The 223251-nt window shown below is 70.3% G+C and carries 220 protein-coding genes, 3 tRNA genes and 2 pseudogenes (2 of these 225 only partly in view); 110 read left to right on the plus strand and 115 right to left on the minus strand.

The genetic code is table 11. The annotated features are described in order from the left end of the window. The 4 genes from ACIQUC_RS09170 to ACIQUC_RS09185 form a co-directional block, all read right to left on the minus strand. Positions 1 to 578 carry the start of an RHS repeat-associated core domain-containing protein gene (locus ACIQUC_RS09170; protein WP_402265858.1) on the minus strand. 739 nt of this gene lie to the left of the window's left edge, so only the first 578 of its 1317 coding nucleotides appear in the window; its start codon is at positions 576 to 578; its stop codon lies off the left edge, out of view. 240 nt (positions 579 to 818) lie between these two features. Next, entirely contained in the window at positions 819 to 956 is a 138-nt protein-coding gene (locus ACIQUC_RS09175; protein WP_402265861.1) for a hypothetical protein, read from the minus strand. 16 nt (positions 957 to 972) lie between these two features. Beyond that, positions 973 to 5400, minus strand: coding sequence for a beta strand repeat-containing protein (locus ACIQUC_RS09180; RefSeq protein ID WP_402265864.1), 4428 nt, complete (start codon positions 5398 to 5400; stop codon positions 973 to 975). A 273-nt stretch (positions 5401 to 5673) separates the two neighbouring features. After that, positions 5674 to 6957, minus strand: coding sequence for an SGNH/GDSL hydrolase family protein (locus ACIQUC_RS09185; protein WP_402265867.1), 1284 nt, complete (start codon positions 6955 to 6957; stop codon positions 5674 to 5676). Between the two features lie 218 nt (positions 6958 to 7175). Here ACIQUC_RS09185 and ACIQUC_RS09190 point away from each other — a divergent pair, with 218 nt between their 5' ends. Beyond that, a complete protein-coding gene (locus ACIQUC_RS09190) occupies positions 7176 to 7646 on the plus strand; it encodes a hypothetical protein (RefSeq protein ID WP_402265870.1) in 471 nt (156 codons plus the stop codon). Between the two features lie 78 nt (positions 7647 to 7724). Here the strand turns inward: ACIQUC_RS09190 and ACIQUC_RS09195 are convergent, their stop codons facing one another. Continuing rightward, positions 7725 to 8462 (minus strand): alpha/beta fold hydrolase, encoded by a 738-nt coding sequence (locus tag ACIQUC_RS09195; protein WP_402265872.1) that lies wholly within the window; start codon positions 8460 to 8462, stop codon positions 7725 to 7727. A gap of 52 nt (positions 8463 to 8514) precedes the next feature. On the opposite strand from ACIQUC_RS09195, the gene ACIQUC_RS09200 reads away from it, so the two are divergent. After that, a complete protein-coding gene (locus ACIQUC_RS09200) occupies positions 8515 to 8952 on the plus strand; it encodes a MarR family winged helix-turn-helix transcriptional regulator (RefSeq protein ID WP_402265875.1) in 438 nt (145 codons plus the stop codon). Positions 8953 to 8958: 6 nt separating this feature from the next. On the opposite strand, the gene ACIQUC_RS09205 is transcribed toward ACIQUC_RS09200, so the two are convergent. The 6 genes from ACIQUC_RS09205 to ACIQUC_RS09230 form a co-directional block, all read right to left on the minus strand. After that, positions 8959 to 9564: a TetR/AcrR family transcriptional regulator gene (locus ACIQUC_RS09205; protein WP_022906862.1), complete on the minus strand. Its 606-nt coding sequence runs from the start codon at positions 9562 to 9564 to the stop codon at positions 8959 to 8961. A 71-nt stretch (positions 9565 to 9635) separates the two neighbouring features. Next, positions 9636 to 10178, minus strand: coding sequence for a MarR family winged helix-turn-helix transcriptional regulator (locus ACIQUC_RS09210; protein WP_402265879.1), 543 nt, complete (start codon positions 10176 to 10178; stop codon positions 9636 to 9638). Between the two features lie 64 nt (positions 10179 to 10242). Continuing rightward, the gene (locus tag ACIQUC_RS09215) at positions 10243 to 10425 is read right to left on the minus strand and encodes a hypothetical protein (RefSeq protein ID WP_022906860.1); all 183 of its coding nucleotides are present in this window, start codon (positions 10423 to 10425) and stop codon (positions 10243 to 10245) included. A 130-nt stretch (positions 10426 to 10555) separates the two neighbouring features. Beyond that, on the minus strand, positions 10556 to 11158 hold the full coding sequence (locus ACIQUC_RS09220) for a hypothetical protein (protein ID WP_402265882.1): 603 nt from the start codon (positions 11156 to 11158) through the stop codon (positions 10556 to 10558). 1 nt (position 11159) lies between these two features. Continuing rightward, the gene (locus ACIQUC_RS09225) at positions 11160 to 13193 is read right to left on the minus strand and encodes a primary-amine oxidase (RefSeq protein ID WP_402265885.1); all 2034 of its coding nucleotides are present in this window, start codon (positions 13191 to 13193) and stop codon (positions 11160 to 11162) included. A 79-nt stretch (positions 13194 to 13272) separates the two neighbouring features. Further along, positions 13273 to 14766 (minus strand): APC family permease, encoded by a 1494-nt coding sequence (locus ACIQUC_RS09230; RefSeq protein WP_402265887.1) that lies wholly within the window; start codon positions 14764 to 14766, stop codon positions 13273 to 13275. Between the two features lie 204 nt (positions 14767 to 14970). Here ACIQUC_RS09230 and ACIQUC_RS09235 point away from each other — a divergent pair, with 204 nt between their 5' ends. The 7 genes from ACIQUC_RS09235 to ACIQUC_RS09265 all read left to right on the plus strand — a co-directional run bounded on the left by ACIQUC_RS09235 (position 14971) and on the right by ACIQUC_RS09265 (position 21032). Then, on the plus strand, positions 14971 to 16488 hold the full coding sequence (locus tag ACIQUC_RS09235) for an APC family permease (protein WP_402265890.1): 1518 nt from the start codon (positions 14971 to 14973) through the stop codon (positions 16486 to 16488). Beyond that, positions 16485 to 17135, plus strand: coding sequence for a helix-turn-helix domain-containing protein (locus tag ACIQUC_RS09240; protein WP_402265893.1), 651 nt, complete (start codon positions 16485 to 16487; stop codon positions 17133 to 17135). The genes ACIQUC_RS09235 and ACIQUC_RS09240 overlap by 4 nt, the downstream gene beginning before the upstream one ends. Positions 17136 to 17261: 126 nt before the next feature. Beyond that, positions 17262 to 17693: an Hsp20/alpha crystallin family protein gene (locus ACIQUC_RS09245; protein WP_402265896.1), complete on the plus strand. Its 432-nt coding sequence runs from the start codon at positions 17262 to 17264 to the stop codon at positions 17691 to 17693. An 11-nt stretch (positions 17694 to 17704) separates the two neighbouring features. After that, the gene (locus tag ACIQUC_RS09250; protein WP_402265899.1) at positions 17705 to 18013 is read left to right on the plus strand and encodes a hypothetical protein; all 309 of its coding nucleotides are present in this window, start codon (positions 17705 to 17707) and stop codon (positions 18011 to 18013) included. Between the two features lie 98 nt (positions 18014 to 18111). Then, complete coding sequence (locus ACIQUC_RS09255; protein ID WP_402265902.1) at positions 18112 to 18798, plus strand: SDR family NAD(P)-dependent oxidoreductase; 687 nt, start codon at positions 18112 to 18114, stop codon at positions 18796 to 18798. A 237-nt stretch (positions 18799 to 19035) separates the two neighbouring features. Next, the gene (locus ACIQUC_RS09260; RefSeq protein WP_402265905.1) at positions 19036 to 20364 is read left to right on the plus strand and encodes a sensor histidine kinase; all 1329 of its coding nucleotides are present in this window, start codon (positions 19036 to 19038) and stop codon (positions 20362 to 20364) included. Continuing rightward, positions 20361 to 21032 (plus strand): response regulator transcription factor, encoded by a 672-nt coding sequence (locus ACIQUC_RS09265; protein WP_022906848.1) that lies wholly within the window; start codon positions 20361 to 20363, stop codon positions 21030 to 21032. Before ACIQUC_RS09260 ends, ACIQUC_RS09265 begins: the two co-directional genes overlap by 4 nt. Positions 21033 to 21037: 5 nt before the next feature. Here ACIQUC_RS09265 and ACIQUC_RS09270 read toward each other — a convergent pair whose 3' ends face one another. From ACIQUC_RS09270 to ACIQUC_RS09325, 12 genes are all read right to left on the minus strand, one after another. Then, positions 21038 to 21808 (minus strand): triose-phosphate isomerase family protein, encoded by a 771-nt coding sequence (locus ACIQUC_RS09270; protein WP_402265908.1) that lies wholly within the window; start codon positions 21806 to 21808, stop codon positions 21038 to 21040. After that, positions 21805 to 23508 (minus strand): dihydroxyacetone kinase family protein, encoded by a 1704-nt coding sequence (locus ACIQUC_RS09275; RefSeq protein WP_402265911.1) that lies wholly within the window; start codon positions 23506 to 23508, stop codon positions 21805 to 21807. The genes ACIQUC_RS09270 and ACIQUC_RS09275 overlap by 4 nt, the downstream gene beginning before the upstream one ends. Next, complete coding sequence (locus tag ACIQUC_RS09280; RefSeq protein ID WP_402265914.1) at positions 23505 to 24896, minus strand: MFS transporter; 1392 nt, start codon at positions 24894 to 24896, stop codon at positions 23505 to 23507. The genes ACIQUC_RS09275 and ACIQUC_RS09280 overlap by 4 nt, the downstream gene beginning before the upstream one ends. 130 nt (positions 24897 to 25026) lie before the next feature. Continuing rightward, positions 25027 to 25791, minus strand: a complete 765-nt coding sequence (locus ACIQUC_RS09285) for an SDR family NAD(P)-dependent oxidoreductase (RefSeq protein WP_402265917.1) — start codon at positions 25789 to 25791, stop codon at positions 25027 to 25029. An 11-nt stretch (positions 25792 to 25802) separates the two neighbouring features. Beyond that, complete coding sequence (locus tag ACIQUC_RS09290; RefSeq protein ID WP_402265919.1) at positions 25803 to 26756, minus strand: 3-hydroxyacyl-CoA dehydrogenase family protein; 954 nt, start codon at positions 26754 to 26756, stop codon at positions 25803 to 25805. After that, the gene (locus ACIQUC_RS09295; RefSeq protein ID WP_402265922.1) at positions 26753 to 27751 is read right to left on the minus strand and encodes a sugar phosphate isomerase/epimerase family protein; all 999 of its coding nucleotides are present in this window, start codon (positions 27749 to 27751) and stop codon (positions 26753 to 26755) included. The genes ACIQUC_RS09290 and ACIQUC_RS09295 overlap by 4 nt, the downstream gene beginning before the upstream one ends. Before the next feature lie 235 nt (positions 27752 to 27986). After that, positions 27987 to 28703 (minus strand): GntR family transcriptional regulator, encoded by a 717-nt coding sequence (locus ACIQUC_RS09300; RefSeq protein ID WP_022906800.1) that lies wholly within the window; start codon positions 28701 to 28703, stop codon positions 27987 to 27989. A gap of 50 nt (positions 28704 to 28753) precedes the next feature. Continuing rightward, on the minus strand, positions 28754 to 29755 hold the full coding sequence (locus tag ACIQUC_RS09305; RefSeq protein ID WP_402265925.1) for a matrixin family metalloprotease: 1002 nt from the start codon (positions 29753 to 29755) through the stop codon (positions 28754 to 28756). Between the two features lie 150 nt (positions 29756 to 29905). Beyond that, the gene (locus ACIQUC_RS09310; protein ID WP_402265928.1) at positions 29906 to 30820 is read right to left on the minus strand and encodes a GNAT family N-acetyltransferase; all 915 of its coding nucleotides are present in this window, start codon (positions 30818 to 30820) and stop codon (positions 29906 to 29908) included. A 71-nt stretch (positions 30821 to 30891) separates the two neighbouring features. Then, positions 30892 to 32703, minus strand: a complete 1812-nt coding sequence (locus ACIQUC_RS09315) for a S9 family peptidase (protein ID WP_402265931.1) — start codon at positions 32701 to 32703, stop codon at positions 30892 to 30894. 101 nt (positions 32704 to 32804) lie between these two features. After that, complete coding sequence (locus ACIQUC_RS09320) at positions 32805 to 34604, minus strand: N-acetylglutaminylglutamine amidotransferase (protein ID WP_402265934.1); 1800 nt, start codon at positions 34602 to 34604, stop codon at positions 32805 to 32807. After that, on the minus strand, positions 34604 to 37153 hold the full coding sequence (locus ACIQUC_RS09325) for a glutamate--cysteine ligase (RefSeq protein WP_402265937.1): 2550 nt from the start codon (positions 37151 to 37153) through the stop codon (positions 34604 to 34606). Before ACIQUC_RS09325 ends, ACIQUC_RS09320 begins: the two co-directional genes overlap by 1 nt. A 127-nt stretch (positions 37154 to 37280) precedes the next feature. Between ACIQUC_RS09325 and ACIQUC_RS09330 the strand changes: the two genes are divergently transcribed. Together ACIQUC_RS09330 and ACIQUC_RS09335 are read left to right on the plus strand one after the other, a co-directional pair. After that, positions 37281 to 38630 carry an alpha/beta fold hydrolase gene (locus ACIQUC_RS09330; RefSeq protein ID WP_402265939.1) on the plus strand — a complete coding sequence of 450 codons (1350 nt, stop codon included), beginning with the start codon at positions 37281 to 37283 and terminating at the stop codon, positions 38628 to 38630. Then, the gene (locus tag ACIQUC_RS09335) at positions 38627 to 40216 is read left to right on the plus strand and encodes a GMC family oxidoreductase (RefSeq protein ID WP_402265942.1); all 1590 of its coding nucleotides are present in this window, start codon (positions 38627 to 38629) and stop codon (positions 40214 to 40216) included. The genes ACIQUC_RS09330 and ACIQUC_RS09335 overlap by 4 nt, the downstream gene beginning before the upstream one ends. 69 nt (positions 40217 to 40285) lie before the next feature. On the opposite strand, the gene ACIQUC_RS09340 is transcribed toward ACIQUC_RS09335, so the two are convergent. The 6 genes from ACIQUC_RS09340 to ACIQUC_RS09365 are packed head-to-tail and all read right to left on the minus strand — an operon-like array spanning position 40286 to position 46359. After that, the gene (locus ACIQUC_RS09340; protein ID WP_022908451.1) at positions 40286 to 40654 is read right to left on the minus strand and encodes a hypothetical protein; all 369 of its coding nucleotides are present in this window, start codon (positions 40652 to 40654) and stop codon (positions 40286 to 40288) included. A gap of 22 nt (positions 40655 to 40676) precedes the next feature. After that, positions 40677 to 41555, minus strand: a complete 879-nt coding sequence (locus ACIQUC_RS09345; protein WP_402265944.1) for an ABC transporter permease — start codon at positions 41553 to 41555, stop codon at positions 40677 to 40679. Beyond that, positions 41552 to 42499: an ABC transporter permease gene (locus tag ACIQUC_RS09350; RefSeq protein WP_402265947.1), complete on the minus strand. Its 948-nt coding sequence runs from the start codon at positions 42497 to 42499 to the stop codon at positions 41552 to 41554. Before ACIQUC_RS09350 ends, ACIQUC_RS09345 begins: the two co-directional genes overlap by 4 nt. After that, positions 42496 to 43707, minus strand: a complete 1212-nt coding sequence (locus ACIQUC_RS09355; RefSeq protein WP_402265950.1) for a PotD/PotF family extracellular solute-binding protein — start codon at positions 43705 to 43707, stop codon at positions 42496 to 42498. Before ACIQUC_RS09355 ends, ACIQUC_RS09350 begins: the two co-directional genes overlap by 4 nt. Beyond that, positions 43704 to 44891: an ABC transporter ATP-binding protein gene (locus ACIQUC_RS09360; protein ID WP_402265953.1), complete on the minus strand. Its 1188-nt coding sequence runs from the start codon at positions 44889 to 44891 to the stop codon at positions 43704 to 43706. Before ACIQUC_RS09360 ends, ACIQUC_RS09355 begins: the two co-directional genes overlap by 4 nt. Before the next feature lie 34 nt (positions 44892 to 44925). Further along, positions 44926 to 46359, minus strand: coding sequence for an aminobutyraldehyde dehydrogenase (locus tag ACIQUC_RS09365; protein WP_402265956.1), 1434 nt, complete (start codon positions 46357 to 46359; stop codon positions 44926 to 44928). A gap of 133 nt (positions 46360 to 46492) precedes the next feature. Between ACIQUC_RS09365 and ACIQUC_RS09370 the strand changes: the two genes are divergently transcribed. The 4 genes and pseudogenes from ACIQUC_RS09370 (at position 46493) to ACIQUC_RS09385 (ending at position 51097) form a co-directional block, all read left to right on the plus strand. Beyond that, the gene (locus ACIQUC_RS09370; RefSeq protein WP_022908445.1) at positions 46493 to 46975 is read left to right on the plus strand and encodes an Lrp/AsnC family transcriptional regulator; all 483 of its coding nucleotides are present in this window, start codon (positions 46493 to 46495) and stop codon (positions 46973 to 46975) included. 95 nt (positions 46976 to 47070) lie between these two features. Beyond that, positions 47071 to 48402: pseudogene (locus tag ACIQUC_RS09375) on the plus strand (aspartate aminotransferase family protein). Between the two features lie 2 nt (positions 48403 to 48404). Beyond that, positions 48405 to 49769, plus strand: coding sequence for an NAD(P)/FAD-dependent oxidoreductase (locus ACIQUC_RS09380; protein WP_402265959.1), 1365 nt, complete (start codon positions 48405 to 48407; stop codon positions 49767 to 49769). Further along, positions 49769 to 51097: a flavin monoamine oxidase family protein gene (locus ACIQUC_RS09385; RefSeq protein WP_402265962.1), complete on the plus strand. Its 1329-nt coding sequence runs from the start codon at positions 49769 to 49771 to the stop codon at positions 51095 to 51097. Before ACIQUC_RS09380 ends, ACIQUC_RS09385 begins: the two co-directional genes overlap by 1 nt. Before the next feature lie 13 nt (positions 51098 to 51110). Here the strand turns inward: ACIQUC_RS09385 and ACIQUC_RS09390 are convergent, their stop codons facing one another. Next, positions 51111 to 51557 carry a hypothetical protein gene (locus ACIQUC_RS09390; protein WP_402265965.1) on the minus strand — a complete coding sequence of 149 codons (447 nt, stop codon included), beginning with the start codon at positions 51555 to 51557 and terminating at the stop codon, positions 51111 to 51113. Between the two features lie 136 nt (positions 51558 to 51693). On the opposite strand from ACIQUC_RS09390, the gene ACIQUC_RS09395 reads away from it, so the two are divergent. Beyond that, a complete protein-coding gene (locus ACIQUC_RS09395; protein ID WP_022908440.1) occupies positions 51694 to 52794 on the plus strand; it encodes a VanZ family protein in 1101 nt (366 codons plus the stop codon). Positions 52795 to 52852: 58 nt separating this feature from the next. Then, a complete protein-coding gene (locus ACIQUC_RS09400; RefSeq protein ID WP_031263233.1) occupies positions 52853 to 53509 on the plus strand; it encodes a DUF1345 domain-containing protein in 657 nt (218 codons plus the stop codon). Here ACIQUC_RS09400 and ACIQUC_RS09405 read toward each other — a convergent pair. Continuing rightward, positions 53502 to 54434 (minus strand): SDR family oxidoreductase, encoded by a 933-nt coding sequence (locus ACIQUC_RS09405; protein ID WP_402265970.1) that lies wholly within the window; start codon positions 54432 to 54434, stop codon positions 53502 to 53504. The genes ACIQUC_RS09400 and ACIQUC_RS09405 overlap by 8 nt on opposite strands. Positions 54435 to 54561: 127 nt before the next feature. Between ACIQUC_RS09405 and ACIQUC_RS09410 the strand changes: the two genes are divergently transcribed. Continuing rightward, entirely contained in the window at positions 54562 to 55404 is an 843-nt protein-coding gene (locus tag ACIQUC_RS09410) for a helix-turn-helix transcriptional regulator (protein WP_402265972.1), read from the plus strand. 12 nt (positions 55405 to 55416) lie between these two features. Here the strand turns inward: ACIQUC_RS09410 and ACIQUC_RS09415 are convergent, their stop codons facing one another. From ACIQUC_RS09415 to ACIQUC_RS09425, 3 genes are all read right to left on the minus strand, one after another. Continuing rightward, on the minus strand, positions 55417 to 56235 hold the full coding sequence (locus ACIQUC_RS09415; RefSeq protein WP_402265974.1) for an SDR family oxidoreductase: 819 nt from the start codon (positions 56233 to 56235) through the stop codon (positions 55417 to 55419). Further along, positions 56232 to 56894 carry a PLDc N-terminal domain-containing protein gene (locus tag ACIQUC_RS09420; protein ID WP_402265977.1) on the minus strand — a complete coding sequence of 221 codons (663 nt, stop codon included), beginning with the start codon at positions 56892 to 56894 and terminating at the stop codon, positions 56232 to 56234. Before ACIQUC_RS09420 ends, ACIQUC_RS09415 begins: the two co-directional genes overlap by 4 nt. A 70-nt stretch (positions 56895 to 56964) precedes the next feature. Next, positions 56965 to 57405, minus strand: a complete 441-nt coding sequence (locus ACIQUC_RS09425) for a VOC family protein (protein ID WP_402265979.1) — start codon at positions 57403 to 57405, stop codon at positions 56965 to 56967. Between the two features lie 58 nt (positions 57406 to 57463). On the opposite strand from ACIQUC_RS09425, the gene ACIQUC_RS09430 reads away from it, so the two are divergent. The 3 genes from ACIQUC_RS09430 to ACIQUC_RS09440 are packed head-to-tail and all read left to right on the plus strand — an operon-like array spanning position 57464 to position 59880. Next, positions 57464 to 58498 (plus strand): nitrilase-related carbon-nitrogen hydrolase, encoded by a 1035-nt coding sequence (locus ACIQUC_RS09430; RefSeq protein ID WP_402265982.1) that lies wholly within the window; start codon positions 57464 to 57466, stop codon positions 58496 to 58498. Beyond that, positions 58495 to 59514: an agmatine/peptidylarginine deiminase gene (locus ACIQUC_RS09435; protein ID WP_402265985.1), complete on the plus strand. Its 1020-nt coding sequence runs from the start codon at positions 58495 to 58497 to the stop codon at positions 59512 to 59514. The genes ACIQUC_RS09430 and ACIQUC_RS09435 overlap by 4 nt, the downstream gene beginning before the upstream one ends. 48 nt (positions 59515 to 59562) lie before the next feature. Continuing rightward, complete coding sequence (locus tag ACIQUC_RS09440; protein WP_022908430.1) at positions 59563 to 59880, plus strand: helix-turn-helix domain-containing protein; 318 nt, start codon at positions 59563 to 59565, stop codon at positions 59878 to 59880. Positions 59881 to 59901: 21 nt separating this feature from the next. On the opposite strand, the gene ACIQUC_RS09445 is transcribed toward ACIQUC_RS09440, so the two are convergent. Continuing rightward, on the minus strand, positions 59902 to 61032 hold the full coding sequence (locus tag ACIQUC_RS09445) for an alpha/beta hydrolase (RefSeq protein WP_402265988.1): 1131 nt from the start codon (positions 61030 to 61032) through the stop codon (positions 59902 to 59904). Between the two features lie 330 nt (positions 61033 to 61362). Here ACIQUC_RS09445 and ACIQUC_RS09450 point away from each other — a divergent pair, with 330 nt between their 5' ends. The 4 genes from ACIQUC_RS09450 (at position 61363) to ACIQUC_RS09465 (ending at position 64930) form a co-directional block, all read left to right on the plus strand. Then, positions 61363 to 62775 (plus strand): APC family permease, encoded by a 1413-nt coding sequence (locus tag ACIQUC_RS09450; protein WP_402265991.1) that lies wholly within the window; start codon positions 61363 to 61365, stop codon positions 62773 to 62775. Between the two features lie 34 nt (positions 62776 to 62809). Continuing rightward, positions 62810 to 64195 (plus strand): NAD-dependent succinate-semialdehyde dehydrogenase, encoded by a 1386-nt coding sequence (locus ACIQUC_RS09455; RefSeq protein WP_402265994.1) that lies wholly within the window; start codon positions 62810 to 62812, stop codon positions 64193 to 64195. Positions 64196 to 64298: 103 nt separating this feature from the next. Then, positions 64299 to 64529: a type II toxin-antitoxin system VapB family antitoxin gene (locus ACIQUC_RS09460; RefSeq protein ID WP_402265997.1), complete on the plus strand. Its 231-nt coding sequence runs from the start codon at positions 64299 to 64301 to the stop codon at positions 64527 to 64529. A gap of 74 nt (positions 64530 to 64603) precedes the next feature. Next, positions 64604 to 64930 carry a VapC toxin family PIN domain ribonuclease gene (locus tag ACIQUC_RS09465; protein ID WP_402265999.1) on the plus strand — a complete coding sequence of 109 codons (327 nt, stop codon included), beginning with the start codon at positions 64604 to 64606 and terminating at the stop codon, positions 64928 to 64930. Positions 64931 to 65075: 145 nt separating this feature from the next. On the opposite strand, the gene glgX is transcribed toward ACIQUC_RS09465, so the two are convergent. Next, positions 65076 to 67094, minus strand: a complete 2019-nt coding sequence (gene glgX, locus ACIQUC_RS09470) for a glycogen debranching protein GlgX (protein WP_402266002.1) — start codon at positions 67092 to 67094, stop codon at positions 65076 to 65078. 148 nt (positions 67095 to 67242) lie between these two features. Next, positions 67243 to 67977, minus strand: coding sequence for an SDR family NAD(P)-dependent oxidoreductase (locus ACIQUC_RS09475; protein WP_402266005.1), 735 nt, complete (start codon positions 67975 to 67977; stop codon positions 67243 to 67245). 77 nt (positions 67978 to 68054) lie between these two features. Here ACIQUC_RS09475 and ACIQUC_RS09480 point away from each other — a divergent pair, with 77 nt between their 5' ends. Then, the gene (locus ACIQUC_RS09480; RefSeq protein ID WP_402266008.1) at positions 68055 to 68633 is read left to right on the plus strand and encodes a TetR/AcrR family transcriptional regulator; all 579 of its coding nucleotides are present in this window, start codon (positions 68055 to 68057) and stop codon (positions 68631 to 68633) included. 68 nt (positions 68634 to 68701) lie between these two features. Next, complete coding sequence (locus tag ACIQUC_RS09485; protein ID WP_022907905.1) at positions 68702 to 69154, plus strand: hypothetical protein; 453 nt, start codon at positions 68702 to 68704, stop codon at positions 69152 to 69154. A gap of 22 nt (positions 69155 to 69176) precedes the next feature. Here the strand turns inward: ACIQUC_RS09485 and ACIQUC_RS09490 are convergent, their stop codons facing one another. From ACIQUC_RS09490 to gabT, 5 genes are all read right to left on the minus strand, one after another. After that, positions 69177 to 69329 carry a hypothetical protein gene (locus ACIQUC_RS09490; protein ID WP_402266011.1) on the minus strand — a complete coding sequence of 51 codons (153 nt, stop codon included), beginning with the start codon at positions 69327 to 69329 and terminating at the stop codon, positions 69177 to 69179. A 51-nt stretch (positions 69330 to 69380) separates the two neighbouring features. Further along, positions 69381 to 69875, minus strand: a complete 495-nt coding sequence (locus ACIQUC_RS09495; protein WP_402266013.1) for a GNAT family N-acetyltransferase — start codon at positions 69873 to 69875, stop codon at positions 69381 to 69383. A gap of 151 nt (positions 69876 to 70026) precedes the next feature. Further along, the gene (locus ACIQUC_RS09500; RefSeq protein ID WP_402266016.1) at positions 70027 to 71397 is read right to left on the minus strand and encodes a flavin monoamine oxidase family protein; all 1371 of its coding nucleotides are present in this window, start codon (positions 71395 to 71397) and stop codon (positions 70027 to 70029) included. Continuing rightward, a complete protein-coding gene (locus ACIQUC_RS09505) occupies positions 71394 to 72938 on the minus strand; it encodes an NAD-dependent succinate-semialdehyde dehydrogenase (protein ID WP_402266018.1) in 1545 nt (514 codons plus the stop codon). The genes ACIQUC_RS09500 and ACIQUC_RS09505 overlap by 4 nt, the downstream gene beginning before the upstream one ends. Continuing rightward, a complete protein-coding gene (gene gabT / locus ACIQUC_RS09510) occupies positions 72935 to 74299 on the minus strand; it encodes a 4-aminobutyrate--2-oxoglutarate transaminase (protein WP_402266020.1) in 1365 nt (454 codons plus the stop codon). Before gabT ends, ACIQUC_RS09505 begins: the two co-directional genes overlap by 4 nt. Before the next feature lie 92 nt (positions 74300 to 74391). On the opposite strand from gabT, the gene ACIQUC_RS09515 reads away from it, so the two are divergent. Next, on the plus strand, positions 74392 to 75924 hold the full coding sequence (locus ACIQUC_RS09515) for a PucR family transcriptional regulator (protein WP_402266022.1): 1533 nt from the start codon (positions 74392 to 74394) through the stop codon (positions 75922 to 75924). 20 nt (positions 75925 to 75944) lie between these two features. Next, positions 75945 to 76586 carry a TetR family transcriptional regulator gene (locus ACIQUC_RS09520; RefSeq protein ID WP_402266025.1) on the plus strand — a complete coding sequence of 214 codons (642 nt, stop codon included), beginning with the start codon at positions 75945 to 75947 and terminating at the stop codon, positions 76584 to 76586. On the opposite strand, the gene ACIQUC_RS09525 is transcribed toward ACIQUC_RS09520, so the two are convergent. Next, entirely contained in the window at positions 76552 to 77220 is a 669-nt protein-coding gene (locus tag ACIQUC_RS09525) for an NUDIX domain-containing protein (RefSeq protein WP_402266027.1), read from the minus strand. The two genes, ACIQUC_RS09520 and ACIQUC_RS09525, sit on opposite strands and share 35 nt — an antisense overlap. A gap of 86 nt (positions 77221 to 77306) precedes the next feature. On the opposite strand from ACIQUC_RS09525, the gene ACIQUC_RS09530 reads away from it, so the two are divergent. Continuing rightward, a complete protein-coding gene (locus ACIQUC_RS09530; protein WP_402266029.1) occupies positions 77307 to 77747 on the plus strand; it encodes a hypothetical protein in 441 nt (146 codons plus the stop codon). Positions 77748 to 77804: 57 nt separating this feature from the next. Here ACIQUC_RS09530 and ACIQUC_RS09535 read toward each other — a convergent pair. Beyond that, a tRNA-Leu gene (locus ACIQUC_RS09535) sits at positions 77805 to 77891 on the minus strand. A gap of 86 nt (positions 77892 to 77977) precedes the next feature. On the opposite strand from ACIQUC_RS09535, the gene ACIQUC_RS09540 reads away from it, so the two are divergent. The 7 genes from ACIQUC_RS09540 (at position 77978) to pknB (ending at position 87118) form a co-directional block, all read left to right on the plus strand. Then, positions 77978 to 78658: a DUF3662 and FHA domain-containing protein gene (locus ACIQUC_RS09540; RefSeq protein WP_022907895.1), complete on the plus strand. Its 681-nt coding sequence runs from the start codon at positions 77978 to 77980 to the stop codon at positions 78656 to 78658. Beyond that, positions 78655 to 79206, plus strand: coding sequence for an FHA domain-containing protein (locus tag ACIQUC_RS09545; RefSeq protein ID WP_022907894.1), 552 nt, complete (start codon positions 78655 to 78657; stop codon positions 79204 to 79206). Before ACIQUC_RS09540 ends, ACIQUC_RS09545 begins: the two co-directional genes overlap by 4 nt. A gap of 6 nt (positions 79207 to 79212) precedes the next feature. Next, the gene (locus ACIQUC_RS09550) at positions 79213 to 80565 is read left to right on the plus strand and encodes a Stp1/IreP family PP2C-type Ser/Thr phosphatase (RefSeq protein WP_402266032.1); all 1353 of its coding nucleotides are present in this window, start codon (positions 79213 to 79215) and stop codon (positions 80563 to 80565) included. Continuing rightward, positions 80562 to 81998: an FtsW/RodA/SpoVE family cell cycle protein gene (locus ACIQUC_RS09555; RefSeq protein ID WP_402266034.1), complete on the plus strand. Its 1437-nt coding sequence runs from the start codon at positions 80562 to 80564 to the stop codon at positions 81996 to 81998. The genes ACIQUC_RS09550 and ACIQUC_RS09555 overlap by 4 nt, the downstream gene beginning before the upstream one ends. Beyond that, entirely contained in the window at positions 81995 to 83452 is a 1458-nt protein-coding gene (locus ACIQUC_RS09560) for a peptidoglycan D,D-transpeptidase FtsI family protein (RefSeq protein WP_402266036.1), read from the plus strand. The genes ACIQUC_RS09555 and ACIQUC_RS09560 overlap by 4 nt, the downstream gene beginning before the upstream one ends. After that, complete coding sequence (locus ACIQUC_RS09565) at positions 83449 to 85200, plus strand: protein kinase (RefSeq protein WP_402266038.1); 1752 nt, start codon at positions 83449 to 83451, stop codon at positions 85198 to 85200. The genes ACIQUC_RS09560 and ACIQUC_RS09565 overlap by 4 nt, the downstream gene beginning before the upstream one ends. A gap of 121 nt (positions 85201 to 85321) precedes the next feature. Further along, positions 85322 to 87118 (plus strand): Stk1 family PASTA domain-containing Ser/Thr kinase, encoded by a 1797-nt coding sequence (gene pknB / locus ACIQUC_RS09570; protein WP_402266041.1) that lies wholly within the window; start codon positions 85322 to 85324, stop codon positions 87116 to 87118. A gap of 178 nt (positions 87119 to 87296) precedes the next feature. Here pknB and ACIQUC_RS09575 read toward each other — a convergent pair whose 3' ends face one another. Beyond that, positions 87297 to 87941, minus strand: a complete 645-nt coding sequence (locus tag ACIQUC_RS09575) for an anthranilate synthase component II (protein ID WP_402266043.1) — start codon at positions 87939 to 87941, stop codon at positions 87297 to 87299. Between the two features lie 81 nt (positions 87942 to 88022). Between ACIQUC_RS09575 and ACIQUC_RS09580 the strand changes: the two genes are divergently transcribed. Further along, positions 88023 to 88277 (plus strand): cell division protein CrgA, encoded by a 255-nt coding sequence (locus ACIQUC_RS09580; protein WP_022907010.1) that lies wholly within the window; start codon positions 88023 to 88025, stop codon positions 88275 to 88277. Between the two features lie 343 nt (positions 88278 to 88620). On the opposite strand, the gene ACIQUC_RS09585 is transcribed toward ACIQUC_RS09580, so the two are convergent. Continuing rightward, entirely contained in the window at positions 88621 to 89487 is an 867-nt protein-coding gene (locus ACIQUC_RS09585) for a rhomboid family intramembrane serine protease (protein WP_402266047.1), read from the minus strand. Between the two features lie 8 nt (positions 89488 to 89495). Beyond that, positions 89496 to 90035, minus strand: a complete 540-nt coding sequence (locus ACIQUC_RS09590; RefSeq protein ID WP_402266050.1) for a peptidylprolyl isomerase — start codon at positions 90033 to 90035, stop codon at positions 89496 to 89498. 117 nt (positions 90036 to 90152) lie between these two features. Here ACIQUC_RS09590 and ACIQUC_RS09595 point away from each other — a divergent pair, with 117 nt between their 5' ends. After that, positions 90153 to 90725 (plus strand): hypothetical protein, encoded by a 573-nt coding sequence (locus tag ACIQUC_RS09595; RefSeq protein ID WP_022907013.1) that lies wholly within the window; start codon positions 90153 to 90155, stop codon positions 90723 to 90725. A gap of 597 nt (positions 90726 to 91322) precedes the next feature. On the opposite strand, the gene ACIQUC_RS09600 is transcribed toward ACIQUC_RS09595, so the two are convergent. From ACIQUC_RS09600 to dnaA, 10 genes are all read right to left on the minus strand, one after another. Beyond that, positions 91323 to 91395, minus strand: a tRNA-Ala gene (locus ACIQUC_RS09600). Positions 91396 to 91427: 32 nt separating this feature from the next. Then, a tRNA-Ile gene (locus tag ACIQUC_RS09605) sits at positions 91428 to 91504 on the minus strand. A gap of 76 nt (positions 91505 to 91580) precedes the next feature. Further along, complete coding sequence (locus ACIQUC_RS09610; RefSeq protein ID WP_022907014.1) at positions 91581 to 91988, minus strand: DUF3566 domain-containing protein; 408 nt, start codon at positions 91986 to 91988, stop codon at positions 91581 to 91583. Then, positions 91981 to 94629, minus strand: a complete 2649-nt coding sequence (gene gyrA, locus ACIQUC_RS09615; protein WP_022907015.1) for a DNA gyrase subunit A — start codon at positions 94627 to 94629, stop codon at positions 91981 to 91983. The genes ACIQUC_RS09610 and gyrA overlap by 8 nt, the downstream gene beginning before the upstream one ends. Before the next feature lie 114 nt (positions 94630 to 94743). Then, positions 94744 to 96747, minus strand: coding sequence for a DNA topoisomerase (ATP-hydrolyzing) subunit B (gyrB, locus tag ACIQUC_RS09620; protein WP_402266054.1), 2004 nt, complete (start codon positions 96745 to 96747; stop codon positions 94744 to 94746). 132 nt (positions 96748 to 96879) lie between these two features. Then, the gene (locus ACIQUC_RS09625; RefSeq protein WP_307159710.1) at positions 96880 to 97344 is read right to left on the minus strand and encodes a DUF721 domain-containing protein; all 465 of its coding nucleotides are present in this window, start codon (positions 97342 to 97344) and stop codon (positions 96880 to 96882) included. 35 nt (positions 97345 to 97379) lie between these two features. After that, the gene (gene recF / locus ACIQUC_RS09630) at positions 97380 to 98615 is read right to left on the minus strand and encodes a DNA replication/repair protein RecF (protein ID WP_402266057.1); all 1236 of its coding nucleotides are present in this window, start codon (positions 98613 to 98615) and stop codon (positions 97380 to 97382) included. Positions 98616 to 98648: 33 nt separating this feature from the next. Further along, on the minus strand, positions 98649 to 99536 hold the full coding sequence (gnd, locus tag ACIQUC_RS09635) for a phosphogluconate dehydrogenase (NAD(+)-dependent, decarboxylating) (RefSeq protein ID WP_022908034.1): 888 nt from the start codon (positions 99534 to 99536) through the stop codon (positions 98649 to 98651). Positions 99537 to 99607: 71 nt separating this feature from the next. Then, a complete protein-coding gene (gene dnaN, locus ACIQUC_RS09640) occupies positions 99608 to 100753 on the minus strand; it encodes a DNA polymerase III subunit beta (protein WP_022908035.1) in 1146 nt (381 codons plus the stop codon). A 482-nt stretch (positions 100754 to 101235) separates the two neighbouring features. After that, a complete protein-coding gene (gene dnaA / locus ACIQUC_RS09645; protein ID WP_402266061.1) occupies positions 101236 to 102702 on the minus strand; it encodes a chromosomal replication initiator protein DnaA in 1467 nt (488 codons plus the stop codon). 508 nt (positions 102703 to 103210) lie between these two features. Between dnaA and rpmH the strand changes: the two genes are divergently transcribed. The 8 genes from rpmH (at position 103211) to ACIQUC_RS09685 (ending at position 108216) form a co-directional block, all read left to right on the plus strand. Continuing rightward, positions 103211 to 103348 (plus strand): 50S ribosomal protein L34, encoded by a 138-nt coding sequence (gene rpmH / locus ACIQUC_RS09650; RefSeq protein WP_019181680.1) that lies wholly within the window; start codon positions 103211 to 103213, stop codon positions 103346 to 103348. 39 nt (positions 103349 to 103387) lie between these two features. After that, positions 103388 to 103750 carry a ribonuclease P protein component gene (gene rnpA / locus ACIQUC_RS09655; protein WP_402266063.1) on the plus strand — a complete coding sequence of 121 codons (363 nt, stop codon included), beginning with the start codon at positions 103388 to 103390 and terminating at the stop codon, positions 103748 to 103750. Then, positions 103747 to 104127, plus strand: coding sequence for a membrane protein insertion efficiency factor YidD (yidD, locus tag ACIQUC_RS09660; RefSeq protein ID WP_402266065.1), 381 nt, complete (start codon positions 103747 to 103749; stop codon positions 104125 to 104127). Before rnpA ends, yidD begins: the two co-directional genes overlap by 4 nt. Before the next feature lie 8 nt (positions 104128 to 104135). Next, positions 104136 to 105110, plus strand: a complete 975-nt coding sequence (yidC, locus tag ACIQUC_RS09665) for a membrane protein insertase YidC (RefSeq protein WP_022907099.1) — start codon at positions 104136 to 104138, stop codon at positions 105108 to 105110. Next, positions 105111 to 105620 carry a R3H domain-containing nucleic acid-binding protein gene (locus tag ACIQUC_RS09670; protein ID WP_022907098.1) on the plus strand — a complete coding sequence of 170 codons (510 nt, stop codon included), beginning with the start codon at positions 105111 to 105113 and terminating at the stop codon, positions 105618 to 105620. After that, entirely contained in the window at positions 105617 to 106261 is a 645-nt protein-coding gene (gene rsmG / locus ACIQUC_RS09675) for a 16S rRNA (guanine(527)-N(7))-methyltransferase RsmG (protein WP_022907097.1), read from the plus strand. Before ACIQUC_RS09670 ends, rsmG begins: the two co-directional genes overlap by 4 nt. Positions 106262 to 106342: 81 nt before the next feature. Then, a complete protein-coding gene (locus tag ACIQUC_RS09680; protein WP_402266070.1) occupies positions 106343 to 107236 on the plus strand; it encodes a ParA family protein in 894 nt (297 codons plus the stop codon). Then, positions 107236 to 108216, plus strand: a complete 981-nt coding sequence (locus ACIQUC_RS09685; RefSeq protein ID WP_022907095.1) for a ParB/RepB/Spo0J family partition protein — start codon at positions 107236 to 107238, stop codon at positions 108214 to 108216. The genes ACIQUC_RS09680 and ACIQUC_RS09685 overlap by 1 nt, the downstream gene beginning before the upstream one ends. 826 nt (positions 108217 to 109042) lie before the next feature. Here ACIQUC_RS09685 and ACIQUC_RS09690 read toward each other — a convergent pair. The 6 genes from ACIQUC_RS09690 to ACIQUC_RS09715 all read right to left on the minus strand — a co-directional run bounded on the left by ACIQUC_RS09690 (position 109043) and on the right by ACIQUC_RS09715 (position 117646). After that, positions 109043 to 109642: an ElyC/SanA/YdcF family protein gene (locus ACIQUC_RS09690; protein ID WP_402266073.1), complete on the minus strand. Its 600-nt coding sequence runs from the start codon at positions 109640 to 109642 to the stop codon at positions 109043 to 109045. Positions 109643 to 109688: 46 nt separating this feature from the next. Next, on the minus strand, positions 109689 to 110651 hold the full coding sequence (locus tag ACIQUC_RS09695) for a D-alanine--D-alanine ligase (protein ID WP_022907093.1): 963 nt from the start codon (positions 110649 to 110651) through the stop codon (positions 109689 to 109691). Between the two features lie 46 nt (positions 110652 to 110697). After that, positions 110698 to 112002 carry a PLP-dependent aminotransferase family protein gene (locus ACIQUC_RS09700; RefSeq protein WP_402266075.1) on the minus strand — a complete coding sequence of 435 codons (1305 nt, stop codon included), beginning with the start codon at positions 112000 to 112002 and terminating at the stop codon, positions 110698 to 110700. A 171-nt stretch (positions 112003 to 112173) separates the two neighbouring features. Beyond that, complete coding sequence (trxA, locus tag ACIQUC_RS09705) at positions 112174 to 112500, minus strand: thioredoxin (protein ID WP_017887828.1); 327 nt, start codon at positions 112498 to 112500, stop codon at positions 112174 to 112176. Between the two features lie 63 nt (positions 112501 to 112563). Further along, positions 112564 to 113562, minus strand: a complete 999-nt coding sequence (gene trxB / locus ACIQUC_RS09710; protein ID WP_022907091.1) for a thioredoxin-disulfide reductase — start codon at positions 113560 to 113562, stop codon at positions 112564 to 112566. 79 nt (positions 113563 to 113641) lie between these two features. Beyond that, entirely contained in the window at positions 113642 to 117646 is a 4005-nt protein-coding gene (locus ACIQUC_RS09715; protein ID WP_402266080.1) for a DUF6049 family protein, read from the minus strand. Positions 117647 to 117769: 123 nt separating this feature from the next. Here ACIQUC_RS09715 and ACIQUC_RS09720 point away from each other — a divergent pair, with 123 nt between their 5' ends. The 8 genes from ACIQUC_RS09720 to ACIQUC_RS09755 all read left to right on the plus strand — a co-directional run bounded on the left by ACIQUC_RS09720 (position 117770) and on the right by ACIQUC_RS09755 (position 125142). Beyond that, entirely contained in the window at positions 117770 to 119206 is a 1437-nt protein-coding gene (locus tag ACIQUC_RS09720; RefSeq protein WP_402266083.1) for a CCA tRNA nucleotidyltransferase, read from the plus strand. Between the two features lie 161 nt (positions 119207 to 119367). Beyond that, positions 119368 to 119739 carry a 30S ribosomal protein S6 gene (gene rpsF / locus ACIQUC_RS09725; protein ID WP_022907088.1) on the plus strand — a complete coding sequence of 124 codons (372 nt, stop codon included), beginning with the start codon at positions 119368 to 119370 and terminating at the stop codon, positions 119737 to 119739. Positions 119740 to 119742: 3 nt separating this feature from the next. Beyond that, the gene (locus tag ACIQUC_RS09730; protein WP_022907087.1) at positions 119743 to 120309 is read left to right on the plus strand and encodes a single-stranded DNA-binding protein; all 567 of its coding nucleotides are present in this window, start codon (positions 119743 to 119745) and stop codon (positions 120307 to 120309) included. 47 nt (positions 120310 to 120356) lie between these two features. Further along, entirely contained in the window at positions 120357 to 120614 is a 258-nt protein-coding gene (gene rpsR / locus ACIQUC_RS09735) for a 30S ribosomal protein S18 (RefSeq protein ID WP_017887834.1), read from the plus strand. Positions 120615 to 120628: 14 nt separating this feature from the next. Further along, the gene (gene rplI, locus ACIQUC_RS09740) at positions 120629 to 121081 is read left to right on the plus strand and encodes a 50S ribosomal protein L9 (protein WP_144711708.1); all 453 of its coding nucleotides are present in this window, start codon (positions 120629 to 120631) and stop codon (positions 121079 to 121081) included. A gap of 654 nt (positions 121082 to 121735) precedes the next feature. Further along, positions 121736 to 123103, plus strand: a complete 1368-nt coding sequence (gene dnaB, locus ACIQUC_RS09745; RefSeq protein WP_402266088.1) for a replicative DNA helicase — start codon at positions 121736 to 121738, stop codon at positions 123101 to 123103. A 1170-nt stretch (positions 123104 to 124273) separates the two neighbouring features. Continuing rightward, positions 124274 to 124633: a cytoplasmic protein gene (locus tag ACIQUC_RS09750; RefSeq protein WP_402266091.1), complete on the plus strand. Its 360-nt coding sequence runs from the start codon at positions 124274 to 124276 to the stop codon at positions 124631 to 124633. A 143-nt stretch (positions 124634 to 124776) separates the two neighbouring features. Beyond that, positions 124777 to 125142, plus strand: coding sequence for a hypothetical protein (locus ACIQUC_RS09755; RefSeq protein ID WP_402266094.1), 366 nt, complete (start codon positions 124777 to 124779; stop codon positions 125140 to 125142). Between the two features lie 23 nt (positions 125143 to 125165). Here ACIQUC_RS09755 and ACIQUC_RS09760 read toward each other — a convergent pair whose 3' ends face one another. Continuing rightward, a complete protein-coding gene (locus ACIQUC_RS09760) occupies positions 125166 to 126008 on the minus strand; it encodes a universal stress protein (RefSeq protein WP_402266096.1) in 843 nt (280 codons plus the stop codon). Positions 126009 to 126122: 114 nt separating this feature from the next. On the opposite strand from ACIQUC_RS09760, the gene ACIQUC_RS09765 reads away from it, so the two are divergent. Continuing rightward, positions 126123 to 128552: a phosphoketolase gene (locus ACIQUC_RS09765; protein ID WP_402266099.1), complete on the plus strand. Its 2430-nt coding sequence runs from the start codon at positions 126123 to 126125 to the stop codon at positions 128550 to 128552. Between the two features lie 21 nt (positions 128553 to 128573). On the opposite strand, the gene ACIQUC_RS09770 is transcribed toward ACIQUC_RS09765, so the two are convergent. Beyond that, positions 128574 to 129344, minus strand: coding sequence for a universal stress protein (locus tag ACIQUC_RS09770; protein ID WP_402266102.1), 771 nt, complete (start codon positions 129342 to 129344; stop codon positions 128574 to 128576). A 208-nt stretch (positions 129345 to 129552) separates the two neighbouring features. On the opposite strand from ACIQUC_RS09770, the gene ACIQUC_RS09775 reads away from it, so the two are divergent. The 11 genes from ACIQUC_RS09775 to ACIQUC_RS09825 all read left to right on the plus strand — a co-directional run bounded on the left by ACIQUC_RS09775 (position 129553) and on the right by ACIQUC_RS09825 (position 140501). After that, positions 129553 to 130428 (plus strand): universal stress protein, encoded by an 876-nt coding sequence (locus ACIQUC_RS09775; protein WP_402266105.1) that lies wholly within the window; start codon positions 129553 to 129555, stop codon positions 130426 to 130428. After that, positions 130428 to 131288: a universal stress protein gene (locus ACIQUC_RS09780; protein WP_402266108.1), complete on the plus strand. Its 861-nt coding sequence runs from the start codon at positions 130428 to 130430 to the stop codon at positions 131286 to 131288. Before ACIQUC_RS09775 ends, ACIQUC_RS09780 begins: the two co-directional genes overlap by 1 nt. Next, positions 131246 to 133795: a cation-translocating P-type ATPase gene (locus ACIQUC_RS09785; protein ID WP_402266111.1), complete on the plus strand. Its 2550-nt coding sequence runs from the start codon at positions 131246 to 131248 to the stop codon at positions 133793 to 133795. Before ACIQUC_RS09780 ends, ACIQUC_RS09785 begins: the two co-directional genes overlap by 43 nt. 65 nt (positions 133796 to 133860) lie before the next feature. Beyond that, positions 133861 to 135576 carry a GAF domain-containing protein gene (locus ACIQUC_RS09790; RefSeq protein ID WP_402266114.1) on the plus strand — a complete coding sequence of 572 codons (1716 nt, stop codon included), beginning with the start codon at positions 133861 to 133863 and terminating at the stop codon, positions 135574 to 135576. Continuing rightward, positions 135573 to 136214 carry a response regulator gene (locus tag ACIQUC_RS09795; RefSeq protein WP_402266117.1) on the plus strand — a complete coding sequence of 214 codons (642 nt, stop codon included), beginning with the start codon at positions 135573 to 135575 and terminating at the stop codon, positions 136212 to 136214. The genes ACIQUC_RS09790 and ACIQUC_RS09795 overlap by 4 nt, the downstream gene beginning before the upstream one ends. An 84-nt stretch (positions 136215 to 136298) precedes the next feature. Next, positions 136299 to 136952 (plus strand): hypothetical protein, encoded by a 654-nt coding sequence (locus ACIQUC_RS09800; RefSeq protein WP_402266120.1) that lies wholly within the window; start codon positions 136299 to 136301, stop codon positions 136950 to 136952. Between the two features lie 65 nt (positions 136953 to 137017). After that, complete coding sequence (adhP, locus tag ACIQUC_RS09805; RefSeq protein ID WP_402266121.1) at positions 137018 to 138082, plus strand: alcohol dehydrogenase AdhP; 1065 nt, start codon at positions 137018 to 137020, stop codon at positions 138080 to 138082. After that, on the plus strand, positions 138079 to 138471 hold the full coding sequence (locus ACIQUC_RS09810) for a hypothetical protein (RefSeq protein WP_402266124.1): 393 nt from the start codon (positions 138079 to 138081) through the stop codon (positions 138469 to 138471). The genes adhP and ACIQUC_RS09810 overlap by 4 nt, the downstream gene beginning before the upstream one ends. After that, on the plus strand, positions 138468 to 138905 hold the full coding sequence (locus ACIQUC_RS09815; RefSeq protein ID WP_402266127.1) for a pyridoxamine 5'-phosphate oxidase family protein: 438 nt from the start codon (positions 138468 to 138470) through the stop codon (positions 138903 to 138905). The genes ACIQUC_RS09810 and ACIQUC_RS09815 overlap by 4 nt, the downstream gene beginning before the upstream one ends. Continuing rightward, the gene (locus tag ACIQUC_RS09820) at positions 138902 to 140080 is read left to right on the plus strand and encodes a YbhN family protein (protein ID WP_402266130.1); all 1179 of its coding nucleotides are present in this window, start codon (positions 138902 to 138904) and stop codon (positions 140078 to 140080) included. Before ACIQUC_RS09815 ends, ACIQUC_RS09820 begins: the two co-directional genes overlap by 4 nt. Beyond that, positions 140034 to 140501 (plus strand): BON domain-containing protein, encoded by a 468-nt coding sequence (locus tag ACIQUC_RS09825; RefSeq protein WP_402266133.1) that lies wholly within the window; start codon positions 140034 to 140036, stop codon positions 140499 to 140501. The genes ACIQUC_RS09820 and ACIQUC_RS09825 overlap by 47 nt, the downstream gene beginning before the upstream one ends. A gap of 6 nt (positions 140502 to 140507) precedes the next feature. On the opposite strand, the gene ACIQUC_RS09830 is transcribed toward ACIQUC_RS09825, so the two are convergent. Continuing rightward, on the minus strand, positions 140508 to 141407 hold the full coding sequence (locus ACIQUC_RS09830; RefSeq protein WP_402266136.1) for a universal stress protein: 900 nt from the start codon (positions 141405 to 141407) through the stop codon (positions 140508 to 140510). A gap of 160 nt (positions 141408 to 141567) precedes the next feature. On the opposite strand from ACIQUC_RS09830, the gene ACIQUC_RS09835 reads away from it, so the two are divergent. Then, positions 141568 to 142236 (plus strand): BON domain-containing protein, encoded by a 669-nt coding sequence (locus ACIQUC_RS09835; protein ID WP_402266139.1) that lies wholly within the window; start codon positions 141568 to 141570, stop codon positions 142234 to 142236. 85 nt (positions 142237 to 142321) lie between these two features. Here the strand turns inward: ACIQUC_RS09835 and ACIQUC_RS09840 are convergent, their stop codons facing one another. Continuing rightward, a complete protein-coding gene (locus ACIQUC_RS09840) occupies positions 142322 to 143104 on the minus strand; it encodes an SDR family NAD(P)-dependent oxidoreductase (RefSeq protein ID WP_402266142.1) in 783 nt (260 codons plus the stop codon). Between the two features lie 341 nt (positions 143105 to 143445). Between ACIQUC_RS09840 and ACIQUC_RS09845 the strand changes: the two genes are divergently transcribed. Continuing rightward, positions 143446 to 144276: a universal stress protein gene (locus ACIQUC_RS09845; protein ID WP_402266145.1), complete on the plus strand. Its 831-nt coding sequence runs from the start codon at positions 143446 to 143448 to the stop codon at positions 144274 to 144276. Here ACIQUC_RS09845 and ACIQUC_RS09850 read toward each other — a convergent pair. From ACIQUC_RS09850 to ACIQUC_RS09865, 4 genes are all read right to left on the minus strand, one after another. Beyond that, positions 144251 to 146128, minus strand: coding sequence for a heavy metal translocating P-type ATPase (locus tag ACIQUC_RS09850; RefSeq protein WP_402266148.1), 1878 nt, complete (start codon positions 146126 to 146128; stop codon positions 144251 to 144253). The genes ACIQUC_RS09845 and ACIQUC_RS09850 overlap by 26 nt on opposite strands. A 158-nt stretch (positions 146129 to 146286) precedes the next feature. Beyond that, entirely contained in the window at positions 146287 to 147300 is a 1014-nt protein-coding gene (locus ACIQUC_RS09855; RefSeq protein WP_402266151.1) for a cation diffusion facilitator family transporter, read from the minus strand. Continuing rightward, a complete protein-coding gene (locus tag ACIQUC_RS09860) occupies positions 147297 to 147659 on the minus strand; it encodes an ArsR/SmtB family transcription factor (RefSeq protein ID WP_402266154.1) in 363 nt (120 codons plus the stop codon). Before ACIQUC_RS09860 ends, ACIQUC_RS09855 begins: the two co-directional genes overlap by 4 nt. 89 nt (positions 147660 to 147748) lie before the next feature. Continuing rightward, positions 147749 to 148201 (minus strand): DUF805 domain-containing protein, encoded by a 453-nt coding sequence (locus ACIQUC_RS09865; protein WP_402266157.1) that lies wholly within the window; start codon positions 148199 to 148201, stop codon positions 147749 to 147751. 217 nt (positions 148202 to 148418) lie between these two features. Here ACIQUC_RS09865 and ACIQUC_RS09870 point away from each other — a divergent pair, with 217 nt between their 5' ends. The 4 genes from ACIQUC_RS09870 to ACIQUC_RS09885 all read left to right on the plus strand — a co-directional run bounded on the left by ACIQUC_RS09870 (position 148419) and on the right by ACIQUC_RS09885 (position 150176). Continuing rightward, the gene (locus ACIQUC_RS09870) at positions 148419 to 148895 is read left to right on the plus strand and encodes a hypothetical protein (protein ID WP_402266160.1); all 477 of its coding nucleotides are present in this window, start codon (positions 148419 to 148421) and stop codon (positions 148893 to 148895) included. Next, positions 148892 to 149224 carry a BON domain-containing protein gene (locus ACIQUC_RS09875; RefSeq protein WP_402266163.1) on the plus strand — a complete coding sequence of 111 codons (333 nt, stop codon included), beginning with the start codon at positions 148892 to 148894 and terminating at the stop codon, positions 149222 to 149224. Before ACIQUC_RS09870 ends, ACIQUC_RS09875 begins: the two co-directional genes overlap by 4 nt. Before the next feature lie 52 nt (positions 149225 to 149276). Next, positions 149277 to 149579 carry a hypothetical protein gene (locus ACIQUC_RS09880; RefSeq protein WP_070418853.1) on the plus strand — a complete coding sequence of 101 codons (303 nt, stop codon included), beginning with the start codon at positions 149277 to 149279 and terminating at the stop codon, positions 149577 to 149579. 222 nt (positions 149580 to 149801) lie between these two features. Continuing rightward, positions 149802 to 150176, plus strand: a complete 375-nt coding sequence (locus tag ACIQUC_RS09885; RefSeq protein WP_402266166.1) for a hypothetical protein — start codon at positions 149802 to 149804, stop codon at positions 150174 to 150176. 4 nt (positions 150177 to 150180) lie between these two features. On the opposite strand, the gene ACIQUC_RS09890 is transcribed toward ACIQUC_RS09885, so the two are convergent. The 3 genes from ACIQUC_RS09890 to ACIQUC_RS09900 all read right to left on the minus strand — a co-directional run bounded on the left by ACIQUC_RS09890 (position 150181) and on the right by ACIQUC_RS09900 (position 153114). Next, positions 150181 to 150789, minus strand: coding sequence for a hypothetical protein (locus tag ACIQUC_RS09890; RefSeq protein ID WP_402266169.1), 609 nt, complete (start codon positions 150787 to 150789; stop codon positions 150181 to 150183). A gap of 204 nt (positions 150790 to 150993) precedes the next feature. Next, positions 150994 to 151449: an Hsp20/alpha crystallin family protein gene (locus ACIQUC_RS09895; RefSeq protein ID WP_402266172.1), complete on the minus strand. Its 456-nt coding sequence runs from the start codon at positions 151447 to 151449 to the stop codon at positions 150994 to 150996. Between the two features lie 657 nt (positions 151450 to 152106). Next, positions 152107 to 153114: a zinc-binding alcohol dehydrogenase family protein gene (locus ACIQUC_RS09900; protein WP_402266175.1), complete on the minus strand. Its 1008-nt coding sequence runs from the start codon at positions 153112 to 153114 to the stop codon at positions 152107 to 152109. A 139-nt stretch (positions 153115 to 153253) separates the two neighbouring features. Here ACIQUC_RS09900 and ACIQUC_RS09905 point away from each other — a divergent pair, with 139 nt between their 5' ends. From ACIQUC_RS09905 to ACIQUC_RS09930, 6 genes are all read left to right on the plus strand, one after another. Further along, a complete protein-coding gene (locus tag ACIQUC_RS09905) occupies positions 153254 to 153658 on the plus strand; it encodes a hypothetical protein (protein ID WP_402266178.1) in 405 nt (134 codons plus the stop codon). Positions 153659 to 153720: 62 nt separating this feature from the next. Continuing rightward, positions 153721 to 154389 (plus strand): BON domain-containing protein, encoded by a 669-nt coding sequence (locus tag ACIQUC_RS09910; RefSeq protein WP_402266181.1) that lies wholly within the window; start codon positions 153721 to 153723, stop codon positions 154387 to 154389. Continuing rightward, entirely contained in the window at positions 154386 to 154907 is a 522-nt protein-coding gene (locus ACIQUC_RS09915) for a universal stress protein (protein WP_402266184.1), read from the plus strand. The genes ACIQUC_RS09910 and ACIQUC_RS09915 overlap by 4 nt, the downstream gene beginning before the upstream one ends. Before the next feature lie 145 nt (positions 154908 to 155052). Further along, positions 155053 to 155271 carry a hypothetical protein gene (locus ACIQUC_RS09920; protein WP_402266187.1) on the plus strand — a complete coding sequence of 73 codons (219 nt, stop codon included), beginning with the start codon at positions 155053 to 155055 and terminating at the stop codon, positions 155269 to 155271. 113 nt (positions 155272 to 155384) lie between these two features. After that, complete coding sequence (locus ACIQUC_RS09925) at positions 155385 to 156257, plus strand: universal stress protein (RefSeq protein WP_402266190.1); 873 nt, start codon at positions 155385 to 155387, stop codon at positions 156255 to 156257. Positions 156258 to 156542: 285 nt separating this feature from the next. Next, positions 156543 to 157409, plus strand: coding sequence for a GyrI-like domain-containing protein (locus ACIQUC_RS09930; protein WP_402266193.1), 867 nt, complete (start codon positions 156543 to 156545; stop codon positions 157407 to 157409). A gap of 431 nt (positions 157410 to 157840) precedes the next feature. Here ACIQUC_RS09930 and ACIQUC_RS09935 read toward each other — a convergent pair whose 3' ends face one another. From ACIQUC_RS09935 to ACIQUC_RS09975, 9 genes are all read right to left on the minus strand, one after another. Then, on the minus strand, positions 157841 to 159235 hold the full coding sequence (locus tag ACIQUC_RS09935) for an ATP-binding protein (RefSeq protein ID WP_402266195.1): 1395 nt from the start codon (positions 159233 to 159235) through the stop codon (positions 157841 to 157843). A gap of 510 nt (positions 159236 to 159745) precedes the next feature. Further along, positions 159746 to 160831 (minus strand): hypothetical protein, encoded by a 1086-nt coding sequence (locus ACIQUC_RS09940; protein WP_402266198.1) that lies wholly within the window; start codon positions 160829 to 160831, stop codon positions 159746 to 159748. Further along, positions 160831 to 161082: a hypothetical protein gene (locus tag ACIQUC_RS09945; protein ID WP_402266201.1), complete on the minus strand. Its 252-nt coding sequence runs from the start codon at positions 161080 to 161082 to the stop codon at positions 160831 to 160833. The genes ACIQUC_RS09940 and ACIQUC_RS09945 overlap by 1 nt, the downstream gene beginning before the upstream one ends. Continuing rightward, positions 161079 to 161942, minus strand: coding sequence for a hypothetical protein (locus tag ACIQUC_RS09950; RefSeq protein WP_402266204.1), 864 nt, complete (start codon positions 161940 to 161942; stop codon positions 161079 to 161081). Before ACIQUC_RS09950 ends, ACIQUC_RS09945 begins: the two co-directional genes overlap by 4 nt. A 30-nt stretch (positions 161943 to 161972) precedes the next feature. Beyond that, positions 161973 to 162251 (minus strand): hypothetical protein, encoded by a 279-nt coding sequence (locus ACIQUC_RS09955; protein ID WP_402266206.1) that lies wholly within the window; start codon positions 162249 to 162251, stop codon positions 161973 to 161975. Further along, positions 162248 to 163288 (minus strand): hypothetical protein, encoded by a 1041-nt coding sequence (locus ACIQUC_RS09960; RefSeq protein WP_402266209.1) that lies wholly within the window; start codon positions 163286 to 163288, stop codon positions 162248 to 162250. Before ACIQUC_RS09960 ends, ACIQUC_RS09955 begins: the two co-directional genes overlap by 4 nt. Further along, complete coding sequence (locus ACIQUC_RS09965; RefSeq protein WP_402266212.1) at positions 163269 to 163931, minus strand: hypothetical protein; 663 nt, start codon at positions 163929 to 163931, stop codon at positions 163269 to 163271. The genes ACIQUC_RS09960 and ACIQUC_RS09965 overlap by 20 nt, the downstream gene beginning before the upstream one ends. A 351-nt stretch (positions 163932 to 164282) precedes the next feature. Next, entirely contained in the window at positions 164283 to 164837 is a 555-nt protein-coding gene (locus tag ACIQUC_RS09970) for a hypothetical protein (protein WP_402266215.1), read from the minus strand. 134 nt (positions 164838 to 164971) lie between these two features. Beyond that, entirely contained in the window at positions 164972 to 165754 is a 783-nt protein-coding gene (locus ACIQUC_RS09975; RefSeq protein WP_402266218.1) for a hypothetical protein, read from the minus strand. On the opposite strand from ACIQUC_RS09975, the gene ACIQUC_RS09980 reads away from it, so the two are divergent. Then, complete coding sequence (locus ACIQUC_RS09980; RefSeq protein WP_402266221.1) at positions 165753 to 166166, plus strand: hypothetical protein; 414 nt, start codon at positions 165753 to 165755, stop codon at positions 166164 to 166166. The genes ACIQUC_RS09975 and ACIQUC_RS09980 overlap by 2 nt on opposite strands. 5 nt (positions 166167 to 166171) lie before the next feature. Here the strand turns inward: ACIQUC_RS09980 and ACIQUC_RS09985 are convergent, their stop codons facing one another. After that, the gene (locus ACIQUC_RS09985; protein ID WP_402266224.1) at positions 166172 to 166456 is read right to left on the minus strand and encodes a helix-turn-helix domain-containing protein; all 285 of its coding nucleotides are present in this window, start codon (positions 166454 to 166456) and stop codon (positions 166172 to 166174) included. Positions 166457 to 166668: 212 nt separating this feature from the next. Between ACIQUC_RS09985 and ACIQUC_RS09990 the strand changes: the two genes are divergently transcribed. The 4 genes from ACIQUC_RS09990 to ACIQUC_RS10005 are packed head-to-tail and all read left to right on the plus strand — an operon-like array spanning position 166669 to position 172884. Beyond that, on the plus strand, positions 166669 to 167595 hold the full coding sequence (locus tag ACIQUC_RS09990; RefSeq protein ID WP_402266226.1) for a hypothetical protein: 927 nt from the start codon (positions 166669 to 166671) through the stop codon (positions 167593 to 167595). Beyond that, positions 167592 to 169778, plus strand: coding sequence for a Mu transposase C-terminal domain-containing protein (locus ACIQUC_RS09995; RefSeq protein ID WP_402266229.1), 2187 nt, complete (start codon positions 167592 to 167594; stop codon positions 169776 to 169778). The genes ACIQUC_RS09990 and ACIQUC_RS09995 overlap by 4 nt, the downstream gene beginning before the upstream one ends. Next, positions 169775 to 170932: an ATP-binding protein gene (locus ACIQUC_RS10000; protein ID WP_402267253.1), complete on the plus strand. Its 1158-nt coding sequence runs from the start codon at positions 169775 to 169777 to the stop codon at positions 170930 to 170932. Before ACIQUC_RS09995 ends, ACIQUC_RS10000 begins: the two co-directional genes overlap by 4 nt. A gap of 2 nt (positions 170933 to 170934) precedes the next feature. After that, the gene (locus ACIQUC_RS10005) at positions 170935 to 172884 is read left to right on the plus strand and encodes a TniQ family protein (protein WP_402266232.1); all 1950 of its coding nucleotides are present in this window, start codon (positions 170935 to 170937) and stop codon (positions 172882 to 172884) included. Between the two features lie 533 nt (positions 172885 to 173417). Here the strand turns inward: ACIQUC_RS10005 and ACIQUC_RS10010 are convergent. The 3 genes from ACIQUC_RS10010 to ACIQUC_RS10020 all read right to left on the minus strand — a co-directional run bounded on the left by ACIQUC_RS10010 (position 173418) and on the right by ACIQUC_RS10020 (position 177127). Beyond that, positions 173418 to 174773 carry a cyclic GMP-AMP synthase DncV-like nucleotidyltransferase gene (locus ACIQUC_RS10010; protein WP_402266235.1) on the minus strand — a complete coding sequence of 452 codons (1356 nt, stop codon included), beginning with the start codon at positions 174771 to 174773 and terminating at the stop codon, positions 173418 to 173420. Continuing rightward, on the minus strand, positions 174770 to 175966 hold the full coding sequence (locus ACIQUC_RS10015; protein ID WP_402266237.1) for an SAVED domain-containing protein: 1197 nt from the start codon (positions 175964 to 175966) through the stop codon (positions 174770 to 174772). The genes ACIQUC_RS10010 and ACIQUC_RS10015 overlap by 4 nt, the downstream gene beginning before the upstream one ends. A gap of 255 nt (positions 175967 to 176221) precedes the next feature. Then, positions 176222 to 177127: a DUF6602 domain-containing protein gene (locus ACIQUC_RS10020; RefSeq protein WP_402266240.1), complete on the minus strand. Its 906-nt coding sequence runs from the start codon at positions 177125 to 177127 to the stop codon at positions 176222 to 176224. Between the two features lie 294 nt (positions 177128 to 177421). On the opposite strand from ACIQUC_RS10020, the gene ACIQUC_RS10025 reads away from it, so the two are divergent. After that, positions 177422 to 178801: a HEPN domain-containing protein gene (locus ACIQUC_RS10025; protein WP_402266243.1), complete on the plus strand. Its 1380-nt coding sequence runs from the start codon at positions 177422 to 177424 to the stop codon at positions 178799 to 178801. Between the two features lie 282 nt (positions 178802 to 179083). Here ACIQUC_RS10025 and ACIQUC_RS10030 read toward each other — a convergent pair whose 3' ends face one another. The 3 genes from ACIQUC_RS10030 to ACIQUC_RS10040 form a co-directional block, all read right to left on the minus strand. Beyond that, positions 179084 to 179845 (minus strand): hypothetical protein, encoded by a 762-nt coding sequence (locus ACIQUC_RS10030; protein WP_402266245.1) that lies wholly within the window; start codon positions 179843 to 179845, stop codon positions 179084 to 179086. Positions 179846 to 179930: 85 nt separating this feature from the next. After that, the gene (locus tag ACIQUC_RS10035; protein WP_402266248.1) at positions 179931 to 180335 is read right to left on the minus strand and encodes a hypothetical protein; all 405 of its coding nucleotides are present in this window, start codon (positions 180333 to 180335) and stop codon (positions 179931 to 179933) included. A gap of 51 nt (positions 180336 to 180386) precedes the next feature. Further along, a complete protein-coding gene (locus ACIQUC_RS10040; protein ID WP_402266250.1) occupies positions 180387 to 180743 on the minus strand; it encodes an ArsR/SmtB family transcription factor in 357 nt (118 codons plus the stop codon). 108 nt (positions 180744 to 180851) lie between these two features. Here ACIQUC_RS10040 and ACIQUC_RS10045 point away from each other — a divergent pair, with 108 nt between their 5' ends. The 7 genes and pseudogenes from ACIQUC_RS10045 to ACIQUC_RS10075 all read left to right on the plus strand — a co-directional run bounded on the left by ACIQUC_RS10045 (position 180852) and on the right by ACIQUC_RS10075 (position 187045). Next, positions 180852 to 182240, plus strand: coding sequence for an FAD-dependent oxidoreductase (locus tag ACIQUC_RS10045; RefSeq protein ID WP_402266253.1), 1389 nt, complete (start codon positions 180852 to 180854; stop codon positions 182238 to 182240). Beyond that, positions 182240 to 183646 carry an arsenic transporter gene (locus ACIQUC_RS10050; protein ID WP_402266256.1) on the plus strand — a complete coding sequence of 469 codons (1407 nt, stop codon included), beginning with the start codon at positions 182240 to 182242 and terminating at the stop codon, positions 183644 to 183646. The genes ACIQUC_RS10045 and ACIQUC_RS10050 overlap by 1 nt, the downstream gene beginning before the upstream one ends. A 41-nt stretch (positions 183647 to 183687) precedes the next feature. Further along, entirely contained in the window at positions 183688 to 184104 is a 417-nt protein-coding gene (locus ACIQUC_RS10055) for an arsenate reductase ArsC (protein ID WP_402267256.1), read from the plus strand. A 20-nt stretch (positions 184105 to 184124) separates the two neighbouring features. After that, the gene (locus tag ACIQUC_RS10060; RefSeq protein WP_402266259.1) at positions 184125 to 185525 is read left to right on the plus strand and encodes an NAD(P)-binding domain-containing protein; all 1401 of its coding nucleotides are present in this window, start codon (positions 184125 to 184127) and stop codon (positions 185523 to 185525) included. A 12-nt stretch (positions 185526 to 185537) separates the two neighbouring features. Beyond that, positions 185538 to 185933: a low molecular weight phosphatase family protein gene (locus ACIQUC_RS10065; protein ID WP_402266262.1), complete on the plus strand. Its 396-nt coding sequence runs from the start codon at positions 185538 to 185540 to the stop codon at positions 185931 to 185933. Continuing rightward, a pseudogene (locus ACIQUC_RS10070) lies at positions 185930 to 186450 on the plus strand (GNAT family N-acetyltransferase). Before ACIQUC_RS10065 ends, ACIQUC_RS10070 begins: the two are co-directional and overlap by 4 nt. Before the next feature lie 367 nt (positions 186451 to 186817). Then, positions 186818 to 187045, plus strand: coding sequence for a hypothetical protein (locus tag ACIQUC_RS10075; protein ID WP_402266265.1), 228 nt, complete (start codon positions 186818 to 186820; stop codon positions 187043 to 187045). A 336-nt stretch (positions 187046 to 187381) separates the two neighbouring features. Here ACIQUC_RS10075 and ACIQUC_RS10080 read toward each other — a convergent pair whose 3' ends face one another. From ACIQUC_RS10080 to ACIQUC_RS10100, 5 genes are all read right to left on the minus strand, one after another. Then, on the minus strand, positions 187382 to 188065 hold the full coding sequence (locus ACIQUC_RS10080; RefSeq protein ID WP_402267259.1) for a cation diffusion facilitator family transporter: 684 nt from the start codon (positions 188063 to 188065) through the stop codon (positions 187382 to 187384). After that, positions 188062 to 188415 carry an ArsR/SmtB family transcription factor gene (locus tag ACIQUC_RS10085; protein ID WP_402266267.1) on the minus strand — a complete coding sequence of 118 codons (354 nt, stop codon included), beginning with the start codon at positions 188413 to 188415 and terminating at the stop codon, positions 188062 to 188064. The genes ACIQUC_RS10080 and ACIQUC_RS10085 overlap by 4 nt, the downstream gene beginning before the upstream one ends. Before the next feature lie 90 nt (positions 188416 to 188505). Next, positions 188506 to 189219, minus strand: coding sequence for a M23 family metallopeptidase (locus ACIQUC_RS10090; protein WP_402266269.1), 714 nt, complete (start codon positions 189217 to 189219; stop codon positions 188506 to 188508). A gap of 376 nt (positions 189220 to 189595) precedes the next feature. Beyond that, complete coding sequence (locus ACIQUC_RS10095; RefSeq protein ID WP_402266272.1) at positions 189596 to 190198, minus strand: DUF305 domain-containing protein; 603 nt, start codon at positions 190196 to 190198, stop codon at positions 189596 to 189598. A gap of 107 nt (positions 190199 to 190305) precedes the next feature. Further along, entirely contained in the window at positions 190306 to 190761 is a 456-nt protein-coding gene (locus ACIQUC_RS10100) for a hypothetical protein (RefSeq protein WP_402266275.1), read from the minus strand. 204 nt (positions 190762 to 190965) lie between these two features. On the opposite strand from ACIQUC_RS10100, the gene ACIQUC_RS10105 reads away from it, so the two are divergent. After that, on the plus strand, positions 190966 to 191514 hold the full coding sequence (locus ACIQUC_RS10105) for a DUF4396 domain-containing protein (protein WP_402266278.1): 549 nt from the start codon (positions 190966 to 190968) through the stop codon (positions 191512 to 191514). A gap of 34 nt (positions 191515 to 191548) precedes the next feature. Here ACIQUC_RS10105 and ACIQUC_RS10110 read toward each other — a convergent pair whose 3' ends face one another. Further along, positions 191549 to 192733, minus strand: a complete 1185-nt coding sequence (locus ACIQUC_RS10110; RefSeq protein ID WP_402266281.1) for a permease — start codon at positions 192731 to 192733, stop codon at positions 191549 to 191551. A gap of 299 nt (positions 192734 to 193032) precedes the next feature. Then, positions 193033 to 193914 carry an SDR family oxidoreductase gene (locus ACIQUC_RS10115; protein ID WP_402266284.1) on the minus strand — a complete coding sequence of 294 codons (882 nt, stop codon included), beginning with the start codon at positions 193912 to 193914 and terminating at the stop codon, positions 193033 to 193035. 121 nt (positions 193915 to 194035) lie between these two features. Here ACIQUC_RS10115 and ACIQUC_RS10120 point away from each other — a divergent pair, with 121 nt between their 5' ends. The 3 genes from ACIQUC_RS10120 (at position 194036) to ACIQUC_RS10130 (ending at position 197047) form a co-directional block, all read left to right on the plus strand. Next, positions 194036 to 194614: a TetR/AcrR family transcriptional regulator gene (locus ACIQUC_RS10120; RefSeq protein WP_402266287.1), complete on the plus strand. Its 579-nt coding sequence runs from the start codon at positions 194036 to 194038 to the stop codon at positions 194612 to 194614. A 95-nt stretch (positions 194615 to 194709) separates the two neighbouring features. Continuing rightward, positions 194710 to 195579 carry a hypothetical protein gene (locus tag ACIQUC_RS10125; RefSeq protein WP_402266290.1) on the plus strand — a complete coding sequence of 290 codons (870 nt, stop codon included), beginning with the start codon at positions 194710 to 194712 and terminating at the stop codon, positions 195577 to 195579. A 565-nt stretch (positions 195580 to 196144) separates the two neighbouring features. Next, positions 196145 to 197047: an alpha/beta hydrolase family protein gene (locus ACIQUC_RS10130; RefSeq protein WP_402266293.1), complete on the plus strand. Its 903-nt coding sequence runs from the start codon at positions 196145 to 196147 to the stop codon at positions 197045 to 197047. A gap of 39 nt (positions 197048 to 197086) precedes the next feature. Here the strand turns inward: ACIQUC_RS10130 and ACIQUC_RS10135 are convergent, their stop codons facing one another. The 6 genes from ACIQUC_RS10135 to ACIQUC_RS10160 all read right to left on the minus strand — a co-directional run bounded on the left by ACIQUC_RS10135 (position 197087) and on the right by ACIQUC_RS10160 (position 203004). Beyond that, positions 197087 to 197542 carry an anthrone oxygenase family protein gene (locus ACIQUC_RS10135; RefSeq protein ID WP_402266296.1) on the minus strand — a complete coding sequence of 152 codons (456 nt, stop codon included), beginning with the start codon at positions 197540 to 197542 and terminating at the stop codon, positions 197087 to 197089. A gap of 132 nt (positions 197543 to 197674) precedes the next feature. Continuing rightward, positions 197675 to 198457 (minus strand): hypothetical protein, encoded by a 783-nt coding sequence (locus ACIQUC_RS10140; RefSeq protein WP_402266299.1) that lies wholly within the window; start codon positions 198455 to 198457, stop codon positions 197675 to 197677. Then, positions 198454 to 199032, minus strand: a complete 579-nt coding sequence (locus tag ACIQUC_RS10145; RefSeq protein WP_402266301.1) for an RNA polymerase sigma factor — start codon at positions 199030 to 199032, stop codon at positions 198454 to 198456. Before ACIQUC_RS10145 ends, ACIQUC_RS10140 begins: the two co-directional genes overlap by 4 nt. Positions 199033 to 199387: 355 nt before the next feature. Then, positions 199388 to 200347, minus strand: a complete 960-nt coding sequence (locus ACIQUC_RS10150; RefSeq protein ID WP_402266304.1) for an NAD-dependent epimerase/dehydratase family protein — start codon at positions 200345 to 200347, stop codon at positions 199388 to 199390. An 8-nt stretch (positions 200348 to 200355) separates the two neighbouring features. Beyond that, on the minus strand, positions 200356 to 201333 hold the full coding sequence (locus ACIQUC_RS10155; protein WP_402266306.1) for an alpha/beta hydrolase: 978 nt from the start codon (positions 201331 to 201333) through the stop codon (positions 200356 to 200358). Positions 201334 to 201453: 120 nt separating this feature from the next. Then, entirely contained in the window at positions 201454 to 203004 is a 1551-nt protein-coding gene (locus tag ACIQUC_RS10160; protein WP_402266309.1) for an MFS transporter, read from the minus strand. 194 nt (positions 203005 to 203198) lie between these two features. Between ACIQUC_RS10160 and ACIQUC_RS10165 the strand changes: the two genes are divergently transcribed. Beyond that, positions 203199 to 203630, plus strand: coding sequence for a bleomycin resistance protein (locus ACIQUC_RS10165; RefSeq protein ID WP_402266312.1), 432 nt, complete (start codon positions 203199 to 203201; stop codon positions 203628 to 203630). A gap of 9 nt (positions 203631 to 203639) precedes the next feature. Here ACIQUC_RS10165 and ACIQUC_RS10170 read toward each other — a convergent pair whose 3' ends face one another. After that, on the minus strand, positions 203640 to 204089 hold the full coding sequence (locus ACIQUC_RS10170) for a MarR family winged helix-turn-helix transcriptional regulator (RefSeq protein ID WP_402266315.1): 450 nt from the start codon (positions 204087 to 204089) through the stop codon (positions 203640 to 203642). 61 nt (positions 204090 to 204150) lie between these two features. Here ACIQUC_RS10170 and ACIQUC_RS10175 point away from each other — a divergent pair, with 61 nt between their 5' ends. Continuing rightward, positions 204151 to 204519 carry a VOC family protein gene (locus ACIQUC_RS10175; RefSeq protein WP_402266319.1) on the plus strand — a complete coding sequence of 123 codons (369 nt, stop codon included), beginning with the start codon at positions 204151 to 204153 and terminating at the stop codon, positions 204517 to 204519. A gap of 51 nt (positions 204520 to 204570) precedes the next feature. Further along, positions 204571 to 204807, plus strand: a complete 237-nt coding sequence (locus ACIQUC_RS10180; protein WP_402266321.1) for a hypothetical protein — start codon at positions 204571 to 204573, stop codon at positions 204805 to 204807. Positions 204808 to 204818: 11 nt separating this feature from the next. Here ACIQUC_RS10180 and ACIQUC_RS10185 read toward each other — a convergent pair whose 3' ends face one another. After that, the gene (locus ACIQUC_RS10185) at positions 204819 to 205421 is read right to left on the minus strand and encodes a copper resistance protein CopC (RefSeq protein ID WP_402266324.1); all 603 of its coding nucleotides are present in this window, start codon (positions 205419 to 205421) and stop codon (positions 204819 to 204821) included. A 30-nt stretch (positions 205422 to 205451) separates the two neighbouring features. Further along, positions 205452 to 205973, minus strand: coding sequence for a MarR family winged helix-turn-helix transcriptional regulator (locus tag ACIQUC_RS10190; protein WP_402266327.1), 522 nt, complete (start codon positions 205971 to 205973; stop codon positions 205452 to 205454). A gap of 59 nt (positions 205974 to 206032) precedes the next feature. Between ACIQUC_RS10190 and ACIQUC_RS10195 the strand changes: the two genes are divergently transcribed. The 3 genes from ACIQUC_RS10195 (at position 206033) to ACIQUC_RS10205 (ending at position 208852) form a co-directional block, all read left to right on the plus strand. After that, positions 206033 to 207250, plus strand: coding sequence for an FAD-dependent monooxygenase (locus tag ACIQUC_RS10195; RefSeq protein WP_402266330.1), 1218 nt, complete (start codon positions 206033 to 206035; stop codon positions 207248 to 207250). Between the two features lie 94 nt (positions 207251 to 207344). Beyond that, the gene (locus tag ACIQUC_RS10200; RefSeq protein ID WP_402266333.1) at positions 207345 to 207908 is read left to right on the plus strand and encodes an AAA family ATPase; all 564 of its coding nucleotides are present in this window, start codon (positions 207345 to 207347) and stop codon (positions 207906 to 207908) included. Further along, the gene (locus ACIQUC_RS10205) at positions 207905 to 208852 is read left to right on the plus strand and encodes a helix-turn-helix domain-containing protein (protein ID WP_402266336.1); all 948 of its coding nucleotides are present in this window, start codon (positions 207905 to 207907) and stop codon (positions 208850 to 208852) included. The genes ACIQUC_RS10200 and ACIQUC_RS10205 overlap by 4 nt, the downstream gene beginning before the upstream one ends. Here ACIQUC_RS10205 and ACIQUC_RS10210 read toward each other — a convergent pair whose 3' ends face one another. Continuing rightward, on the minus strand, positions 208853 to 209242 hold the full coding sequence (locus ACIQUC_RS10210) for a MerR family transcriptional regulator (protein ID WP_031262038.1): 390 nt from the start codon (positions 209240 to 209242) through the stop codon (positions 208853 to 208855). 86 nt (positions 209243 to 209328) lie between these two features. Between ACIQUC_RS10210 and ACIQUC_RS10215 the strand changes: the two genes are divergently transcribed. From ACIQUC_RS10215 to ACIQUC_RS10225, 3 genes are all read left to right on the plus strand, one after another. Then, entirely contained in the window at positions 209329 to 210030 is a 702-nt protein-coding gene (locus ACIQUC_RS10215; RefSeq protein ID WP_402266339.1) for an SDR family oxidoreductase, read from the plus strand. 215 nt (positions 210031 to 210245) lie between these two features. Beyond that, entirely contained in the window at positions 210246 to 210776 is a 531-nt protein-coding gene (locus ACIQUC_RS10220) for a hypothetical protein (protein WP_042723742.1), read from the plus strand. After that, positions 210773 to 211336, plus strand: coding sequence for a DUF6611 family protein (locus tag ACIQUC_RS10225; protein ID WP_022906781.1), 564 nt, complete (start codon positions 210773 to 210775; stop codon positions 211334 to 211336). The genes ACIQUC_RS10220 and ACIQUC_RS10225 overlap by 4 nt, the downstream gene beginning before the upstream one ends. Before the next feature lie 24 nt (positions 211337 to 211360). On the opposite strand, the gene ACIQUC_RS10230 is transcribed toward ACIQUC_RS10225, so the two are convergent. Beyond that, positions 211361 to 212104 carry an SDR family NAD(P)-dependent oxidoreductase gene (locus ACIQUC_RS10230; RefSeq protein WP_402266344.1) on the minus strand — a complete coding sequence of 248 codons (744 nt, stop codon included), beginning with the start codon at positions 212102 to 212104 and terminating at the stop codon, positions 211361 to 211363. Positions 212105 to 212149: 45 nt separating this feature from the next. Continuing rightward, the gene (locus tag ACIQUC_RS10235) at positions 212150 to 212797 is read right to left on the minus strand and encodes an SDR family oxidoreductase (RefSeq protein ID WP_402266347.1); all 648 of its coding nucleotides are present in this window, start codon (positions 212795 to 212797) and stop codon (positions 212150 to 212152) included. 69 nt (positions 212798 to 212866) lie between these two features. Between ACIQUC_RS10235 and ACIQUC_RS10240 the strand changes: the two genes are divergently transcribed. From ACIQUC_RS10240 to ACIQUC_RS10255, 4 genes are all read left to right on the plus strand, one after another. Further along, positions 212867 to 213355 carry a DUF4126 family protein gene (locus ACIQUC_RS10240; protein ID WP_402266350.1) on the plus strand — a complete coding sequence of 163 codons (489 nt, stop codon included), beginning with the start codon at positions 212867 to 212869 and terminating at the stop codon, positions 213353 to 213355. Positions 213356 to 213474: 119 nt separating this feature from the next. Next, complete coding sequence (locus tag ACIQUC_RS10245) at positions 213475 to 214446, plus strand: NAD-dependent epimerase/dehydratase family protein (RefSeq protein ID WP_402266353.1); 972 nt, start codon at positions 213475 to 213477, stop codon at positions 214444 to 214446. Between the two features lie 60 nt (positions 214447 to 214506). Continuing rightward, a complete protein-coding gene (locus ACIQUC_RS10250) occupies positions 214507 to 214890 on the plus strand; it encodes a hypothetical protein (RefSeq protein WP_402266356.1) in 384 nt (127 codons plus the stop codon). After that, positions 214887 to 215222: a sigma factor-like helix-turn-helix DNA-binding protein gene (locus ACIQUC_RS10255; protein WP_031261729.1), complete on the plus strand. Its 336-nt coding sequence runs from the start codon at positions 214887 to 214889 to the stop codon at positions 215220 to 215222. The genes ACIQUC_RS10250 and ACIQUC_RS10255 overlap by 4 nt, the downstream gene beginning before the upstream one ends. 2 nt (positions 215223 to 215224) lie before the next feature. Here the strand turns inward: ACIQUC_RS10255 and ACIQUC_RS10260 are convergent, their stop codons facing one another. The 4 genes from ACIQUC_RS10260 to ACIQUC_RS10275 all read right to left on the minus strand — a co-directional run bounded on the left by ACIQUC_RS10260 (position 215225) and on the right by ACIQUC_RS10275 (position 218714). Beyond that, positions 215225 to 216415: an MFS transporter gene (locus ACIQUC_RS10260; protein ID WP_402266359.1), complete on the minus strand. Its 1191-nt coding sequence runs from the start codon at positions 216413 to 216415 to the stop codon at positions 215225 to 215227. Then, positions 216412 to 216618 (minus strand): hypothetical protein, encoded by a 207-nt coding sequence (locus ACIQUC_RS10265; RefSeq protein WP_402266362.1) that lies wholly within the window; start codon positions 216616 to 216618, stop codon positions 216412 to 216414. Before ACIQUC_RS10265 ends, ACIQUC_RS10260 begins: the two co-directional genes overlap by 4 nt. Next, entirely contained in the window at positions 216615 to 217490 is an 876-nt protein-coding gene (locus ACIQUC_RS10270; protein ID WP_402266365.1) for a helix-turn-helix transcriptional regulator, read from the minus strand. Before ACIQUC_RS10270 ends, ACIQUC_RS10265 begins: the two co-directional genes overlap by 4 nt. A gap of 63 nt (positions 217491 to 217553) precedes the next feature. Continuing rightward, positions 217554 to 218714, minus strand: coding sequence for a PQQ-dependent sugar dehydrogenase (locus tag ACIQUC_RS10275; RefSeq protein ID WP_402266368.1), 1161 nt, complete (start codon positions 218712 to 218714; stop codon positions 217554 to 217556). Between the two features lie 170 nt (positions 218715 to 218884). Between ACIQUC_RS10275 and ACIQUC_RS10280 the strand changes: the two genes are divergently transcribed. Beyond that, positions 218885 to 219550: an SDR family NAD(P)-dependent oxidoreductase gene (locus ACIQUC_RS10280; protein ID WP_402266371.1), complete on the plus strand. Its 666-nt coding sequence runs from the start codon at positions 218885 to 218887 to the stop codon at positions 219548 to 219550. Between the two features lie 131 nt (positions 219551 to 219681). On the opposite strand, the gene ACIQUC_RS10285 is transcribed toward ACIQUC_RS10280, so the two are convergent. Both ACIQUC_RS10285 and ACIQUC_RS10290 read right to left on the minus strand, forming a co-directional pair. Continuing rightward, on the minus strand, positions 219682 to 220476 hold the full coding sequence (locus ACIQUC_RS10285) for an SGNH/GDSL hydrolase family protein (RefSeq protein ID WP_402266374.1): 795 nt from the start codon (positions 220474 to 220476) through the stop codon (positions 219682 to 219684). A 131-nt stretch (positions 220477 to 220607) separates the two neighbouring features. After that, positions 220608 to 223251, minus strand: partial view of a hypothetical protein gene (locus tag ACIQUC_RS10290; RefSeq protein ID WP_402266377.1) — the 3' portion only. The gene runs 185 nt beyond the window's last position; the window shows 2644 of its 2829 coding nt (coding positions 186-2829); its start codon lies beyond the right edge, outside the window — the gene reads right to left on this strand; it ends in the stop codon at positions 220608 to 220610.

A 223251-nucleotide genomic window follows, 5' to 3' on the forward strand; every position in this document is an offset into this window, starting at 1 on the left:
TACTCGTACCGGGTAGTGACACCGTTCTCCGTCGACGCCGTCAGCTGCTGCGCGTCGTTGTACGTGAACGTCTCACCCGGTGCTGCCGTCAGGTTCCCGACCCCGTCGTATACGTACCCAGCCGAGGTGATCTGCCCGACCGCGTTGTACGTCAACGTCTGCGAACTCGTGGCGTCGCCGGTCTGCTTCGCCGTGAGCCGGTTCCCCGCCGCGTCGTACGTGTACGCCCACGTCGTGTTCGTCGCACCGCCGGCTTGCGCGGCCTTCGTGAGGCGGCTGTTGGACGGGTAATAGCTGTGCGTCACGTCCCCGTGCTGGTCGGTGACGCGGACCGTGTTCCCGGCAAGGTCGTACCCGTACGACACGGCTCCGCCGCCGGCGGTGTCGACCGTGGAGACGAGCCGGTTGCGCTGGTGGAATATGTTCGTGATCGTCCCGGTCGCGGACTGCTGAGTCAGCTGGTTGCCGTTGCCGTCGTACGTGTTCGTCACCGTCAGCGCACTGTCAGCGAACGTCGTCGTCAGGAGCCGGTCGTCCAAGCTTCGCGGCCGAACACTTGCCAACGGCCGCGGTCGCACTCCGACTGCTATGCAATGCCAGCCCCGCTCGTTGCGATCCCAGTGAGGACCGCAGCGGCGGCGAGCAAGAATCCTATGACCATGACGACAATCGGCCACTTTCGCGGTGGGAACTCCCGACCCGGTCGGAAGTTGAGTCCGCAGTAGATGACACCGACTGCGAACGGCACTGCACCCACGGCGAACATCACTATGAGCAAAGTTTTCATGCGGCTACCCAGTCTTTAGTGGAGCTGATGTTCATTTGCGGCGACCACGGGAGATCGCGATAGCACCACCCACTGCAACCAGCGCTATCACGATGACGATCCAGACGCCGAAGGGCATCCCTCCACCCGGGTTCATAACTGCGTTGTAGTGAACGATCATCTGTGGCATGTTGCTTCCTTTCGCGTCAAGTCAGCTGCCAGCTGGCGGTGCCTGACACGCTACAGTGCGGACTCGAGAAAGAGCTTCCGGCACCGACGCCGAATCCACCGTCGCTAGAGATCCCGACCGATGCCAGCCCGGACGAGCATTTGCCTTCGACTCCAAAACCGTTCCCAAAATTGCTCGTTGAACCGGTGCCGCTAACTGAGAAGCCAGGGTTACCCGCGCCAACGGAGAAGCCAAGGCCGCTGTGCCCTTCGGTGTCCCAGTTGTAGGAGACCCCTCCGCAGATCCAGTAGCATCCCTCGAAGCCCACCCCGAACGTTGCCCGGCCAAGCGGGTCGGAGCTGTTGATTGGGTCGTCGGCGGCGTACGCGTACCTGTTGGCGTTGGTGGGGCTGAGGGGGGCGTCGAGGGTGTCGCGTTCGATCCACCCGCCCGTCGCACTGGTCTGCCAGCGATACCCGAACTTGGTGAGTCCGTTGTCGGTGCTGGACGAGCGGAGCCCGGCTTTGAAGCCGTACGGGTTCTGCTGCCATTGCGCGCTCGAGCTGCCGTTGACGGTTTCTGCGCCGTAGGGGTCGTAGGACACGGTGTAGGCAGTGTTGCCGGTGTCGGCGATCGCGGCCGCGGGGTTTCCGATCCCGTCAATAACCCACATGCTCGTGACACTGTCGGTGGTTTGCAGGTCCATCGGCTGTCCGGTCGTCGGGTCGCTGATCACCGACGCGGTGCCCGTGCCGGCGATGGCGCGGCTGGTGATCACGGGGACGCCGTGCTGGTCGGCGGTGCCATACGTGTAGTCGTACTCCGCTCCGCCGTCTGTGGACTGCTTGAGGAGCTTGTTCATGTCAGCGCCGGCGTACTCGTACCGGGTAGTGACGCCGTTCTCCGTCGACGCCGTCAGCTGCTGCGCATCGTTATACGTGAACGTCGCACCCGGTGCCGCGGTCAGGTTCCCGACCCCGTCGTACGCGTACCCGGCCGAGGTGATCTGCCCGACCGCGTTGTACGTCAACGTCTGCGAGCTCGTGGTGTCCCCGGTCTGCTTCGCGGTAAGCCGATTGCCCGCCGCGTCGTACGTGTACGACCACGTCGTGTTCGTCGCACCGCCGGCTTGCGCGGCCTTGGTGAGGCGGCTGTTCGAGTCGTACGTGTACGACGTGGTCTTCTGCCCGCTGCCGGGGAGGTCGTTGCGGGACCACTGCAGCTTGTCACGGTCGTTGGCCTTGTCCGCTGCGCAGTCGCCGCTGGTCGCAGAGCCGGCGATGTAGCAGTAGAGGGTGTTCACGACCGGGGTGGCGTCGTTGTCGCCGGCCCAGGCGCGGACACGGGTGACCTTGCCGGAGGAGTCGTAGTCGATGTGCTGGTGTCCCTGCCACGACGCCGGCTTGACGCCGGGCGTTGCGGTGCTGGAGGTGCCGAGCCAGGTGTCGGTGCGGCGGCCGTGGTCGTCGGTGAGGTAGATCTGCTTCGCCTTCCCGGCATCGGTCGGGTACGTGGTCGCGGTGAGCACGTTCGACGGGTCGTAGTTGTGCGTGACGTCCCCGTGCTGGTCGGTGACGCGGACCGTGTTCCCGGCAAGGTCGTACCCGTACGACACGGTTCCGCCGCCGGCGGTGTTGACCGTGGAGACGAGCCGGTTGCGCTGGTCGAACGTGTTCGTGATCGTCCCGGTCGCGGACTGCTGAGTGAGCTGGTTGCCGTTGCCGTCGTACGTGTTCGTTACCGTCAGCGCACTGTCAGCGAACGTGGTCGTGAGGAGCCGGTCGTCGTTGTCGTACGTGTACGAGGTGACGCCGCCGCCACCGTCCGTGTGGGAGGAGACGCGGCCGAACGCGTCGTAGGCGTACTTCTGCTGCCCGACCGTGTTCGCCGGCGCGTCGATGGTTAGCAGCTGGTTGTTCTTGTCGTAGTTGTACGTCGTCTTGACGGTGTTCCCCGGAGCCGTGGCGGACTTCACTGCACCCCACGCATACGGGTCGACGTCCTTCTTGTTGTACTCGAGCTTCGCGGTCGCAGCCTCCGGACCGGAACCGGTGCCGGTGGAGGTCTGGTTGCCAGGACCGTCGTAGGTGAACGAGGTGGTGTTGCTGGAGGAGTCCGTGGTGGAGGACGGCAGGTACTTCGCCGACGAACCGGAAGCGTCGTACGCGGCGTTCGACTTCGAACCGGAGCTGCTCGAGCTCTGTGTGAGCGACTGGCTCTGGTTCTTGCCGTATTCGTTCGACGATGTCGATGCCGGCAGCTCACCCGACCCGTCAGCCTTCCCGACGGTCGATGTGGCCGTGCCGTTGTTCGCCGAGTTGTAGGTCTTCGACCGCTCACGACCAGCCGCGTCGATCGCCTTCGTGACGAGGTCCCCTGCGTTGAGCGTGTACGTGGTGTGGTCCGCCGTCGCGACGGGCTGGCTCTGGTTCGAGCGGGGGTCGGCGACCTGCGTGGTGTCACCGTCCGTGTACGCGAAGCGGGTGACCGCGGTCCCCGGGGACCCGGCTGTGGTGTTGGCCTGCGAGACCTTCGTGACCCGCTTGGTGGAGTCGTACGTGAACGAGGTCACCCCGCCGGTGGGCGCGGTGATCGAGGTGAGGTCCCCGCTGGTGTACCCGAACGTCGTCTTCGCGCCGGTCGCGTCCGTGTACGTCGTGATGTCGCCCGCGGCGTTCTTCACCCACGACATACGCCGCGAGCTCGAGCCGGAGGTCTGCGTGAACGTCGTCGTCCCGTTCGCGTAGGACACGTTCGCCGTCTTCGCACCATCTGTGCCCGCGGTGGAGACCAGGGTGCCGAGAGAGAACTTGTCCGCCGCGGGGTTGAAGCTGACCTGGTTGCCGTTGCGGTCGTTGACACTCGTGGGCTGGCCGCCGAGGCTGAAGTGGATGACCTGGTTCGTCGTCCACGACGTCAGCGTGTACTCCCGCGTCGTCGCGTTCGCGACCCGCGCCAACGTCATCTGCAGGCCGGGCGGGGACGTGAACGCACCAGCCGTACCGGTGGGCTTGAACTGCCACGCCGTCCCGACCGCGTCCGTGTAGACCACACCCGCAGCGTTCGCCGACAGGTCTCCCGCACCGGCGAGGGCGTACTGCCACCGGTTCGCTTCCATCGTGTTGCTGTTCGCGGTCGTCGTCGACCGCGAGTTGTACGCGGCGCCGATCGTCGTGCTCTGCGTCACGCCCGGCAGTGTCAACGCGCTGGTGGTGACGAGCAGGTTGCCCGTGCCGACGTCGACGCTGGCGTTGGTCTGGTCCGAGATCGGGAACGGCAACGTCGTCGCCGAGGTCCGCTGCCCGGTCACGTTCGTCGACACCGGCCCGCCCGGCAGCCAGTTGTAGGTGCCCTGCAGGTCGAGGACGAAGTCGGTGGTCCCGGAGGAGTTGTTCTGGATCCGCACCTTCCCGTTCGATCCCACGGGCAGGATCGCCGTCGTGGTCCGGATCGATGACGTCGGCGCGTATCCGATGACCGCGCCCGTCGGCTCCGAGGAACCGTCAGCCCACGCCTTCGCGTACCCACCGGTCGTGCCTGAGTGGATCGCCGTGACGGTCACCGCCACCGCAGACAGGCCACCCTCGATCGTCCCGATGCCAGCAACACCCGCGACCTGCACCGCGACCGAAGCGTTCGCGCCGACGCTCGACGACGTGCGCGTGTCGACGATGCGGCCCGTACCGGGCGTGAACCCGCCACCAGGGTTGCTGGGGACGAAGTACCCCTGCACGTCGACCTGGATCTGCACGGTCCCACCGTCGGGGGCGTTGTCGATCGTGATCTTGCCGTCGGAACCGACGGCGACCTGCGCACTCATCGCGGTGGTCAGCTTCGTCGACGGGTAGTTCAACGACCCCGTGCTCTTCGGACCGTCCGACGGCGATGGGCGCACCCAGCCAGCGCCGCCACCGGTGTTCTGCACCACGACACTGACCGCGACCGCGGCCGCGTTCGTCGGAACGCCACCCTTGCCGGTGACCTGGAACGTGATGCTGTCCCCACCCGACAGCGCCCCCTGCCGCACGTTCGTGCCGCCCGCGGTGTTCGCGATCCGGGTCCCCGACAGTGGGACGAACCCACCGGCACCGACCCCGTTCGCCGTGGACGTGTAGTAGCCCGTGACGTCCAGGATCACCCGCGACTGCGCCGTCGACGTGTCGATCCGGATCGATCCGTCGTCCCCGACCGCGAGCAGCGACGTGTTCGAGGTGTTCCCCGCCACGCCACTGCCGTAGATCATCAGCAGCGTCGGCCCGTCGCTCGACTCAGCACGGCCCTTCAGTTGCCCGGTACCGTTCGCGTCCGCCACGGTCGCCAGCACACTGATCGCGCCGACACCGTCAGCGGGGATGCCCTTCACCCCGGCGACCGGCACCGTCGTCGACGAACCGGCAGGTGTTGCGCCATCGAAGATCCTGGCGTTCGTCGGCAGCGGCACGAACTGCCCACCTGTGCCCGTCACCGCGGCCTCCGCGGGAGCGGGTGGCGAGACCACCGCCAACAACGACCCCAGCAGCGCCACCAAGGTGACGACGGCCAGCACGACCCAACGAGAACGAACAGACAACGGCGACGTCGCGAACACGCGCAGAACCCCTCAACAGGTCGCAGCCAGCGGAGCCGCCCCCATGACGGCACTGTGCAACCACACAGCACGCTACGGAGCATCCCTCACCACTGCTCCCCCACGAGAGGGGGTAGAAAGTTCCGCGCTCGAACCGACACGCCTCCAGCTCTAGCGGATGACGAGGTCGTCGAGTCGCGCGCGGGTGTCGGTGATCCGGATGCCGCCCCTGGTGGCGGAGCCGTTGAAGCTGTCCACGCTGGAGTACACGGCGGGGCCGTCGACGTAGATCTTGATCTTCGCGCCGTCGGCCCTGACCCGCACGGTCGAGCCGGGCTTGACCTCGCGATTCAGTGCCTTGCCGATCTGGATGAACCGACCGTTGACGCGCTTGTAGACCTTCGCGTTGCCCTTGCCGGACCCGTGGACGTCGAGCACGAAGTAGTCCTTCGCACTGCTCAGTCGCCACACCGGCCCCGAGCCCTTCGACGAGATCGTCGTCATCGTGAGGCTGATGTCCACCATGCGCTTCCCGGTGTCGACGGTGGCCGCGGATTCGCGGACGCTCCCGCTGCTGGCACGGTAGGCGCGGCCACCAGTGATGCCGTACTTCACTCCGCCGACGGTCGAGTAGGACCGACCGTGCAGGTCCTTGCCGAGTCCGGTGATGAGGTCGGACCGATTGAACGAGTCGTAGCGCACCGCCGGAGCCGGCGTCACGACGTTCTGACCCTCACGGAGTCGCACACCGCGCAAGGCGGAGGTGATCGCCGCGGTGATGTGCACCTGTCCGACGTCGTTCGGGTGCTGGCCGTCCGGCCCGAGCATCGTCGCTTTGTCCCATCCGGTGGACGCATCGGCGATGATGACCGATCCATCCTTCGGGTACTCCGAGACGACGCTCCGCAGGGAGCGGTTGTACCGGGCGACGTCAGCGTCGGTCGGTGGTGACGGGTACCGCGCGTAGCCCTTCGACGTCGACGGGGTGTCGAGCACGATGACGATCGTGGGCGGGAACGGTCCGGTGCCACGAACCCAGTCGATGAACCCTCGGACGTTTGCCCTGAACGTGGTCTCGGGGACGTGCCGGCCGACGTCGTTCTGGCTCCCGAGGTACGAGACGACCCCGTAGTCGCCGCGGTTCCAGGTCGAGCGCGCACGGGCGAGGATCTGCGCCGTCGACGCCCCGCTGATCGTCTGGTTCGACCAGAGTGCCGGGTCCGCGCCGAGGCCGTCACGGACCATCGCCGGGTACATCCTGCTCGGCACTGCGCCGGAACCCGGTTGCACCTGTCCGAACGAGTGACCGTACGCGGCGTACCGCACACCGCGCAGCACCTCGGTGCCGGGCTCCGGAGCGGCCTGCGCGCCGCTCGGGAGGAGCGCGCCGATGACTGCGAGGACGACCGTCGCCGCCGTGATGACGACAGAGCGATGACCACGGGTCGTGCGCATGTGCGTCCCCTTCCGGACGCTGCGTGCGCCACGACAGATGTGGGCGCACCGATCGCACCCCTGGCCCACGCTAGGACAGAAGCATGCTCAGCTTCTCCTCCCCCTTCGCGTGACACACGCGAAGGGGGAGGACAGGGAGACCGCAGCTGAACGCCCCCTCACCCACTCGCAGCGATGCCCGGCGACCAGCGCCGCCCGCCGCTGCCAGGATGAGCGCCGTGCGGAGACGGTGGGTGGTGCTCGGTGGGATCGCCGCCGTCGCACTGGTCGCCGCCGTCACGGTGACCGCGGTGTCGGTGACGCACGCGCAGGACGTGGCCCGGCGACTCCCGCCCGCGAGCGCGTCCTCGGAGCAAGTCCTCCGCGTCTACCTCCGGGCCGCGACGGCACACGACTGCGGCCTCACCGAGGCCCTCTCCGACGGCGGCTCGGACCCCACTGCCTGGTGCGGCGGACGGACCCCGTCCTCGTGGTTCGACGACCACCCGGACCTGCTCGGCTACCGGCACATCGGGGCGGTCTCACGACTGAGCGCGAGGGAGACGGGCCGGTCGGCGGAAGAGTGCATCCCGGTCGACATCACCGAGACGAACATGAACGGTGCCGATCCGGGCGTGCTGACTGGGTGGCAGTTCTGCTTCCGCCACACCCCGCAGGGCTGGCGCCTGACCGACGAGGGCTACGGCTGATCGACCGGGCTCCGGCTGACGAACGACGGTGACGGACAACGATGACGACCGGCCAGCGAGCGCCTCGGCTGACCGCCGTCACCCGAGGAACGGGTCGACGACCGCCCAGGTCGCGTCCGGGTTCTCGAGGTGCGGCAGGTGGCCGGCGGCCGGCACCACGCGGAACTCCGCACCCGGGATCGCGGCAGCGACGGCGCGCCCGTACGCCGGGGTGACGACACGGTCGCTCTCGCCGAAGACCACGAGGGTCGGCACGGCGACCGCTCCGAGCCGCCCGAGCAGGGTCGGGTCGCTCATGGACCGTCCGGCGACGGCTGCCATGGTCAGCCCGTTGGCCTGCTGCACCGCACGCTGCTCGTCGGTCATGGTGGCCGGATCGCGGTGTCCACGCTCGGGGTCGTGCCACGCGACCTCGGCGAGCCCGCGGGCATCGAGCGCGAAGAAGTCCGCGATGGGTTCACCCTCGACCACGGCGCCGACACCGTCGATGTCGACCACCGCGCCGACCACGCCGGCATAGCGGTGGTCGGCAGCCGCGCGCAACGCCATCTCGAGCGCGAGCCACCCGCCGATGGACGAGCCGACGAGCACCACGTCGTGGAGCCCCTCGGCGACGAGTCCGTCGAGGTAGGACGTCGCGAGGGCCCCCACCGAGTCGATCTCGGCCGGTCGGTCGGTGCCGTCCCAGCCCGGGTGGGTCGGCGCGAGGACGTGGAACGACGGTGCGAGGTGCTGGGCGATCGTGGCGACCGTCTGCGGGCCACCGCCGCCGTGCAGGACGAGGGCGGTCCGGGGAGCGGGGGAGGAAGTGGACATCTGCGCAACCTATCTCAACATGTTTATCTACGGATGTTGATACGGTAGCACCATGACGACGGACCTGGAAGCGCTCGGACAGGCGGTCAAGCGCGCGCAGTACCGCAACCACCGCGCGATGGACGGCGCCCTGCGCGACGCCGGGGTGTCCCTCGTCCAGTGGGATGCCCTCCGTGCGATCGACCGGATGCCGCACGCGTCGGGGCACGACCTCGCCGTCGCGACCTTCCAGAGCGACCAGGCGTTCGGCACGCTCGCGAACCGGCTCGTCGATCGCGGGCTCATCGCGCGGACCGCGGGGCGGGGGCGGCGGATCGAGCACTCGCTCACCGACGAGGGACGCGCCACCCTCGCGCACGGCCAGCGCATCGCCGCCACGGTCCTGGACGACCTGTTCGCGCCGCTCGGCGAGCACGACCGGGCGACGCTCGCGACGGTGCTCGGGACGCTCCTCCGTGACGAGGCACCCCCCGTCACACCGACGGCCTGACGCCCCTCAGCCGGCCGGCGGCACGATCTGCTCGAGCAGCCGGAGCACCCGCTCGCCGTCCACGGCCTCGGGGTCGAGCAGCCACTGCACCTGCAGCCCGTCCGACGCCGCGATGCTGAGTGACGCGAGGTCGACGGGGTCGAGGTCCGCCCGGATCCGCCCGGACGCCTGGTCCGCCTCGATCAACGCCGCGAGCTCGGCCCGCAACCGGGTGAACCGCTCGCGCATGAAGTCCCGGGTGGCCGGGTGGCCCTCCTGCACGGCGTCGGCCGCCAGCGTCGTGTAGAGCTGCACCAGCCCGGGCACCGCACGGTTCCGCGAGGCGCTCTCGCGCATGTCGCCGATCGCGGACTTCATCCGGTCGGGGGCGCCCTGCTCGCGGACCTCGTGCTCGCGGTAGACCGCGAGCAGCAGCTCGTCGCGGCTCGGGAAGTAGTGGCGCAGCGCGGCGTGGGTGATCCCGAGCGCTTCGGCGACGGATCGCAACGAGGACGCGTCGACGCCCTGGTCGGCGACCATCCGGATCGTCTCGTCGAGGATCTGGGTCCGACGCTCGGCTCCCTTGCGGTAGCCGCGTCGCGGCGTGGCCGCGTCGTCGTCGGGGTGCGTCATGCCCCCAACTTACCGCTGGAAGGTTTTTTCCGGGAGGCGCGGATCGCCGGGGCGCGGGACCATCCGGTCCGTCAGTGGCCGGCTTCGTCGTCGACCGTGTACTCGTCGACCGGCGCGGGGGCTCCGCCGACGAGTGCCTCGGTGATCCGTGCGAGGCACCGGGCGAGCACGTCGTTCTCGTCGGACGACAGGTCGTCCATGACCCCGACCACGGCTTCGTGGAAGCGCGCGTAGGACGCGTCGATCTTCGCGGCCGCCTGGTCCGTCGGCTCGAGGACCTGGGCGCGACGGTCGGTGGGGTGCGGGGCGCGCACGAGGTCGCCCTTCTCGACGAGCCCGTCGACGATCTTCGTCACCGAGGCGTTCGACACCGCGAGCATCACGGCGAGGTCCTTCGGACTCATCGCCCGACCGTCCCGGTGCGCCTGGAGCATGTACCGCACGGCGAGGAACTCGTTCTTCGAGAGACCACTCTCGGACCGCGCCTGCTCGAGCTGCTGCTCCTCAGCGTGCTGCAACCGGAGGAGGGCCTCGAGCGCACCCTTCGCGGCACGCGTCCGGGGTTCCCGGGCGTAGAGGTGCATGTGCTCGCGGCGGACGACGGTCAACGGCATGTGGTCGGGTGTGCTCTCTGCCTGGTTCGGGTCGGGGATCTGGTTCGGACCGGTACGGCGCGGTCTAGGCGGCCGGGACCGAGAAGAAGTCGGCGTAGGACGGCTCGGCGCGGCCGGACAGCAGCGACGGGTCCTGGATGCGGCGCTGGACGTACGCGTCGATCACGGCGGGGTCGGTCAGCCCGACGCGCGTGTGCGTCCCGCTGAGCCGTGTCTGTCGCGGCATCCCGGTGTACGTGCTGTGCATTGCGATACCGCCCTTCGTCATCCGTGCTGTCCCGTGTGGACGTCAGAACTATTTCACGGAGTAAACGATCAGGGCAACGAACTGTTCGTTTTCTGTACGGTTAGCGCACCGAATTGTTAGAAGAACCGAACTACATCGGTGTCGTTCCGAGCATCGCCGCCGCCATCACCGCGACGGCGACCCCCATCGCGAGCGTCTCCACCAGGCCGAGCACCGGGGAGCGGTGCCGCACGCCGTCCCGCACCACACGGGCGGTGAGGACCAGGTGACCGACCGCGAGGCCGGCCAGCACGAGGTGCCAGGTGACCCCGACGACACCGGCGTGCTCGTGCATGCCGGACATCCCGACGCCGGACGCGGCCGGGCCGCCCATCCCCCCGACCCCGAGCGCACCCATCGCGAGCAGGCCGAGCGCGGCGTGCAGTCGCCCGAACCGGCCGTGCGCCGAGGCGTCGCGACCCGCCGGGGCCGACCCGTCCCTCCGCGGCCCCGCCGCATCCGGACCGGTCTGGAACCGGTGCGCGGCCGCCACCGCGACGGCGAGTGCCGCGAGCACCACGAACCAGACGACGCCGGGCAGGACCCGTGGTGCGAAGACGCCGTCGAGCATCGCCGCGACCATCACCAGCGCGGCGAGCACGTCGACCGCACGGCCGGGGCGCCAGGCCCCGACCGTGCAGCAGGCCCCGGCGGACGCCGGCACGATGGCGGCGAGCCCGAGCACGTCGGTCACGTCAGTGACCGTGCCCGTGGTCGTTGGTGGCCGCGTCGTGGGCGGCCTCGACCCCGCCGGACGCGTGGTGCGAGCAGTGCGACGCGGCCGTCGCGCCGATCGCCGCCGGCACGTTCAGCGCCGGGTTCCGCGGGAAGAACCCGTACGGCTTCAGCGTGAACTTGGCGTAGTCGACCGGCATCACGGGCCAGTCCTCGGGTCGCGGGAAGTGCGTCGGACCGAAGGTGTGCCACAGCACGATGTCCTCGCCGTCGAGCGACCGGTCGCCCTGGACGTACCGGGCCACTCCGTCGCCGCCGGGGTTCTGGTGCACGAAGTCCCCCGCGGCGAAGCGCTCCGCCGGGTCGTACTGCGTGACGTACAGGTGCTTCCGGGCGAACTCGGCACGGGCCGCGACCGAGGACGAGTCGTCGGCGAGCAGCACCGGGGCGTCCTGCGGGTACAGCACGTAGCCGGTGGGACGGTCGAGGTGGTTGCGCTCCTCGGTGTTCGAGATGAACCACGTGCGGGCCTTCGACGCGTCGGCGAGCCGGCCGGACGTCGCTTCGGACGCGATGCGGGTCACGGACTTGGTGAAGGCGTTCCCGTGCTCGTTGCCGGGGCCGACCGGCACGCGGACGGCGTCGACCTCGTCCACGGCGTTCGACAGCCCGTCGACCATCATGTCGAGCCGCGCCGAGAACAGGTGCTGGTGGTACGGGGCACCGAGGCCGGGGGCGACCTCGGAGGCGTACGGGTAGTCCGCGCCGTCGTCGGAGCGTCCGGGGTAGGACGACGTGAAGAGCACACCGGTGAGCTTCGCCTCGCACTCGATCGTGCCGTCGAGGTACAGGTACCAGTAGAACCCGTAGTCGTAGTTGCCCACGGTCGTGAAGAACGAGATCACCAGGCGACGGGAACGACGGACCTCCTGCGAGCCGGTGTAGATGTCACCGTGCTTCCAGAGCGTGCCGAAGTCCTCCTCGTGCATGCAGATGCCGTTCCGGATGGTCTGCGGGTTCCCGAGTTCGTCGGCCAGCACGGCGTCGAAGTACCGGATCTCGCCGACGCAGTCGCAGCCGAGCTCGAGCGAGTTCGTGAAGCGTCCGAACAGGTACTCGCCGGTGTCGAAGTAGTTCTGCCAGAACCGCACCGGGGCCGGGTCGCCGTACGGCACGAGCATCTCGTCGATCGACGCCCGGTACACGATCGGGCGCAGCCGCTCGCCGTCCTGCCACGACAGCTGCCGGAGCACGAGCCCCTCGCGGGCGTCGAAGCCGACCTGGAACCGCCAGTTCGCCCACTCGACGAACTCGCCGTCGACGCGGAACGACGGTCCCTCGGGCTGGGTGATGACGATCGGCTTGAGGTCGAGCGGCTCGCCCTGCATCGCCGGGTCGTCGAAGTTGCCGGAGGTCGTCGGCACGGGCATCTCCGCCACGTCCACGATCCGCGTCACCGTGCGGTTCGCGGCGTCGACGTAGGCCGACAGCCCGTCGACGGGGTGCGCCCACACGTGGTCGGCGGGGTGGTCCTGCTTGAAGGCGAGGACGCGCAGGATGCGTCGGCCGACCTCCTCCGGGTAGTCGTAGTACCCGGCGGACAGCGGGACGCACTTGACCTCGTCGGCGGACAGGCCGCGCTTCGCCAGGGCGGCCACCCAGCGCTCGTCGGCGTTCGCGATCTCACCGACGGCGTCGAACTCCTCGATGAGGACCGGCAGCTGACCGCGGGAGCCGTCGAGGACGTCGGTCCGCAGCACCGCGCCGGTGGTGATCGACACGACACGGTCCGTGGAGCGACCGGTCGCCATGTCGAGCAGCATCACGCGTGCCGTGCGGTCCGGCAGGGGGCCGTCGCCGGCCTGCCATGCGAGGACCTCGTGCTTGGGCGGCTCCTCGAGGCCGACGTACGCGAAGCGGGTGGTGTCGGTCCAGTCCGGCTGCGCCGTGACGAGGTCGCGGACCGCGGTGAACTCGTCGGGGGTCAGGCTGCCGAGCGGGTGCGCGGTGGTGGCTGCGTCGGTGGTCACGGTGGTCGGGTCGGTGATCGTCATGTGCGTGGTGCTCCTTGCGTGGTGCGTCGTGCGTGGGTCGGGTGGGTGCGGCCGGGAGGCGCGGTGGGCGTCCGGCGGGTCAGCTCTCGGTGGCGAGGCGGTCGAGCATCTGCTCGTAGCGGCTCCGACTGCGGCGGCGCAGCACGATCGCCTGCACCACGCCGACGGCGGGGACGACCACGACGAGACCGGTGAGCACGGTGCTCACGACGCCGAAGACGCTCGCCCCGGAGGCGTCGACGTCGCCGACGAGCGTCGGGAAGTTCACCCAGATGAGGACGGCGGAGGCGACGAGCCCGACGAACCCGAGGCTCGGGGCGACGACCGTGTTCCAGACACGGCGGTCGGTCCGCGTGCGGCGGAAGTAGACGATCACGGCGAGGCTCGTCGCGGCCATCAGGATCGCGACCCCGAGGGTGGCGACGCCGGCGAACCAGCTGAACACCTGCAGCACCGGGTCGAGCCCGAGCACCGCGAACAGGACCACGAGCACGGCGGCGGTCACGGTCTGCACGACGCTCGAGGTGTGCGGCGAGGCGTGCTTGTGGTGCACGTCGCCGAGGCGCGCGGGGAGCAGCGAGGCGTTCGCCATCGAGTGCTGGTACCGGGTGATGACGTTGTGGAACGACAGGACGCAGGCGAACATGCTCGTCAGCAGCAGCACGTTGAGCACGGCCTCGCCCGCCGTCCCGATGTACTGCGCCGCGGTGGTGAGGATGAGCGAGCCCGGGTCCTTCGCGGCCTCGGCGAGGACGCCGTCCGGACCCCAGGCCATCACGAGCCCCCAGGAGGCGAGCGTGTAGAACACCCCGATGCCGATGACGGCCGTGTAGGTCGCACGGGGGATGGTCCGCTCCGGGTCCTTCGCCTCGTCGCGGAAGATCGCGGTCGCCTCGAACCCGATGAACGCGGCGATCGCGAACATCAGGCCGACGCCGGGCGACCCGGACGCGATCTGCGTCGGCTCGAACGGTGCGAGGGACAGGCCGTCGGCCCCGCCGCGGAACACGATCGCCGCGACGAGGACGAGCACGATCCCGACCTCGCCGACGAGCAGCACGCCGAGGACCTTGCTCGACAGGTCGATGTGCCGGTAGCCGAGGACCCCGACGAGCGCCACGACGACGAGCGACCAGACGTACCACGGGATGTCCGGTCCGCCGAGACCGGACACCGTCACGCCGAGCAGGTACCCGATGTAGCCGTGCACGCTGACCTGGATGGTCGTGTACGTCAGGAGCGCCAGGGTGGCGGCACCCGCGCCCGCCGGCCGGCCGAGCCCGTGTCCGACGAAGGTGAAGAACGCCCCGGGCCGCGGCACGTGCCGGGTCATGGCGGCGAGGCCCACCGAGAACAGCAGCAGGACCACGGCGGAGACGGCGTAGAGCGACGGGAACCCCACGCCGTTGCCGAGGAGCATGCCGAGCGGCGCCGCTCCGCCGACGACGGTGAGCGGTGCGGCCGCCGCGACGACCATGAACACGATCGCGGTGACGCCGAGCGAGCCGCGCATCGTCCGCTGCGGCGCGGGGACGGCTCCGAGTGAGGCGGGGTCCTTCGTGATGCTGGACATCGTGACCTTCCGGTTCGGGTGGGGAGGGTGTGCCGGGGTGGCGTGGGACCACGGTCCCGCGCCGCGGTTGCGGCCTCGTTCCGCCCGCGTGAAACCCGGTCGCGCCCGAATGGGACGCGCCCGCGGCCGGTGTCTCGTTTGCGTGAGACGCGGGCGAAACACCGTCGGCACACCGGGGCAACGCCGCGGTCGTACCGTTGCCGCATGACCGCGCTCGACCGTGCCATCGCCGACCCGCCACGGGTGCCGGGTGTGGGCACACGGTCCCCCGTCGACGGACTCTCCCGGCGCAGCGTCGGCCCGGTCGACGTCCTCGCACAGTCGGTGTCCGCGGTCGCGCCGTCGGCCGCAGCCACCACGATCCCGGTGCTCGTCGCGACCGTCGCCGGGCAGGGTGCCACGTGGTCACTGCTCGCCGCGATGGCCCTGTCGTTCCTCGTCGGCCGCACCGTGAACCAGTTCGTCCGACGCGTCGCCGGCACGGGCTCGCTGTACACCTACGTGTCGCTCGGCCTCGGACCGGTCGCCGGGGTCGTCGCGGGGGCGGCGCTGCTCCTCGGGTACGGCTTCATCGCGATGTTCTCGCTGACCGGCAGCGGCTACTACCTCGACTACCTGCTGTCCCGGTTCGTCCCGGCAGCCGGCGGCAGCGCCCGCGTCACCGTCGTCGTGGTCGTGGCGATGGGCGCGGCCGTGTTCGCGGTCATCGCGCTCGGCGTCCGGGTGTCGACCCGCCTGACCCTGCTCGTCGAGACCCTGTCCGTCGCCGTCATCGTGGTGCTCATCGTGGCGCTGGTCGCCCGACTGCACCCCGTGGACGCCTCGGCGATGGCGCTCGGCCCGACGGCACCCGCGCCGTTCGCGGTCGGCACCGCCCTCGCGGTCACGGCGTTCGTCGGGTTCGAGAGCGCCTCGGTCCTCGGCGTGGAGGCGCGGCGCCCCTTCGCCACGATCCCGCGCGCGATCTCGTGGACGGTCCTCGTCGCCGGGGTGCTCTACCTCGCCAGTGCGGCGGCGCAGCAGCTCGGCTTCGCGGCGATGGGCGCGGACCTCGCCGACAGCGCCTCGCCCGTGAACGAACTCGCGAACGCGTCCGGACTGCAGTGGATCGGCTGGGCCCTCGACCTCGGGATCGCCGCGTCGTTCGCCGCCTGCGCGATCGCGTCCACCACCGCCCTCGTGCGCGTCCTGTTCGCGATGGCCCGCGAGGGGGTGCTGCCGCGCGTGCTCGGCCGGGCGTCCCCACGCTTCCGCACCCCGTTCGTGGCCGGCGTCCTCGCGTGCAGCCTCCTCACGGCGCTGCCGGTGGCCGGACTGGCGAGCGGCATCCCGACCTGGACGCTGATGGAGGCCGAGCTCGTGGTGGCCGCGCTCGGCTACCTCGCCGCCTACGCCCTGACCTGCTTCGCCGCGCCGGCGTTCCTGCGGCGGATCGGTGAGCTGACCACCGGCGTCGCGATCGTGGCGACGGCCACCGGGGTGCTGCTCGCCGCCGTCCTCCTCACCTACCTCGGGGTCGAGGCCGCGTCGCCGCACTGGCCCGCGGTCGTCCTCGCCGTCGGGTCGGTCGCCGCCGTCGTCGCGGTGTTCCTCGTGGTGACCCGTCGGCGGCCGTGGCGGCGGGGTCGGAGCCGCGCCGTGTACGACGTGCCGGTCGTGGCGGACCTGCTCCGCGCCTCCCGGCCCACCGACGGACCCGGCCACGGGACGGGGGTGCGATGAGCGAACCCGGTCTGCGCGCACGACAGCCGAAGGCGGTCCAGAACGCCCTCGCGGTGCTCGAGGCCGTCGCGCGCGCCGGGCCGGGCATCACCGCGCAGCAGCTCTCCGACGTACTCGGGATGCCGCGGGCGACCACCTACCGGCTCATCACCCTGCTCGTCGAGGACGAGTACCTCGTGCGGCTGCCAGACCTGCGCGGCTTCGCCCTCGGGCACAAGGTCGCCGAACTCGCGGGGGTGACGGCACCGGCCGTGCCCCCGCCGCTCCCCCGCGCCGTGCGTGCGGTGCTCGCCGACGTGCGGTCGGCCGTGCGGGCCGGCGTCCACCTCGCCCGCTACGACGCGTCCGGGATCCGCGACCTCGACGTCGACCCGGACTTCCCGCTCCTCGACGAGCGGGCACTGCGGGCGACGCCCGACGCCAGCGCGATGGGGCGGCTGCACGCGACGGGCGGTCGCGGACCCGTCCACCAGACCGGCGCGTTCGCGGCGGGGTTCGGGTGTCTGGCGCTGCCGGTGCTCGGGGAGGACGGGCAGCTCGTCGCGGCGCTGACCCTGTCGGCTCCCGCGGCCCGGATCGAGGCGCCCGGCGCGACGCTCGGGCTGCTGCGGAGCGCGGTCTCGCGGCTCGAACCGCTGCTCGGCTGACCGCCGCAGATCCGCTGCTCCGAGCGGACTCCGAGCGTTCTTTTGGCACTCACCAGGCTCGAGTGCTAGAACATGTCGCAGTTGAGTCGAGGGGACTCAACAGCAGACACGAAGGAGTTGATTCCGATGACGATGAACTTCGATCCGTTCCGCGAGCTGGACCGTCTCGCCGGCTCCCTCCTCGGCACCGCGGGGCCCCGCTCGATGCCGATGGACCTCTACCGCACGGGTGACCACTACGTCCTCGACGTCGACCTGCCGGGCATCGACCCGGGCTCCGTCGACATCGACGTGGACGGGTCCGTCCTGACCATCCGTGCCGAGCGCACCCTCGGCGCTCCCGAGGGCTCGCAGTGGCTCACGCGCGAGCGCCAGCCCGGCACGTACGTCCGGCAGCTGACGCTCGGGGACGGCCTCGACGCCGAGCGCATCACGGCCGGCTACGACAACGGTGTCCTGAGCGTCACGATCCCCGTCAAGGAGTCGGCGAAGCCCCGCAAGATCACCGTCACCACGGGTGGCGGACGCGAGCAGCTCGCCGTCGGCAGCGGAGAGTAGGAGCGGCGGCAGTGTTCGACCTCGTCGACGCCCTCGCCGCGATCGCCGCCGTGACGATCGCGCTGACGTACACGAGCCTCGACCGGCGGACGGCCGCCGTGATCGGGGCCGCGGGCAGCACGATCGGTGTGTTCCTCGCGTGGGTCGCCGCCCCGGGGGCCTGGACCGGTACCCCGGTGGTGCCGTGGATCGCCGCGGTGCTGGGGGCAGCCGGACTCGTCGCCGGGTGGAGTGCCGTCCGCCTGTACGACGGCGTCTTCGCGCCGCCACGCGTGGAACAGCCGGACGACACGGGCGCGGTCACGACGATCGGTCGGTGACCGCCCACCCGACGGGAGGCGCGGTGCCAGCCGGCACCGCGCCTCCCGTCCGTCCGTCCGTCCGTCCCGAGCGGATCGTGCGGGCGTAGCGTGACGGCGTGGACCTCGAACTCAAGAACCGTGTCGCGCTCGTCGTCGGAGGGAAGGGGTACATCGGCGCCGCCGTCGCCGATCGTCTCCGGGCCGAGGGGGCGACCGTCGTCGTCGCCTCACGGAGCGCCGGTGACTCCCCCGACAGCGTCGCGATCGACACCGCCGACCAGGCCTCCGTGGACGCCGGCGTGGCCCGCGTGCTCGAACAGCACGGCCGCATCGACGCGCTCGTCGTCACCGCGGCCCCGAGCGCCGGCACGCTCGACCCGGCGAGGAAGTCCGACCCGGAGCAGGTCCTCACCGCGATCGACGGCAAGGCGCTCGGGTTCCTCCGCGTCGCCAACGCCGTGCTCCCCGCCCAGCGCGGAGCAGGGTTCGGTCGTGTCGTGGTCATCAGCGGGCAGAACGCCTACCTGTCGGGCAACATCACGGCGTCGCTGCGGAACACCGCGGTGAGCGTCATCGCGAAGAACCTCGCCGACGAGGCCGCCGGCACCGGGGTCACGGTCAACGTCGTCAACCCGGGGACGGTGACGGACGCCCCGAGCGCCGAGGTGCGACCTGGCGCCCCGGGAGAGTCGAGCCCGCAGCAGATCGCGGACCTCGTCGCGTTCCTCGCGTCGCCGCTGTCGGTGGTGTCCGGTGAGTCGATCGCGATCGCCCACCGCGTGCTGGGCCAGATCACCGTCTGACCGACCGCGTCCGCACGGACCAGACGCCTTCATCCGTGGGGATGAAGGCGTTCACCCTCGCGCCCGATGCCGGACGCCGGGCGGTCGGCGAGGCTCGGAGCATGGACACCTCGACCAAGCACACGATCGCCACCCTGATGCTCTGCGCGGCGATCGTCGTCGTGACCGCCGTCGCGCTCCTCGCGATGTCGCCGACCCCGTGAACGGCGGCGGACCGCCCCGTGCGATGATCGTGCCGTGACGGAACGGGGCACGTTCATCCGGCCGCTCGCCACCCGTTCGATCATCGTCGACGTGGCCTGGGCGGCCTTCGCGGCGTTCGTCTTCCTGCTCCCCATCGACCTCGAGCTCGAGCACGCGAGCCTCGCCGCGGTCCTGGCAGCCGCCGCGGCCATCGCCCTCCGCCGTCTCTCGCCGACGGCGGCGATGCTCATGGTCGTCGTGCTCGGCATCGTGCAGGTCGGGGGCGGTGAACGGCCGTCGCTCGTGGACCTCGCCATCTTCGTGGTGATCGGCACCGCGGCCGTGGTCGGCACCCGCACCGAGGTCATCGTGTCCGGCGTGCTCGCGTTCGTGGCCGGCATCGGGGCCACGCTCTACCTCGCCCTGACCGGCTTCCGGTTCCTCGTGCTCATCAACGGGCCGCGCGACCAGGCGTTCCTCGCGATGGCAGCTCCGGTGACGGCGCTCCTCGGCGTGTGGGCCGGCGGCGTCGCCGTGCGGGCCTTCCGGTCGCGCGACCGCGAGTCCGAACGCCGGGCGGACGCCGAGGCGGCGGCGTCCCGGGCCGAGGCCGTCGCGACCGAGGCCGAGGCCACCGCGACCCGCGCCATCGACGTCGCCGAGTCCGAGCGGATCCGTGCGGACATCGCCCGTGACGTGCACGACGTCGTCGGACACTCCCTCGCGGTGATCATCGCGCAGGCGGACTCGGTGCCGTTCCTCGACGACGAGGCCCGGATCCGCGAGGTCAGCGCCACGATCGCGAGCACCGCCAGGAGCTCCCTCGTCGAGGTCCGACAGGTGCTCGGCCACATCGACGGCTCCGGCGCCGCGACCGACCCCGGTTCGCTCGAGGAGATCGTGCAGGGGATCCGCGAGGCCGGGGTCGACGTCGACCAGGCGGTCCGCGGGCAGCCGGTGGTGCTCGGTCCGACGAGCGGGACGGCCGCGCGCCGGGTGCTGCAGGAGATGCTCACGAACGCCCTGCGGCACGGTGCCCCGGGCATGCCGGTCACCGTGCGGGAGACCTGGCGGTCCGCCGACCTCGTGCTCGAGGTCGAGAACCTGGTCCCGACCGCGAGCACCGGCCCGGCCACCGGCCCGACCGCAGGCACCGTGACCGCTGGCACCGGCCCGGTCGGCACCGGCCCGGTCGTCGTCCCGGTCGGCACCGGCCCGGTCGTCGTCCCGGCCGCGAGCACCCGCGGCTCGGGTCGTGGACTCGCCGGGATGCACACCCGGCTCACCGCACTCGGCGGCTCGTTCGACGCCGCCGTCCTGGACGACGTGTTCGCCGCACGCGCCCGCATCCCGTTCGACGTCCATGGGGGGACCAACCGATGACCGATCCGATCCGCATCCTGCTCACCGACGACCAGGCGCTGTTCCGCGCCGGCCTGCGCGTCGTGCTCGACGCCCAGGACGACATGGTCGTCGTCGGCGAGGCCTCCGACGGAGCCGAGGCGCTGGCGCGGATCCCCGAGCTCCGACCGGACGTGATGCTCCTCGACATGCGGATGTCGGGGACGGACGGGGTCGAGACCGTCCGGCAGCTGTTCTCCGGCGCGGTCGATGGGCCGCTCCCCCGCGTGGTCGTGCTGACGACGTTCGGCCTCGACCCCGCTGCCGCCACGGCGATCCGGCTCGGCGCGAGCGGGTTCCTGCTGAAGGACACCACGCCACCGTTCCTGTTCGCCGCTGTCCGCGCCGTGCACGAGGGGAACTCGGTGATCGCGCCGAACGACCTCTCGCAGCTCTTCGGCGCCGACGTCGAGCGTGCCCCGACACCCCAGCCCGAGGCGTTCCAGTCGCTGACGGACCGCGAGCGGATCGTGTTCGGGTGGGCATCACGGGGGTTGTCGAACGCCGAGATCGCGGCGAAGGAGTTCGTCACGGAGTCCACGGTCAAGACGCAGATCTCGAGCATCCTCGGCAAGCTCGCGCTCCGGGACCGGGTGCAGCTCGTGGTCTACGCACACGACCACGGACTCGCGGGCGCGCGCGACGCCTGAGCGGCTCACCTCTCCTCGAGTGCCGCCACCTCGTCGAGGATCGAGGCGATCGCGGCGGGGTCGTGCGCGAACCGGCCGAGGAACAGTCCGCCGATCCGACCCCGGCCGCGGGTGAGGAGGCCCGGTCCGGCGCTGCCGCCGTAGATCACCACGGATCCGGCGAGCTCCGGCCGGGTCGCCAGGTGCTCCTCGATCCCCGCGAGCATGCCCACGACGTGGTCGTCGGGGGCCGGTGCCGGAGCGCCGATCGCCCACACCGGCTCGTACGCCACGACGAGCGGCCCCGCCAGTCCGTCCGCGATCGCCGTCGAGACGGCCCGGTCGAGCTGCGCGGTCACCTCGGCCACGGTCTCGGCACGGGAGGCGCGGCTCGTCTCCCCGACGCAGACCAGCGGCTGCAGGTGGTTGCGGAAGGCGGCGTGCACCTTCTCCGCGACCTCGTCGTCGGTCTCGTGGAACAGGGAGCGCCGCTCGGCGTGCCCGATCTCGACGAGGTCGACCCCGATCTCCCGCAGCTCGGCGCCCGTGACCTCGCCGGTGTAGGGACCCGCGTCGGCCCACGACAGGTCCTGCGCCCCGAGCTGGACGGGGGCGTCGGCCTCGTCCAGGATCCGCCGGACCGGCACGAGCGCCGGGAAGGTCGGCACGATGAAGAGCGACGCCGCTCCGGACGTCACCGCGGGGTGCCGCCGGGCGACGTCCGCGACCTCGGCCGCCCACGAGAGCGTCCGGCCGTGCGAGAAGTACGTCTTGAGCGACACCCCGACGGTGATCACGGAGCGACCGCCTTCACGATCAACGCGAACGACACCGCACCCGGGTCCTTCGTCCCCACGGCCTGTTCGGCGTGGGTCCGGGCCCGTCCCTTGCGCGGCACGAGGTCGGCGGTGGCGTCCGCCGCCTCCCGGGCAGCCGCGACCGCGGTCCGCCAGGCGTCACCGGTCGCCGCACCCTCGCGCACCGCCCGGCCGAACGCGTCGTCGAACGGGACGAGCGCGTCGACCATGGTCTTGTCGCCCGGGACGGCGCCGAACGCGAGGACGGCCTCGGTGGCCGCGTGCACGGCGTCCGCGACGGTCGTGGCCGACGGACGCGAGGTGTCGCCGAGGACGCGACCCAGTGCCTCCAGTGCCGCACCCCAGATCGCACCGGAGGTGCCACCGGCCTTGTCCGACCAGGCGTCGGCGGCGATCGCGAGCAGTCCGCCGGCGCCGACCTCGCGCTCGAGCGCTGCTCGCGCGGCGGCGTCCGCGGCGTGCACGCCGCGCTGCATGCCGATGCCGTGGTCGCCGTCGCCGGCCACGGCGTCCATCGCGCCCAGGTCGTCGGCGTGCTCGTCGACGACCGCCCGCGCCGCGGCGATGGCCGTCGCGATGCGTTCCGCGATCGCGTGGGACTCGGGCGACCCGGTGCCGACGACGATTCCCTCGTCGGCCTCGAGCGCCGAATCCGGCAGCCGCTCCGCGGCGACGGCGCCGCCCTTGCGGTAGGCGGGGGTGTCGGCGGGTGCGGCCCAGAGCTCCTCGAGCTCGTCGTCCAGCCAGAACAGCGTCAGCGAGACGCCGGCCATGTCGAAGCTCGTCACGAGCTCCCCGACCTCGGGCTCGACGATGACGATGTCGGCCTCCGCGAGACGCCGCTGCACCGATCGGTAGACGACGAAGAGCTCCTCGTACTTCACGGAACCGAGGCCGTTCAGGACCGGGACGACACGTGCCCCGTCGGCCGCGACACCGGACGGCAGCTCCGTCAGCAGCTTGTCGACGAGCAGGTCCGCCAGTCCGGACGCGGTGGGCACGTCGGTCTCGTCGATGCCGCGTTCGCCGTGGATGCCCATCCCGATCGCCATGCGGCCCTCGGGGACGGTGAACAGCGGCTCGTCCGCGCCGGGGAGCGAGCAGCCGGAGAACGCGACGCCGAAGCTGCGGGTCCGCTCGTTCGCCCGCTCCGCGATCGCCGTGACGGTGCCGAGGTCGTCGCCACGCTCGGCGGCGGCTCCCGCGACCTTGAACACGCAGAGGTCCCCCGCGATCCCACGACGCTCGTGCGCACGGTCGGCGGGCGCACTCACCACGTCGTCGGTCACCCGCACCGTGCGCACCGGGATCCCCTCGGCCTCGAGGGTGCGCGCGGCGGCGTCGAAGTTGAGGACGTCGCCGGCGTAGTTGCCGTACGACAGCAGCACCCCGCCACCGTGCTCGGCAGCGCGGGCGACACCGGCCACCTGCTGGGCGCTCGGGCTGGCGAACAGGTTGCCCATCGCGGCGCCGGCTGCCAGGCCCGGCCCGACGAGTCCGCCGAACGCCGGGTAGTGGCCGGACCCGCCACCGATCACGACGGCGACCGTGCCGGCGGGGCTCGTGGTCGCGCGGGCGACCCCGCCGTGCACCTTCCGTACCCAGCGCTCGTTCGCGGCGACGAACCCGTCGGTGGCCTCGTCGGCGAAGTCCGCCGGATCGTTGAACAGTCTGGTCACGCGTTCGTCTCCTTCGACGTCGTGGTGCGGACGTGCGAGGTGTCGAGCAGGTCATCCGCCTTCGCCCCCCGGAAGAACTTCGTGCAGAAGATCATCACGGCCGCGACGAAGGCCAGGACCCCGAGCGACACGATGCCGAACGCACCGCTGTCGGTCGGCACCACGTCGTTGATCGCGGTGCGCATGATCGGTGCCACGAACCCGCCGAGGTTGCCGAGCGAGTTGATGAGCCCGATGCCCGCGGCGGCGGCCGCACCGGTCAGGAAGGCCGTCGGGTACGCCCAGGTGATCGGCCCCACCGCGAGGAAGCTCGCGACGGCCAGCGTGATGAACAGGATGCCCAGGACCGGTTGCCCGTTCGCACCGGCCCACGCCGACCCGAGGATCGACAGCCCGGTCGTGACGTAGAACATCGTGCCCCAGCGGCGACGACGTCCGACGGTGTCCGCCTTCGAACCGACGAGGTAGCAGGCGACGAGCCCGACGAGCCACGGGATCGCGGCGACGAGACCGACCTGCCAGCCGACGTCCTGGCCGAGCAGCGAGGACACCTGCTGCGGCAGGTAGAACGTCGTGCCGTACACGGCGACCTGCAGGCAGAAGTAGATGATCGTGAAGTACCAGACGCGGCCGCTGGCCATCGCCTTCCAGATGCCGGTCGGGCCGTCTTCGCTGCGGGCGGTGTCCTCGCGTGCCATCGCCGCGGTGAGCGACGCCTTCTGCCCGTCGTCGAGCCACTTCGCCTGCTGCGGACTGTTCGTCAGGAACACCAGCGCGGCGATGCCCGCGAGGACCGCGAGCAGTCCCTCGCCCGCGAACATCACCTGCCAGCCGTGGAACGGGGTGGCCTGGTCGCCGAAGCTGATCAAGCCGCCGGAGAGCGGGGCGCCGATCATCTGCGAGAACGGCTGCGCCAGGTAGAAGATCGCGAACATCCGCACGCGGACCTTGTTCGGGAACCACTCGGACAGGTACATGATGACGCCCGGGAACAGGCCGGCCTCGGTCACGCCGAGGATGAACCGCAGGACGATGAACATCGTGTCGTTCGTCGTGAACGAGAACAGTGCGGCGACGATGCCCCACGTGATCGCGATGCGGGCGAGCCAGAACCGTGCGCCGAACCGCTTGAGCAGCAGGTTGGACGGGATCTCGAAGATCGCGTAGCCGATGAAGAAGATGCCCGCACCGAGTGCGAACGCGGCGTCGGAGATGCCGCGGTCGACGCTGAGCGCCTCCTCGGCGAACCCGACGTTGGTGCGGTCGAGGAAGGCGACGAAGTACAGGATGACGAGCATCGGCATGAGGTGCTTCGTCGCCTTGCCGATCGCCGACTTGAGGGCGGGGTCGTTGGTCGACCCGAGCGCGGGGGCAGGGGGAAGGGACACGGGTTCGCTCCTTTGCGAGCACGGTGCGGTTTCGGTGCGTCCGACGGACGGTCGGCCTGTCGGCCTGTCGGCCGGACGGGAGGCACGGATCGCGTCGCGTGGACGGCGCGCGATCCGTGGCCGGTCGGCTCTAGTGCATGTACAGGCCGCCGTCGACGTTGAGCGTCTGGCCGGTGACGAACCCGGCGTCCTCGCTGATGAGGTAGGCGATCGCCGCGGCGATGTCCCGCGGGGTGCCGATCCGCGGCAGCACGCCGTCGGCGGCCATCGCCGCCTTGCGCTCCTCGGTGAGCGTGCCGCCCATGATGTCGGTGTCGATCGGACCGGGGGAGATCGCGTTCACGGTGACCCCCTGGTGGCCGAGCTCGCGCGCCATCCCGCGGGTGAGTCCGACGACGCCGGCCTTGGCGACCGAGTACGGCGTCTTGCTGAACGTGCCGCCTCCGCGCTGGGCCGACACCGACGACAGGTTGACGATGCGGCCGTAGCCGTTCCGCACCATCGACTGCGCTGCCCGCAGGCTCGCGAAGTGCACACCGTCGAGGTTGATGCTCAGCACACGGTGCCACTCCCCCTCGGGCAGGTCGAGGTACGGGTGGGCGGAGGAGACCCCGGCGAGGTTCACGAGTGCGGCGATCGGCGGCAGTGCGGACTCGATCGCGTCGAAGGCGGCGCGCACGGCGGCCTCGTCGGCGACGTCCGCCCCCGCGCCGACCGCCTGCACGCCGTGCTGGTCGCGCACCTCGGCGGCGACCTGCTCGCTCGCGGCCTGGTCGAGGTCGACGATGCCGACGTTCCAGCCCTGTCCGGCGAGGTGGTGGGCGGTGGCGCGGCCGATCCCCCGCGGGGAGGCGGCGCCGGTGAGGACGACGGTGCGGTCCTGGTTCGTGGTCATGGTGCGCTCCCTCAGTGGATCGGGGCCGGGCCGAGCTCGTCGAGGAGCTTCTGCATCGCGACGTAGGCCCGGTTGCGGTAGGCGACGAGCTCCGGGGTGCGGTCGGCCGGCACGTCGAGGTACCCGGCGCCGGACTTCGTGCCGAGCTCGCCGGCGTCGACGTGCTGCTGCAGCGACGGCGGGGTGGCGAAGCGCTCGGGCCAGCGGGTCTGCAGCGACTCGAAGCAGAACGCGTAGACGTCGAGCCCCGCCATGTCGGCGATCGCGAACGGGCCGAAGAACGGCAGGCGGAACCCGAACGTGGTCCGCACGATCGTGTCGATGTCGTCGGGGGTCGCGATGCCCTCGTCGGCGATCTTCGTCGCCTCCTCGAACAGGGCGTACTGCAGGCGGTTGAGCACGAACCCGGTCGAGTCCTTCACCCGTGCCGACTGCTTGCCCGTGGCGGCGACGACGGTCTCGCCGACGGCGATCGCGTGCTCGTTCGTCGTCGGGTGCGGGATGAGCTCGACACCGGGGATGAACGGCGCCGGGTTCGAGAAGTGCACGCCGAGGAAGCGCTCGGGGCCGTTGACCGCCTCGGCGAGGGACTCGATGAGGATGGTCGACGTGTTCGACCCGATGACGGCGTCGGGACGGGCGGCGGCGCTGATGCGGCGGAGCGTCGCGTGCTTGATCTCGAGCTTCTCGGGGACGGCCTCCTCGATGAAGTCGGCCGTGGCGACCGCTTCCTCGATCGAGTCCGCGGCGCTGAGGTGGGCGTCGACGCGCGCCACGGCGTCCGCGGGGAACAGGCCGTCCGCGACGAACTGCTCCGTCTCGGTGATGAGCCGTGCCCGGTTGGACGCGGCGATCTCGGCGGAGACGTCCGCGATCCGGACGGTGTGGCCGGCGAGGGCGAGGACCTGGGCGATCCCGCCGCCCATGTAACCGGATCCGACGACGGCGATGTCGAGGGTGCTCATCGGGTGACTCCTTGCTTCGTCGCCCCGACCACCGAGGTGGCGAGGACGGAACGGATGTACTGCTGGTTGGTGGCGCAGACACCGAGGCTGTCCCCGCCGTACTGCTCCGTCATGACGATCCCGCGGAACCCGTCGGCGACGGCGTCGCGGAGGACCTGGCGGTAGTTGATGAGCCCGGCCTCCATGGTGCTCGGCGCACTCGTCGCCCAGCTGCCGTCTCCGGCTTCGTCCCGCGTGTAGTTCTTCACGTGCAGGTAGTTCGTGAACGGCAGGGTCTTCGCGAAGAGCTCGCGCCAGTCCTCCACCGGGCGGTGCAGCCGGATGAGGTTCGCGACGTCGGCGTTCAGCCCGACGGTGTCGAGGCCGATCTCCTCGATCAGGCGCACGGCGCTGTCCGCGGTCCCGAGGTACGTGTCCTCGTAGAGCTCCAGGGCCATCGGCAGTCCGACGCTCGCGGCGTGCTCGCCGAGCTCGCGGAGGCGTGACACCGCGGCGGCACGGACCTCGGGGTCCTCCGGGTCCTTCGGCCCCTGGGCCGTCCAGAACCAGAGGGCCTTCCGCTGCGCCTCGTTGAACGGCTGGTGCAGCCCGGTCGAGAACACCTGCATGCCCCACTCCGCCGCCGCGTCGATCGTGCGGTGGGCGTAGGCGAGGTTGTCCTCCTCGTGCCCGGGCTGGACGATGCTCCTGCGCTGCAGGTGCACCGACGGGATGCCGACACCGTGCGCCTGCGCGATCGCGAACAGCTCGTCACGCCGGGACCGCTCGAGGTCGGCGGGTCGGATGTGGCTGTCCGCCATCTCGGCGAGCGAGAACCCGACCGCCTCGATCTGGGCGAAGACGTCGTCCCACACCTCGGGATCGGCGTCGTGGAAGGCGACCCCGTCACGGGTCACCGGCGGGAACCCGTGCAGACACGTCGCGATCGGCCAGGTGTCGGCCGTCCAGGTGGTGGCGTCCCAGTCTTGGGTGACCCAGTCCTGCGGTGTGCTCACGGGATGCTCCTTCGCATGTCGGGCTCGTCATCGAACCTCTTTCCTATAGGAAAGATACTCCGACGCAGCAGATCCGCAACCGATCCGACCAAACCCCCTGTCCGGGGGGCTCCGAAGGAGCCCGGACGTGGAGGATCAGGACGCCCGTCCCGTTGACCCGAACCTCGGGACGGGCGTCCACGCACGCCCGGTCGGTGCCGTGGACAGCGACCGCCGCGCCGATGCGGCACCGACGTCAGGCGGTGTGCGACGCGTCCGCTCGCGACCGGAGCCGTACGGCGTCGATGTGGTGCCGCATCGCCGCGACGGCCGAAGCCGGGTCCTCGGCCAACGCCTCCAGGATGTCCCGGTGTTCCTGGACGGCACGTTCGGTGTCGTCGCCGCCGCCCTCGACGATCTGCCGCATCCGGTGCACACGCGTCGTGATGATCTCGGACATCTCCTCGAGGAACGGGTTCCGCGTCGCGTCGAACACGAGCTGGTGGAACTGCCAGTCGGCCCGGAAGAAACGGGCCATCAGCTCCTCGGACGCCGCACCGACCCCGACGCCGGCGATCTCCCGGGCGACGGCCGCCTGCTCCTCGAGCGCCGCGGCCAGCCGTGTCCGCAGGGCCGGGACGTCGCCCCGCGCCGCCAGTTCGACGGCACCGGACTCCACGATGAGCCGAGCGTCGAACAACGCCTCGAGCTGGTCCCCCGCGAGCGGCGGCGACACCCGGTAGCCCTTGTTGGCCTCGCGCGTGACGAGTCCGGTGCGCTCGAGCTGCACGAGCGCCTCGCGCACCGGCGTCGGCGAGACGCCGAGGGACCGGGCCAGCCCGTCGATCGACAGGCGCATGCCCGGCTCGACGTCGTGACCCATCAGCACCTCGAGCACCCGGTCGTAGACACGGTCGCGCAGCCCGAGCTGCGTGATGCGCTCGGTCCCGAAGCCCGGCATCGTGGTCGACATGCGTCGATCCTAGAGAATCCAGGATCACGACCACCCCGAACCGGCCGCGGTCAGTAGAGCGCGTCGATGCCGATCAGGTCGCCGAGACCGAGGGTCCGCTGACCGGTCTCGCACGTCGTCGACGCCGGCTTCATGACGAGCCCGCTCGACGACGCCGTGTGCCCGAGGCCCCAGGCGTGCCCCCACTCGTGCGTGGCGACCCCGCGCAGGTCGAAGCGCGAGCCGGAGCACGTCGTGGTGGCGGACCAGGCCACCGACGTCGAGTACCGCTGGTCGGCCTCGACCGCGACGCCCCCGCGGGACCAGACGCAGGTCACCGCGAGCGTCCCCGCGCGGAGCGACCCCCACCCGACCATGTTCGCGCCGTCGGACGTGCCGCAGCCGCCGGTCGCGGTGATGCCCATCGCGACCTTGCGGCTGCCGGTGTACGTGTCGTCCGCGGTCGAGCGGACCGTCCGTCCGCAGGCCGTGGTCGTGCCGGTCCAGGCGTCCGCACCGGCACCGATCGCCGCGGTGCCCGACACCTTCTGGTTGTTCGGGTTGTACCCCCACTCGACGGGTCCGGTCCAGCGGAACCCGAGCTTGGCGTACGCCGTCGACGAGCAGCTGGACGCCCCGCTCGCGGCCGCCGTGGAGGACGCCGCGCCACCGGCGGTCCGGAGCGCGGAGCCGCCGGGGAGCGTGCGGTGGGCGAGGGCGGCCCGTTCCTGGCGGATCGCGGCCGGCGACCCGGACCAGTCGTCGTGCACGAGGACCGCGACGCCCGAACGGCCGGCGTTCGTGACCGACACGTCGCCGTCGTCCGCGGTGCCGGACGCACCGACCGGCATCGCGGACACGGTCGTCCCGACGGGCGGCACCCGGAACTGCCGGCCGTCCGGCAACACGACCGTGCCGTCCGACACGACGCAGCCCGTCGACAGCGCCGAGACGCTGATGCGGTCCCCGCGGCAGGCCGGTGCCGCGCCGGCTCCGGGCACGCCGACGGACGTGGTGACGACCGCGGCGAGCGCGATCCCGAGCACGACCGCTCCTGCGGTCACGGTGGACATCCGCACGTTCTCGACCCTCCTGGTCCCCGGTCCCCGGCAGCCCCCTGCCGAGCGCAGTCAGTGTGCGGAACGGGCCACGGCGCGGTCAACCCCCCGAACTGGCCGTGCACGACGACGGCGGTCGTTGTGCACCCTGCTCGACGATCGCGGTCATGGGACCTGCACGAACCGGAGCGCACCGCTCTCCCGCAGCCGGAACCCGAGGTGCTGGTACAGGCGGATCGCCCCGGTGTTGCCCGCCGCCGCGTGCAGGAGCGGTGCCTCGCCCCGCGCCCGGATGCCGTGCACCACGTCGAGCACCAGCCGCCGCCCGAGCCCCTGTCCGCGGAACGCGTCGTCGGTGCACACCGCGCTGATCTCGGTCCAGCCCGGCGGGTGCAGGCGCTCCCCGGCCATGGCGACGAGTCGCCCCTCGCGCCGGATGCCGACGTAGCGGCCGAGCTCGATCGTGCGGGGCAGGAACGGGCCGGGCTTCGTGCGCGCGACGAGCTCGAGGATCTCGGGAACGTCGTCGGGCGTGAGTTCCACGGCCTCGGCGTCCGCCTCCCCCTCGACGTGCTCGCCGGTGAGCTGCACCCCGCGCATGCCCTCGGCCGCGGGCCAGCCGTCCGGGACCACCGCCGAGGTCCCGACACGGACCACGGCCCCGGGACCGAGGAGCGCGCGGACGTCCTCCCAGTCCGCGGGCGTGGGGCGGTCCGGGATCCCGGTCCAGACGGAGACGTCGGGCAGGTACCGGACGACCTCGCCGCGCCGTTCGGCGAACCGGGCGTGGTGGCTGTTCAGGGCGGCGAGCGCGGGGTTGTCGAGCAGCCGGGTCGGGGTGCCGTCGTCGGCGATGGTCAGGTCGAGCGTCCGGAGGGCTGCGCCGCGGGCGTCCCCGGCCCGGAACCCGAGGTCCTCGAGACGTCGGCGGTCGCCGTCCGCCCAGCCGGCCGTGTCGGCGACGACGGCGGCGGCGTAGGTGGTGCGGGCGTGGTCGACGACGGCGTCGGCATCCTGCACGTTGGTCAGGAGGACCTCTCCGGGACGGGTCAGGTCGGTCACGTCGGCACTCGTCGTCATGCCTCCATCCTGCAACGCCGCACGGACGGATCCGTGCCGCGTTGCACGGCGTGACGCGGACGCCGTCGACGTCAGCCCAGCCGGTCCGCCACGAACGTCACCATCCGCCGCACGAGCTCCTCGCGCGACGCGGCCCGTCGGTACTCGTGCCCCTCGCCCGCGAGCTCGAGGTACTCCACGTCGTGCGACCTCGCCCGGAGCGCCGCGACGACCTGGTGCGCCTCGCCGATCGGCACGTTCGTGTCGAGCTCCCCGTGCACGACGAGGAGCGGCGCGGTGACGTCGTCGATCGCCCGCATCGGCGACAGGGAGTCCAGCAGGGCGGCGTCCTCGACGGGGTGCCCGTACTTCGTCGCGGCGGCCGAGGCGATCCACGGCTCGGTGTCCCGGTAGAACGTCGCGAAGTCGCTCATCCCGCACACGGCGACCCCGGCGGCGAAGACGTCCGGCGTGAACGCCAGGGACGCGAGGGTCGCGTACCCGCCGTACGAGCGTCCCTCGACGGCGACGCGGGACCGGTCGGCGTACCCGTTCGACACGAGGAACCGCGCGCAGTCGACGACGTCCGCGAGTGCGTTCCAGCGGAGCCCGAGGTCGTCGGCGTGCACGAAGTCGCGCCCGGAACCGCTGGACCCGCGGATGTTCGGCGCGAACACCGTGATCCCCGCCGCTGCGAGCGCCTGGTGCTGCGGCGAGAAGGTGGGTCGTTCCTGCGACTCCGGTCCGCCGTGCAGGTGGACGAGCGCTGCGCGGGGGCCGGGAGGCGCGGCACCGGCACCGGGGTCGCCGTCGGTCGGCGACGTGGCCGGGTCCACCGCCCGGTACAGCCAGCCGGTGAGCTCCAGCCCGTCGCGCGCCGCGAAGCGCTCGAGCGTCGGCTCGACCAGCCGCACGTCCGGGAGCGCCGGGACGCCGGTGACCCGGCTCCAGGTGAGCGCGTTCGTGTCGAGACGCCAGAGCTCCCGCGGCCGCGTGGGACCCTCGACGGCGAGGAGCACGCTGCGCCCGTCGCGGCTGAGCACCGGGTCGGTGACGACCTCGCCGGGCAGGTCCGGCACCGGGGTGCGCGAGGCGTCGTGGGTGTTCACGAGGTCGAGCTCGCTCCGGCCGTCGACGTTCCAGACGAGCAGCAGGGTCCGCCCGGCGTCGTCGGCGTCGAGGTACTCCAGCTCGGCGTCGTCGCGCTCCGTGATCCGGCGGGGTGCTCCGCGCCAGCCGTGCGGGCCGACGGGCTGCGCGACGAGGCCGCGGCGGGGCAGCCCGTCCTCGGTGGCGACGTAGGCGACGAGCGGACTGGTCTCGCTGGCGGGCGCCGGTCGGAGGAACGCGATCTCGGCCGAGCCGTCCGGTGAGTCGGCGAGCAGCGCGTGGCTCTCGTCGGTGAGCCGGTCGACGACCACGACGAACTCCCGGCCGCGCTGGCCGTCGCGGAGCACGACGAGGCGCTCCTCCACGCTCAGGTCGAGGATGTGGATGAGCTCCCCCACCGCGAGGTCGTCGCGGTCCCCGGAGACGGGGTCGACGAGGTAGGAGCGGGCGGGCTGGTCGGCCTCGGTGGACGGCAGGGTGATGACGACCCGGTGGCCGCTGCGGCTCCACGGTCCGAGCTCGGCGTGCTGGTACCGGGACCCGGCGATCTGCGCGGCGTCGGTGCCGTCCGGGCGGACCACCCAGACCTGCTGCTTCACGCCGCCGTCGGTCGCGATGGCGACGGCGAGCCACTCGCCGTCGGACGACCACGTCACCCGGATCACGGGATCGTCGGACAGTCGGATCCGCACGGGCTCGGGCGGATCGGCGCCGACGACGACGTCCTGCACGAAGACCTCGGGGGTGCCGTGCCGATCACTGACGAAGGCGACCCGGCGCGCGTTCCGCGTCATGGTGGGTCCCCACGACCCCCAGGCGGCGACGAGGCGCTCGCCCAGGTCGGCCGCCTGCCGGACGCGGGTCGACGACGCGACGGGTGTCGCGCCTCCCGGCCTCACCGCACCCCCTGCTGCTGCAGCCACATCTCGATGAGGCCGAGCTGCCAGAGCGCGTTCGCGCCGATCTCGGTCCGTGTGCCGTTCGGGTCCTGGAGCATCCGCTCGACGGTACCCGGGTCGAAGAGCCCGCGCTCCCGTGCCTCCGGCGCGTGCAGCGCCTGCCGGACGCGCTCGAGGTACGGGCCCTCGAGCTGCCGGATCGCCGGCACCGGGAAGTACCCCTTCGTCCGGTCGATGACGGCGTCGGGGACGATGCCGCGGGCCGCGCGCTTCATGACGCCCTTGCCGCCGTCGGCGAGCTTCAGCTCCGGCGGGATCGCCCCGGCGAACTCGACGAACTCGTGGTCGAGGAACGGCACGCGCGCCTCGAGGCCCCACGCCATCGTCATGTTGTCGACGCGCTTCACCGGGTCGTCGACGAGCATCGTCATCGTGTCGCTGCGGAGCGCGGCATCGACGCTCGTCTCGGCGCCGGGGACCGCGAACGCGGCGTCCACGAACGCGGACGGGGTGTCGTCGTCGCTCCGCCAGCGCTCCCCGAGCAGGGGTTGCAGGGCCGGCCAGCGGCGGTCCATGAACACCGACCGGTAGGCCTCGGCGGCCTGGTCCCGGGGGACGGAGGCGAGCGGCGGGTACCAGCTGTAGCCACCGAGCACCTCGTCGGCGCCCTGCCCGGACTGCACCACCTTGACGTGCTGCGACACCTCTTCCGACAGCAGGTAGAAGGCGACGCAGTCGTGGCTGACCATCGGCTCGCTCATGGCGCCGATCGCGCCGTCGATGCCGTCGAGCAGGCGCGAGGAGGGGATCCGGATGCGGTGGTGGTCGGTGCCGAAGTGCCGGGCGACCTCGTCGGAGTACTCGAACTCGTCACCGGACTCGCCGCCGGCCGACTCGAAGCCGATGCTGAACGTGGCGAGGTCCTGCTGACCGGCCTCGGCGAGCAGGGCCACGACGAGCGAGGAGTCGATCCCGCCGGAGAGCAGCACGCCGACCGGCACGTCGGCGACCATGCGGCGCTCGACCGCGGTGCGGAGCTTCGCGGTGAAGGCCTCCTGCCAGTCCTGGTCGGTCCAGTCGGCCTTGACCGGGTCGCGCTCGAAGCGGGGTTCCCAGTACGTCTCGTCGCGGGCGGTGCCGTCGCGCTCGATCACCCGGACGGTGGCCGGCGGCAGCTTGCCGACGCCGGACAGGATCGTGCGGGGCGCCGGGACGATCGAGTGGAAGGTCATGTAGGACGCGAAGGCGACCGGGTCGATGCTCGTGTCGACGCTGCCCCGGGGGCCGCCGTTTCCGGCGAGGACCGCGGGCAGGGAGCTGGCGAAGCGGATCCCGCCGGGGACCTCGGCGACGTAGAGCGGCTTGATGCCGAGCCGGTCGCGGGCGAGGACGAGCCGGCCGCTGGCGTGCTCCCAGATCGCGATCGCGAACATCCCGACCAGGTGGTCGACGAAGCGGGTGCCCCACTCGGCGTAGGCGGCGAGGATGACCTCGGTGTCCGAGGTCGAGGAGAACCCGTGGCCTCGGCCGCGCAGCTCGTCGCGGAGCTGCCGGTAGTTGTAGACCATGCCGTTGTAGGCGATGGTCAGTCCCGCGCGCGGGTGCACCATGGGCTGCGCGCCGGCGGTGGACAGCTCGACGATCGACAGCCGCCGGTGTCCGAGCGCGACCGGGCCGCGCGCCCACAGTCCGTCACCGTCGGGGCCGCGGTGCACGAGGCAGCCGGTCATCCGCGCCACCGCCGCGACGTCCGGTGCCGTCCCGTCGAACCGGAGTTCTCCCGCGAGTCCGCACATCAGCGCTCTCCTGCCGTTCCGGTGATCCAGGTGTCCTTGGCGCCGCCGCCCCGCGAGGAGTTGACGACCATGCTGCCCTCCGGCGCCACCCGGGTGAGGGCGACGTCGGCGAGGTGGGTGTCGTCCGGCCCGGTCCCCGTGACGTACACGAAGGCCCGCAGGTCGACGTGCCGGGGGTCGAGCCCTGCCGGCCCGATCGTCGGGTGCGAGGAGAGCTGCACGACCTCTTGTCCGACCCACCGGTCCGGGTCGGCGGCGATGGCACGGCGCCGCTCGGCGACCTCGGGGGCGCTGGCGCTCGGCCCGATCAGGACGTCACGCCCGCCTTCGCCGTCGACCGGCTTCGTCACGAGCTCGCCGACGCGGTCGAGCACCGAGAGCCGCTCGCCCTCGATGCTGGTGCGGTAGGTCGGCACGGCGTCGAGCAGCGGCTTCTCGTCGAGGTAGTACCAGATGAGGTCCGGCACGTTCACGTACATGGCCTTGTCGTCGACGAGCGCGTTGCCCGGCGCGTTCGCCAGGTGCACGCCCCCCGCGGCAGCGACGTCGAGGATGCGCGCGCCGAGGTCCGGTGCGTGCTCGGCGGCGAGCGCGCTGACGTCGCGGTCGATGCGCAGGTACAGCCCGTGCAGGACGTCGCCCGTCCGCGCCTCGACGACGTGGCCGTCGCGGACGTCCAGGTCCGAGCCGGCCAGGAGGCGCAGCCCGGCTCCGTCGGCCAGCCGTCGGTGCTCGAACCACGCTCCGGCGGCGGGGCCGTCGGTGACGAGCGCGATCACCGGGTCCGGTTCGCCGGTCGAGGCGGACGCGTTCGTGCGGAGCGTGTGCCGGAGGCGGTCGACGACGCCGTGCGGGTCGAGCAGGTGCTCCGGCCGCGGGGCGTCCGGCACGACGTCGTCCATCAGCTCGCGGAGCGCGATGCCGTACGCGACGCCGGAGGGCGACCGGACGTTGTCCTCGAGCACCCGCCACCCGCCGAACTCGTTGCGGACCAGGTCGAACCCCATCACCGATGCTCGAACGGCGTCCTCGGGCAGCCGGGTGGCCGCCGGGTCCCAGCCGTCGGCGCCGACGAACTGGTGTTCGTCCATCGCGCCGTCGGACACGATCCGGCGCGGCCCGTAGGCGTCGCGGAGGAACAGCTCGATCGCGCGGGCGCGCTGCCCGAGGCCGGCGGCGAGCTGGCGCCACTCGTACGCGCTGATGGTCCGGGGCACGAGGTCGCACCCGAACGCCTGCACGCCGCCGTCGACCACGAAGCCGACCTCGTGCTCGCGGGTCCACGCGTCGCGGGCGGCGCAGCGGTCGATGGTGGTCTCGGCGTCCCACCCGCGGAAGAACGCCGCGAGCTCGCGGAACGCCGGGCGGGGCCGGGCTCCCGGTCCGACGGCCTCGTCGCCGGCGCGGACGCGGTAGGACGGGATCGTGACGGTCGGGTGGTCGTCCCGGCCGGACGGGGTGCCGGCGGTGTCCTCGACGACCGCGGCCACGACGTCGTCGAGCTCGCCGCGCTCGGCGTACGCGGTGCGCTGCCGGTCCGTCGAGTTCCCGCGGGCGAGGGTGTCCTCGGCGAGCGCCGCCACCGTGGCCCAGTCGCCGAGCTCCTCGAGCTCCGGACGCATTCGGGACACGAGCTGCCGGACGGCGGTCTCGGCGGGGAGCCGCTCCGGGTGCTGCCCGAGGCCGAGCAGTTCGCCGCTCAGGCCGCTGCGTGCCGCCTGCCACATCGCGGCCCGGTGCAGCGGTTCGCTGCGCGGGCGCCACTCGGCACCGGACTCGACCGCCTTCTCCGCCTTGCGGACGGCGGCGCGGAACAGGCCGGCGATGAGCACGGCGTCGTCCACGATCGGCGTCGCGTCGCACACCCGCAGCTCGAGCGTCGGGGCGTGCGAGGACGGCCGCACGTCGAAGTACGCCATCTTCTTGTCGGCGATCACGCCCGAGGCGATGAGGTCGTCGAGCATCGCGTCGTACTCGGCGGCGTCCCGGACCCGTCCGAAGCTTCCGGCCGAGGGCCACCGCTGCCAGATGATGCTGCGGAACGAGGAGTAGCCGGTGTCCTGCCCGTTCCAGAACGGGCTCGACGCGCTGAGCGCCAGCAGGGCGGGCAGCACGGGCGCGACGCGCTGGGCGATCTGCACCGCCAGGTCGCGGTCGCTCACCCCGACGTGCACCTGCAGACCGCAGATGAGCTGTTCGTCGACGAGCATCCGGTACTGCTCCTGCATGCGGCCGTAGCGGCCACCGGACGTCAGCTCGAAGTCGGCGTACTCCGACCGCGGTGCGGTGCCGGCCGCGGCGATGGTGACCCCGGCGGGCGCGATCGCGGCGGTGAGTTCGCTGCGGAGGTCGACGATCACGCGTCGCAGGTCGTCGAGGGTACGCACCACGGGGGTGTTCGTCTCGATGGTCGTGCGCTGGAGTTCGGCGCCGAAGCGGTCGGCGGGCAGTTTGGGCAGAAGGCGGGGGGCCTTCGCGGAAAGTCGGCCGGAATCGAGGTCGATGAGGTGCAGTTCTTCCTCGGCGCCGAGCGTCAGCTCTGCACTCATGGGCCGAACCTATCCCCGACCGCCCGGGATCGGCCCGGGGAGCCGCAGATCGTCGCATGCTCGAAACAAAGACTCCCGGGGTACACCCCGCTGGGAGCGCTGCTGGCGGGGCACGTAGGAACGAAGGATGCCCACCACCGTGTTCTGCCTGCACGCCCTCGGCTCGAGTTCCGAGGAGTACGCGGGGCTGCGCGCCCGCCTCGCCGGGACGCTCGACCTGGTCGGGATCGACCTGCCCGGGTTCGGGACGAGCACCGCGGCCACCGGGACGACCGTCGAGGAGATGGTCGTCCTCGTCGAGCGGGCGATCGGCCGGAGCGGTGCCACCGACTGGGCGCTGATCGGGCACTCGATGGGCGGGAAGGTCGCCTCCGTCGTGGCTGCGCGCACCGTGGACGGCAGCAACGGCCTGTTCGGCCTGCGTGCCGTGGTGCTGCTCGCCGCGTCGCCGCTCTCCCCCGAACCGATGGACGACGAGCGTCGGCAGTCCATGCTCGACTGGGCGTCCGACGGCGAGATCGGACCCGACGAGGCCGAGGCCTTCGTCGACGCCAACACCGCGTCCCGCCTGGCGCCGGAACCGCACACCATCGCCGTGCACGACGTGCAGCGCGCCGTTCCGCAGGCCTGGACCGACTGGCTCGTCCGCGGCAGCCGCGAGGACTGGTCGACCGTCTTCCCGCCGAACCCGGTCCCCGCCCTCGTGCTCGCCGGCGCCGAGGACGGCGACCTCGGGCCGGACGCCCAGCGCGACCTGAACCTGCCGCACTGGACCGCGGGCGAGTTCGACACCGTCCCCGGGGCGGCACACCTGCTGCCGTGGGAGCAGCCCGACGCCGTCGCCGACCGCATCCGCGACTTCTGGCGCCGCCGGGTCGACCACGGTCCCGTCGTCCCGGAAGGCACCGCGCGCGTGATCGCCTCGCCCCGGGTCAGCGCCCGCACCCGCGGCATCCTCGCCGTCCGCGCGCTGCCCGACGCCCCGGACCGCGAACCGCGTGCCCTCACCCGCGAGCAGCTCGACACGCTCCGGGCTCTGGCGCGTGTCGTCGTGCCGCAGCCCGGCGGCCGCCCGGTCGACCTCGCGCTGCGCGTCGACGACCAGCTCGCCGATGGGCTCGGGGACGGCTGGCGACCGGACGGCCTGCCCGCCGACGTCGACGCGTACCGGGCCGGGCTCGACGCGCTCCGGAGCGAGACCGCGCACGGCGACGAGCACCTCGCCGAGGTCGTCGACGCCGTCGCGGCGGGCGAGTACACGCCCACCGCCGGGTCGCTCGACGGTCCGCAGCTCCGTGCGTGGCTCGAGGACGCCAGCGTCGACCTCGCCAAGCAGTGGATGGCGCACCCGGCGACGATGGCCGCGATCGACTACGACGGCTTCGCCAACGGTGGCGACGGTCTGCGCAAACAGGGCTTCCTGCTCCTCGGGGCCGGCGAGCGCGAAGCATGGGAACCGACGGGAGCCGGACGATGAGACTCGACCACCAGCGCCACCACAGCGAGGACGAGGTCGTCGACGTGGTCGTCGTCGGCACGGGAGCGGGCGGTGCGCCCCTGCTGGCGACCCTCGCACGACGCGGACTCAGTGTCGTCGCGCTCGAGGCCGGCCCGAACACCGAGCCGGACGACCACACGCCCGACGAGGTCGAGGCACCCGGTGACATCAACTGGATGGACGAGCGCATCAGCGGTGGCAGCGCCCCGACCGCCTTCGGCCCGAACAACAGCGGCACCGGCGTCGGCGGGTCGACCCTGCACTGGGGCGCGTTCACGCCGCGGCCGAACCAGCACGACATCCGGCTCCGCACCGACTCCGGGCAGGGCGAGGACTGGCCGATCGACCACGCCGAGCTCACCCGCTGGATCGAGCAGGCCGAGCACGACGTCGGCGTCGCCGGACCCGCGCACTACCCGTGGGACCCGGAGCGCCGCTACCGCATGGGTCCGCCGCCGCGGAACGCCTCGTCGGACATGATGATCCGGGGAGCCGCCGCGGTGGGCATCACCGCCACCGACGCCCCCGTCGGCCTGACCACCGAGGACCGGCACCAGGAGCACCACGGCCTGCGCCAGGCCTGCGTGTCCTGCGGTTCGTGCCACCAGGGCTGCCGGAACGGGGCGAAGGTGTCGATGGACACCACGTACCTGCCCGCCGCCGTCGCGTTCGGGGCGGAGATCCGCGCCGAGGCCTTCGTGCACGGCATCGAGCTCGACGCCCGCGGCCGGGTCGAGGCCGTCGTCTACCGCCAGGGCGGGCGGGACCACCGGCAGCGTTGCCGCACGCTCGTCCTCGCCGCGGGCGGCATCGAGACGCCGCGGCTGCTGCTGCACACCGGTCTCGCGAACAGCAGCGGTCAGGTGGGCCGGAACTTCACCGCGCACGGCGCCACCCAGGTGTGGGCGACGTTCGACGAGTCGATGCGCTCCTACCGTGGCTACCCGTCGTCGATCATCACCGAGGACTTCATCCGCCCCGACGACGCGGACTTCGCCGGCGGCTACCTCATCCAGAGCCTCGGCGCGCAGCCGCTGACGTTGGCCACGAGCCTCGTGCGCGGCGGCGGGCTCCGGGGCGCAGCGCTCGTCCGTGCCCTGCAGGACTACCCGCGGATGGCCGGCGTCGGCATCAACGCCGAGTGCCTGCCGTACGACGACAACCGGCTCGTGCTCGCCGACGAGGTGGACGCGAACGGGGTGCCGAAGGCCCGCGTCACGTTCTCGCCCGGGTCGAACGAGGAGGCCATCACCCGGCACGCCGTCCGCACCATGACCGCGATCGTCGAGGCCGCTGGTGGCACGGACGTCCGGGTGCTCGACCGGACCGCGCACACCGTCGGGACCGCGCGCATGGGCACCGACGCCGGCAGCTCGGTCGTCGACGCCGCCGGCCGGTCGTGGGACGTGCCGAACCTGTGGATCGTGGACAACTCGGTGTTCCCGAGCTCCCTCATCGCGAACCCGGCGCTGACGATCATGGCGCTGTCGCTCCGCACCGCCGACCGGCTGCTCCGCGACGACGCATCCGCCGACCGTGAGCAGGCCGCGACAGCCGTCGCCTGACGCGGATCACGCAGGACGGGAGGCGCGGTGCGGGCTGGCACCGCGCCTCCCGTTTGCCGTCGGTGACGGTCAGTCGTCGGCGGGTGCCCGATCCCGGGGCGGCACGACGACGGGATCCGACCGGCGTGCACGCATGCGCGCGCGTCGGTCGACGTCGAGGCCGTCCTCCGGAGGGTCGTTCGCGTCCGAGCCCACGAGCCAGGTGAGCCCGCGCAGCCCGCGCCGGTCGTCGGAGACGAGTGCGATCGACCAGAGCGCGCCCTCGTGCTCGGCGGCGCGGCGCTGGGCCCAGTCGACGGCCTGCAGGACGTCGGCCTCGAGCAGGTCGGTCGTCTCGGTCGCGAACACCTCGCCTTCGGGGCGCTGGACGTACACGCGGAAGCGCGGGCGCGGGTCCTCCCACGTGCTGTCGCGCTCGTCGACCTCGATGACGTCCATCCCCCGAGCCTACGAGTCCGGGTCAGCCGCGGGTGCGCGCCAACCGCCGGTTCAGCGCTCCGTTCAGCAGCGCCACGAGCAGCCCCACCGCGAACACGAGCGTGCCGAAGCAGAGCACCTGCGGCGGCATGCCGGCCTTGGCGGCGCCGTACACGAACAGCGGGAACGTGACCGAGGGCCCGGCGACGAACGAGGTGATCACGTAGTCGTCGATCGACATCGCGAGCGCGAGGAGTCCCGCGGCGAGCATGCCCGGGGCGAGCAGCGGCAGGGTCACGAGCCGGAACGCCTGGAACGGCGTCGCCCCGAGGTCCCCGGCAGCCTCCTCGAGCGCCCGCGAGGTGCCGGCGATCCGCGCCCGGAGGACCACGACGACGTAGGCGACGTCGAACGCCACGTGCGTGAGCAGGATCGTCAGGAACCCGGTGCCGAGCCCGACCGACAGGAAGAACGACAGCGACGCGGACCCGACGACGATCGACGGCGCCGCGATGTCCGCGAACACGACGGCGTTGACGGCACCGCGCCCGGGGAACCGGTAGCGCTCGAGCGCCAGGGCCAGCGGCAGACCGATCGCGACCGAGATGATCGCGGCGAGGAACGCGATGACGACCGAGGTGACGAACGCCTGTCCGAGCCCCGAGACGTTCACGAGGTTCGCGTACCAGTACGTCGTGAACCCGTTCCAGGCGAACGACAGCCGGTTCGTCGGGGCGTCGTTGAACGAGTACACGATCATGTAGACGATCGGCACGAGGGTGATCGCGATGGTCACCCAGTAGACGATCGCCAGCCACGGCCCGCGGCGGTTCACCCCGTGCCGGCGCGGACGGCCGGTGACGGCGCCGGTCGCGGGCGAGGTCGGGGCGGCGGACGGACGGGACGGTGCGACGGCGGTCATACGAGGTCCTCGAGGTCGTCGGTGCCGGAGACGCGGGCGTAGATGAACAGGATGATGCCGAGCACGACCATCAGGGCGGTCGAGAGCGCCGCGGCGACGTTGTACTGCTGGTTGCCGGAGTAGGCGTCCTGGATCGCCTGCCCGATCGTGTACGTGTTCGTGCCGCCGAGGAGCGCCGAGTTCACCGGGTCGCCCACGCTGTCGATGAAGACGAGCAGGACCCCGGCGAAGATGCCCGAGCGGGACAGGGGCAGCGTGGTGTGCCAGAACGCCCGGACCTTGCCCGCGTACAGGTCGTTGGCGGCTTCGCCGAGCCGCGGGTCGATGCGTTCGAGCGCGGCGTAGATCGGCAGCACCATGAACGCCAGGTCGTTGTAGGCGTCACCGAAGACCACCGCGCCGCCGGTGCCGAGGATGTGGAAGTCCTTGCCCGCCAGACCGATCGCCTGCAGCGTCGTGACGACGGGCCCCTGGGACGCGAGGACGAACGCCCACATGTCGGTCCGGATGACGAACGACACGAGGAAGCTGACGAACACGAGCATGAGCAGCGGGTTCTTCCACCGCGGGGACACCCGGAACGCGATGAAGTACGCCACCGGGTACCCGACGATGATGGTGACGACGGTGGCGGCCGCGCCGTACCAGAGCGACCGGCCGAGGAACGTCAGGTACGGCACCTGCGGGTCGATGAACAGCGCGCCGTAGACCCCCCAGTTCCACGTGAACGTGTAGCCGTCGTCCGGGTTGCCCGACATGAGCGAGACGACGAGGCCCGACACGAGCGGGATGACGAAGAACACCGCCAGGTAGGCGGCGCCGACGACGGCGAGCAGGAACGGCACCCGCAGCCGGCGACCGCGCCGGACGGTCGACGGATCCGGTCCGGCCCCGCGACCGGCGGTCCCGGCCGTGCCGACGGCGACCGTGCCCGACGCGCTCACGACTGCACCACCGCGTTGAAGACACCGTTCCACTCCGAGTACTCGTCGTAGTTCTCGAACACTCGGAACTCGTGCGACTTGTCGAGCACCTCGGACGACGGGAAGACGAGCGGGCTGTCGGCCACCGTGGCGTCGTCCAGCTCGTCCCGTACGTAGTCCTCCGCGGCGGGGACCGGGCAGACGTAGTTGACGTAGTCCTCGACGATGCCGGCGATCTTCGGCGTGTAGTAGAAGTCCATCCACTCCAGGGCAGACACCGGGTTCGCCGCCTGCCGGGGGATCATGAGGTTGTCGTGCCACATCATCTGGCCTTCATCGGGCGTGACGAACCGCAGGTGCTCGAACCCGGACTGCTGCGCCTGGAACACGTCGCCCGACCACGCCTGGGTGATCCAGGTGTCACCGTTCTCGAGCTTGTTGATGTAGCTCTGGTCGTAGAAGCCGGTCACGCTCGGGCGGAGCTTCCGCAGCCACTCCTGCGCCGTCCGCCAGTCGGCCGGGGTCGACGTCTCGGGGGCGATCCCGTTCGCGAGGAGCCCGAGGGACCCGAGCTCGGTGTTGTCGCTCATGAGTCCCACGCGGCCCCGGAACGCCGGGGCGAGCAGGTCCTGGAAGGACGTGATCTCGCGGTCGATGTACTTCGGGTTGTAGGCGAGGCCGGTGAACCCGGTCTGCCACACGACCGAGTGCTCGTTCCCGGGGTCGTAGGTCGGGTCCTTGACCGAGTCGCCGGCGTACTTCGCGAAGTTCGGCAACCGCGAGTGGTCGAGCTCGCACACGAACCCGTTCTTGATCATCTGGGTCAGCTCGAAGCCGTTCGTCATCACGACGAGGTCGTACCCGGTCGCTCCCTGCGCCCGGAGGATCGGCGACACCGTCGCGTAGAACGTCGCGTTGTCCTGGATCACGGCCTGGTAGTCGACCGTGATCCCGGTGGCCTCCTCGAAGAGCTGGATCGACTCGGACTTGCCGTGGTCGGAGTCGATGTAGAGCGGCCAGTTCGCGAAGTTGAGCTGCTTCGTGGCCGTCGCGTCGGCCCAGAACCGCTTCCAGTCCACGGGGTGTTCGGCGAGCGAGGCGGCGGAGCCCTTGATGCTGCACCCGGCCAGCAGCGCGGCGACCGCGGCGGCCCCGCCGCCGGCGAGGAAGCCGCGTCGGCTGACACGGGCGGACGTCAGTCCGCGCACGAGGTCCGGGCGCGTGCTCACGCGCCCACCCCCGCGGTGGCGGGTGCGGACTGGAGGCGCGGGTCGGCTCCGGCGGTGACGGTCGCGTCGGAGGCGGGGTGCGCCTCCAGGCCGAACCCGTGGTCGACGCCCCACGTGAGCCAGACCTCGGTGCCGGTGGCGATCCGGGGCCCGCCCTTCGAGTTCTGCGCGAAGACCGAGACGCGCCCCGCGCCGGGGACGTCGACGAGGTACTGGGTGCTGACCCCCGAGAACGAGACGTCGACCACCCGTCCGGGCCCGAGGATGTTGCGTCCGGCCTCGGGGGTGGGCTCCGCGGTGCGGATCTTGAGCTTCTCGGGCCGGACGCCGACGACCACGCGACCGGTCGTCGCGACGGCACGGTCCGCCGGGACGGCGATCGAGCCGGACGCGGTGGCGACGACCAGGAGCCCGCCGTCGGTCCCGCGGACCTCGCCCTCGAGCAGGTTCGACTGTCCGAGGAAGTTCGCGACGAACGCCGTGCGGGGCAGCTCGTAGAGGTCCTGCGGGCTCCCCATCTGCTCGATCCGACCCCCGTTCATGACGGCGACCGTGTCGGCCATCGTCATCGCCTCTTCCTGGTCGTGCGTGACGTGCAGGAAGGTGAGGCCCACCTCGGCCTGGATCGTCTTCAGCTCGAGCTGCATCTGGTGCCGGAGCTTGAGGTCGAGCGCACCGAGCGGCTCGTCGAGCAGCAGGAGCGCCGGACGGTTCACGATCGCGCGGGCCAGTGCGACGCGCTGCTGCATGCCGCCGGACAGCTGCGACGGACGCTTCGAGGCCGACGCGTCGAGCTCGACGAGGTGCAGGGCCTCGCGCGCCTTGGTCATCGGGTCCGGGATCCGCCGGCGCTTCAACCCGAAGGCGACGTTCTCGAGCACGCTCATGTGCGGGAAGAGCGCGTAGTTCTGGAACACCGTGTTGACCGGGCGCTGGTACGGCTTCGTGTCGGTGACGTCCCGCCCACCGATCGTGATCGTGCCGCTCGTGGGCTCCTCGAGCCCGGCGACCAGGCGCAGGGTCGTCGTCTTGCCGCAGCCCGAGGGGCCGAGCAGTGCGAAGAACGAACCGGCCGGGACGGTCAGGTCGAGCGCGTCGACCGCGGTGTGGCCGGGGAAGGACTTGGTGATCCGGTCGAGCCGGAGATCGGCTCCCGATTCGGCGAACGTGCCGGTCATTGCCATGGTGCCTCCTGCTGCTCGGGGTCGGGGGTCGTGTTCAGCCGATGTAGGACATGACGTGCTTGATGCGGGTGTAGTCGTCGAACCCGTACTGGGACAGGTCCTTGCCGTAGCCGGAGTGCTTGAAGCCGCCGTGCGGCATCTCGGCGACGATCGGGATGTGCGTGTTGATCCACACGCACCCGAAGTCGAGGTCACGGGCGAAGCGCATCGCCCGCGCGTGGTCGGTCGTCCACACCGAGCTCGCGAGGCCGTACTCGACCCCGTTCGCCCAGGCGAGCGCCTGCTCGTCGGTCGAGAAGCGCTGCACCGTCTGCACCGGACCGAAGATCTCCTGCTGCACGGCCCGGTCGTCCTGCCGGAGTCCGGAGACGATCGTCGCCTCGTGGAAGTAGCCGGTGTCACCCAGCCGGCTGCCGCCGAGCTCGATCGTCGCGTGGTCGGGGAGCGTGTCGACGAACGACCGGACCTGGGCGAGCTGGTTCGCGTTGTTCACCGGGCCGAAGGCACCGGACGGCCCCGTCTGCGCGTGGGTCCGCGCCCGTTCGGCCAGCGCCGCGACGAACTCGTCGTGGATGCCGTCCTGCACGAGCAAGCGCGTGGCGGCGGTGCAGTCCTGCCCGGCGTTGAAGAACCCGGCGGCGACGATGCCGGCGACGGCGGACGGGATGTCGGCGTCGTCGAAGACGATCACCGGTGCCTTGCCGCCGAGCTCGAGGTGCGTGCGCTTGAGGTCGCCGGCGGCGGCGCGGGCGACCTCCATGCCGGCGCGGACGGAGCCGGTGATGGAGACGAGCTGCGGCGTGGGGTGGTCGATCATCGCGGCGCCGGTGGTGCGGTCCCCGACGACGACGTTGAGGACACCGGCCGGCAGGAACTCGGCGGCGACCTCGGCGAGGAGCAGGGTGGACAGCGGCGTCGTGTCACTCGGCTTGAGCACGGTGGTGCAGCCCGCGGCGAGCGCCGGTGCGACCTTCCACACCGCCATGTTGAGCGGGTAGTTCCACGGGGTGACCTGGGCGACGACACCGACGGGCTCGCGCCGGACGAACGACGTGTGGTCGGCCAGGTACTCGCCGGCGCTCCGCCCCTCGAGGTTCCGGGCCGCGCCGGCGAAGAACCGGATCTGGTCGACGGACAGCAGGATCTCGTCCTCGACGAGGGTGGCGCGGGGCTTGCCGGTGTCGAGCGACTCGAGGTCGGCGAACTCCTCGGCACGCTGCTCCATCGCGTCGGCGATGCGGAACAGGGCGAGCTGCCGTTCCCCGGGGGTCGTGCGGCGCCAGGAGTCGAACGCCGTGCTCGCCGCCGTGAACGCGGCGTCGACGTCCGCGGTGCCGGACACCGGGGATGTGCCGTAGGACCGCTCGTTCGTCGGGTCGATCAGCTCGAACGTCGTCTCGGCCCGGACCGGGGTGGACGCACCCCCGATGAAGTTCCGGACCTCGGCCGTCCTCGTGGTCTCCAGCATGGCGGCGATACTGGCACGGAACGGGGCCGTTCGGAAGAAGATTCCGCAGGTTGTGGTGAACCGTAACAACGGAAATCGTCGCGAAACATCGTGTTCACAACGAAATCCCTTGCGCAGTGGAGTGGCCGCTGCCATGCTGTCCGGCATGGCGGCAGCACCACGACGTCCGGGACCGATCGACGACACCTCGAAACGGATCATCGAACAACTCCAGGCGGACGGGCGCCGTCCGTACGGCGAGATCGGCAAGGCGGTCGGTCTCAGCGAGGCGGCGGTCCGGCAGCGTGTGCAGAAGCTCACCGAGACCGGCGTCATGCAGATCGTCGCGGTCACGGACCCCCTGCAACTGGGCTTCCACCGCCAGGCGATGATCGGCATCCGGGTCAGCGGCGACACCCGAACCGTCGCCGATGCACTCGAACGGCTCCCGGCGGTCGACTACCTCGTCATGACCGCCGGGAGCTTCGACCTCATGGTCGAGGTCGTCTGCGAGGACGACGACGACCTGATCGAGCTCCTGAACGGCACGATCCGGGCGATCCCCGGTGTCGCCGGCACCGAGACCTTCGTCTACCTGCAACTCCGCAAACAGCTCTACGACTGGGGAACGCGATGACCATCTCCGAACCACGTGCCCGACTGGGCTCCTACGACCCGTTCGCCCCGGTGGACGACGCCGCGCTGCAGCAGAAGTCGCGCGACCACCTCTGGATGCACTTCGCCCGACACGGCGCGAACCAGGCCGGCGCCGACGTGCCGATCATGGTCCGCGGCGAGGGGCACCACGTCTACGACAGCCACGGCAAGGAGTACATCGACGGGCTGTCCGGCCTGTTCGTCGTCGCCGCCGGGCACGGTCGGAAGCGCCTGGCGGAGATGGCCGCCAAGCAGGCCGAGACGCTGTCGTTCTTCCCGATCTGGTAGTACGCGCACCCCGCGGCGATCGAGCTCGCCGACCGCCTGGCCGACCACGCTCCCGGCGACCTCAACAAGGTGTTCTTCTCGACCGGCGGCGGCGAGGCCGTCGAGACCGCGTTCAAGCTCGCGAAGTACTACTGGAAGCTCCGCGGCAAGCCGATGAAGCACAAGGTGATCTCCCGAGCGGTGGCGTACCACGGCACCCCGCAGGGCGCCCTCGCGATCACCGGCATCCCGGCGATGAAGCAGATGTTCGAACCCCTGGCACCCGGCGGCTTCCGCGTGCCGAACACGAACTACTACCGCGCCGCCGAGATGGGCTTCGCCGGCGAGAGCGAGGAGGAGTTCGGCTTCTGGGCGGCCGAGCGCATCCGCGAGATGATCGAGTTCGAGGGCCCCGACACCGTCGCCGCGGTCTTCCTCGAGCCGGTCCAGAACTCCGGTGGCTGCTTCACCCCGCCGCCCGGGTACTTCCAGCGGGTCCGCGAGATCTGCGACGAGTACGACGTGCTGCTCGTCTCCGACGAGGTGATCTGCGCGTTCGGCCGGATCGGCACCATGTTCGCGTGTGACACCTACGGCTTCGTCCCGGACATGATCACGTGCGCGAAGGCGATGACCTCGGGGTACTCCCCCATCGGCGCGACGATCATCAGCGACAAGCTCTTCGAGCCGTTCGCCTCGGGTGACACGACCTTCTACCACGGCTACACGTTCGGCGGGCACCCCGTCTCGGCCGCCGTCGCGATGGAGAACCTCGACATCTTCGAGGAGGAGGGACTGCTCCAGAACGTGCAGCAGAACGCCCCGCTCTTCAAGGCCGAGCTCGACACGCTGCGAGACCTGCCCATCGTCGGGGACGTCCGCGGTGACGGGTACTTCTACGGCATCGAGCTCGTGAAGGACAAGGCCACCAAGACGACGTTCGACGACGCCGAGTCCGAGCGCCTGCTGCGCGGGTTCCTGTCGAAGGCGCTCTTCGACGCGGGGCTGTACTGCCGCGCCGACGACCGCGGCGACCCCGTCGTGCAGCTCGCACCGCCGCTGACCATCGGCCAGCCGGAGTTCCGCGAGATGACGTCGATCCTGCGGAGCGTCCTGTCCGAGGCCTGGACGAAGATCTGACCGTGACCGGCTACCGGGGCGTCTCGTTCTGGCTCGACGCGCTCGTCACGAGCGGCCGCGACGACCTGACGCCCCGGCTGCCGCTCGACGGCGACACCACCGCGGACGTCTGCATCGTCGGCGGTGGACTGACGGGTCTCTGGACCGCGTGGTACCTGCACCAGGCCGACCCGCGCCTCCAGATCGTCGTCGTGGAACGGGAGATCGCCGGGTTCGGTGCGTCCGGCCGCAACGGCGGCTGGTGCTCGGCGCTGTTCCCGCGATCCGCCGACGCGATCGCACGCGAGCACGGCCGCGACGCGGCGCTCGCCCTGCGTCGGGCGATGCGCGACACCGTCGACGAGGTCGGACGCGCAGCGGCCGAGGCCGAGATCGACTGCGACTACGTCAAGGGCGGCACCGTCCTCTACGCGCGATCCGCCGTGCAGGAGCGCGCGGCTCGCGACGAGGTCGCCTCATCGGCCGCGTGGGGCGACGACATGACGTACCGCGACGCACGCCCCGGCGACGCGGCCGGATCGGCCGGCGTCGCGTGGACCCCGGACTGCGCGCGGGTGCAGCCCGCAGCGCTCGTGCGTGGCCTGGCAGCCGCACTGGAGGCGCGGGGCGTCCGGATCGCGGAGCACACGCCCGCCTCGTCCTGGGACCGGGGCCGCGTGGTCACCTCGCGCGGGACCGTGACGGCGGGCGCCGTCGTGATCGCCGTCGAGGGCTACGGCGCGCAGCTCGCCCAGACGAAGCGGCGGATCCTGCCGCTGTACTCGCTCATGATCGCGACGGCGCCGCTGCCCGCGGCGGTGTGGGACCGTGTCGGGCTCGAGCACGGCCAGACCTTCTCGGACCACCGGCACCTGCTCGTCTACGGGCAGCGGACCGCCGACGACCGCCTGGCGTTCGGCGGCCGCGGCGCCCGCTACCACTGGGGATCGTCCATCACCCCCGGGTACGACCGGATCCCGCGGGTGTTCGAGCACCTGCGGCGGTCCCTGGTGGAGCTGTTCCCCGCCGTCCGGGACGCACCCGTCACGCACACGTGGGGCGGACCGCTCGGCGTCCCCCGCGACTGGTGCGCGTCCGTGACCTGGGACGGCCACGTCGGCACCGCCGGCGGCTACGTCGGCGACGGCCTGTCGACGACGAACCTGGCAGGTCGGACGCTCGCCGACCTCGTGCGCGGCGTCGACTCGTCGCTGACCGCGCTGCCGTGGGTGAACCACCGCTCGCCCGACTGGGAACCCGAGCCGCTCCGGTTCCTCGGCGCGAACGCCGGACTCGTGGTGACCGACCTCGCCGACCGCGAGGAAGCACTGACCGGCCGGCCGAGCCTCGCGGCGCGGCTGATGGCGCCCCTGACCGGAGGACACTGATGGACGCTGACGTGATCGTCGTGGGGGCCGGGGTCTCCGGGCTCGCCGCCGCCCGGGCACTCGCGCAGGGCGGGCACGGCGTCGTCGTGCTCGAAGCCCGCGACCGCATCGGCGGCCGCACCTGGACGGACGACGCCCTCGGCGTGCCGGTCGACCTCGGCGCGTCCTGGATCCACGGCGTCGAGGGCAACCCGCTCTGGGCGCTGGCACCGGCGTTCGGGATCGAGACCGTCGAGTTCACGGTCGGCAGCTTCCAGTTCGACGGCCGCCCGATCGGATGGCACGCCCCGTCCGGCCGGCGGCTGACGGACGCCGAGGCCGCGGCGTTCGTCGCCGACCTGCACGCCCTCGACGCCGCCCTGCCGGCCGTGGTCGAGCACGCGCCGCCACCGTCCACCTATGCCGTCGCGGTGAACACGGTGCTGCGCGACCTGCGGATCGAGGGCGACCGGGCGGCTCGGGTCCGCGAGTACACGGCACACCGGTCCGAGGACCTCTGCGGTGCGCCGGTCACGGTCCTCGACGCGCACGGGCTCGACGAGGAACACGTCCCCGGCGACGAGGTCGTGTTCCCGGCCGGGTACGCCCAGTACGCGCACGCCCTCGCCGACGGGCTCGACGTCCGGCGTTCGTCGGTCGTCATGGCCGTCCGGCAGTCCGCCGACGGCACCGTCGTCGAACTCGCCGACGGCACGACCCTGTCCGCCGCGCACGTCGTGGTCACCGCGCCGCTCGGCGTGCTGCAGGCCGGCGCGATCACCTTCGAGCCGCCACTCGACCCCGCCGTCCTCGACGCGATGGGCCGGCTCGGCATGGGCGTCTACGACAAGGTGTTCCTGCGCTTCCCCGAGCGCTTCTGGGGCGACGACTGGGTCGTGCGGCAGCAGGGCCCGGCGGGGGTGGACTGGCACTCCTGGTACGACATGTCCCGGGTGAGCGGGCAACCCGTGCTCGCGGCACTCGTCGGCGGGGCAGGTGCTCGGCGGATCGAGTCGCTGCCGGACGCCCTGGTCGTCGACGAGGCAGTCGAGGCGCTCCGTCGGATGTTCGGGGCCGCGGTACCGGAACCGGACGCCGTGCGGATCACCCGGTGGGCGGCGGACCCCTTCGCGCGCGGGTCGTACTCGTACCTGCACGTCGGGGCGTCCCCGGACGACCACGACCTGCTCGGGACGCCGTCCGGGCGGGTGCAGCTCGCCGGCGAGGCCACGTGGGGCGACGACCCCGCGACCGTGCACGGCGCACTGCTGTCCGGCCTACGGGCGGCGGGGAACCTGCTCGGGCACGAGGTGACGCCCGCGTCGTTGGCGGAGCCGCTGCCCGGCTGATCCGGAACCGCGGTCAGTCGAAGGCCGGGGTGGCCACCCGGCACCGGACCACGCCACCCGGTCGGACGGACGTCTCGCGCGCGATCTCTCGCTTCCCGTCGAGCAGGATCCGGCACGTCGCCGTCGCGCCCGCGCCCGGGGTGGCCCGCACGGACGCGCGCTGCTCGGCGAGGACGATCGTGTCGTGCGACCAGCGCGACCCGTCGCCGTCTCCGGCACCGGTCTCCTCGGAGCCGAGCCGGTGTACCTCCGGCACGTCGCCGCGGCGCTCGGCGCCTTCGACGCGCACGTCGGAGAGCTCGGCTCCGCTCGGCCGGTCGACACTGACCTCGTAGGTCACGGCCCAGGCGTCGCCGGTCTGCCGCTGCACGACGCTGCAGCCGGTGGCGAGGACGGCGACGGACCCGGCCACGGCGGCGGCGGCGAGGAGACGGACGACGGGACGTTGCTGTTCGGACATGGCACCAGCCTGCGCAGCCGGGTCCCGGCGGTCGTCCCCCGCTGGGTGCGACGTCGTGCGACGACCGGTCGATCCCGGGTCCGTCGAGCGGTTGACATCCGCTCCGGGCGCCCAGGCGGTCGGTACCGTCGAACGCATGGGAAGCGTGCTGCCGGGCGTGATCGCCTTCGTCGTCGGGATCGTCCTCGCCGTGGCGGCCCTCGTGCCGTGGACGGCGTGGGAGTACCGCCGTCACGGGCAGCTCGGCTTCCGACGCTCGCTCGTCGCGTTCGGCACGCTCGTCTACGCCCTCGCCCTCGTGACCTACACGCTGCTCCCGCTGCCCGACGACGTCGCCACGATGTGCCGGAACGCGGCCTCGCCGCAGCTGACACCGTTCGCGTTCCTCGGGGACGTCGCGAAGGAGGGCGGGATCTCCGGACCCCGCTCGTTCCTGTCCAACCCGGCGTCCGCGCAGGTGCTGTTCAACGTGCTGCTGTTCGTGCCCCTCGGCGCACTCGCCCGTCACGCCGTCGCCCGGACACGGGTGTCCACCGGTCTGCTCGTCGGCCTCGGTGCCGGCTTCGTGGTCTCCCTGCTCATCGAGACGACCCAGCTCACCGGCGACTGGTTCCTGTACCCGTGCGCGTACCGCCTGTTCGACGTCGACGACCTGCTCGCGAACACGACCGGCGCCGTCCTCGGCACCCTCCTCGCGCCGCTCGTCGGACTGCTGGCCGGCTCCGGCCGCACCACCGACGCCGAGGCGCCCCGGCCGGTGACCGCCGCACGCCGGTTCTCGGGCATGCTCGCGGACGTCCTGGCGATCTGGCTGCTGTCCGGCACGCTCAGCGTCGGGACGGCCCTGGCGTGGGCGCTCACCGGACGCGACGACCAGGACCCGGTGCTCGGCACGCTCGTCACCGTCGGTGCCCTGGTGGCCCCCGCGCTGCAGCTCGCGATCGTGCTCGCGACGGGTCGGACCCTCGGCGAGCACGTCGTGCGTCTCCGACCGACACCCACACCGGGGGCCGGGAGGCGCGTGGTGCGCTGGGCGCTCGGCTCCGGCGGGTGGGCGGCCCTGCTCGCCGTCGACGTCCCGTTCTCCGGGTTCCTCGCGTTCGTGCTCGCCGTCACGTCGGTCGTCGCGGTCTGGGCGACCCGCGGTCGGCGCGGGTTCGCGCTCGCGGTGGTCCGGGCGGACGTCGAGGACGACCGGGTGCCGGCACGCGGACCGGTCGCCGTGCACGCCGACTGAGCAGGTCCACACCGCGTTCTCCGCGGCTGCGGTCCTCGGCGGTGCCACACTGGCGACCGTGAGCACGACGACGCGGACGACACCCGAGCACGAGCACCGCGCACCGGTCGCCGTCGCCGTGCTGGTGAACCTCGCGCTCAGCCTGTTCCTGCCGGACGAGGTGCTGTTCTTCCCGTCCTGGGTCGTCCCGCTCCTCGGGGTCCTGCTCCTCACCCCGCTCATCGTGTTCAACCCGCGGCGGCTCAGCCGCGAGACCACGTGGTCGCGATGGCTGTCCACCGGTCTCGCGGTCCTGCTGACCGTCGCGAACCAGCTGACGGTCGTGCGGACCCTCGACGAACTGCTGCACGGGCATCCCGACGGCGGCGCGGTGCTGCTCACGGCGCTGCAGGTCTGGGTGAGCAGCATCATCGCCTTCGGGCTCGTGTACTGGGAGCTCGACCGCGGTGGCCCCGTGGCCCGACGACGGCCGGACCTGTGGACGAGGGACCGCGCCGACTTCCAGTTCCCGCAGGAGACCGACCCGACCTCCGCCGGCTGGCGACCGGTGTACCTCGACTACCTCTACGTCGCGCTGACGAACATGATGGCGTTCAGCCCGACGGACACCATGCCGCTGACGGTCCGGGCGAAGATGATCATGGCCTACCAGTCGATCGGGGGGTTCATCCTGCTCGCGCTCGTCATCTCGCGCGCCGTCAACATCATCAGCTGACCGCACTCCCGACGAGCATTTCCGACACGTCCCAGAGGCGAGCGGCGTCGTCAACGCGGAGCAGGGGTGCCCACGGCGTGCGTCGGCCCGCCGGTCCGCCGAGCTGCCCGAGTCCGGTCGGACCGACGAACCCGCCGTCGAGGTCCGCGTCGGTCGCCGCGAGCAGGGCCGGCTCCGCCGCCGATGCCGGTGTCCCGACGAGGAGCCCGCGCGCCGACAGCCAGCGGATCAGCCGGACGGCCACGGTGTCACCAGAGCGTCCGATCTCCGGGCGCGCGGCGAGCAGGCTCGTCGGTGCGACGCCGGGGTGGCTGACCGCACTCGTGATCCCCCACCCACCGGCCCGGCTCCTCCGACCGAGCTCGAGGGCGAACAGCGCGCACGCGAGCTTCGACTGCCCGTACGCCCGCGCGACGTCGTAGTCCCGCTCGGACTGCAGGTCGTCCCACCGGATCGAGGCCCGCTGCGCCGCCACGCTCGACTGCATCACGACGCGGCCGTTCGCGGCACGGAGCAGGGGGAGGAGGCCACCGACGAGCGCGACGTGCCCGAGGTGATTGGTGCCGAACTGCAGCTCGAAGCCGTCCCGGGTGGTCTGCCGCTCCGGTGGGTTCATCACGCCGGCGTTCCCCACGACGACGTCGATCGGCGTGCCCTCGGACCGCAGCCGCTCCCCGAGCGTCGCGACCGACTCGAGCGAGGACAGGTCGAGGTCCTCGAGCACCACCGTGGCTCCCGGGTGCCGCGCGGTGATCCGGTCGACGGCGGCCGAGCCCTTCTCGCGGTTCCGCACCGGGACGACGACCTCGGCACCCGCGCCGGCGAAGCGCGCGGCGATCTCGAGTCCGATGCCGTCGCTCGCTCCGGTCACGAGGACCCGGCGTCCGCCGAGGTCCGGGAGGGTCAGTCGTTCGTTCCGTGCCATGGTCCGCCTCTTCCGTCGTCGTGAGCACCCGATCCGGCACCCGAGACGATCGTTGCCGCGTCCTCCACACGCAACCACGGCCTGACGATCCGTGGCTGCGGTCGACGCCCCGGGAGAGGATGGGCGCATGATCGACCGAGCGTCCCTCGCGGACTTCCTCCGGAGCCGTCGGACGGCCCTGCAGCCCGAGGACGTCGGCCTCCCCCGGGGGCAGCGCCGTCGCACGAGCGGGCTGCGGCGCGAAGAGGCGGCGCTGCTGAGCAACATGTCCGTCGACTACTACGCGCGGCTGGAACGGGAGCGCGGTCCGCAGCCCTCCGACCAGATGCTCGCGTCGATCGCGCAGGGCCTGCGCCTCACGATCGCGGAGCGCGACCACCTCTTCCGCCTCGCCGGCCATGAACCACCGACGGCCGCGTCCGGCGGCGACCACGTCAGTCCCGGCATGATGCGCATCTTCGACCGGCTCGCCGACAGTCCGGCCGAGATCGTCACCGAGCTGGGCGAGACCCTCCGACAGACACCCCTCGCCGCTCAGCTCACGGGTGACGCCAGCGGTCGGCGCGGCGATGACCGCAGCATCGGGTACCGGTGGTTCGCCGACCCGGCGTCCCGCGACGTCCACCCGGTCGAGGACCACCCCTTCCTGTCCCGGATGTACGCCTCGGGTCTCCGCACCGTCATCGCTCGCCGCGGTCCCGACTCCCGGGCCGCACACCTGGCCGAACGGCTCCTCGCGACGAGCGAGGAGTTCCGCGCGGTCTGGGCGCGCCACGAGGTCGGCATCCGCCCACGTGACGTGAAGGCCTACCGCCACCCGGAGGTCGGGCTGCTCACCCTGCAGTGCCAGGTCCTGCAGGACCCGGACAGCTCGCAGAACCTGCTCGTGTACACCGCCGAACCCGGCAGCGAGACCGCCGAGCGACTCCGGTTGCTCGCCGTCGTCAGCTCGGCGGTCGGGCACCCCTGACCGTTCGGTCCGTCAGGCGCCGTGGGCCTCCTCGGCCACCGGCTGCCACTCGCGCCAGGTCGCCAGACGCGACTCGTAGTCCCGCTCCGCGATGCCGAGCGGCGCCTTGCCGAAGAAGACCCGCAGCGGCGGCTCCTCGGCGTCGACGACCTTCAGGATCGCGGACCGCGTGGCCTCGGGCTTCCCGGGGTCCGCGGCGGACGGACGCTTCGACGCGGCCTCCCGGACGTCGGCGTACGCCGCGATCTCCTCGCTGTGCTTCGAGGACGGACCGGACCAGTCCGTCGAGAACCCGCCGGGCTCGACGAGCGTGACGTGGATGCCGAAGCCCGCGACCTCCTGCGACAGCGACTGCGACAGGCCCTCGAGCGCCCACTTCGACGCGTGGTACGCACCGACCGTCGGGAACGCACTGATCCCGCCGATGCTCGACACCTGGATGATGTGCCCGGAACCCTGCTCGCGCATGATCGGCAGCGCCGCCTGGGTGACCCAGAGCGCGCCGAACAGGTTCGTCTCGAGCTGCGCGCGCACCTCGTCCTCGGTGAGCTCCTCGACCATGCCGAAGTGGCCGTAGCCGGCGTTGTTGACGACGACGTCGAGGGAACCGAAGTGCTCGGCGGCACGCTGGACCGCTGCGACGTCCGCCTCGCGGTCGGTCACGTCGAGCTGCACGGCCAGGAAGGTGTCCGGGTACTGGTCGACGAGCGCCTGCACGTCCTCGGGGTTGCGGGCCGTCCCGGCGACGGAGTCCCCGCGCTCGAGTGCCGCTTCCGTCCACTCGCGACCGAAGCCCTTGGACGCGCCGGTGATGAACCAGGTCGTGCTCATGTGTCCTCCTGTTGTCTGACCGGATCAGCCAACGCCGGGAGTTCTGGAGTCACCTCGACACCCGGGGGACGCGCGCGCCGACCGGACAGCGGCGACCACGTCAGCCGATGGACAGGTCGATCGCCAGGAGCCCGAGCAGGAAGACCACGACGATCGACACGAGCCCGACGGCCGGGGTCCACACGCGCCGCCTGAGCGTGGGCGGCCCCTCGGCGCCGAGGGTCCACGTGGTGATCGCGATCGCGAGCGACAGGATGGGGACGGCGATCAGCGCGGTCCCCCCCGACGCCGTCCGCGCACACCGTGTGGTCCGACGTGCACGACGCGTACGCCGTCTGGCCGATCAGCATCCCGAAGAACGTCGAGAACGCCGCGAACACCTCGAGGAACACGAGGAACACGAACGCGACCCCCAGTGCCCGTCCACCGCGGCGGCGGATGCCCTGGGTCACGATCGGGTCCAGCTGCGTCGCGTACCAGGCGATCACGCCGAGGAACGGTGCGACGAACACCGCGATCATCCACCCGACCTTGCCCTCGTTCGACAGGCCCGGGTCACGGAGGATCGACCGGACCGCAGCCACCCACAGGCACACCAGTGCGACGAGCACGGCTACGAGGGAGAGGGAGGCTCCGGGCCCCATCAGGTTGTCGAGCATGCCGTGATGCTCCCAGGACGGCGACGGCGCGGACAGCTCCTCTTGGCGTGACACACACGCCGAACGACCGTCACCCTCGGGGCGCCGCGAACTCCAGGTTGACGTCGTCCGGGTCCTGCACGGACAGGATCACGAGCCCGAACGGCGGCAGGTCGGTCACCTCGCCGTGCGGGATCCCGGCCGCGTCGAGCCGACCGACCGCGGCATGGAGCTCGTCGACCGAGGCGACCCGGAACGACACGTGGTCGAGGCCGACCCGGTCGGGGTCGAACCGGTCCCCCACGGGCGCGACCGGACGGAGGCCGAGCGTCTGCCCGCCGAACGTGAAGGAGCACCCGCCGTAGGTCCGCCACGGATCGTCGTGGATCGTCGGGTCGTCGATCTGGTCGCTGAAGTCGCTGCCGGGAGGCATCCCGAACAACTGCTCGTAGAACGCCTTGCTGCGTCGGATGTCGGTGACCGTCAGCCGCACGTGCGAGAAGCCGAGCGGCGTGACGACGGGTTCGCTCATGCACCAAGAGAACACCGTGGGGCTTGCGCTCGTTGATCGCACGATCAACAATGGCGACATGGACGTCATCACCGGCACACCGCAGCCGTCTCCCCTGCACGAGGACACGGGCAGACCCCGACGCCGGGTGCGCGTCGCCCTCGTCCAGTCGCGCTGGCTCGACGACCCAACGGCGCACCGTGCACAGCTCGCTGACGGCATCGCCACCGCGGCCGCGAACGGCGCCACCGCGGTGTTCCTCCCCGAGCTCACGCTCTCGCGGTACCCGGGCGACACCCCGGCCAGCGGGACACCGAAGGACACGGCCGAGTCGCTGGAGGACGGCCCGACCGTCGCGTTCGCCCGGGACCGGGCGACGCAGCACGGGGTGTTCGTGCACGCGTCCCTGTACGAACGGCCCGCCGCCGACGACCTCCCCGAGGACCCGCGCGGCTACAACACGGCCGTCCTCGTGGCCCCGGACGGCATGCTCGTCGGTCGGACGCGCAAGACCCACATCCCGATCAGCGCCGGGTACTACGAGGACACCTACTTCCGCCCGGGTGCCGACGCCGATGCCTTCCCCGTCTACGAACCGACCGGACTCGGTGCCCGAGTGGGACTGCCGACCTGCTGGGACGAGTGGTTCCCCGAGGTCGCCCGGTCGTACGGCCTCGCCGGCAGCGAGGTCCTGGCGTACCCGACCGCCATCGGCTCCGAGCCGACGTTCCCCGACTTCGACACCGCGCCGATCTGGCGACAGGTGATCGTGGCGAACGGGATCACCGCCGGGCAGTTCATGGTCGTGCCGAACCGGTGGGGCGACGAGGGCGACATCACCTTCTACGGGTCCTCGTTCATCTCCGACCCGTTCGGCCGCGTGCTCGTCGAGGCACCCCGGGACGCGAGCGTCGTGCTCGTCGCCGACCTCGACCTCGAGGCCCGTACCGAGTGGCTCCGGCTCTTCCCCTTCTACGTCACCCGGCGACCCGACCTGTACGGCACGCTCGTCGACCCCGTCGACGAGGAGCGCCATGCCTTCGGCGCACGCGACGCGATCGACGCGGCCATCGCGGTGGCGGCGACCGACGCCGAACGCGAGGTGCGCGCATGACGTGGGCCATGCCTCCCGAGACCGCGCCGCAGGACCGCACCTGGATGGCGTTCCCACGCCCCGGGCTCACCCTCGGCGACGACCCGGCGAGCGCCGAGGGGGCTCGTCGCGTCTGGGCGGCGACCGCGAACGCGATCGCCGAACACCAGGCGGTCACCGTGGTCGTCGACCCGGTCGCGCGCGACGACGCCCGCCGGCTGCTGTCGGGCGGCATCGACGTGCTCGAGACGCCCCTCGACGACTTCTGGATGCGGGACATCGGCCCGACCTTCGTGCTCGACGACGTGACCGGTGCGCTCGGCGCCGTCGACTGGGTGTTCAACGGGTGGGGCGCCAACCCGTGGTCGACGTGGACGCGCGACGCCGAGGTCGCTGCCACGGTGGCCGCGGCGGCCGGCGCGGAACGGATCCCCTCGCTGCTCGTCAACGAGGGCGGGGCGATCCACGTCGACGGTACGGGGCGGGTCCTCGTCACCGAGACGGTCCAGCTCGATCCCCGTCGGAACCCGTACGCCGACCGCGCGCGGGTGGAGCACGAACTGGCGCGGACGATCGGTGCGACCGAGGTGGTCTGGCTCCCGCGCGGGCTGACCCGCGACTACGACGGGTTCGGCACCCGCGGGCACGTCGACATGGTGGCGACCTTCGCGGGTGCCGCGATGGACACCGTGCTGCTGCACGCTCAGCCGGACGCCGGCCACCCGGACCACCTCGTGATGCCGATGATCCGCCGGGCGCTCGAGGAGGCGACCGACGCCACGATCGTCGAACTGCCGGCGCCGAGCACGCTCACCGACGCGGGCGGCCCGGTCGACTGGAACTACGTCAACCACGTCGTGGTGAACGGTGCCGTGATCGCGTGCGCGTTCGGCGACCCGGTGGCGGACGACCGGGCGCGGGGGATCCTCGCGGACGTGTACCCGGGGCGCGAGGTGCGTGCGGTCGATGCCCGCGAGGTGTTCGCCCGGGGCGGCGGGCTGCACTGCATCACGCAGCAGCAGCCGGCGATGCAGTAAAGATCACTTCAGTAGCCATTACGCACCGTAATGCGTACTGCAGTGACCATGAGTGAGCAGGATCCGCGACTCGCACAACCCTTCCCGGCAGCCATCACGCGTTCCGCGCGAGCGATCGGATCGGACCTCGCGGGGTGGCGGAAGATCCTCGGCCTGACGGCCGAGCAGGTCGCCGATCGCGCCGACATCACGCGGGCCACGCTCAGGAAGCTCGAACACGGCGACCCGTCGGTCGGGTTCCACGTCGTTCTGCGGACAGCACGTGCGCTGGGGGTGCTCGACACGCTCACCGAGGCGCTCGACCCGTTGCAGACCGACCTGGGACGAGCGCGGGCGGACATGCTGCTCAGGAAGCGGATCCGGTGAGCGCCCGCGGCGCAGGAGACGTCAGGCCGCAGGCGCCCCGAGCCCGACCCGCGGCTGCAGCCAGTCGAGCCCCGCGGCGAGCGCCGCCCGTGCCGTCACCCAGCTGTGCCGGCCACCGGGCACCACCCAGGTGGCGACGTGCATGCCCGCGGCCCGGGCGCGCTCGGCCATCACCGGCATGACCGGACCGTAGGTCGTGTCGAGGGCCCCGGCGGCGAAGAACGCGTTCGAGTCCCGGAACGGCGCACCGGCCCGCAGCAGCGCCGCCGGCTGCGCGGCCGCCCACGCCGCCCGGTTCCCGGCGAAGCCCTCGGTGATCGTCTTCGTCACGCTGCCGAGCGACGGCCCGTCCTCGCCCGAGACGTCGATGAGGTTGCCGAACCGCGCGGGGTCGCCGGCGCCGAGCTGGATCGCGCAGGTGCCGCCCTGCGAGAACCCGCCGATGGTCCACGCCGACGCGGCGGTCTGCACGCGGAGGTGGCTCGTCACCCACGCCGGCACGTCCTGGGTGAGGTAGGTCCGACTGTTGCCGAGCTTCCCGTCGACGCACATCGGGTTCGCCGACTGCGGGCCGAGCTGGTCGGGGACGACGACGACGGGTGCGAGTCCGCGGTCGAGCGTCGCGAGGGCGTCCATGGTCCGCTCGATCTGCCCGCCGGTCTGCACGTCGTCGGGGCCGGCTCCGCGGGACTGCCCGGACAGCAGCACGTCGACGGGGAGCGCCGGTGGGTCGGCCGTGAGTGCGGCCGGCGGCAGGTAGAGCAGTGCCTGCCGGGCGGCGAAGTGCGACCGCGTGGCCGGGATCGTCACGCGGAGCAGTCGCCCCGTCGCGGGCAGGTCGGTGGGCGCGGTCCACGTCGTCGCGAGGTCGAGGCTCGACGGCTGCGGCGTGGTGCCCGGTGCCTCGGCGGCGGGCATCCCGCCGGTGGCCGCAGCGGTCGGTGCGAGCGTGGCGGGACGCGCGGTCGGCACGCTCGTCGCGTGGGCCGTGGAGGCGCGGGTCGGCTCCGCCGCGACGGCTCGCCCGGCGGGTGCGGCGCTGGCCTGGTGCGCGGCTCCCCAGCCGCCGGCGGCACCGAGCGCGAGGCCGACCACCAGGCCGGCGGCGAGCAGTCCCGTCGAGCGGGAGCGGGTCCCTGGTGTCCGTGTCATCGGTCGTCCTCGTCCGGCTCGCGTCCGGCCCGGTGCCGGTCGCGCGGAGCCGATCGTAGGGAGTCGCGCCGGGAGGGACCCGGCGGTTCCGGGCTGCTGGCTGAGCGTCTTCCCGGCCGGTCCCAGGGTGCGCGCCGCGTTGGAACCGACGCCCGCGACGGCAAGCGACACCGCGTACAGCGGCGTGGTGACGGGTGTACTCGGTGGCGGGTCCGGCCCAGGGCACCGCGTCGGTATCGTCAGCGGACCGGTCCACCCGACCCGGTCCGTGCACCGTCGCACGGACCCCGGCCCCCGCGGCTCCGGCCGCGAGCAGGAGGGAACTCCCCCATGGCGTCACCCACGATCGTCTCCGCCCCGCCCCGGCCAGCGCGCGGCGGGTCCCTGAAGCGGAGCCTCGGGCTGTGGGCGATCGTCGGCCTCGGGCTCGGGTACATGACCCCGACCGTGGTGTTCGACACCTTCGGCATCGTGTCCGGCGAGACGGACGGTGCCGTGCCGAGCGCGTACCTCATCGCGCTCGTGATCATGCTGCTGACGGCGATCAGCTACGGGAAGATGGTCCGCGTGTACCCGGCGGCGGGGTCGGCGTACACCTACGTGCGGGAGTCGATCCACCCGAACGCGGGCTTCATGGTCGGCTGGGCGTCGCTGCTGGACTACCTGCTGCTGCCGATGGTCAACGCGCTGATCATCCGCCTCTACCTCGAGCAGGTCTTCCCCGCGCTGCCCGCCTGGGTCACCGTCGTCGTCTACACGCTGTTCGTGACGACGGTGATCTGCCTGTCGATGCGGGGCACCTCGAACCTCAACATGGTGCTGCTCATAGGCGCGATCCTGGCGATGATCGCGTTCGTCGTCTTCGCCGTGATCGAACTCGTCGAGGGCGCCGGAGCCAGCACCGTGGTCAGCACCGAGCCCTTCGTCCACGACGGCGTGACGATGTCGGCCCTCCTCACCGGGGCGACGGTCGTGTGCTTCTCGTTCATCGGCTTCGACGCGGTGACGATGTACACGGAGGAGGCGAAGAGCATCCGCATCATGCCGAAGGCGATCCTGCTGACCGTCCTCATCGGCGGCCTGATCTTCCTCGTCTCGGCGTACTTCGCCCAGCTCCGCTTCCCGACCAACGCCCCGTTCGGCGAGTTCACCGACGACCCGCTGCCCCAGATCGGGCTGCTCGTCGGCGGCAAGGTGTTCCAGGCCGTCCTCGTCTCCGCCGGGTTCGTCGCCGCCCTCGCCTCCGGACTGGCGTCCCACGCGAGCGTCGCCCGCATGCTGCTCGTGATGGGCCGCAACAACGTCCTGCCCAAGAAGGTCTTCGGCTACGTCAGCCCGCGCACCCGGACGCCCATCCCGAACGTCGTGATCGTCGGGGCGGTCACGCTCCTGGCGATGACGTTCTCGCTCGACACCGTCTCGGCCTACATCAACTTCGGTGCGCTCATCGCCTTCACCTTCGTCAACCTGACGGTGATCGTGCACTTCGCCTGGCGCCAGGGCCGGCGTCGCACCGCCCGCGACCGCTTCTCCTTCATCGTCCTGCCCGGCGTCGCGATGCTGCTGACCGGTGTTCTCTGGTCTCAGCTGCACGCCGACGCCCTCATCGCCGGCGGCGTCTGGGCCGCGATCGGCTTCGTGTACCTGCTGGTGATCACGAAGGGGTTCCGGATCCAGCCGAAGGGGTTCGACGAGAACCAACCCGTCACCGGCGTCAACAAGCAGCTGACCGACCAGGTCTGAACCACCGCCCGGCCCGAACCACACAGGAGACACGATGAACGACACGGCCACCGTCTACGCGGTCACCGACCCTGCCACCGGCGACACCCTCGCCACGTTCCCGACCATCACCGACGACGAACTCCGTGGGGCCGTCGACACCGCCGACCAGACGCACGCCGGGTGGTCCCGCACGAGCACCGTCGCCGACCGCGCCGCACTGCTGCACCGCGTCGCCGAGCTGTACCGGGAGCGTCGGGACGACCTCGCCGCGACGATCGTCCGCGAGATGGCGAAGCCGATCGACCAGGCCGTGGGCGAGGTCGACTTCTGCGCCGACATCTACGACTACTACGCCGACCACGCCGAGGAGTTCCTCGCCGACCAGCCGATCGTGCTGGCGGACGGCAGCGAGGGCAGCGCGTTCATCCGGAAGTCCTCGATCGGTGTCCTGCTCGGCATCATGCCGTGGAACTTCCCCGCGTACCAGATCGCCCGGTTCGCCGGCCCGAACCTCGTCATCGGCAACACCGTGCTGCTGAAGCACGCCCCGCAGTGTCCCGAGTCCGCCCTGGCGATCGAGGCGATCTTCCACGACGCCGGCTTCCCCGTCGGCGCGTACACCAACGTCTTCGCGACGAACGACCAGGTCGCCGACGTCATCGCCGACCCGCGCGTGCAGGGCGTCTCGCTGACCGGATCCGCCCGCGCCGGAGCCGCGGTCGCCGAGATCGCCGGCCGCAACCTCACCAAGGTCGTGCTGGAGCTCGGTGGGTCGGACCCGTTCATCCTGCTCTCGACCGACGACCTCGACGCCGTGGTCGAGTCCGCCGTCGCCACCCGCCTCGAGGGCAACGGTCAGGTCTGCAACGCCGCGAAGCGCTTCCTGGTCGCCGACCACCTGTACGACGACTTCCTGGCGAAGTTCACCGCCGCGATGGCCGCGGTCGCCCCCACCGACCCGACCACGCCCGGCGCCGAGCTCGGTCCGCTGTCCTCGCCGGCAGCCGCCGACCGACTCGCCGCGCAGCTCGACAGCGCGCGCGAGCAGGGCGCGACGGTCGTGACCGGTGGTGAGCGACAGGGCAACGCCTTCACCCCCACCGTGCTCACCGGGGTCACGCCGGACAACGACGCCTACCGCGAGGAGTTCTTCGGCCCCGTCGCCGCCGTGTACCGGGTCGAGGACGAGGACGCCGCCATCACGATCGCGAACGACACCCCGTACGGCCTCGGCTCGTACCTGTTCACCACCGATGCGGAGCAGGCGCTGCGCGTGGCCGATCGCATCGAGGCGGGGATGGTCTACGTGAACATCGTCGGTGCGGACAGCCCGGAGCTCCCCTTCGGCGGGGTCAAGGCGAGCGGTTTCGGTCGCGAGCTCGGCCCGCTCGGGGCCGACGAGTTCGTCAACAAGAAGCTGATCCGCATCGGCGGCTGACGACGACCCGGGAGCGCCGGGGGCGGCGAACAGGTCCGCTGTGGCCGCTCTTATATAAGCGGGTGTATAGTCACATCTCCAGGGACGAAGAGCGGAGGACACGATGACCGTCACGACGATCGATCTCGACCAGGCAGTGCTCGACACCGCCAAGGAACTCACGGGTGCGCGCACGAACCGCGATGTCGTGAACCGCGCACTCCAGACGCTCATCGCTGTCCGACGACAGCCTGCCGCCGTCGAGCGGATCATCGGCCGGACCTTCACAGAGGAGCAGACGGAAGCTCCCGTCGTGCACTACGCCGCGCCGGGAGTCCCCTCGGACGAGGCGTGAGCGCATACATCGTCGACAACTCTGTGTGGTGGAAGGCCGCGCGCAGACCGGCCATCGCGGCGCGACTCCGCGTGGTGTCGACGCAGGACCTCATCCTCACCTGCCCACCACAGGTGCTCGAGTACTGCTTCTCCGCGCGCGATGCCGACGAGCATGCAGCGTTCCGGCGCGACATGGAGGTGTTCTTCCCTGCTGAGGAACATCCGAGCGAGGTCGACGTGCTCGACCTCCAGGCTGCGCTGTGGAACGGAGGGTACGTCCGAGGTGCAGGAGCAGTGGATGTGCTGATCGCCGCCTACGCGATCGCGAACGAGGCCATCGTGCTGACTGCGGACCACGACTACGACCACATCGCGGAAGTGGTGCCCGATCTCCGGCACGAGTACCTGCCGGAGCAGTGAAACCGGCCTCGGGTCGACGATGGACGGGAGGCGCGGTGCCAGCCGGCACTCCTCCCTCGCAGGCTCGGTCGGCGCGCCCCGCGCAACGCTTCGCGTTGCCGCTGAGCGGGGCGCGCTCCCGTCCGTCAGATGGTCGCGCGAGCGATCAGACCAACGCCGTGAACGACGCGTCGCGGAGCAGCACCGTCGTGGCGTCGTCACCGACCGCCTGGTCCGGGTCGCTCGACAGCCCGAGGGACCAGCGCCCACCGCCCGGCTTCTCCGGCAGGGTGAACTCGACGGTGGTCTCCGACGCGTTCAGCAGCACCGCCACCGTGTCCTCACCGTGCCGCAGCACGAGCATGACCGCGCGGTTGCCGCCGTCCGCCCAGTCGGCGTCCTCGAACCCCCGCGCGTCGGCGCGGAGGACGTCGACCGTCGAGTCGGAGTCACCCGGTGCCGTGCGGTACCACTCGGGACGGAGCGACGGGTGGTCGCGTCGGAACGCGATCGCCGCCGTCGTGAAGGCGAGCAGGTCCCGGTCGGCCGCCCCCCAGTCGAACCACGAGATCTCGTCGTCCTGGCAGTAGGCGTTGTTGTTGCCGCCCTGCGACCGGGCGATCTCGTCGCCACCGAGGATCATCGGCACGCCGGCCGAGAGCAGCAGCGTGCCGAGGAAGTTCCGACGCTGCCGGTCGCGGTAGTCGTTCACCACGCCGTCGTCGGTCGGTCCCTCGACGCCACCGTTGAACGACGTGTTGTCGCTCTCCCCGTCGTTGTTGTCCTCGCCGTTGGCCTCGTTGTGCTTCTCGGCGTACATCGTGAGGTCGGCGAGCGTGAAACCGTCGTGGGCGGTCACGAAGTCGACCGAGCACAGCGGGGATCGCCGGGAGCCCTCGTAGACGTCCGGGCTGCCGAGGACCCGCTGGACGGCGTCGCCCAGGGTGCCCGCGTCGCCGCGCCAGAACGCGCGCAGGTCGTCGCGGTACTTGCCGTTCCACTCCGACCAGTCGGCCGGGAAGCCACCGACCTGGTAGCCCGCGGTGTCCCACGGCTCGGCGATCATCTTCACCTCACGGAGCACCGGGTCCTGGTGGATGATGTCGAGGAACGCCGAGTGCTTCTCCGCCTCGCCGTCCTGGCGGGTCAGCGTCGTGGCGAGGTCGAAGCGGAAGCCGTCGACGTGCATCTCCTCGACCCAGTAGCGGAGCGAGTCGGTGATGAGCCCGAGCGCCGCCGGGTGCGACACGTTCAGGCTGTTGCCGGTGCCGGTCGTGTCGAAGTAGTTCGCCTCGTCACCCTCGACCAGCCGGTAGTACGACTCGTTGTCGATGCCCTTGAACGACAGCGTCGGGCCCATGTGGTTGCCCTCGGCGGTGTGGTTGTAGACGACGTCCATGATGACCTCGAGGCCCGCGGCGTGCAGGGCCTTGACCATCGCCTTGAACTCGGCGACCTGCTGCCCCGCGGTGCCCGAGGACGAGTACTCGTCGTGCGGCGCGAAGAACCCGATGCTGTTGTAGCCCCAGTAGTTCCGCAGCCCCTTGTCCTCGAGCGTGGAGTCCTGCACGAACTGGTGCGTCGGGAGGAGCTCGACCGCGGTGACGCCGAGGTCCGTCAGGTGCTGGATCGCCGCCGGGTGCGCGAGTCCGGCGTAGGTGCCGCGGATCTCCTCGGGCACGTCCGGGTGCTGCTTCGTGAAGCCCTTGACGTGGACCTCGTAGAAGACCGTGTCGGCCAGCGTCGTGCCGGGTCGCGTGTCGTCGCCCCAGTCGAAGTCGCGGTCGGCGACGACGGACTTCGGCATCGCGGGGGCCGAGTCGGTCTCGTCGATCCGCTCCGGGTCGTCCATGTCGTGGCCGAAGAGCGCCTGGCCCCACTCGTAGGTGCCGTCGACGGCGGTGGCGTAGGGGTCGAGCAGGAGCTTCGCCGGGTTGTGGCGGAGGCCCTTCGCCGGGTCCCAGGCACCGTGCACGCGGAAGCCGTAGCGGGTGCCGACGGTGACGTCCGGGACGACGTCGTGGAAGGTGTAGCCCGTGCGGTGACGGAGTTCGGTGCGGTGCTCGGTGCCGTCCTCGTCGAACCGGCAGAACTCGACGCGCTCGGCGCTGCTGGAGAAGAGCGCGACGTTCGCGCCGCCGTCGACGAGCGTCACGCCGAGCGGCGTGCGGGAGGAAGTGGTCATGTCGTCCTTCTACAGAACGGCCACTGTGACCTCGGCGTCCCGACGTACCCCGACGGGCGGGCCGCGGGCGATCCGTGACGCGGCTGCGTGCAGGACGGGAGGCGCGGTACCAGCTGGAACCGCGCCTCCCGTCCGTCAGCGGGTCGCGTCAGACCGCGATCCGGCCACCGTCCACCGGCAGGACCGCGCCGTGCACGAAGGACGCTGCATCCGTCGCGAGGAACACGATCGCCTCGGCGATCTCGCCGGCGGTGCCCGGACGGCCGGCGGGACCGGCCGCGGCGAGCTGATCGAGGCTCTCCCCCATCGCAGCCGTGCCCTCGGTCCGGGTCGGGCCGGGGCTCACGGCGTTCACGCGGACACCGGCGGGGCCGAACTCGGCCGCCCACGACTTCGTCAGCAGGACGAGCGCGGCCTTCGTCGAGCCGTACAGGCCCATGCCCGCCGCTCCGAACTCCGCGACCATCGTCGTGACGTTCACGATCGCGCCCGCGCCGCGCTCGGCCATCCCCGGCGCGAGGGCGGCGACCAGGAAGTAGGGCGCCTTCACGTTGATGTCGTACACCTCGTCGAAACCGTCCGAGGTGGTGTCAGCCGTGGCACCGAAGGGGAAGATGCCCGCGCTGTTGACGAGCACGTCGACCCGCCCGTCACCGATCGCGAGGGCCGCCTCGGCGAGCTCCTTCGCGCTGGTGGCGTCGCGCAGGTCCGCGCGGACGAAGTCGGCCGCGCCGCCGGCAGCCCGGATCCCCCGCACGACCTCGTCACCCCGCTCGGCGTTCCGGCCGGAGACGACGACGTGCATCCCCTGGGCGGCGAGGCGTTCGGCGGTGGCGCGGCCGATGCCGCTGGTGGATCCGGTGACGAGGGCGGTGGTGGTCATGGTCGATGTCCTAACTGAACAGATCGGTTTGGTTACGGTGCAGGTAACTGTACAGATCAGTGCAGTAAAGTCAAACCATGTCCGAAACCACGACCGGCCGCACGCGCCGCCGCCCCGCGTACGAGCGTGCGGTCGCCACCGCCGACCGGCTCTTCTACGAGCAGGGGATCCACGCGGTCGGGGTGGACCAGGTCGCTGCCGAGGCGGACATCTCGAAGGCGAGCCTCTACACGCACTTCCGGACGAAGGACGACCTCGTGCTCGGCTACCTCCAGGGTCGGAGCCGGTCGTGGCAGGAGCACGTCGCGGTCGAGCTCCCCGAGCGTGGCAGCACGCCGCGCGACCACGTCCTGGCGGTGTTCGACCTGCTCGGGGAGTGGTTCGAAGCGCCGGGGTACCGCGGCTGCCCGTTCATCAACGTCGAGGCGGAGTACGGCGCCGGGCACCCGACGCACGACGTGACACTCGAGCACCGTGCGTGGGTCCGGACCCTCTTCACGTCGCTGCTCACCGATGCCGGCACGGCGGACCCCGACGGCACGGCACTGCAGCTCTGCCTCCTCTACGACGGCGCGATGGCGAGCGCGCAGGCCGACCCGTCCAGGCCCTGGGCGGCGGCGGCGCGTGCGGCAGCCGAGCGGCTCGTCGAGGTCTGAGGTCCGGCAGCCCGACCAGCGGACTCACTCCGTGGTGCGCAGCGCAACTCCAGCTCTAGGATCACCACGTGACCACCGGTTCCCCGACTTCCCGACCCGTCCTCGTGACCGCTGCCGTCGTGCTCTGGCTCGTGCTGTTCGCGTGCGACCTGGTCGCACGGCTCGTGGACCTGCCCGGGACGGTGTCGTCCGGTGGCCCCTGGACCCTGGTGCCGTTCGTCGTCGGGCTGGCGCTCCTCGCCTGGTTCGTGTTCGGTGCACTCCGCGTCGGTCGTGGCTCCGGACGCGCGCGGTTCTGGATGGCCGTGCTCGGTGTGGTCGGAGCCATCGGCGCGCTCCTGCCGCCGTACGGACTCACCACCGTGAACGGCGCACTGGGCGCCGTCGCCGCGCTCGTGCCGTACCTGCCCGCTGCTCGCGGGTACTTCCCGCCGCGACCCCGCCGTGCACCGAAGGTCGCGCAGCCCCGGGTCGTCGGTTGGGATCCTGACACCGGCGAACCCATCCGCGCCGCCGACTGACGAGGGCGCGGACCAGACCGCGCTACTCGGGGTCTGCGGGCTCGCCGCCGGAGTCGTGGTCGCTGTCCTGCTCCGGGTCCTTCGTGGCATCGCCCGAGGGCGAGCCGTCCGGCAGGTCCTCGGTGTACTGCCGTTCGGCGTCTGTGGGGTCGCTGGCTCCGCTGGTGTCCGTCATGTCCCGGACCGTACGCGCGCTGCGTCCGGTGTCCGTCCAGCGGCGGGACGCTCAGCGGACGAGCCGCACCGTCGTGTCGATCGGGCCGAAGCTCGACGTCGCGCCGTCGGCGACGAAGCCGTTCCGTCGGTAGAAGGCGTGCGCCCGCGGGTTGTCCTCGGCGACCCACAGCGATGCCGGACGCGCACCGAGCACGGCGTCGAGGAGGCCCTGACCGGCTCCGCCCCCGTGGGCACGCTCGAGCACGTAGAGCATGGTGAGCTCCTCCGGCCGCACGGCGTCGGGTTCCGACGTCGGCTGGACCGCGGCGAAACCGACGATCCCCGTGGCGTCCTCGGCGACGACGGCGTCGAACGCCCTCTGTGCGAGGTTCCCGCGCCACATCTCGAGTCGCCGTCCCAGGTCGAACCACGGGCTGCTGTCCGGATCGTCCACGAACCGGCCGTAGGTCTCGCGCCACGACGTGGTGTGCACGCGCGCGATCCCCTCGGCGTCGGCGGCGGTCGCCGGGCGGATCGCCACGGCCTCGTCGTGCTGGTCTCCCATGGGACGACCGTACCGAGCGGACCCACACCGATGACGGACGGGAGGAGGGCCCCACCCGCCGGTTCCGTCGTGACGCGCCAGCGGCACGACGGCCGTGACGGGAGGGACGATGCGGGCTGGCACCGCGCCTCCCGTCCGTCTCGCCGTGGGTCTACTGCACCGCCGGCTGCGGCAGGGCCGCGAGGATCTCGGCGGCCGCTTCGCGGCCCATCCGCACCGCCCCGTCCACGTGCTGGTACCCGTGGCCGGCGAGGTCGCTCGACGCGAAGCGGATCGGTCCGACCGCCGCGCGCTGGTCGGCGCCGTAGCGGACGAGTCCACCGAGGTCGAAGCTCGCCGCGTACGCGCCACGGGTCCACTCCTCGGTGCCCCAGTCGCTCTCGTAGTAGACGACCGGACGACGTGCCTCGTCGCCGTAGTAGTGGGCGAGGGAGTCGAGCACCCGGGCCTTGCGGTCCGCCGGCGACAGCGCGAAGACGTCGTCGGCGTGCTGGTCGGAGACGAAGCCGACGAGCGTTCCCTGCTCCGAGCCGTGCATGGAGTTGTCGTACGCCTCGTGCACGAGCTCGTACGGGCTGAACGCGGTCCCGGACAGCCCGGCGCCCCGCCAGAACGGCCGGTCGTAGACGGCGTGCACCTTGATGACGAAGCCCATCGACAGGTGCTGGTGGAGCTGGTGCTGCCGGCGGGGCAGCGGCGGCTCGTAGGAGATGCGCGAGTACAGGGGCGGTGGCACGGCCACGAGCGCCTGGCGGGCACGGACCTCGATGCCGCCGTCGGCGAGCGCGACGACCCCCTCGTCGTCCCAGCGCAGCGTGCGGACCGGGGCGTTCAGGTGGACGTCGGCGCCGAGCCGCTCGGCGAGCCGCTCGGAGACCTGCTGCATCCCGCCGACGACGCGCTTGTCGAGGATGAAGTCGGCGTCGACGAGGTTCGAGAAGCTCCCCGCGGAGGCCGCCATGAGCAGCGCCTGCAGTGCCGAGAAGGTGTGGGCGGGCTTCGTCAGCATGGCGCCGGCGATGAACAGCTCGACGTTCTCGGTCGCGACCCGGTCGTCGCTCAGCCGGCGGAGCCACTCACGGAAGGAGACCTCGTCGAGCGCCGCGGCGTCCGGGGTCTCCCACGGACGGTCGGGATCGACCTTCGCGACGTACTCGTCGACGACGGCCACGAGCCGCTCGATCTCGACGGCGGTGGCCTCGGGCAGCGGGAAGATGTCGCCGGTGTACTCGGTGCGGGTGCCGTGCTCGTCGACGTAGACGCTGGAGCCCTCGCGGTAGCGGTCGTAGGTGTCGAGTCCGAGCTCGTCGAGGGTCTCGAGGAGCGCGGTCTGGTCCGGGGACACCCACTGGCCGCCGATCTCGAGGGTGACGCCCTCGATGTCGTTCGTCCACGTGCGGCCGCCGACGCGGTCGCGGGCCTCGAGCACCGCCACGGTCTTCCCCTCGGCGACGAGCCGGTTCGCGGCGATGAGGCCGGTGACCCCGGCGCCGATGACGACGACGTCCTTCTCGATGGTCATCGCTGCGCTCCCTTCGTGCGCCCGAACGGGTCGGGCGTCAGCGTGTACATGGTCTCGAGGTACTCGGCGATGCCCTCGCCGCCGCCCTCGCGGCCGAGGCCGGACTGCTTGACCCCGCCGAACGGCGCCGACGCGTTCGAGACGACGCCGGTGTTGAGCCCCAGCATGCCGGTCTCGAGCTGCTCCATGAGCCGCTGCCCGCGGGCCGGGTCCTCGGTGAAGGCGTAGCCGACGAGGCCGTACTCGGTGTCGTTCGCCGCGTCGATCGCCTCGTCCTCGGTCGAGAACGTGCGGATCGCGAGGACGGGTCCGAAGATCTCGTCGTGGAGCAGGTCGCTGCCGGGCTGCACGTCGGTGACGACGGTCGGCGCGTAGAACGTGCCGGGGCCGTCGACGGGGTGGCCACCGGTCCGGAGGCTGGCGCCGCGGTCGAGCGCGTCGGTGACGAGCCGGTGCGCCTTGTCGACGGCGCGCTGGTCGATGAGCGGTCCGATGGCGACGCCGTCCTCGGTGCCGCGACCGACGGCCATGGCCTCGACGCGTGCCGTGAGCCGCCGGGCGAACTCCTCGGCGACGTCCTCGTGCACGAGGAACCGGTTGGCCGCGGTGCACGCCTGCCCGGTGTTCCGGAACTTCGCGGCGAGCGCACCGTCGACGGCGAGGTCGAGGTCCGCGTCGGCGAACACGAGGAACGGGGCGTTGCCGCCGAGCTCCATGCTCGTCCGTAGCACGTTCTGCGCCGCCTGCGCGAGGAGGGTCCGGCCGACCGGCGTCGACCCGGTGAAGGACAGCTTCCGGAGTCTCGGGTCGGCGATGATCGGCTCGGAGAGCGCACCGGCGTGGGTGGTCGGCACGACGTTGACGACCCCGGCTGGCACACCGGCCTCGAGCAGCAGGTCGGCGAACAGCAGGGTGGTGAGCGGGGTGAGCTCGGCGGGCTTCACGACGACCGTGCACCCGGCGGCGAGCGCGGGGGCGACCTTGCGGGTGGCCATCGCCAGGGGGAAGTTCCACGGGGTGATGAGGAACGCCGGACCGACCGGCTTGTGGCTGACGATCGCGCGGCCGGTGCCCTCGGGGTTCGTGCCGTAGGAGCCGCCGATGCGGACGGCCTCCTCGGAGAACCAGCGGAGGAACTCGCCGCCGTAGGTGACCTCGCCGTTCGCCTCGGCGAGGGGCTTGCCCATCTCGAGGGTCATGAGGAGGGCGAAGTCGGCACGACGTTCCTGGAGCAGGTCGAAGGCGCGGCGGAGGACCTCGGCACGCTGGCGCGGCGGGGTCGTCGCCCAGCCGCGCTTGGCCGCTTCGGCGGCGTCCAGGGCGGCGACACCGTCCTCGGGGGTTGCATCGGCGATCTCGAGGAGCGTCTCGCCGGTCGACGGGTCGACCACCGGGAACGTCGCACCGTCGGACGCCGCTCGCCAGGTGCCGTCGATCAGGAGGCCCGTGGGGACCGTCGCGAGGAGCTCGCGTTCGGCGTCGGTGCGGACGGCCGCGCTGCGGTCGGTGCGGGTGCTGTGGTCGGTCTGGGTGTCGGTCATGCTGCGGCGAGTCCTTCCAGGACGACGTCCAGGCCTTCGCCGAGGAGGGCGTCGTCGATCGCGAGCGGGGGGAGGAAGCGGAGGACGTTGCCGTACGTCCCCGCGGTGAGCACGATCACGCCGTGCTCGTACGCGTACTCGACCACACGGCCGGTGAGCGCGGCGTCGGGTTCGCCGGTGGCCGGGTCGACGAGCTCGATCGCGACCATGGCACCGCGGCCACGGACGTCGCCGATGCGGGGGTCGGTCGACTGCGCGGCGCGGAGCCGTCCGAGCAGCACGTCGCCGATCGCCGCCGCGCGCTCGACCAGCCCGTCGTGCTCGAAGGCGTGGATCGCGGCGAGCGCTGCGGCGCACGCGACCGGGTTGCCGCCGTAGGTGCCGCCGAGCCCGCCGACGTGGGCGGAGTCCATGATCTCCGCACGCCCGGTGACGGCGGACAGCGGCATCCCGCCGGCCATGCCCTTCGCGGTCGTCACGACGTCGGGGACGATGCCCTCGTGCTCGCTCGCGAACATCGCGCCGGTGCGGGCGAAGCCGGTCTGCACCTCGTCGGCGATGAACACGACGCCGTTCGCGGTGGTCCACTCCGACAGCGCGGCGAGGAAGCCGGGGGCCGGCACGACGAAGCCGCCCTCGCCCTGGATCGGCTCGACGAGCACCGCGGCGGTGTTCTCGGCGCCGACCTGCTTCTCGATCTGCGTGATCGCGCGCTTCGCGGCCTCGACGCCGGACAGCCCGCCGTCGCGGAACGGGTACGACATCGGGACGCGGTAGACCTCGGGGGCGAACGGACCGAAGCCGTTCTTGTAGGGCTGGTTCTTCGCGGTGAGCGCCATCGTCAGGTTCGTCCGGCCGTGGTAGGCGTGGTCGAACACCACGATCGCCTGCCTGCCGGTGTGCTTGCGGGCGATCTTCACCGCGTTCTCGACCGCCTCGGCGCCGGAGTTGAACAGGGCGGTCTTCTTGGCGTGGTCACCGGGGGTGAGCCGGTTGAGCGCCTCGGCGACCTCGACGTACCCGTCGTAGGCGGCGATGGTGAAGCACGTGTGGGTGAACGCCTGGACCTGCTCCTGCACGGCGGCGACGACGCCGGGGTGCGCGTTGCCGACGCTCGTGACGGCGATCCCGGAGCCGAGGTCCACGAGCGAGTTGCCGTCCGCGTCGACGACCACGCCGCCACCGGCCGCGACGACCGCGATCGGCACCGCGACCCCGACACCAGACGCGACGGCGGCGGCCTTCCGTTCGAGGAGCGCTCGGGAGCGGGGACCCGGCACCTCGGTGACGAGCCGCCGTTCCTGCGGCAGCGAGGGGCCACCCGTGGCGGCGCTGGTCGAGGGTGCAGCGGTGGAGGACATGCGGCGATCGTAGGAGCCACCCGCCCACGGCGGGGCTGTCCATCGTGTACACCGACGGCCACCTCGATCGCCGCGAGGGATAGGGTGTACCCATGCCCGCGACCCTGCGCTCCCTGCTGCACCGCGCCGACCTGCGGCTCCGGCTCCTCACGGCGACCGACGCGGCCCTCGACGCGCCACTGTCCTGGCTGCACAGCTCGGACCTCGAGGACCCGACGCCGTTCCTCGCGGACGGGCAGGGACTGCTCACCACGGGCACCCAGTTCGGCGTGGACACCGAGGTCACGGCTGAGGTCGCCGACGCCTACGTCGCCCGACTGGTGCGCCGGGGCGTGGTCGCGCTCGGGTTCGGCGACGAGGTCGTGCGCACCGGCACCCCGCCACAGCTGGTCGACGCCTGCACCGAGCAGGGGCTCGCACTCTTCGAGGTGCCGTACGCGACCTCGTTCATCGCCGTCGCGCAGGCGAACGCGGACGCCGTCGCCCGTGACGCCAACGCCCGGAACGCCTGGGCCCTCGCCGCGCAGCGCGCCATCTCGCTCGCGGCCATGCGTCCGGACGGCCTCGGGGCGACCATCGCCGAGCTGTCCCGGCAGCTCGACGGGTGGGTCGGACTGTTCGACCTCTCCGGGCGGCTCGACCGTGGACACCCGGCAGCGGGCGTCACGACCGAGGACCTCGAGGTGCTCCGGGCCGAATCGCTCCGGCTGCTCCGTGCCGGTGCGCGTGCGAGCCTGCCGGTGACGACCGAGCACCGCACCGGGTTCACGCTGCAGACGCTCGGCAGCGGCGGACACCTCAGCGGCGTCCTCGCGATCGCGAACGGCGGGACGCTCGACCGGGCCGGCCGCGAGGTCGTGACCGCGGTGATCGCGCTGGCCGGTCTCGCACTGCAGCAGAACCGCGAGCTCGCCCGTGCGCGAGGGCTCCTCCGCACCGGACTCCTGACGATGCTGTCGGTGGGCGACCCCGCCGTGGTGGACTCGACCTCGCGCGAGGTGTGGGGACCGTTGCCGCCGGAGCCCGTCCGGATCGCCGCCGTGGACGTCCCCGACCAGGACCTCGACACCGTGGTCGACCTGCTCGAACTCTGGGTGCAGGACCGCCCCGGGCAGCTCTTCTTCGCGACGGACGACGAGCTCTTCCTGTGCGTCGGCGCCGAGGACACCGGGATCGTCGAGGAGCTCGTGGACCGCTTCGACCTGCACGCCGGCCTCTCGGACGGCGCCTCCTACCGGTACTTCGGCCGCGCCCGGACCGAGGCCGTGCAGGCGCTCGACCGACGCCGTCAGGGACGCCCTGGCACCACCGAGTTCGGCGACCTCGCCCGCGAGGGGGTGCTCGCCCACCTCGCCCACGTGGACGTCGACGCCGGGGCCGTGGCACGCGCGTTCCTCGCGCCGCTCGTCGACCACGACCGGACGGCCGGGACCGAGCTCACCCGCACCGTGCGGGCCTGGCTCGAGCAGAACTGCGAGTACGACCGCACCGCACAGGCCCTCGGCATCCACCGGCACACCGCACGCGCCCGGGTCGAGCACGCCGGACGGCTCCTCGACCGGGACCTGTCGGTGTTCGCGACCCGCGCCGACCTCTGGGCGGCGTTCGTCGTCGACGGCGCGTGAGCCGCGCCTAGGCTGGCGTCGTGTCGACCACACCGACCCGCCGGCGCCTGAGCCCGGCCGAGCGGGACGCCCAGATCGCCGAGGCGGCCGTCGCCGTCGCCCGTGCCGAGGGCCTCGCCGCCGTGACCCTGCGCGGGGTCGCCGCGGCCATCGGTGTGGCGCCGTCCCTCGTGGCGCACTACCGCCCGGCGATGGAGGACCTCGTCGGCGACACCTTCCGCACCGTCGCGAGCACCGAGGTGGCCGAGGTCGCCCGGATCGTGCGCGAGGGGGCCGACCCGGTCGGACGGCTGGCGACCCTGCTCGCGTGCATCGCCGACCCGGCCCGCGACGACGTCGCCGCACTGTGGGCGGACGCGTGGAGCCTCGGCCGGACGAACGCGGCCCTCGCGACCGCCGCCCGCGAGGTCATGGACGACTGGCAGGCCCTCGCCACCGGCGTGGTCCGCGACGGCGTGCGCGCCGGGGTCATGCGCACGGACGACCCGGACGCGGTCGGACGCCTGCTGTTCGCGCTCGTGGACGCCACGAACGGGTACGCCCTGGTGGACTACCTCGACCGACCCGTCCGAGAGGGGCTGGTCCGCACGACGATCGCCCGCGCCGTCGGGCTCGACGACGCAGCCCTCAGCGCCGCAACGCCACCCACTGCAGGAGCATGATCGTCTTGCCGTCGGCGATGCGCCCGTCCGCGACCATCGCCAGGGCTTCGTCCAACGGGAGCTCGAGCACCTCGATGTCCTCGCCCTCGTCCTCCAGCCCACCGCCCGCGTCGATGAGGTCGGCGGGTGAGTAGGCGCCGACGTACCCGTGCACGCGCTCGGTCACGGACCCCGGACTCATGAACGCGTCGAAGGCCTTCGTGAGGACGCCGAGCCGGATCCCGAGCTCCTCCGTCGCCTCGCGCCGCACGGCCGTCTCCGGGTCGTCCTCGTCGAGGAGCCCCGCCGCCGCCTCGACGAGCATCCCGTCCGGATGGCCGTTGACGTAGGCGGGCCAGCGGAACTGCCGGGTGAGCAGCACGGTGTCGCGCTCGGGGTCGTGCGGCAGCACGGCGGCACCGTTGCCCCTGTCGTACGTCTCGCGCTGCTGCCGGTCCCAGCGACCGTCACGGCGCCGGACGTCGAGCGTGGTGCGGCGGAGCACGTGCCAGCCGTCGGACACGACCTCGACGTCGCGGACGACCACGTCCGGGTTGCGGTCGAGACCACGTCCGACGGCGTCGAGGCCGGTGCGGCCGCGGGCGTCCGGGACGGAGGTGCCGGGTCGGGGGTCGGTCGTGCGCGCGTCGTCCACGCCGCCACGCTAGCGTCCCGCCCCGGCGCCGAGGCCGCCGGTACGATCGTCACGCCGCACCAGGGAGCGGCGGGGACGGGGCGACCATGACGACGACGAACGACCTCAGGCGATCGCGCCGGACCCCACCCCCGGTCGTCCGGACGGCGGTCGTCCTCTGGGCCGTCTGGCTGGTCGTCGGCGTCGTCTCCACCGTCGTCGTCTCGGTGTCCGGGGCGGGACTGACCGGGTTCGGCGGCGCCCTCGCGATCGTGCTGTCGTTCGTCGTCTGGGCCCTGGTGGCCGCCGCGACGTTCCTGGTCCTCCGCGGATCGGCCGTCGCCCGCATCGTCCTCGTCGCGATCGCCGCGCTCCGCGCGGTCCTGAGCATCAGCGACGGCGGCCTCTCCACCGCGCTGATCCTGCTCTCGGTCGTCGCCGCGGTGCTGCTGTTCCTGCCCAGCGCGCGCCCCTTCTTCCGGCGCGCCGACGGTGCCGAGCCGAGCCGCGCCTCCAGGCCGGCGGATCCCGACCACCCGCGGGACTGACGCCGCCACGGAACGCGAGAAGGCCCCCGGATCACTCCGGGGGCCTTCTCCGTTGCCTGGTGCGCGAGGGGGGACTTGAACCCCCACGCCGTTTCCAGCACACGGACCTGAACCGTGCGCGTCTACCAATTCCGCCACTCGCGCCAGCCCGAGAACACTACCACGCACAGACGCTGCCAGACGCCAACCACTACCATGCAGAGGTCGACGACCGAGAACACTGGAGACCCATGGGCCTGTTGGACAGCTTCGAGCGAGGGCTGGAGCGCGCCGTGAACGGCGCGTTCGCGAAGACCTTCCGCTCCGGCGTGCAGCCCGTCGAGATCTCGAGCGCACTCCGCCGCGAGCTCGACACCAAGGCTGCCGTCGTCTCACGCGAACGCATCCTCGTGCCGAACGAGTTCACCGTGCGACTCGCGCCGCCGGACTACACGCGGATGAACGACATCGGTCGGCCGCTCGTCGACGAGCTCTCGCAGATGGTGCAGCAGCACGCCGTCGCGCAGAACTACTCCTTCTCCGGACCGGTCACGATCCGCCTGCAGCAGGACGGCACGCTCTCCACCGGGATCCTGCAGATCGACTCGACGACCGTGCAGCGCGACGTCGCGTGGGTCGCGGTGCTCGACATCGGTTCGCAGCGGCACAAGCTGCAGCGCGGGCGCACCGTGATCGGTCGCGGCACGGACGCCGACATCACCGTCGCCGACACCGGGACGAGCCGGAAGCACGTCGAGGTCATCTGGGACGGCAAGCACGCCCAGGCCAACGACCTCGGGTCGACGAACGGGTCGAAGCTGAACGGTGAGCGCTTCCAGCAGGCCATCGTGGAGCCGGATTCCACGATCGAGATCGGTCGTACCCGTATGGTGTTCCGGGTGATACCCGAGAACGACGGAGGTGCCAGGTGACCACAGGGCTGACCCTGCTCGTCCTGCGCTTCGCGTTCCTCGCGGTGCTCTGGCTGTTCGTGTTCGTGATCGTCTTCGCCCTGCGGAGCGACCTGTTCGGCCAGCGCGTGCGCACGATCCCCACCGATCCGAAGGCCGGTGCGTCCGGTCCGACGACCCCGGTCGTCCCCGCGGCAGCGGCTCCGGCCGCCGCGTCCGCAGGGGCCTTCACCGACCTCATCGGTCAGCCAGGAGGCGCGCAGCAGCCCGCCACGCCGGCTGCGACCCGCCTCGTGATCACCGAGGGATCGCGCGAGGGCATGGAGATGCCGCTCGGCGGCGGACCGATCACGATCGGCCGCTCGAGCGAGTCCAACGTCGTCATCCGAGACGACTACACGTCCACCAACCACGCCCGCCTCGACCTCCGGGCCGACGGCTGGGTGCTCACCGACCTCGAGTCCACGAACGGCACGTTCGTCAACGGTCAGAAGGTGACCGCTCCCGTGACCGTGGCCGAGCGGACGCCGATCACGATCGGGACGACGACGTTCGAGCTGCGGCGGTAACCCGGGATGACCGCTCGCACGCTGAGCGCCGCTGTGTCCCACGTCGGACGCATCCGCGCGAACAACCAGGACTCCGGCTACGCCGGGCAGCACCTGTTCGCGGTGGCCGACGGCATGGGCGGGCACGCCGGGGGCGACGTCGCCTCGGCGATCGCGATCCGGCGCATCCGGGAGGTCGACCGCGAGTTCCCGTCGGCACACGACGCCGAGTTCGCGCTGCAGTCGGCGCTCATCGCCGCGAACCAGCTCATCACCGAGACGGTGTTCGAACACCAGGAGCTCACGGGCATGGGCACGACGGTGTCCGCGATGATCCGCGTCGGCGAACAGGTCGCCATCGCGCACATCGGCGACTCGCGCATCTACCGGCACCGCGACGGCGAGCTGCAGCAGATCACCTCCGACCACACCTTCGTGCAGCGTCTCGTGGACAGCGGCCGGATCACCCCGGAGGAAGCCGCGGTCCACCCCCGTCGCTCCGTCCTCATGCGCGTGCTCGGCGACGTCGACGCCGCGCCGGAGGTCGACACCGCGATCATGGACATCCAGCCGGGCGACCGCTGGCTGCTCTGCTCCGACGGGCTGTCGTCGTACCTGGCGGAAGAGCGCATCCGGCACGCGCTCGCGTCGAACATGGACGCGAACCAGGTCACGCAGCGCCTCGTGAAGGAGACGCTCGACCACGGCGCGCCCGACAACGTCACCGTCGTCGTCATGGACGTCACGGACACCGAGCCCGAGGACGACGACGACGCGGCCACGACCGTGGGCTCCGCCGCGGCCCCGCTCACCTTCGAGGCGTCGACCGGACGCAAGCCGATCCGCCTCCCCACGATCCTGCTCCACCCGCTCAAGGTCACGACGGCCCCCGAGGACTCGCACTTCGAACCGGAGTCCGACCAGTTCTTCGCCGAACTCATCGCCGAGGACCGCCGTCGGCGCATCCGTCGCCGGGTCTCGTGGACGATCGCGCTCGTCGTGGCGGTCGCCGTCCTCGTCGGTGCCGTGTTCCTCGGCTGGCGGATCATCCAGGACCACTACTACGTCGGGACCGACCGCGGCTCGGTCGCGATCTACAAGGGCGTCCAGCAGTCGATCGGTCCGATCGCCCTGTCCGACGTGTACGAGGACACCGACATCTCGGTGTCCGGACTGCCGGACTACACCCGCGAGAACGTCCGCTCGACCATCAACGCGCAGTCGCTCGACGACGCGCGGGAGATCGTCGAGCGACTGCGCAAGGCCGCGGCGACCGGACAGGACCAGGCCGGCACCGGCGGTGACGGCAGTTCGCCGTCGCCGACGCCCTCGCCGTCCTCGACCGGATCGCCGTCACCGTCTCCCGGGGCGAAGCGATGAGCAGCGCCACCGCCCAGTCCTTCACGCAGGCGATCACGATCAAACTGCGGGAGCCCGCGCGCGCCCGCAACCTCGAGCTCGTGCTGCTGGTGATCGCGTGCGGCATCTGCGCCGGCGCCATGGTGCTCGTGCAGCTCGGCACGAAGGGCAGGCTCTTCGACACCTCGGTGCTGTGGACCGGCGCGGGCATCCTCGGCCTCGCGCTGGTCATGCACGTCGTGCTCCGGGTCGTCGCGAAGAACGCCGACCCGTTCATCCTGCCGGTCGCCCTCGTGCTGAACGGCATCGGGATCGCCGAGATCTACCGCATCGACGTGCACAACGGCCTGACCGGCTGGGGTGCGATCGGCGTGAAGCAGATCGTCTGGACCATGCTCGCCATGGTGCTGGCGATCATCACGGTCTCGGTCGTCCGGAACCACCGGTTCCTGCAGCGGTACCGGTACATCTTCATGTTCCTGACCATCGCGCTGCTGCTGCTGCCGATGCTGCCCGGGATCGGGCTCAACGTGAACGGCGCGCGGGTCTGGATCAAGGTCGGATCGTTCACCTTCCAGCCGGGTGAGCTCGCCAAGATCACGATGGCGCTGTTCTTCGCCGGTTACCTCGTGACCGCGCGGGACTCGCTGTCGATCGTCGGCCGGAAGTTCCTCGGCATGACGTTCCCGCGTGCCCGCGACCTCGGCCCGATCCTCGTGATGTGGGCCGCGGCGATGGGCGTCCTGGTGTTCCAGCGCGACCTCGGCACCGCGCTGCTCTACTTCGGCCTGTTCCTCGTGATGATCTACGTCGCGACGGCGCGACTGAGCTGGGTCGTCATCGGCCTCGCGCTGTTCGTCGGCGGTGCGCTCGTCGCCCAGTCCGTCCTGGTCTACGTGCACGGCCGGTTCGAGCAGTGGCTCGACCCGTTCAACCAGGAGATCTTCACCCGGCAGACGCAGGGCAGCTACCAGCTCGTCCAGGGCCTGTTCGGCTTCGCGAACGGCGGGATCACCGGCACCGGGCTCGGCCAGGGTCGGCCGTACATCACGCCGGTCGCCAACGCGGACTACATCATCGCGTCGCTCGGCGAGGAGCTCGGGCTCATCGGCGTCTTCGCGATCCTCGCCCTCTTCATCATCCTGGCGTCACGGGGCCTGCGGGTCGGGTTCATGGCGCAGGACGACTTCGGCAAGCTGCTCGGCGTGGGCTTCGGCTTCATCATCGCCCTGCAGGTGTTCGTCGTCGTCGGCGGCATCACCCGCGTGATCCCGGTCACCGGCCTGACGACGCCGTTCATGGCCGCGGGTGGTTCGTCCCTCGTCGCCAACTGGATCATCGCCGCGATGTTGCTGCGCCTGACCGATGCAATCCCCGCCGAACAGCGCGTGCAGCAGGGTGCGATCCCGGCTGCCCGTGGCCGCGGGGCGACCAGGAAGGAGCGCAGCCGGTGAACCGACAGCTCCGCGGTGTCTCGACCGTCATCGTGCTCATGTTCGTCGCACTCTTCGTGTCGACGACGTCCATCCAGTTCTTCTCGGCGGACTCGCTCCGCGCGGACTCCCGGAACTCGAGGACCATCCTCGCCAGCTACTCGACGAAGCGCGGCGCGATCCTCGTCAACGGCAGTCCGATCGCCGAGTCGACCCCGGTGGACGACCAGTACCAGTACCAGCGGAAGTACACGAACGGCGACCTCTACTCCGCCGTCACCGGGTACTTCACGATCGGGCAGGGGAACGCCGGCATCGAGAGCGCCGAGAACACCGTGCTCTCCGGCAACTCCGACGCCTCGTTCTTCCAGAACCTCAACGCGATCCTGACCGGGCAGGACGTCCAGGGCGACAACGTCAACCTGACGATCGACCCCGACGTCCAGCAGGCGGCGTACGACGCGCTCGGCGACAACACCGGCGCGGTCGTGGCGATCCAGCCGAAGACCGGCAAGATCCTCGCGATGGTGTCGAAGCAGAGCTACGACCCGAACACGCTGACGTCGCACGACACGCAGAACGTCATCGACCACTACAAGGCGCTCGAGACGAACGCGGCGAAGCCCCTGCAGAACCGGGCGATCGGCGGCGACCTCTACACGCCCGGGTCCGTCTTCAAGCTCGTCGTGGCGTCGGCCGCGCTCGAGGGCGGGAAGTACACCCTCGACTCCGAGTTCCCGAACCCCTCGCGCCTGCAGCTGCCCGGTACGAGCACCTACATCAACAACGCCGAGGGCGGCTCGTGCGGCGGCGGCGACAAGGTCAAGCTGCGCACGGCGATCCAGTACTCGTGCAACATCCCGTTCGCGGAGCTCGGGCAGAAGCTCGGCTACGACGCGATCAAGAGCATGGCCGACAAGTACGGGTTCGGCGACGCGATCGAGGTCCCGATGCGCGCCACCGCCAGCCAGTACCCGGACGTCAGCGACGACACCGCGCAACTGATGCTGAGCTCCTTCGGGCAGGCCAGCGTCCGGGTGTCGCCCCTGCAGATGGCGATGGTCTCCGCCGGGATCGCGAACGGCGGCAAGGTCATGCAGCCCTCGCTCGTCGACTCGATCACCACGAGCGACCTGAAGACCGTCGAGTCGTTCTCCCCGAAGCAGTACAGCGACCCGCTCTCGTCCTCCGAGGCGAGTGACCTCACCGAGGCCATGCAGAGCGTCGTCAGCTCCGGGACCGGCACCAATGCCAAGATCAACGGTGTCGACGTCGCAGGGAAGACGGGCACGGCCGAGAACGGCACGGGCGATCCGTACACACTCTGGTTCACGGGCTTCGCCCCGGCGAAGGACCCCGAGGTGGCCGTCGCGGTCGTCGTCGGGAACGGCGGCGGGCTCGGGCAGTCCGGAGTCGGCAACACGGTCGCGGCCCCGGTCGCGAAGAAAGTCATGGAGGCGGTGCTGAACAAATGAGACCCACCAGCGGACTCACCTTCGGTGGGCGGTACCAACTCTCGTCCCGCGTCGCCATCGGCGGCATGGGAGAGGTGTGGCAGGCCACCGACCTCGTCATCGGCCGGACCGTGGCACTCAAGATCCTCAAGGACGAGTACCTCGGCGACCCGGGCTTCCTCGAGCGCTTCCGCGCCGAGGCCCGCCACGCCGCGCTCGTCAACCACGAGGGCATCGCCAACGTCTTCGACTACGGCGAGGAGGACGGCAGCGCCTACCTCGTGATGGAGCTCGTCCCCGGCGAGGCGCTCTCGACCATGATCGAGCGGGAGCACACGCTGCCGGTCGACAAGGTCCTCGACATCGTCGCGCAGACCGCGAACGCCCTGCAGGCCGCACACGCCGTCGGGCTCGTGCACCGCGACATCAAGCCGGGCAACCTGCTCATCACGCCGGACGGCCGCGTCAAGATCACCGACTTCGGCATCGCCCGCATCGCCGACCAGGTGCCGCTCACCGCGACCGGTCAGGTCATGGGCACCGTGCAGTACCTCTCGCCGGAGCAGGCGAGCGGGCACCCGGCATCGCCGTCGACCGACATCTACTCGCTCGGCATCGTCGCGTACGAGTGCCTGGCCGGACGCCGGCCGTTCACGGGCGAGTCGCAGGTCGCCATCGCGATGGCGCACATCAACGAGCAGCCGCCGGCACTCCCGGGGGACATCCCGGAGCCGGTAGCGGCCCTCGTGATGTCCTGCATCGCGAAGAAGCCCGCCGACCGTCCCGCGACCGCGGCGAACCTGGCCCGTGCGGCACAGGCGCTCCGCCGTGGCGACGTCGCGGCCGCCACCGTCGCCGTCCCGGCCATCGCCGCCGGCGGCACCGTCGCGTTCAACCCACCCCAGGCGCAGGGCAACGACGCGGCGACCGCCCTCATCGGCACGCAGGCCGGTGCCGTCACCGGTGGTCCACGCACCCCGGGCTCGCCGGTCGACGGCGAGGACGAGGAGCCGAAGAAGAAGCGCGCGTGGATCTGGTGGCTCGTCGGGGTCCTCGCGGTCCTCGTCATCGGCGGGGTGATCGCAGCGGTCGCACTGACCGGCGACAGCCAGCCGGAGCCGACCCCGACGAAGTCCTCGGCCCGGTCGACGCCGTCCCAGACGCCGACCCCGAGCGACACCCCGACCGTGAGCCGCGTGACCGTGGACTCGGCGGACTTCGTCGGGCTGTCGGTCGCCGACGCCCAGGCGAAGCTCGAGGGTCTCGGGCTGACCTCGCGCGTCGAGGACGGCGACCCCGCACCGAAGGCCGAGCAGGCGAACACGGTCCAGTCGATCAGCCCCACGGGCAGCCTGGCGGTCGGCTCGCTCGTCGTGCTCCAGCAGTACACGGCGCAGCCGACGGTCAACCAGCCGAACTCGGCGTCGCCCGGAGCAGTGTCCGCCGACGGCCAGGTCACCTTCAGCTGGGCGGCGGCCACGTGCCCGACCGGGTACACCGTGTCGTCGTACGCGTACACGATCACCGGCGGCAAGGACTCCTCGAGCCAGACCTCGGGCACGCTCGACGCCGACCACCGATCGGTCACCGTGCAGATCGACGCGGTCGACACCTCGGCCTCGCTGAGCTACACCGTGACGTGCGGCAACCTCGCTGCGTCGGCTGCGTCCGAGGCCGCGTCCAGCGACACCTGGCAGGCGACCGACGAGCCGACGGTCGACCCGACGGACGGCAACAACCCGAGCCAGGGCCCGCAGGACGGCAACTGACCGACCCCCGGACGGGGGCTCGCGACACCGTTGCGTAACGGTTCGTGCGGGCCCCCGGTCACCAGCGTCTCACCAGCGAACCCTGCCGTACACTTGCCCGGACGGACATTCGGAGGAGTACGTGCCAGAAGGTGTGACCGCGGGGATCACCCTCCTCGCCAACCGCTACGAGATCGGTGAAGTCATCGGTCGGGGCGGCATGGCCACTGTGCATCTGGGCAACGACACCCGGCTCGGACGCAAGGTGGCCGTCAAGCTGCTGAAGCCCAGCCTCGCCAACGACCCGGCGTTCCGCACCCGTTTCCGCCAGGAAGCGCAGGCGGCCGCCCGCATGGCGCACCCGACGATCGTCCGCGTCTACGACGCCGGCGAGGAGACCGTCACCGAGACCTCCGGCGCCGAGGTGCAGGTGCCGTTCATCGTCATGGAGTACGTCGAGGGCCGACCGCTCTCCGACATCATCGGCGAGGGCCCGGTCGCCCCGGACGAGGCCGTGCGGATCACCGAGGGCATCCTGACCGCGCTCGAGTACTCGCACCGAGCGGGTGTCGTGCACCGCGACATCAAGCCGGCCAACGTCATGGTGACGCACGCCGGCCAGGTCAAGGTGATGGACTTCGGCATCGCCCGGGCCATCACGGACACGTCCGCGACCGTCGCCCAGACCACGTCGATCCTCGGCACCGCGTCGTACTTCTCCCCGGAACAGGCACGTGGCGAGACCGTCGACGCCCGCACCGACGTCTACTCCACCGGCGTCGTGCTCTTCGAGCTGCTCACCGGGCGCCCGCCGTTCCTCGGGGACACCCCGGTGGCCGTCGCCTACCAGCACGTCAGCGAGCAGCCCGTCGCGCCGTCGTCCCTCACGCCCGAGGTCTCGCCGGCGCTCGACGCGGTCACGCTGCACGCCCTGGTGAAGGACCGCACACGCCGGTACCAGAACGCCGCCGAGTTCCGCTCCGAACTCCAGCAGGCCGCAGCGGGCAAGGTGCCCGCGTCGACCCGCAAGCTCCAGCAGCAGGCCGCGCACGACGCGTCCACGGTGCTGTTCGGCGTCAACCCCCGCACGACCTCGAACCCGGCGGTGGCCTTCCGCGAGCTCGACGACGACACCGCCGAGCACCGCCCCCAGCGCACGCAGAACCGTCCGCCGGTGGCGTGGATCTGGGTCGGCATCATCCTGACCGCAGCGGTCATCGTCGCGGTCGTGTTCTTCGTCGCGAACCTCGGTCCGGGCAAGCCGCCGGTGACGTCGTCGGTGAGCGTGCCGAACGTCGCCGGTGCCACCTACGACTCGGCGGCGGCCGCTCTCGACAAGAAGGACCTCGTCCCGGTCAAGGTCGAGGAGAACTCCGACGACGTCGACCGGGGATCGGTCATCCGCACCGAACCCGGGTCCGGCACGAACGTCGCGCGCAAGCAGAACATCCGCGTCATCGTCTCGCTCGGCCCCGAGCAGCTCGCCGTCCCCGACCTCGCGGGGCAGACGCAGGACGCCGCGCAGAAGGCGCTCGAGCAGGCGGGCTTCGCCGTCGGCGCGGTCAGCTCCGACTACTCGCCGACGGTGCCCGAGGGGACGGTCATGAGCACCGACCCCGAGGCCTCGTCGAAGCACACCAAGGAGACGGTGGTGAACCTCACCGTCTCGAACGGCAAGGTCGAGCTGCCGAACGTGACGCAGCAGCCGTTCCAGAACGCGAGCGACACCCTCACCGGGCTCGGCCTCAAGGTGACGCCGAACGCGATCATGTCCTGCACGAGCGGTCTGGTCACGCAGCAGAGCGCACCGGCTGGGGACATCGCGCAGGGCAGCACGGTCGTGCTCACGTACTGCACCGGCACGGTCCAGCCCTCCCAACCGCCGGCGACGCAGGCACCGGCGGACGGCGGGAACGACGGCGGTGGCGACGGTCAGTGACCTGACCGCGTCCTGACGGACGGTCCGGGGCGGGCGTGACCCGCGCCTCCCGTCTGTGGCAGCCATCCGACGGCCGTCAGGTCAGCCTGGAGGCGCGGCTCATCTCTGCCACGTCCACGCCGGATCCGGCGTGGGGTCGTCCCACGCGACGGGCCGCTCGGTGTGCGCGGCGCCGTCGTCAGGCGCGGTGCGCCGCGATGAGCGGGTTCAGGCCGGCCGCGCGCTCCGCAGCGCCCTCGAGACCGGTCGTTTCCAGCCAGTTGCCGACCATCCGGTAGCCGCCCTCCGTGAGGACCGACTCCGGGTGGAACTGCACGCCGTACACGGGGTGCTCGCGGTGCTGCACGCCCATGATCACGCCACCGCCCGTCCGCGCGGTGATCGTCAGCTCGTCGGGGACCGTGCCGTCGACGATCGCGAGCGAGTGGTAGCGCGTGGCCGTGAAGGGGTGCGGGACGCCGGCGAACAGCGGGCTGTCGTCGTGGTCGACCTGCGAGGTCTTGCCGTGCATGAGCTCCTCGGCGTGGGTGACCGTCGCGCCGAGCGCCTCGGCGATGGCCTGGTGCCCGAGGCACACCCCGAGCAGGGGCTTGTCCGCCGCGATCGCCGCGTGCACGGTCTCGACGGAGACACCGGCGTCCGCGGGGGTGCCGGGTCCGGGGGACAGCAGCACGCCGTCGTAGTCCGCGATGCGGTCGGCGATCTCGGACGCCGGGAAGGCATCGTTGCGGACCACGTCGGTCTCTGCCCCGAGCTGCTGGACGTAGCCGTTCAGCGTGTAGACGAAGCTGTCGTAGTTGTCGACGACGAGGATCTTGGTCATGGCGGTTCACCGTACTCGTGGGGGATGTGTGCAGCGGGCTGAGAGTCTTCCCACACCCGTGGTCACGGTAGGATACCGGCCATGGCCAAGGACAAGGACCGCACCAAGCCCGCCCGGAGGACCCGAGCCGACTCGGTCGACACCGCGGGGGACCAGCCGAACCCCGTGTGGTTCAAGCCGGTCATGTTCGGCTTCATGCTCATCGGGCTCGCCTGGGTGATCGTCTTCTACATCTCGAACACGACGCTGCCGGTGCCGTCGCTCGGATCGTGGAACATCCTGATCGGCTTCGGCATCATGTTCATCGGCTTCCTCATGACCACCCGCTGGCGGTAACAGCCCGGCCACACACGCCCCGACGCCCGTCGCACCTGCTGGTGCGGCGGGCGTTCTCGTGTGTGCGGGCACTCCGGGCCGTTCTCCACAACGCTGACGGGCTGCTAGCCGTCGACCGTTCCCCAGAACGCCTGTTCTCCACAGTTCTCCACACTCTCCACACACTCATCCACATCCCTCTCCCGGAGTTATCCACAGCTAAGTCCACAGTGGGGATAATCACACGCGTGTAACTCACCGTGTTCTCCACAGCTGTGGACAACTCCGTGGCAGCCTGTGGAAACGACGAACGCCCCGCTGCAGCGCAACGGGGCGTTCGGGTGGCGATGGTCGCCGAGACGTGTCAGATGCCGACACCGATCGACAGGCCCGCGTACGCGGCGTAGATCAGCCCGACGAGCACGACGGCCTCGGCGACCAGGAGTCCGATCTGCAGACGCCGCTGCCGGATGTTCCGGGTGCGTGCGAAGACGAACCCGGTGATGAACCCGAGGACGATCCCGCCCACGTGCGCCTGCCACGAGATCGCGGTACCGGGCAGGAAGCCGACCACGAGGTTGAGACCCATGATGACCAGGAGCTGCACGGCGTTGTAACCGAGGCTCCGCTGGATCACGAAGAACGCCGCGAACAACCCGAAGATCGCGCCGGAGGCACCGACCACCGGCGTCGCGGGGCTCAGCAACGAGACGGCGAGGTCACCACCGAGGCCAGCCAGGAAGTACAGCGCGACGAACCGCCACGTGCCGAGGATGTTCTCGAGCATCCGCCCGAAGATCCACACCGCCCACATGTTGAACAGGATGTGGAAGAAGGAGGAGTGGACGAACAGCCCGGTCACGAGACGCCACGGCTGCGAGCCGATCGCGGGCGTGAAGTAGCTCAGCCAGGCGTTGACGTACCCGCCGGTCACCTGGTTGAGCAACCAGAGCACGGCGGACACGACGACGATCACGACCGTCGCCTTCTGGTCGAGCATGGCGAACCGCCGCCGGGCGACCGTCAGCCCGCTGGGGCCTCCGGACGCCCGACGGTTCGCCTGGAACTGCGCACGCTGCTCGCGCACGCACTCAGGGCAGTGCACCCCGACCGCGGCCGGCGTCTGGCACTCCGGGCAGATCGTCCGCCCGCAGCGCTGGCAGAGCACGAAGCTCTGCCGGTCCGGATGCCGGTAGCAGGTGTTGTTCGGGTTGTACGCCTGGTCGGTCACGTGGTGGCTCAGACGTCCTCGACGTCGATGCTCTGGATGACGACGTCCTCGAGCGGCTTGTCACGGCCGTCGGTCGGCACGCCCTCGATCGCGTCGACGACCGCGCGGGACTCGTCGTCCGCGACCTCGCCGAAGATGGTGTGCTTGCCCTGCAGCCACGGCGTCGCCACCGTGGTGATGAAGAACTGCGAGCCGTTCGTGCCGCGGCCGCCCTGGATGCCGGCGTTCGCCATGGCGAAGATGTACGGGTTCTGGAAGGTGAGCTCCGGGTGGATCTCGTCGTCGAAGCGGTAGCCCGGACCGCCGATGCCCTGACCGAGGGGGTCGCCGCCCTGGATCATGAAGTCCTTGATGATGCGGTGGAAGACGACCCCGTCGTAGAGCTTGTCGGTCGAGACCTTGCCGGTGCCGGGGTGCGTCCACTCCTGCTTGCCCGTCGCGAGGTCGACGAAGTTCTTGACGGTCTTGGGAGCGTGGTTGCCGAACAGGTTGACGCGGATGTCGCCCTTGTTCGTGTGGATCGTTGCGACAGCGGTGTGCAGAGACATGTTCCGATTCTCGCATGTACTGCTGACGGTCAGACGGATCACACAGGTGAGGCTCCGTGACCTGTCAGGCACTGCGGTGGCAGGATGGTGGTCACGCCGTTCCGATGGAGGTACCAGATGACGACGATCGAGATCCCGCGCAAGCGCCGGAAGCAGATCAAGAAGCTCAAGGGCCAGACCGCCTCGCTCCTCGGCGAGCAGCGCAAGGTCCTCGAGCACGCGAACGCGATCCTTGCAGAGGCCCGGTCCCACGCCGCGGACGCTGCTCGCAAGGACATCGCGCCGCGAGTGCAGAACGCGATCGACAACGGCATCCGCCCGGCTGTCGCCACGGGGGTGCACGCTGCCACGAGCGCAGCGCAGAACGCTTCACACCGATTCCAGTCCGAGGTCGTCCCCGGCCTGGTCGCGACCGCGGGCTCGGTCCTCAGCGTGGGCGACCTCGCGAAGGACCCCCGGGTCAAGAAGATCGTGAAGAACGCCCAGAAGAAGGGCAAGAAGGCCAAGAAGGCTGCGGAGAAGTACGTGCCGCACCAGAAGAAGGGCATCGGCTTCGGCGGTGTCGCGCTGATCGTGGTGGGTGTCGTGGCCGTGGCCGGTGCCGCCTACGCCGCGTACCAGACGCTCCGTGCGGACGACGACCTCTGGGTCGCGGACGACGCTGACACTGCGGGCAAGCCCGCAGCCTGACCTCCCGGTTCGTACGAAGGGCCCCGGCACACGCCGGGGCCCTTCGTCGTCCCCGGCGCGAACGAGCCGGCCCGGCCGAGCCGGCCCGGCCAGGCCGGGCCACCGCGAGTCGAGCGGGCGAAATACGTCCCGCTCGGGCCGTCATGCCGACGGATTCTGCCCGCTCGACGCACACCCACGGCGTGTTCCGCCCGCTCGGCACACCACCAGCCACACATCCTGCGCACCCGGCGCACTCGGCGCCCGCCGGTCGCCTCCGCTGCCCCGCACCGGACTGGAGGCGCGGAGCGGCCTGGTCCCGCGCCTCCCGTCCGCCACGCGGTGCGTCCGATCAGCAGCGCGCAGACGTGACCGCACGACCGGCCGTCCGTGGTCGCGCGACCCGCCGCTCACATCCGCGGCGGTCCCACGAACGGCCGTCGCCCCTGGGCGAGACCCGACGAGCCCGAGACCTCGAGCCGGGGCCGACCGATCGTCGGGCGCAAGCTGGCCTCGCGGAGCGGCCATCGCGGAGCGGCGCGCCGAAGGCGCAGACGAGCACGACGACCGAGCGAGGCGAAGAGAGGGACGAGCGGAGCAAGGCTCACGCCGAGGGAGTGGAGCCTGGGAGAATCGAACTCCCGACATCCTGCTTGCAAAGCAGGCGCTCTACCAACTGAGCTAAGGCCCCGTGACACCCATGGTACGGAGTGTCGGAGGAAGTGGTGGGGCTACAAGGACTTGAACCTTGGACCTCTTCGTTATCAGCGAAGCGCTCTAACCGCCTGAGCTATAGCCCCTCAGACCGGATGAAAGCCTACCGCACCGATGCCGCAGAACGAAATCGAGGCGGTCGGCCCATCCGAGCCGGGTGTGTCAGTTGTTCGTGAAGCCGACGAGCAGGCCGCCGGTGATCCGGACACTGAGGTTGTAGAGGACACTCACGATCGCGCCGAGCACGGTGCCGACCACCACGTTGAGGATGCCCACGACGACGGAGAACCCGAGCACCTGGCCCAGCGAGAACTGGTCCATGATCGAGTAGTTGTTCTGCCCGGTGACGTCCTTCAGCAGAGCGTCGATCTGGGTGAAGACACCGGTCTGGTTGAGGATGACCCACACCAGGGCGGTGGCGACGACGATCACGATCGAGCCGGCCAGGGCGATGAGGAAGCTGAGCTTCACCATCGACCAGAAGTCGACGTACACGAGCCGCAGTCGCACCTGACGGGTGCCGACGGGCCGCTTCGCCTTCTTCTGGAGCTTCTCGGCGACACTACTCATTGCTTGACTGGTCCTCTCCGGCCACGGTGTCCGTGGGCACTGTGTCGGCGGGGTCGGCGGCCGCTTCGTCCGGGCTGACCGTCTCCACCGGGCCCGCAGGCTCGATCTCGGCGTCGTCCTGGTCGTCCAGGTTCCGCTCTGTGTTCCGGGCCACCGCGATGATCCGGTCGTTCTCCGCGAACCTCGCGAAGACCACACCCATCGTGTCGCGACCCTTGGCGGGCACCTCGGCCACGGCAGACCTTACCACCTTGCCCGATTGGAGCACGACGAGGACCTCGTCGTCCTCACCGACGATGAGAGCACCCACAAGGTCCCCTCGATCGGCGGCCAGCTTGGCGACCTTGATGCCGAGACCGCCACGGCCCTGCACGCGGTACTGGTCGACGGAGGTGCGCTTGGCGTAGCCACCCTCGGTCATGACCCAGACGTAGCCGTCGTCCGAGACGACCCGGGCCGCGAGCAGCGAGTCGTCGTCGCGGAAGGACATGCCCTTCACGCCGGAGGTCGAGCGACCCATCGGGCGCAGCGTGTCGTTCGTCGCGGTGAACCGCAGCGACATGCCGTGCTTCGAGACGAGCAGGAGGTCGTCGTGCTCGTCGACGAGGAGCGCCTGCACCAGGGTGTCGCCGTCGCGCAGGTTGATCGCGATGATGCCGCCGGTGCGGTTCGTGTCGTACTCGGTGAGCGCGGTCTTCTTGACGAGACCGTGCGCCGTGGCGAGCACGAGGTACTGCGCCGCCTCGTAGTCGCGGATGTCGAGGACCTGCTGGATCTGCTCGTCCGGCTGCATGGCGAGCAGGTTCGCGACGTGCTGACCCTTGGCGTCACGGCTGGCTTCCTGCAGCTCGTACGCCTTGGCGCGGTAGACGCGGCCCTTGTCCGTCAGGAACAGCAGCCAGTGGTGCGTCGTCGTCACGAAGAAGTGCTCGACGACGTCGTCGGCGCGCAGCTGCGCACCCTTGACCCCGCGGCCACCGCGGTGCTGCGACCGGTAGTTGTCACTCCGCGTGCGCTTGACGTACCCGCCGCGGGTGATGGTGACGACCATCTCCTCCTCGGGGATGAGGTCCTCGATCGACATGTCGCCGTCGAAGCCGAGCAGGATCTCGCTGCGGCGGTCGTCGCCGAACCGCTCGACGATCTCCTCGAGCTCGTCACCGATGATCGAGCGCTGACGGGTCTCCGACGCCAGGATGTCCTGGAAGTCGGCGATCTTGCGCTCGAGTTCTTCGGCCTCGTCGTGGATCTTCTGCCGCTCGAGGGCGGCGAGACGACGGAGCTGCAGCTCGAGGATGGCGCGCGCCTGGATCTCGTCGACGGACAGCAGGTCCATCAGACCGGTGCGGGCCTCTTCGACGTCGGGCGACCGGCGGATGAGCGCGATGACCTCGTCGAGCGCGTCGAGCGCGGCCAGGTAGCCACGGAGGATGTGGGCGCGCTTCTCTGCCTCGCGCAGCCGGAACTGCGTGCGGCGGACGATGACGTCGATCTGGTGGTCGACCCACGCCGAGATGAACCCGTCGAGCGCGAGGGTGCGGGGCACGCCGTCGACGATCGCGAGCATGTTCGCGCCGAAGTTCTCCTGCAGCTGCGTGTGCTTGTACAGGTTGTTGAGGACGACCTTGGCGACGGCGTCGCGCTTGAGCACGATGACGAGGCGCTGGCCGGTGCGACCCGAGGTCTCGTCGCGGATGTCCGCGATGCCGGCGAGCTTGCCGTCCTTGACACCCTCGGCGATACGGATCGCGAGGTTGTCGGGGTTCACCTGGTACGGGAGCTCGGTGACGACGAGGCAGGTGCGACCCTGGATCTCCTCGACGTTGACGACCGCACGCATCGTGATCGAGCCACGACCGGTGCGGTAGGCGTCCTGGATGCCCTTCGTGCCGAGGATCTGCGCCCCGGTCGGGAAGTCCGGGCCCTTGATGCGCTGCATGAGCGCACCGAGCAGCTCTTCACGGGTGGCGTCGGGGTGCTCGAGCGCCCACTTCGCGCCGGCGGCGACCTCGCGCAGGTTGTGCGGCGGGATGTTCGTGGCCATGCCGACCGCGATGCCGACGGAACCGTTGACGAGCAGGTTCGGGAACCGCGCCGGCAGGATGGCGGGTTCCTGCGTCCGACCATCGTAGTTGTCCTGGAAGTCGACGGTGTCCTCGTCGATGTCCCGGACCATCTCCATGGCGAGCGGCGCCATCTTGGTCTCGGTGTACCGCGGGGCGGCGGCGCCGTCGTTGCCCGGGGACCCGAAGTTGCCCTGGCCGAGCGCGAGCGGATAGCGGAGCGACCACGGCTGCACGAGGCGGACGAGGGCGTCGTAGATCGCGCTGTCGCCGTGCGGGTGGAACTGCCCCATCACGTCGCCGACGACACGGGAGCACTTGGAGAAGGCCCGGTCGGGGCGGTAGCCGCCGTCGAACATCGCGTAGATCACGCGGCGGTGCACGGGCTTCAGTCCGTCACGGACCTCGGGCAGCGCACGGCCGACGATGACGGACATCGCGTAGTCGAGGTACGACCGCTGCATCTCGAGCTGCAGGTCGACCTGCGAGATGCGGTCACCGGAGACGACGATGTCCCCGCTGTCGCCGTGGACGATCTCGGGCTGCTCGTCGGCGCCGTTCTCGTTGTCGTCAGCCATGTGGCTTCGTTCCCTTTCTGGACAGCCCGGAGGCTGTGGTTCCGTCGGCCGCGCCGGGCGCGACCACAGGTGGTCGGGACTGGTCGACGCGGCTCACACCGCGCCTCCCGGCCCTCAGATGTCGAGGAACCGGACGTCCTTCGCGTTCTGCTGGATGAACTGGCGACGGGACTCGACGTCCTCGCCCATCAGCGTCGCGAAGACGCTGTCCACCGCGGCGGCGTCCTCGAGCGTGACCTGCAGGAGCGTCCGGGTGTCCGGGTTCATCGTGGTGTCCCACAGCTCCTTGTAGTCCATCTCGCCGAGGCCCTTGTAGCGCTGGATCCCGTTGTCCTTCGGGATGCGCTTGCCGGCGGCGAGGCCGGACTGCATCAGGGCGTCGCGCTCACGGTCGCTGAACACGTACTCGTGCGCCGAGTTCGACCACTTCAGGCGGTACAGCGGCGGCTGCGCGAGGTACACGTACCCGCGCTCGATGAGCGGACGCATGTAGCGGAACAGCAGGGTGAGCAGCAGCGTCGTGATGTGCTGGCCGTCCACGTCGGCATCGGCCATCAGCACGATCTTGTGGTACCGGGCCTTGTCCGGGTCGAAGTCCTCACCGATGCCGGCGCCGAACGCCGTGATCATCGACTGGATCTCCTGGTTGGCCAGGGCACGGTCGAGACGGGCCTTCTCGACGTTCAGGATCTTGCCGCGCAGCGGCAGGATGGCCTGCGTCATCGGGTTGCGACCCTGCACGGCGGAACCGCCGGCGGAGTCACCCTCGACCATGAAGATCTCGGAGACCGTCGGGTCCTTCGACTGGCAGTCCTTGAGCTTGCCGGGCATGCCGCCCGACTCGAGGAGCCCCTTGCGACGGGTGGTCTCGCGTGCCTTGCGTGCGGCGAGACGGGCCTGCGAGGCCTGGATCGCCTTGCGCACGACATCGCGGGCCTGCGTCGGGTTGCTCTCGAACCAGTGCGTGAGCTCGGTGCCGACGACGCGCTGGACGAAGCCCTTGGCCTCGGTGTTGCCGAGCTTGGTCTTCGTCTGCCCCTCGAACTGCGGCTCGCCGAGCTTCACGGAGATGACGGCCGTCAGCCCTTCGCGGATGTCGTCACCCGTGAGGTTGTCGTCCTTCTCCTTGATGATCTTCGCCTCGCGCGCGTACTTGTTGACCAGGTACGTCAGCGCCGCGCGGAAGCCCTCTTCGTGGGTGCCGCCCTCGTGCGTGTTGATCGTGTTCGCGAAGGTGTGGACGCTCTCCTGGTAGGAGGTGTTCCACTGCATCGCGACCTCGAGCGCGATCTTGCGCTCCGGGTCCTCGGCCTCGAAGCCGATGACGTCCGGGTGCACGAGGTCGGCCTTCTTCTGCGCGTTGAGGTACTCGACGTAGTCGGCGAGCCCGCGCTCGTACAGGAAGGAGTCGTGGCGGGACTCTTCACCGTCGGCCGGGGTGCGCTCGTCCGTCAGGGTGATGCGCAGGCCCTTGTTGAGGAAGGCCATCTGCTGGAACCGCGTGCGCAGGGTCTCGTAGTCGAAGACGACCGTCTCGAAGATCTCGGCGTTCGGCCAGAACGTGATCGTGGTGCCGTGCCCGTCGTCTTCCTCGTCCTTCGACAGGGGCGCGACCGGGACGCCGTCGGTGTAGCTCTGGCGCCACACGTGGCCCTGCTGGCGGACCTCGACGTCGAGCTCGGAGCTCAGCGCGTTGACGACCGACGACCCGACGCCGTGCAGACCACCGGACACCGCGTACGCGCCGCCGCCGAACTTGCCGCCGGCGTGCAGGACGGTGAGCACGACCTGGACGGTCGAGACGCCCTCGGCAGCGTGGATCCCGACGGGGATGCCACGGCCGTTGTCGACCACGCGGACGCCGCCGTCTTCGCGGATCGTGACGTTGATCGTGTCGCAGTAGCCCGCGAGCGCCTCGTCGACGGAGTTGTCGACGATCTCCTGCACGAGGTGGTGCAGACCGCGGGGACCGGTGGACCCGATGTACATGCCCGGACGCTTCCGGACGGCTTCGAGTCCCTCGAGCACCTGGATCTGGTCTGCGCCGTACTGGGGTTCGCTCTGCGGGGTCGCCTCGCCGGACGAGTTCTCTCGGTCGTCGTCAGATCCGGATGTCATTCGAAGGTGCTCCTGCCTGCGCGCGGAACACCCGCGCACTGCACCCCCCAGTCTACCGCAGGACCCCCTCTTCCGAGGGCGGAATCGGGCCGTGGACGGCCTTTTTTCGTCCTCCCGGACGATTTCGTCGGCTCACCCGTAAGTGTCGCGAGGACCGCGCCCCTGGACCGTCCTGGGACCGCGTTTCCAGGTGGGGGCGTCGGGGCCCGAAACCCGGATCGACTGGACGCCGGCTTCCGGGTGCCGTTCGGCGATGGTCGTCGTGATGGTGCTCCGCATCAACCGGAGCTGCGTCGCCCAGGCCGTCGAGTCGCACCGGATCACGAGGGCGCCGTCGTCGATGGTCATCGGCCGGGAGTGCTTCGCGAGCTCCTCGCCGACGACCGCGGGCCAGTCCACGAAGAGCTCCGAGCGGGCGAGGGGCTCGGTCCAGCCGAGCTCGGCGGCGAGCGAGCCGACCACGTCACCGAGCCCGGCGGGCTCTCGGCCGCGGCCGTACGGCACGGAATCGGGGTCGAGTCCCTTCATCCGGCGCCGACGCGCGTCGACGCCGCGCTTCGAGGGGTCGCCGAAGACCGCGCGCAGGTGTCGGTACACCCGCGAGGGTTCGGTGGGTCGCGACGGCCTCGGCATCAGACGCCGGCCTCCGTCGCGTGGTCGTCCGTCTCGACGGTCGGACTGGAGGCGCGGCTCGGCTCCGCCTCGTCGCGCACGATCGTGCCGGCCTCGATCCGGACGGTGTGCGCCGCGAGCTGCGCAGGGACGTCGCCGAAGACCGCCGCCGTGATGAGCACCTGCTCGTAGTCGGCGACCGCGGCGGCCAGCCGTTCGCGGCGCGACTCGTCGAGCTCGGCGAACACGTCGTCGAGGATGATGATCGGGTCGCCGAGGCTCGACTCTGCGCGCAGGATCGAGGCACTCGCGAGCTGGACCGCGAGCGCGAACGACCAGGATTCGCCGTGACTGGCGTACCCACGGGCAGGTAACCCGTTGAGCTGGAAGAGCACGTCGTCCCGGTGCGGGCCGACGAGCGTCAGACCGCGGTCGAGCTCGTCCCGTCGTCGACGGTCGAGCGCCGCGCGGAAGGCCTCGCCGGCGGCGGCCACGGTGACCGGCTCGTCGGGTGTCCCGAGGACCGGGTCCGTCGCGGCCGCGTCCTCCGGGTCGCCGCCCCGGACGCTGAGGACACCGGTGATCGACGCCTCGTGCCGTTCACCGGCGACGGTCGCGTATGCCTCGGCGACGAAGGGGGCGAGGCGACGGGTGAGGTGGTCACGTGCGGCGATGATCTCGGCACCGAACGCCACGAGCCGCTCGTCCCAGACGTCGAGCGTCGCGAGCGACCCGGACTTGGCGCCGGTCGCACGCGCGGACTTCAACAGGGTGTTGCGCTGCCGGAGCGTCCGGTCGTAGTCGGCGAGGACACCCTGCATGCGTGGGGCGATCTGACCGAGCAGCTCGTCGAGCATCCGGCGCCGGCCGGCCGGTTCACCGCGGACGAGCGCGAGGTCCTCGGGCGCGAACAGCACGCTCGTGCAGTACCGCGGGAGTTCCCGCGGCTTGATCGCCGACCGGTTGACCTGCGCACGGTTCGATCCGGTGCGGTTGATCTGGACCTCGGCGAGGATGCTGCGGTCCTCGTGCGCGAGCCGGGCGCGGACGACCGCGGCGTCACAGCCCTGGCGCACGAGCGCGGCATCGGTCGGGACGCGGTGCGACCCGAGGGTGGAGAGGTAGCCGATCGCCTCGACGAGGTTCGTCTTGCCCTGTCCGTTCCGGCCGACGAACAGGTTCGGCCCGCGTGCGAGGTCGACCTCGGCCTCCCGGTAGTTCCGGAAGTCCGTGAGTTGCAGGTGGTCGACGTGCACGCGGGCCGAGACGAGCTCAGGTGGTTACCTGAGCTACGCCTTCTTGACGGCGTGGCCGCCGAACTGGTTGCGGAGCGCCGCGACGGCCTTCATCGTCGGGGAATCGCTGCCCTGACGCGAGACGAAGCGGGCGAACATGGCTGCCGAGAGCGCAGGCATCGGGACCGCGAGCTCGATCGCCTCTTCGAGGGTCCAGCGCCCCTCGCCCGAGTCGTCGACGTAGCCCTCGAGCTCGTCGAGCTTCGGGTCCTCGTTGATCGCGAGGACGAGGAGGTCGAGGAGCCAGGAACGGACGACCGTGCCACGCTGCCAGCCGGCGAAGACCGCCGGGACGTCGTGGACGATGTCCTTCGCCTCGAGGAGCTCGTAGCCCTCGCCGTACGCCTGCATGATCGCGTACTCGATGCCGTTGTGGACCATCTTCGCGTAGTGGCCCGCGCCGACGCCGCCGGCGTGCGAGAAGCCCTCTTCGCGCGGGCCCTCGGGACGGAGCGCGTCGAAGACGGGCATGGCGAACTCGACGTCCTCGGGGGCGCCGCCCACCATGAGGCCGTAGCCGTTCTCCTTGCCCCAGACGCCGCCCGAGACGCCGGCGTCCATGTAGCGGATGCCCTTGGCGTCGAGCTGCTTGGCGTGCACCTCGTCGTCGAGCCACTTCGAGTTGCCACCGTCGATCACGAGGTCACCCGCGCTCAGGACGTTCGACAGGTCGGTGATCACGTCGTCGGTGATCTTGCCGTGCGGGACCATGACCCACACGAGCTTCTTGCCCTCGGGCAGTGCGGCGGCGAGTGCGCCGAGGTCGGCGACGTCGGACACGGCGGGGTTCGCGTCGTAGCCGGTGACCTCGATGCCTGCGTTGCGGAGACGGGCACGCATGTTGTTGCCCATGCGACCGAGGCCGACAAGACCGATGTGCATGATTTCCTCTTCTGTTCGTCGTCGCGCTGATGCTGCTGGGAGCGCGTCAGCGCAGTGTTCGGCTGTTGCGCTTACCGCAGCAGGAGATTGGGCTGCAGCAGGTACCGGTATCCGTCCGCCGCCGGGGCCTCCTGCGAGGTCTGGCCGGTGATGAGCACCGGTCCCGGCTTGTTGGGGTTCTCCGTCTTGGTGAAGGAGATCCGGACGAACTCGGAGTGCACCGCGTTCAACCCGTCCAGGAGGAAGGCGGGCTTCAGCGAGACCACCGTTTCCTCACCGGTCAGCAACGCACTGATCGACTCTGACGCCTGCGCTTGTTCGGAACCGATCGCTTCGAGCGTGAGCCCGTCGACCGTGAAGGAGAACCGGAGGGCTGCTTCGCGCTCCAGGACGAGGGAGACCCGTCGGACCGCCTCGACCAGTTCCGCGGTGTTGATCACCGCGTGGTCCTGGACGGTCTCGGGGAAGAGCCGGCGGACCGGCGGGTAGTTGCCCTTGATGAGCAGCGACGTGACGGTCTTGTCGTCCGCGTGGAACGCGATGAGCTCGCGGTCGGACGAGCCGCTGATCGACACCGACACCGTGGAGGCCGAACCGAAGGTGCGGCCCACCTCCTGCAGGGTGCGGGCGGGGACGAGTGCGTGCAGCGGGTCCGACCCGACGCGACCCGAGTCCCAGGCGATGGTGCGGACGGCCACGCGGTAGCGGTCCGTCGCGATGAGGGACAGGTCGTTGTCGCCGACCTCGAGCTGCACGCCGGTGATGACCGGGGTGACGTCGTCGCGGCTGGCGGCGACCGCGACCTGCGAGACGGCCTCGGAGAACGCGTCGCCGGGGATCACGCCGGTCTGCTCACCGATCTCCGGGAGCGTCGGGTACTCCTCGACCGGCATGGACAGCAGCGTGAAGTGCGCTGAGCCGCAGGTCACCGAGATCTTGGAGTCCTCGGTGGTGAAGGTGACCGGGGCGTTCGGCAGACGGCTCGCGATGTCGTTCAGGAGCCGGCCGGAGACGAGCACGGTGCCGGGTTCGTCGATCTGCGCCGCGATGGACGTCTGCGCCGATACCTCGTAGTCGAACGACGAGAGCGTGAGTCGATCGCCGTCCGCGTGGATCAGGACGCCCGAGAGGATCGGGAGGGTCGTGCGCTGTGGGAGGAGCTTCACCGCGAAGGAGACGGCTTCGGAGAAGACGTCCCGGTTGACCTCGAACTTCACAGCTGGAACCCCTGTCGATCGGTTGGACTGTCCGGCCGCCCCATTGTGGCACAGCCCGACCGGGCCCGGATTTCTTGTCATCCCGCCGTCCACAAGGTTGGCCCGCTGAGATCAATCGTTAACCAGGAGTAATCGTGTTAACGCCTGTGCACACTGTGGACAACTCTGTTGAGACCGCTTGTCCACAGGGAACTACACACGTGTGAGTTGTGAGTGGTGTGTGGGGGACGTCTGGATGAATGAATCTCATCTATCCACTTCCATCCCCAGTCTCCACAGGTGACCCCTCCGCTGTGTACAACCGTCCGGCGTGTCCTCCACAGTTATCCACAGGCTTTCCACACTGTGTGAAGTCCGGCGCATGGAACCGTCTCAGATGGTGGATGCGCGCGGAGACAGGCCGCTCTGACGGTCGTCAGCCGCGCCTCCAGGCCCGTACCAGATGTGCCGAGCGCGACGCAACGCGCGCGCGTCGAGGAACGTCAGCGGTAGCGGCGGTCCTGCTTGATCCGGCTGGTCAGTTCGGTGACCTGGTTGTAGATCGAGCGGCGCTCCTTCATGAGCTCCGTGATCTTCTTGTTCGCGTACATGACCGTCGTGTGGTCGCGGTTGCCGAACAGCTGGCCGATCTTCGGCAGCGACAGGCTCGTCATCTCACGGCAGAGGTACATCGCGATCTGGCGGGCGGTCGCGATCGCCTGCGAGCGGGAGGACCCGTAGAGGTCGTCGACCGAGAGCTTGAAGTACTCCGCGGTGTGGTTGATGATGTCCGTCGGCGCGATGACGTTGTCGTCGTCGAGCGTGATCAGGTCCTTGAGCACGGTCTGCACGAGCGCCATGTCGACGGCCGTCCGGTTGAGGCTCGCGAACGCGGTGACGCGGATGAGCGTCCCCTCGAGCTCCCGGATGTTGCTCGACACCTTCGAGGCCATGAACTCGAGGATGTCGTCCGGCACCTGCAGGTGGTCGGACTGCGCCTTCTTGCGGAGGATCGCGATGCGCGTCTCGAGGTCAGGCGCCTGCACGTCCGTGATGAGGCCCCACTCGAAGCGGGAGCGCATCCGGTCCTCGAAGCCGGTCAGGTGCTTCGGCGCGACGTCGGAGGTGATGACCACCTGCTTGTTGTGGTCGTGCAGGGTGTTGAACGTGTGGAAGAACGCCTCCTGCGTGGAGTCCTTGCCCTGCAGGAACTGGATGTCGTCGATCAGCAGGATGTCGATGTCGCGGTACCGCTGCTGGAACTGGTTCGACCGGTTGTTCGCGATCGAGTTGATGAAGTCGTTGGTGAACTCCTCGCTCGACACGTACCGCACCCGGATGCCCGGGTAGAGGCTCTCGGCGTAGTGGCCGATCGCGTGCAGGAGGTGGGTCTTGCCGAGGCCGGAGTCGCCGTAGATGAACAGCGGGTTGTAGGCCTTGGCCGGCGCCTCGGCGACCGCGACCGCAGCGGCGTGGGCGAACCGGTTCGACGAGCCGATGACGAAGTTGTCGAAGTTGTACTTGGGGTTGAGCCGGGACTCGGGGCGACCGCTGGTGCCCGGGGAGTCGATCTGACTGGGGACGAACGGTGCCTCGATGTACTGCCGTGGCGCCGCGCTCTGCTCGACCGCTCCCTGGACGGGCTCGGCGTACTCGGGCACGTTGGTCGCGACCGGGGCGTCCACCCGGGGTTCGGACGCCATGTCGGGGTTCACCGTGATGGCGAAGTTCGCGACGGCGTCGTCGCCGATCCGCGAGACGGCCTCGGTGATCGGGATCCGGATCCGCTGCTCGAGCATGCCGCGGGTGAGGTCGTTCGGCACCTCGAGGTAGAGCGTGCCGGCGAGGACGCCCTTCGGTTCGACGAGGTTGAGGAAGCCGTGCAGCTGCGGGGTGATGCGGTCGTCCTCCGAGAGGAGTCCGAGGACCGATGACCAGAGGTCCTCGACGGGGTCGGCCGGCATCGTCATGTCGCGCTCGTCTCCTGGTCTCGTGTCGTGCTCGTCGTCGGTGCTCGTCGCACCGGGGGTGGGTGGTCCGTTCCCGGGACGTGCCCGGGCGGCGTCGACCGTCGGATCGGTCCTGGCGGGTCGTCGTGTGCCCGGACGGCTGCTTCGACGGCCCGGACGAGTGTCGTCCCGCATGGTGGTCCACAGGGTTGTCCACAGTCTTGTCCACGACCGCCGCGAGCCGCACGGCGAAGAGACTCCCCCGTCGTACCGGGCCGCTGGCCGGTCGATCACCCCACTGTAAAGGACCGGAGCGCGTCGTACCGAACGCACGTTTTCCCCAATGTGGATAATGAACGTGCGCTGGGTGCCGGCTGCCGCGCCGCGGCGCCCGTTTGACCTGCTCGCCCCTGTCACGTACCGTTAACCAGTTGACTGCGGCCGTTCGGTCGCGCCCATCTGCGTCGTTCGGCACCGAGCGACGACACATACGTGACGGCTCGCCGCGAGCAGCCGTGTGGAGATCATCATGAGCAAGCGCACCTTCCAGCCGAACAACCGTCGCCGCGCCAAGAAGCACGGCTTCCGTGCCCGCATGCGCACCCGCGCGGGCCGCGCCATCCTGGCCGCCCGTCGCTCCAAGGGCCGTACCGAGCTCAGCGCCTGATCAGGCTCCCCGCCTGATCTCGTCCTCCGGTCCCGACTCGTGTTGGCCCGTGCCAACCGGATCGTCCGTGGTGACGACTACCGGTCCGTCGTGCGTCGTGGTCGCAGAAGCGCCACGGCGCACGCCGTCGTATCGGTGGTCCGTCGTCCGTCGGACGACCCGTCGAGCGGTGCCGGTCCGACGCGGTTCGGGTTCATCGTCGCGAAGACGGTCGGCAACGCCGTGACCCGGAACCTGGTCCGGCGTCGCCTCAAGGCGATCGCGCACGGACTCCTCGTCGACATCCCCGACGGGTACGACGTGGTGGTCCGCGCACTGCCAGCCGCTGCGCAGGCCGGATGGCCTACCCTGCTCGAAGACGTCTCGCGCTCCTGTGCGCGTGGTGTGGAGAAGGCAGCATGAACCGCAACCTCTGGACCCGGCTCGCCTGGGCCGTCGCGTTGCTCCCGCGCAACGTGTGCGTCATCGTGCTGCGCGCGTACCGTGCCGTGATCTCACCGCTTTACGGCAACGTCTGTCGGTACCACCCCTCGTGCTCCCGGTACGCGCTCGAGGCGATCCAGCAGTACGGCGTCGTGCGCGGATCCGCCATGGGCGCATGGCGCATCGCACGCTGCAACCCCTGGGCAGCCGGGGGCATCGACGACGTCCGGGCACGACGTCGCCCCTACGACGTCAACCGGTTCGGGTTCGTGCTCGCACCGACCCAGCCGCAGCCGCAGCCCACGGGTGGTCCCACCCGCCCGGTCCTGCTCTCCCAGCGCACTCGAAAGGCGTGACAGTCCCCATGGACCTCGGATTCATCGGAACGATCCTCTGGCCGCTCAAGTGGGTGGTCTCGGCCATCCTCGTGGGCTTCCACTGGATCTTCGAGAGCATCGGCATGGACCCCGGAGCGGGCATCACCTGGGTGCTCTCCATCATCTTCCTGACCTTCGTGGTGCGTGCCGCGCTCATCCCGATCTTCGTGCGGCAGATCAAGTCGCAGCGACGCATGCTCGAGGTGGCGCCGCAGCTGAAGAAGATCCAGGAGAAGTACAAGGGCAAGAAGGACCAGTTCTCGCGTGAGGCAATGAGCCGCGAGACCATGGCCCTCTACAAGGAGACCGGGACGAACCCGCTGAGCTCCTGCCTCCCGCTGCTGATCCAGATGCCGATCTTCTTCTCGCTGTACTCGGTGCTGCACGAGGCGCAGATCAACAAGACCGGCATCGGCCTGCTGACGAACGACCTCGCCGCGTCGTTCGGCAACGCATCGCTCTTCGGTGCCCCCCTGCACGAGACGTTCACGAACGCCTCCGGCTGGGAGGTCCGGGTCATCGCCGGCTTCATGATCGTCGTGATGACCGCGTCGCAGTTCATCACCCAGCTGCAGCTCGTCGCGAAGAACATGTCCCCGGAGACCAAGGAGTCTCCGATGTACCGCCAGCAGAAGATGATGCTGTACATCCTCCCGCTGGTGTTCGTCATCTCCGGTCTGTCGTTCCCCCTGGGCGTCATGTTCTACTGGCTCGCCTCGAACGTCTGGACGATGGCGCAGCAGTACTTCGTCATCCGCAGCATGCCGACGCCCGGCTCCGAGGCAGCACTCGCCCGTGAGGCCCGCCTCGCGAAGAAGGCGCAGCGCCGCGGTGCGGCCACGCCCGTCCTCGCCGAGGCCGGCGCGGGTGCCGGTGCCGCCGAGATCGAGGCCGTCCGCGTGACGACCCAGCGCCAGCAGCCGGTCGGGAAGAACCGTGCCAAGAAGAACGGGAAGAAGTAAGTGACCGAGCAGGACACCGCGGCCGCCGTGGACACCACCGTCGACACCGCGACCGTCGATGACGACGCCCGCGACGAGGCCGACATCGCGGCGGACTACATCGAGGAACTCCTCGACATCTGCGACCTCGACGGCGACATCGAGATCGAGGAGCGCGCGGGTCGTGTGTACCTCTCGGTCACGGACGAGGGCGACGCGCTCCGCGTGCTGTCGAAGCCGGACACGGTGTCGGCGCTGCAGGAGCTGACCCGGATCGCGGTGCAGGCCGAGACCGGTGAGTTCAGTCGTCTGATCCTGGACGTCGGAGGCTCGCGTGACGCTCGTGCGTCGGAGCTGCAGCGGCTCGTCGACACCGCCATCGAGCGCATCGAGGCGGGGTCGAGCTCGGCCGCGCTCCCCGCGATGTCGTCGTACGAGCGCAAGCTGGTCCACGACCTCGTCGCCGAGAAGGGCTTCCACTCGGAGTCCGAGGGTGAGGGTCGGGACCGCCACACGGTCGTCACCCGATGACGGACACCGCACCGCCCGTGCTCGAGGCGGAGCCGGCGGCTGCGGCGACCCTGTTCGGTGACCGCATCGACCTCGCCCGGTCGTTCACCGGTGAGCTCGCTCGACGCGGCGAAGAGCTCGGCCTCATCGGCCCGCTCGAGCTACCCCGCCTCTGGACTCGACACATCCTCAATTCTGCGGTCCTCGCGCCGCTCCTGGAGGAACGGGGCCGGGTTGCGGACGTCGGCTCCGGCGCGGGACTCCCCGGCCTGGTACTGGCGATCGCTCGCCCGGACGTGCACCTCACGCTCATCGAGCCGATGGAGCGCCGGGTGGACTGGCTCACGACGGAAGCCGGACGCCTCGGGCTCGACAACGTGGAGGTCGTCCGTGCTCGCGCCGAGGACGTCGCGGACGAGATCGTCGTCGACCAGGTCACCGCGCGCGCGGTGAGTGCACTGTCCAAGCTCATTCCACTGACGGTCCCGCTGGTCCGGTCCGGTGGTCAGCTCATCCTCATGAAGGGTGCCCGCGTCGAGGACGAGATGGAGAAGGCCCGCAAGGTCATCCTCCGGAAGCGTCTGACCGATGTCGAGGTGCTCGAGCTCGGAGTCGGTGTGGTCGAGGAGACCACACGCGTCTTCCGGGCTACAGTTGACTGACGCTGCGGCTCGGGCCGGTTCCACCGGCCGCCAGTGGCTCCGCGTTCCACGTGAAACACTGAACCGGGGAAGAGGCACTCGTTGAGTTCATCGACCGATTACGACGCGTCGACACCGCTCGCTCGCGAGATCGCTGACCTGAACCGTCGCCGTCGGGCGATCGCGAAGCAGCAGTTCCCGCTGCCGGCGGCGACCCGGGTATTCACGGTGTCGAACCAGAAAGGCGGCGTCGGGAAGACCACGACGACCGTCAACCTCGCTGCCGCGCTGGCGCACGGAGGGGCCCGCGTCCTCGTGATCGACCTCGATCCGCAGGGGAACGCGTCCACGGCGCTCGGGGTGAACCACCAGGCCGAGGTCCCGAGCATCTACGACGTGATCGTCGACGAGGCACCGATCGCCGACACGGTGCAGCGCTCCCCCGAGTCGGACACGCTCTGGTGCGTGCCGGCGACCATCCACCTGGCCGGTGCCGAGATCGAACTCGTCTCGCTGGTCGCTCGCGAGCAGCGCCTGCGCACCGCGCTGGACCAGTACCTGGAGTCCCTCGACGAGCCGTACCACTACGTGTTCATCGATTGCCCGCCGTCCCTCGGACTACTCACGATCAATGCCTTCGTCGCCGCGCGTGAGGTGCTCATCCCGATCCAGTGCGAGTATTACGCGCTCGAAGGCCTGAGCCAGCTGCTGCGGAACATCGAGCTCATCGAACGGCACCTCAACCCGAAGCTCGCGGTGTCGACGATCCTCCTGACGATGTACGACAGCCGCACGAACCTGTCGAACCAGGTCGCGGCGGATGTCCGGGAACACTTCGGGCAGCAGGTGCTGCAGGCGGTCATTCCCCGGTCGGTCCGCGTCAGCGAGGCACCGAGCTACGGGCAGAGCGTGGTCGCGTACGACGTCAACTCCACCGGGTCGCTCTCCTACCTGGAAGCAGCAGCCGAGATCGCAGCACGAGGAGCACAGCACTGATGGCACCGAAGCGAACTGGACTCGGGCGGGGTATCGGAGCCCTCATCCCCACGACGTCCGAGCAGCAGGACCGGCCCGTCGACGTCTTCTTCCCGACGGGTGGGTCTCCGGCGTCCGCGCCGGTCGTGGACGGGGCCACCGCCGAGGAGCTCGTCGCCGTCCCCGGAGCGCGTCTCGCCAACCTGAACCCGCTCGACGTGGTGCCGAACGCGCACCAGCCGCGCAAGGAGTTCCGCGAGGAGGAGCTCCAGGAGCTGGTGCACTCGATCCGTGAGATCGGTGTCCTGCAGCCCATCGTCGTGCGTCCGATCGCCGGCGCGACCGGTACGGAGCCGCAGTACGAGCTGATCATGGGTGAGCGCCGACTGCGGGCCACCAAGGAGCTCGGGCTCAGCACGATCCCGGCGATCGTCAAGGACACTCCGGACGACGCGATGCTCCGCGACGCGCTCCTGGAGAACCTGCACCGAGCGAACCTCAACCCGCTCGAGGAGGCATCGGCGTACCAGCAGCTCCTCGCGGACTTCGGGATCACCCAGGAGCAGCTCGCGCAGCGGATCGGTCGCTCGCGGCCGCAGATCACCAACACCATCCGTCTGCTGCGGCTCCCCTCCCCCGTGCAGCGCCGTGTGGCGGCCGGTGTCCTCTCGGCCGGCCACGCGCGGGCCATCCTCGCAGCGCCCGATGCCGAGGCGATGGAGTACCTCGCCGAGAAGATCGTGAACGAGGACCTGTCGGTGCGAGCGGCGGAGTCGATCGCCCAGCAGCTGTCTGCGAAGACACCGGTGAAGCCGAAGGCCGAGCCGTCCAAGCGGCAGCTGCACTTCAACGACTTGGCGGATCGCCTGGGCGACCGGCTGAACACGCGGGTGAAGATCGCCGTGGGCGCGCGCAAGAGCTCGGTGACGATCGACTTCGCGAACGGTGAGGATCTGAACCGGATCCTGGCCGAACTCGGCATCGAGGACGTCGCAGGCTGATCCAGCATCATCAACGGCGCGGGTGGTGAGCTGACTCGCTCTGGGAAGCCGTGTGCGGCTCTTTGACGGGAGTCTGCGGCACTCTCGGTGTACCGGCCTGGGAGGGGTGCTGTTCCTCGCGGAGACGACCGCGCGTGGCTCCGCTCTGGGGCTGCAGCGGCGCGGAACGGGAAGACTGGGGCACCTCTGCTGTCAGCGCGCCGTGCGCGTGACCGCCGACGTTTCACGTGGAACATCGACGACGGTCGTCGGGTCACGCGTCACTGGCAGGGTGGGACGGCCGATGAGGGCTCGTGGCTGGCGCATGCGAGTACGGGTGCGCCTGCCTCGTACCAAGGGTCATCGCGGGCGGGCCACATCGGTGGACCCAGATCCGGGCGGGTGAACCGAGACAGGGCATCGACCATGTTGCCCGGAAGTGGATCGCTGGATACGCACGCGCCGGCTTTTCGCCGGACGGCGCGGGTGGAGCGGACCGAGATGGACTGTGCGACCGCGACCGAGCGACGTTCGCCCTTGGTTTCGGGTACCGAAAGGACCGCCCCGACTGACACGGTGATCCTTGGATGCCCGTAGCGTGGGACGTCGTGCTTCCTTCCGTCTCCGGAGGTTCTCTGCGCGCGATGTCGTAGGCCGATGCCGACAGTGCATGTGCTGGCTTGGTCCTGGGAGGACCATGCTGGGCTGGCGCCGTGGTCTGGACGTTCAGTCTGGACCGGGCGCAGTACAGGTCTGCGCTGAGCTGGCGCATCAGTCGAGGTTCGGGGTATGTCCGCTGCGTTGGCGGCGTGGCAAGGAGGCCGAGACGCACGCTCCGTGCGAGACCCTAGCGGCGGTGTTCCACGTGGAACACTGCGCGGAGCTTCCACAACCCGACGGCCGCGAAGATCGGCTTCACGAGGGCCATCTCCCCGAACCGATGGTCCTCGGCGGACACCAACGCCGCGGCGCGGTCCGGATACTGGCGCCGGAAGTACGTGCGTGCCTTCTCGGCGTGCAACCCGTTCGAGGCAAATGCGATCTGATCCGCAGCGTCGATCCAGGGGCCGGCGTTCCGCACATTCTCCCAGGTGGACGTACTGTCGGCCTCGACCGACACATCGCCATCCCACCCGAGGGTAGCGGTGATGTGATTCCGGAGGAGCGCGGCCTCCGCGATGGGGCCTCGGACCGCTCCCCCGCTGCAGAGGATCCTCACCGACGCCCCCGCCGCGCGAGCGCGACGAGCCGTTCGGACGGCGATCCGGGCCCGCCACCGGTTGACCATGTTGATGCGGGTCCCGCGGTTCCCGAACCCCAGGACGATCACCACGAGGCGCGACCCCGGTGCTGGCAGCGGGAGCATCGCCGCTCGACGGGCAGCGCGAACATGGACGACCTCTCCCCCGGCGATGACCGAGAATCCGACCGCTGCAGCAAGCACCACCGCGGATGTTCCACGTGGAACATAGATCCTTCGGTGCGACAGAGGCTTACGCCCGGTGGTCGCGGATCGCCTGCTCGGCCAGCTCGGCATACGTCCATCCCAGATCGAAGCCGGATGCCGACAGGGCCTGCGGAACCAGGGACGTCTCGGTGAGACCCGGGAGCACGTTCGCCTCGAGGAACCACGGGGTCCCGGCCGCGTCGATGATCAGGTCGACACGCGAGATGTGGCGGAGGCCAAGGGCCTCGTGGGCGGCGATCGCCGCGGACGAGGCTGCGGCGGCGTACTCATCGGACAGTCGGGCCGGCGTGTAGAACGTCGTCTCGCCGGCGTTGTAGCGAGCCTCGAACCCGTAGATGCCACTGCGCGGGACGATCTCGACGGCGGAGAGTGCCACGGGACCGTCGCCGGTGTCGATGATGCCGACCGCGACCTCGGTCCCTCGGATGAGCTGTTCAACCACGACGTCATCGCAGTAGGTGTACGCGGTCACCATGGCTCGCGGGAGGTCGTTGACGTCGTCGACGAGCGTGACGCCCTGCGCGCTGCCACCCCGAGCGGGCTTCACCGCGAGCGGCACCGGATGCTCGCCGGCGATGCTCTCGAGCACCCCGACGGCACCGAGTTCCCGGAAGACGTCGTGGGACAATGTGACGGACCGCGGCGTGCGGACGCCCGCGCGGGCGACCAGTGCCGACGCAGTCGGCTTGTCCCATGCCAGGCGGGCCGACGTCGAACGTGAGCCGACGAAGGGGATGTCGAGCGCCTCCAGGATGCCCCGCAGGGCACCGTCCTCACCCGAAGCGCCGTGCAGAGCCGGCCAGACGACGTCCGGGCGGGTCTCCCGCAACGTGGGGAGGAGCGACGCATCGGCGTCGCGCAGATCGACCTGCCAGCCGTACCCGGTGAGGGAATCCGCGACGCGGCGGCCGGAGCGCAGGGACACGTCACGCTCGTGCGAGATCCCTCCCGCGACGACGACGACGTGACGGCGGGTGAGCTCGGCCATGCGGATGGACCTCCGGTACTGCGGGTGCAACGAGGAAAAGTGCTGATCAGGAGATGTTCGGCGGCGGAGCGCTCACCGAGGAGGTCGGCCGGATGACACTGGTCGGCCGCGTCGCGGGTCCGAAGGTCTCGATCAGTTCCAGCTCGTCGTTCACCACGTTGGCGAGGCGCTTCACGCCGACGCGGATCTGCTCCGGCGTCGGGTAGCAGAACGACAGTCGGATGTGTCCGCCGCCGCGGCCGTCGGCGTAGAAGGCGGTCCCCGGGGTGTAGGCGACGAGCTCCTTCACCGCCCGCGGCAGCATGCCCTTCGAGTCGAGCGATTCCGGCAGGGTGAGCCAGACGAAGAACCCGCCGTTCGGCCTCGTCCACGAGAGGTCCGGCAGGAACTCCCCCAGGGCCGACAGCATCGCGTCACGACGTTCGGCGTAGAGCCCGCGGAACGTGTCCACCTGGCCCTTCCAGTCGGCGGCGTCGAGGTAGGCGTTGACCACGTACTGCCCGAAGGAGTTCGGGGCGAGGACGGCCGACTCGTTGGCGAGGACGAGCTTCTCGCGGATCGCGTGCGGAGCGAGGGCCCACCCGACGCGGAAGCCCGGTGCGAGGGTCTTCGAGAAGGAGCCGAGGTACACCACGCCCTCTTCGTCGATCGAGCGGATCGCCTGCGGGGCCGGCTCGTCGAACCAGAGGAGCCCGTACGGGTTGTCCTCGAGCACGAGGATGTTGTTCAACCGGCAGATGTCGAGGATCTCGATGCGACGCTCGCGGCTGAGGGTCACGCCGGCCGGGTTGTGGAAGTTCGGGATCGTGTAGAGGAACTTGATCCGCTTGCCCTGGGTGCGGAGGTTCGCGATCGCCTCGCGCAGCGCCTCGGGCACGAGGCCGTTCTCGTCGGTGGTGACGTGCACCGTCTCGGCCTGGTACGAGCGGAAGACGCCGATCGCACCGACGTAGGACGGCGACTCGGCGAGCACGACGTCACCCGGGTCGATGAACAGCCGCGTGACGAGGTCCAGCGCGTGCTGCGAGCCCGTGGTCACGACGACGTCCTCGGCGCTGGCACGGATGCCTTCGAGGCTCATCACGTCGACGATGTGCTCGCGCAGCGACCGCAGCCCCTGCCCGCCGCCGTACTGCAGCGCCATGGCGGCGTCCTCGGCCATCACACGGTCCAGGGAGCCCGTGACGAGCTCTCTCGGCAGCGCGGAGACGTACGGCATGCCGCCGGCCAGCGAGACCACCTCGGGGCGGGAGGCGACGGCGAACAGGGCTCGGACCTCGGAGGCGCTCAGCCCGGCGGTGCGCTGGGCGTAGGAGTCGTACCAGGGGTCGAGGCTGTTGCCGTTCGTCATCTTGGCTCCGTTCCAGCGGGACGAACCCGCCACTCACATTCCCGCCACACTACGACATCGACCCCGGGAACCCGGGCCCCGCGACGGGGCCGATCCTGAAGCAGTGGCCTGGAACGCCAGAACGGCCCCGCACCCGGTGGGGTGCAGGGCCGTTTGCGGTGGGTCGGGCGACTACGCGAGGAACTCCGCGAGGTCGGCCTCGAGTGCCGGCTTCGGCTTCGCGCCGATGACGGTCTTGACGACCTCGCCGCCCTTGAAGACCTTCATCGCGGGGATCGAGGTGATCTGGTAGTTCATGGCCGACTGGGGGTTGTCGTCCACGTTGAGCTTCACGATCTCGATCTTGCCGGCGTGCTCCTCGGCGATCTGGTCGAGGATCGGGGAGACCGCGCGACACGGGCCGCACCACTCGGCCCAGAAGTCGACGAGGATCGTCTTGTCGGACTTGAGGACCTCGTCCGAGAAGGTGGCGTCGGTGACTGCCTTGGCGTTGGACATGTGTGCTCCTTCGAGAAGTCGATCAGTGGGTGCAACGCCCGAGGCGCTGCGGTATTCCGGGGGTCAGGCGCGTGCAGCCTCGACGTCGACCGTGACGGGCGACTCCGGGGTGACGCCCTCGGCCGGGTCGGTCAGGGCGTCGTCGAGCTCGGCGAGGTACTTCTCGGCGTCGAGCGCGGCGACCGTGCCCGAACCAGCCGCGGTGATGGCCTGGCGGTAGGTGGGGTCGATGACGTCGCCGGCCGCGAACACACCGGGCAGGTTCGTCTTCGACGAGCGACCCTGGACCGCGATCGTGCCCTCGGGGGCGATGTCGATCTGGCCGTGGATGAGGTGCGTGCGCGGGTCGTTGCCGATCGCGATGAAGAGGCCGTCGAGGGCCAGTTCGCTCTCGGTACCGTCCACCGTGTCGCGCAGCGTGACGCCGGTCACCGCGGAGTCACCCGTGATGCCGGTGACCTCCTTGTTCCAGGCGAACTCGATCTTCGGGTCGTTCATCGCGCGGTCCTGCATGATCTTCGACGCGCGCAGGGTGTCCTTACGGTGGATGACCGTGACCTTGTCGGCGAAGCGGGTGAGGAACGTCGCCTCTTCCATCGCGGAGTCGCCACCGCCGACGACGGCGATGTTCTTCTGGCGGAAGAAGAAGCCGTCGCAGGTCGCGCACCAGCTGACGCCGTGACCGGACAGGCGCTCTTCGTCGGCGAGGCCGAGGTGGCGGTACGCCGAACCGGTCGCGTAGATGACCGCGAGGGCCTCGTACGTCGTCCCGGAGCCGACGGTGACCTTCTTCACGTCGCCCGTGAGGTCGACCGACACGGCGTCGTCGTACAGGACCTCGGCGCCGAACTTCTCGGCCTGTTCCTGCATCTTGATCATGAGGTCCGGGCCCTGGATCCCCTCGGGGAAGCCCGGGAAGTTCTCGACCTCGGTCGTCTTCGTGAGCTCGCCGCCGGTCTCGACGCTCGAGGCGACGATCAGGGGCTTGAGCTCCGCGCGTGCAGCGTAGATGCCGGCGGTGAACCCGGCCGGGCCGGAACCGATGATGATGAGCTGGCGCATGCCTCGCTGCCCTTCCGTAGATGTCTGACCGGGTCAACCAATGCTACCGGCGTGGCATTCCGTGCCACCCGGGAAGCCGTCAGCGACCGAGGCGCTTGCGCAGGATGTCGACCGCGCCGCGGATCTCGCCGTTCTTCGCGACGACGAGCCCGCCGAAGTACACCACCACCATCACGGCGCCGGTGAGGGTGATCGTGATGAGTGCGCCGGAGACGTCGGACATCGCGAACCCGTCGGCCGAGAAGCCGCCGAAGAAGTTCACGACGACGAGCCCCACGACACCGGCGATGAGGGCGGCGATGACGAACTGGACGTGCGACCGGGTCACGATCGGCCCCTCGATGCCGTCCAGGCGCTTCCGGACGAGCACGAGCGCGATGATCGTCTGCACGGTCCCGGCGACGGTCGTGCACACCGCGATCGAGACACCGATCACGTTGCCCGGGAAGGTCGCGACGGCGAGGGCCCCGATGACGAACAGCACGGACTGCACGCACTGCATCAGGAACGGCGTGCGGTGGTCGTGCAGGGCCCAGAACACCCGCTGGATGATGAAGAGCATGCTGAACAGCACGAGACCCGGCATGTAGGCCCACAGGACCTGGGCCATCGCCTGCGTGTGGTCGAACCGGTTCTCCCAGATCCGAGCGAAGGGCATCGCGAGGACGATGAGCGCGACGCTCGCGAACACGGTGAACAGGCCGACGATCCGCAGCGAGAGCGAGAGGTTCCGGCGCACCGCTGCCAGGTCGCCGCGCTCGGCGTCGTGGCTCATGCGCGTGAAGTACGCCGTCGCGATCGAGACCGCGATGATCGAGTGCGGGAGCATGAACAGCAGCCACGTCGTGCCGAGGGTGGCGATGCCGGCACCACCGGCGAGCGATGCCACGCGCGACTGCACGATGCCGGCGAGCTGCGTCACGAGGATCATCGCGAAGAGCCACCCGGCGGCCGTCCCGGTGGAGCGGAGCCCCACCCCGCGCCAGCGGAAGTCCGGTCGGAAGGTCAGTCCGGCGCGCCGCCAGAAGAACGGCAGGAACGCGGCCTGCGCGAACACGCCGAGCGACGCGCTGCCGGCGAGGACGGCGATCTTGACGGCCGTCCATCCCTCGGTCGAGGAGTTGACGTCGCGTCCGCCGAACAGCGCGATGAAGACGATCAGGCCCGCGATCGCGATGACGTTGTTGATGAGCGGCGCCCAGGTGAAGGGTCCGAACACCTGCTTGGCGTTCAGGACCTCGCCCAGGAGCGAGTACATCGCGTAGAAGAGGATCTGCGGCAGGCACCAGAACGCGAAGGCGACGGCGAGGTCCGTCTGCGCGGGCGTGAAGCCCTTGCTGTCGCCGGACGCCTGCTGGCTGTAGACCCACACGAGGAACGGTGCGAGGAGCGTCGCGACGATCGTGATCACGACGAACACCGACCCGCCGAGCGTCACGATCTTGTTGACGTAGGCCACCCCGCCGTCCGTGTGCTGCTTCATCGATCGGACGATCTGCGGGATCAGGACGGCCGAGAGCAGGCCGCCCGCGATGAGCGCGTAGATGTTGTTCGGCAGCTGGTTCGAGATGCCGAAGGCGTTCGCCGCGTCGGAACCGGTGTTGCCGATCGCGAAGGCGAGGACGAAGGTCTTCGCGAAGCCGAGGACGCGCGACAGCATGGTTCCAGCCGCGAGCATCGCGCTCGCGCGGCCGAGACTGCGCTCGGCCACCGGCTCGGCGTCGACCGCGGGCTGGGGCTGGGTGGTGCTGATGATCGGCTCCTCGGGGTCGGCTGACGGTGCGTCGCGCACCGCGGTGTCGGACTGGAGGAACGGTGCACGTCCGTCTCGCGACGACGCGGCCGGCAGGGCCTCGCCACCGACCACCGGCTGGACCTCGAGCGGACGGTTCGGGTCCTCGTCGTCGTCAGCGTCCACGTCGCCGTTCCGGCGACGACGGCGCTTCCGGATGCTCCGGACGATGCCGAACCCGAAGATCGCGACGAGGGCCACCGCCGCGGCTGCGGTGATGACCGTCTCCCACTGGGCCTGGACGTTGAGCTCGACCGTGGCGGGGGTGGCGATCTTCACGCCGGTCGGGCTCGTGAGCGACAGGGTCAGGTTCACCTTGCCGTTCGCGACCGACTGGACCGGCACGGTGGTCCGGGTCGAGGAGTCTGGCTGGATCTTGACCTCGATGTCGTTCCGCACGATCCGCAACGCCGAGTTCGACGGCTGCACGGACAGCAGCACCGTGACCGGGTAGTCGGAGCGGTTCCGGATCGAGATCGGGAGCGACGACCGGTCACCGAGCAGGGTCAGGCTGCTCGAGTCCGGGATGCTGATCTGCGCGGTCTTCCCCGCCCAGTTCGCGAGCTGGGCGTCGATCGCGGTCGCGAGGCCGGATGCGTCGTCCCGCCAGGCGTTCGACGCCAGGGCGAGCAGTCGGAGCCGTGCCGGTGCGGTCAGGTCGGTGGGGGTGTCGAGCGCGGACGCGAACCCGGCGAGGTCCTGCTCGCCGTCGACCAGGCGGTCCAGCTGGTCGGTGCGGGCGTCGCCGTTCGTCCCGGCCGCGAGCGTGAGGGACCCGGCGGTGGCGGAGGCCGTCGTGGACAGGTCCGCCGGCGCGACCCAGGCGGTGTCCTCGAGCGCGTCGAGGGCCTGGCTGAGTCGCGTGGAGTTCGTCGGCCAGTCGCGCCCGAGGGTCAGCAGGATCGGCGCCTCGGCCGTCCCCGCCCGCGCCGAGGTCGCGAGCGTCGCGGTGAGCTCCGACATCGCCGTCGACCACTCCTGCTGGTTCGACGCGGTGGCGGCGGTCCGGAGGAGGGCGGACATCGACTGGTCGGACACCAGGACGTGCTCGCTGCCGATCCGCTCGGAGGCGGCGATGGTCGTGTCGGCGCCGGCGGACGTGTTGCCGCTCGACACGATCGTGGTCGTGGAGCCGGCCTTGGCCAGTGCCGGCAGGTCCGCCGCGGCGACGGTGCCGTCGGACGGCCACGCGATGCCGTCCATCGAGTACGGGAAGTCGAGCAGCGAGGCGGTCGTGGGCAGCGTCGCCGGTGTCCCGTCGTCGGTGCCGGGGTCGGCCGTGGGCTCGTCGCTCGGCGTGCTCGTCGCGGACGGGTCGGCCGTCGGGCTCGTGGCGTCCGCCGTCGGGGTCGGGGTCGGTGTGGACGCCCCGGGGAAGTTCTGCTCCTTGATCTCCTGGTCGAGGGAGATCGGTGCGAGGATCCCGTCCGACCCCGCCTGCCGGAGCCCGGTGACGTCGGCGTCGGCGTACGGCAGGGCGAAGGTCTCGTTGCGGAGCGACTCGAGCCGGCTCAGCCAGGCGATCGCCGAGGACGGCGCGTTCTCGCCGAGGATGCGGATGGAGGCGATGATCCGCGGGTCGATGGCGACCGCGACGTTGTGGTCCTCGGCGGCGTCGAGCTGCTGGGTGAGCGTGCCGTCGACGGCGGTCGTGGCCGCCAGGGTGCCCGCGGACAGCAGCCCCTGGTTGGTCTCCGGGACGGTGATCGGCATCGCCACCGAGACGCTGACCGGGGTCTGGTCGGACTCGGGGTACCAGGTGATCGCGGACCGGGCCACGGCGTAGGTGTCGCCGGCCGTGTACTCGGCCGCGATGCGCCGCGCACCGAACGAGGAGTACCCGCCGAGCGCGACGTTGCCCGCGACGATCTTGACCGAGCCGAGCGTGACCGACCGGTGCGCGGGGACCGCCGGGACGTCCACGGAGTCCATGGGGGCGCCGAGGTAACCGGTCGTGCTGGTGTCAGCGAGCCAGTCCGAGAGCACGTCGCGCGTGCTCACGGAGCGGAAGATGTCGAGCTCCGCGGTGCCGGCGGGGACGTCGGCATCGGTGTCGTTCGTGACCGTCACCGAGAGCTCGAGCTCCTCGTCGCGCTGGACGATCCCGCGGTTCGCCGGAGCGATCGAGATGGTGGTCTTGCCCGCCGCGGCGGCCGCGGGGTGCGCCGTCCGGGTCGTGGTCGACGAGACAGTCGTGGCGTGGGCGCCGTCGGCCGCAGCGGGCGCGACGACGAGGCCGAGCGCGACGAGGGCCGACGCGGCGGCGGCGAGCGTGGTGCGGAAGATCTGCATGCGAAGGGCCCACTGGGTCGGTCCGGGCCGTCCACGAGTGTATGAGGCCAGACCATGAACGCTCCCGTGCGCGCGGACGTTGTGGAGAACTCGGGCCCTGGATCTGGGAGGATGAGGACCGTCATGCAGTCCGTTGCCCAGGCCGTCGAGCGACTCGACGCACTCGCCGCCACCGAGCCCGTCGCCCTCCTCGCTCGGGCCTTCGCCGACGCCGGACACGAACTGGCGCTCGTCGGGGGACCCGTCCGCGACGCCTTCCTCGGTCGTGCCGTCACCGACCTCGACTTCACCACCGACGCCCGCCCGGACGACATCCTGCGGATCGTCGAGCCGATCGCGAACAAGACCTGGGACGTCGGCCGGCAGTTCGGCACCATCGCCGCGCGGGTGGCTGGCGAACAGGTCGAGATCACCACGTACCGCAGCGACGTCTACGACGGCGAGACCCGCAAGCCCGAGGTCGCGTTCGGCGACACCATCGAGGACGACCTGCTCCGTCGGGACTTCACCGTCAACGCGATGGCGCTCCGCCTGCCCGCCCGGGAACTCGTCGACGTGCACGGCGGCGTCGAGGACCTGCTCGCCGGACGGCTGCACACGCCGCAGGCCGCGCGGGTGTCCTTCCGCGACGACCCGCTGCGGATGATGCGCGCGGCCCGGTTCACGGCGCAGCTCGGCTTCACCGTCTCGGACGAGGTGCGCGAGGCCATGACGGACCTGGCCGAGTCGATCGACATCGTGTCCGCCGAACGCGTCCGTGACGAGCTGGTGAAGCTGCTGGGCACCGACGCGCCGGTCGACGGCATCCGGCTCCTCGTCGACACGGGTCTGGCCGAGCGGTTCCTGCCGGAGCTCCCCGCGATGCGGCTCGAGATCGACGAGCACCACCACCACAAGGACGTCTACGAGCACTCGCTGACCGTGCTCGAGCAGGCCATCGGGTACGAGGCCGAGCGGCACGCGGGCGAGGCGCCGGACACCGTGCTCCGGCTCGCCGCCCTGCTGCACGACATCGGGAAGCCGGCGACCCGCAAGCTCGAGCCCGGCGGCGCCGTGAGCTTCCACCACCACGACCTGGTCGGCTCGAAGCTCGCGAAGAAGCGGCTCCGTGCGCTGCGGTTCGACAACGACACCATCGCCGCGGTGTCGCGCCTGATCGAGCTGCACCTGCGGTTCTTCGGTTACACCGAGGGTGCCTGGACCGACTCCGCCGTCCGACGCTACGTCCGGGACGCGGGCGACCAGCTCGAGCGGCTGCACGAACTGACGCGCTCCGACGTGACCACACGGAACCGCCGGAAGGCCGACCGGCTCGCCTTCGCGTACGACGACCTCGAGGACCGCATCGCGGAACTCTCCGAGCAGGAGAAGCTCGACTCGATCCGACCAGACCTCTCCGGCGACGACATCATGCGCATCCTCGACATCCCGCCGGGCCGTGCCGTCGGCGAGGCGTACCGCTTCCTCCTCGAGGTGCGGATGGACGAGGGGCCCCTCGGTCCCGACGACGCCGAGGCGCGCCTGCGCGACTGGTGGGCCGCCCGCGACGCGACCGCTTGACGGGCGCGAGCGGTTCTCCACAGGCGGTGGCGCGCCTCCAGGCCGTCCGCTAAGCTTGCCGGGTTGTCCGCGCACGCACTCTGCGCTGCCGGGCACATGCATCAACCCTCCTGCCCCGAGAACTGCTCGGGGCCGCTGAGACCAGAGGAGGTGGGTTCCGCATGCACCAGTACGAACTGATGGCGATCCTCGACCCCGAGATCGACGAGCGCACCGTCGCTCCCAGCCTGGACAAGTTCCTCGCTGTGATCCGCAACGACGGTGGCACCGTCGACAACGTGGACGTCTGGGGCCGTCGTCGTCTCGCCTACGAGATCGCGAAGAAGTCCGAGGGCATCTACGCCGTCGTGGACTTCACGTCCACCCCCGAGGCCGCCAAGGAGCTGGACCGTCAGCTCGGTCTCTCCGAGGCCGTGCTCCGCACGAAGGTCCTCCGCGCTGAAGAGGGCATCGCGCAGGTCGCCGCCCAGAAGCAGCGCGACGAGGCCCGCGCGGCCCGCAAGGCCGCCAACGCGACCGCGAGCGCCGAGTAACCCGTGGCCGGCGAAACCGTCATCACGGTGGTGGGCAACCTCACCGCGGACCCGGAGCTGCGCTACACGCAGAACGGGCTCGCCGTGGCGAACTTCACCATCGCGTCGACTCCTCGCACGTTCGACCGTCAGGCGAACGAGTGGAAGGACGGCGACGCGCTGTTCCTCCGTGCGAGTGTCTGGCGCGAGTTCGCCGAGCACGTGGCGGGCTCGCTGACGAAGGGCTCGCGCGTCATCGCGCAGGGTCGCCTCCGTCAGCGCTCGTACCAGGACCGTGAAGGCCAGCAGCGCACGAGCATCGAGCTCGAGGTCGACGAGATCGGCCCCTCGCTCCGCTACGCGACCGCGCAGATCACCCGTGCTGCGGGTGGCTCCGGCGGCGGTCGTGGCCAGGTCGGCGGCGGCAACGCCCCGGCGGGCAACGGCGGCAACGGCGGCGGCTGGAACAACGGTGGCGGTCAGTCGGACGCGCCCTGGTCCCCCCAGGGCGGCCAGCAGGGCGGCAACGCACAGTCGAACGACGTGTGGAGCACCCCGGGCGGCACGTACGACGACGAGACCCCGTTCTGATCCTCCGCGGTTCAACGGACACAACTTCCACTTCTTAAGGACAAACAATGGCTGGAAAGAGCACCGGCGACCGCCGGAAGCCTCGCGGTAAGGGCGGCAAGAACGCCGCTCCCGCGAAGTCGATCAAGGTCGGCGTCATCGACTACAAGGACGTCGCGACCCTTCGCAAGTTCATCTCGGAGCGTGGCAAGATCCGCGCCCGTCGCATCACCGGCGTCTCCGTCCAGGAGCAGCGCCTCATCGCCCGTGCCGTGAAGAACGCCCGTGAGATGGCGCTCCTCCCCTACGCCGGCTCCGGCCGCTGATCGGAGGTCGACACATGTCGAAGCTCATCCTCACCCACGAGGTCTCCGGCCTCGGTTCCGCCGGTGACGTCGTCGACGTCAAGAACGGCTACGCCCGCAACTACCTCATCCCCCAGGGCTTCGCTGTCGCGTGGTCCAAGGGCGGCGAGAAGCAGGTCGAGTCGATCCGGGCCGCGCGTACCGCGCGCGAGCTCGCCACCATCGAAGAGGCTCAGGACCTCAAGATGAAGCTCGAGAACGCGACCATCAAGCTGACCGTCAAGGCCGGCAAGGACGGTCGTCTGTTCGGCTCCGTCCGTCCGGGCGACGTCGCTGACGCCGTCCAGGCGCAGGGCGTCGGCTCGCTCGACAAGCGCAAGGTCGAGGTCCCCGCGACCATCAAGACCGTCGGTGACCACGAGGCCACCGTGCGTCTGCGCGAGGACATCACTGCCGTGATCTCGCTCCAGGTCGTCGCCGCCAAGTAACACTGGCTGCGGTCTTCCGCTCACGACGGGCGGGTCTCCTCCGGGAGGCCCGCCCGTTGTCATGTCCGCGGGCTGTCCCCGCCGCGGTGGGCTGCTTCCGCCGCTTCGGTGGGCTGCTTCCGCCGTTTCGGTGGGCTGGTTCCGCCGTTTCGGTGGGCTGGTTCCGCCGTTCCGGTGGGCTGCGCCAGGCCGGGAGGCGCGGGTCGTCCCGCGCTGACCGGTTACCTCACAGACGGGGTCGCGCTTGCTGGGAACCGGTTGGGAACGTTCTCCTCAGGTTCCCGTTTGTCAACCGTTTTTACACAGCCGAAACGATCGAAATGGCAACCTTCAATGCGTACTTGAACCCCACTTCTCCACACATGGTGTGGAACGGGAAACCCCAGGTCAAGTGGTCGAAAGTGTGTTCCCCATGCCGGTTGTCCACATACCTCTCCACAGTTGTCCACACAGCACCCCGGCGTGTTCCGCAAGCTCTCCACAGAGTTATCCACAGGGCCGTTTGCTGGGGATAACTCTGTCCCCGTAGCTTGGCCCAGCGACTCGGCGATGTCGGTCGCCCGGGGTAGAACAGGGGCGGTCGGTTCGTCCGCGCCGCCCGCCACGACGGTCGGTCGGTTCGTCCGTGTCCGCCGCCAACCAAGAGGAGCAAGTGTGTCGATCGCGCATCTCGAGCCCGCGCCGCAGGACTACGCGGAGCGTGGTGGCGCAGAGCGGACTCCCCCGCACGACATGCTCGCCGAACAGTCGACCATCGGCGGCATGCTCCTGTCGAAGGACGCCGTCGCCGACGTCATCGAGACCGCTCGCGGGGTCGACTTCTACATCCCGAAGCACGAGGTCATCTTCGACGCGATCCTCTCGCTCTACTCGCACGGTGAACCGACCGACGTCATCGCGGTCACCGACGAACTGACGAAGACCGGTCTGCTGTCCCGTGCCGGTGGCGCCGAGTACCTGCACAGCGTCACGAGCATGGTGCCCACCGCTGCGAATGCCGGCTACTACGCCGCGATCGTGGCCGAGAAGGCCGTGCTCCGTCGCCTCGTCGACGCCGGCACCCGCATCGTGCAGATGGGCTACGCGTCCGAGGGTGAGGTCACCGACCTCGTCAACAGCGCCCAGGCCGAGGTGTACAACGTCGCCGGCGGTGTGCAGACCGAGGACTACGTCCCCCTGACCGACGCCATCTCCGCCGCGCTCGACGAGATCGAGGCCGCGAAGGGGCGCGACGGGCAGATGACCGGCGTCCCGACCGGCTTCGCGCAGCTCGACGGCCTCACCAACGGCTTCCACCCGGGCCAGCTCATCATCATCGCCGCCCGCCCGGCCCTCGGGAAGTCGACGCTCGCGCTCGACCTCTGCCGCGCGGCTGCGATCAAGCACAACGAGACCGCCGCGTTCTTCTCCCTCGAGATGGGCCGTGCCGAGATCGCGATGCGTCTGCTCTCCGCCGAGTCGAGCGTGCCGCTGCAGAACATGCGCAAGGGCACCGTCGACTCCCGCGACTGGACGACCATTGCCCAGACCCGCGGCCGCATCAACGACGCCCCGTTCTTCATCGACGACTCCCCCAACATGACGCTCGTCGAGATCCGAGCGAAGTGCCGTCGCCTCAAGCAGCAGCACAACCTCCGCATGGTCGTCATCGACTACCTGCAGCTCATGACCTCGGGCAAGAAGGTCGAGAGCCGCCAGCAAGAGGTCTCCGAGTTCTCGCGTGCGCTGAAGCTCATGGCGAAGGAGCTCCAGGTGCCGGTCGTCGCGCTGTCGCAGCTGAACCGTGGTCCCGAGCAGCGTGCCGACAAGAAGCCCCAGATCTCCGACCTGCGTGAGTCCGGGTCGATCGAGCAGGACGCCGACATGGTCATCCTGCTGCACCGTGAGTCGGCCTACGAGAAGGACAACCCGCGTCAGGGTGAGGCGGACCTCATCGTGGCGAAGCACCGCAACGGGCCGACGGACACCATCACGGTGGCGTTCCACGGGATGTTCTCGAGGTTCGTGGACATGCCGCAGTAGGCAGTTGTCGTTGTGGTTGTATGACTGTTCACGGAAACGGTCGTGTGCTCACGGAAACCGTCGCTGAGGCCGTTGAGCGACACGAATGCTGAGCAGCGCAAAGTCTTCTTCCACGCGTGGATCGTCGCTCCCCTACCGGGGTCCGGACACGGCGTCTGGGACGACCCTCGTTGCGGCAGGAAGGTGGGCAGAGCCGCGCCTATCGAGCGCAGTCAGCCGGAATCTACGTGCGCGGATGTGAGCGGCAGATCACCCGAAGGGGCTCAGCGAGCCAAGTAGTCTTGGGACCGGCCGCGAGCCGCTGCCTAGCGAGAGATAGCCCTCGCCGATCGATCGGCGTTGGGTCACGCAGCTCCTTCGGTTTCGACTGTTGCGGGGTGTGCTCGGCTCAGGAGAGTTGGCGATCAAGCGCCAGTTGCGAAGCCGGCATCCTCCCGCAGGTGCGCAACGGCAAGTTCAGCGGTAATTCGCGATGAGAAAGCGGTGCCTGATCGCGCGAGGTTGACGTGGGAACGGCAGGCCCGCCAACGCCACTCGCCAACCGCGTTGACGTAGACCACGAACCGCACGCTCGAGGACACGACTTTGAACGCCGTCGCCGCTCGCTGAGCGCTCAGAAACGTCTCGAACCCGGTCGCTGCCCGAGCTATGAGCTCGTTGTCAGCTGAATGCAAACGCCAGGTGAATTGCCCGTTCTGCATCGGGACTGAGGTGAATCGAAGGGACATCGTGTCCCAGCTTCCGTTGCGGCGAGGCTGACTGCCCCGAATCTTCATACTGTCGCGGTGGACAGAGGAGGGACGTCGCGATGGGCGGCGGATGAGCACATCCTGAGCGAGCAGCTCGAGGCGATGCCGCAGGTGAATCCGAACGCATTCAACCACTGGCTCCCGTGTTCCGCTCTCTGAGGGAATCCGTCCAGGCCATGCCGCCCGCGGTCGGAACCGTCGCGACGAGCTAGGAACGACTGATAACACTATGTGGGTGCTCTACTGGAGCAACCCGGCTCGACTGATTCGTCATTCTTCGTTGGTCGAGGGCGAGACAACCCACGGGCGTCCCGACCCTGCCCTGATCGGGCGTTCGCATCGCGTTCTGGATCGCGCAGGTGCGCGCCGGCGCAGCCGGACGAGGATGAGTCCCGATCACCCCGTCGAGGAGGCGAGCGCGATGATGCGGACCGACGACGATCCCCTGCAGACCGATCCCGAGCACTACCGGCTGCTCTGGGAGAACGAGCACGTCCGCGTGCTCGACTACACCGACGTACCGGGCGACCGGACCCACGTGCACCGACACCCGGCGAGCATCATGGTCACGCTGACGGGCTTCGATCGCCGACTCGTGGCCGACGGGAGGGAGCTCGACGTGGCGTTGCCCGCCGGGATCGCGGTGTGGCTCCCGGCGCAGCGACACAGCGGGTGGAACACCGGGTCCACACCGACCCACACGATCCTGGTCGAGCTCCTCGACGTGCCGGTCGAAGACCCGGACCCGACCGTGCTCGGACCGGGCCCGAGCCAGAGTTGAGCGTGGTGTCCCAGCTGGCCGGCACCGTCGATCAGGGGGCCGCAGGGACCTGACGGACGGTTTCGGCGGCTCCAAGGATGACCCAGACCCTGCTGTCGGTGCCAAACGCGAGCACCCAAACGCCTGCGTCGCTCGCTGTGGCCGTGTGCCGGGTAGCACGACGGTGGCTCGCGGTCGGAGCGCCGATCATCGGGCTCGTCGCACTGGTGTCCGTCCCGCTCGCGACGTCCTCCGGCGAATGGCTGGAACACCACGAGCAGGAGACCGCTTTACTCGAACGGCACACCGAGCTCGCCGACGGGATGCTCCCCTGGTCGCTCGCGGTCTTCGCGCTCCTGGCGCTCTGGTGGGCCTGGCACCGGTTCGGGACCGCCCCGGTGACGAACAGCGGCGTGGCGCGGGCCGTCGGGATCGTCGGGCCGGTGCTGCTCGTGGTGGTCGCCGTCATCTCGATCATCGAGGTCGTCATCATCGGCCACGCCGGAGCAGAGGCCGTCTGGAAGGGGTAGCGGAGTCCTCTGGAGCACCACGGTCATCCGGGCACGTCCGCCGGCGGCACGACGCACACCGGCGCCGAGGCCCGGTGGACGAGCGCCTCTCCGACGGATCCGGTCAGGAACGCCCCGAACGCCGAGCCGTGGCGACGGCCGACGACGACGAGCGAAGCCGTGGTGGTGGCTCGGATGAGTACCTCGGACGGTCGGCCCTGCCGGAGCTCACCACGCATCCGCAGCTCCGGGTGCGATCGGCTCACCGCCCGGATCGCGGCGTCGAGTTCGAGCTGCCCCTCGTGCTCCCAGAGCGGGCGGTCTCGTTCCAGGTACACCGCACCGAACGGCGAGACGCTCGTCGGCGGCTCCCACGCGCGGACCAGGACGAGTCCGTCGCGGCTGCGTTGCGCGCACCGGGCGGCGAAGGCGAGCGCCGCCGAGGCGGTGCGGCTGTCCACGCCCGCGACGACCGCGTCGTCGACGCGACCGGGACGCCAGTCTTCTGGGACCACCACCACGGGAGCGGTGGTGTGTGCGACGACCCGTTCAGCGACCCGGCCGGTGAGCGATGCCCAGAGACGCTCGGACCGACGCCCGCCGATGACCAGGACGTCCGTGTCGGTTGCGTCGTCGAGCAGGCGCGCGACGGTGGGCCCGCTGACGACGGCGCGCTCGACGCGGAGATCGGGGTGTCGCTCCCGGAGTCGGTGCGCAGCGATGGTGAGTCGTCCCGTCGAACGGTCGAGGGTCTCGCCGCGCGGCTCGTGGACGGTCTCCAGCAGGACGGTGTCGGTGTCCTGCACGACCGCGTCGATCCAGTCGAGGCTGTTCCACGCCGCGTCCGAGTCGTCCACGGCGACGGTCCAGCAGGTCGGCTCGGGCATGGCGGTCCTCTCGTCGGGGTCGGTCCCGACACTGCTGGTCCGGTCATCGCTCCGCCAGGTCCTTGGTCCCCCGACGGATAGCACGACGTCCGTCAGGACCGAAGACCCTGCCGAGTGTTCGAAGACCGTGCCACCGTCGCGTCGACCGGTGCGGGCCCGCCGCCCGCCCACGACGAGGAGCACCGCATGGACGACACGACGATCGAACAGGTCCACCGGTGGTGGCGTGCCGCGAACTACCTCGCCGTCGGGCAGATCTACCTGCTCGACGACCCGTTGCTCCGACGCCCACTGACCCCCGACGACGTGAAGCCGCGGCTGCTCGGACACTGGGGCACGACACCCGGCCTGAACTTCATCCACGCACACCTGAACCGGGTCATCCGGGAACGCGCGATCCGGACGCTCTTCGTCTGCGGGCCCGGGCACGGCGGACCGGCGGTGGTCGCGAATGCGTGGCTCGACGGCACCTACAGCGAGCTGTACCCGGCGGTGTCCCAGGACGAGGACGGCATGCGACGACTCTTCCGCCAGTTCTCGTTCCCCGGCGGTATCCCGAGCCACGCGGCTCCGCAGACACCGGGCTCGATGCACGAGGGCGGAGAGCTCGGCTACGCCCTGTCGCACGCGTACGGCGCGGCGTTCGACGACCCGACACTCCTCGTCGCAGCCGTCGTCGGGGACGGCGAGGCCGAGACCGGTCCGCTCGCGACGAGCTGGCACTCGAACAAGTTCGTCGATCCGCTCCGCGACGGGGTCGTCCTGCCGATCCTCCACCTGAACGGGTACAAGATCGCGAATCCGACGGTGCTCGCCCGCATCCCCGAGTCCGAGCTCGTCGACCTCATGCGCGGCTACGGCCACCAGCCGTTCGTCGTCTCCGGCGGGTTCGACGGGGAGGACCCGCACGCGGTGCACCGGCGGATGGCCGAGACCCTCGACGTGGTCCTCGACGAGATCGAGCGGATCCGCCGGGATGCACGCGACGGCACGCTCGAGGGACGACCGCGGTGGCCGATGATCGTCCTGCGCACCCCGAAGGGCTGGACCTGTCCGCCGGTGATCGACGGGAAGCCCGCAGAGGACAGCTGGCGGTCGCACCAGGTGCCGCTGTCCGATCCGCGGCACTCGGCAGAGCACCTCGCCGTGCTCGAGGAGTGGATGCGCTCCTACCGCCCCGAGGAACTGTTCGGACCCGACGGTTCCCCGGCCTCGGACATCCGCGCCCACGCTCCTGCAGGCGACCTGCGGATGAGCGCGAACCCGGTCGCGAACGGTGGCCTCGTGCGCACCGACCTGCGCATGCCCGACTTCCGCGACCACGCCGTCGCGGTCGAGCACCCCGGAGCCACCTCGAGCGAGCCGACACGTGTGCTCGGCCGCTGGCTCGCCGCCGTGGCACAGGCGAACCCGACGACCTTCCGCGTCTTCGGTCCTGACGAGACGGCATCGAACCGGCTCGACGCCCTGTACGACGTGACGGACAAGCAGTGGAACGCCGAGGTGCGGTCGACCGACGAACACCTCGCACCGCACGGCCGCGTGATGGAGATGCTCAGCGAACACCAGTGCGAGGGCTGGCTCGAGGGGTACCTGCTGACCGGACGCCACGGCGTGTTCGGCACGTACGAGGCGTTCGCGCATGTCGTCGACTCGATGCTGAACCAGCACGCGAAGTGGCTCGCCGAGAGCCGGAAGGTGCCGTGGCGGCGGCCCGTCTCGTCCTTGAACTACCTGCTCTCGTCGCACGTCTGGCGCCAGGACCACAACGGGCTCTCGCACCAGGACCCCGGGTTCATCGACCACGTCATGAACAAGCGGCCGGAAGTCGTCCGCGTGTACCTGCCGTTCGACACGAACACCCTGCTCTCGACCTTCGACCACTGCCTCCGGTCGGTCGACTACGTCAACGTCGTGGTGGCCGGGAAGCAGCCGACGCCGGACCTCCTCACGGCCGAGGAAGCCGTCGCGCACTGCGCCCGCGGACTGGGCATCCTGCCGTGGGCCGGCACCGAGGTCGACGGCGAGGAGCCGGACGTGGTGCTGGCCTGCGCCGGGGACGTCCCGACCCTCGAGGTCCTGGCAGCGGCGTCGATCCTCCGCGACGACGTGCCGGGACTCCGGGTCCGGGTGGTCAACGTCGTCGACCTGATGCGCCTGACGAGCCCCGAGCAGCACCCGCACGGCATGCCGGACGAGGCGTTCGACGCCCTGTTCACGCGCGACCGCCCGGTCGTCTTCGCGTTCCACGGGTACCCGTGGCTCATCCACCGGCTGACCTACCGCCGAGCTGCGAACGCCGACATGCACGTACGCGGGTACGTCGAGCAGGGTACGACGACGACCCCGTTCGACATGCTCATGCTCAACGACCTCGACCGCTTCCACCTCGTCATCGACGTGCTCGACCGGGTCCCTGGGCTCGCCGTCCGCTACGCCGGGCTGCGCCAGCGGATGCAGGACGCGCGCACCGAGGCACGAGCGTGGACCCGCAGCCACGGCGAGGACGTGCCGTCGGTGGCCGACTGGCGCTGGTCGGCATGACGTGGGCGACCGCCTACAGGGTCAGCGCACGATCGCGACGGCGGTCCGGGAGGCGCGGATCACCTGGTCGACGACGGTCCCGCGCTGTCGGTGGTGCGGCCCGGTGCCCAGGACGAGCAGCGCCGCTCCGTCCGCCGCGTCGACGAGGCGGCGGGCGACCGGGCCCTCGACGAGCTCGCGGTGCACGTCGACGTCGAGCAAGCCGAGGAACGCGTCCTCGACGCGCTCTTCGAGCATCTGCAGTTCGCGACGACGCGCGTGTTCGTCGTCGTGCCCTGGTGGCGACCAGACGGCGACCGCGCGCAGCGTCGCATCGGTGCGCCGCGCCTCCTGGCCCGCGAACCGGAGCGCGGCGTCCGACCCGGACCGCACGTCCACGCCGACCACCACACCGCGTCCCGTCGGCGCGTCCGCCGGCACGGCGACGACGGTGCACGGCGCAGCGTCCACGATCCGCGCGGCGATCGACGGGCGCCGACCGCGGGCGTCGGGCACGACGTCGTGCCCGACGACCAGGACGCACTCGGCGTCGACCGCTCCCAGGAGCACTGCGACCGGGCCCCCGCGGTGCACCTCGACGTCGAGGTCGATGCCGTGCGCGCTCGCGGCCGTTGAGACGCCCGTGCGGACACCGAGGTCAGCGTCACTGAGCGCCGGCGATCCCGCGTCGTCGGGCACGGCGTGCACGACGACGAGCCGTCCCACGGAGCCCGTCACCCGCGCCGCGGCCCACCGCAGTGCTGCGCGGGACCCCGTCCCCCCGTCCCACCCCAGAACGATCCGCGTGGTCATGGTCGACCGCCTCTCCCGGCACCGCTCCGGGCGCCGTCGGAGGTACGTTCCGCGCGGAGCGGGCGTCCGACCAGTGGCCTTGGTCCCCCGGCCCGAGCGGGACCTTGGACCCTGCCCGGGCACGGTCCGGGCACCGTAGCGTCGCGTCGACCGAAGCGGTGTGAGCCGCCGGCGACGCACCGTGCGTCCGCCAGGGAAGGGAACGATCATGACCGCGTACACCGTCGCGATCGACGACTCCGTCGCCGGCTGGAAGACCGTCGAGTGGACCGTGGACACCGTCGACCCGGCAGTCGACAGCGTTCGGCTGCTGACCGTCAGCGAGTTCTACGGCGAGGCGCTGACACGGTCGGAGCACCGGCTCGACGCCGCCGAACAGCGCCTGCGCACCGTGTACCCGGGTCTCGCGGTCACCCACGACGTCACGGGCGGCCCGACGGCCGACCGGCTGGTTGCGGACGCCGCGCTCGGGGACGTCCTCGTGATCGGCGCACGGCAGGTGCACACCCTCACCGCGGCCATCACGGGGCGGGTGGCGGAACGGGTCGTGGCGCACGCCACCACGCCGGTCGTCGTCGTCCCCGAGGAGTGGGAGCGCAGCGACGGGCCGGTCGTGGTCGGTGTCGACGGCCGGTCTGCCGCGTCCGCGCTCGCGTGGGCCGCCGACGTCGCCGAGCGACGCGGCAAGGACCTCGCCCTCGTCCGGGCATGGGCGGTCCCGACCGCGATGGCGCCCTACGCCAACATCTACCTCGAGGAGGACCGCGTCCTCTGGTCCAACGAGGCCGACATCGAACTCCGCGCAGCCCTGCGGGCGGTCGGTGAGGCGCACCCTGCGCTGCGCGTCGACGGGTCGTCGGTCGAGGGCCAGCCGCGCGACGTGATGCTGCAGTCGTCCCGCGGTGCGTCACTCGTGGTCGTCGGACGGCGCCACCGGACCGCCCTCGGCGGCTTCCTCGCCGGGTCCGTCGGCGAGCGGCTCATGCACCGCGGGCACGCGCCCGTGTGCATCGTCCCCCAGCCGCGCCGGGCAGCCGGGTCCGACGACCGCACCGGCGAGCCGGCACACGCCGAGGCACGGTGATGCGGGACGGGAACGGCGTCACGACCGAGCACATCGTCGTCGGCGTCGACGAACACGACGCGAGTGACCGCGCGGTCGACTGGGTCGCGGTGCGGCGGGTGATCCCCGGCAGCCGGATCGAGATCGTCACGGTGGCGAACGGGTGGGGCGGGGACGTCACCGTGCTCGACCACCGACTGCAGCGGTCCGCCGAACGCCTCACGGGTGCGCATCCCCGGGTCGAGGTCACCACGGCCACGTTCTTCGGAGCGCCGGACCGCGTCCTGGTCGAGACCGCGGCCACGGCCGACCTGCTCGTCATCGGCTCCCGACGCCAGCACCGCGTCCGCACCGCGCTCGACGGCTGGATGCCGGAGCGCGTCCCGACGCTGTCGACCGTCCCGACGGTCGTCGTACCCGAGGACTGGCGTCCGAGCCACGGCGACGTCCTGCTCGGCGTCGACGACGCGAGCGGTGACGCTGCGCTCCGGTTCGCCGGCGCGCAGGCCGTCCGGGACCACCGGCGTCTGACCCTGGTTCGGGCGTGGAAGTCGCCGGTGAGCGCCCGCGTCGGGGGGCTCAGCGTCCTCGAGGACCCGAAGTTGCTCCAGGAACACGCTCGCAGCGTCCTCGTCGACGCCGAACGGCTCATCCACATCCGCTTCCCCGGCCTCCAGCACCGCCCCCTGCTGGAGGAGGGTGACCCCGCTGACGTCCTCGCGCGACACGCGGCCGACGCCTCGGTGATCGTCCTCGGACGGCAGCACCGCTCGGTGCTCGGCGGGCTGTTCTTCGGCTCCATCGCGCACGAGCTCATCGCCGCCTCACGGACACCGGTGTGCATCGCACCGCTGCGGACGCCGACCCCGGACGGGCGATGACGACGCCGCCCGTCGTCACCGAGGCATCGCGCTCGCCCGGACTCAGCGCGACCGATGCCGCCCATCGCCTCGCCGTGGACGGGCCCAACGTCGTCGCGTCGTCGTCCCCGAAGCTGTGGCGGATCGTGGGGACGCAGTTCCGCAACGTCGTGCTCGTCCTCCTGCTCGTCACGGCAGCCGTGTCCGGCACGCTCGGACAGGTCCAGGACGCAGTCGTCATCCTCGTCATCCTCGCGCTGAGCGTCGGGCTCGGTGCCTGGAACGAGTACCGGTCGGCACTCGTCTCGTCCGCGATGGGCGATCGGCTGCGGCACACCGCCCGGGTGCTCCGCGACGACGCCTGGACCACCGTCGACGTCCGGTCGGTCGTCGTCGGCGACCTCGCGCGCCTCGGCGTCGGCTCGATCGTCCCCGCGGACTGCGTCGTCGTCTCGGCCACGGATCTGCAGTGCGACGAGAGCGTCCTCAGCGGTGAGTCGCGACCGGTCGCGCGTGCCACGGGCGACCGGGTGCTGCAGGGCGCGGTCGTCGTCGCCGGTTCCGCCGAGGCCGAGGTCCGTGCCACCGGAGCCCGAACCGAGTTCGGCGGGATCGCGGCAGGGCTCCGCACCCGTGCGCCGGAGACGTCGTTCCAGGCGGGCCTCGCGCGCTTCTCGGTCCTCCTCGTCTGGATCGCCGTCGCGCTCATGCTGCTCATCGTCGTCTCCGGCATCGCGTTCTCCCGACCCCTCCTCACCACCGTGCTGTTCGCGCTCGCGATCGCGGTCGGTGTGACGCCGCAGCTCCTGCCTGCAGTGGTGAGCACGGCGCTGGCGGCAGGCGCTCGCAGTCTCAAGCGATCGGACGTCCTCGTGAAGCGCCTCGTCTGCGTCGAGGACCTCGGCGGCGTGGACGTGCTCGTCACGGACAAGACCGGGACGCTCACGTCGGGCGGCCTGCGGTTCCACAGCGCGATCGGACCGGACGGGCGACCGGACCCCAGGGTGCTCGCGGCCGCGCGCGCGACTGTGCCCGACGACGTCGCCGCTGCGGGGGCCGCGGGCGCCTCGGTTGCCGACGTCCTCGACCGCGAGGTACTCGCCGCAGCGCAGCAGGCGGGGATCCCCACGATGGACGTCGCCGCGACGCAGCCGTTCGACCACGAGCACATGCGGTCCTCCGCACTCGTCGAGAAGGCCGATGGATCGAGGGAGATCCTCGTCAAGGGTGCGCCGGACGTGGTCGTCCCGAACTGCCGCGACGTCCCGGTCACCGCGGGGACGGTGCTCGACCGGCTCCGTGCCGAAGGCCATCGCGTGCTCGCCGTCGCGGCCGCCGACGTCGACCACGACACCCGGACCGCCGATCCGGACGCGGCGGGGGTCGCACTCGCGCTGCTCGGCTTCGTCGTGTTCGAGGACCCGCCCCGCCCCGGGGTCGCCGACGCCGTCGCGGCGCTCCACGGGCTCGGTGTCCGGATCGTCGTGGTGACCGGCGACGATCCCGTGGTGGCCGAACAACTCGCCCGGAGCGTCGGCATCCCGGTGGAGGTTCCTCTGCTCGGTTCGGCGATGTCGGGGTCCGAACTCGCCGGACGCGTCCTCGCCGCCGGCGTGGTGGCTCGAGTGCACCCTGCCGACAAGGCCGTCGTCGTCCGGGCACTGCGGGCGTCCGGCCGGACGGTCGCGTTCCTCGGCGACGGGGTGAACGACGCCCTCGCCCTGCACGCCGCCGACGTCGGCATCTCGGTGCTCTCCGCCACCGACGTGGCCCGGGACGCCGCCGACGTGGTGCTCCTCGACAAGGACCTCGCGGCTGTCGCCACCGCCGTGCGGACCGGCCGCCGAGTCTTCGCGAACACCCTCAAGTACGTGATGATGGGCACCTCGTCGAACATCGGCAACATGCTCAGCGCCGCCGTCGCCGCGAGCTTCCTGCCGTTCCTGCCGATGCTGCCGGCGCAGGTGCTGTTGAACAACCTGGTCTACGACCTCGGACAGCTGACCATCCCCACCGACCGGGTCGACCCCGAACGCCTCGCCGCGCCGTCGCGGTGGGACGTCGGAGCCGTCCGGCGGTTCATGCTCACGTTCGGCCCGGTGAGCTCCCTGTTCGACTTCGTCACCTTCGCCGTGCTGCTCGGCATCGTGCACGCCGGTCCGGACGAGTTCCGCACGGTCTGGTTCGTCGAGTCGCTCATCACGCAGTCGCTGGTGGTGTTCGTCATCCGGACGAACCGGGTGCCGTCGTGGCGGAGCCGCCCAGGGCGCTGGCTGGCCCTCGGTGCGCTCGGCTCGGCGACGATCGCGATCGCGATCCCGCTGAGTCCCCTGGGACCCCTGGTCGGGTTCTCGTCGCTCTCCTGGCCGCTGCTCGCGACGATCGGCGTCATCGCGGTCGCCTACCTCGCGCTCGCCGAGGCTTTGAAGGCGCTCCTGTTCCGCTTCGTGTTCCGGGGGCCGTCGGCCACCCACCACGCCACCCACCACGTCCGTCGTGCCGCCGCCCGGTTCGGACCGTCGCGGTGATCCGCGTGGCCGCACTCCGCCGACGGAGTAGGTTCGGCCGGGACTCCGCAGGGAAGGGGTGCCCGATGATGCCCGATGAACTCGCGTTCCCGGACGGCCCCCGGTCTGCCCTCGAGCGAACCATCGAGGAACTCGTCGACCGCGCTCAGGACGTGCTCCGCACGCAGGGACGCCTCCGTCACCTGCTCGCTGCCAACCGCCGCATCGTCGAACACCTCGACCTCGAGGACACGCTCCGATCGGTCGTCCACGCCGCCGTGGAGCTCGTCGGCGCCCGGTACGGAGCACTCGGCGTGATCAACCCGGACGGCACCGCCCTCGAACGGTTCATCCACGTCGGCATGGACGCCGAGCTCGTCGCCCGCATCGGGCACCCGCCGCACGGCGAAGGTCTCCTCGGCGCGGTCGTCCACGAGCACGCGGCGATCCGCATCGACTCCATCGCCGAGGACCCCCGTTCGGCCGGGTTCCCGGACGGGCACCCGCCGATGGAGGGGTTCCTCGGTGTCCCGGTCCGGGTCCGGGACACCGTCTACGGCAACCTCTACCTCGCGAACCCGTCACGTGGTCGGTTCACCGACGAGGACGAGGAGCTCGTCGAGGCACTCGCCGCGACCGCCGGCGTCGCGATCGACAACGCCCGCCTCTTCGACGAGGCACGGCAGCGCGAGCGGTGGACGACTGCCGCCGCCGAGGTGTCAGCCGCACTCGTCGGCGACGAGACGCTCGAGGACGTGCTGACGCTCATCGCCGACCGGGTGACCGCCTTCGTCGACGCCGTTCTCGTCTCGGTCGTCGAGCCGCGCGGTGCCCCGGACACGATCCACGTGGCGGTCGCCGTCGGCACCGGTGCGGCGGGGGTGCAGGGCAGGGACTACCGTGCCGACGGATCGCTCGCCGGACGGGCCATGGCGACGGGGTCGGTGGTCGCCGACCCGACCGGAGCCGACCTGCCCGCCTACGCTTGGGCGCCCCCGCTCGGCCCGACGCTCGCCGTGCCGCTGCGCGACGGGAGCACGCCACTGGGCGCCCTGATGATCTCCCGCGGCCCCGGTGCCCGGCCCTTCTCCGGGACGGAGGCGGAGATGGCCGACGAGTTCGGCCGGCAGACGAGCGTGGCGCTCGCCGTCGCACGCGGACGGAAGGACCGCCGACTCCTCGAACGCGCCGAGGACCGTGGTCGGATCGCCCGGGACCTGCACGACCACGTCATCCAGCGGCTCTTCGCCGCAGGGTTGTCCCTCCAGGCGACGGCCCAACGTGCCCCGGAACAGGTTCGCGACCGGATCGACTCGCAGGTGACCATCATCGACGAGGCGATCGGGGAGATCCGGACAGCGGTGTTCGCTCTCGGGACCCCGGACCGCCACGGACCACGCACCGCCCGCGACCGCTTGCTCGACGTCGTCGCCGAACTCGGGCCCGCGCTCAGCACCGCACCACGGATCGCGTTCGCCGGCCCGGTCGACACCGTGGTCACCGGTGACCTGGCGCTCGACGTCGCGGCCGTCGTCCGCGAGTCGCTCGCGAACGTCGCCCGACACGCACCCGAAGCGAGCTGCCGGATCGACGTCTCGGTCGACGACGAGGCCGTCCACGTCCTGGTCGAGGACGACGGACCCGGGCCTGGCCCCGGGGACCGCGGGCGACGGAGCGGCACGGCGAACCTCGCGGCCCGAGCGCGGCTGCGCGGGGGCGGGTACCGCCTCGACGAACCTCCCGAGGGCGGCACGCGCGTCCGGTGGACCGTCCCGACCCACTCCGGAACGGAGCCATCATGACCACACGGGTGTTCCTCGTCGACGACCACGAGATCGTCCGCCGAGGCGTCGCCGACCTCATCGACGCCGAACCCGACCTCGAGGTGGTGGGCGAGGCCGGCACGGTCCGCGACACCGTCGGACGCGTCGCCGCGACCCTGCCCGACGTGGTCGTCCTCGACGTCCGGCTCCCCGACGGCAGCGGCATCGACGCCTGCCGCTCCGTCCGTTCCGCCTTCCCGGACATCGTCTGCCTGATGCTCACCGCCTACGACGACGACCGTGCGATGCAGGCCGCGATCCTCGCCGGAGCCGCGGGCTACGTGGTGAAGGACATCCGTGGGCAGACCCTGCTCGAGGACATCCGGCGCGTCGCCGCGGGTCGCCGGCTCCTGCCCGCCGCAACCGTGCCGGCGACCGTCGAACGACTGACCAGCGACGTCCGCGACGACGTCCCGGAGCTCACCATGCGCGAACGGCAGGTCCTCGAGCTCATCGCCGGCGGCCTCACGAACCGACAGATCGGCGACCGGCTGGGCCTGGCGGAGAAGACCGTAAAGAACTACGTCTCCGGGCTGCTCGCGAAGCTCGGACTGGAACGGCGGACGCAGGCCGCGGTCTACGGCGCCGACCACGGTGTCCGCGACCATCGGCGCTGACGCCACGGGACCATCGACCCTGCCACGACGACGCCCCAGCGGCGATCGTGGTCACCTCGCTGACCCGCCGAGGGGACCTTGCCGATGACCACGACGCTCGACCGCACCACGACGACCGCCGCAGGACAGCGCGCCGCATCGCGAGCAGCCTGGTCGGCCCTCAGCACCGCCGATCGGGCTCGACTGCTCGCGGAGTGCAGCGGCATCGCGGTCGGTGGGACCAGCCGACACGCCCTCGCTCACGGCCCGCAGGACCCTCGGTCGCACGAGAACCAGATCGGCGGCGGCGACCTCCCCTCCCGGTGCGATCGCGTCCTGCACGACGTGGCAGCGCACGCCGCGGCACTCCCGGCCGGCTCGATCCGGTCCACGCGGGTCCGCACCGAACTCGTCGTCGACACCGGGTTCCCCCTCGAGCTCGCGGCCCTGCACCTCGCCGCGGCGCTGATCGCCGACGAGACCGTCCTGCTGGGCCTGTGCGGCCCCGTGACAGCGGGCACGCTGCGCTACGTCCGAGCCGTGGCGGCGCTCCTGCCCGGGGGTGTCCTGCGCATCAGCCGCGGCGACCGGCTGGTCAACGGTGGCACCGACCGCGTGGTCTGGCTGTCGTCGGACTGCGTCACGGACCGGTCGCCGGTCACGCGCGGCCTCGCAGTCGTGGCGGCGATGACGACCTCCCGGCAGATCGTCGACGGGACCTCCGACCCTGCCCGTCCCGCGACGGCACCGACATCGTGATCGTGCGGGCGTCGACACGGCGAGGGACAGGTCGTCCCGTCCCCCACCCACCGGAAAGGCCGACCATGCAGGCAGCAGTCGTCCACGCACTCGGACAGCCCCTCATCGTCGAGGAACGACCACTCCCGGACCCCGGCCCCGGGCAGGTGCTCGTCCGGATCGAGGCGTCGGGGCTCTGTCACACCGACATCCACGCAGCGCACGGCGACTGGCCCGTCCGCCCGACCCCGCCGTTCGTCCCCGGACACGAGGGCGTCGGCATAGTCGAGGCGGTCGGGCCCGACGTCACCGAGCGGCGCGTCGGCGAACGGGTCGCACTCCCCTGGCTGGGGCACGCGTGCGGTGCCTGCCGCTACTGCATCGACGGCCGCGAGACGCTGTGCGAGCAGCAGCAGAACACCGGCTACTCGATCGACGGCGCCTTCGCCCAGTTCGCGGTGGCGGACGCGGAGTACGCGGTACCGGTGCCCGCCGGGGTCGACCCGTGGGACGCGGCACCGCTCACCTGCGCCGGCGTGACCACGTACAAGGCCCTCAAGGTCGCCCACGTCGTTCCGGCCGAGACCGTGGCCGTCTTCGGCGTCGGCGGCCTCGGACACCTCGCTGTGCAGTACGCCCGAGTCTTCGGCGCCGACGTGATCGGGGTCGACGTCGAACCCGAGAAGCTCCGACTCGCACGTGACCTCGGCGCCGACCACACCGTCGACGCATCGTCCGGCGACGCCGCGGCGCAGGTGCAGGAGCTCGGCGGCGCCGACGTCGCCGTCGTCCTGGCCGCGTCCGCCGCGGTGTTCGAGCAGGCCTTCGCGTCCCTGAAGCGCGGCGGTCGACTCGTCTGCGTGGCGCTGCCGGCGGACGGGACGATGTCCGTCCCGATCTTCGACACCGTCCTCAAGGGCATCTCGATCATCGGGTCGATCGTCGGCACGCGGCAGGACCTCGCCGAGGTGTTCGCACTGCACGCGGCCGGTCGAACCCGTGTCGTCTCCGTCCGTCGTCCGCTGGCCGACGTGAACGACGCGATGGCGGACGTCCTCGCGGGACGTGTGCCAGCACGCATCGTGTTCGAGTTGCCCGCCGTCGAACGCGAGGCCGTCGTGCTCGGACCCGACGAGCGGGTCGGGCGATGACCACCGCCACACTCGGTTCCGTCGACCGATCCCTCGACCCCGGGGAGTGCTGGGCCCTCCTGGCCAGGACCGCATCAGCTCGGTTGGTGCACGGCCGGGTCTCCGCCGTGACGGTCGTCACGGTCGACCGTCGTCGCGCGCGCATCACCGTCGACCTCGGTGGGACGGTGTGCGGACGCGAGGCTGCGCTCCTCGAGATCGGCGACCAGGGCCCCGGAGGCGGGTGGAACGTCATCGTCGTCGTCGGCACGGGACCGGTGACCACCGTGCCCCGTCCCGGCTTCGACCCGGCCTCGCGGCGCATGGTGCTCGAGGTCACCGAGATCAGCGGCATCGTCTTCGCCCCTGACTCCCGTCAGCGGCCGACACGACCGGCGGTCGCCGCATGACCACGCCGCCGTCGACACCCGCCACGCCACCGGACCGGGTGCCGGACGACGAACTCGTGGTCCGACTCGACGCCGACCAGTGCTGGGAACGGCTGCACCGCTCCCGCACCGCCCGCGTCGCGTTCCGCACCGAGGGTTCGCTCGAGGTGATCCCGGTCAACTACGTGGCCGAGGACCGACGTCTGGTGTTCGCCACGTCGAGCACGGTGATCCTCCAAGCGGTGCACGCCGGCCGTGAGCTCGTGATGGAGGCCGACGAACACGACGGATGGACCGCCTGGAGCGTCGTCGCCAAGGGCACCGCCCACCTGCCGGACACGCGGAACGTCACCGCCCAGCGGCTGCGGTCGATGCTCCCCACCCCCAAGCGCGCCACGGTGGTCCTGGAACCCACCTCGATCACGGGACGGCTGTTCGACCAGGCAGCCCCGTGAGTCGCGTCCGTGACGCGACCAGCAGGACGGACGGGAGGCACGGTGCGGGCTCGCACCGTGCCTCCCGTCCGTCACGACTGCGGTGGGTGCTGCTCGCGGTGACGCCGTTCCTACTGGCGACGGCGGTCCTGGTCGCCCTGCCCCACCTCCGCGACGCCGGGATCGTCCTGCGGACGCTCGACCCGGTCGCACTGCCGGCCGCTGGGCTGGCGGTCCTCGCCGAGGCTGTCTCCCTGACCGCAGCGTCTCGTGCGTCCCGTCTGCTGCTGGGCCCGGACGCGCCCGCGTTCCGCCACGTACTCGGGGTGGACCTCGTCGCGCAGGGCGTCCGCAGCCTCCTGCCCGGGGGTGCCGCGACGTCGGCCGGAGTCCGGATCTCCCTGCTCGAGCGCTTCGGCATCGGCGCGGCGGCCGCAGCGTCAGCCGCGACCACCGGCGTCGTCGTCTCGAACCTGGTCCTGTCCACGCTGTTCCTCTTCGGGCTCGCTGTCGCCGCGCGGGCCGCTTCGTCGACGCTCGTGGAAGGTGCCGTCGGGCTTGTGCTGGCGCTCGTCGTCACCAGCGGCGGTGCGGGGTGGTTCCTGCTCCGCCACCCGGCGGCCGCGCGTCGTACCGCCGTGCGGTGGAGCAGTCCCTTGCGTCGGTTCGCACACGGTCCGTCCGAGGCCGTGGTCACCGAGTACGTCGACGCACTCGCCTCCGGGCTGCGCCGACTCCGCTCGCCGCGCGCGTTCGGCGCACTGTTCGCATGGAGCGTGCTGAACTGGGCCGCCGACCTGGTGGCATTCGGGCTCATGGTCGCCGCAGCCGGCGCGCACCCGCGGCCGGCGGTCGTCATCCTGACGTACGGATTGGTCAACATCCTGGCGACGGTGCCGGTCACGCCCGGTGCCGTCGGCGTCGTCGAGGGAGCCGCCGTCGCATCGCTGCACGTGGCTGGTGTCCCGACGGCCGTCGCGCTCGTCGGTGTGCTCGGCTGGCGGTTGGTGGAGTACTGGTTGCCGCTGCTGGCGGCGCTCGTCGCGACCCCGGTGGTCCTGGTCGCGGCTCGCCGTCGTCCGGAGTCCTCGCAGGACGGCGGGACCTTGGCCACTCGGAGCCGACGCCCGCGACCGCGACCATGGCCACATGGACACCCGCGCACACCGCCACGTCGCACCGCTGACCGCCCGTGACCGAATCCTTCGAGGCTGGGCATCCGAAGGCTCCCTCGATGCCAGCTCCCTCGACGTCGCGCTGCGGAACGGCCGCGTCGTGCTCACCGGCGACGTCGGCTGCCACAGCGACCGGGTGACCGCCGTCGGACTCGCGGAACAGTGCGCGCCGATGCACGCGATCGAGAACCGGATCGTCGTCCGTGCGTACGCCTGCGACCCCGAGGAGACCGACGCCGACGTCGGGACCCGGGTCGCACAAGCGATCGCGCTGGTCGCACCACGGACCGCCGTCGCCGTGCGTGTCCTCGACCACGTCGTGACCCTCGCCGGGTCCGTCGGCTCCGGAGCGGAACGACGAGCCGTGCACGCCGCTGCCGCACGGTGCGGCGGCGTGCACTTCGTCGTCGACCGGTTGACGATCGACCCGGTCGTCGCCTGACCCGGCTCAGCCCTGCCGGACGGGGACCACGCACAGCGCCGTCGTCGACTCCGCCATCAGGTCCTGTGCGACCGAACCCAGGACCTCGCCGCCGAACGTCGACCGGTGCCGACGGCCGACGACGACCAGCCCGTGGTGCTCCGCCGCCGCCGTGACCGCTGCCCCGGGTGCGCCGCGGAGCAGCTCGCCGTGGACCACCAGCCCGGAGGACGACGCAGTGATGCGCGCCTGCTCTGCGACATGCGCGCTCTCCGCGACGCGCGCGGTCTCCGCGACCCGTGCGACCGCCGTGTCCAGCACGGCCTGGGCTGCGGCGAGCTCGACCACGGGCGACTCCACCATGGCGGCGACCACCGGGGGACCGACCGGGGCCGGTTCCTGCCAGGTGTGCACCACGCGCAGGGTCGCCCCGTGCCGCTCGGCCTCGCGGACGGCGAAGTCCAGGACCTCCCCCGCGGTGTCCGCGTCCACGGCGAGCACGACGTCGGCGTCGAGCTGTCCGCTCGGCCAGTCGTCCGGCACGATGACGGTCGGGACGTGCGACGCCCCGGCGATCCGGTCCGGCAGGAGCCCGGTGAGCGCCGACTGCAGTCGCCTGCGGCGGTGACTGCCGACGACGAGGAGGTCGTCCGGCCGTGCGGCGTCGACGAGCGCATCGACGATCGGCGCCGGCGGCGCGCTGAGCTCGACCTCGGTCCCCGGCGCCGACTGCAACACGAGCGAGCGTCCCGCCACGAGCCGGTGGTGGGTCCAGCCCTCCTCGGGCTCGAGCGGGTCGACCGCCCGGACGAGGTGGACGCGGCAGGCATGCCGGGCGGCGCGCTCGGCCACCCACCGGAGCGCGGTCCAGCTCGCCTCCGTGTCGTCCAGGCCGATCGTGATCCGTTCGACGTCTTCGTGCATCATCCGCTCCGTCCGGTGTGCGGGCGGGCGCCCGGCGACCTGACGGTACGTCCGCGCCGCCGCGTCGGAGAGAGCCGAAGGTCCCTGCGCCTCGCGCGGCGTTCGGTGCACCGCGGGACGTTGGGCCCTCGTGTCCGCCTGGTTGCCGTCGGATCGTGATGGCATGACAGACCACAGCGTGCACCACCGTCCGGACGACGAGGTCAAGGCCGACGTCGAGGAGGAACTCGACTGGACGCCGGGGATCGAGGCCGCCGGGATCGGCGTCGCGGTCGAGGACGGGGTCGTCACCCTCACCGGGCAGGTCGGCTCACACGCCGAACGGGTGCAGGCCGCGCGCCCCGCGCTCCGCGTCACCGGTGTCCGCGGCCTCGCCGAGGAGCTCGACATCCGCGGCCCGAGCGTCCACACCGACGCGGACATCGCCTCTGCCGTGCGCGCCGCACTCGACGCCGACGCCTCGGTGCCGTCGGACACGGTCGACGTCCAGGTGCGCGACCGCATCGTGACCCTGACCGGGTCGGCGCACTGGTACTTCCAGCGGCTCGCCGCGGTGCGCGACGCCGAGCGCGTCGACGGTGTGCAGTTCGTCCTCGATCGGCTTGAGCTGACGCCCCGCCCGAGTGCGCCGGACACCGAGGAGCGCATCCGTCAGGCCTTCGTCCGCAACGCCGAGCTCGACGCCGACCGGATCGACGTCGCCGTCGACGGCACGACCGTCACGCTCACCGGGACGGCGCGGACCTGGGCCGAGCGTCGGCAGGCGGAGATCGCCGCTTGGCGGTCGCCGCACGTCACGGCGGTCGAGGACCACGTGGTCGTCGGCGCCTGACCGCGCTGCCGACCGTGTGGTGGACCGCTGCGGAGCGGGTCGCCAGGCGCGGGACGGGCCCGACCCGCGCCTGGCGACCCGCGCGTCAGACCGCGGACCACCCGCCGTCCGACGGCAGGACCGCTCCGGTCACGTTCGCCGAGTCGTCGCTCAGCAACCAGGTGATCGCCGCGGCGAGCTGCTGCGCAGTGGCGATCGGCGGCACGTTCGTCTGCAGGTACGGTCCGAGCCGTTCGCCGGCGTACTGCGACCGGAACGGCGCCTCGATGCTCGTCGCCACCGCACCCGGCGCGACCGCGTTGCACCGGACGCCCGCTGGAGCGTAGAAGAACGCGGTGCTCAGCGTGAAGCCGTTCACGGCGTGCTTCGACGTCGTGTAGGCGGTCCCGGCCGCCGAGCCCCGTAGTCCCGCCTCGGAGGACACCGTCACGATGCTCCCCGTGCCGGCGCGGATCATCGTCGGCAGCACCGCCCGGGTGAGTCGCATGACCGCGGTCAGGTTGACGGCGAGGACCCGGTCCCAGACGTCGTCGTCGAGCTCGGCGGTCGGGACGAACCCGTCCATGATGCCGGCGACGTTGGCGAGCCCGTCGATCCGTCCGTCGGCGGCCGAGACGACCCGGTCGACCACCGGCCGGTCGGCGAGGTCCCCGGCGACGGTGACGAGCCGGTCCGACCGCGCCACCGAGACCAGGTCGTCCAGCCGGTCGTCGAGCAGGTCCACACCGACGACCCGGGCTCCCTCGGCGAGCAGCCGCTCGGCCGTCGCCCGACCGATTCCGGCACCGGCGCCCGTGACGATCACGGTCCGCCCCCCGAAGCGTCCCGGCGTCGGTGTCGCCGTTGTACCCGTCGTCGTCTCGTCCATGGTGGTTCCCGTCGCTCGAGTGGAGAGGGGACGGTCCCCGTGGCCGGGGTGTCCGACACGGCCGATCGCCCGCCCGACCGGTGTCACCGGTCGGTCTCCACCCCAGCGGCGGAGACGAGACCGCACCAGGGTCCTTCGCCCCTGGACGTCTCGGACGCCCTGGAGAGCCCGGACGCCGGGTCGCGCGGGACGTTCGGCCCTCGTCGGCCGTCGCGGCCGCGATTAGCGTCGCCGCTGCGCGTAATCGGCGCGCGGCGCGCTGCCCGCGCGCGAACCACGTGCTGTCCGTGCGCGACCCGTGCGCAGACCGCGCGCGATCACCGGAAGAGCAGGAGAGCACCATGTCCCCAGAACGGATCCTCGTCGGTCTCGACGCGTCCCAGGCGAGCTGGACGGCACTCCGATGGGCGGCGAACCGAGCCGCCGACCATCCGGCGCGCGTCCGGATCGTGCACGCGCTCGAGACGGGCGACACCGATGTGTTCGTCGTCCGCGAGCGACTCGCCGAGGCCGGGGCGTTCGTGCGCGGCACCGCGCCGGGAACCGTCGTCGAGACGTCCGTCGAACGCGGCTTCGCCGCCGACGCACTCGTCGACGACACGGCCGACGCCGATCTCCTGGTCATCGGAGCGCACCGGGCTCGCAGGGTCCGCTCCGCACTGACGGGGTCGCTGCCGGAGCGCATCGCGACCCGGGCACCCGTGCCCACCGTCGTCGTACCGGACGACTGGACCTTCGGCAGCGGCCCGATCGTCGTCGGCATCGACGCCGACACCGCCGACGCCGCACTCGCGTTCGCGCTGCAGGAAGCCCGCCGGACCGCGCGGTCCGTCCGGCTCGTGCACGCGTGGCGGGTGACGGCACCCGTCGCACCCCGTCCCATCGCGCTGCTCGAGGACGCATCGAGTGCCGACGAGCAGTCCGCCCGCCTGGCGCTCGGCGCGGCGGAACGCGAAGCGGCGCACCTGGAGCCGGCCGTCCCCGTGCGCTCCACCTTGTGGGAGGGCGACGCCGGCGAAGCGCTCGCGAAGGCCGGCGTGGAGGCATCCCTGATCGTCGTCGGGCGTCGGCACCGGACCGCCATCGGTGGCGAGCTCTTCGGCTCCGTAGCCCGCGAGACGATGCATCGGTCGAAGACCCCGGTCGTCATCGTGCCGGTACCGGCCGGCTGACCGGATCGCCTCGGTCCGTCGCTGCGATCGGGCCGGCCGTCGCCCGGAGCGACGCGACAATCGTGACGACGTCGACCGCTTCCTGCAGCAGCGCACCGACCACGGCGGGCACGACGCCCGTCGAGGCGACGAACATGAGCGCCACCGACGCGCCCATGCCGATCCAGATGCTCTGCCGGGCGATCCGGACGGTCTCGCGGCCGACCTGGACGGCGACCGCGACCCGGTCGACCGACTCGACCAGGACGACGGCGTCGGCGGTGTCGCTCGCGGCCGAGGCCCCGCGTGCGCCCATCGCCACACCGACGTCGGCGACCGCGAGCACCGGAGCGTCGTTCACCCCGTCGCCGATCATCAGCACGGGACGGTCGTGCAGCGCCCGCACGGCCGACACCTTGTCGCCCGGCCGGCACTCGGCGCGCAGCACCGTCACGCCGACGTCGGCAGCCACCGCGTCGGCCGTCGCCTGCGCATCGCCCGTGAGCATCACGACGTCGGCGATCCCCTGCGCCCGGAGCCGCGCGACCGTCGCCCGCGCCTCGGGGCGGACCGGGTCGCGCAGCACGAGCGCGCCGGCGGGGCGGCCGTCGATGAGCACGTAGGAGACGACACGACCCGCGGGCACCTCGACCGGTTCGGCCCGTGGAGCCCGTCGTCGGGCGAACGCGAGCGTCCCGACGGCGACGTCGTGCCCGTCGACCTCGGCCGCGACGCCGTCCGATTCGGACTCGACGGCGTGCTGCGCGCCGGTCAGTCCGATCCCCTCGGACCGGGCGGCCGCCACGATCGAGGCGGCGAGCGTGTGCGACGAGTACTGCTCGGCGCTGGCCGCAAGATGGAGGAGTGCAACGCGGTCCGGACCGTCGTGGGCGGTCAGCACGCGTTCCAGTGTCGGGCGGCCGAGGGTGAGCGTGCCGGTCTTGTCGAACACGATGGTGCGGACCGCCGAGAGCCGTTCGAGCACGGACGCGTCCTTGACCACGACGTCGGCACGTGCTGCGCGCCCGATGCCGCCGAGGAACGCGACCGGCGCGGCGATCAGCATCGGGCACGGGGTGGCGAGGACCAGGACCTCGGCGAACCGTCGCGGATCCCCGGCGACCCACCAGGCGACCCCACCGAGGACGACGGCGAAGACGGTGAACCACGGCGCGTACCGGTCGGCGAGCCGCACCATCGGCGACCGCGAGGCCATCGCCCTGGACACCAGCGCGACGATCTGCTGGTACTCGCTCGCCGACGCCGGTCGGCTCGCACGCAGCAGCGCGGCCGCCGTGCCGTTGACCGCACCGCTCGGGACCGGATCACCCGCGGACACACCGACGGGGACGCTCTCCCCGGTCAACCGCGACTCGTCGAACGTCGCCGTGCCCGACACCAGCTCGCCGTCCACGGGCACCACCTCGTACGGCCGGACGACGAGCACGTCCCCCACTGCGACGTCGGCGACCGGGACGTCCACGACCGCTTCGCCCACCGTCCGGTGCGCCGTCTTCGGGGCGTCGGAGAGCAGCCGGGACAGCTGGCTCGTCGCTCGCCGCTGGGCGTGGGCCTCAAGCGCCTCGCCGCCGACGAGCATGAGCACGATGACGAACGCCGCCAACCACTCACCGACCGCCACCGTGGCGACGATCGCCGTCACCGCCAGCAGGTCGACCCCGAACCGGCCGTGCAGCATGTCCCTGGTCATCGACACCGCCGCCACCAGTGCGGCGGCGAGGGCCGTCACGGTCAGCAACGGCGGCACGACCGTGCCAAGGCCGGACCAGGCGGCGACGAGCGCCGTCACCCCGACGGCCGTGACGACGACGAGGCGTGTGCGGACCAGGGTTCCCTGCGACGACCGTGCCATGGAGCCTCCGACGACGAGCGGCGACGCCGATGGGCGTCGCGTCGAGCGTCGGCGGTCCCGCGCGGCGCGCACAGTGCCGAAGGTCCTCCGTCCGCGACGCTCCGTGCGCAGGCGGGTGCGCTGTGAGCCGCTCCGCCTCCCGTCCGACGGTGGGACGGTCAGTGCGTGTGGCCGCCGCCGTGGCTGGTCACGGCGGGCGTGACGGTGAACTCGTCGACGTTGCGCATCGCGTCGCGGAGGTGCTCCTCGGCGTGCTCCGCGAGGTGCGTGGCGGCATGCAGGTCGCTGGCCGCGACCTCGACCGTCGCGGACCCCGTGAGCCGGTGCCCGGTCCAGCGGAGCCGGACGTCACGGACGGCGAGCACCCCGTCGGCGTGCTCGAGCGCGTGTTCCGCCCGGCCGACCAGCGCGGGATCGACCGCGTCCATGAGCCGCGCCCCGATCGACCGCACCGTTCCCCAAAGCAGCAGCAGGATCGAGATCGAGATGAGCAGACCGATGATCGGATCGGCGAGCGGGAAGCCGAGCATGACGCCGAGCGCACCGAGGACGACCGACAGCGACGTAAAGCCGTCGAGCCGGGCGTGCACGCCGTCGGCCACGAGCGCCGCCGAACCGATGCGCTGACCGACGCGGATGCGGTAGATCGCCACGATCTCGTTGCCGGCGAATCCGATGAGCCCGGCGGCGACGAGCAGCCAGGGCGCCTCCACCGGCCGCGGGTGGACGAACCGGTCGATCGCCTGCCACCCGGCGACGACGGCGGAGAGCGCGACGACGAAGACGATGAACATGCCGGCGAGGTCCTCGGCGCGACCGTACCCGTAGGTCAACGGGCGGGTCGCGAGGCGGCGGCCGAGGACGAACGCGATCCACAGCGGCACAGCGGTCAGCGCGTCCGCGAAATTGTGGATGGTGTCCGCGAGCAGGGCGATCGAGCCGGTGAACGCGACGATCACGGCCTGCAGGACCGTCGTGACGAGGAGGACGAACAGGCTGATCTTCAGCGCGCGGACGCCGGCGGCGCTGGCTTCCATCGCGTCGTCGATCGAGTCCGCGCTGTCGTGCGTGTGCGGGACGAAGAGGTGCTGGAGGAAACCCCGCACCCCACCGTGCGGATGCGAGTGGTCGTGCCCGTGGTCGTGCGGGTGCGTGTGATCGTGGGTGCTCATGCCCGTCCCGGCTCCCCGCGGTGGTGCGGTGGGGCACCGACCACGTGTTCCGCCTGCTTGACCGCGTCGACGACGAGCTCGGACGCGTGCTCGTCCGTGAGCCGGTAGAACACCGTTGTGCCCTCGCGCCGCGTCGACACCATCCGGGCCAGCCGCAGCTTCGCGAGGTGCTGCGACACCGCTGCCGGAGTCTTGTCCACGACGTCCGCCAGGTGGTTCACGGACATCTCCTCGGCACTGCGCAGGGCGAGGATGATCTTCACCCGGGTCGCGTCCGCGAGCATCGCGAACACCTCGACCGCGAGCTCGACGTACTCCGACTCCGGGTCAAGCCCGCATGGCTGCTTGTCTAAGTGCACACGCAGATACTAATAGACGAACGGGGCGGGTCGGCACGCCGTCGTGCCGACCCGCCCCGACGCAGACGCTTCGGGTCCATCTGCGTGCGTCAGTGTCGGACCTGATGGCCGTCGGCCAGCAGGGTCGAAGGTCCCGTCGCCGCAGGCGGGCCCCCGAACTGCCCCGGTCCGACCGGAGCACCGGGTTCACAGAGCCGGACGATGAGCAGGATCAGTCCGACGAGGGGCAGGAGCAGCCAGAACACGTTCTGCCAACGACGTCCGGCATCGCGCAGTCGCCGAACCATGACGGCGAGGGTCGGCACGAACACCACGACCGACCAGACCCCGGCCAGCGCAGAGCCGACCATCACGGTCCCCGCGGACGTCACGACGTTCGCGGCGCCGAGTGCGGTTCCGACGACGGCGCTGAAGAGGATGAACCACCAGAACTCGGGCCGTGCCGCTCGGCCGCGGAAGTCGGCGGCCTTCCGGGCCACCGTCCGCACCGCGTCAGGGAGGTCCATGCCGGTCGGCGGGATGCGCTCACTGTGCTCGGACATGCGATCACTCCTCGGTTCGGGATGCGCCGCCGCTGTGGACCGGGTACCGGTTCCGGACGGTTCGGTGCTGACCAGCGACGGTACGTGGCCGGTCCGTCGGTGCACAGGGCCCTTCGACCCACGGCCCGGTGGAGCGCAACGGGTCGAGGGACGTTGGCCTCTGTCGGACACGCGGCGTCCGAGGAGCATCGGCGGGGACGAGACGGAAGGATTCGTGATGACCACGCACGCCACCCACACGCCGAACGCCGGAGCAGAGGAAGCACGACGAGCACTGGTCGCGCCACGGCCAGCAGCCTTCCGATGGTCCGCGATCGCCGTCACAGCGCTGGTCGGCCTGACCGCGGTCGCCGGCGGCCTCGCGCTCGTGGTCGGGTTCGACGCCGACTTCCTCGCGCCCGCGTCGAGCGTCCTGGCCGGCAGCGGATTCAGCTCGTTCCTCGTGCCCGGTCTGCTCCTCGGCGGCGTCGTGGGCGGCACACAGCTGGCCGCCGCTGTCCTGGCGGTCGTGCGGTCCCGCTGGACCGTGCTCGCCGTGACGGTCGCTGCGGTCGTGCTGCTGGTCTGGATCTTCGTCGAGACGGCGATGATCCCGTGGAGCGTGCTGCAGGCGGTGTACTTCGCCGTCGGGCTCGGTGAGATCGGACTCGTCCTGGTCGATCTCGGCCTCCTGTCGGACGGACGGCGACGATGAGCGCGCGCCGTCACGTGGAGGCGTCGGCGATCCCAGCGGATGCAGCGAGGTCTGCCGAGGTCGCCCAGCGCATCGAGCAGGCACTGTTCGAGGACGCCTCGTTGGACGCCCACAACGTGCTCGTGATCGTGAGTGGTGACGAACTCGTCCTGCGGGGTCACGTCCGGTCCTGGTCCGAACGCAGCCACATCGGCGAGATCGCATGGAACACGCCGGGAGTCTGCGCGGTCGTGAACGACCTCGTCCTCTTCGACGACGCCGCTGTGCACGGACGCCGCCTGCACGGGACAGACCCGATGGACCTCGGTGCGGGTGGCTGCGATGTCTGAACGGCGACGCGAACCCTACGGATGGTGTCCCCTGACCGAGACCGCGAGGCGGATGGCGACGGTGCTCGAGTACCAGCAGCGCACACACGATCGGTGGCTGCGGTTCCTGCCGGGGCACCACCCGACCGACGAAGCGCGGGAACGCGAGGCCGTTCGACGGCTGCGCGTGGTCGTGACCGACGCAGCCGCGCGGACCCTCGCAGTGACCGTCCCCGGCATCCTGAGCACGCACGACGCCGTCGGGTACCTCGACCGACAACCGGTCACCGCCGAGGCGTGGCGCATCGTGACTGCCCCGCAGACGGCCCGGACCGGCGCCTCTCGCTGGCCCCGGACAGCAATGCCCCGCCGGTGACGCGCGGGCCCTCGACACCACCCGGCCGCCGAGCAGGCGGCCCGAACGAAGGACGAACAGTGGACGACGCAAGCACCACGGACCATCCGCCCGATGACGAGCCGGACACCGAGATCACCCAGCCGGCGGACATGATCGCGTTGCTCCGAGCAGGATGACGGGCCGTGGCACGGACTCGTCGGTTCCCGAGTCGACGCCCCCGGTCGTCGGCTGGCGATGGTCGTGACGGCGTTCGTCGGGCTCACCGCGATCGCCGGGGGGATCGGCATGGTCACGAGCAGCGGAATGTCTCCGACCGCTCCTCCACCGTCGTGGGCGGATGCGTCGAGCCTCAGCGTGGCGTTCGTTCCGGGGTTGCTGCTGTCGATCGTCGTGGGTGGCGCGCAGTTCGTCGCGTTCGTCGCGGCCGTGACCAGCGCACGGAGAGGCGCGTGGGCCACGGTGTCCGCGGCACTGACGCTCCTGGCGTGGTGTCTCGTGCAGGCAGCCCTGATCGGCGGGGATCTCCGTCAGGCACTGTACGTCGTCTTCGGGCTCGTCGAACTCGGCATCGCCGGCGCCGCATTCCGCCCGTCCGTCCAACGGGCTGGTCACTGACGGGTCACGGCTGCTCGCGGTGCCGCCCGTCCGTCGCACGGTCGCTTCGCCAGGTACTCCCCCGGAGTGTCGGCGCGTCCATCAGCGGATCGTGCTCGGTCACTGAAAGGGGCATGCGTCGGACGGACCGCTGCTGGTACAGCAACGACACGTCGCCTCGCTGCGCGAGCTGGGGGCACCCGCCGGGAGCTGCGAGCCGGACGACGTGCACGCCCGTGACCGACGGGACGTCCTGCCCACACAGGAGTGCGATGCGCAGCACGTCGTCGGGAAGGAAGGTCGTGATGATCCCCAGGTAGCTCAGCACTGCAATCGGTGACGTCGAGGGGATGCCGAGGGTCACGCGGTTGCCTGCGACCACCGCCGCGACCGTGTGGGCGGCCGCGGCGGGCGGCGGGAAGTCGTCGTCGATGACGAGGAACACGTCTCCCACGGGGCCGGCGACGATGATCTCGATCGCATCACTCCGGACACGGACGACGGGCTCGTCGGTCTGCTTCCACGCCGTGGAGGACGCCGCTGCACCAGCGAACGCGGCCGCGATGCCGACAGCGCGGTCGTCGTCGAACCGGGTGAGCGTGGCAGCGGTCGCGCACGCGCGCGCAAGGATCAACGCGCGCGTGCGACTCGGCGCGGCGAGCCACCGCCTGGTGTCTCCGGCGGCCCCCGGCGACGTCTCTCGGTGACGCGGCACTCCTGGCCGTGGGCCGCGAACGGTCGGTCCGACATCACCGATCTCGATGTCCGTCACGGGTGCTCCTCTGGGTTCCGATCAACGGTGGTGTCCGCCGCGGCAGCGGCAGCGGCAGCGACGAGGTCAGGCCGCACCGGTGGTGTGGTCCGCTCCGGTGGTGACGGCGACCCGCTCAGGTGCGGTCGAGCCCGTGATCGGGATCCGGCGTGGCTTTGCACGCTCGGACACCGGCAGCACCACGCTCAGCACTCCGTTCTCGTAGTCCGCTGTGATCTTGTCCGCATCGATGCCCTCGCCCAGGTTCAACTGCCGGACGAACGTCCCACTCGGACGTTCCTGCGACAACCACTTCGCGTTCTCCGAGGTGGACAACGTCCGGTGCGCGCGGATCGTGAGCAGGCTGCCCTCGACGTCGATGTCGATGCTGCCCGGATCCACCCCCGGCATGTCTGCGTTCAACACGTAGTGATCGCCGTCGCGACTGAGGTCCATCGGTACGAACCGAGGACCGCTGCGGCCGTCGAACATCGTCGCCGTCAACCGGTCGAGCTCGCGGAATGGGTCGAAGTACAGTGCCATGATCTCTCGTTCCTCGCAGGTGTTCATGTGCCGGACGATCCGCCGGTCGGCCGACCCTAGACACGCGGCCAGCTCACGCGGCAGGGTCGTTGGACCCACCGGAGCCCCGGGACCTTCGGCCCTCGTCTCCGGCGCACCCGGGGCGCATCCTCGTCACCAGGCGCAGACAGCGACACTCGAGGCCCTTTGGGTTCACGGGACGGCACGGGACGCTTCCCCGGAAGACGAACGGACCACAGGACGGTGCTCATCAGAACACCGGCACTGCTCACTGTCTGCGTCACAGACGTTCCCTCCGCCGGGGCACCGGTCGGATCCTGCACCGTGGTCGAGGAGGTCGGACATCGACTGGGAAAGCGTCGAGTCGTCCAGCCGGGCGGCAGCCGAAGCACACCGCGCCATCGCCACCGAGGCACGGACGGACGCCGCCGAGTGCGCTCAGGAAGCGCACACGGCCAGCGACGTCGACCTCGCGGTGCTGTGGCTCATGCGCTCGTTGCTGCACCACGCCGTCGCCGCGGACGCCGCCGACATCGCCGAGATCCACGACAGGATCGCCGTGCACGCTGCGCACGTCAAAGACACACGCAGCGGCCGGCACGGGCAGTGACGTGGGGGTTCGTGCGGACGGAGCCTCGCCGCCCCCGCCGGTGCCGGTCACGACCAGGCGCTGAGGACGATCGAGCCGCCGAGACGGCCCGCTCGGAGATCACCGACGGCGTCCGGAAGTCGTGAGAACGGCAGGACGGTGGCCTCAGGAGCGAGGTCGAGCGTGGCGGCGAGACGGAACAACGCAGCTCCGTCGGCGCGGGTGTTCGCAGTGACGGTCCGGAGGTCACGCTCGTCGAAGAGCAGCCGGTAGGGCATCGGCGGGAGGTCGCTCATGTGGATCCCAGCCAGGACGACGGTGCCGCCCGGCTTCGTCGCCCGCAACGCCACCGGCACCAGCTCACCCGCCGGCGCGAACACGATCGCGCTGTCCACCTCGTCCGGACCGACCTCGGCCGCGTCCCCGACGAACACGGCGCCCGCCGCTCGCGCACGCCGACGGTTCGACTCACCCCTGGTGGAGACCGCGATCCGCGCGCCACGGGCAGCCGCGAGCCGGGCGGTGATCCCCGCGCTCGACCCGAACCCGAAGATCCCCAGCAGACCGCCGTCGGGCAGCGCGGCACGCTCGAGCGCCCGGTACCCGATGATGCCGGCACAGAGCAGCGGGGCCGTCCCTGCGGCGTCCGCGGTACCGGCGATCGGGTACGCAAACGCTTCGGGTACCACCGTGTACTCGGCGAAGCCACCGTTGGCGTCCCACCCCGTGTAGGAACTCCGCGGACAGAGGTTCTCGGCCCCGGTCCGACATGCGTCGCAGCGTCCACAGGTGCTCCTGAGCCAGGCGACGCCGACCCGGTCGCCGAGTACGAAACGTCCCGCCCCTACACCGCGTTGGACGACCGTACCGACGACCTGGTGGCCGGGGACGATGTGCGAGAGGTGTTCGGGCAGCTCTCGGTCGATGACGTGCAGGTCGGTCCGGCAGAGCCCACAGGCTTCGACACGCACGAGCACCTCGTCGCCGAGCGGCCGTGGCGTCGGCTCGTCGACGCGGAGTCGCAGGGAGCCCGGCACGGACTCGGTCACCCACGCGCGCATCGTCTCCGGCACCATCCGACCAGGGTGCGGGCAACGACGGCGACGGGCCAGGCCGAAGGTCCCGCTCCGACTCGGGACGTTCGCCACTGGTCACCGGGAGTGAGCGCTTGCACGATTCCCTGCATCACCGAGACGAACCGATGGGAGAACGATCATGATGGTCAACTGGGACGGCGCTTGGGGAGGCGTCTGGTCCGTGCTGTGGTCCTTCTTCTGGATCGTCGCGCTCGTCGCGTACCTCTTCGCGCTCTTCGCGGTGGTGACCGACCTGTTCCGCGATCACACGTTGAACGGGTGGTGGAAGGCCGTCTGGGTCGCGTTACTCGTCTTCGTTCCGTTCCTCACCGTGCTCGTGTACCTCGTCGCACGGGGACGCGGCATGCAGGAGCGGGCCGCTCACCAGGCGGCTCGTGGAGACTCGATCATCGATCCGTCAGCAGGTACGTGGCGCGACCCCAGCCCGGCGGAGGAGATCGGCAGGGCGAAGGCGCTGCTCGACGACGGAACGATCACGCTGACGGAGTTCGACGCGCTGAAGACCCGGGCGCTCAGCAGGTGATGCCCGGACCTTCGACCCTGCCGTCGACCGTTCCGTCCCCCGATGCTCGCTCCATGACAACGATGACCCGAACCGAACATCGCTCAGACTCGACGATCAAACACGACGTGCAGCAGGAACTCGACTGGACCCCCGGCATCGAGGCCACTGCCATCGGCGTCGCGGTCGACGACGGCGTGGTGACACTCAGCGGCACCGTCGACAGCTTCTCGGAGCGAATCCAGGCCAGCCGGGCAGCGCTCCGTGTGCAGGGTGTCCACGCCCTCGCCGACGACCTCGTCGTGCGTGCTGCGGCACGTGCCCTGCACACCGACGCCGAGATCGCGAAGATGGTCCATCAGGCGCTCGACGCGGACGACACCGTGCCGGCCGGTCACCTGCAGGTCGAGGTCGCCGACCACACCGTCACCCTCCACGGATCAGTCCCGTGGCACTTCCAATGGCTCGCTGCGATCCGCGACGCCGAGCGCGTTCCCGGCGTCAAGTACGTCCTCAACCACGTGGAGCTCACCCCCAGGCCAACAGCCACGGACACGGAGGCCCGCATCGCTCAGGCGTTCGTCCGTCACGCCCAGCTCGACGCGGACCGCCTCGAGGTGTCCGTCCGCGACTCTGTGGTCACCCTGACCGGCCGGGTCGGCTCCGCAGCCGAGAAGCGGGAAGCCGAACTCGCCGCATGGCGGTCGCCCCACGTCACCGATGTGCAGAACCTGCTGATCGTGCAACCATGACCGTCCGACGACACGGCGGCGTCATCGTCGCGGGGTACGACGACTCCCTCGGCGGCCGCGCGGCGCTCCACCAAGCAGCAGCACTCGCCCGACTCCTCGACGCAGAGCTCCGCATCGTCATGGTGTGGCGTGAACCCGCGATGTTCGACGACGTCGCCACGGGCCTCGGCGAACTCCCCGCCGATACGGCGGCGGACGATGCCGAACGCATCCTCCGCCGCGCATCCGAAGCCGAGTTCCGTGGCGGGGTCCCGCCGTGGGTGCACCTCGAACTCCTGCTCGGTCCCGCTGCCGACGTCCTCATCGAGCAGAGCTCGGTCGCGCGGATGCTCGTCGTCGGCAGGAGGTCGCACTCTGGGTTCGTCGGCCTCCGACTCGGATCCGTCAGCGCCCGCTGCAGCGAACACGCCCACTGCCCGGTCCTGGTCGTCCCACCCACGACCCGGCTCGCGGAACACGAGCCGGAGCACGTCACGGCAGGCGCGCAACGCCCGCCTGGATCGGCCCCCGCACCGTGAGAGCGAACGCCTGAACCGGGGCGCGTGTCCGGATCCCGCGAACTCCACAACACGAGAAGCGGTGGACAGACCGTTCCCGCTTGTGTCGCCGCGGGAACGAGAGGACGCTGCGGTTGATGCACCCTTTCAGGGAAGGAGCGTCGCCATGGTTCGACACTTGTACACCGCGGGCCTGCTCGGTGCGCCACAACTCGGCGCGAGCGTCGCGCAGGACGACGCCGAACTCGCGGCGATCCAGCACACCAGGTACGGCGGCGTCTCGGTCACCGTTCTGACGCTGCACCGCACCGATCGCGATGCCCGGACGATGCGGGTCCCCTCTGACGCGGACATCGAGCTCGACGACGGTGGCCCCGGCACATGAGACAGGCCGTCGAGGGCCGCGACGGGACCTTCGGCCTGACCTGACTGCGTGGTACCGCACTACGTTCGCCGAACAAGGTTGCGCCCGCTGCCTCGTGAGCGGTGGAGGCCACCATGACCCGGTACACGGTCGCCGTGGACGACTCGGACGCCGCGCAGGCGGCGGTGGAGTGGCTCGCCGGGGTCGTGGACCCAGGCCTCGACGTGGTCAAGGCAGTCAGCGTGCCCGAACTGGTCGGTGATCTCCCTTCCAGGGCAGAGCACCGCCTCCTCGAGGCGCGGGCCGTCCTGCTCCACCACCAGCCGAGACTGCGCGTCACGACGGACCTCGTCGACGGCGGGACTGTCCGCGGGCTCCTCCGCGGAGGAGCCACGGGGGACGTGCTCGTCATCGGAGGCCGTCAGCGCCGACGTCTGCTCGCGGCGGTGCGCGGCCGCGTTGCGGAGCGCGTGGTCGCGGAAGCGACGATGCCGGTGATCGTGGTCCCGGAGGAACGCGTCGAGCTCGGCGGTCCCGTCGTCCTCGGTGTGGACAGCCGATCCGGAGCCGCTGCGCTGGCGTACGCAGGGGCGCTCGCGGCACGCTGGCACCGGGAGCTCGTCCTCGTCCGGGCATGGCAGTCGCCCTCGACGACGACACCGTTCGGTGCCGTGTACTTCGAGGGCGACCTGTCCACCTGGGAGCGGACGGCCGATCTCCAGTTGGAGGCAGCACTGCACGCCGTCGACGCGGCGCACCCCGACGTCGCCGTCCTCGGACGACCTCGACGGGGTTCCGCCGGCCACGTCCTGCTGCACGAGTCCGCATCGGCGTCGCTGGTCGTGGTCGGTCGCCGACACCGGAGCGCCGTGACTGGACTGCTCTCTGGCAGCGTCGGCGAGAGGCTCATGCACGAGGCACACGTTCCCGTGCTCATCGTCCCGCCGCGAGCGATGTTGCCCGGCGACCTCAGCCGCCCAACGTCGCACGCTCCCGACACGGACTGACCGACTGTCGGTCTACCGCTTCACCAGGAGCCCTACAGACTCCTCGACGCCGAAGGAAGCAAATCACGATGGCTGACAGACCCGGCTCGACAACGACGACTTGAGTTGTAACGGCGATCTTCTCAACCTCCGTTGATCGCAGCGACCGAAGCCCGGGGCCGATCAGGCGCCCAGTAGAGGATCGGCTAACGGACAACTTCCGTGGCACAAGGGCGATCGGATCGGACCGCGATAGTAGGGTGCCGATCGCGTCGGCCCGAAAAGGTGGGTTTCGAAGGAGGCTGCATGATCGCGGAGCTGAACAGACTGGTCGAGCTGGTCGAAGGTCGCTTGAATGACGACCTCGATGTTGGGCCCTTGGCTCGGGAACTGGGCACGACGGAGTACCACCTTCGGCGGATGTTCTCGTCGCTCGCCGGGATGCCGCTCTCGGAGTACGTCCGGCGTCGCCGAATGTCAGTCGCGGCCGCCGATGTTCTCGGAGACGAAGACCTGTTGAGCATCGCGGTGCGGTACGGCTATGGCTCAACCGAGGCATTCGGTCGAGCGTTTCGGGCAGTGCACGGTGTCAGCGTCGGCAGCGTCAAGCGACATGGCGGCCCCCTTCGAACGCAACCGCAACTCAGGTTCCGCCTGACCGTAGAAGGGAACATCACCATGGACACCCGCATCACCGATCGACCGGCGTTTCAGCTCGTCGGCCACGCCACCCGCGTGCCCCTCATCCACGAGGGCGTCAACCCGCACATCCAAGCCCACATTGCCTCGCTGCCGGAAGCAGAACACGCACGTCTCAAAGCCCTCAGCGACATCGATCCGGGCGGCCTCCTCCAAGTCAGCGCCGACGTCGACCCGGACTACACCGAGGGCAGCAAACTGACCTACCTGCACGGCGTTGCCGTGACGGGCGTCACTCCGGTGGCCGACGATCTCGACACGATCGAGGTTCCGGCGGGTACGTGGGCGGTGTTCCATACCGAGGGCGTGTACCCGGCTGCGCTGCAGGAGGCATGGGCTGCGACCGCGACTGACTGGTTCCCGTCAAACCCCTGGCGGCTCCGGCCCGGACCGTCCCTCGTCGCGGTACTCGACCGTGCCGACGACTTCAGCATCGCCACCTGCGAGCTCTGGCTCCCCGTCGAACGCTCATGATCAAGCGGTTCTGTCGGCGGTGCGACGCCGACAGGCCCGCGCCCGTTGAAGGATCGACTATCGAACAGGCTGAGATCGCACCGTCGACATCTGGCGCTGCCTAGAGCGGTCGCCTGAAGAAGAAGAGGTTCTGGCGTCCGGCGAGCGTTGCGACGGCCTTCCTCGCGCTAGGCCTGGTGTGCCTACTGACGCCGATGCGGACCATGACCACGACACACGGCTTCCCGACATGGATCCTCGGCAGCATCCTTCTAGCCAGCGGTGTGGGCCTGTGGGTCGATGCACTGATCGGCCGAGCTCGAGATAACGATTGAGTCGAATCAGCGGTGAGCACCCGGCTGCTGCGCATCCGATTAGTAAGCGGTGAGGGAGGCGGCTCTCGTCCCCGCTGAACCATCGATCACTGGCGCGGTCCGCTAGACCAGTGGCTGCTACTGACGGGCGAGGAAGCCTGCCAGCTGCGCGTGCCGCTTCAGAGTAGTGCGAATGGCGTCCTTGATAGACGATGGCATCGTCCCGTCAGTGCTGTACGCCTTGAGTTCGATGATACACGTGGTCTGCTGGCTCCCAGGTCGTTTAACAGCAACATCTGCTCGCACCGTGGAATGTGGCGAGGTTATGTCCTCCTCATGAGTCGCGTCGAGTCCGAGCTCGCGTAGACACTTCGCGATGCGCCGGCCGATCTTTGTCGGGTGCTGCGTGACACCGCCGTCGTACCACGCCTTCGCTGCATCGGCCCTCTGAGACTCGCGTTCGCGCATAGGCGAGAACGACGTGGGATCCCACGCTTCTCGAAGGATAGACACGAAGTGCGAATTGCCAAAGCGCTCTAGGTATGAACGACTTGGGCTAAACTCGAGGTCGTCGAGATCGCGACAAAGCGGTTGGAGGTCCGCCGCTGCGATCGGAACAAGTCGAACATCGAAGTACAGCCGCGCGCGATTCAGCTCCGAGAGTGGGAGCGTGCGGCGATCATCTGCATTCAGTTCTCGGTAGAAGGCATTCCAGTCCAGCTTGTAGCCGTCACGTGCGTCCGTGAACCCGGAAACTCGTGTGATGCGATGGCCGTCCGTAACCGGCCAGAGCATGACCACCTGGTACTGCGAGAGGTCTTGGAGCCCAGCATCCGGATCCGCGAGAAGATCTCCCACGGATTCGATTGTCGATCCGAGCGTTGCAGACCCATCGACTGATGCTTCGATGCTCTCGCGTAGGACACCGAAGTCCGCCAGTGGCTGCTCTTGGTTGTGAAACGAGAAGGTCTCCTCCACAATCTCCGCCCAGTCATCACGCTCGGGGCCGACGAGTTCGAAATCGGACGCCACAAGAATGCGCTCATTGCGCGACGTCGCGCGCGCGAGTTCCGCCTGAAACTCCGAGCTTGTGGTCAGCCATAGAAACAGGACGGGCACGTCACGCAGTGCGCCACGATCGAGAAGACTGAGTCGCTCCACGAATTGCGTCGGCACTGAGGACTTGTCGGATACGTTCTCCTCGTACTGATCAACGACAGCAATGAGAACACGCGGCTTGTTTCGCCGACCAATAGCGGCGCGGACTTCCTGAAGAAGCGCCGCCTCCGAGAGAATTGCGGCACGGGACAGCTCCAGTACCTTGCTTTCGGGGAGATGGGTAGCGAGCTCACGTGCCGCAGAACTCTTCCCCGATCCGCTTCTGCCGTAGATAGGCAGAAACCGAATGCCGCCCGAGACCGTCATGCGTTGATGCGCTCGTCTGACAAGTTCCACCAACGGTCGATTCGGACGAAGCCGACCTCGAAAGGCCGGATCAAGATCCTCGTACCGGGAAGGCAGGCGCACGCTCATGGGAACCACCGTAGTAGAGCCGGCCTCACCTAGAAGTGCGCCCGTCGCGTGAGTACCGCCGAGGCTGTCCGTGAGCCGGTCGTTGACTGGGCGCACGGACCTCCTGGCCGCTAGGACCTGCCGACCTGCGTGGGTCTGAGGCTCGGTTCTCACATGGGAGGTCCGAGACCAGTCTCACTGCGGGTGCCTCATCCGGCCGCGCCGCAAGCGTCGGTGCTCCTTCCTACGATCCAACCCATGGGTCGTCGTCGTTCGGGTCGTTGGGTGCCGCCGCAGCCGTTTTCGTTAGAGGAAGAAGCACGCGGCACCGATGTGTGCGAGCTGGAAGAACCACTGCCCGTTTATGTCTGGTTCCAGCTTCCGGATCGGTTGATTCGCCGGGACGACGCGGTTGCTCGGAGCATGACCCGTGACGCGGTCTGGGTGGAAGCGGGTCGTGGCGAGGCGAAGCTTGAGGCGTGGGTGTGGAGGAGTTCGGTCCGCCACAGAGCGACACCGTGACTTCCGGCTTCAGTTCGGCAGGTTCCATCGGAGGTCGTATCCGGTGTCGGCGAGGAACTGCAGCTGGTCTCGGACTTCTTCGAGTGCGGCGGTGTCGTCGTCGTTGCGGGTGTCGGCGCGGAGGAGCGTGTTGGCGGTGATGATGTCGTCGGTGCGGTCTGTGTAGCCGGCGGCGGTTGCGGTGGTGAAGATGGTGGGGTCGGCCGGGATGATGAGTTCGGTGCTCGCCCATTGCTCGTCCTCGTCGGCGATGTTGCCGACGTCGGCCGGGATCACGAACATGGTGACGGTGGGGACCTCCGGCTCAAATCCGAGGCTGGCCATATCGACTTCAACCGGACTGAACGCGACGAGTCGGTACGGCGTCGGACGTTTGGTGATGGACGGGTAGCCGGGTCGGTCGGAGATGCTGCGGCCGGAAATGAGACACCCCGCACTGATGAGTCGTTCCGCTTGCTCCGGCAGCGGCAGTTCGGATCGCCATCGGGTTCGGATACCGCCGGGTCCGGGGTAGCAGGCGATCGCGAAGTCGACGAGGCCGCCGATCTTCCGTGATTCCCACCCGACATCGGTGCGGTGGACGCGTTTGCCGAGCCGGGCGAGGGCGTCGTCGACTTGCCCTGGCGTGAGTCCCGCGCGGACGAGGTCGTCGAAGGTGGATCCGTTGACGGCGAGCATCCGTGCGACGGCGAAGGTGACGTAGATCGGTGCGGCGTCCTTCCACCGGTCGTGACTGCCGAGGACCTGCTTCCCGTCGACCCAGACGCGCCGTCGGTCGACGTCGACGAGGCAGACCGTTGTTGTCTGTTCGGCGAGTGCGATCTGCGTCGTTGTCACCGTCCGCGGCGCCAGCAAGAGCAGCTCGGTACCGACTTCCCGGTCCTCGGATGGTCTCTTCGTCGACGTCGGGAAGCGTGCGCGTCGGCCGTCGGCGAGGCGGATCGTGTCGTGCGACTCCACGACCGCAGTGAGCCCGGCGAGTTTCAGGACGGCGAGGGCGTCGGTGAGGTCGGTGATGTCGCCGAGCCCGTACGGCATCGTGATCTGCGGCGTATCGCCGTAGGCGTCGGTAACCCAGTCGAGTGCGGGTCCCATCAGCGGCGTTCCTCCGGGGTGTTTGGTCGGACGAGGGCCATGAGCCAGCTGGCTTCGGTGAGGAACGGTTCCCACCCGTCCCGGGTGTCACCGTGAGCGGGTTCGAGCCGGTACTCGGCAGCGCTACCGGTGCCGTGGACGATGACCCGTCGGAGTTCAGTGTCGGGTGGGTCGCGGAAGAACATGTGCCCGTGGACGCCGTGCATGTCGAAGGTGACGTTGATGAGGAACAGGTCCGGACGGTGCGTCACGCTCGCCACTGCCGTCCGCGAAACAGGGCGACGATCGTCGCGAGCGGCCGGCCCTGCCGAATCCAGGTCAACGGCGTCAGAGCTTCGTCGTCGACGGTGAGGAACGCGCGGGGTGTGGTCATGAGCTCCGTCATCGCTGCCGCGTCGAGCAGTGGCTGCGGTGCGGCTGCGAGGAGGACGTCAAGCCCGGGTAGCAGACTGGACGGGTCGCCGAACTCGGGCAGAGCCGGCTTCACGAGTTGCCAGTCGGGGATGCGTTCTTCGCCGGCGAGGTCGAAGCTGAGGAGTCGGTTCGACCCGAACAGTTCACCGACGTCGTCGATGCTGATCTGCAGCGCGGCGGCGGCTTCCGGTTCGGTGAGCGTCGACTCGAGGAGATGGCGGCGGATGCGGGCCTGCGTGGTCTGCCACCAGTCCTCCGGGACGCCTGCCGGGTCGTCGGCACTGTGTTCGGGGTCGCGGAGAATCTGGCGGCCATCGTCGGAGTAGGCGCTGAGCTGCTCTGGGGTGACTTCCCCGCGGGCGTACATCCACAACCTCGACTGCCACGGCATGTCGTCGGGGAACCCTTCGCGGTACCCGGAGTGGATCACCTCCCGGACCGCTTTCTCCCGTCTGGCGATTTCTGAGGTGGGGATGAGGAGGGTCTGCACGATGCGGTTCGCCTCTCGTACCGCCGGCACGGTCAGGTCTGACAGGACCGTGTTGGTCGTGTCGTAGAGCTCGTACCCGGGTTCCTTGTCGATGGGACGGACCATGATCTGCACCAGGTGCGCGTCCGGGTGCTCGGTATCCTCGAGCAGGACGTGGCCCCAGAGGATCCGGTCGTTCGAGAGGTGCATGGACACCAGACGCATCATCAGCAGGTACCTCCAAGACGGGCGGGGCGGTCAGGGTTGCGGGAAGTCGGCCGCTGTTCGGCCGATGCGGTCGGGTGTGTAGCGGAGGATGAACTGCATGATCCGGTCCGCTTCGACGATCGCCGGGGCTGTCGGGTCCTGCGCGTTCGGGTCGACGTTGGTCAGCTGGAACCAGGGCGGTTCGTCGGTGTGGTCGATGAGGACGGTCGGCGGTGCTTCATCGGGGTAGTCGGTGTCGGTGAACATGACGGACCCGAAGAACCGGGTGTCGTCGTACGCCAACGTCAGCGACAGCAGCTGCAACATCACCCGACCCCGTCCTGGTCGCCGCTGTCGGGGTGCCAGCGGAGGTCGTGAGCAAGGTCAGCTCGGAAGTGCAGCAACTGCCGGAGCCCGTTGACCGCGTCCGTGTTCGCGTCGTCGTAGCTGTCGGCATAGATCACGTGCGCGGTAATGAAGTCATCCGTGCAGCACCCCTCGGCGGTGAGGATGGTGGTGTCTTGCGGGATGACGACTGTCACCGTTGCGTTGTTCGCAGTGGCGGGCTCGTAGCCGAGCGAAGCCATGTCGGGGTGTTGGGCGAAGAAAGCCGTGAGTCGGTTCGGTGGGACGAAGACGCCGGCTTGCTGCGCCGCCCACCGGTCCGACATCAGTCCACCGAGACCGATGAGCTGGTCTGCTTGGTCGTCGATGGTGTCGTCGCGTCGCCAGGAGGTGCGGATCCCGCCCGGCCCCGAATAGGCGGCCAGCGTCCAGTCCACGAGCTGGCCCAAATCGGCTGCGTCCCAACCGCGCTCGGTCGACACGACGTGATCGCCCAGCGTCCGAAGCGCCTCCGCAACCTGCTCGACCGACAGCCCAGACTGGGCCGCGATGTCGGCGGTGCTGCCGCCACGCGTCGTGACCGTGCGCGCGACGGCGAACACGTTCCGCCATCCGGGTGTCGCGTCGCGTTCCATCGACGACCCGTAGACCTGCTTGCCGTCCGCCCAGACGCGTTGCCGTTTCCCGTTCACGACCACCAGGTCCGGATACCGGCGCGCCAAGGACAGGACACCGCCTTCCGACCCTCCGGGCAGGACGATGAGGTCCTCGTCACGTTCGGCCGGGGTGCCGTCGTCGTTGATCGTCGCGGTCGGGTTCGGGGTGGACAGGAACCCGGACCGGCCGTCGTCGAACCGGAGCCGGTCAAACGCCTCCACCTTCGCCGGCATCCCTGCAGCCGCGAGCGCGATCAGCGTCTGGGTGATGTCGATCGTCCACCCGAGCCCGAACGGTAACGACAGGATCCTCTGGTGATGACGGATGTCCTGCACCCATTGCCGGTCACCCATCAGCGCCGCCACCGTCCGGCTCCGACGGCCGGGTCGAATCATGGCCGGTCAACCGCGGATCGTCCTCGGAGAGCCGTTCCAGGCCGAGTCCGGCTGCGTCGAGGATCGCGTTCTCGGACTCCTCGGTCGCGACGAACGACCCGATCTGCGCGTTGACTGCGACAAGAGTCCCTATTCGACTCCGCGCATCCAACACGACCGCAGCGACCTCCTCCTCGGAGCAATCCGAGGTCAGCTCAGGCCTCGACGGGTGCAGCGCAGGGAACTCGAGCCGCTGGACCGGCGGATGCCACTTGACGCCGACGCGGAGCACCCGGTCGTCCGCGTCGTTGCGATAGAACATCGACCCGAACGGGTGACCCTGGTCGAGTGTCAAGTCCGCGCCGTACAGCGTCCAACCGGACGCGGCGTAGGCGGGGTCCCATCGCTGAACCGGGAGGGCGCCAATGCCCATCCTCAGCCCTGGAATGAGGGCGTGGCCCTCATCGAGGTCAACAAGAAGGGCGCGCAAGTCGGGTGGGACCTCGGCCTTCAGCGCAGAGAAGGGGATTTGGGCCAGCCGGACATCGTCGCCGTGACCTTTCCGTGTCGGCCGTCGTCGGGCGGTACCGGGAGCGGCGCCGCGATTCCTATCGAAGGCATCCTTGTCCACCATCGGCTCGTCTCCCAAGCTCGCAACGGAGCGCTCGAGCGCTCGCCAAACGGACACTACAGTATCCACTTCCTGGAAGGAAGACGCTTGACTGGCGCGAGGATGAAGTCGGTTCTCCGGCGGCGCTGCCGACCCAGCCTCTCGGTGCGCATCGATGCGGGGGGGGGCTGAGCCGCGCACGGGTGAATGCTCGACCCGGACCCCTCGTTCACTGGCTGCGTCGCGTCCTTCCACATCCGGAGGAAGCTTGCGAGGGCCGAGAGCCGTTAGTGGCGCTGCCGCTTCCCCGAAGCGCCAGCCTGATCACCCCGTCGGGCATGCTGCTCGCCGGCGGTGCGGCTCTCGGGTGCGCTCTCAGTCGTCTCGGCTCCTCCTTGGCCGCCAGTGCGTCCACGGCTTGCGGTGGCGGTCGTAGGTCGGGTCGTTGTTGCTCGGTGTGAGTTCGGCATCGACGCGTGCGAACGCCGTGAGCCACGCTTGGGCGGTCGCGCCGCTGTGTGCGTTCTCGTGGATGACGAGCCAGCCGACCACAGCGGCGGCTGCAACGACGCCGCCCAACGCGAAGACGATGTCCGTGCCGGAGTTGAGGACTTCGCCGACGGATTTGATCGCCTTGAGCGCTTCCACCGCTTGCTCCGTGTGACCCGCGTCCGTCAATGCATCGGCCCGCGCTTGCGCGTCACGTCCTACTGCGACCGCGGACTGCTGCAAGAACAACGCGTAGGTGCCCAGAACGCCGACGTACGCGGCGATCGCTGCGACCCCGGCGCCCAGAACGGTTGCGAAACCTGGATGTGAAACCCTGCTGACACGAGTTGTCAGCACCGCGACGGCTTCGAGACGTTCAAGCTCCGGCGCGGTCCGATAGCGTTCGATTCGAGACGCGAAGTCGCGCAGGTTGCCGTACACGTGTGGGACCGGCTTCCTTGCCGCTCGAAAGCGCGCCCAGAGCGAATGCCGTTCGTTCCCCACCCGATGATTCAAGCAGGTCGTCGTCGCTTCACTTGCCGACGGATCTACAGGTCTTGGCTGCGCAGCGGCAATCATCGAAACTCGACACCGTGCAGGTCGGCATGATTCATCACCGCACGGGAAGCCTCGGTACCCGATGCGACTTGGACGCCGACATCTGCGAACGCCGACCACATGGTCGTCACCCGCATCCGCGCATCCCGCTCTAAGAGCCGCCGATCTGGCGCTGCTACCGACCGCAACGGAGAAGCCCGGCCAGCCCGGGCCAGAAGCGATGCCGCCTGCATCGACCACCACACGGTAACGTCCAGCGTCGCCGCGTCCTGCTCTCGCATGTAGCGCAGTGCCCCGACAGGTGTGCCCTGAAGTAGTTGCACGGTGCCGTCGCGGGGCAACCACTCGGTCGTGAGCGCCGGTGCCGGGCCGGTGTCGGCGAGCACGAGTCCCGGCAATCGGCGCGGTAAGCGAATTGTGAGCGCTCCAGATCGGGACACTCCCGCCGGAACGTCATCGGCATCGGTCTCGATGTTGCGGACCCGCTCGGCGCGTTGGAGGGATGACGATAGCTGGTGAAACACGGCGGCGAACTGCAACTCGGCCTGTTGGGCCCCCTCGAGCCACCGATCGAGTCCCTCGCGAAGCAGTAGCAGCAGATCGCTGTTTGTGCGCGCATACCTTGCATCGTCGGTCTCGACTGACCCGTGGAGGTCAGAGCCGAGTTGTTGCAGGACGGCGATGTCGACGGCAAGCTGCGTCTTGAGCTGGTCCTCGGTGAAGGACTCGTCGCCTATGCGCACCGCGATACCTTCCGACGTGAGCCAACCCCGACGAGTGGACACTACAGTGTCCATCATGGGCGAGTCGATAACGAGAGTCACGGTGACGGCTGGTCGCGCGCGCGAACTCGACCTTCGCTGGATGCGGTCACTGACCGTTCCCGCACAGGTGCAGATCGACGTAGTTGACCTGGGGTGGCGGTGTGACGTCTCCCTCTCGCGGCGCGGGGAGCACGTCGTCGTGATCGGCGATCTTCTCACTGGCGAACGCATCGTCCAAAGTGACGGGGCAAGAAGCTCGCCGCTCGTTCGATTCGCGCTCCTCGTCTTTCAGCAGCGGCAAGCGTTCGCACGCACGACCCGATTCTCCGAGCGCGGACGTGATGAGTCAGCGATCGGCCAGATCGCCGCCGCGAATCCAGATGCCGTGCTTCTCGCACCTGGCGAGACGATCCCGGAGCCAACTGGCAGCGAACTCGAGGACGGCTGATCGCGTCAGCCCCGCGGGCGGCCAGGCCACAAGTCGGCGCCGAGCGTACGTTCCAGGCGCGCGATGGTGAGCAGGTCGGGCCACGAGCCGCCCGCTAGCAACTTGTTCAAACCCCCATGCGCGATCCCGGCGTCCTTCGCAACCGCACGCACGCTCTGCTCGCCAATCGCCGCCCGAAGCCGAACCACGAACTGACGCGCAACCTCGGCGTGCGGGTCCGGCGAGGGGTCGAAGGGCCACGCCCCGGGCGACAGTTCGGCCGGCGTCGCCCGCTCCGTCCGGCCTGCCATGGCTCAAGGCTAGGGCCAGCGCTGCGCACAGAAGGCAAACACACTCGGCCCGCCGCTACCCCGCAACTAAATGGATACTGTAGTATCCGTACATCTGCGTCCCCAGGGCGCACAATCGAGGAATCTCCGCGGCGGGTCCCGCCGCACCCCCACCATGAGGAGCCCGACGCCGGGCCGGGCCCCGCTCACTGCGAACACCGCAGGAGGTAGCGATGAACGGCTCAACAACGCTTCGGGCGCCGGATCACGACTGGATCCACTGGGACGAACAGTGGTGGCCCGATCAGCCGCACGAGTTCGACGATGAACTCACACGACTGCTCGCCCGCGACCGGAAAATCAACCCGCCCGGTATCCGGGCCCGGATGCACCGACCGGTGCAAGGCGTTCGCCACCTCAAGTTCGACTCGGACCGGCGCTACCCGTACCCGCGCCTGTGGTTCAGCAACGACGGCGAACACACCCACTGGCGGGACCTACACGCCGTACGACGCGAGGACCTGATCCTTGCCCACCCGACCAGGGACTTCTCTCGGCGCAAAGGGCAGAAGAACAAGCCCATCGCACGATGGGTAGAGACCAACAACGACCTCATCACCTGCGAGTCGCAATGGGAGGGGTTCTTCGTCCTCCTTGCGGACTGGGACCAACGGGTGCGCCGTATCGCGGCGCAACCCTTCACGCTCGAGTTCCCGCGCGGGGCGCTCCTGCACCTGCACACGCCCGACTTCGTGCTCCTCACCGACGACCAATTGCCGATCGTGGTCGACATCAAGACCCCAGAGGAAGCGCTCACGGAACCCTGGCGCAGACGAGCACGCATCGTCGCCGCCGAACTGCGCCGCGCCGGCATGCTTCACCTCACCTTCACCGGGATACCCCGCGCAGCGCGCGAAAACTTAAGCGAGTTCCGCTCCGCGCTCCCAGACGACGAGGAAGTGGCACGGCTCCGCGAGCCGCTTCGTGACGCTTCCTCCCACGCGGTGACCGCAACACAACTCGCGTCGATGGCGGCAGCCCAAACAGGCGTCCCCTACCCCGAGGCTATGAGCGTCATTCGACGACTGCTCTGGCAGCACCAGCTCCACGCGGACCTCGCAGTCCGCTTCACCGAAGAGAGCCTGGTGTGGGCAGCATGAGCGACACCGACCTCATCATCCGGCCCGGCAAGGAAGTGACCCTCGACGACCGGACGCTCACGATCGGTCAGATCGGAGCAAGCGTCACCCTGCTCGACGGCTTCGGCAACCTAGTCGATACGGCACCGCTGCCCGACGTTGTCGCTGCGCTGCAGACCGACGACGGACCGCCAGCGTTTCTCGAGGTCCTGCAGTTCGAGGAAAAGCTCACAACGCACCAACGGGAGCGGTTGGATGACTTCCTGGACGTGCTGAGCATCATGGAGACCGGACTGCCCCGCAAGGCTTCGAAGAACCAGCCGATCCCCAAGCGATACAACCCAGCGCTCAGAACCTGGGGCAAACGTCTGCGAAGCCTGGCGAAGGACCGAGCTAAGACGTACCGCCCTTCAGGTGCGGCAAAAGGTCGAGCAGTGAAGAAGAAGTCGGAGCTTCGAGCCCTGCAACGTGCGTTCCAGCGATACCGCGAGGGAGGCATCGTCGCAGTCGTCGACCCTCGGCCGATCAAGACCCGAGGCTCACGAGCGCCAGAAGCAATCTGGGACGAGATGGAAACCCTCATGTCCGCGGACAGGGGACGCTCAATCGTGTCGGACCTCGAGTACATTCGTCGCCTCTGCGAGCACCACAAGGTGAAGACGCCGGGCCAGGGCGGGGTCCCCAGCCTCGCAACTATGCGGAGGATCTGCGCCGCCATCCGCATGCGCAACAAGGACACGATGCACGGCATCGCGGCCACCCGCCGGTCGGCCAGCAATGTTCCTGAACCGTCCGAGGTCCTGCGAGCCGCGACTCGGCCGGGAGAGGTGGTCCTGTTTGACACGAGCGTCGTGAACGTCATGCTCGACCATCCAGCCTTCAAGAAGGCTATCCGGGTCGAATACACCCTTGCCGTAGATCTCTACAGCCGCTCCTTCTGTGGCCTGTCAGTGACCATCAACACCTCGGGGCAAGGGGTCGCCCTGTGTCTAGCGGATGTGCTTCGCCCGAAGACGGGTGATGAGGTCCGAGACTGGACGGAACCCTGGGATCACCTTCGACCCCAGCCCTACGTGGGAATCCCGACCCTTTGGGGTCACGTTCCGGCGTTCGTGCCCGAAGACCTCGTCACGGACAACGGCAGCATCTACACGAATGCCTACTTCGTGCAGCAACTTGCAGACATGAAGGTCAGCTACGAGCCGCAGCGGACGTACACCCCCACCGACAAGGCTCAAGTGGAACGGGCGTTCCGCACCATCAAAGACCAGTTCGAGGCAGGCCTCGCCGGCTTCCTCGGCGGCGGGATCCAAGAGCGGGGCGCCCACCCGGAACTCGAGGACCTGCTCACAGTGGACATGTACGAGCGCCGCCTTCGGCAGTACATGGACCTCCACAACAACACACCTGTCGAAGGGCTGTACTTCCCACCGAACGACGACAAGCTGCACCGCGACCGCACCCCCTTCGAGATGTGGGATCACTGGACGCAGAAGGGAACAATCCGGGCTCCAAAGGCGAACGCGCAGTGGGTACGCATGTTGCCTCACAAGCCTGTGACAGTGACCTCGTGGGGGGTGAAATTCCGCCGGCTCAAGTACGGCAACCCGGCAAAGCTGCACGAGATGCTCCGCGACCCAAGAATCGCGGAAGGGCGCAAGGTCAATATCTTCTACAACCCGAGCGACCTCCGCTCCGTCTGGCTCATCGACGGAGACGGCAAGCCACACGAACTGCACTGGCGTCTACGTCGGCACGACACTGAGCGTTTCGGGGAAGCTATCCGCGGCAAGGTCATCTCCTCTCTGACGCAGCGCAACTTCACCGACGAGGAGTTCCTCGACAGGCTGACCTCCATGCGCGCAGAGTGGCGGCGCGAGGAACTCGGACACGTCGCGCTCAAACCCGGACGGAAAGCGCGGAAGTCGTCGCCCGCGACGCGTGCGAAGCCCAAGCAGCCGGCCAGATCGAAGCAGCCGCCGCGCACCTCGGCGCCTAATCAGGCAGAGCTCAAGCGTCTCGCTGCGGAGGACCTCCTTGAGCAGCAGCGGGATCGGATGCGCAAGCTCGACCCGCCTCCGATAACTCCGCTACCGCCGGAGCCCGCTCCCGCAATAGCGGCGCAGACAGACAACGCCATCCCCGCAGGCCAACGTCACCGCGGTCTGGAGAGCTATAGGCCTGGCTCCTCGTTGTGGAGATGACGATGGATTTTCGGGACGAGGACCGTCCGTGGCTCTCGCTCCTCACCGATGAGGACCGATGGTTCATGCAGCAGGCGACGAGCGGTGACGAGATCGACCCTGGGCTACGGACCGCCGCAGAGCTTCAGCTGATGAGTCCTGTGGAGCGCATGCTCTACGCGCAGGATCGCGCCGACTGGCATGCCGCGCTTCCCCTGCTGCAGACCACCCCGGTCAGAGAAGCCCTACGACGGCTGCAAGCCTCGGGAAATGCCGCGGCGTCCAGACGAGAGCACCGTATCCATAACAGCTTCGTTGTGCCCGGCGGGAGCTCTCAACACCAAGAGAGCGTCATGGTGCTGGATGGACCAGCAGGCGTCGGCAAATCAACGACCATGCGCGCCTACATCGCGCGCGAGATGGAACGCTACGCACAACTTCGCTACTACAACATGCTGCGGGGACGCGGCCAGCCCCTGGACAACCCCGACTTTGTCTTCCGGCCATGCATGTACGTATCGCTTCGCGCCAGCGCCACCCGCGTCGACATCGAACGGCAGCTCTGCGCGCAGTACGGCTGGCCGCACCCAACCAACGCCGGTTACATGCTCAATCGGCTCTTAGCAATTGCCGGCACACAGATCATCGGGCTCGACGAGATTCAATTCATCGGATTCGCCGGCGCGATGGGGCGCCAAGTCCACAACCTAATCCGTGACCTCGGGAACCAAGGAGTGCGAGTCATACTCGGCGGAAACGAGCTGGACTGGGTTCTACAAGAACAGCTCGGCATGGTCGCCGACCAGAGCCGAGGCCGCTGGCGTCGCATCGACATCACGCGTCTCCCTTACCGGACGAAACCGGACAAGGAGGAGTGGCGACACGTTCTCGAGTCAGTCGAGGATCACCTGCGCCTCGTCAACCAGGATGAACCCGGGTGGCTCTCGGAAGAGCTCGCCGAGTACGCCTGGGGGGCCTCGATCGGAGGATTTCGCAGCCTCACGACACTCATACGCGTAGCTGCGGCATCAGCGATCGATGACGGATCCGAACGCGTCACCCGCCGAACCCTCGACGAAGTAGAAGTCGAGATGACGGCGCAGGACGGACGCGAAGAGCGCATGGCCACCATGGCAAAGTTGCGCGACCGCAGCCGCATGCCTGTCGAGGAGTGATGATGAGTGATAGCAACAAGGCCGAAGGGTCGCTCCCAATTCGCCTGCATCCTCAGCAGGATGAATGGCTTCCCACGGCCCTTAATCGTTGGGCCTGGAACGATTTCGACTCTCCGCTAGCGGACCTTGACGCGGCGCTCGGCATCGACGAACTACACGCCAACGAGCTTCGCGCGCTCGGAAACAGGATCCAGCCAGCCGAGATGACCGCGCTTGTACGCTCCACCGGTCTTTCACCCATCCGACTTCAGGGGATGACACTCAGCCACTACCACGGTCGAGCGCTCACGCTGAGGCAGACGGCGAACCACCTGCAATGCCTGAGGAGTGACTTCCCATGGGTTCGCCGCAGCGGCACCCGATTCTGCCCGCACTGCCTCGCCGAACAGCCAGGCGTGTTCCTGATCAGCTGGCGGTTCAACTGGACGTTCGCCTGCCTCAGGCACCGGAAGATCCTGTCCGACGTGTGCCCCGGGTGCGGTCTCGAACTCCTTGAGCCACACGGTTCGCGCACTCGCCCGCGTGACCCAAACCGCTGCAGCCGCCGGATCCGCACGTCGTTTCAAGACTTCTACTGTGAGACCCGACTTGACGGCGACACCCACAGTGAACAGCTCCCGGCTGACTCGCCGATCCTCCGCGCTCAACGCCTTGTCAACAGCGTCATCGAACGAGCCGCGAGCCCAGATCTTGAACTTCGAGCACTCGTAAGCCTGATGGGGTCGGTGCGATCTGCGGCCTCCATCGCCGCCATTGCCGACCTCGCCCGCGTAGCGATCAGCGAACTCGTCGGGCTCATCGAACCCGAGCCGCATGCAGGCGGATCGCCGCCGCCCGACGCGCTCTCCTTCGGCGCGCTCGCTGCAGCTGCGGTCCGACTCCGAGACGACCCCGAACCGCAGGTCGCGAAAGCTCTCCGCGAAATCACGTTCAATCGGCCGCCGACCCCTGCGCCTCGCTCTGCCGGCCTTGGGCCCGGAAGTGTCAAGGAGCTCCTCGGACGATGGGGCAAGGTGCGTGCCCCGATGACTGACCGGATCGTCCGGGCGCTCGACAAGGACCTCTCACCGGTGGCACGAGTCCGCACTCGAAGCGCTGTACACGCGTTCGAGGTCGCCATCCTGGTGAAAACGACACCCGCGCAGAACCGACTCCGCGCGATGACCCTTCCGACGCGTCTCTGGCCCGCATGGGCCATTCCGCTGCACTTGGACCTCGGCGCGAACCTCGAGACTGTCGCTGACGCATTCGCTTCAGCTCTCAACGTCGGCGGGCCAAAACCCGAACTCCGACCAACGATGATCGGTGTTGGGGACCTCCGCGAAAAGGTTGTTCGCGCTCTTGCCGTACTCGAAACCCAGCTTACGGTGAGCGGTTCCCCGATCGACTACGACCGGCGACGAGTACTTCCATGGCAACGCTTCCTCCCCGACGCCGCCTGGTCACTAATCTGCGACGCGGACGGCAGCGACCCGGGGACCGGGCGGCGGGCAGTCCTCGCACGTCGATATATGCACCTGCGCCTCACTGGAGGCGCGCCGAGGGGCCTACCCAAACCGTTCAAGCGGACTCGACGCGATGACGCAGCGCAGGAGACCGCGTTCCTCCTACGATTAACCGAGGATCTGCAGAAGGCGATGGACGCCTACGCACAAACCTTCTTCGCCGAACAAGAGTGTGACTTACTCATGACCTACGGCTACTCTCCGACACGACTCACCACCGAGCCGCTCGTCTGGTCACCGGAACGCTCGGACCTTGCCAGGAGTCTCGCCGTAGGACGCGAACTCAACGACATCGACAAGGGCCAGCTCCACACCCTGCTGGCCGACGCGGGTCGCACGTTGACCGAACTTTCGACTCAGCTCCGGCGGACCGTTGCGCACGTCAAGCTCGCTATCGACGCATGGCCGCCGCCCGTCGTTCGAGGTAACGAGAGAAGGGATTGGTGATTGCGGTCTTGGGTACCACGGCGTAGGGTCCGCGCATGAACGGCAAGAACGAGGAGCAGCCCCACTGGAGGAAGCGGTTGTCCGACTCTGAGTTTCGGGCTGCTTTGCAGCGATCGGGCCTCGAATACTTCCCAAAGCCCTCGCGCGCTATCACACCGAACGATAAGGAGGCGGTTGAGCGCGCTTTCGACCGGATTCGAGAGTCATTGAAGGACGACTTCCCTCCGATGTAACGCTGTATACGGCGTGGCCTAGCAAGTTGTTGCCATCACGCTTAATCATGCCGATGCGTTGGGCGTCGCAGCGTCGCACTATGAGATCGTCCTGAACGTCGAGGGTGACGGGCACGTCGGGCGGTACGGAACCCGGGTCGAAGTTGGCCGATCCGGGGTGAGCGCCTTGCGGGAGCGCATCGATAAGCTCGGAGGAACACCCCGCGCCGACGGAGTGATGCACGCAACTTTCGGGTTTGGGCGAGGGTCTCGTTCACAGGCCGCGCCGCCGCAGCGTTGGCCGACGAGCGCCGCACCGAGTCAGCGGGACATGATGATGACGTCGTGCGTGGCGGTGGCGACAGCGACTCCGTCCTTCACGATCCATGCCTGCACCCAGTGAGCGCCGGGGAAGTCGCTGGTCTCGCGGATGAGCTCGCCACGCTTAAGGATCTCGCCACGGAAGGCCTCCCTATTCGCAGCCTCAGGCCCGGCGTTGCGCACCTTCCAGTACACGTCGTAGGGGCCGTCCACCGTGCAGTCCGTAATCTGAAAGTCAAGGGCCCGGCCGATGGGGACAAGGTTGCCATTCATCGTCAGCGGACGGAAACGACCCCGGCCCCTCTTCGTCGGCGACATCTTGCCGACGATTCGGAACGTCGAGGCGGGATCCCGCCGCTCCGGGAAGCCGTACTGCTCGGTCAGGGTTTTCTCTCCGGGAACCATCTGATGCTCGTAAGTGGGCAGGGTGGCTGCGGCTGCCGAGGCTGACAGAGCGAGAGACGATGTAGTGCTCGCACCGAACGAGACACCGAACAGCTTCTGCCAGTTCGTGACGCTGTCGGATGCTTCAGCATCGAGGGCTTCGCGAGCGAGCCGAGCCCACCGCTTCAGCTGGCTCTTGAGATTGTCGAACCCTGTCTGTGTGAGACGATCCGCGAGGTTCTGGCCGATCCGGTCGTCCACCCACGGCGGGGTGGAGTGCATGTTGAGGTAGTCGCGGAGGTCTTCGAGCAGCGCAGTGAAAGTCGTCGCGATGTTGCCGTAGTCATTGATTCCTGCGTAGCTCTTCACCCGCTCGGCCAGCAGCGCACCGAGCACGACGGAGGGGCAGTCGATGGAACTGCGGTCGCGAAGCCACTTTGTAAGGCGGATGACGCGAACGAGATGGCCGTTGGTCGTGCTGCTCTGGTCCTTGAGCCAGCGGGTGAACTCCGTCGGGTCCTGGAGCAGGAACTCGTTCTTCGTGCGATGAGTGATGTAGGTCCTGCCGTCGGCGCGCTCCACGAACGGTACGACGTCGATGTGGAAACTGTTCGCGAACTGAATCGTCACGCATCGCTTACTGAGAACGGTCTTGTCGGCGTAGCGCGGCACCGCATCGAGCGCCTTCTTGAGCTCCACGGTGTACTTCTTCGGTTGCCAGTCCACCTGCTCGACCATCGGCAGAAGGACGTCAGCGTCAAAATCGTTGCCGGAGAGCGGCTTGATGATGGTGCCGTGAGCGAACGAGCCCTGTGGGATGAGGCTTCCGTCGAGCTTGTCCTCGAGCAGCGCGCTTTCCTCCAGCGCCGTGTCCAGAGAGGACGTCCGGGTGTGGAGGAGGTCGAGACGAGTCTGGTTGAGGTTGACGTGGTCGCGGAGGAAGAGGTTGAACTCCTTGATGCGCGCGGTCATTCGCCGACCTCCATAGCCGTCTCGTATGCGTCGTGTCTGAGCTGGTAGACGACGATGTTCGGCTGAGCACCGCGCATCCGATGCCGTCCCATCGTGATGGCCGCCGGCGCGGGTACGGCCGCGACCAGGTGCAGGACGCGCACGCTTGGAAGTTCACTCTCGATGCATGCGAGCGCATCCCTCCATGCGAGCGCGAAGGACTCCATGGCCGCGCGACTGCCCAGAAGGTCCGGACGCGGCGACTCGTCCTTCGGCGCGATGGTGACCCGGGGGAGCTCCCTCAGGCGGCCGGGGAGACGCTCTTCTTTCACCGATCCACTCAGCTCGACGAGAACTGTGGCCTCATCCGAGTCACCGGTGCGCAAGACGGTGTCGAATACGGGGACGTCACCGTCGTCATCACTCCATACCCAGGCGGTCACCTCATCGGTGCGCTTCCGAGCGAAGAGCCGAGTCTCCGTCTTGTCGTCGAGTTTGGAGCCCAGGTAAACGAGCGACGGGATGGGAGCGAGGGCGAAGACGCTGAGCGACTCGACGTCGCCAGCGGTTACCGCCTCCGCGATGCGAGCCGCGAACCGGTCGATCTCCGTCCGATGAGCGTTCCACGCCCATCCGTCATCGTCGTTGCCTGGGAGATGAACCGAGAAGGCCCCATTGCGCGTGTCTTCCCCCATACCCGTGTATCCGTCGGCACGTAGCGCCTCCGCAACCTGCGGAAGCGAAATAGGTGCTCTTGTCCCGCGGACGTCAGCGCTCACCGTCACAACGGAAGTCGGCCGAAGCGTCGCGAAGTCGGTGACCTGCCGCACCCGGTTCTCGTGCAGCAGCTTCTTGGCGGTTAAGTATTCGACCGTGTACTGGTCGCGGTAGGCCTTGTCGTCGATTCTCTTGTGGCACGAATAGCAGAGGAGCATCAAGTTCTTTTCGAACGCGCGCTCGTCGGCGACGAGAGCAGAATCTCCTCGAGGAGATTCTTCACCCGATCCTGCTCCGACGATGTGTGCGATCTGCCCGTTGGGGATCGCGTGCCAGGTCCAATCGGTGGCATCCAAGAGGTAGGTTGCACAGAGGACGCACCGTCCTGCGGCTTTGGCCCAGAGCCGCAGGCGTGTGCTCTCCGGCACAGCCGTCCGAAGCACCGCGGTGTCCCGTTCCCGGCCCTCGTTCGGCCCCTTCGTCACCTGTTTCGTCATACTGCGCCGCTTCCCTCGCGAATCGAAGCAGCCTGATGAGTCGACTCTTGAGAGCAGAACGAGTGCACTGTCATCCCAGCTGCGCAATCGACGGCTGCCCTGCATCCCGGATCTCGAGATGGTCCTACTTCGGGGACCTAACAGTACAAGCGGGTACCGACACTCGCTAGCACCAAAAGGGTGGTCTCTCGCCGCCTGTCGTTCGCGGCAGCGCTAGTCGAGACTGGGGGTTTCTGAGCGCGGGTCTGCGTGGACTCAGAACAGCAGAGGATTCCCGTAATCGTTGAGAAGCATGCTTCCCTGCTGCAGCATGCTGTCCGGATAGATCGAACGTGGCCACGGTGTCGCCTTGCCTGACGATGCGTCCGCGCCGAACATGGCTTCCAACGCTCCTAGGGATGAGGCTCCCGGCGGAAGCAGTGTCTGGCTCAGCCACGTGACGAACTGCGCCAAGGGCGCTCCGGGAAGATCTGTCGTTGCTCCGTGATAACTGTTGAAAGAGGACATTGGCTGCCAATTGGCTGCGGTACCAGGAACGCTCCCCGGCGCCAATGACACGCGTCGTGCGCTGAAGAACGCGCGATCGGCGACGAGTAAAGCGTCCAGTTCCTCCCGCGGCGCCCGGACCAGCGGGTCCGTCGAGCTGTAGGCGGTCCTCTCGTGGAACTCTTGAATCGCAGCGCGGAAGTCCGTCGCGTTCCGGGCAAGCTCGCTACTGTGCGCGAGAAGTCCGAATGGGAACGGACCGCACAGTGCCTCGCGTACTGACCCCGGTGACGCCCCGGCAACCTCGAGCAGCCGACGCTTTTGCAGCAAGGCCTCGCCCAGGTGCTGGGGTCGTAGCGTGAGCTTTACAGAGAAGGCAGCCGCTACGCCGCTTGCGAGGACTGACGGGTCGTCCATCAAGTGGCTCGGGTAGTCGGGCTTCAAGACGAGGAGGTCAACCTCGTTTGAGTCCCCGCCCGGCCCAACGATGTATTTCCGAGAAACGACGGGCCAGGACGGTCCCCAGTCTCTCAGCAACCGTACCCAGGTGGCCTCTCCTTCATGGCCCGACCGCTGAGCGTCGTGCTCGCGCGCGTGCTGACGAGCTTCCTCATAGTCGGCTCGCACCTGATCCGCGACGCGACGGATCAGACCCTGGAACCTGTTCTCGGACACCTGCGCGAACCCCGTTCTCTTCTCTGGTCACACCCGACTGAGCTCTCGCCGACCATAACCGAGGTAGAGCGTAGAAGCGACGCTTTTCGTGAGCAGACCGCGCGACAGTTTCGTGAGCGGGCGTGCACCTAGAGAGGTCCCGGGCGACCGTTTCAGTGAACAGTCACAGGTTGATGTGAAGTGAAGGACAAGTTGTCGTTTTGAAACGCAACTTGTCGCGGTTGGTACCCAACTTGTCGTGCCGATGGTGGCCGGCCTCCTCATGGGCGGGGTGGCCTTGAAGAGAGGGCGCAGATGAAGACGTTCCGCGGCCACTGGTGGCTCCCGGATGATCCGGACTCACAGCCAGGAACACTTACGATTTCGAACCGCGGAGATGTCACTCTCGAACTCATTGGCGGGTTCGACCTCTCCGTGCGGACACCACTCCCTGGCGGTGGATACGCGGTCTCCGCCAACGAACGACCGATGCCGCTGATCTACGGCCTCGCGGGCAACCAGCGGATCACGGTCCAAGACGCAGTCACGCTTCACTCCGAAGCTCGTTTCGGCTTGAGCGACCGCCCGAACTACCACCGCATCTCCGGCACGCGGGCTTTCGTCGGCGTGCACCTTCCGGAAGAAGAACACCAACAGCTCTGGCAGGGCTGCTGGGTACACCTCGAGAACTTCGCGTACTGGTCCGGCGCAGACGGAGTACGATCCTCCGCGGAACTTCGATCCAAGAGCGCCGACCTCGTCGAAGTCCCCGACAAGACCGTCGAGGTGGAGGGGTGGACGTACACCTCGGTGACCCGCGTCGGCGGCTTTGACTTCGACGTCCGGCGGGGCGATATATCGGTCTCCGGTCTGATGTCGGCACGACTCCGCATCGACGCTCCTGGACCGTGCACTATCGCTGAACTAGACACCCGAGTGAAAGCGTGGATGGATCTGCTCACGCTCGCATCCGGCTCCGCCTGCGGAGTGATCGGCATGTCCGTCATTCCGGTTTCAGACGAGGGTTCACGGGGAGGATGTCGCCGGCGCGAGGATTATCCCGTCCACGTTCGTCACCTCCATGAAGCTGAGCCGAACGCTGATGTGGTCCGCGAGTGGCGATTCACCTGTGACGAGCTGGCCTTCGAACAGGCTGCAGCCGCATGGATGCCCTTGCAGGCGAAGGCACTGGAAGGAACCTCGGCCTACTTCGGGAGTTACTACTCGCCCGGCGGATACACGGAGTCACGTACGCTCCTGCACGCTGTGGCGGCAGAAGCGACGCACCGCGCCCTCGGGGAGCTTAAGCAGGAACGCGATATTGATTTGGACACGTTCGCAGATCGCAAGAGACGCGCGCGAGCCGCGATGCAGACGCTGGACGAGCGCGAGTGGCTCGACCGAAAACTGCGGAACGACCCACGACCGATCACGTTCCGGGACCGCCTCCACGACATCGTCTCGTCACTTGCTCCGGAAGCGGTCTCGCTCATCCTGACCGACGTTGACGAGTGGGCTACGGATCTCACTCAGACGAGGAATGGGCTCGCCCATCGTGCGGACGGATCCGGACAGCGGCTCTATGAACTCGCTCAGGCGACAGACGCAGTGCTCACGGCCTACCTGCTGGCGCGGCTCGGCTTGAATGCCGCGGTCCAAGCGAAGGCAGCAGGCGCGCTGCGACAACCGTACTGAAGCGTTCAGTAACCGCACCGCCTGAACCCCTACGTGATCGCCATGGCGTTTCACCAGATGTTCTCGTGAGCCGTGAGCCGTGAGCCGTGAGCCGTGAGCCGTGAGCCGTGTCGTCCGCCAGCCAACTTGTCCAACTGCCACACAACGTGTCCTGAAATACGGACATGGACACGTTATTTGGCAGTTCCGTCGGTCCACCTCAGTTCCCAGTGATAACCGGGCAACGTCGTAACCACTCCGCGCCGTCGGTGCTCGCGCGGAGTGGTGGATCCCTACTCGGTGCTACGCGATTCCGGCGCTCAGGTCGTCGCGCCGAACTGCCCGTCGTCGATGCTCGACGCCGACTCCGTCAGGGAACAGGTTGATGAGGACCAATAGATACGCCGCGTACCACTCATCCGCGATCTGTTCAGCGCGGCGGATGCGCAGCAGATCCTGCTCGGCAAAGCGGATCAGCTCCGGATATTCGTCTTTGTCGACCGGTTCATAGGTGCCAACCTTCAGCCATCGGCGCTCATCTGCTTGCCAAATCAGGCCAACGCAATCATCATCATCGCCGTCTAAGAGCTCGAAAGCGAACTCCCAGTTGTCAGCCCACGCCTTTCCCATCTCACTTGCGACGTAGCCGTCAGGTTGCGGGGTCTCCTCCGGCATTGGTCCATGGGGGTACCGCATGACGGTGTTTCCGTCCGCTGCGTAGAACAGGACCTCACAGATGAGTAGGGCGTCGACAACCGAGTGACGTTTAGCTCCGCTCGCGAGGTCACTGCGGAACATCCACAATGCCATGTCCGCCTGCTTCTGCCAGTCGTTCCATGCCTCCTCGGGCCCCGGCAGCGTCTCGCCGGGTGGCTCGATCGTCCATGTGGTTCGGTCTCCGAGGACCCACTGCAGAGTGGCTGGTTGAGTCGCATCGGGTTGAAACTGCAATGTGACTGGCCCGTTCTCCTCGCCGGCGGCGGTCAGGCGGGGAGCGTTGAAGTGACGGCGGACCGCAGAGTGGTCAACCTGATGCGATGGCCATTGATAGCGGATCTCGAGCACTACCGTCGAACCTCCTACGACGTCGCACTGATCGCTGACTCAGCCTGCCGAACCGCTCCCACAGACGCAGGGCTCAATCGTTCGATCAGAATTGGATGTAGCCGTTCCAAGCCGCCTCGGCTCTTGCTTCGTCATCACCGAAGATGTCAGGGTCAACTGGGAAGTGCTCGTTTCGGAAGTGGTCCAGCTCCAGCTGCGCACGATCTCGGAGTGTCGCTCGGTCCTCGTCGGGATGTCCCAGAGCAAGCATGGCTGTGCGCCGCTCGATGACGGCATCCCACAGTTGTCGTCGGCTGACCTCCGCGATTAGCTGCGAAGCAACGAGCATCGAGTTGAACTCAAGCGATCCCCCGAACCGGTCCATCAAGGTGACGAGGTCCCTGTCCTTCACCTCGGTGAACACCTTCGGCTGCTTGCGTTGCTCCTCCATCATCCAACGGATCTGTGCACGGGCGTCCGCGATCGGGTTCAGTTCCTGCTCCTCGGTCATGTCTTCATCCTCACCGTGCGCAGGCTTTGCCGCGAGGGAAATTCCCTCGTCTCAGCGTGTGGGCGACGTCAGCAGCGCCGCGACAGACTCGAGCGCGCCGGGGACGAGGGAGAAGTAGGCCCAGGTGCCGCGCTTCTCGCGGTGCAGGATGCCGGCGTCGACGAGCACCTTGAGGTGGTGCGAGACGGTCGGCTGGGACAGGCCGAGCGGTTCCTGCAGGTCGCAGACGCACGCTTCTGCACCCTCGTGCGCGGCAACCATCGAGATCAGCCGGAGCCGCGCAGGGTCAGCGATCGCCTTCAACGACTTCGCGAGGACCTCGGCGGACTCCTGCGTCATCGCTCCCGTCGTGACAGGCGAGCAGCATGCGGTGACGTCTTGAATGGGAAGCAGCTCGATCGTCGTCATCGCACCATCATCCCACGCCCTTCGATGCAGGTCTATATTTGCGTTCATCGATATCGACGTGCTTCGATGTTCCTGCTCGACTTCCGATCGATCTAAAGGACCGACCCGATGACTCACCTTGTTGCCGTTGGGGGCAGCGACGCCGGCATCGCCGCAGCGCTCCGCGCCCGTGAGCTCGACCCGTCGACCGATGTGACGGTGGTCCTCGCCGACGAGTTCCCGAACTTCTCCATCTGCGGCATCCCCTACTGGGTCTCCGGCGACGTCGCCACCGAAGCGTCTCTCGCGCACCGCACCCGCGGAGACCTCGAAGCCGCCGGGATGACTGTCCGCTCCTCCACCTGGGCTTCCGCCGTCGACGTCGACCGCCAGTTGCTCTCCGTCACCGGCCCGGCCGGTGAGGAGCAGATCGCCTACGACGAGCTGCTGATCGGGACCGGCGCGGAGCCGGTCCGCCCGGCCGGGATCCCGTTCGGTAAGCCCGGCATCCACCTGCTGCACTCGATGACCGACGCGGAGCAAGTTGTCGCCGCCCTGGAGCTTTTGCCTGCCGGCAGCCGCGTCGCGGTGGTCGGCGCCGGCTACATCGGTCTCGAGATGACCGAGGGGCTCGTCGCCCGCGGGTTTGACACGACGCTGATCCAGCGCGGCCCGGAAGTGCTCTCGACCCTCGACCCGGAACTCGGTTCCCTGGTCACCGCGGAGGTCCGTCGGCACGGCGCGACGGTGCTGACCGGTGCGACCGTCACCGGAATCACCCCGGCGGGCGGCGGGCAGTGGAGCGTCGCGACCAGCTCCGCATCTGGTGAGGCCGCACGAACGTTCGCGCTCGTGGTGGTCTGTGTCGGGGTGCGGCCGGTGACGGACCTCGCGGCCGCGGCAGGCGCGCGACTCGGGCAGGCCGGCGCGATCATCGTCGACGAGCAGATGCGGACCGGGGTGCCGCATGTGTGGGCGGCGGGTGACTGCGTCGTGACGCATCACCGGCTCCTCGGTACGACGTGGCTGCCGCTCGGGACGACCGCGCACAAGCAGGGCCGCGTCGCCGGGGAGAACATGCTCGGGGGGTCCCGGACCTTCGCCGGTTCGGTGGGGACGCAGGTGGTGAAGGTGTTCGATCTCGTCGCAGCCCGCACCGGCCTCCGCCACCACGAAACCGCGCCGTTGGACGTGTCGCCGCTAAACCGGGTGACGGTCGCGGATGACCACAAGCGGTACTACCCGGGTGCGGTGCCGCTGACGATCAGCGTCACCGGCGACCAGAGCAGCGGCCGGCTCCTCGGGGCGCAGATCATCGGGGAGCGGTCTGCGGAGATCAGCAAGCGCATCGACACGTTCGCCACCGCCCTGCACGCGGGCCTGTCGGTCGATGACGTCATCGACTTGGACCTCTCCTACACGCCGCCGCTCGGGTCCCCGTGGGATGCCGTGCAGGTCGCCGCGCAGGGCTGGGGGCGCGCCGCCGCGGCAGCAACCCCGGCCGGGGTGAGCGGCTGATGGTGCTGGCGGTCGTCGCCGCGGTGATCTTCGTCGCGACGCTCGTGGTGGTGATCTGGCAGCCGAAGGGCTTCCCGATCGGCTACACCGCGCTTATCGGCGCGGTCGTCGCTCTCGTGACCACGGTTGTTGGGCTTGGGGACGTGCCGACGGTGGTTGGGATTGTGTGGAACGCGACGCTGACGTTCGTCGCGGTGGTGCTGATCTCGTTGATCCTCGATGAGGCCGGGTTCTTCGAGTGGGCTGCGCTCTACGTGGCCCGCTGGGGTCGCGGGAACGGTCGGCTGCTGTTCGTGCTGATCGTTGGCCTCGGCGCGGTCATCGCGGCCGTGTTTGCCAACGACGGGGCCGCGCTGATCCTCACCCCGATCGTCGTCGGGATGCTCCGCGCCTTGAACATGCCGCAGAAGGCGGCGCTGGGGTTCATCCTCGCCACCGGGTTCATCGCCGACACCGGCAGCCTGCCGCTGGTGGTGTCGAACCTGGTCAACATCGTCTCTGCCGACTACTTCGGCCTCGGGTTCGCCGAGTACGCCGCCGTCATGGTGCCCCTTGGCATCGTGTCCGTGCTGGCGTCCCTCGGGATGCTGCTGGCGTACTTCGGCCGGAGCATTCCGAAGCGGTACGACGTCCTCGCCCTGCCCCGGCCTGCCGCCGCTGTGAAGGACCGGGCGACGTTCCGCGCCGGATGGGTGGTCCTTGCCCTGCTGCTGGTCGGCTACTTCGCCGCCGACCCGCTCGGGGTTCCCCTCGCCACGGTCGCTGGTGTCGGTGCGGTCGTGATCGTTCTCGTTGCCGCCCGGCAACCTGCGTTCCTCTTCGCCCGCCAGACCGCGTCCCCGGTCCTCGTCACGACCGGCGGCACCGCCACCGTCACAGCCGGCAGTGGTGGCGCTGCGGGTGGCGGGTCGGGGCGGGTGATTCCGGTGTGGAAGACGATCCGGGAGGCGCCGTGGCAGATCGTGCTGTTCTCGATCGGCATGTACCTCGTCGTGTACGGGCTGCAGAACCAGGGCCTCACCGACTACCTCGCGGAGCTGTTCGACGTGTTCGGGGACCAGGGGGTCCTCGTCACCGCGCTCGGGGTCGGGTTCGTGATCGCGATCCTGGCGTCGCTGATGAACAACATGCCGACGGTGCTGATTGCTGCCCTCGCGATCGGCGGAGCTGGCGCGACCGGGCTGACGCACGAGGTGATGATCTACGCCAACGTCATCGGCTCCGACCTCGGCCCGAAGATCACCCCGATCGGGTCGCTGGCGACGCTGCTGTGGTTGCACGTGCTCGATCGGAAGGGCATCCACATCGGCTGGGGGCAGTACTTCCGCACCGGCATCGTCCTGACCGTCCCCGTCCTTGCCGTCACCCTGACAGCCCTCGCCGGCTGGCTCACCCTCATCCGATGACCACCCGAACCGGGAGCACCTCTATGACCGCGACCCCCACGATGACCGCGACCCCCACGATCCTGTTCGTCTGCGTCCACAACGCCGGCCGCTCCCAGATGGCAGCCGGCTACGCCCAGGCCCTCGGCGGCGACCGTGTGCAGGTCCGCTCCGCCGGCAGTGCGCCGAAGGACCAGATCAACCCCGTCGCGATCGAAGCCATGGCGGAGGACGGCATCGACATCGCCTCGAACCAGCCGAAGATCCTCACCACCGACGCCGTCCGCGAGTCCGACGCGGTGATCACGATGGGCTGCGGCGACGCGTGCCCGATCTTCCCTGGCAAGCGGTACGAGGACTGGGACCTCACCGACCCCGCCGGGAAGGGCATCGACGACGTCCGCCCCATCCGCGACGAGATCAAGACCCGCGTGCAGGCGCTCCTGGCCGAGCTGCTGCCCGCCGAAGCATCCGCCTGACCACCGGAAGGACCACCACCATGACCCTCACCCTCACCGTCCCACCCCGGGCCGACGCGGACCGCCTGACCGGGCTGCCCGTCGCCGTCATCGGCGCCGGCCCTGTCGGCCTCGCCGCCGCCGCGCACCTCCTCGAGCAGGGCCTGCCCGTCGTCGTCTACGAAGCCGGCGACCAGGTCGGCACGTCCGTCCGGGCATGGGGGCACACCAGGCTGTTCTCCCCGTGGCGGTACGTCATCGACGACGCCGCCCGCCGGCTCCTCCAACGCACCGGCTGGACCGAGCCCCGCCGCTCGTCGCTGCCGACCGGGCACGACCTCGTCGCCCAGTACCTCGAACCCCTCGCTCAGACGCCCGAGCTGGCCCCGGTGATCCGGTACGGCGTCCGCGTGGACGCGGTGTCCCGGCAGGGCATGGACCGCACCCGCTCCACCGGCCGCGCCGACACCCCGTTCCTCCTCCGCCTCCACACGGCCGACGGCGTCGAGGACGTCACCGCCCGCGCCGTCGTCGACACCTCCGGCACGTACACGTCCCCGAACCCGCTCACCGCCGCCGGCCTCGCACCCGCTGCGGACCTCGGGGACCGGGTGATGCACGCTCTCCCGGACGTGCTTGGTGCGGACCGGGCACGGTTCGCCGGGAAGCGGGTCCTCGTCGTCGGGGCCGGGCACTCGGCCGCGAACACGCTCATCAAGCTTGCCGCTCTCGCCAAGGACGAACCCGGCACGACGCTGCTGTGGGCGATCCGGAACGCCGGCACCGCCCGGCTCCGCGCGGATGCCGCCGACGGGCTCGCTGCCCGCGGGCAGCTCGGCTCGAACGTGCACGGCCTCGTCGAGTCCGGCCAGGTCGAGCAGCTCGCCTCGTTCGAGATCGACGACGTCCGTCCCGACGGTGACCAGGTTGCCGTTACCGGCCGCCGTGCCGGCGAGGCGATCACGGTGACGGTTGATGTTGTGGTGAACGCGACGGGGTTCCGGCCCGACCTCGACATGCTCCGCGAGATCCGCCTGGGCCTCGACGACATCGTCGAAGCACCCCGGGCGCTCGCGCCGCTGATCGACCCGAACCTGCACTCCTGCGGCTCCGTCCCGCCGCACGGTGTCGCAGAGCTGGCGCACCCGGAGCCGAACTTCTTCATCGCCGGGATGAAGTCCTACGGCCGCGCCCCCACGTTCCTGCTGCTCACCGGCTACGAGCAGGTCCGTTCCATCGCCGCAGAACTCGCCGGTGACCACCACGCGGCTCGGCAGGTGGAACTGGTCCTGCCCGAGACCGGCGTCTGCTCCACTGGCGTCGGCGGCTCATCTTCATGCGACGTGCCCGCAACCACGACCGAGGTGTCCGAGGACTCGTCGTGCTGCGCCGCACCTGCACCGGCCGCGCCGCCCGCCAGCAGCTCCTGCTGCACGAACTGAACCGGACCCCGCATGACTGCCAAGCCCACCGTGCTGTTCATCTGCAAGCACAACGCCGGCCGCTCCCAACTCGGCGCAGCTCTCCTCGAAATCGCCGCCCCTGACCGATACACCGCCACCTCTGCCGGGATCGCACCCGCCGGCGAGGTGAACCCGTCGATCGCCGCGACCGTCGCGGAGCTCGGCCTCGACATCAGCGACCGCATTCCGCGGAAGGTCACGCCCGAGCTGTTGGATCAGGCCGACGTCGTCGTGCTGATGAAGCCCGGCCTCGACCTTCCCGCGACGCCTCGCGGGAAGGTGTTGCAGTGGTCGTTCCCGGACCCGGACTCCTGGTCTCCCGACGACGTCCGTCCCATGCGCGACGCCGTCGCCGCCCGCATCCAGGGCGAGCTACTGCGCCCATGACCGACAGCACCACGGTCACCATTCGGCCGATGACCGCCGCCGACTGGCCCAGTGTCGAGGCGATTTACCGGGATGGCATCGCCACCGGAAACGCGACGTTTGAGGCGGCACCGCCGACCTGGGAGGCATCGACGACGGGAAGCTGCCCGAGCACCGGTTCGTCGCCGCCGACGGTGACGCGGTTCTCGGCTGGGTGGCGGTCTCCCCGACCTCCGCCCGGCCGGTGTACCGGGGCGTCGTCGAGCACTCCGTGTACGTCGCCGCCGCAGCGCGTGGTCGCGGTGTTGGACACCTGCTCCTCGACGCCCTGGTCGCGTCGACCGAGGCAGCCGGCATCTGGACCATCCAGTCCGGGATCTTCCCCGAGAACACCGCCTCCCGCGCCCTCCACGCCCAACACGGGTTCCGCGAACTCGGCACCCGAGAACGCATCGGCCTCATGACATTCGGGCCGTGGGCCGGGCAGTGGCGCGACAACGTCCTCGTCGAACGCCGAAGCCCGCACGCCAGCTCCTGAGCAGGAGCGGCACGCTTCGATCCGCATGCTTGCAGGTATGTTCCAAAACCCGCTATGCTGTGACACGCGTCATTAGTGCGCGCAAAAAGCCAGTCCATCGGACTGGCTTTCGTCATGTCCGGCCCGAACCGTAGGCTGGAACCGCTCGATACGACTCTGCCCTCAGCGCAGCACCCGAGCACCACGAACAGGCCGGTCCCGTCAGGGCCGGCCTTTTCCATGCCCTCACGCGCGGAGCGCACACCAGACCGCTCGCTCCGGGCATAGGGCCTCTGCGCGTCCACCGGGCGCACGCGCCGACCTGGCGCTCTAGACCCCCGCCCACGACGGGCGGGCTGGCCACACGGCCAAACCCGAAGGAGGCAACATGCCCATCACCGACACAACGGTGGACATGCTGACGGCCTTCGGCGGCACCATCCTGACCGGCATCATCGCGGTCGTCGCCCCCGTGCTTGGCTTCCTCCTGCGCAAGCAGGTCACGGAGCTGATCAAGCACATCGTGGACGTCGTCGACGACCGCACGCTGGCAAAGGACCCCGAGCGGGCACGCATCGTCGCAGAACTGCGACGAGCCCGTTTCGGGAAGAAGTAGCCGCCGAAAAAACGCCAACCCTCATTCGGGAAGGAGAACTCTGCCCTGAGCCGTATCGATAGGGGTGCCTCATACGAGATGCGGACACCGATTAGCTGCCTAGCTAGCCAACTGGGCTTGGGGACGGGCTGCCCAGACCGCTACAGACCGAGCAGGCGACACGCACCGACCCGCCGCTCGACGTCATCGAAACTGTCGCATCGGAACCAGAGCTCCGATCGGAGCATGCACACCTGGCACTGTTCCGGCAGTGCCTCGACGTCTGCGACGGGCTCTCGAGCGTCCGCAGACCAGAGCCGGTACCCGTCCGCCGAGCTGCACCAGGAGCCCAGCCGGTCAGCAGCAGTCGCACGCGTCGACGTCGCGCTCACCGATCAGTGCCGACACCGGCTGCTTGCACGCGTCGCCGCGCCAGGCCTCCAAGCCCTCCCGGACCGCGAAGACCACCACGACCAGGCCCGCCACCGGGTCGGCCCAGGCCCACCCGAACAGGGTGTTCAGCAGCAGGCCGATCAGGACCGCGGCGGAGAGGTAGCTGCACACGAGGGTCTGCTTCGAGTCAGCGATAGCGGACGCGGAGCCGAGTTCCTTCCCGACGCGCCGCTCCAGCAGGCTGAGGAACGGCATCACGGCGAGGCTCACCGCGGCGAGGACGATTCCGACGGTGCTGTGCTCTGGCTCGCGAAGCCCAGCGAAGGTCAGGGCGGCGTCGACGGTGACGTACAGCGCGAGGCCGAAGAACGACACCGCAATGACTTTCAACGTGGTGCGCTCGCGTGCTTCCGGGTCGCGACCGGCGAACTGCCACGCGACGGCGGCAGCGGAGAGCACTTCCACGATGGAGTCGAGCCCGAACCCGATCAGCGCCGTCGAGGACGCCACCGTGCCGGCTGCGATCGCGATCACGGCTTCGATCACGTTGTAGGTGATCGTCGCGGCGACGATCCACCGCACCCGTCGCTGCAACACGCTCCGGCGCGCAGCCGACAGGGGGGCAGCGAGCTGTACGGCGGCGCTCATGCGCCGGCTCCGCAGCACAGGGGGACGTCGCAGTCCTTGTCCGTGCAGTCAGTGCCGTCATCGACGGCGAGAACGACGTCGACCAGAGCGTCCAGCGCACGTGACAGATGCGGGTCTGCGATTTCATACCGGGTACTGCGGCCTTGTGGGACGGCGACGACGATGCCGCAGCCGCGCAGGCACGCGAGGTGGTTCGACACGTTGGTGCGGGTCAACTGGAGCTCTTCCGCCAGCCGCGCCGGATACCCGGGCTCGTCGAGCAGCCGCAGCAAGATGCGGGCTCGGGTCGGGTCTGCGAGAGCCCGGCCAAGCCGGTTCATCACATCAACCCGAGAGGCTCTAGTCAGCATATGCTGACTATACAGCCGAGGATGACCATCCGAGGGTCGCTGCCTCATCTCGATAGCCGATGGCTGGTTGGACACCGCTGGAGCTAGGTGCTACAGCGTGCGTCCGGCGTTGGCGGTGAGCCACGGGATCGGGTCGATGGGTGTGGTGCCGCCGGGCATGACCTGCAGGTGCAGGTGCGCGCCGGTGCTCGCTCCGGTGTTGCCGACGAGGCCGACGAGCTGCCCGACGGCGACGGTGTCGCCTGGTCGGAGCGGCGAGGAGCCGAATATCATGTGCGCGTACAGGGTGGACACGAGGCGACCGTCGATCTGGTGGTCGATGATGACGTACTGCCCGTATTCGGGGTGCGTTGTCGACACTCGGACAGTGCCGGCAGCGACAGCTCCGATGGGGGTGCCGGCGCCGGGGGTGAGGTCCGCGCCCTGATGAATCGACGAGCAGGTCGCGCATGGGGCGCTTCGCGGACCGAACGGTGAGCTGACGGTGATGGTTCCGGCGATGGGCCAGCGAATGTCGCCGGTTCCGGTGTTCACGATCGTGCCGCCCGTGGTCGTGGGAACGCTCTGTTTCGTCGAGGCCGGTGCGCCCACGGTTGACGCGGCCCGTGAGGCGGGTGCTGTCTTGGTGATGACGGGCTTCGGGGTCGGCTTGGTGATCGTGTACCCGTCGCGGTCGACCGCGAGAGCCAGCCCGGACGCGGTGAAGCTCTGCCCGGTGGTGGCAGGAGCGACGCCGGGCACGACTGCTGCGGGGCCGGTCGTGGCCTGCGCGGGCAGCGCTGCGGCAGCGGTGAACAGCGCCATCGCGGCCGCGGCACCAGTGATTGGGACCGCGGCGAGAACGCGCGACCGCAGTGAGCGGGCCGGTGTTACGGGTACAGCCGCGACGGTCCGCAGTGGCCGCAGCGCCAGCCGGGCAGCGGCAGTGGTCGTCGTGGTTCGGGTGCGGCTGGCGGTCGGGACTGCGGCGGCGCGTTCGGCGGCGAGGGCTTCGCGGCGCGTCCGAGCTGCGGGAATCGTGGGGGTCTGGGGGTGCTGCTGAGGCACGGGCAGGCTCCAAGAGGGGTGGCGGCCGGCAGGCCGTGGGGTGGCCCGAACGCGAGTCGAGCAGGGAGGAGAGGGTGGGCCGGTCGTAGGCCGCGGCGGGAAGGGGGGAGCCTGCCGCGACCCACGCCGGGGTTTAGAGGGACGCGAGCATGTCCTGCATCTGGGTGATCTGCTCGGTCTGGCTTGACACGATCGACTTCGCCATCGCGACGGCGTCGGTGTTCTTGCCCTTGTCGACTTCGGTCTTGGCCATGTCGACGGCGCCCTTGTGGTGCTGGATCATCTGCTCGAGGTAGAGCTTCCCGGCATCCTTCGCAGACGCCTGGTCGAGGTCGCTCATGTCGGAGTCGGACATCATCCCGGACATGGAGTGCCCCATCCCGGAGTGCTCCGAGTCGGCCGGCTCACCCCAACCCTTGAGCCAGCTGGTGAGCTGCTTCATCTCCGGGGACTGCTCGGCCTTGATCTGCTTCGCGAGTGCAGCGACGTCGGAGTCGACGCCGGAGCCCTTAGCCAGGAGCATGTCGCTCATCTCGACCGCTTGCTTGTGGTGCGGCAGCATCATCTGCGCGAACATCACGTCCTGGTCGTTGTGCGCCGACGCCGCCGACGTCGACGAGGACGCGCCGGCGTCGGAGCCGCTGTTGCTCGTGGAGCAGCCGGCGAGGGCGAGGCCGAGGGTCAGTGCGGCAGCGATCGCGAGCGTGCGCGTGGTGGTGGTGGTGGTGGTGTGCATGATCTTCCGTTCCCGTGAATGCGTCAGGTGTTCCGGGCAGGCGGACGCCTCCCGGATCTGGGCATGCGGAGGCCACCCATCGGGGGTGGGATCCCGCTGGGGGCGGATCAGATGCGGATGATCTGCAACGCCGTCAGTGATGGCGGTTTCGGTGCCGCGATGCGGCGCGGCAGCCGGTCAGCCAGCGCGAGCAGCCGCGACAGCAACGCGAGGATGCCGACGGTCCGTGCACGCAGCAGAGCCCAGGTGAACAGCGCGATCGTCAGCGCGCACGCCATCCCCATCAACGAGCACATCAGCGCACACAGGCCACTGTCGCAGCCCGCGTCGGTGAGGACCGTCAGCACCGCAGTCACAGGAGCTACGTGCTCGCCGTGGCCGGCGGCCGCGACGTGGCCGTGCTCGGCGGTGATCGCGGGAGTCGCCATCGAGTGCTCGTGGCCGGCGGTGTGCCCGGCCATCGTGTGCATCAGGACCGTGAACCCGACCAGCAGCAGCAACGCCAGCGTCGCCGTTGCCTGCAACAGCAGCCGGCGACGCGGTGAGGTGGTGGTGGTGAGCATCAGTCTTTCGAGCAGACGGGTGGAGTGAACGCTTCTATGGTGCGGTACCCGCGCGGGCGGCGGCAACCTGGTGTCCGGATTCACACCGAACCCGCCGCGACCGGCCGAACCGGGAACATCGCGCGGAGTTTCGTGTTACAGCGCATGGTACCCCCTGGGGGTATATGTGGACTGTTGGCGTCAGCCGCGTCGGATCGGAGCAGCATGGACACGCACGAGCACCATCAGATGAGCGGAGACGAGCACCATCAGATGAGCGGAGACGAGCACCATCAGATGAGCGGAGACGAGCACGCCGGCCACAGCGGCGGGCACGGGACGACGACGTGGTCGATGGCTGCGCAAGCGACGCTGCACTGCCTCACCGGCTGCGCAATCGGTGAAGTCCTCGGCATGGTCACCGGCACCGCCGCCGGTTTCCACAACGCCGGCACGATCGTCCTGTCGATCGTCCTGGCGTTTATCTTCGGCTATGCCCTCACCATGCGCGGCGTCATCAAGTCGGGTCTGAGCCTCCGCGCTGCGTTCAAGGTCGCTCTCGCCGCGGACACCGTGTCGATCGCGGTCATGGAGCTGATCGACAACACCGTCATCGTTGCGATCCCCGGCGCGATGGACGCGCAGCTCAGTGACTGGCTGTTCTGGGCGGCGCTGCTGTTCTCGCTCGCGATCGCGTTTGTGGTCACCACACCCGTGAACCGATGGATGATCAGCCGAGGCCTCGGCCACGCCGTCGTCCACGGCCACCACTGACCGGTCCGCTGATCAGCTCGATCGCGGCGTGCGGTCAGGCGTGTGAGTGCTCGTGTGCGGCGTGGTCGTGGCCGCCGTCGTCGGGTGCACCCTTCATCATCCGTAGCATCGACCAGGAGCCGGTGCGGATGAATACGATCAGCAGGAACGCGGCGATCAGTAGGAACACGATGTTGAGCCAGGTGGTGTAGTTCCAGCTGATCGAGGTCGCCACGATGCTCAGGTGCCGGTTCGTGGGGACGAGGCCCAGCGGGGTGAACAGCAGCTCGACGGCGTAGCCGGCGAGGACCATCGCACCGTAGAAGATCCCGGTGATCCGGAGGGCTGCCTTCCAGCCGTAGTACTTCCGGTAGATGACGATGATCGGGATGATGATCAGGTCAGCGAAGATGAAGCTGATCACGCCGCCGAAGCTGATCCCGCCGTTCCAGAGCACCGCGGCGAGGGGCACGTTCCCGACGGAGCAGACGAAGCTCACCATCGCGAGCAGTGGTCCGATGATCGGGTCGATGATGAACGCCAGCGTGGGGTTCCCTTCGAGGAACACCGCTTGGAGCCACGCTTTCGGGAACCACGCGTCGAACGCGCCGGCGATGAGCAGTCCGATGATGATGTCGCGGAGCACGGACGCCCAGTCCATGACGAAGTACTGCGACACGCTCGTCAGCCCGGGCCGCGAGAGCAGTCGCCGCCAGAACCCCTGGTCGCCCTGCACGTACATGTCCATGGCCGCGTGTCCCTCCATCGACCCGGCGAGGCCCTTGTCGGCCTGCTCGCGGGCGGCGTCGAGGATCTTGCCGCGCATCCAGAGCCGGAAGCCGAGGGCGATGAGGATGATCATGATCGGGCCGCCGACGAACTCTGCGACGGTGAACTGCCACCCCATCACGAACGCCAGGATCAGCCCGAGCTCGACGACGAGGTTTGTCGACGCCACCTCGAACGCCATCGCGGATGACAGGCTCGCGCCCTTCCGGAACAGGGCCCGCGCGAGCGCGACGGCGGCGTAGGAGCAGGACGATGACAGGGCGCCGAGCCCAGTCGCGACGCTGATCGCACGTGGCGAGTCGTCGCGCATCAGCTTGGTGATCTGGTCCGTTCGGACGATCGCCTGGATGATGCCGGACAGGGTGAAGCCGAGTACGAGGGGCCAGAGGATCTCCCACCCCATCGAGCCGGCCGCCGCCAACGCGTCACCGATCGCTTGCAGCACGAACACCACTACCTCCTCCATCGGTGTTCGAGCTTGCTCCGCCGTAATGAAATGGGTGCCACAGCAAGCATGTGAAGTCACACACGATGGACCCGGGCCGCTGTCTCAATCGACCGTCGTCAACCGGACGCTCGGCAGCGAAGACGGGGTCTTTGCAGGGCTGCGCCTGCGCACTGTCCGGATGGGTGGTCCGGAACAGGTTCCGGTGAAGGTCCGCTACGCGAGACGGCCAAGGGGGCCACGCCGACCGGCCCGGGTGTGCGATCGGCGGACCGGAGACCGCCCGTCGAGGAGCCGGAGTCGCCTCACGGGTGCAGCAACTCGAGATCGTCGAGGAGTGACGGGTGCGTCGGCTCCCACCCGAGTGCCCTCCGGGTCTGCGCGCTGGAGGCTGGCTGGTCCATCGCGAAGATGGGTCCGAGCGGGCCGAACGTCTCGTCCGGTACGGGCTCCACCGGCAAGCCGAGTCGACGGCCGATCACCGTCGCGATGTCGAGGACCCGGTCCCCCTCGTCGGCGACCGCGTGCCAGCTGCTGCCGCCAGGGGCTGACTCGAGCGCGAGTCGGAAGAGCGTCGCGGCGTCCCGGGCGTGGACGGCGGGCCAGCGTTGTGTTCCGTCGCCCGGGTACCCGGCTGTGCCCGAGCGACGAGCGGCATCGGTCAGGAGGCCAGCGAAGCCGCCGCGGCCGTTCTCGTGCACCGTCCTCGGCATGCGGACCACGGAGGCCCGGACGCCCTGCGCGGAGAGCGCGAGCAGGGCGGACACGGCAACGGCTCGGCTACCGACCGGGCCGTCCGTCGGAAGCGGGTCGACTTCGGTCGACAATCGTCCGGGCACCCAAGGCGTGCCGGACACGGCGACGAGCGGCTTCCCGGTGCCGATGAGCGCGTCGCCCAGTGTCTCCATCGCTCCCCGTTCCTCGACGAGTCCTCGTTCCAGTCCATCGGCACTGCTGTAGTCGCGGCTGAAAGCGAGGTTGATGACCCCATCGGCAGCGGCGGCGCCGGAGCGGAGCACGCCGAGGTCGGTGAGTGAACCCCTCAGGATCCCGGCGTCAGCGGTCTCCAGGAGGGCAGCTGAAGCATCCGAGCGGGCGAGGCCGACGACCGTGTGGCCGTGGGCGAGCAGTTCCGTGACGACGGCTGTACCGATCGTGCCGGTGCCCCCGGTGACGAAGACGTGCATGGTGGTTCCTCGATTCGAGTGATGGGACATGTGTACCGTCACTCTAGACCCACCATGGGACAATTGTCCCGTCACTTTGGACCCATCATGGGACAATTGTCCCGTCGGCTAGGATCGCACCATGGCGCGATGGGAACCGGGAGCACGTGAGCGACTCGTCATCGCCGCAGTCGATCTGTTCACCGAGCAGGGGTACGACGCGACGACCGTCGTCGAGATCGCCGAGCGCGCAGGCGTGACGAAGAGCACCTTCTTCCGGCACTTCCCGGACAAGCGCGAGCTCCTCGTCGCCGGGCAGGAGACCCTCAGTCGCCTCCTCGCCGAGGGGATCGCCGAGGCTCCAGCAGAGGCGACCCCGCTGGACGCCGTCGCCGCCGGACTCGAGCGAGCCTCCGGTGAGATGGGTCCGCGGAACCGGGCGCTCGGCCCGCGTCTCAAGGCCGCCGTCGCTGCGAGTGCCGAACTCCGCGAACGCGACGCGCTGAAGAGCGTCGGTATGGCAGCGGCGATGGCGACGGCGCTCCGTGAGCGTGGGGTGCCCGAGACGCTCGCCCAGCTGGCGAGCGAGATGGGGGTCCTGGCGTTCAAGCAGGGGTACGCACGCTGGTCGGAGGGCGAGCGGAGCGACGACGACGCACTGGCGCGCCATGCGCTCGACGTGCTGCAGGAACTCCGGAGCGCGACCAGCGCGCTCGGGTGAACATCCGGTTCGACGAGTCGGCTGCCGCACCTCGACGGCAGCGCCGCGCGACGATCCGGCTGCGCCCGACGGCTCCGCCGGTCTACCGTGACCCCATGGGGCTGATCGCGGACGTGGGTCGTGGGGACTGGTTGCTCGAGCGCGCCGGAGGATGGGCGACGGCGGGCGGCGTCGCCGGGACCGGTTTCGCGGCGTACGCGCGGATCCTGCACCCGCTGCCCGCACATCGGCGGGACGCGAGCGTGACCGACCAGTGGGGTGTGCCGCTCCTCGTGGACGGGCGACCGTGGCGGTGGTCCGACATCGCCGAACGGAACGGCAAGCGGGTGCATCCGCTGGTGCAGTGGGTGCACCTGTCCGGCCGGACGCCGCCCGTCGCCGTCGAGACCGACGACGGCTGGACCGTCGGGCCACCCGAGGAGGGCCAGCTCGACACCGACCTGCTCGCCGCCCTGACCGTGCACCTCGCTCGGTCCACGACCACGCCGACCGACCTCGTCGCCGCCGTGTGGGAGGGATGGGGCGACCTCGGAGCGGGCTCGAGCGCGGCATCCTTCGGCTTCGGCGAGCCCACTGCGGCGGACATCGCGGCGCAGCAGCAGCGGGCGCTCGTCGAGCTGCGACACCGCAGACGGATGATCGCCGACGCGCTGGAGGGTCCGCGCTTCGCCTGGCCGGGGCGCGGCTTCCACCTGATGACGGCCTCGCTCGACACCTTCGCCCGCCCCGACTGGCTCGACACCGTCAGCATCGAGGACCACCCCGCGCCGGGCCACACGCCGCAGATGCTCTGGCCCGAGGACCACGCCTGGGTGCTCGCCACCGAGATCGACTGGGACGCGACGATCGTCGCTGGGAGCCGGACCCTGGTGGCGGACATCCTCGGGGACCCGCGGTTCGAGGCGTTCGAGGTCGACCCCGACGACGACCTGTCCTGGGCTGCCGACATCGCGAACCAGGGCTGAGCCCGCTGCGGCGACCCGCCGCCGGACGGGAGGCGCGGTGCCAGCCGGCACCGCGCCTCCCGTCATGGCCGTCGCACCGCTGGCGCGGTGCGCCGGAACCGGCTGGTGGGGCCGTCTCCCGTCCGTCACACGGCACGGCCACGCGACGGTGCGGCAGACTCGGGAGCCAGCACCGACGATCGGGGGGACCGTGCAGCAGCGGTGTGACCAGTGCCGACGACCCATCCAGGGCGAGCCGGTCCGGACGGCGACGCGGACACTGTGCGACGTTCCTGGGCCTCGCCGCGGGCACGCTGGCCGGGAGCGGTGACGTGGGTCAGGGGATCGCGACGGCCGGGTGGTTCGAACGGCTCCGTCGCCGGCGGCGCGGCTGAGCATCGATCCGGGCGCGAGGGGTCAGCGGACGGCGGGGAGGACCGCTCGTCTCTTGATCACCAGCACCCGCTCATCGAGTACGACGACTGCGGCTGACCGAATACGCATGATCTCAGTTCACCATCCACTGCCTCGATCCAGCAGGCGTCTCGACGGTCGGTCGGCCTCCGGGCGCTGGTAGCGTCCAGAGATGACGCAAGCGATCGGCGGTCCGGCTCGCTCGAAGGTCCGCGGGCTGCTCGCGCTTCCGGAGCCGGAGTCGATCCGCCCGACGGCGGTTCGCCGTTCGGTGCTCCGCAGCGAGGGGTCGGTCCGGAGCGAGCGCATCGAGCTCGACACCCTCGACGGCGACACGATCCCGTGCCTCCTCCTCACGCCGGATGATCCCGCCGGCTTGGACGTCATCGCCGTTCACCAACACGCGGGGGCGTTCACGGTCGGCAAGAGCGAGCCGGCGGGGCTGTCGGGTGACCCCTCACTCGCCTATGGTGCAGCGCTCGCGAGTGCCGGGGCGCGGGTGATCCTGCCGGACCTCGTCGGGTTCGAGGAGCGACGACGCGACTGGACCGATGACCCCGCCGCGGACGAACGGCTCGACGCATTGTTCCGGGTGTCGAACGGCAGCAGCCTGCAGGCGAAGCACACGCGCGACGTCGCAACGGTGACGAGCTGGATGCAGGACACGGGTGCGATCGGTACGGACCTCGGGATCGTCGGGCACTCGCTCGGCGGTCAGGTCGCGCTGTTCTCCCTCGCCATCGACCCCCGCCTGACGCGGGGCGTCGTGAGCTGCGGCATCGGGACGTTGGCTTCGTTCGAGTCGGAACGCATTCGCCACAATCCCGCGCGGTTCGTTCCGGGGCTCACCGCGGTCGGCGACGTTCCGCTGGTCGCCTCCGCCGTCGATCAGCCAGTCTTCGTCGCGGCCGGACGTGACGATCGCCTCTTCCCGCTCCACGGCGTGCAGCAGGTCCTCGAAGCGTTCCGCCCAGGCGTTCTGACCGCCGAGGTGTTCGGCGGCGGACACGCGATGCCGTCCCACGTCCTGGACGCGGCCGTCCGGTATCTGCTCCGAGATCGGGTCGCCGACTGATGTCCTCGCCCGTCCGGTCGTCGACCGACCGGCCCTCCGTCACGCCACCATCTGCACGAGCCCGATCGCGGTCAGTACGAACGCCGCGATCGCCGCGCTCGACCGGAGTACGTCGATGCGCTCCCACCGCACCACGACCCGCTTCCAGTCCGCTGGCGGGTCGAGCGGATCCCAGTCGTTGACCCCGATGTTGATCGGGACGGTACCGAGGAACGACGCCAGGACGAACACCCCGAGCGCCACTGCGGCTGCCACTCGCCACCCGAGACCGTCGCCCGCGCCGGCGACGACCAGGACGGCGACCGTGGCGAGCACCGCCGGCACCATCAGGATCGGCACGACGACCTTGAGCGACTTGACGAGCGCGATCCGTGTGCGGAGGTGGGCGTCGTCCGGCAAGGTAGCCACCGCCGGCTGGACACCCCACCGCACGACGAACTCCTCGCCGGCGAGGAGGCCGACGAGGACGAGCTGCACGACCACGATCACGTTCATGGACCACAGCCTCGTCCGAGCCGCTCACGCCACGCTGACGTGGTGCTGACGCGAACCAGCACCGGACGGGAGACGCGGTGACCTCCCACGGTCATCAGGGCGTGAGCGTGCCCGCCGACAGCGCGGCGCGACTCACCGGCTCGGACCAGGATCGGGTTCGTTGGTCTGGACCGACTCCAGATCATCGATGAGCCCACGGTCGAGCGGCACCTCGTCCACCCCGACGACGACCTCGGCGTGCCCGATCACCGTGGTGCCGTCCGACTCGTACACGTCCACGGTCGCGGTCTTCTCGGCCGCGGACCACTGGTCCCAGCGCGCCCACCCCGTCCGGCCGTTGTCCGCCCTGGCAGGCACGAGGTCCGGGTGACCGGACGCGTTCTCCACGCCGTAGGTCTGACCGTTCGCGTTCACGCTCCACTCGGAGGTCACGGCGCTCGCGTACTGCACGGTCGCCCTCCACTTCGTACCCTGGGTCGCGTCGACGCTGAACGTGGTCGTCCCCGGGGCAGGAAGCAGTCCGTCGACGACGTGGACCGTTCCGAGGTTCCGGCAGCTCGTCCCGGACTCCCCGCTCCGTGTCGGGACCTGCACCATACCGGTGGTGTTCAGGCAGGTGAGGTCCACGATGACGGCTCCGGCGCCCGCGGGTGCATTGCCCATCTCGATCCGAGCGGGTCCGGTGTGCGTCGCGGTGGTCGACGCGCCGAGTGCCGCGGTGGCGGTGGAGCCCGGAAGGCCGGTGGCGAGGAGCGCAGCGGCGCTCGTCGTGACGGCGACCGCCGCAACCGCTACGAGGGAGACGGTGATGCGGGCCCGGCGCTGTCGTCGCTGCAGACGGCTCCCGCGCGTGCCGATCGCCGCGAGCTCCGAACGGATCGAGGTCGCGGCTCCGGGGTGCATGTCGAGGCTCATGAGGAGGTACCTTCCGTGGCGGGGCGGATGTTCGGACGAAGGTCGCGGAGTTCGTCCTGCAGGCGTTTCCGCATGCGGTGCAGACGGACACGCGCAGCAGGTGGCTTGAGACCCAGCGCCTGCGCGGCTTGCCAGACCGGGACGTCCTCGACGCCGGTCAGGACCAGCAGCGCTGCGTCGACCGGGCCGAGGCCCCGTACGGATGCGCGCAGCCGATCGCGCGTCTCCACGTCCGCCGCGTCGACCGGCGGCGACGATGCCTCGTCGCGCGGGAGGCTTGCGATGAGTGTGCGGTACCGGATCGCCGCGCGTCGATGGTTGCGCGCGAGGTTCACGGTCGTCACGAGCAGCCAGGGCACGACGGAGCCGGCGACGAGCGTGACGCTCCGACGCTTCCGCCAGAGCTCGTAGAACGCAGCTGCGGTGATGTCCTCGGCGTCGTGGATGCTCTCGGTCAGGCTGACCGCTCGTCGGTACACGCGGGGCCGATGGCGATCGAAGAGCGCGGCGAACGCGGTCCCGTCGTTGCCCAACGCGTAGGTCCAGAGCGGACCGTCGTCCTGTTCGTTCGTCACACCCAGGAGTGTCCAGTCACCCTCGAAGCGTTACACATCGACGTCTGCACGAGGCGACGAAGGACGGACGGGAGGCACGGCGCGGCCTGGCACCGAGCCTCCGGCCCGCCGTCTGGTCGCCGTCAGGGCGCGGCCGGACGCGACCAGTGATCCGTCTGGATGACCAGGAGCTCCCCCAGGACCTCCTGGCGCAGGATGATGGCGCGCGGGTCAGGGCAGCGAACCGCACGATCGCGAGCACGGCGAGGAGGCCGATGCCGATGGCCGCCGCGACGGCGATCGATCGCGTGCGTCGGCGCATCGTCGTCATGTGCGTGAGCCTCCGTGGATGTCCGGACGGCGCCGGAGCGAGGCGTCAGCGGACGGCGGCGAGGACCGCCGCCTCCTCGGCGGCCGTGAGCCCGGAACGCCGAGCCCGGTCCACACCGCGTGCCCGCTCGTCCTCGAGCACCTCGGCGAGGGTCTCCTCGAGCGGACGGGTGCGGCCGCCGGCGTCGCGGAACGCCCGCGCCGACCGGTCCATCAGCGCCGTGTCGGTGCGCGGCAGCCAGAGCGGTATGGACCGCGGCCCCGCCCAGTACGCGACGTCGTGGGCCAGCAGGACGTCGTCCGCGACCTCGACGAGCTCGCCGTCGAAGCCCGTGGCCTCGACGGCGAGTTGGAGGAAGTCCTGCATCGGCACGACGTCCCCGACGGCGTTGACGACCCCGGTGCGACCGGCCCGTCCGGCATCGCCGATCCAGCGGGCCAGGTCCTCGACGTGGACCACCTGGACCGTGCGACCGGCCGTCGTGGGGACGAGCGCGGGCCCGGGACGGCTGAGTCGGCCGGGCCAGTACCCGAACCGGTCGCTCGGGTCGCCGGCGCCGACGATCAGGCCGGGTCGGGCGACCAGCAGCCTCGACCCGAGGCGGTCGACGCTCCGCCGCTCGGCGGCGACCTTGACGTCTGCGTACTGCGTCAGGTCGGCGGGTTCGACGACCGCGGCGGTCTCGTCCGCGCCCGGTTCGTCGTTGCGGGCGTAGACCGAGGTGCTCGACACGAGGGTCCAGTGCGCGGCGTCGTCCGCGAGGGCGTCGAGCGCGGGGCCGACGAGGTCGGGGTCCCACGAGAGCTCGACCACCTCGTCCCACGCGCCGCGCACGTCGTCGTACGCGCCGGGTGCCCGGCGGTCGGCCCGGACGAGCCGGGCGCCGTCCGGGACCGTACCCGTCTCGCCGCGCGCCAGGCACGTGACGTCCGCCCCCGCTGCGAGGAGCGCACGGACGATCGCCCGTCCCAGCCATCCCGTCCCGCCCAGCACCAGTACCCGCACGGGTCCATTCAATCCTCGACGTCACCCAGCGTCCGGCTCGTCCACCGGGCGAGTGCTGCGGTGGCGGTCCTCGCGACGGTCGAGTCGGGCACCATGCTCGTGAAGCCGTGGAAGGCTCCGGGCCAGACGTGCAGCTCGGCGTCGACGCCCGCCGCCCACAACCCGCTCGCGAAGGCGACGGTCTCGTCGCGGAACACCTCGGCGCTGCCGCAGTCGATGTAGGTGCGCGGGAGTCCGGCGAGGTCGCTCGCCCGTGCGGGAGCGGCGTACACGGACACGTCCTCGGTCCCGCGACGGTCCCCGAGGTAGGCGTCCCATCCGAACCGGGTCAGCTGCCGGTCGGCGACCCCGACGCCGTCGATCTGCCGCGTCGAGACGGTGGCGTCGCGGTCGTCGAGCATCGGCGACACGAGGATCTGCGCCAGCAGCGACGGTCCTCGTCGATCGCGGGCGAGCAGGGCGGTGCCCGCCGCGAGCCCGCCGCCGGCACTCTGCCCGGCGACGGCGATGCGGTCGGGGTCGATGCCGAGCTCCTCGGCGTGCTCGGCCACCCAGACGAGGCCGGCGTAGCAGTCCTCGACCGGGTACGGGTCCGGGTGCTCCGGAGCCAGGCGGTAGTCGACGCTGATGAGCACGACGTCGTGGACCAGCAGCCAGTCGTCGTAGGAGTCGAGGTTCCCGAGGTGGTGGCCGAACACCATGCCGCCGCCGTGGATCGTGTAGACCCCCGTGGTCGCGCCCGTTCGACCGGCGCGCTGGATCACGGCGAGGTCGATCGGGTCGCCGCGGTGGCCGGGCACGGTGATGCGCCGACGCTCGTACCCGCGGGCGTGCAGCCGTGCGTCGAGTTCGGCCTCGGTGACGTCGAGCTGCCGCATGTGCGGGAGCATCTCCGGCGTGACGGTGAAGGGACCGCGTGCCGCCAGTGCGTCGAGGAACGGCACGAGTTCGGGGTCGAACGGCGGGCGAGCGAGGACTTCGGACACGGGGCACTCCTTCGGTGACGAAGTGGCGACCCCCGTGAGCCGCGTGTGAGTACCCGGCAGCCGGTGGGGCGCGGGCCTTTTCCCTCTGGTCCTGACGATAGCGCATCGTCAGGACCCGGATCACACCGTCGCCTCGGTCCCCCGCACCCGTCCGACCACGACGTCGACGATGCCGGCGACGAGGGCGGCCGCCACGAACGCGAGCGCGACGCCGAGCCCCAGCGGCAGCCCCTGCGAGTAGTCGCCCTTCGAGCTCGCGAGCGCCGAGTAGAACACGCTGCCGACGGCGGCGATGCCGATCGCGGAGCCGACACGGGCGCCGACCTGGATGAGGCCGCCGGCCGACCCGCCCTGCTCCACCGGCACCTCGGACAGGGTGAGGGTCTGGTTCGGCGAGATCGTCAGCCCGGAGCCGACCCCGGCGACGAGGAGCGGCACGACGAGCCACCACCCGAGGTCGGACCGGTAGTGGTTCGCGACGACCCAGATCACGGCACCGAGCCCGACGAGCACGAGGATCGTCCCGACGACGATGAGCTGCCGGCCGAACCGCGAGACGACGCGACCGCCGATGGTCGACGCCACCCCGGAGCCGATCGCGAAGGGCAGCGAGGCCAGGCCTGCCATCAGCGCCGAGTAGTGCAGGCCGGACTGCAGGGCCAGCGTCAGGACGAAGAACAGCGGCGTGAACCCGGCGAAGTACAGCGTCGCGAGTCCGACGCCGAGCGAGAAGGACCGGCGGCGGAACAGCGCGAGGTCGATGACGGGCTCCTTCGACCGGGCGTACCGCCGCTCCCACAGGACGAACAGCACGCCGAGCACGACGGCGGCGACCACGAGCCACCACTTCGCCGTGCCCTTCCACTCCTGCGACTGCACGAACGGCAGCAGCAGGGCGACCACGGCGGCGCCGAGCAGGGCGATGCCGACGGGGTCGAAGTCGTGCTTCCGGCCGCGTTCGGCCCGGCTCGCCCCCGGCAGGTAGCGGAAGGCCAGGAGGATCGTGACGAGTCCGACGGGCAGGTTCACGAAGAAGACGAACCGCCAGCCGTTCTCGGTGCCGAAGGCGGTGATGAGGAGGCCGCCGACGAGCGGGCCGATCGCGGTGGCGATGCCGACCGTGGCGCCGAAGAGCCCGAACGCGGTGCCGCGTTCCTTGCCGCGGAACAGCTGCTGGATGAGGGCGGTCACCTGGGGGGTCAGCAGGCCACCGGCGAGGCCCTGCACCAGCCGCGCGACGACCAGCACGATCCCGTTCGGCGCGAAGCCGCAGAGGGCGCTCGCGAGGGTGAAGAGCCCGACGCCGATGACGAACATGCGGCGACGACCGGAGGCGTCGCCGAGCCGCCCACCCGGGACGAGCAGGAGCCCGAAGGACAGCGCGTAGCCCGACAGGATCCACTGCACGGCCTCCGGGGTCGCCCCGGGGAGGCCCGACGAGATCGACTGCAGCGCGACGTTGACGATCGACACGTCGAGCAGGACGATGCCGCCGCCGAGCAGGCAGATGACGAGGGCCTTCCACCGGTTCGGGTCCGGCTGGTCGCCTGAGCCGCCATCGGAGTGCTCGGTGCGCTCGGGGGGCGCGGCGGTGGCAGCGTGGTGCGCCTCGTGGTGCGCGACGGTGGGAGCCGCATCGGGCTCAGCAGGGAGTCGGTGTTCGGGTGCCATGACGCCCTCACGCTAGGCCGCCGACGCGTCGCCGGTCCGGCGAGCACGGATCTTGTCCACACGTTCAGGAGGCGCGGTGCGCGTCCGCCACGCACCGTGCGCCCGGCCGCAGCGCGTCCACCCCGGCCGCACCGCGCCTCCCGGACCGCGCTCCGCCGAGCGCCGTGGGGCGCCACGACTGGCACCATGGCCTCGTGACACCCGACCCGGATCCCGCGCTCGTTCCCGAGCTCCTCGTCGCCGACGTGGACGTCAGCAACGCCTTCTGGGTGGGCCTGTGCGGCTTCGCCGTGCGCTACGCGCGTCCGGAGGAGCGCTTCGCGTACCTGGTCCTCGGGTCGGCGCACGTGATGCTCGAGCAGGCCGGGGTCGGTCGCAACTGGGTCACCGGGCCGCTCGAGCGACCCCTCGGCCGTGGGATCAACCTGCAGATCGGTGTGCCGGACGCCGACGTCGTCGCGGCGTCGCTCCGTGCCGGCGGTGTCGAGCTCTTCATGCCGCCGGAGACGCGCTGGTACCGCGTGGGCGACGAGGAGGCCGGCGTGCGGCAGTTCCTCGTCACCGACCCGGACGGCTACCTGCTGCGGTTCCAGTCGTCCACGGGGCGCCGACCGGTCGCACAATAGCGGGACCGTTCACGCGTCGTCGCGGAGCGCCCGGACCATGCTCCGCAGGGCACGGAGCGCTGCCTCCTGCTCGTCGGCCGACATCCCCCCGAGCATCCGGAGCTCGACGCCGCGGACCGCTGCCGAGGCCTCGGCGAGACGCTCCCGCCCGAGCGGGGTGAGCTGGACCGGCAGCGCCTTGCCCACCGGTGCCTCCGACGCACGCGACACGGAGCCGTCCCGTTCGAGTGCCTGCAGCAGGACGTTCATCGACTGCCGCGTCACGAAGGCCCCGCGGGCGAGGTCGGAGTTCGACGACCCCGGGCGCTGCGCGAGCAGTTCGAGGCACGAGTAGTGCGTGATGGTCATGCCGAGCGGGCGCAGCACGGCCTCCATCGCGGTGCGGAGCGCGCTCGACGCCTCCTTGAGCAGGTAGCCGAGGGACGTGTCGAGGTCGATGCCGTTCCCGTCTTGACGCATGTCAGTAGTCTGACATACATTGATGCGTGTCAGATAACTGACACCAACGAAGGAGCACCCCATGCCCGTCACCGGCCCCGACTTCATCTCGCTGCAGACCCGCGACCTCGACGCGTCGCAGGCGTTCTACGAGCTGTACCTCGGCCTCGTCCGCTCGCAGGCGGGTCCGCCGCACGCGGTGGTCTTCGCGACCACGCCGATCGCGTTCGCCCTGCGCGACCTCGTGCCCGGCACCGACCTGGACGCCGTGGCCCAGCCGGGCATCGGCGCGGCGATCTGGCTGCACGCGACCGACGTCCAGGCGATCCACGACGCGTTGGTCGCCGACGGGCACACGATCGTGTCCGCGCCGATCGACGGTCCGTTCGGTCGGACGTTCACCTTCGCCGACCCGGACGGGTACCAGGTGACGCTGCACGATCGCGCCTGACGATCTGCTCAGTTCCTCGCCGGGGCGGACCGGACGGTCTACGGTGTGGCCATGAGCGACGACGCCGGGGACGAGCAGCTGTGGCGGTCGATCGTCGGGCGGCCGGCCCTCTGGATGGCCGTGGCGTGGACCGCCCTGGGCGTGGTCTGGCTCGTCGTCGCCGGGGTCGAGGGCGGTGACGCGTGGCGGTGGATCGTCGGTGGGGCCTGGATCGCACTCGGCGTCGGCCGGATCGCCGTCGCCGTGTGGGACCGGCGGCACCGCCGCGGGCGCTACGCGGGGCGCTGATCCGGGCGGGGTCAGTCGTCGGCGACCGTCCGGCGGCGGACGGCCACCAGCGCGGTGACGAGGGCGGCGGCCACGAGCGCCGCGATCCCGCCGAGGACCCACGGCGTCGCTCCCGGACCGGACGGATCGGCCAGGGCGCTCGCGGGACCACTCGACGCCGTCGCGCTCGCGCTGGGTGCGGCCGCTGCCGCCGACGGGCTCGCGGACGTGCCCGTCGTCGGGCTCGCGGCGGGCACCCCGGACGACGTGAACCGGTAGCTCCCCGAGATCGGGTGGCCGTCGACCGAGACGCTCCGCCACGTCACCGTGTAGGTACCGGCGGTCGTGAGGTCGGCCGCCGTGCGGAGCGTGCTGCCGTCGACGTCGACGTCCCCGCTGCCGACCTCGGTGCCGTCCGGATCGGTGACGCTGATGACGATGCCCGACTCGAGTCCCGCCAGCGGGGGCTCCGAGAACGTCAGGGTGACCTGATCGAGGTCACCCCGGACCGTGGTGTCCGCGGCGGGTGCGGACCCGGCGAGCACGTCGTGGGCGGAGGCGGGCGTCGCGGTGGCGAGGACGATCGCGAGGGCGAACGCCGAGGCGGCGGTGGTGAGGAGGGCGCGGAAGGGCACGGCCCATTGTCGCCGATCCTGTCCGGGTGTTCAGCCCATCGCGTCGTCGTAGACGCCGATCAGTCGGTCGAGGAAGGCCTGCACGGTCGCGCGCTCGTCGGGCCCGAGGTCGTCGACGATCGCCTCCATGCCGTCGATCAGCGGCAGGACCAGGTCGTACGCGCGGTCCGACGACCGCTCGGCGGCGGTGACGACGAGTTTGCGGCCGTCGCTCGGGTGGCGCTCGCGGCGGACGTGTCCGGCGGCCTCGAGCCGGTTCAGCACGAGGGTCATCGCCGCCGTCGAGATCTCGAGGCGTCGCGCGAGCTCGGTCGGGGTCGCCGGACCGGTCGAGATGAGGTGGTCCATCGCCTCGAGTCCGGCCGCGTCCACCTCGAGCGCCCGGGCGAGGTGCCGCTCGAACCGCTGCTGGCGGACGGCGACCTGCTGGACGCGTGCGCGGATGTCGTCGTCGGGGAGCACGCGTCCGTCGTGACGCGCTGCCGCGCGGTCGTGACGGTCCGTGCGGTCGTCGGCGCGTACGCCCCGGATCTGCTGCTCCTCGTTCGACACGTGTCCATGGTAGTCGTGTACATTGCCAATCTCATTGGTAATCAACGACATGAGGAAACATGACCCACCACCCTCGCGGACGCGTGCTCGTCTCGGGTGCGAGCATCGCCGGACCCGCGCTCGCGTACTGGCTGCACCGCTTCTCGTTCGAGACCGTCGTCGTGGAGCGGGCACCGTCCCTCCGCACCGGCGGACAGAACGTCGACGTGCGCGGCGCCGGGCGCGAGGTCGCTCGTCGGATGGGCGTCGAGGACGACATCCGTGCCGCCACGACCGGCGAGGTCGGCACCCGGTTCGTCCGCGCCGACGGCAGGACCATCGCCGCGTTCGCCGCGGGGACCTCCGACTCCGACGGGGCCACCGCCGAGCTCGAGGTCCTGCGGGGCGACCTCGCGCGACTGCTCGTCGAGCGGACGGTCGACGACACCGAGTACCGCTACGGCGACCGGATCACCCGCATCGACCAGGACGACGACGGCGTGACCGTGGGCTTCGAGCACGGCCCGGACGACCGGTTCGACCTGGTCGTGGCGGCGGACGGCATCGGGTCGAGCACCCGCCGACTGGTGTTCGGCGACGAGCCCGAGATCCGGTCGCTCGGCCTCGAGACGACCTACGGCACGATCCCCCGGACGGCGTCGGACGACGACTGGTGGCGCTGGTACAACGCCCCGGGCGGCCGGTCGATCACGCTCCGCCCCGACCAGCACGGGACGATCCGTGCGGCCGTGTCGGTCGTGACGGACCGCCGGCGGGAGCGAGCCGGCTCCGACCGCGGGGACCTCGACGCCGTGCGCCGCCGCCTGCACGCCGTGTTCGGGGACGCCGGGTGGGAGGCCCAACGGATCCTCGACGGGTTCGACCACGCCGACGACCTCTACTCCGAGGCCATCGGGCAGGTGCACGCCCCGCGGTGGTCCGACGGTCGGGTGGTCCTCGTCGGGGACGCCGCGTACTGCGCGTCGCCGGTGAGCGGCATGGGGACGAGCCTCTCGCTCACCGGCGCCTACGTCCTCGCCGGGGAGCTCGCCGCCCACGTCCACCACCGTGACGCCCTCCGCGCGTACGAGCGGATCATGCGGCCGTACGTCACCCGCGCCCAGCGGCTCCCGCCCGGCACCCCGCGGCTCGCGAACCCGACGTCCCGCCTCGGGGTCGCGGCCTTCGGCGCCGCCGTCCGCGTGGCGGCGCTGCCCGTCGTGGGGCGCCTCGGGGCGCGCTTCGCCACGCCGCCGGCCGAGGCGATCGACCTGCCGGACTACGCGCACCTGGGGTGACCTGCGACCGACGCCGGGCGCCGTGCGACCCCGCCACGCGCCCGGCGTCCGCCCGCTCCCCCGGTCCGGCAGCCGGATGCGCTACGGTCCGGTCATGATCGTCTGGATCAACGGGACGCACGGAGTGGGCAAGACGACCACCAGCAGGTTGCTGGCACCGCTCCTGCCGGACGCACGCGTGCTCGACCCCGAGAAGGTCGGCGAGACCCTGATGGACATCCACCCGCAGCTGTGGCCGACCGACGACTTCCAGCACTGGGACCCGTGGCGACCGCTCGTCGTCGAGACCGCGAGGCAGGTCCTCGGATCCGTGGGTGGCACGCTCGTCATGCCGCAGACGGTCCTGGTCGAGCGCTACTGGCGGGAGATCGCCGACGGACTGGCCGGGCACGGGATCCCGGTCCGGCACTTCGTCCTGCACGCCGACGAGCCCACCCTGCGCGACCGGATCGAGCACGACCAGGTCATGGGGCCGTCCACGTTCCGGTCCAGCCGCGTCGGACCGTACGCCGAGGCCGCGCGCACCTGGCTGCACGCCACCGCCGAGGTCGTCGACACGACGCACACCCCGCCCGAGCAGGTGGCCCGACACATCGCGGAGGCGGTGCTCGGCGCCCCGGACGCCTCCGCACCGTCGCCCGGGCAGGTCCGACCGTGACCGCCCTCGTGCAGCGCGCGCAGTGGTCGGTCGTGACGTCCGACCCGGCGGACGCGGCCGAGCTCGTCACGCGGATCCCCGACGTCCGGCGCGCGACGGTCGACGGTGCCGAGTCCGGGTTCTCGTTCGCGGAACGGCGTCGCGGCTCCGACCTGCTGTCCCTGGTCTCGATGGCGAGCACGGGTGTCGTCGAGGGGACGGTCGAGGCCGACACCGCGATGGTCCTCTTCTGGCTGAAGTCCGGCGGCGGTGCAGTCGACGGCGACCCGGTCCCGACCGGCCGACCCGTGCTGTTCCGCCACGATCCCCAGCACGTCCGGTGGGACGGGTTCCAGCTCGATCTCATCCGCATCGACCGGACGACGGTCGAGCAGGTGGCTGCCGAACGCGGTGCGTGGCACCCCGGACCGATCGAGTTCCAGCCGCACCACGTCCCCGAGGGACCGACCCTCGCGGCCTGGTGGCTGATGGTGCGCGCGGTGGCCGCGGACGTCCTGCGGGGACCGGAGGAGGTCACCGAGGAGCACGAACGGGAGCTGACCCGCTTCGCGGCGGGCGGCCTGCTGACCGCCATCCCGCACTGGCCGGTCGGTCAGGACCAGCCCCGCACGGCAGCGGCGGCCCGGTTCGCCCGGGCCGAGGCGTTCCTGCTCGAGCACGCGACCGAGCAGATCACCGTCGAGGACGTCGCCGCGGCGGCCGGCCTGAGCATCCGCGGCCTGCAGGACGCGTTCCGTCGACACCACGGCATCACGCCGACGACCTACCTCCGGCGCATCCGGCTGCTGCTCGCCCGCGAAGGCCTGGAGTCCGGCGACGACCGGAGCGTCGGCGACGTTGCCCGCGACTCCGGTTTCGCGCACCTCGGCCGCTTCGCGGGCAGCTACCGCGACGAGTTCGGGGTGCTGCCGCGCGAGACCTGGCAGGCTGCGCGCCGGCGCTGATCAGGCGGCCTGCGCCGGTCGGTCCCGCAGTGCCGGGCAGTGCTCGGGCGTCGGGTGCTCGGTGATCGCGATGACCTCGTCGAGCCGGTCGCGCGCCGCCTCGAGCTCGGCGAGCTGCGTCGTGATCCGGTCGCGTTCGGCGACGAGGAGCGCGAACGTCTCGTCGGTGGCCACGCCGGCGTCCACGCACGGCAGCAGCTGCACCACGGTGCGACTCGGCAGTCCCGCGGCGAAGAGCTGCTGGATGAGCCGCACCCGGTCGATCGCCGGGGTGGCGTAGGCGCGCTGGCCGCTCGGTGTGCGGTCCGCGCGGAGCAGTCCCTGCTCCTCGTAGTACCGGAGTGACCGGACGCTCACGCCGGTCGCCGCGGCGAGGTCTCCGATGCGCACGATCTCCTCCTTGCACCTCACATGGATGTGAGGTCTTAGCGTAGCCGAGCCGCTGCGGGAGGTGCCCGCTCGGCAGGAGGGACACCATGGACATCGCTGGATCGGTCGCACTCGTCACGGGCTCGAACCGGGGCATCGGACGACGGTTCGTGCAGCAGCTGCTCGAGCGTGGCGCCGCCAAGGTCTACGCCACGGCGCGGCGGCCCGAGCTGGTGGACGTCGACGGGGTGGAGGTGCTCCCCCTCGACATCACCGACCAGGCCTCGGTCGAGGCCGCTGCCGCCCGGTCGTCCGACGTGACGCTGCTGGTCAACAACGCCGGGATCACGACCCAGGGATCGCTCCTCACGGACGACCTGACCGACGTCCGGCGTGAGCTGGACACGCACCTCTGGGGCAACCTCGCCATGGTCCGGTCCTTCGCGCCGGTGATCGAGCGCAACGGCGGGGGCGCGATCGTGAACGTCCTGTCGGCGCTGTCCTGGTTCGCGTACCCGGGGTCCGGCGGGTACGCCGTCGCGAAGGCCGCCGAGTGGAACATGACCAACGCCGTCCGCCTCGAACTGGCCGGTCGGGGCGTCGCCGTGCAGGGGCTGCACCTCGGGGCCGCGGACACGGACATGATGGCCGGGTACGAGGGGCCGAAGGTCGACCCGGCCGAGGTCGCCCGGCGCTCGCTCGACGGGGTGGAGCGGGGCGCGGCCGAGGTCGTCGTGGACGACTGGAGCGCCGGGGTCAAGGCCTCGCTCGCCGAGGCGCCCGAGCGGTTCTACGCGCAGTTCGCGTGACGCGACGAGCGTGATGCGGCCGGCGTGACCCAGGGACGGACGGGAGGGACGGTGCCAGCCCGCACCGCGCCTCCCGTCCGCCGCCCCGCGCGTTCCGCGCCCTCGTCGCGTCCTCCGCGCTCGCCGCGTCAGGACCGCGCACGGGATCCGGCGCACGCCGTCAGCGATCCGTCAGGACGCTGTCCGCCCGGCCGCCCCCGCCGGATCGTGGAGTGGTGACCCTGACCGCGATCCTCCCGACGCTCCGCGCGTCCCTCCCCGACCCCGTGGACCCGACCCTCTGGCCCGCCCACACCGAGCCCACGACCGGCGACGTCCTGGTCGCCGCCGTCTCGATGGTCCGGCTCGCCGAACTCGCCGGCACCCCGTGCGTGCACACCGCCGAGCAGGCGCCGCCCCGGTACCGCCCGCGCACGTGGACGCCGGGCGAGGTGAGCGTCGCCGTGGCCTCGGTCGTGCGGGTCCGACGACCCCGCACCGGTGTCGTCCTGCTCGAACTCGACGCCGTGCTGCCCCGCTTCGCGGTGCTCGACGAGGTGCGGCTCATCGGCCGCGTGAGCACCGCCGCACCGACGCGGACGTACGTCCTGACGCCGTGCGTCGGCGCGGACGACGGTCCGTTCCACCGCCTCCCGGCGCCGCTGCCGTCGGACGTCCAGGAGGGCGACCTGCTCTGCTTCCCCTGCGTCACCGCCATCCGGCACCGGGACGTGGTGGCGCCGGTCCGTGCCGAGGTCGTCCGGTGAGCGTCGTCTCCGACGTCCGGTCCCGCGTGGTGGACGGTCCGCACGTGTGGGGTCGGTACGCGGTGCGGCCCGTCGACCGGACGATGTGGAGCACCCGGACGCTCGTCGTCTACCCGCCGGGCACGACGCGTGGCGAACGTGCGGTGCTCCGTGCGTGGTCCGCCTGGCCGGCACTCGGCGCCCTCGTGGCGATCGGCGTGATGGCCGCGCTCGCCCCCCACGCCGCCCTCGGGACCGGTGCCGCCGTGGGGCTGTACGCAGCGGGGTTCCTGGTGCTCGGGCGCGCCGCCCGCCGACTCCGGCCCGGCGTGCGGACCCTGACCGTGACGACGTTCCACGGCAACGGACGCCCCGAGGTGCACGGCGACGTCCGGCTGCTCGGCGCCTCGCTCGACGCGCTGACCGTGCCGGAACGGGCGCTCCGGCAGGGCGCGATCCGACCGGTCGACTTCGAGGCGATCTGGGCCGACGTGTGGAACGACCTGCCGCGCGACCGACGTGCCCGGTTCAGCCGCCCGACGCCGCCGGCCGCGGGACGACGAGGTCCGCTCGGGCGCTGACCGGACGGCGTCCCGTCCGGCCCGTCACTCCATCACCATCGCGGACATCCGTGTCATGAGCCCCCGGGGGACGAACCGGTGCGCGCTCGCCAGCACCGCGTTGCGGAGTCCGGACACCACGGTCGGGCCGCCGGCGCGGGAGAACGCCTGCAGACCGACGCGTGCGACCTCGTCCGCCGTCTGTCGGCCGCCCTCGAGGAACGAGCCTCCACCGGCGGCGTCGAAGAAGCCCGTCGCGGTCGGTCCGGGACAGAGGGCGAGCACCCGGACGCCCCGGCCGCGGGTCTCCCACCAGAGCGCTTCGGTGAACGAGAGGACGAACGCCTTCGTCGCGCCGTACAGCGCCATGTGCGGGGTGGGCTGGAACGCCGCGGTCGACGCGACGGTCATGACGCCGCCGACACCGCGGGCGAGCATCCCGGGCAGGAAGGCCCGCGTGAGCCGCACCAGCGCCGTCTCGTTCAGCGCGATCTGCTGGACGATGCCGTCGTCGGGCTGCTCCGCGAAGGTGCCGTGCCACCCGACACCGGCGTTCGCGATCAGGACGTCGACCCGCGTGCCGTCCAGCGCGGAGAGGACCTCGTCGACCCCGGCGGTCGTCGCCAGGTCGGCGGGGAGCACCCGCACCCGGACACCGTGGCGGGCGCGGATCCCCGAGGCGACGGCGTCGAGCTTGTCGGCGGACCGGGCGACCAGGACGAGGTCCGAGCCACCCGCGGCGAGGCCCTCGGCCAGTGACTCGCCGATGCCGCCGCTCGCGCCGGTCACCAGGGCCAGGCGGCCCCGGAACGGTTCGGGGTTCCGCGCCACCGCTCAGCCCGCCGTGCGGAGGAAGTCGGCGATCGGCGTCGACCCGGTGTTGAAGCGGATCGTCTTCCCGACCGTGCCGTCACCCTCGACCGCGTCGGCCACCACGTGCGCCACGTCACCGCGGGGCACCTCGGTCGACGAGCCGTCCCAGTCGACGGAGCCGGTGGGCTCGTCGTCGGTGAGGGTGCTCGGTGCGACGACCGTCCAGCGGAGTCCGGAGTCGCGGAGCACCGCGTCCGCGATCATCTTCGACTGGGCGTACGCGAAGAAGTCGTTGTCCTGCGGGACCCCGTGGTCGAGGAGCGAACCGGACCAGGAGACCATGACGTACCGGTCCACCCCGGCCTTCGCGGCGCCCTGCACGGACAGGATGGCCGCGTCGCGGTCGATCGCCCACGTGCGGTCCGCCGAGCCGCCGCCGGCCCCGGCCGACCAGACCACGGCGTCGTGTCCGTGGATGAGCTCGGCGAAGTCGGTGAGGGTCTGCTGCTGGATGTCGGCGACGTGCGGCTGCCCGCCGTGGGTCCGGATCTCGTCGGCCTGGTCGGGGTCGCGGATGACCGAGGTGACGGTGTGACCGCGATCGGTGAGGATGCGGGTGGCGAGGAGTGCGACCTTGCCGTGGCCGCCGAGGAGGATGACGTTGCTCATGCCGCGGACGCTACTCGCGGCGGCTCAGTGCTCGGGAGTAGCGTCCGGACCGACACGACAGGAGCACCGATGAGCACGAAGCACGAGCAGCACACCCTGGTCCGCACCCTGGCACTGGGCTTCCTCTCCGGCGGCCGCAGCGCCACCCCGCTGGCCGTCATGGCCCTGAACCACGACCGGTCCTCGCTGAAGGGGTCGTGGCAGGACTGGAAGGTCTTCAGCACGCCCCTCGGCCGCGGCGTCCTGGTCGCCTCGGCCATCGGCGAGCTGATCGGGGACAAGCTGCCGCAGGCCCCGAACCGCATCTCCCCCGCCGGCCTCGTCGGGCGCGTGGCGTCCGGCGCGCTCGTCGGTGCCGCGCTCGGCACGACGGGTCGTCGCGACCTGCGCATCGAGGGCGCGATCCTCGGTGGCGTCGGCGCGATCGTCGGCAGCTTCGTCGGCTGGGGTGCCCGGAAGCTGGTCGGTGCGACCACGCACCTGCCGGACCCGGTGGTCGGGCTCGCCGAGGACGCCGCGACCATCGCGGGGTCCGTCAAGGTGATCACCGCCGACTGACGGTCCGGACCGCCTGCGGGACGGGAGGGACGGTGCCAGCCGGCACCGTCCCTCCCGTCCGTCACAGGGGTTCCGTCCGGGCCTGCCACGCCCGGCCGCGTGCGCCTACCGTGACGGGCATGCGCATCGTCGTCATCGGGGCCACCGGCCACATCGGCACCTTCCTCGTCCCCCGTCTCGTCCGTTCCGGTCACGAGGTCGTGACCGTCACCCGCGGGACCAGCACGCCCTACGCCGACTCCCCCGAGTGGCAGCAGGTCGAGCAGGTCACCGCCGACCGCGAGCAGGAGGACCGCGACGGCACCTTCGGCCAACGGATCGCCGCACTCCGTGCCGACGCCGTCGTCGACCTCGTCTGCTTCACGATGTCATCCGCCGAAGCCCTCGTCTCGGCCCTCCGCGGGACCGGCACCCACCTCGTGCACTGCGGGTCGATCTGGCGCGCCGGTGTGTCGCACGTCCTGCCGATCACCGAGGAGAACGGGACCGAGCCCTTCGGCGACTACGGCGTGCAGAAGGACGCGATCGCCCGGATGCTCGGGCGTGAAACTGCCGACGGGGGTTTGGCAACCACCTCGTTGCACCCCGGCCACATCAGCGGTCCGGGGTGGTTGCCGATCGGTCCGCTCGGCAACCTCGACCCGACGGTGTGGACGAAGCTGTCCGCCGGCGAGCCCGTCGAGGTCCCAGGCCTCGGTGCCGAGGCGATGGCGCACGTGCACGCCGACGACGTCGCCCAGGCCTTCCAGCTGGCCGTCGAGCACCGCGACGAGGCGGCCGGTGAGGACTTCTTCGTCACGGCGTCGACGGCGTTGACCGCCCGTGGGTACGCACACCTCGTCGCCTCGTGGTTCGGCCAGGAGGCGCGGCTCGAGTCCGTCTCGTGGGACCGGTTCCGCGAGACCACGGACCCGGAGCACGCGGGCGCCAGTTGGGAGCACCTGTCGCGCAGCCAGGTGTTCAGCACCGAGAAGGCCCGGCGGCTGCTCGGCTACGAACCGGCGTACACGGCCGAGGCGACGGTGCTCGACGCGTTCCGGTGGCTGGTGGAGCACGACCGGGTCGATCTCGCGTGCCCCCTCGCGATCTGAGGTTGTGCTTGCGCGTGTGATCAGTTGCGGCTAATATCAGTCGTGGCTAATGTGCGGTGCATGCAGATCGACTGGCCTCGAGAGTTCAACGCGCAGCTCGACCGGCTCGACGCCGACACCACCGAACGGGGTCGGCGGCGGCTCGAGTTGCTCACGTTCATGCTCAAGCGGCTGCGGGACCTGGATGCAGCGCCGACGGAGGACACCGCTGTGATCAAGCGAGTCCGACAGTCGAGGGAACACGTCGTCTGGCGGGTATCGCACCCGTACGTCCAGGGGATCGCGCTCCGGTTGATCTGCTGGTTCCCGCCGGGTACGGACCGTGTCGTCGTCGCGCTGTTCTCCGGTGACAAGGCCGCGATGGGTGACGTGTTCTACGAAACGGTCGGCGTCCGTGCCGACCGACTGATCGACCGGTGGGTCGACGAGACGAAGGAAGCATGATGGGCGAGAAGGACTTCGTGCACGGCAACGACCGCCTCGAGCGGATGCTCGAGCGGCCTGGCATGGCCGACGCCGTGGCGGCGCTCGAGACGGAGGCGGACGAGCTCGACCGGATCCACGCCATGAGCCTCGCGATGGTGCGGGAAGCCGGCAAACGGACCCAGGTCGAGATCGCCCACGAGCTGGGGATCAGCCAGGGAGCGGTGTCCCAGATGGAGCGTCGTGAGGACATGCTGCTGTCCACGCTCCGGAGCTACATCACCGCGGCCGGCGCGGAGAACCCCCGGATCATCGTGACCGTCAACGGACGTGACGTCGAACTCGCGATCTGAGGTCAGGCGCTGGCGGTGACCACGAGCCCGCGGCGGCGGTGGACCGCCCAGACCGTCAGGGCGAACCCGACCAGGACCGCGCCGCCCACGGTGACCGCTGTCCAGCCGCCGGTGTTCCAGAGCACCGAGGCGAGCGCCGAGCCGATCGCGCCGCCGACGAAGTTGCCGGTGACGAAGGCCGTGTTGAGCCGGCTGCGCGCCGCGGGGTCGATCGCGAAGAGCCGCGTCTGGTTGAGGACGTTCGTCGCCTGCACGCCGACGTCCAGCAGGACCACCGCGACGAGGACGACGACGATCGACGTCGACCCGATCCCGGCGACCACGAGCGAGACGAGCACGAGGGCGATCGCCGCCCCGGTCACGGGCACCGAGTGGCCGCGGTCGTGCAACCGACCGACCCGCTGCGCGGCGACCGCCCCGGCGAGCCCGGCCAGGCCCACGAGCCCGATCGCGCTCGTGGAGTACCCGAACGGCTCCGCGCTGAGCAGGAACGTCAGCGCGGTCCAGAACATCGTGAAGACGGCGAACATCGCCGAGCTGATGACGAGGGTCACGCGCACGGCCCGGTGCTCCGCGACGGCACGGAACACCGAGGCGATGAGCGTCGGGTACCGCACTCGGTCCCGTCGGTCGAGCTCGGGGATCGCCCGCCGGAGCAGCACGGCGAACAGCAGGGCAGCGGCGGCGGCGACCACGTAGATCGCGCGCCAGCCGAACGCGTCCGCGACGAGCCCGCTGACCGTGCGGGACACGAGGATGCCGGTGAGGACACCGGAGGCGATCGTGCCCACCACCCGGCCACGCGCGGCGGGATCGGCGAGGTCCCCGGCCAGCGGGATGAGCAGCTGTCCGGCGACGGTGGTGAGGCCCATGAGCGCGAGCGCGATCAGGAGCACGGCGAACGACGGGGCCACGGCGGCGAACAGGAGCGCGATTGCAGACGCCACGAGCACCCCGGGGACCAGACGTCGGCGGTCGAGCACGTCCCCGAGCGGCACCACGAGGAGGATGCCGAGCGCGTAGCCGACCTGGGTGAGCGTGACGAGCAGCCCGGCCACCGCGGCGGACGTCCCGAGCGAGGACGCGATCTCGTCGAGCAGCGGCTGCGCCCAGTAGAGGTTGCCGACGGCGGCACCCCCGGCGACCGCGAACAGCAGGGTGCGGGCGGGCGTCATCCCCGCACGGGTGGTCACGGACGCCGCCGGAAGAGCTCCGCGAGGTGCCATGGCCCCGGTGCGAGTCGGATGGCCGCCTCGGCGCGGATGCGTTCCTCCCGGGCTCGGTCGCGGACGAGTTCCTCGATCTCGCGCTCGGCACGCAGGCGGAACCGGACCCGCTCGACGAACGTCAGCGGCTCCGCGGTGCGGGTGGTCGGGATCGAGTCGGTCTCGCTCATGCGTCCTCCGTCTCCGGGACGGCGGCGACCGTGGTCGCCGCGAGGTTGGCGAGGAGCTGCAGTCGCTCCTCGGACGGGGAGCCGGGCTCGGTGCTGTAGACGACGAGCGTGAGTCCGGCGTCCGCGACGAGCTCCATCGCCTCGTAGGTGAGGTCGAGGTCGCCGACCGTGGGGTGGTGCACCCGCTTCACGCCGGTGCGGTGCCGCATGACGTCGTGCGCGGCCCAGCGCTGCCGGAACGCCGCGCTGCGCGTCGAGAGCTCCCCGACGAGGTCGGTCAGCCCCCGGTCGTACGGGGTCCGGACGGCCTCGGCACGGAGCACCGCCACCATGTCGCCCGCGACGGCGTCCCAGTCGCGCCAGAACTCGCGGCCGCGGGGGTCGAGGAACGCGAAGCGGGCGGCGTTCGGGGTGCCGGACGGCTCGGAGAACAGCGGCGAGTACAGCGCACGGGCGAGGGCGTTGCCGGCGAGGAAGTCCGACCGACCGTTGCGCACCCAGGCCGGGGCGGTGATCGAGTCGAGGACGCGCTGCACGTTCGGCCGCACCGTGGCGCTCGGGGTCCACCGGCGGGTGGTGGCCGAGGCGTTCTGCGCGCGGGCGAGGTCGAACAGGTGCGCGTGCTCGGCGTCGTCGAGACCCAGTGCCCGGGACAGCGACTCGAGGATGCCCTCGGACACCCCGGCGAGGTTGCCGCGTTCGAGCCGGACGTAGTAGTCGACGCTCATGCCCGCGACGAGGGCGAGCTCCTCGCGCCGCAGCCCCCGGACGCGTCGGGCGCCGCCGCCGAAGTCGGGCAGCCCGACCTGCTGCGGCGTCACGCGCGCACGGCGGCTGCGGAGGAAGTCGCGGACTTCGGCCTTCGTGTCCATGTCCTCCACGGTAGGTCCGATCGACGGGTCGGAGCAGGGGCTGCTGGTACCCGTCAGGGCCGGTCAGCTCGTGGCGAGCGGCACCGAGACGATCCGGTCGTCGCCGTCCGTCGGGTCCCCGCGCCCGTCGGTGTTGTTCGTGACGAACCAGAGCGCGCCCTCGGGCCCCTCGAGCACGGTGCGGATCCGCCCGAAGTCCCCGGCGAAGTACTCGGTCGAGGTCGAGGGGTCGTCGGCGGGGACGGCCCGGACGACCTCGCCCTGCAGGTTCGCGATGAACACGGTGTCGTCGATCACCGTCAGGCCGCTCGGCGAGGCGTCGTCGGTCGCCCACTGCTGCACCGGGTCGACGAACCCCTGGTCGGTGCCGCCGGTGCCCTCGACCTCGGGCCAGCCGTAGTCCTTCCCCGGCTCGATCACGTTCAACTCGTCCCAGGTGTCCTGCCCGAACTCGGACGCGAACATCGTGCCGTCGGCCGTCCACCCAATGCCCTGGACGTTCCGGTGGCCGAGGCTCCACACCGGCGAGCCGGGGAACGGGTTGCCGCCGGGCACCTCGCCGTCCGGGGTGAGCCGCAGGATCTTGCCGGCGAGCGAGTCCCTGTCCTGTGTGTCCGAGCCGGTGCCGGCGTCCCCGACGCTCGCGTAGAGCATGCCGTCCGGGCCGAACGCGATCCGGCCGCCGTTGTGGAAGCTGTTCGACGGCAGCCCGTCGATCACCGTCGTGGCGTCACCGAGCGCGAACGACCCGGCGCTCCCGGTCAGCTCGTAGCGCTGGATGCGGTTGCCGTCGTCGCCCGTGGAGTACACGAAGAGGTCGCCCTCGTGCAGCGCGAGCCCGAGCAGGCCGCCCTCGCCACCCTGCCGGACGCCCCGGACCGTGCCGACCTCGCGCGTGCTCCCGGCGTCGGTCAGTTCGAGCACCTTCGCGGAGTCGCGTTCGCTGATCAGCGCGTCGTCGCCCTCGCCGGTGCGGACCACCGACCACGGGGCGTCCAGTCCCGTCACGACGTCGGTCGTCTCGCCGCCCGGCGCGAGCTGGCCGGCGGCGCTCGCCGCGGACGGTGCCGCGCTGGCCGAGGGGCCGCTCGTCGCGGACGCACGGCCCTCGAGGGTGCGGGCGCCGTCGTCCGTGCAGGCGGCGAGGACGAGGGTCGCGGCGGCGACGGTCCCGAGCGCGGCCAGGGTGCGGCGGGTGCGGTGGCGGCGAGCGGTGGTGTGCACGGTGGTCCTCCCGGGTCGTGGGTCGATTGCACTCGTGGCGGTCGGGAAACCCCTGGGTGGCACTGGCACCACCCCCCTCGGGTGCGCGGAGCGGCCTACGGTCGAGGACGTGCAGTGCCGCGCGGCCCGGAACCGGCGGCACACGACCCGACCACCGGAAGGACCACCGCATGACCACCATCGCCATCGTCGGAGCCGGCAAGGGCCTCGGCCTCGCCGTCGCCGAACGCTTCGCACGGGAGGGCTTCTCGATCGCCCTGGTCTCCCGCAACCAGGACCGCCTGGACTCCCTCGCCGCCGAACTCCGCGAGCACGGCCACACCGCCGCCGGGTTCGCCGCGAACGTCCGCGACGGGGACTCGCTGCGCGCCGCCCTCGAGCGTGCGACCGAGCAGCTCGGCCCGATCGAGGTGCTGCAGTACAGCCCCCTGCCCGCCAAGGAGTACATGCGACCGGTGCTCGAGACCACGGCGGAGGACCTCGTCGGCCCGATCGAGTTCTCGGTCTACGGCTCGGTGAACGCCGTCCGCCAGGTCCTGCCCGGCATGCGCGCGATCGGCCACGGCACGATCCTGTTCGTCAACGGCGGGAGCGCGGTGCGCCCCGGCGCGCGGGTGACCGGCACGTCGGTCGCCTTCGCGGGCGAGAGCGCCTACGCGCAGCTGCTGCACGACGCCGTCCGGGACGAGGACGTCCACGTCGGTCAGCTCATCATCCCGTTCGGCATCGACGACGGGCAGCCGGAGCACTCCGGTGCGGCGATCGCGGACCGCCTGTGGGCGATCCACACCGAGCGCGGTGCGTTCCGGACGTACGCCGAGCCGCTGCCCGAGTGACCGACTGACGGACGGGAGCGCGCCCCGCTCAGCGGCAACGCGAAGCGTTGCGCGGGGCGCGCCGACCGAGCCTGCGAGGGAGGAGTGCGGGCGCGACCCGCGCCTCCCGTCCGCCCCCGGTCGCGTCGCGGTCAGCGTGCGGCGCGCGTGATCGCGGTCGCCATCACGCGGGCGACGACGACGTTCGTCGCCGCGTCCCCGTGGATGCCGTCCGCCGAGGCGCCCCGGACCCACGCGCCGTCCGTCTGCCGGAACCGGGCGAACGGGTCGACGTACGACCAGCCGTGGTCCGCCGCGTCCCGCTCCAGCGCCCGGCTGAGCACGAGCTGTCCCGACCGACGGTCGGCGCCCCACTGGCTCCATGTCCAGTCCGACGGTGGCCCGGAGACGACCAGCACGTGCTGCGCGCCGACCTTCCGGACGACGGCGTCCACGTTCGCGATCGTCGTCGCGGTCGGGATCGCCTGGTTCACGTCGTTCGTGCCGAGTTCGACGACGAGGACGTCCGCGTCCGGCACCGGGCCGATCTCGTGGAGGACCTGGTCGGAGCGGTAGCCGCTGTGCGCGTAGCCGCCGACGGCGTGGAACCGGGTGTCCGGCACGAGGTCGTGCAGCCACGAGTCCGGCCGTGCCGTGATCGAGTCGCCCGCGTACGCGAAGGTGGTCGCGCCGGACCGGTCGCCGGTGCCGAGTGCACCGGTGACGGCGTCGCCCGGCGTCGCGGCACGGAGCCGGGTCACGCCGGTGGTCGTGGTGTCCGCGCGTTCGACCGGGGCCGCCGTGACGTGGCTCGTGGACGGAGCGCGCTCGCCCGCGCCGGTGCTCGCCGACACGACGGCCGTGCCGACGACGAGGGACCCGCCGGCGACGAGGCCGGCGGCGGTGACGATGCTCGCGACGAGGGCGAGACGACGGGTGCGGGACACGACATCAGGTATCCCCCGGATCCGCCTGCCGTACCAGTCCCCAGACCTGGGGAACCGCGCTGCTGGCTGTGGGTCTTCGCGGCCGTTCCCAGCCGGCCGCCACCGTCGGGTCCGGGACCCGCCGCGTCCGGTCACGGCGTGCGCCGGAGGGCCACGCGGTGGCGGCGACCCGCGAAGAGCCAGGTCCCCGCGGTCACAAGCACCGGCAGCCCGATCGCGAGGAGTGCGAGCACGGGCCAGTCCGCCACGAACGGCAGGTGCGTGGTGCCCGTCGGCCCGGCCGTGAACCGGAGGGTGAGCGCCCGGATGGGCAGCAGCCCGAGCAGCGTGCCGATCACCGCACCGACGGTCGTCAGGATCGCTGCCTGCCACGCCGACACCCGTCGCCGGAGCACCGGTGCCGCACCGACCGCGTCGAGGACCTCGTCGTCGCGTCGACCGTCCGAGCGGGCCAGCCCGATGGCGACGGCGGTCGCGCCGATCGTCACCGCCGCGGCGAGTGCGAGGACGATCGCCTTGACGATGCCCTGCGCGTCGACCGGACCGGTCTCGTACTGGAAGTACGGGCCGCCCCAGCGCTGTCGGTCCGCACCGCCGAGGCTCTGCCACGCCGAGGTCAGCTCGTCGGACTGCGCGGGGGTGATCGGCTCGGTCTGTTCCGTCACGAGCATGCCGTCCACCGCCGGGACCCGGTACCGCTCGGCGGTCTCCGGGGTCATGAAGACGCCGACCTGGATGCGGGGGGTCTGCACGTCGAGCACGGCGGGGATCGTGGTCGTGGCGTCCGGACGGGTCTCGGCCGTGATCGCGGGGCTGTTCGACGTCTGGTCGCGGAACGCGTCGATCCGGACCTGGCCGTCGTGCGCGTACTCCGGCCACAGGGCGACGGCGCGGCCCGAGGTGAGTGCGTCGCGGACCTCGGCGGACGGACGGTGACCGGTGAGGACGGCGTAGTCGTCGACCGTGCCGGTCCAGATGTGCGGCGCCGAGGTGTCCTGCGACTCCAGGTACCGCGAGCAGGACGTGGTGTCGTTCGTCGGGCAGTCCGTCCGCCCCCAGGAGTGCAGGAGCGAGATCGTCGACGGTCGGTCGCCGGCGATGTCGGGCACGACACCGAGCACGCGGACCCGGTCGTGGTCGAGGACGCCGGAGACGATCGTCGCCGCCTTCGCCGTGACGGAGGCGTCGTACCCGCTGTCGCTGCCGTCCTCGTTCGAGAGCGAGACGTCGGCCGTCGCGACGCCCACGGCGGTGCGGTACTCGTAGTCGCGGACGAACTGGGCGTGCTGCGACGCGCTCCACGTGATCACCACCGAGGCCACGAACACGACGCTCATGACGCTCGCGAGCACCGGCACGGTGCGCACCGGGTTGCGCCGGGCGTCCCGCGCGGCGAGGCGGGCGGAGAGCCCGAGCCGCGTCGCGGTCCTGGACACGAGGGCGAGGAGCCACGGTGACGACATCGCGACCCCGAGCTGCATGAGGCACGGACCGATCGCGACACCGGCGCCGACGATCCAGGCGAGGTGGTCCTGCTGCACCGGGCGGTCGTTGAGCAGGAGCACGCCGGCACCGCACGCCAGGGTCATCACGCTGCCCGCGACGACGAGCACGGGTGCCCAGATCCGTCGGCGGCGTTCGGCGCGCGGGTTCACCGCGGCAGGCCGGAGCGAACCGCGGAGCGCCGCGAGGACGTTCACCCGGGTCGCCGCACGGGCCGCGACGAGCGCCGACACGAGACCCGCGAGGACGGCGGCGGCACCGATCGACAGGACCAGGCCGGCCGGGATGTGCAGCCCCGGCCACGTGCCGACGTTGCCGTTGTCCGCGAGACGGAACGCGAGCACGCCGACACCGGTGCCGAGCGCGACACCGAGGACGGCGCCGGTGAGCCCGAGCACCAGCCCGGACCCGGCCACGATCGACCGGACGAAGCGACGGTCCCCACCGACGCTCGTGACGATGGCGTACGAGCGGGTGTCCGCCCGGGTGCCGACCAGGAACGCGGCGCCGGCGAGCAGGGCGACCTCGAACATCGCGAAGACGCCGAGCAGCGCCATCGCCCCGAGGAACCAGCCGATCGGGCTGCTGACCCCGGCGCCGTGCAACCGCTCGTCCGGCGGGTCGAGCACGACGGGACGCGACTGCACCGTGATGCCGTGCGCGTTGAGTGCGCGGATCTCCGACCACGTCGGGGCGTCCGAGGCCAGGTACACGGTGACGTCGTACGGTGCCGGGCCCGCGTCCGTCGTCGAGGGCGTGGTGGTGCCCCACGGCAGGAAGACGCCCTGGGCGCCCGGGTCGGACGCGGCGTCGCGCATCGTGCCCGTGATCGTGAAGCGCTTCGTCACCGGGTCGGTCAGGTCCACCGTGTCGCCGATCGACGCGCCGAGCCGCTGGAGCGTGGCCGGTGTGACCATGAGTTCGTCGCGGCTGGTCGGTGCCGCACCGTCGAGGACGTGCCAGTGGCCGTCGAGGACCCGTGACCAGACCGAACCCTCGACCGCCTGGATGCCGATGGGGCCCTTCGGACCGGTCAGCACGATCTGCGCCGAGGTGACCGGGATCGACACGGCACCGGCGGGGACGTGGTCGAGGAGGTCGGCGAACCGGGCCTCGCCGTCGGACTCGGCGACCGGGCTGCCCTTCGCCGACTCGGTGTACTGCCACTGGACCGGGTCCTGCCGCATGCCGGGCAGGTCCGGGCCGACGACCTGCATCTGCGCGACCGCGTGCCCGAGGTCGTAGCGCAGTGCCTCGGCCTGGGTGGGCTGG

Source organism: Curtobacterium sp. NPDC098951 (genome assembly GCF_044759965.1).
In the GTDB taxonomy this organism is placed as follows: Bacteria; Actinomycetota; Actinomycetes; order Actinomycetales; family Microbacteriaceae; genus Curtobacterium.

Excerpts from the sequence above, each read along its gene's own strand:
- ACIQUC_RS09175 (WP_402265861.1), bottom strand. The coding sequence starts at position 956 with ATGCCACAGATGATCGTTCACTACAACGCAGTTATGAACCCGGGTGGA.
- ACIQUC_RS09185 (WP_402265867.1), bottom strand. The coding sequence starts at position 6,957 with ATGCGCACGACCCGTGGTCATCGCTCTGTCGTCATCACGGCGGCGACG.
- ACIQUC_RS09195 (WP_402265872.1), bottom strand. The coding sequence starts at position 8,462 with ATGTCCACTTCCTCCCCCGCTCCCCGGACCGCCCTCGTCCTGCACGGC.
- ACIQUC_RS09200 (WP_402265875.1), top strand. The coding sequence starts at position 8,515 with ATGACGACGGACCTGGAAGCGCTCGGACAGGCGGTCAAGCGCGCGCAG.
- ACIQUC_RS09205 (WP_022906862.1), bottom strand. The coding sequence starts at position 9,564 with ATGACGCACCCCGACGACGACGCGGCCACGCCGCGACGCGGCTACCGC.
- ACIQUC_RS09210 (WP_402265879.1), bottom strand. The coding sequence starts at position 10,178 with ATGCCGTTGACCGTCGTCCGCCGCGAGCACATGCACCTCTACGCCCGG.
- ACIQUC_RS09215 (WP_022906860.1), bottom strand. The coding sequence starts at position 10,425 with ATGCACAGCACGTACACCGGGATGCCGCGACAGACACGGCTCAGCGGG.
- ACIQUC_RS09225 (WP_402265885.1), bottom strand. The coding sequence starts at position 13,193 with ATGACGATCACCGACCCGACCACCGTGACCACCGACGCAGCCACCACC.
- ACIQUC_RS09230 (WP_402265887.1), bottom strand. The coding sequence starts at position 14,766 with ATGTCCAGCATCACGAAGGACCCCGCCTCACTCGGAGCCGTCCCCGCG.
- ACIQUC_RS09235 (WP_402265890.1), top strand. The coding sequence starts at position 14,971 with ATGACCGCGCTCGACCGTGCCATCGCCGACCCGCCACGGGTGCCGGGT.
- ACIQUC_RS09240 (WP_402265893.1), top strand. The coding sequence starts at position 16,485 with ATGAGCGAACCCGGTCTGCGCGCACGACAGCCGAAGGCGGTCCAGAAC.
- ACIQUC_RS09245 (WP_402265896.1), top strand. The coding sequence starts at position 17,262 with ATGACGATGAACTTCGATCCGTTCCGCGAGCTGGACCGTCTCGCCGGC.
- ACIQUC_RS09265 (WP_022906848.1), top strand. The coding sequence starts at position 20,361 with ATGACCGATCCGATCCGCATCCTGCTCACCGACGACCAGGCGCTGTTC.
- ACIQUC_RS09285 (WP_402265917.1), bottom strand. The coding sequence starts at position 25,791 with ATGACCACGAACCAGGACCGCACCGTCGTCCTCACCGGCGCCGCCTCC.
- ACIQUC_RS09290 (WP_402265919.1), bottom strand. The coding sequence starts at position 26,756 with ATGAGCACCCTCGACATCGCCGTCGTCGGATCCGGTTACATGGGCGGC.
- ACIQUC_RS09300 (WP_022906800.1), bottom strand. The coding sequence starts at position 28,703 with ATGTCGACCACGATGCCGGGCTTCGGGACCGAGCGCATCACGCAGCTC.
- ACIQUC_RS09305 (WP_402265925.1), bottom strand. The coding sequence starts at position 29,755 with ATGTCCACCGTGACCGCAGGAGCGGTCGTGCTCGGGATCGCGCTCGCC.
- ACIQUC_RS09310 (WP_402265928.1), bottom strand. The coding sequence starts at position 30,820 with ATGACGACGAGTGCCGACGTGACCGACCTGACCCGTCCCGGAGAGGTC.
- ACIQUC_RS09315 (WP_402265931.1), bottom strand. The coding sequence starts at position 32,703 with ATGACGCGGAACGCGCGCCGGGTCGCCTTCGTCAGTGATCGGCACGGC.
- ACIQUC_RS09320 (WP_402265934.1), bottom strand. The coding sequence starts at position 34,604 with ATGTGCGGACTCGCGGGAGAACTCCGGTTCGACGGGACGGCACCGGAC.
- ACIQUC_RS09325 (WP_402265937.1), bottom strand. The coding sequence starts at position 37,153 with ATGAGTGCAGAGCTGACGCTCGGCGCCGAGGAAGAACTGCACCTCATC.
- ACIQUC_RS09330 (WP_402265939.1), top strand. The coding sequence starts at position 37,281 with ATGCCCACCACCGTGTTCTGCCTGCACGCCCTCGGCTCGAGTTCCGAG.
- ACIQUC_RS09335 (WP_402265942.1), top strand. The coding sequence starts at position 38,627 with ATGAGACTCGACCACCAGCGCCACCACAGCGAGGACGAGGTCGTCGAC.
- ACIQUC_RS09340 (WP_022908451.1), bottom strand. The coding sequence starts at position 40,654 with ATGGACGTCATCGAGGTCGACGAGCGCGACAGCACGTGGGAGGACCCG.
- ACIQUC_RS09345 (WP_402265944.1), bottom strand. The coding sequence starts at position 41,555 with ATGACCGCCGTCGCACCGTCCCGTCCGTCCGCCGCCCCGACCTCGCCC.
- ACIQUC_RS09360 (WP_402265953.1), bottom strand. The coding sequence starts at position 44,891 with ATGGCAATGACCGGCACGTTCGCCGAATCGGGAGCCGATCTCCGGCTC.
- ACIQUC_RS09365 (WP_402265956.1), bottom strand. The coding sequence starts at position 46,359 with ATGCTGGAGACCACGAGGACGGCCGAGGTCCGGAACTTCATCGGGGGT.
- ACIQUC_RS09370 (WP_022908445.1), top strand. The coding sequence starts at position 46,493 with ATGCTGTCCGGCATGGCGGCAGCACCACGACGTCCGGGACCGATCGAC.
- ACIQUC_RS09385 (WP_402265962.1), top strand. The coding sequence starts at position 49,769 with ATGGACGCTGACGTGATCGTCGTGGGGGCCGGGGTCTCCGGGCTCGCC.
- ACIQUC_RS09390 (WP_402265965.1), bottom strand. The coding sequence starts at position 51,557 with ATGTCCGAACAGCAACGTCCCGTCGTCCGTCTCCTCGCCGCCGCCGCC.
- ACIQUC_RS09395 (WP_022908440.1), top strand. The coding sequence starts at position 51,694 with ATGGGAAGCGTGCTGCCGGGCGTGATCGCCTTCGTCGTCGGGATCGTC.
- ACIQUC_RS09405 (WP_402265970.1), bottom strand. The coding sequence starts at position 54,434 with ATGGCACGGAACGAACGACTGACCCTCCCGGACCTCGGCGGACGCCGG.
- ACIQUC_RS09410 (WP_402265972.1), top strand. The coding sequence starts at position 54,562 with ATGATCGACCGAGCGTCCCTCGCGGACTTCCTCCGGAGCCGTCGGACG.
- ACIQUC_RS09415 (WP_402265974.1), bottom strand. The coding sequence starts at position 56,235 with ATGAGCACGACCTGGTTCATCACCGGCGCGTCCAAGGGCTTCGGTCGC.
- ACIQUC_RS09420 (WP_402265977.1), bottom strand. The coding sequence starts at position 56,894 with ATGCTCGACAACCTGATGGGGCCCGGAGCCTCCCTCTCCCTCGTAGCC.
- ACIQUC_RS09425 (WP_402265979.1), bottom strand. The coding sequence starts at position 57,405 with ATGAGCGAACCCGTCGTCACGCCGCTCGGCTTCTCGCACGTGCGGCTG.
- ACIQUC_RS09430 (WP_402265982.1), top strand. The coding sequence starts at position 57,464 with ATGGACGTCATCACCGGCACACCGCAGCCGTCTCCCCTGCACGAGGAC.
- ACIQUC_RS09435 (WP_402265985.1), top strand. The coding sequence starts at position 58,495 with ATGACGTGGGCCATGCCTCCCGAGACCGCGCCGCAGGACCGCACCTGG.
- ACIQUC_RS09440 (WP_022908430.1), top strand. The coding sequence starts at position 59,563 with ATGAGTGAGCAGGATCCGCGACTCGCACAACCCTTCCCGGCAGCCATC.
- ACIQUC_RS09445 (WP_402265988.1), bottom strand. The coding sequence starts at position 61,032 with ATGACACGGACACCAGGGACCCGCTCCCGCTCGACGGGACTGCTCGCC.
- ACIQUC_RS09450 (WP_402265991.1), top strand. The coding sequence starts at position 61,363 with ATGGCGTCACCCACGATCGTCTCCGCCCCGCCCCGGCCAGCGCGCGGC.
- ACIQUC_RS09455 (WP_402265994.1), top strand. The coding sequence starts at position 62,810 with ATGAACGACACGGCCACCGTCTACGCGGTCACCGACCCTGCCACCGGC.
- ACIQUC_RS09460 (WP_402265997.1), top strand. The coding sequence starts at position 64,299 with ATGACCGTCACGACGATCGATCTCGACCAGGCAGTGCTCGACACCGCC.
- glgX (WP_402266002.1), bottom strand. The coding sequence starts at position 67,094 with ATGACCACTTCCTCCCGCACGCCGCTCGGCGTGACGCTCGTCGACGGC.
- ACIQUC_RS09475 (WP_402266005.1), bottom strand. The coding sequence starts at position 67,977 with ATGACCACCACCGCCCTCGTCACCGGATCCACCAGCGGCATCGGCCGC.
- ACIQUC_RS09480 (WP_402266008.1), top strand. The coding sequence starts at position 68,055 with ATGTCCGAAACCACGACCGGCCGCACGCGCCGCCGCCCCGCGTACGAG.
- ACIQUC_RS09490 (WP_402266011.1), bottom strand. The coding sequence starts at position 69,329 with ATGACGGACACCAGCGGAGCCAGCGACCCCACAGACGCCGAACGGCAG.
- ACIQUC_RS09495 (WP_402266013.1), bottom strand. The coding sequence starts at position 69,875 with ATGGGAGACCAGCACGACGAGGCCGTGGCGATCCGCCCGGCGACCGCC.
- ACIQUC_RS09500 (WP_402266016.1), bottom strand. The coding sequence starts at position 71,397 with ATGACCATCGAGAAGGACGTCGTCGTCATCGGCGCCGGGGTCACCGGC.
- ACIQUC_RS09505 (WP_402266018.1), bottom strand. The coding sequence starts at position 72,938 with ATGACCGACACCCAGACCGACCACAGCACCCGCACCGACCGCAGCGCG.
- gabT (WP_402266020.1), bottom strand. The coding sequence starts at position 74,299 with ATGTCCTCCACCGCTGCACCCTCGACCAGCGCCGCCACGGGTGGCCCC.
- ACIQUC_RS09515 (WP_402266022.1), top strand. The coding sequence starts at position 74,392 with ATGCCCGCGACCCTGCGCTCCCTGCTGCACCGCGCCGACCTGCGGCTC.
- ACIQUC_RS09530 (WP_402266029.1), top strand. The coding sequence starts at position 77,307 with ATGACGACGACGAACGACCTCAGGCGATCGCGCCGGACCCCACCCCCG.
- ACIQUC_RS09540 (WP_022907895.1), top strand. The coding sequence starts at position 77,978 with ATGGGCCTGTTGGACAGCTTCGAGCGAGGGCTGGAGCGCGCCGTGAAC.
- ACIQUC_RS09550 (WP_402266032.1), top strand. The coding sequence starts at position 79,213 with ATGACCGCTCGCACGCTGAGCGCCGCTGTGTCCCACGTCGGACGCATC.
- ACIQUC_RS09555 (WP_402266034.1), top strand. The coding sequence starts at position 80,562 with ATGAGCAGCGCCACCGCCCAGTCCTTCACGCAGGCGATCACGATCAAA.
- ACIQUC_RS09565 (WP_402266038.1), top strand. The coding sequence starts at position 83,449 with ATGAGACCCACCAGCGGACTCACCTTCGGTGGGCGGTACCAACTCTCG.
- ACIQUC_RS09575 (WP_402266043.1), bottom strand. The coding sequence starts at position 87,941 with ATGACCAAGATCCTCGTCGTCGACAACTACGACAGCTTCGTCTACACG.
- ACIQUC_RS09580 (WP_022907010.1), top strand. The coding sequence starts at position 88,023 with ATGGCCAAGGACAAGGACCGCACCAAGCCCGCCCGGAGGACCCGAGCC.
- ACIQUC_RS09590 (WP_402266050.1), bottom strand. The coding sequence starts at position 90,035 with ATGTCTCTGCACACCGCTGTCGCAACGATCCACACGAACAAGGGCGAC.
- ACIQUC_RS09595 (WP_022907013.1), top strand. The coding sequence starts at position 90,153 with ATGACGACGATCGAGATCCCGCGCAAGCGCCGGAAGCAGATCAAGAAG.
- ACIQUC_RS09610 (WP_022907014.1), bottom strand. The coding sequence starts at position 91,988 with ATGAGTAGTGTCGCCGAGAAGCTCCAGAAGAAGGCGAAGCGGCCCGTC.
- gyrA (WP_022907015.1), bottom strand. The coding sequence starts at position 94,629 with ATGGCTGACGACAACGAGAACGGCGCCGACGAGCAGCCCGAGATCGTC.
- gyrB (WP_402266054.1), bottom strand. The coding sequence starts at position 96,747 with ATGACATCCGGATCTGACGACGACCGAGAGAACTCGTCCGGCGAGGCG.
- gnd (WP_022908034.1), bottom strand. The coding sequence starts at position 99,536 with ATGCACATCGGTCTTGTCGGCCTCGGTCGCATGGGCAACAACATGCGT.
- dnaA (WP_402266061.1), bottom strand. The coding sequence starts at position 102,702 with ATGACGATGCCGGCCGACCCCGTCGAGGACCTCTGGTCATCGGTCCTC.
- rpmH (WP_019181680.1), top strand. The coding sequence starts at position 103,211 with ATGAGCAAGCGCACCTTCCAGCCGAACAACCGTCGCCGCGCCAAGAAG.
- yidD (WP_402266065.1), top strand. The coding sequence starts at position 103,747 with ATGAACCGCAACCTCTGGACCCGGCTCGCCTGGGCCGTCGCGTTGCTC.
- yidC (WP_022907099.1), top strand. The coding sequence starts at position 104,136 with ATGGACCTCGGATTCATCGGAACGATCCTCTGGCCGCTCAAGTGGGTG.
- rsmG (WP_022907097.1), top strand. The coding sequence starts at position 105,617 with ATGACGGACACCGCACCGCCCGTGCTCGAGGCGGAGCCGGCGGCTGCG.
- ACIQUC_RS09685 (WP_022907095.1), top strand. The coding sequence starts at position 107,236 with ATGGCACCGAAGCGAACTGGACTCGGGCGGGGTATCGGAGCCCTCATC.
- ACIQUC_RS09695 (WP_022907093.1), bottom strand. The coding sequence starts at position 110,651 with ATGGCCGAGCTCACCCGCCGTCACGTCGTCGTCGTCGCGGGAGGGATC.
- ACIQUC_RS09700 (WP_402266075.1), bottom strand. The coding sequence starts at position 112,002 with ATGACGAACGGCAACAGCCTCGACCCCTGGTACGACTCCTACGCCCAG.
- trxA (WP_017887828.1), bottom strand. The coding sequence starts at position 112,500 with ATGTCCAACGCCAAGGCAGTCACCGACGCCACCTTCTCGGACGAGGTC.
- trxB (WP_022907091.1), bottom strand. The coding sequence starts at position 113,562 with ATGCGCCAGCTCATCATCATCGGTTCCGGCCCGGCCGGGTTCACCGCC.
- ACIQUC_RS09715 (WP_402266080.1), bottom strand. The coding sequence starts at position 117,646 with ATGCAGATCTTCCGCACCACGCTCGCCGCCGCCGCGTCGGCCCTCGTC.
- ACIQUC_RS09720 (WP_402266083.1), top strand. The coding sequence starts at position 117,770 with ATGCAGTCCGTTGCCCAGGCCGTCGAGCGACTCGACGCACTCGCCGCC.
- rpsF (WP_022907088.1), top strand. The coding sequence starts at position 119,368 with ATGCACCAGTACGAACTGATGGCGATCCTCGACCCCGAGATCGACGAG.
- rpsR (WP_017887834.1), top strand. The coding sequence starts at position 120,357 with ATGGCTGGAAAGAGCACCGGCGACCGCCGGAAGCCTCGCGGTAAGGGC.
- rplI (WP_144711708.1), top strand. The coding sequence starts at position 120,629 with ATGTCGAAGCTCATCCTCACCCACGAGGTCTCCGGCCTCGGTTCCGCC.
- ACIQUC_RS09750 (WP_402266091.1), top strand. The coding sequence starts at position 124,274 with ATGATGCGGACCGACGACGATCCCCTGCAGACCGATCCCGAGCACTAC.
- ACIQUC_RS09760 (WP_402266096.1), bottom strand. The coding sequence starts at position 126,008 with ATGCCCGAGCCGACCTGCTGGACCGTCGCCGTGGACGACTCGGACGCG.
- ACIQUC_RS09770 (WP_402266102.1), bottom strand. The coding sequence starts at position 129,344 with ATGACCACGCGGATCGTTCTGGGGTGGGACGGGGGGACGGGGTCCCGC.
- ACIQUC_RS09775 (WP_402266105.1), top strand. The coding sequence starts at position 129,553 with ATGACCGCGTACACCGTCGCGATCGACGACTCCGTCGCCGGCTGGAAG.
- ACIQUC_RS09780 (WP_402266108.1), top strand. The coding sequence starts at position 130,428 with ATGCGGGACGGGAACGGCGTCACGACCGAGCACATCGTCGTCGGCGTC.
- ACIQUC_RS09790 (WP_402266114.1), top strand. The coding sequence starts at position 133,861 with ATGATGCCCGATGAACTCGCGTTCCCGGACGGCCCCCGGTCTGCCCTC.
- ACIQUC_RS09795 (WP_402266117.1), top strand. The coding sequence starts at position 135,573 with ATGACCACACGGGTGTTCCTCGTCGACGACCACGAGATCGTCCGCCGA.
- ACIQUC_RS09800 (WP_402266120.1), top strand. The coding sequence starts at position 136,299 with ATGACCACGACGCTCGACCGCACCACGACGACCGCCGCAGGACAGCGC.
- adhP (WP_402266121.1), top strand. The coding sequence starts at position 137,018 with ATGCAGGCAGCAGTCGTCCACGCACTCGGACAGCCCCTCATCGTCGAG.
- ACIQUC_RS09810 (WP_402266124.1), top strand. The coding sequence starts at position 138,079 with ATGACCACCGCCACACTCGGTTCCGTCGACCGATCCCTCGACCCCGGG.
- ACIQUC_RS09815 (WP_402266127.1), top strand. The coding sequence starts at position 138,468 with ATGACCACGCCGCCGTCGACACCCGCCACGCCACCGGACCGGGTGCCG.
- ACIQUC_RS09825 (WP_402266133.1), top strand. The coding sequence starts at position 140,034 with ATGGACACCCGCGCACACCGCCACGTCGCACCGCTGACCGCCCGTGAC.
- ACIQUC_RS09830 (WP_402266136.1), bottom strand. The coding sequence starts at position 141,407 with ATGATGCACGAAGACGTCGAACGGATCACGATCGGCCTGGACGACACG.
- ACIQUC_RS09835 (WP_402266139.1), top strand. The coding sequence starts at position 141,568 with ATGACAGACCACAGCGTGCACCACCGTCCGGACGACGAGGTCAAGGCC.
- ACIQUC_RS09840 (WP_402266142.1), bottom strand. The coding sequence starts at position 143,104 with ATGGACGAGACGACGACGGGTACAACGGCGACACCGACGCCGGGACGC.
- ACIQUC_RS09845 (WP_402266145.1), top strand. The coding sequence starts at position 143,446 with ATGTCCCCAGAACGGATCCTCGTCGGTCTCGACGCGTCCCAGGCGAGC.
- ACIQUC_RS09850 (WP_402266148.1), bottom strand. The coding sequence starts at position 146,128 with ATGGCACGGTCGTCGCAGGGAACCCTGGTCCGCACACGCCTCGTCGTC.
- ACIQUC_RS09855 (WP_402266151.1), bottom strand. The coding sequence starts at position 147,300 with ATGAGCACCCACGATCACACGCACCCGCACGACCACGGGCACGACCAC.
- ACIQUC_RS09865 (WP_402266157.1), bottom strand. The coding sequence starts at position 148,201 with ATGTCCGAGCACAGTGAGCGCATCCCGCCGACCGGCATGGACCTCCCT.
- ACIQUC_RS09870 (WP_402266160.1), top strand. The coding sequence starts at position 148,419 with ATGACCACGCACGCCACCCACACGCCGAACGCCGGAGCAGAGGAAGCA.
- ACIQUC_RS09875 (WP_402266163.1), top strand. The coding sequence starts at position 148,892 with ATGAGCGCGCGCCGTCACGTGGAGGCGTCGGCGATCCCAGCGGATGCA.
- ACIQUC_RS09880 (WP_070418853.1), top strand. The coding sequence starts at position 149,277 with ATGGCGACGGTGCTCGAGTACCAGCAGCGCACACACGATCGGTGGCTG.
- ACIQUC_RS09895 (WP_402266172.1), bottom strand. The coding sequence starts at position 151,449 with ATGGCACTGTACTTCGACCCATTCCGCGAGCTCGACCGGTTGACGGCG.
- ACIQUC_RS09900 (WP_402266175.1), bottom strand. The coding sequence starts at position 153,114 with ATGGTGCCGGAGACGATGCGCGCGTGGGTGACCGAGTCCGTGCCGGGC.
- ACIQUC_RS09905 (WP_402266178.1), top strand. The coding sequence starts at position 153,254 with ATGATGGTCAACTGGGACGGCGCTTGGGGAGGCGTCTGGTCCGTGCTG.
- ACIQUC_RS09910 (WP_402266181.1), top strand. The coding sequence starts at position 153,721 with ATGACCCGAACCGAACATCGCTCAGACTCGACGATCAAACACGACGTG.
- ACIQUC_RS09915 (WP_402266184.1), top strand. The coding sequence starts at position 154,386 with ATGACCGTCCGACGACACGGCGGCGTCATCGTCGCGGGGTACGACGAC.
- ACIQUC_RS09920 (WP_402266187.1), top strand. The coding sequence starts at position 155,053 with ATGGTTCGACACTTGTACACCGCGGGCCTGCTCGGTGCGCCACAACTC.
- ACIQUC_RS09925 (WP_402266190.1), top strand. The coding sequence starts at position 155,385 with ATGACCCGGTACACGGTCGCCGTGGACGACTCGGACGCCGCGCAGGCG.
- ACIQUC_RS09930 (WP_402266193.1), top strand. The coding sequence starts at position 156,543 with ATGATCGCGGAGCTGAACAGACTGGTCGAGCTGGTCGAAGGTCGCTTG.
- ACIQUC_RS09935 (WP_402266195.1), bottom strand. The coding sequence starts at position 159,235 with ATGAGCGTGCGCCTGCCTTCCCGGTACGAGGATCTTGATCCGGCCTTT.
- ACIQUC_RS09940 (WP_402266198.1), bottom strand. The coding sequence starts at position 160,831 with ATGGGACCCGCACTCGACTGGGTTACCGACGCCTACGGCGATACGCCG.
- ACIQUC_RS09950 (WP_402266204.1), bottom strand. The coding sequence starts at position 161,942 with ATGATGCGTCTGGTGTCCATGCACCTCTCGAACGACCGGATCCTCTGG.
- ACIQUC_RS09965 (WP_402266212.1), bottom strand. The coding sequence starts at position 163,931 with ATGGTGGACAAGGATGCCTTCGATAGGAATCGCGGCGCCGCTCCCGGT.
- ACIQUC_RS09980 (WP_402266221.1), top strand. The coding sequence starts at position 165,753 with ATGGGCGAGTCGATAACGAGAGTCACGGTGACGGCTGGTCGCGCGCGC.
- ACIQUC_RS09975 (WP_402266218.1), bottom strand. The coding sequence starts at position 165,754 with ATGATGGACACTGTAGTGTCCACTCGTCGGGGTTGGCTCACGTCGGAA.
- ACIQUC_RS09985 (WP_402266224.1), bottom strand. The coding sequence starts at position 166,456 with ATGGCAGGCCGGACGGAGCGGGCGACGCCGGCCGAACTGTCGCCCGGG.
- ACIQUC_RS09990 (WP_402266226.1), top strand. The coding sequence starts at position 166,669 with ATGAACGGCTCAACAACGCTTCGGGCGCCGGATCACGACTGGATCCAC.
- ACIQUC_RS09995 (WP_402266229.1), top strand. The coding sequence starts at position 167,592 with ATGAGCGACACCGACCTCATCATCCGGCCCGGCAAGGAAGTGACCCTC.
- ACIQUC_RS10000 (WP_402267253.1), top strand. The coding sequence starts at position 169,775 with ATGACGATGGATTTTCGGGACGAGGACCGTCCGTGGCTCTCGCTCCTC.
- ACIQUC_RS10005 (WP_402266232.1), top strand. The coding sequence starts at position 170,935 with ATGAGTGATAGCAACAAGGCCGAAGGGTCGCTCCCAATTCGCCTGCAT.
- ACIQUC_RS10010 (WP_402266235.1), bottom strand. The coding sequence starts at position 174,773 with ATGACCGCGCGCATCAAGGAGTTCAACCTCTTCCTCCGCGACCACGTC.
- ACIQUC_RS10015 (WP_402266237.1), bottom strand. The coding sequence starts at position 175,966 with ATGACGAAACAGGTGACGAAGGGGCCGAACGAGGGCCGGGAACGGGAC.
- ACIQUC_RS10025 (WP_402266243.1), top strand. The coding sequence starts at position 177,422 with ATGAAGACGTTCCGCGGCCACTGGTGGCTCCCGGATGATCCGGACTCA.
- ACIQUC_RS10035 (WP_402266248.1), bottom strand. The coding sequence starts at position 180,335 with ATGACCGAGGAGCAGGAACTGAACCCGATCGCGGACGCCCGTGCACAG.
- ACIQUC_RS10040 (WP_402266250.1), bottom strand. The coding sequence starts at position 180,743 with ATGACGACGATCGAGCTGCTTCCCATTCAAGACGTCACCGCATGCTGC.
- ACIQUC_RS10045 (WP_402266253.1), top strand. The coding sequence starts at position 180,852 with ATGACTCACCTTGTTGCCGTTGGGGGCAGCGACGCCGGCATCGCCGCA.
- ACIQUC_RS10050 (WP_402266256.1), top strand. The coding sequence starts at position 182,240 with ATGGTGCTGGCGGTCGTCGCCGCGGTGATCTTCGTCGCGACGCTCGTG.
- ACIQUC_RS10055 (WP_402267256.1), top strand. The coding sequence starts at position 183,688 with ATGACCGCGACCCCCACGATCCTGTTCGTCTGCGTCCACAACGCCGGC.
- ACIQUC_RS10060 (WP_402266259.1), top strand. The coding sequence starts at position 184,125 with ATGACCCTCACCCTCACCGTCCCACCCCGGGCCGACGCGGACCGCCTG.
- ACIQUC_RS10065 (WP_402266262.1), top strand. The coding sequence starts at position 185,538 with ATGACTGCCAAGCCCACCGTGCTGTTCATCTGCAAGCACAACGCCGGC.
- ACIQUC_RS10075 (WP_402266265.1), top strand. The coding sequence starts at position 186,818 with ATGCCCATCACCGACACAACGGTGGACATGCTGACGGCCTTCGGCGGC.
- ACIQUC_RS10080 (WP_402267259.1), bottom strand. The coding sequence starts at position 188,065 with ATGAGCGCCGCCGTACAGCTCGCTGCCCCCCTGTCGGCTGCGCGCCGG.
- ACIQUC_RS10085 (WP_402266267.1), bottom strand. The coding sequence starts at position 188,415 with ATGCTGACTAGAGCCTCTCGGGTTGATGTGATGAACCGGCTTGGCCGG.
- ACIQUC_RS10090 (WP_402266269.1), bottom strand. The coding sequence starts at position 189,219 with ATGGCGCTGTTCACCGCTGCCGCAGCGCTGCCCGCGCAGGCCACGACC.
- ACIQUC_RS10095 (WP_402266272.1), bottom strand. The coding sequence starts at position 190,198 with ATGCACACCACCACCACCACCACCACGCGCACGCTCGCGATCGCTGCC.
- ACIQUC_RS10100 (WP_402266275.1), bottom strand. The coding sequence starts at position 190,761 with ATGCTCACCACCACCACCTCACCGCGTCGCCGGCTGCTGTTGCAGGCA.
- ACIQUC_RS10105 (WP_402266278.1), top strand. The coding sequence starts at position 190,966 with ATGGACACGCACGAGCACCATCAGATGAGCGGAGACGAGCACCATCAG.
- ACIQUC_RS10115 (WP_402266284.1), bottom strand. The coding sequence starts at position 193,914 with ATGCACGTCTTCGTCACCGGGGGCACCGGCACGATCGGTACAGCCGTC.
- ACIQUC_RS10120 (WP_402266287.1), top strand. The coding sequence starts at position 194,036 with ATGGCGCGATGGGAACCGGGAGCACGTGAGCGACTCGTCATCGCCGCA.
- ACIQUC_RS10125 (WP_402266290.1), top strand. The coding sequence starts at position 194,710 with ATGGGGCTGATCGCGGACGTGGGTCGTGGGGACTGGTTGCTCGAGCGC.
- ACIQUC_RS10130 (WP_402266293.1), top strand. The coding sequence starts at position 196,145 with ATGACGCAAGCGATCGGCGGTCCGGCTCGCTCGAAGGTCCGCGGGCTG.
- ACIQUC_RS10135 (WP_402266296.1), bottom strand. The coding sequence starts at position 197,542 with ATGAACGTGATCGTGGTCGTGCAGCTCGTCCTCGTCGGCCTCCTCGCC.
- ACIQUC_RS10140 (WP_402266299.1), bottom strand. The coding sequence starts at position 198,457 with ATGAGCCTCGACATGCACCCCGGAGCCGCGACCTCGATCCGTTCGGAG.
- ACIQUC_RS10160 (WP_402266309.1), bottom strand. The coding sequence starts at position 203,004 with ATGGCACCCGAACACCGACTCCCTGCTGAGCCCGATGCGGCTCCCACC.
- ACIQUC_RS10170 (WP_402266315.1), bottom strand. The coding sequence starts at position 204,089 with ATGCGTCAAGACGGGAACGGCATCGACCTCGACACGTCCCTCGGCTAC.
- ACIQUC_RS10175 (WP_402266319.1), top strand. The coding sequence starts at position 204,151 with ATGCCCGTCACCGGCCCCGACTTCATCTCGCTGCAGACCCGCGACCTC.
- ACIQUC_RS10180 (WP_402266321.1), top strand. The coding sequence starts at position 204,571 with ATGAGCGACGACGCCGGGGACGAGCAGCTGTGGCGGTCGATCGTCGGG.
- ACIQUC_RS10195 (WP_402266330.1), top strand. The coding sequence starts at position 206,033 with ATGACCCACCACCCTCGCGGACGCGTGCTCGTCTCGGGTGCGAGCATC.
- ACIQUC_RS10200 (WP_402266333.1), top strand. The coding sequence starts at position 207,345 with ATGATCGTCTGGATCAACGGGACGCACGGAGTGGGCAAGACGACCACC.
- ACIQUC_RS10215 (WP_402266339.1), top strand. The coding sequence starts at position 209,329 with ATGGACATCGCTGGATCGGTCGCACTCGTCACGGGCTCGAACCGGGGC.
- ACIQUC_RS10235 (WP_402266347.1), bottom strand. The coding sequence starts at position 212,797 with ATGAGCAACGTCATCCTCCTCGGCGGCCACGGCAAGGTCGCACTCCTC.
- ACIQUC_RS10240 (WP_402266350.1), top strand. The coding sequence starts at position 212,867 with ATGAGCACGAAGCACGAGCAGCACACCCTGGTCCGCACCCTGGCACTG.
- ACIQUC_RS10245 (WP_402266353.1), top strand. The coding sequence starts at position 213,475 with ATGCGCATCGTCGTCATCGGGGCCACCGGCCACATCGGCACCTTCCTC.
- ACIQUC_RS10250 (WP_402266356.1), top strand. The coding sequence starts at position 214,507 with ATGCAGATCGACTGGCCTCGAGAGTTCAACGCGCAGCTCGACCGGCTC.
- ACIQUC_RS10255 (WP_031261729.1), top strand. The coding sequence starts at position 214,887 with ATGATGGGCGAGAAGGACTTCGTGCACGGCAACGACCGCCTCGAGCGG.
- ACIQUC_RS10265 (WP_402266362.1), bottom strand. The coding sequence starts at position 216,618 with ATGAGCGAGACCGACTCGATCCCGACCACCCGCACCGCGGAGCCGCTG.
- ACIQUC_RS10270 (WP_402266365.1), bottom strand. The coding sequence starts at position 217,490 with ATGGACACGAAGGCCGAAGTCCGCGACTTCCTCCGCAGCCGCCGTGCG.
- ACIQUC_RS10280 (WP_402266371.1), top strand. The coding sequence starts at position 218,885 with ATGACCACCATCGCCATCGTCGGAGCCGGCAAGGGCCTCGGCCTCGCC.